General features: G+C 67.2%; 213 protein-coding genes, 2 tRNA genes, 2 pseudogenes and 1 riboswitch (2 of these 218 only partly in view). Of the genes and pseudogenes, 117 read left to right on the plus strand and 100 right to left on the minus strand.

Annotation, left to right across the window (positions count from 1 at the left end; all coding sequences use genetic code 11):
• Positions 1-483: the beginning of a calcium/sodium antiporter gene (locus tag ACLIJ1_RS09195; RefSeq protein ID WP_411365211.1), read on the minus strand. Its footprint begins 525 nt before the window's first position; 483 of the gene's 1,008 nt are visible here — the first part of the coding sequence; it begins with the start codon at positions 481-483; the stop codon falls past the left edge of the window.
• A 48-nt stretch (positions 484-531) separates the two neighbouring features.
• On the opposite strand from ACLIJ1_RS09195, the gene ACLIJ1_RS09200 reads away from it, so the two are divergent.
• A complete protein-coding gene (locus ACLIJ1_RS09200) occupies positions 532-1,275 on the plus strand; it encodes a hypothetical protein (RefSeq protein WP_411365212.1) in 744 nt (247 codons plus the stop codon).
• 5 nt (positions 1,276-1,280) lie between these two features.
• Here ACLIJ1_RS09200 and ACLIJ1_RS09205 read toward each other — a convergent pair.
• Positions 1,281-1,367, minus strand: a tRNA-Leu gene (locus tag ACLIJ1_RS09205).
• Between the two features lie 42 nt (positions 1,368-1,409).
• On the opposite strand from ACLIJ1_RS09205, the gene cysM reads away from it, so the two are divergent.
• The 4 genes from cysM (at position 1,410) to ACLIJ1_RS09225 (ending at position 4,266) form a co-directional block, all read left to right on the plus strand.
• Positions 1,410-2,312, plus strand: a complete 903-nt coding sequence (gene cysM / locus ACLIJ1_RS09210) for a cysteine synthase CysM (RefSeq protein ID WP_411365213.1) — start codon at positions 1,410-1,412, stop codon at positions 2,310-2,312.
• Positions 2,313-2,326: 14 nt separating this feature from the next.
• A complete protein-coding gene (locus ACLIJ1_RS09215; protein WP_411365214.1) occupies positions 2,327-2,854 on the plus strand; it encodes an NUDIX domain-containing protein in 528 nt (175 codons plus the stop codon).
• A gap of 79 nt (positions 2,855-2,933) precedes the next feature.
• Positions 2,934-3,161, plus strand: a complete 228-nt coding sequence (locus ACLIJ1_RS09220) for a sulfurtransferase TusA family protein (protein WP_411365215.1) — start codon at positions 2,934-2,936, stop codon at positions 3,159-3,161.
• A 52-nt stretch (positions 3,162-3,213) separates the two neighbouring features.
• Positions 3,214-4,266 carry an NAD(P)-dependent oxidoreductase gene (locus ACLIJ1_RS09225; RefSeq protein WP_411365216.1) on the plus strand — a complete coding sequence of 351 codons (1,053 nt, stop codon included), beginning with the start codon at positions 3,214-3,216 and terminating at the stop codon, positions 4,264-4,266.
• Here the strand turns inward: ACLIJ1_RS09225 and ACLIJ1_RS09230 are convergent, their stop codons facing one another.
• The 4 genes from ACLIJ1_RS09230 to ACLIJ1_RS09245 form a co-directional block, all read right to left on the minus strand.
• Complete coding sequence (locus ACLIJ1_RS09230) at positions 4,267-7,161, minus strand: valine--tRNA ligase (RefSeq protein WP_411365217.1); 2,895 nt, start codon at positions 7,159-7,161, stop codon at positions 4,267-4,269.
• Between the two features lie 70 nt (positions 7,162-7,231).
• Complete coding sequence (locus ACLIJ1_RS09235; protein WP_411365218.1) at positions 7,232-7,435, minus strand: DUF2783 domain-containing protein; 204 nt, start codon at positions 7,433-7,435, stop codon at positions 7,232-7,234.
• An 18-nt stretch (positions 7,436-7,453) separates the two neighbouring features.
• Positions 7,454-9,172 (minus strand): FAD-dependent monooxygenase, encoded by a 1,719-nt coding sequence (locus ACLIJ1_RS09240; protein ID WP_411365219.1) that lies wholly within the window; start codon positions 9,170-9,172, stop codon positions 7,454-7,456.
• 339 nt (positions 9,173-9,511) lie between these two features.
• Positions 9,512-10,120 (minus strand): VOC family protein, encoded by a 609-nt coding sequence (locus ACLIJ1_RS09245; protein WP_411365220.1) that lies wholly within the window; start codon positions 10,118-10,120, stop codon positions 9,512-9,514.
• 286 nt (positions 10,121-10,406) lie between these two features.
• On the opposite strand from ACLIJ1_RS09245, the gene ACLIJ1_RS09250 reads away from it, so the two are divergent.
• From ACLIJ1_RS09250 to ACLIJ1_RS09260, 3 genes are all read left to right on the plus strand, one after another.
• A complete protein-coding gene (locus tag ACLIJ1_RS09250) occupies positions 10,407-10,829 on the plus strand; it encodes a rubrerythrin family protein (protein WP_411365221.1) in 423 nt (140 codons plus the stop codon).
• Between the two features lie 127 nt (positions 10,830-10,956).
• The gene (locus ACLIJ1_RS09255) at positions 10,957-12,306 is read left to right on the plus strand and encodes a (Fe-S)-binding protein (protein ID WP_411365222.1); all 1,350 of its coding nucleotides are present in this window, start codon (positions 10,957-10,959) and stop codon (positions 12,304-12,306) included.
• A gap of 11 nt (positions 12,307-12,317) precedes the next feature.
• Complete coding sequence (locus ACLIJ1_RS09260; RefSeq protein WP_411365223.1) at positions 12,318-12,908, plus strand: DUF3501 family protein; 591 nt, start codon at positions 12,318-12,320, stop codon at positions 12,906-12,908.
• 27 nt (positions 12,909-12,935) lie between these two features.
• Here ACLIJ1_RS09260 and ACLIJ1_RS09265 read toward each other — a convergent pair whose 3' ends face one another.
• Positions 12,936-13,499: a cytochrome b gene (locus ACLIJ1_RS09265; RefSeq protein WP_411365224.1), complete on the minus strand. Its 564-nt coding sequence runs from the start codon at positions 13,497-13,499 to the stop codon at positions 12,936-12,938.
• A gap of 64 nt (positions 13,500-13,563) precedes the next feature.
• Positions 13,564-14,325 (minus strand): pseudouridine synthase, encoded by a 762-nt coding sequence (locus tag ACLIJ1_RS09270; protein ID WP_411365225.1) that lies wholly within the window; start codon positions 14,323-14,325, stop codon positions 13,564-13,566.
• Positions 14,326-14,403: 78 nt separating this feature from the next.
• Between ACLIJ1_RS09270 and ACLIJ1_RS09275 the strand changes: the two genes are divergently transcribed.
• From ACLIJ1_RS09275 to queF, 4 genes are read left to right on the plus strand one after another with little or no spacing between them, the layout of a single operon-like run.
• Entirely contained in the window at positions 14,404-15,204 is an 801-nt protein-coding gene (locus ACLIJ1_RS09275) for a CsgG/HfaB family protein (RefSeq protein ID WP_411365226.1), read from the plus strand.
• A gap of 6 nt (positions 15,205-15,210) precedes the next feature.
• Positions 15,211-15,987 carry a peroxide stress protein YaaA gene (gene yaaA, locus ACLIJ1_RS09280; protein ID WP_411365227.1) on the plus strand — a complete coding sequence of 259 codons (777 nt, stop codon included), beginning with the start codon at positions 15,211-15,213 and terminating at the stop codon, positions 15,985-15,987.
• 21 nt (positions 15,988-16,008) lie between these two features.
• Positions 16,009-16,890, plus strand: coding sequence for a 2OG-Fe(II) oxygenase (locus ACLIJ1_RS09285; RefSeq protein WP_411365228.1), 882 nt, complete (start codon positions 16,009-16,011; stop codon positions 16,888-16,890).
• 10 nt (positions 16,891-16,900) lie between these two features.
• The gene (gene queF, locus ACLIJ1_RS09290) at positions 16,901-17,743 is read left to right on the plus strand and encodes an NADPH-dependent 7-cyano-7-deazaguanine reductase QueF (RefSeq protein WP_411365229.1); all 843 of its coding nucleotides are present in this window, start codon (positions 16,901-16,903) and stop codon (positions 17,741-17,743) included.
• Here the strand turns inward: queF and ACLIJ1_RS09295 are convergent, their stop codons facing one another.
• The 5 genes from ACLIJ1_RS09295 to ACLIJ1_RS09315 are packed head-to-tail and all read right to left on the minus strand — an operon-like array spanning position 17,744 to position 21,280.
• Positions 17,744-18,550, minus strand: a complete 807-nt coding sequence (locus ACLIJ1_RS09295; protein WP_411365230.1) for an anti-sigma factor domain-containing protein — start codon at positions 18,548-18,550, stop codon at positions 17,744-17,746. It lies immediately after the preceding gene.
• Between the two features lie 10 nt (positions 18,551-18,560).
• Complete coding sequence (locus ACLIJ1_RS09300) at positions 18,561-19,127, minus strand: sigma-70 family RNA polymerase sigma factor (RefSeq protein ID WP_411365231.1); 567 nt, start codon at positions 19,125-19,127, stop codon at positions 18,561-18,563.
• A gap of 10 nt (positions 19,128-19,137) precedes the next feature.
• Entirely contained in the window at positions 19,138-19,806 is a 669-nt protein-coding gene (locus tag ACLIJ1_RS09305; protein WP_411365232.1) for a plastocyanin, read from the minus strand.
• A gap of 11 nt (positions 19,807-19,817) precedes the next feature.
• Entirely contained in the window at positions 19,818-20,300 is a 483-nt protein-coding gene (locus ACLIJ1_RS09310) for a group I truncated hemoglobin (protein ID WP_411365233.1), read from the minus strand.
• Between the two features lie 29 nt (positions 20,301-20,329).
• Entirely contained in the window at positions 20,330-21,280 is a 951-nt protein-coding gene (locus ACLIJ1_RS09315) for a DUF3034 family protein (RefSeq protein WP_411365234.1), read from the minus strand.
• Positions 21,281-21,490: 210 nt separating this feature from the next.
• Between ACLIJ1_RS09315 and ACLIJ1_RS09320 the strand changes: the two genes are divergently transcribed.
• From ACLIJ1_RS09320 to ACLIJ1_RS09330, 3 genes are read left to right on the plus strand one after another with little or no spacing between them, the layout of a single operon-like run.
• On the plus strand, positions 21,491-22,090 hold the full coding sequence (locus ACLIJ1_RS09320; RefSeq protein WP_411365235.1) for a ferritin-like domain-containing protein: 600 nt from the start codon (positions 21,491-21,493) through the stop codon (positions 22,088-22,090).
• Complete coding sequence (locus ACLIJ1_RS09325) at positions 22,090-22,482, plus strand: c-type cytochrome (protein ID WP_411365236.1); 393 nt, start codon at positions 22,090-22,092, stop codon at positions 22,480-22,482. The genes ACLIJ1_RS09320 and ACLIJ1_RS09325 overlap by 1 nt, the downstream gene beginning before the upstream one ends.
• Positions 22,483-22,516: 34 nt before the next feature.
• A complete protein-coding gene (locus ACLIJ1_RS09330; RefSeq protein ID WP_411365237.1) occupies positions 22,517-23,071 on the plus strand; it encodes a DUF3455 domain-containing protein in 555 nt (184 codons plus the stop codon).
• A 7-nt stretch (positions 23,072-23,078) separates the two neighbouring features.
• Here the strand turns inward: ACLIJ1_RS09330 and ACLIJ1_RS09335 are convergent, their stop codons facing one another.
• Positions 23,079-24,140: a histone deacetylase family protein gene (locus tag ACLIJ1_RS09335; protein ID WP_411365238.1), complete on the minus strand. Its 1,062-nt coding sequence runs from the start codon at positions 24,138-24,140 to the stop codon at positions 23,079-23,081.
• A 66-nt stretch (positions 24,141-24,206) separates the two neighbouring features.
• Here ACLIJ1_RS09335 and ACLIJ1_RS09340 point away from each other — a divergent pair, with 66 nt between their 5' ends.
• The 4 genes from ACLIJ1_RS09340 (at position 24,207) to ACLIJ1_RS09355 (ending at position 27,381) form a co-directional block, all read left to right on the plus strand.
• Positions 24,207-25,421, plus strand: coding sequence for a 6-phosphofructokinase (locus ACLIJ1_RS09340; protein WP_411365239.1), 1,215 nt, complete (start codon positions 24,207-24,209; stop codon positions 25,419-25,421).
• A gap of 16 nt (positions 25,422-25,437) precedes the next feature.
• The gene (locus tag ACLIJ1_RS09345; protein WP_411365240.1) at positions 25,438-25,995 is read left to right on the plus strand and encodes a hypothetical protein; all 558 of its coding nucleotides are present in this window, start codon (positions 25,438-25,440) and stop codon (positions 25,993-25,995) included.
• A gap of 64 nt (positions 25,996-26,059) precedes the next feature.
• Positions 26,060-26,722, plus strand: a complete 663-nt coding sequence (locus tag ACLIJ1_RS09350) for a YitT family protein (RefSeq protein WP_411365241.1) — start codon at positions 26,060-26,062, stop codon at positions 26,720-26,722.
• Between the two features lie 83 nt (positions 26,723-26,805).
• A complete protein-coding gene (locus tag ACLIJ1_RS09355) occupies positions 26,806-27,381 on the plus strand; it encodes a thermonuclease family protein (RefSeq protein WP_411365242.1) in 576 nt (191 codons plus the stop codon).
• Here ACLIJ1_RS09355 and ACLIJ1_RS09360 read toward each other — a convergent pair.
• From ACLIJ1_RS09360 to gpmA, 3 genes are all read right to left on the minus strand, one after another.
• On the minus strand, positions 27,366-28,121 hold the full coding sequence (locus tag ACLIJ1_RS09360) for a HesA/MoeB/ThiF family protein (RefSeq protein ID WP_411365243.1): 756 nt from the start codon (positions 28,119-28,121) through the stop codon (positions 27,366-27,368). The genes ACLIJ1_RS09355 and ACLIJ1_RS09360 overlap by 16 nt on opposite strands.
• Positions 28,122-28,135: 14 nt before the next feature.
• Positions 28,136-29,617, minus strand: coding sequence for a S41 family peptidase (locus ACLIJ1_RS09365; protein ID WP_411365737.1), 1,482 nt, complete (start codon positions 29,615-29,617; stop codon positions 28,136-28,138).
• Positions 29,618-29,733: 116 nt separating this feature from the next.
• Positions 29,734-30,477: a 2,3-diphosphoglycerate-dependent phosphoglycerate mutase gene (gene gpmA, locus ACLIJ1_RS09370; RefSeq protein ID WP_411365244.1), complete on the minus strand. Its 744-nt coding sequence runs from the start codon at positions 30,475-30,477 to the stop codon at positions 29,734-29,736.
• Between the two features lie 111 nt (positions 30,478-30,588).
• Here gpmA and ACLIJ1_RS09375 point away from each other — a divergent pair, with 111 nt between their 5' ends.
• From ACLIJ1_RS09375 to ACLIJ1_RS09390, 4 genes are all read left to right on the plus strand, one after another.
• Positions 30,589-30,999 (plus strand): rhodanese-like domain-containing protein, encoded by a 411-nt coding sequence (locus ACLIJ1_RS09375; RefSeq protein ID WP_411365245.1) that lies wholly within the window; start codon positions 30,589-30,591, stop codon positions 30,997-30,999.
• Positions 31,000-31,027: 28 nt separating this feature from the next.
• Positions 31,028-31,285: a glutaredoxin 3 gene (grxC, locus tag ACLIJ1_RS09380; protein WP_411365246.1), complete on the plus strand. Its 258-nt coding sequence runs from the start codon at positions 31,028-31,030 to the stop codon at positions 31,283-31,285.
• Positions 31,286-31,381: 96 nt separating this feature from the next.
• Positions 31,382-31,825, plus strand: a complete 444-nt coding sequence (secB, locus tag ACLIJ1_RS09385) for a protein-export chaperone SecB (protein WP_411365247.1) — start codon at positions 31,382-31,384, stop codon at positions 31,823-31,825.
• 21 nt (positions 31,826-31,846) lie between these two features.
• Entirely contained in the window at positions 31,847-32,866 is a 1,020-nt protein-coding gene (locus ACLIJ1_RS09390; RefSeq protein WP_411365248.1) for an NAD(P)H-dependent glycerol-3-phosphate dehydrogenase, read from the plus strand.
• A 123-nt stretch (positions 32,867-32,989) separates the two neighbouring features.
• On the opposite strand, the gene panC is transcribed toward ACLIJ1_RS09390, so the two are convergent.
• From panC to panB, 3 genes are read right to left on the minus strand one after another with little or no spacing between them, the layout of a single operon-like run.
• A complete protein-coding gene (panC, locus tag ACLIJ1_RS09395; RefSeq protein WP_411365249.1) occupies positions 32,990-33,856 on the minus strand; it encodes a pantoate--beta-alanine ligase in 867 nt (288 codons plus the stop codon).
• A gap of 47 nt (positions 33,857-33,903) precedes the next feature.
• Positions 33,904-34,725, minus strand: a complete 822-nt coding sequence (locus ACLIJ1_RS09400; RefSeq protein ID WP_411365250.1) for a hypothetical protein — start codon at positions 34,723-34,725, stop codon at positions 33,904-33,906.
• Positions 34,722-35,612, minus strand: coding sequence for a 3-methyl-2-oxobutanoate hydroxymethyltransferase (gene panB, locus ACLIJ1_RS09405; RefSeq protein WP_411365251.1), 891 nt, complete (start codon positions 35,610-35,612; stop codon positions 34,722-34,724). Before panB ends, ACLIJ1_RS09400 begins: the two co-directional genes overlap by 4 nt.
• A gap of 81 nt (positions 35,613-35,693) precedes the next feature.
• Here panB and nadC point away from each other — a divergent pair, with 81 nt between their 5' ends.
• Positions 35,694-36,557 (plus strand): carboxylating nicotinate-nucleotide diphosphorylase, encoded by an 864-nt coding sequence (gene nadC, locus ACLIJ1_RS09410; RefSeq protein WP_411365252.1) that lies wholly within the window; start codon positions 35,694-35,696, stop codon positions 36,555-36,557.
• An 8-nt stretch (positions 36,558-36,565) separates the two neighbouring features.
• Positions 36,566-37,669, plus strand: a complete 1,104-nt coding sequence (nadA, locus tag ACLIJ1_RS09415) for a quinolinate synthase NadA (RefSeq protein WP_411365253.1) — start codon at positions 36,566-36,568, stop codon at positions 37,667-37,669.
• 73 nt (positions 37,670-37,742) lie between these two features.
• Here nadA and rpoZ read toward each other — a convergent pair whose 3' ends face one another.
• The 3 genes from rpoZ to ACLIJ1_RS09430 are packed head-to-tail and all read right to left on the minus strand — an operon-like array spanning position 37,743 to position 39,521.
• Positions 37,743-37,946 (minus strand): DNA-directed RNA polymerase subunit omega, encoded by a 204-nt coding sequence (rpoZ, locus tag ACLIJ1_RS09420; protein WP_066158523.1) that lies wholly within the window; start codon positions 37,944-37,946, stop codon positions 37,743-37,745.
• Positions 37,947-37,975: 29 nt separating this feature from the next.
• Positions 37,976-38,596 (minus strand): guanylate kinase, encoded by a 621-nt coding sequence (gene gmk / locus ACLIJ1_RS09425; protein WP_411365254.1) that lies wholly within the window; start codon positions 38,594-38,596, stop codon positions 37,976-37,978.
• A 4-nt stretch (positions 38,597-38,600) separates the two neighbouring features.
• A complete protein-coding gene (locus ACLIJ1_RS09430; protein ID WP_411365255.1) occupies positions 38,601-39,521 on the minus strand; it encodes a YicC/YloC family endoribonuclease in 921 nt (306 codons plus the stop codon).
• Positions 39,522-39,582: 61 nt separating this feature from the next.
• Between ACLIJ1_RS09430 and ACLIJ1_RS09435 the strand changes: the two genes are divergently transcribed.
• From ACLIJ1_RS09435 to hemW, 5 genes are read left to right on the plus strand one after another with little or no spacing between them, the layout of a single operon-like run.
• Positions 39,583-40,590: a serine/threonine protein kinase gene (locus ACLIJ1_RS09435; protein ID WP_411365256.1), complete on the plus strand. Its 1,008-nt coding sequence runs from the start codon at positions 39,583-39,585 to the stop codon at positions 40,588-40,590.
• Positions 40,587-41,486 (plus strand): PP2C family protein-serine/threonine phosphatase, encoded by a 900-nt coding sequence (locus ACLIJ1_RS09440; protein ID WP_411365257.1) that lies wholly within the window; start codon positions 40,587-40,589, stop codon positions 41,484-41,486. The genes ACLIJ1_RS09435 and ACLIJ1_RS09440 overlap by 4 nt, the downstream gene beginning before the upstream one ends.
• A 9-nt stretch (positions 41,487-41,495) precedes the next feature.
• Positions 41,496-42,224, plus strand: a complete 729-nt coding sequence (rph, locus tag ACLIJ1_RS09445; protein WP_411365258.1) for a ribonuclease PH — start codon at positions 41,496-41,498, stop codon at positions 42,222-42,224.
• Positions 42,221-42,829, plus strand: a complete 609-nt coding sequence (gene rdgB, locus ACLIJ1_RS09450) for an RdgB/HAM1 family non-canonical purine NTP pyrophosphatase (RefSeq protein ID WP_411365259.1) — start codon at positions 42,221-42,223, stop codon at positions 42,827-42,829. The genes rph and rdgB overlap by 4 nt, the downstream gene beginning before the upstream one ends.
• Positions 42,826-44,046, plus strand: coding sequence for a radical SAM family heme chaperone HemW (hemW, locus tag ACLIJ1_RS09455; RefSeq protein WP_411365260.1), 1,221 nt, complete (start codon positions 42,826-42,828; stop codon positions 44,044-44,046). The genes rdgB and hemW overlap by 4 nt, the downstream gene beginning before the upstream one ends.
• Here the strand turns inward: hemW and ACLIJ1_RS09460 are convergent, their stop codons facing one another.
• The 7 genes from ACLIJ1_RS09460 to ACLIJ1_RS09490 all read right to left on the minus strand — a co-directional run bounded on the left by ACLIJ1_RS09460 (position 44,047) and on the right by ACLIJ1_RS09490 (position 52,103).
• Positions 44,047-46,668, minus strand: a complete 2,622-nt coding sequence (locus ACLIJ1_RS09460; RefSeq protein WP_411365261.1) for a PAS domain S-box protein — start codon at positions 46,666-46,668, stop codon at positions 44,047-44,049.
• A gap of 14 nt (positions 46,669-46,682) precedes the next feature.
• Positions 46,683-47,066, minus strand: coding sequence for a response regulator transcription factor (locus ACLIJ1_RS09465; RefSeq protein ID WP_411365262.1), 384 nt, complete (start codon positions 47,064-47,066; stop codon positions 46,683-46,685).
• On the minus strand, positions 47,063-48,205 hold the full coding sequence (locus ACLIJ1_RS09470) for a sensor histidine kinase (RefSeq protein ID WP_411365263.1): 1,143 nt from the start codon (positions 48,203-48,205) through the stop codon (positions 47,063-47,065). The genes ACLIJ1_RS09465 and ACLIJ1_RS09470 overlap by 4 nt, the downstream gene beginning before the upstream one ends.
• 506 nt (positions 48,206-48,711) lie before the next feature.
• Positions 48,712-49,731 (minus strand): TRAP transporter substrate-binding protein, encoded by a 1,020-nt coding sequence (locus tag ACLIJ1_RS09475; protein ID WP_411365264.1) that lies wholly within the window; start codon positions 49,729-49,731, stop codon positions 48,712-48,714.
• A 41-nt stretch (positions 49,732-49,772) separates the two neighbouring features.
• The gene (locus ACLIJ1_RS09480) at positions 49,773-51,065 is read right to left on the minus strand and encodes a TRAP transporter large permease (RefSeq protein WP_411365265.1); all 1,293 of its coding nucleotides are present in this window, start codon (positions 51,063-51,065) and stop codon (positions 49,773-49,775) included.
• Positions 51,066-51,069: 4 nt separating this feature from the next.
• Positions 51,070-51,576, minus strand: coding sequence for a TRAP transporter small permease subunit (locus ACLIJ1_RS09485; RefSeq protein ID WP_411365266.1), 507 nt, complete (start codon positions 51,574-51,576; stop codon positions 51,070-51,072).
• The gene (locus tag ACLIJ1_RS09490; protein WP_411365267.1) at positions 51,573-52,103 is read right to left on the minus strand and encodes a gluconokinase; all 531 of its coding nucleotides are present in this window, start codon (positions 52,101-52,103) and stop codon (positions 51,573-51,575) included. The genes ACLIJ1_RS09485 and ACLIJ1_RS09490 overlap by 4 nt, the downstream gene beginning before the upstream one ends.
• Before the next feature lie 126 nt (positions 52,104-52,229).
• Between ACLIJ1_RS09490 and ACLIJ1_RS09495 the strand changes: the two genes are divergently transcribed.
• The gene (locus ACLIJ1_RS09495; protein WP_411365738.1) at positions 52,230-53,294 is read left to right on the plus strand and encodes a LacI family DNA-binding transcriptional regulator; all 1,065 of its coding nucleotides are present in this window, start codon (positions 52,230-52,232) and stop codon (positions 53,292-53,294) included.
• Between the two features lie 93 nt (positions 53,295-53,387).
• On the opposite strand, the gene ACLIJ1_RS09500 is transcribed toward ACLIJ1_RS09495, so the two are convergent.
• From ACLIJ1_RS09500 to ureC, 5 genes are all read right to left on the minus strand, one after another.
• Positions 53,388-53,475 (minus strand) — tRNA-Ser (locus tag ACLIJ1_RS09500).
• A gap of 35 nt (positions 53,476-53,510) precedes the next feature.
• On the minus strand, positions 53,511-54,188 hold the full coding sequence (gene ureG, locus ACLIJ1_RS09505; protein ID WP_411365268.1) for an urease accessory protein UreG: 678 nt from the start codon (positions 54,186-54,188) through the stop codon (positions 53,511-53,513).
• A gap of 11 nt (positions 54,189-54,199) precedes the next feature.
• Positions 54,200-54,913 carry an urease accessory protein UreF gene (locus ACLIJ1_RS09510; protein ID WP_411365739.1) on the minus strand — a complete coding sequence of 238 codons (714 nt, stop codon included), beginning with the start codon at positions 54,911-54,913 and terminating at the stop codon, positions 54,200-54,202.
• Positions 54,906-55,478 carry an urease accessory protein UreE gene (ureE, locus tag ACLIJ1_RS09515; RefSeq protein ID WP_411365269.1) on the minus strand — a complete coding sequence of 191 codons (573 nt, stop codon included), beginning with the start codon at positions 55,476-55,478 and terminating at the stop codon, positions 54,906-54,908. The genes ACLIJ1_RS09510 and ureE overlap by 8 nt, the downstream gene beginning before the upstream one ends.
• 23 nt (positions 55,479-55,501) lie before the next feature.
• Positions 55,502-57,220, minus strand: a complete 1,719-nt coding sequence (ureC, locus tag ACLIJ1_RS09520) for an urease subunit alpha (RefSeq protein ID WP_411365270.1) — start codon at positions 57,218-57,220, stop codon at positions 55,502-55,504.
• Positions 57,221-57,518: 298 nt separating this feature from the next.
• Here ureC and ACLIJ1_RS09525 point away from each other — a divergent pair, with 298 nt between their 5' ends.
• Positions 57,519-59,216, plus strand: coding sequence for a hypothetical protein (locus ACLIJ1_RS09525; RefSeq protein ID WP_411365271.1), 1,698 nt, complete (start codon positions 57,519-57,521; stop codon positions 59,214-59,216).
• 109 nt (positions 59,217-59,325) lie between these two features.
• Here ACLIJ1_RS09525 and ACLIJ1_RS09530 read toward each other — a convergent pair whose 3' ends face one another.
• The 3 genes from ACLIJ1_RS09530 to ACLIJ1_RS09540 are packed head-to-tail and all read right to left on the minus strand — an operon-like array spanning position 59,326 to position 60,120.
• Positions 59,326-59,634, minus strand: a complete 309-nt coding sequence (locus ACLIJ1_RS09530; protein WP_411365272.1) for an urease subunit beta — start codon at positions 59,632-59,634, stop codon at positions 59,326-59,328.
• Positions 59,635-59,639: 5 nt separating this feature from the next.
• Positions 59,640-59,801 carry a hypothetical protein gene (locus ACLIJ1_RS09535; protein WP_411365273.1) on the minus strand — a complete coding sequence of 54 codons (162 nt, stop codon included), beginning with the start codon at positions 59,799-59,801 and terminating at the stop codon, positions 59,640-59,642.
• A 16-nt stretch (positions 59,802-59,817) separates the two neighbouring features.
• Positions 59,818-60,120 carry an urease subunit gamma gene (locus ACLIJ1_RS09540; RefSeq protein ID WP_411365274.1) on the minus strand — a complete coding sequence of 101 codons (303 nt, stop codon included), beginning with the start codon at positions 60,118-60,120 and terminating at the stop codon, positions 59,818-59,820.
• A gap of 84 nt (positions 60,121-60,204) precedes the next feature.
• Between ACLIJ1_RS09540 and ACLIJ1_RS09545 the strand changes: the two genes are divergently transcribed.
• Both ACLIJ1_RS09545 and ACLIJ1_RS09550 read left to right on the plus strand, forming a co-directional pair.
• Positions 60,205-63,780: an ATP-binding protein gene (locus ACLIJ1_RS09545; protein WP_411365275.1), complete on the plus strand. Its 3,576-nt coding sequence runs from the start codon at positions 60,205-60,207 to the stop codon at positions 63,778-63,780.
• Positions 63,777-64,814, plus strand: a complete 1,038-nt coding sequence (locus ACLIJ1_RS09550; RefSeq protein WP_411365276.1) for a response regulator — start codon at positions 63,777-63,779, stop codon at positions 64,812-64,814. The genes ACLIJ1_RS09545 and ACLIJ1_RS09550 overlap by 4 nt, the downstream gene beginning before the upstream one ends.
• A gap of 90 nt (positions 64,815-64,904) precedes the next feature.
• Here ACLIJ1_RS09550 and ACLIJ1_RS09555 read toward each other — a convergent pair whose 3' ends face one another.
• The 12 genes from ACLIJ1_RS09555 to ACLIJ1_RS09610 form a co-directional block, all read right to left on the minus strand.
• Entirely contained in the window at positions 64,905-65,960 is a 1,056-nt protein-coding gene (locus ACLIJ1_RS09555; protein WP_411365277.1) for an aldose epimerase family protein, read from the minus strand.
• A 9-nt stretch (positions 65,961-65,969) separates the two neighbouring features.
• Positions 65,970-67,106: an L-talarate/galactarate dehydratase gene (locus ACLIJ1_RS09560; RefSeq protein ID WP_411365278.1), complete on the minus strand. Its 1,137-nt coding sequence runs from the start codon at positions 67,104-67,106 to the stop codon at positions 65,970-65,972.
• 19 nt (positions 67,107-67,125) lie between these two features.
• Positions 67,126-68,109: a Bug family tripartite tricarboxylate transporter substrate binding protein gene (locus ACLIJ1_RS09565; protein ID WP_411365279.1), complete on the minus strand. Its 984-nt coding sequence runs from the start codon at positions 68,107-68,109 to the stop codon at positions 67,126-67,128.
• Positions 68,110-68,276: 167 nt separating this feature from the next.
• The gene (gene garD, locus ACLIJ1_RS09570) at positions 68,277-69,818 is read right to left on the minus strand and encodes a galactarate dehydratase (protein WP_411365280.1); all 1,542 of its coding nucleotides are present in this window, start codon (positions 69,816-69,818) and stop codon (positions 68,277-68,279) included.
• Positions 69,815-71,149 carry a glucarate dehydratase gene (gene gudD, locus ACLIJ1_RS09575; protein ID WP_411365281.1) on the minus strand — a complete coding sequence of 445 codons (1,335 nt, stop codon included), beginning with the start codon at positions 71,147-71,149 and terminating at the stop codon, positions 69,815-69,817. Before gudD ends, garD begins: the two co-directional genes overlap by 4 nt.
• Positions 71,150-71,153: 4 nt before the next feature.
• Positions 71,154-72,071, minus strand: coding sequence for a 5-dehydro-4-deoxyglucarate dehydratase (kdgD, locus tag ACLIJ1_RS09580; protein ID WP_411365282.1), 918 nt, complete (start codon positions 72,069-72,071; stop codon positions 71,154-71,156).
• A gap of 32 nt (positions 72,072-72,103) precedes the next feature.
• Positions 72,104-73,393, minus strand: a complete 1,290-nt coding sequence (locus ACLIJ1_RS09585; RefSeq protein WP_411365283.1) for a glucarate dehydratase family protein — start codon at positions 73,391-73,393, stop codon at positions 72,104-72,106.
• Positions 73,394-73,406: 13 nt separating this feature from the next.
• Positions 73,407-74,699 (minus strand): TRAP transporter large permease, encoded by a 1,293-nt coding sequence (locus ACLIJ1_RS09590; protein WP_411365284.1) that lies wholly within the window; start codon positions 74,697-74,699, stop codon positions 73,407-73,409.
• A gap of 33 nt (positions 74,700-74,732) precedes the next feature.
• Complete coding sequence (locus ACLIJ1_RS09595; protein ID WP_411365285.1) at positions 74,733-75,275, minus strand: TRAP transporter small permease; 543 nt, start codon at positions 75,273-75,275, stop codon at positions 74,733-74,735.
• A gap of 73 nt (positions 75,276-75,348) precedes the next feature.
• A complete protein-coding gene (locus ACLIJ1_RS09600; protein WP_411365286.1) occupies positions 75,349-76,317 on the minus strand; it encodes a TRAP transporter substrate-binding protein in 969 nt (322 codons plus the stop codon).
• Between the two features lie 62 nt (positions 76,318-76,379).
• Positions 76,380-77,294, minus strand: a complete 915-nt coding sequence (locus tag ACLIJ1_RS09605; RefSeq protein WP_411365287.1) for an SMP-30/gluconolactonase/LRE family protein — start codon at positions 77,292-77,294, stop codon at positions 76,380-76,382.
• Positions 77,295-77,300: 6 nt separating this feature from the next.
• Positions 77,301-78,107, minus strand: a complete 807-nt coding sequence (locus ACLIJ1_RS09610) for an NAD-dependent epimerase/dehydratase family protein (protein WP_411365288.1) — start codon at positions 78,105-78,107, stop codon at positions 77,301-77,303.
• Between the two features lie 156 nt (positions 78,108-78,263).
• On the opposite strand from ACLIJ1_RS09610, the gene ACLIJ1_RS09615 reads away from it, so the two are divergent.
• The 10 genes from ACLIJ1_RS09615 to urtE all read left to right on the plus strand — a co-directional run bounded on the left by ACLIJ1_RS09615 (position 78,264) and on the right by urtE (position 87,936).
• Positions 78,264-79,022: a FadR/GntR family transcriptional regulator gene (locus ACLIJ1_RS09615; RefSeq protein ID WP_411365289.1), complete on the plus strand. Its 759-nt coding sequence runs from the start codon at positions 78,264-78,266 to the stop codon at positions 79,020-79,022.
• A gap of 2 nt (positions 79,023-79,024) precedes the next feature.
• Complete coding sequence (locus ACLIJ1_RS09620; protein WP_411365290.1) at positions 79,025-80,497, plus strand: aldehyde dehydrogenase (NADP(+)); 1,473 nt, start codon at positions 79,025-79,027, stop codon at positions 80,495-80,497.
• A gap of 110 nt (positions 80,498-80,607) precedes the next feature.
• Positions 80,608-81,357: an SDR family NAD(P)-dependent oxidoreductase gene (locus tag ACLIJ1_RS09625; RefSeq protein ID WP_411365291.1), complete on the plus strand. Its 750-nt coding sequence runs from the start codon at positions 80,608-80,610 to the stop codon at positions 81,355-81,357.
• 30 nt (positions 81,358-81,387) lie between these two features.
• Positions 81,388-81,588 carry a hypothetical protein gene (locus ACLIJ1_RS09630; protein WP_411365292.1) on the plus strand — a complete coding sequence of 67 codons (201 nt, stop codon included), beginning with the start codon at positions 81,388-81,390 and terminating at the stop codon, positions 81,586-81,588.
• Positions 81,589-81,593: 5 nt separating this feature from the next.
• Positions 81,594-82,142 (plus strand): bacterioferritin, encoded by a 549-nt coding sequence (locus tag ACLIJ1_RS09635; RefSeq protein WP_411365293.1) that lies wholly within the window; start codon positions 81,594-81,596, stop codon positions 82,140-82,142.
• Positions 82,143-82,378: 236 nt separating this feature from the next.
• On the plus strand, positions 82,379-83,641 hold the full coding sequence (gene urtA, locus ACLIJ1_RS09640) for an urea ABC transporter substrate-binding protein (RefSeq protein ID WP_411365740.1): 1,263 nt from the start codon (positions 82,379-82,381) through the stop codon (positions 83,639-83,641).
• A 12-nt stretch (positions 83,642-83,653) separates the two neighbouring features.
• Complete coding sequence (gene urtB, locus ACLIJ1_RS09645; RefSeq protein ID WP_411365294.1) at positions 83,654-85,243, plus strand: urea ABC transporter permease subunit UrtB; 1,590 nt, start codon at positions 83,654-83,656, stop codon at positions 85,241-85,243.
• On the plus strand, positions 85,240-86,358 hold the full coding sequence (urtC, locus tag ACLIJ1_RS09650) for an urea ABC transporter permease subunit UrtC (protein WP_411365295.1): 1,119 nt from the start codon (positions 85,240-85,242) through the stop codon (positions 86,356-86,358). Before urtB ends, urtC begins: the two co-directional genes overlap by 4 nt.
• On the plus strand, positions 86,355-87,227 hold the full coding sequence (gene urtD, locus ACLIJ1_RS09655; RefSeq protein WP_411365296.1) for an urea ABC transporter ATP-binding protein UrtD: 873 nt from the start codon (positions 86,355-86,357) through the stop codon (positions 87,225-87,227). Before urtC ends, urtD begins: the two co-directional genes overlap by 4 nt.
• Before the next feature lie 16 nt (positions 87,228-87,243).
• Positions 87,244-87,936, plus strand: a complete 693-nt coding sequence (gene urtE / locus ACLIJ1_RS09660; RefSeq protein WP_411365741.1) for an urea ABC transporter ATP-binding subunit UrtE — start codon at positions 87,244-87,246, stop codon at positions 87,934-87,936.
• A gap of 24 nt (positions 87,937-87,960) precedes the next feature.
• On the opposite strand, the gene ACLIJ1_RS09665 is transcribed toward urtE, so the two are convergent.
• From ACLIJ1_RS09665 to ACLIJ1_RS09720, 12 genes are all read right to left on the minus strand, one after another.
• Complete coding sequence (locus tag ACLIJ1_RS09665) at positions 87,961-89,646, minus strand: response regulator (protein WP_411365297.1); 1,686 nt, start codon at positions 89,644-89,646, stop codon at positions 87,961-87,963.
• Between the two features lie 216 nt (positions 89,647-89,862).
• Positions 89,863-90,693 (minus strand): urease accessory protein UreD, encoded by an 831-nt coding sequence (locus ACLIJ1_RS09670; RefSeq protein WP_411365298.1) that lies wholly within the window; start codon positions 90,691-90,693, stop codon positions 89,863-89,865.
• Between the two features lie 116 nt (positions 90,694-90,809).
• Positions 90,810-91,283 (minus strand): nucleoside deaminase, encoded by a 474-nt coding sequence (locus ACLIJ1_RS09675; protein ID WP_411365299.1) that lies wholly within the window; start codon positions 91,281-91,283, stop codon positions 90,810-90,812.
• Positions 91,283-92,047 (minus strand): ABC transporter permease, encoded by a 765-nt coding sequence (locus ACLIJ1_RS09680; RefSeq protein WP_411365300.1) that lies wholly within the window; start codon positions 92,045-92,047, stop codon positions 91,283-91,285. The genes ACLIJ1_RS09675 and ACLIJ1_RS09680 overlap by 1 nt, the downstream gene beginning before the upstream one ends.
• A gap of 13 nt (positions 92,048-92,060) precedes the next feature.
• A complete protein-coding gene (locus ACLIJ1_RS09685) occupies positions 92,061-92,894 on the minus strand; it encodes an ABC transporter ATP-binding protein (RefSeq protein WP_411365301.1) in 834 nt (277 codons plus the stop codon).
• Complete coding sequence (locus ACLIJ1_RS09690) at positions 92,894-93,925, minus strand: ABC transporter substrate-binding protein (RefSeq protein WP_411365302.1); 1,032 nt, start codon at positions 93,923-93,925, stop codon at positions 92,894-92,896. The genes ACLIJ1_RS09685 and ACLIJ1_RS09690 overlap by 1 nt, the downstream gene beginning before the upstream one ends.
• Before the next feature lie 317 nt (positions 93,926-94,242).
• Positions 94,243-95,730 carry a nucleobase:cation symporter-2 family protein gene (locus ACLIJ1_RS09695; protein WP_411365303.1) on the minus strand — a complete coding sequence of 496 codons (1,488 nt, stop codon included), beginning with the start codon at positions 95,728-95,730 and terminating at the stop codon, positions 94,243-94,245.
• Positions 95,731-95,889: 159 nt separating this feature from the next.
• A complete protein-coding gene (locus ACLIJ1_RS09700; protein ID WP_411365304.1) occupies positions 95,890-98,190 on the minus strand; it encodes an NADP-dependent malic enzyme in 2,301 nt (766 codons plus the stop codon).
• 142 nt (positions 98,191-98,332) lie between these two features.
• Positions 98,333-99,580: a M20 family metallopeptidase gene (locus ACLIJ1_RS09705; protein WP_411365305.1), complete on the minus strand. Its 1,248-nt coding sequence runs from the start codon at positions 99,578-99,580 to the stop codon at positions 98,333-98,335.
• A gap of 7 nt (positions 99,581-99,587) precedes the next feature.
• Positions 99,588-101,363 (minus strand): 2-oxo-4-hydroxy-4-carboxy-5-ureidoimidazoline decarboxylase, encoded by a 1,776-nt coding sequence (gene uraD / locus ACLIJ1_RS09710; RefSeq protein WP_411365306.1) that lies wholly within the window; start codon positions 101,361-101,363, stop codon positions 99,588-99,590.
• A gap of 10 nt (positions 101,364-101,373) precedes the next feature.
• Positions 101,374-102,324 (minus strand): allantoinase PuuE, encoded by a 951-nt coding sequence (gene puuE, locus ACLIJ1_RS09715; protein ID WP_411365307.1) that lies wholly within the window; start codon positions 102,322-102,324, stop codon positions 101,374-101,376.
• Entirely contained in the window at positions 102,321-102,989 is a 669-nt protein-coding gene (locus tag ACLIJ1_RS09720) for a GntR family transcriptional regulator (RefSeq protein ID WP_411365308.1), read from the minus strand. Before ACLIJ1_RS09720 ends, puuE begins: the two co-directional genes overlap by 4 nt.
• A 71-nt stretch (positions 102,990-103,060) precedes the next feature.
• Between ACLIJ1_RS09720 and uraH the strand changes: the two genes are divergently transcribed.
• On the plus strand, positions 103,061-103,414 hold the full coding sequence (gene uraH, locus ACLIJ1_RS09725; RefSeq protein ID WP_411365309.1) for a hydroxyisourate hydrolase: 354 nt from the start codon (positions 103,061-103,063) through the stop codon (positions 103,412-103,414).
• Between the two features lie 89 nt (positions 103,415-103,503).
• Here uraH and ACLIJ1_RS09730 read toward each other — a convergent pair whose 3' ends face one another.
• Positions 103,504-104,034: a hypothetical protein gene (locus tag ACLIJ1_RS09730; RefSeq protein WP_411365310.1), complete on the minus strand. Its 531-nt coding sequence runs from the start codon at positions 104,032-104,034 to the stop codon at positions 103,504-103,506.
• A gap of 128 nt (positions 104,035-104,162) precedes the next feature.
• Here ACLIJ1_RS09730 and xdhC point away from each other — a divergent pair, with 128 nt between their 5' ends.
• The 4 genes from xdhC (at position 104,163) to fghA (ending at position 108,411) form a co-directional block, all read left to right on the plus strand.
• Entirely contained in the window at positions 104,163-104,996 is an 834-nt protein-coding gene (gene xdhC, locus ACLIJ1_RS09735) for a xanthine dehydrogenase accessory protein XdhC (RefSeq protein WP_411365311.1), read from the plus strand.
• Between the two features lie 177 nt (positions 104,997-105,173).
• The gene (locus ACLIJ1_RS09740; RefSeq protein WP_411365312.1) at positions 105,174-106,370 is read left to right on the plus strand and encodes a urate hydroxylase PuuD; all 1,197 of its coding nucleotides are present in this window, start codon (positions 105,174-105,176) and stop codon (positions 106,368-106,370) included.
• 66 nt (positions 106,371-106,436) lie between these two features.
• The gene (locus ACLIJ1_RS09745; RefSeq protein WP_411365313.1) at positions 106,437-107,543 is read left to right on the plus strand and encodes an S-(hydroxymethyl)glutathione dehydrogenase/class III alcohol dehydrogenase; all 1,107 of its coding nucleotides are present in this window, start codon (positions 106,437-106,439) and stop codon (positions 107,541-107,543) included.
• A 1-nt stretch (position 107,544) separates the two neighbouring features.
• Entirely contained in the window at positions 107,545-108,411 is an 867-nt protein-coding gene (gene fghA / locus ACLIJ1_RS09750) for an S-formylglutathione hydrolase (RefSeq protein ID WP_411365314.1), read from the plus strand.
• 26 nt (positions 108,412-108,437) lie between these two features.
• Here the strand turns inward: fghA and ACLIJ1_RS09755 are convergent, their stop codons facing one another.
• The 7 genes from ACLIJ1_RS09755 to ACLIJ1_RS09785 form a co-directional block, all read right to left on the minus strand.
• The gene (locus ACLIJ1_RS09755; protein WP_411365315.1) at positions 108,438-109,223 is read right to left on the minus strand and encodes an anti-sigma factor family protein; all 786 of its coding nucleotides are present in this window, start codon (positions 109,221-109,223) and stop codon (positions 108,438-108,440) included.
• 10 nt (positions 109,224-109,233) lie between these two features.
• Entirely contained in the window at positions 109,234-109,752 is a 519-nt protein-coding gene (locus ACLIJ1_RS09760; RefSeq protein WP_411365316.1) for a sigma-70 family RNA polymerase sigma factor, read from the minus strand.
• A gap of 10 nt (positions 109,753-109,762) precedes the next feature.
• Positions 109,763-110,161: a hypothetical protein gene (locus ACLIJ1_RS09765; RefSeq protein WP_411365317.1), complete on the minus strand. Its 399-nt coding sequence runs from the start codon at positions 110,159-110,161 to the stop codon at positions 109,763-109,765.
• 91 nt (positions 110,162-110,252) lie between these two features.
• The gene (locus ACLIJ1_RS09770; protein ID WP_411365318.1) at positions 110,253-111,944 is read right to left on the minus strand and encodes an AMP-binding protein; all 1,692 of its coding nucleotides are present in this window, start codon (positions 111,942-111,944) and stop codon (positions 110,253-110,255) included.
• Between the two features lie 141 nt (positions 111,945-112,085).
• Entirely contained in the window at positions 112,086-113,039 is a 954-nt protein-coding gene (locus ACLIJ1_RS09775; RefSeq protein ID WP_411365319.1) for a homoserine kinase, read from the minus strand.
• The gene (locus tag ACLIJ1_RS09780; RefSeq protein ID WP_411365320.1) at positions 113,036-114,319 is read right to left on the minus strand and encodes an aspartate aminotransferase family protein; all 1,284 of its coding nucleotides are present in this window, start codon (positions 114,317-114,319) and stop codon (positions 113,036-113,038) included. The genes ACLIJ1_RS09775 and ACLIJ1_RS09780 overlap by 4 nt, the downstream gene beginning before the upstream one ends.
• A 33-nt stretch (positions 114,320-114,352) precedes the next feature.
• On the minus strand, positions 114,353-115,873 hold the full coding sequence (locus ACLIJ1_RS09785) for an APC family permease (protein WP_411365321.1): 1,521 nt from the start codon (positions 115,871-115,873) through the stop codon (positions 114,353-114,355).
• Between the two features lie 158 nt (positions 115,874-116,031).
• Here ACLIJ1_RS09785 and ACLIJ1_RS09790 point away from each other — a divergent pair, with 158 nt between their 5' ends.
• Entirely contained in the window at positions 116,032-117,027 is a 996-nt protein-coding gene (locus ACLIJ1_RS09790; RefSeq protein ID WP_411365322.1) for a helix-turn-helix domain-containing protein, read from the plus strand.
• Positions 117,028-117,031: 4 nt separating this feature from the next.
• Here ACLIJ1_RS09790 and ACLIJ1_RS09795 read toward each other — a convergent pair whose 3' ends face one another.
• Positions 117,032-117,952: a LysR substrate-binding domain-containing protein gene (locus ACLIJ1_RS09795; RefSeq protein WP_411365323.1), complete on the minus strand. Its 921-nt coding sequence runs from the start codon at positions 117,950-117,952 to the stop codon at positions 117,032-117,034.
• A 204-nt stretch (positions 117,953-118,156) separates the two neighbouring features.
• Between ACLIJ1_RS09795 and ACLIJ1_RS09800 the strand changes: the two genes are divergently transcribed.
• The 9 genes from ACLIJ1_RS09800 to ACLIJ1_RS09840 all read left to right on the plus strand — a co-directional run bounded on the left by ACLIJ1_RS09800 (position 118,157) and on the right by ACLIJ1_RS09840 (position 128,936).
• Positions 118,157-119,242 carry an ABC transporter permease subunit gene (locus ACLIJ1_RS09800; RefSeq protein ID WP_411365324.1) on the plus strand — a complete coding sequence of 362 codons (1,086 nt, stop codon included), beginning with the start codon at positions 118,157-118,159 and terminating at the stop codon, positions 119,240-119,242.
• A 130-nt stretch (positions 119,243-119,372) separates the two neighbouring features.
• The gene (locus tag ACLIJ1_RS09805) at positions 119,373-120,833 is read left to right on the plus strand and encodes an NAD-dependent succinate-semialdehyde dehydrogenase (protein WP_411365325.1); all 1,461 of its coding nucleotides are present in this window, start codon (positions 119,373-119,375) and stop codon (positions 120,831-120,833) included.
• A gap of 122 nt (positions 120,834-120,955) precedes the next feature.
• Positions 120,956-122,320 (plus strand): aminotransferase class III-fold pyridoxal phosphate-dependent enzyme, encoded by a 1,365-nt coding sequence (locus tag ACLIJ1_RS09810; protein ID WP_411365326.1) that lies wholly within the window; start codon positions 120,956-120,958, stop codon positions 122,318-122,320.
• Complete coding sequence (locus ACLIJ1_RS09815; RefSeq protein ID WP_411365327.1) at positions 122,317-123,603, plus strand: Tm-1-like ATP-binding domain-containing protein; 1,287 nt, start codon at positions 122,317-122,319, stop codon at positions 123,601-123,603. Before ACLIJ1_RS09810 ends, ACLIJ1_RS09815 begins: the two co-directional genes overlap by 4 nt.
• Entirely contained in the window at positions 123,600-124,247 is a 648-nt protein-coding gene (locus tag ACLIJ1_RS09820; protein ID WP_411365328.1) for an HAD-IA family hydrolase, read from the plus strand. Before ACLIJ1_RS09815 ends, ACLIJ1_RS09820 begins: the two co-directional genes overlap by 4 nt.
• Positions 124,248-124,281: 34 nt before the next feature.
• Entirely contained in the window at positions 124,282-125,202 is a 921-nt protein-coding gene (ygiD, locus tag ACLIJ1_RS09825; RefSeq protein ID WP_411365329.1) for a 4,5-DOPA dioxygenase extradiol, read from the plus strand.
• Positions 125,203-125,238: 36 nt separating this feature from the next.
• The gene (locus tag ACLIJ1_RS09830) at positions 125,239-125,943 is read left to right on the plus strand and encodes an alpha/beta hydrolase (RefSeq protein WP_411365330.1); all 705 of its coding nucleotides are present in this window, start codon (positions 125,239-125,241) and stop codon (positions 125,941-125,943) included.
• 237 nt (positions 125,944-126,180) lie between these two features.
• Positions 126,181-128,130, plus strand: a complete 1,950-nt coding sequence (locus tag ACLIJ1_RS09835) for a methyl-accepting chemotaxis protein (RefSeq protein ID WP_411365331.1) — start codon at positions 126,181-126,183, stop codon at positions 128,128-128,130.
• Between the two features lie 101 nt (positions 128,131-128,231).
• Positions 128,232-128,936: an alpha/beta hydrolase gene (locus tag ACLIJ1_RS09840; protein WP_411365332.1), complete on the plus strand. Its 705-nt coding sequence runs from the start codon at positions 128,232-128,234 to the stop codon at positions 128,934-128,936.
• 12 nt (positions 128,937-128,948) lie between these two features.
• Here the strand turns inward: ACLIJ1_RS09840 and ACLIJ1_RS09845 are convergent, their stop codons facing one another.
• Positions 128,949-130,397: an 8-oxoguanine deaminase gene (locus tag ACLIJ1_RS09845; protein WP_411365333.1), complete on the minus strand. Its 1,449-nt coding sequence runs from the start codon at positions 130,395-130,397 to the stop codon at positions 128,949-128,951.
• Between the two features lie 39 nt (positions 130,398-130,436).
• On the opposite strand from ACLIJ1_RS09845, the gene ACLIJ1_RS09850 reads away from it, so the two are divergent.
• From ACLIJ1_RS09850 to ACLIJ1_RS09925, 16 genes and pseudogenes are all read left to right on the plus strand, one after another.
• A complete protein-coding gene (locus ACLIJ1_RS09850; RefSeq protein WP_411365334.1) occupies positions 130,437-131,261 on the plus strand; it encodes a hydroxypyruvate isomerase family protein in 825 nt (274 codons plus the stop codon).
• On the plus strand, positions 131,258-132,559 hold the full coding sequence (locus ACLIJ1_RS09855) for a glycerate kinase (RefSeq protein ID WP_411365335.1): 1,302 nt from the start codon (positions 131,258-131,260) through the stop codon (positions 132,557-132,559). The genes ACLIJ1_RS09850 and ACLIJ1_RS09855 overlap by 4 nt, the downstream gene beginning before the upstream one ends.
• Before the next feature lie 66 nt (positions 132,560-132,625).
• The gene (locus ACLIJ1_RS09860) at positions 132,626-133,402 is read left to right on the plus strand and encodes a DeoR/GlpR family DNA-binding transcription regulator (RefSeq protein WP_411365336.1); all 777 of its coding nucleotides are present in this window, start codon (positions 132,626-132,628) and stop codon (positions 133,400-133,402) included.
• Positions 133,399-134,574 carry an MFS transporter gene (locus ACLIJ1_RS09865; RefSeq protein ID WP_411365337.1) on the plus strand — a complete coding sequence of 392 codons (1,176 nt, stop codon included), beginning with the start codon at positions 133,399-133,401 and terminating at the stop codon, positions 134,572-134,574. The genes ACLIJ1_RS09860 and ACLIJ1_RS09865 overlap by 4 nt, the downstream gene beginning before the upstream one ends.
• 11 nt (positions 134,575-134,585) lie before the next feature.
• Positions 134,586-134,969: a VOC family protein gene (locus ACLIJ1_RS09870; protein ID WP_411365338.1), complete on the plus strand. Its 384-nt coding sequence runs from the start codon at positions 134,586-134,588 to the stop codon at positions 134,967-134,969.
• Between the two features lie 240 nt (positions 134,970-135,209).
• The gene (locus tag ACLIJ1_RS09875) at positions 135,210-136,754 is read left to right on the plus strand and encodes a methyl-accepting chemotaxis protein (protein WP_411365339.1); all 1,545 of its coding nucleotides are present in this window, start codon (positions 135,210-135,212) and stop codon (positions 136,752-136,754) included.
• Between the two features lie 214 nt (positions 136,755-136,968).
• Positions 136,969-137,670, plus strand: coding sequence for a DUF3348 family protein (locus tag ACLIJ1_RS09880; RefSeq protein ID WP_411365340.1), 702 nt, complete (start codon positions 136,969-136,971; stop codon positions 137,668-137,670).
• Complete coding sequence (locus tag ACLIJ1_RS09885; RefSeq protein ID WP_411365341.1) at positions 137,660-140,077, plus strand: DUF802 domain-containing protein; 2,418 nt, start codon at positions 137,660-137,662, stop codon at positions 140,075-140,077. Before ACLIJ1_RS09880 ends, ACLIJ1_RS09885 begins: the two co-directional genes overlap by 11 nt.
• Before the next feature lie 61 nt (positions 140,078-140,138).
• Positions 140,139-140,816: an OmpA family protein gene (locus ACLIJ1_RS09890; RefSeq protein WP_411365342.1), complete on the plus strand. Its 678-nt coding sequence runs from the start codon at positions 140,139-140,141 to the stop codon at positions 140,814-140,816.
• A pseudogene (locus tag ACLIJ1_RS09895) lies at positions 140,717-141,223 on the plus strand (DUF2894 domain-containing protein); the annotation flags it as partial. The gene ACLIJ1_RS09890 and the pseudogene ACLIJ1_RS09895, both read left to right, overlap by 100 nt.
• A 46-nt stretch (positions 141,224-141,269) precedes the next feature.
• Positions 141,270-141,689 (plus strand): hypothetical protein, encoded by a 420-nt coding sequence (locus ACLIJ1_RS09900; protein ID WP_411365343.1) that lies wholly within the window; start codon positions 141,270-141,272, stop codon positions 141,687-141,689.
• A 342-nt stretch (positions 141,690-142,031) separates the two neighbouring features.
• On the plus strand, positions 142,032-142,961 hold the full coding sequence (locus ACLIJ1_RS09905; protein WP_411365344.1) for a pyridoxal-phosphate dependent enzyme: 930 nt from the start codon (positions 142,032-142,034) through the stop codon (positions 142,959-142,961).
• Between the two features lie 189 nt (positions 142,962-143,150).
• Entirely contained in the window at positions 143,151-143,630 is a 480-nt protein-coding gene (locus ACLIJ1_RS09910; protein WP_411365345.1) for a hypothetical protein, read from the plus strand.
• Positions 143,627-143,941 carry a single-stranded DNA-binding protein gene (locus ACLIJ1_RS09915; RefSeq protein ID WP_411365346.1) on the plus strand — a complete coding sequence of 105 codons (315 nt, stop codon included), beginning with the start codon at positions 143,627-143,629 and terminating at the stop codon, positions 143,939-143,941. Before ACLIJ1_RS09910 ends, ACLIJ1_RS09915 begins: the two co-directional genes overlap by 4 nt.
• A 118-nt stretch (positions 143,942-144,059) precedes the next feature.
• A complete protein-coding gene (locus ACLIJ1_RS09920; RefSeq protein ID WP_411365347.1) occupies positions 144,060-144,995 on the plus strand; it encodes a PAS domain-containing protein in 936 nt (311 codons plus the stop codon).
• On the plus strand, positions 144,988-145,947 hold the full coding sequence (locus ACLIJ1_RS09925) for a PAS domain S-box protein (RefSeq protein WP_411365348.1): 960 nt from the start codon (positions 144,988-144,990) through the stop codon (positions 145,945-145,947). Before ACLIJ1_RS09920 ends, ACLIJ1_RS09925 begins: the two co-directional genes overlap by 8 nt.
• Positions 145,948-145,953: 6 nt before the next feature.
• Here ACLIJ1_RS09925 and ACLIJ1_RS09930 read toward each other — a convergent pair whose 3' ends face one another.
• Entirely contained in the window at positions 145,954-146,715 is a 762-nt protein-coding gene (locus tag ACLIJ1_RS09930) for an ABC transporter permease (RefSeq protein ID WP_411365742.1), read from the minus strand.
• Between the two features lie 7 nt (positions 146,716-146,722).
• Positions 146,723-147,682: an ABC transporter ATP-binding protein gene (locus ACLIJ1_RS09935; RefSeq protein WP_411365349.1), complete on the minus strand. Its 960-nt coding sequence runs from the start codon at positions 147,680-147,682 to the stop codon at positions 146,723-146,725.
• A gap of 170 nt (positions 147,683-147,852) precedes the next feature.
• On the opposite strand from ACLIJ1_RS09935, the gene ACLIJ1_RS09940 reads away from it, so the two are divergent.
• The 3 genes from ACLIJ1_RS09940 to ACLIJ1_RS09950 all read left to right on the plus strand — a co-directional run bounded on the left by ACLIJ1_RS09940 (position 147,853) and on the right by ACLIJ1_RS09950 (position 150,762).
• A complete protein-coding gene (locus tag ACLIJ1_RS09940) occupies positions 147,853-148,929 on the plus strand; it encodes a hypothetical protein (protein ID WP_411365350.1) in 1,077 nt (358 codons plus the stop codon).
• Between the two features lie 88 nt (positions 148,930-149,017).
• Positions 149,018-150,127 (plus strand): ATP-binding protein, encoded by a 1,110-nt coding sequence (locus ACLIJ1_RS09945; protein ID WP_411365351.1) that lies wholly within the window; start codon positions 149,018-149,020, stop codon positions 150,125-150,127.
• Positions 150,124-150,762, plus strand: coding sequence for a response regulator (locus tag ACLIJ1_RS09950; RefSeq protein WP_411365352.1), 639 nt, complete (start codon positions 150,124-150,126; stop codon positions 150,760-150,762). The genes ACLIJ1_RS09945 and ACLIJ1_RS09950 overlap by 4 nt, the downstream gene beginning before the upstream one ends.
• Positions 150,763-150,776: 14 nt before the next feature.
• Here ACLIJ1_RS09950 and ACLIJ1_RS09955 read toward each other — a convergent pair whose 3' ends face one another.
• The 3 genes from ACLIJ1_RS09955 to ACLIJ1_RS09965 all read right to left on the minus strand — a co-directional run bounded on the left by ACLIJ1_RS09955 (position 150,777) and on the right by ACLIJ1_RS09965 (position 154,175).
• Entirely contained in the window at positions 150,777-151,664 is an 888-nt protein-coding gene (locus ACLIJ1_RS09955) for an alpha/beta fold hydrolase (protein ID WP_411365353.1), read from the minus strand.
• A 105-nt stretch (positions 151,665-151,769) separates the two neighbouring features.
• On the minus strand, positions 151,770-152,612 hold the full coding sequence (locus ACLIJ1_RS09960; protein WP_411365354.1) for an alpha/beta fold hydrolase: 843 nt from the start codon (positions 152,610-152,612) through the stop codon (positions 151,770-151,772).
• A 45-nt stretch (positions 152,613-152,657) separates the two neighbouring features.
• Complete coding sequence (locus tag ACLIJ1_RS09965; protein WP_411365355.1) at positions 152,658-154,175, minus strand: wax ester/triacylglycerol synthase family O-acyltransferase; 1,518 nt, start codon at positions 154,173-154,175, stop codon at positions 152,658-152,660.
• A 131-nt stretch (positions 154,176-154,306) separates the two neighbouring features.
• Between ACLIJ1_RS09965 and ACLIJ1_RS09970 the strand changes: the two genes are divergently transcribed.
• Both ACLIJ1_RS09970 and ACLIJ1_RS09975 read left to right on the plus strand, forming a co-directional pair.
• A complete protein-coding gene (locus ACLIJ1_RS09970; RefSeq protein ID WP_411365356.1) occupies positions 154,307-155,401 on the plus strand; it encodes a PA0069 family radical SAM protein in 1,095 nt (364 codons plus the stop codon).
• 69 nt (positions 155,402-155,470) lie between these two features.
• The gene (locus tag ACLIJ1_RS09975; protein WP_411365357.1) at positions 155,471-156,031 is read left to right on the plus strand and encodes a hypothetical protein; all 561 of its coding nucleotides are present in this window, start codon (positions 155,471-155,473) and stop codon (positions 156,029-156,031) included.
• A 1-nt stretch (position 156,032) separates the two neighbouring features.
• Here ACLIJ1_RS09975 and ACLIJ1_RS09980 read toward each other — a convergent pair whose 3' ends face one another.
• The 4 genes and pseudogenes from ACLIJ1_RS09980 to ACLIJ1_RS09995 form a co-directional block, all read right to left on the minus strand.
• A complete protein-coding gene (locus tag ACLIJ1_RS09980; RefSeq protein ID WP_411365743.1) occupies positions 156,033-156,206 on the minus strand; it encodes an oxidoreductase-like domain-containing protein in 174 nt (57 codons plus the stop codon).
• 66 nt (positions 156,207-156,272) lie between these two features.
• Positions 156,273-156,515, minus strand: a pseudogene (locus ACLIJ1_RS09985) (DUF1653 domain-containing protein); the annotation flags it as partial.
• Between the two features lie 16 nt (positions 156,516-156,531).
• The gene (locus ACLIJ1_RS09990) at positions 156,532-157,158 is read right to left on the minus strand and encodes a response regulator transcription factor (protein ID WP_411365358.1); all 627 of its coding nucleotides are present in this window, start codon (positions 157,156-157,158) and stop codon (positions 156,532-156,534) included.
• Positions 157,155-159,173 (minus strand): ATP-binding protein, encoded by a 2,019-nt coding sequence (locus ACLIJ1_RS09995; protein ID WP_411365359.1) that lies wholly within the window; start codon positions 159,171-159,173, stop codon positions 157,155-157,157. Before ACLIJ1_RS09995 ends, ACLIJ1_RS09990 begins: the two co-directional genes overlap by 4 nt.
• A 20-nt stretch (positions 159,174-159,193) precedes the next feature.
• Between ACLIJ1_RS09995 and ACLIJ1_RS10000 the strand changes: the two genes are divergently transcribed.
• Positions 159,194-160,222: a DctP family TRAP transporter solute-binding subunit gene (locus ACLIJ1_RS10000; RefSeq protein WP_411365360.1), complete on the plus strand. Its 1,029-nt coding sequence runs from the start codon at positions 159,194-159,196 to the stop codon at positions 160,220-160,222.
• Between the two features lie 100 nt (positions 160,223-160,322).
• Positions 160,323-161,669 carry a dicarboxylate/amino acid:cation symporter gene (locus ACLIJ1_RS10005; RefSeq protein WP_411365361.1) on the plus strand — a complete coding sequence of 449 codons (1,347 nt, stop codon included), beginning with the start codon at positions 160,323-160,325 and terminating at the stop codon, positions 161,667-161,669.
• Positions 161,670-161,727: 58 nt separating this feature from the next.
• On the opposite strand, the gene ACLIJ1_RS10010 is transcribed toward ACLIJ1_RS10005, so the two are convergent.
• Positions 161,728-162,990, minus strand: a complete 1,263-nt coding sequence (locus ACLIJ1_RS10010) for an ABC transporter substrate-binding protein (RefSeq protein WP_411365362.1) — start codon at positions 162,988-162,990, stop codon at positions 161,728-161,730.
• Between the two features lie 236 nt (positions 162,991-163,226).
• On the opposite strand from ACLIJ1_RS10010, the gene ACLIJ1_RS10015 reads away from it, so the two are divergent.
• On the plus strand, positions 163,227-164,483 hold the full coding sequence (locus tag ACLIJ1_RS10015; RefSeq protein WP_411365363.1) for an ABC transporter substrate-binding protein: 1,257 nt from the start codon (positions 163,227-163,229) through the stop codon (positions 164,481-164,483).
• A complete protein-coding gene (locus ACLIJ1_RS10020; protein WP_411365364.1) occupies positions 164,480-165,970 on the plus strand; it encodes an ATP-binding protein in 1,491 nt (496 codons plus the stop codon). Before ACLIJ1_RS10015 ends, ACLIJ1_RS10020 begins: the two co-directional genes overlap by 4 nt.
• Here ACLIJ1_RS10020 and thiD read toward each other — a convergent pair.
• From thiD to thiC, 5 genes are read right to left on the minus strand one after another with little or no spacing between them, the layout of a single operon-like run.
• Positions 165,951-167,555 carry a bifunctional hydroxymethylpyrimidine kinase/phosphomethylpyrimidine kinase gene (thiD, locus tag ACLIJ1_RS10025; RefSeq protein WP_411365365.1) on the minus strand — a complete coding sequence of 535 codons (1,605 nt, stop codon included), beginning with the start codon at positions 167,553-167,555 and terminating at the stop codon, positions 165,951-165,953. The two genes, ACLIJ1_RS10020 and thiD, sit on opposite strands and share 20 nt — an antisense overlap.
• Positions 167,552-168,349: a thiazole synthase gene (locus ACLIJ1_RS10030; RefSeq protein WP_411365366.1), complete on the minus strand. Its 798-nt coding sequence runs from the start codon at positions 168,347-168,349 to the stop codon at positions 167,552-167,554. Before ACLIJ1_RS10030 ends, thiD begins: the two co-directional genes overlap by 4 nt.
• Before the next feature lie 2 nt (positions 168,350-168,351).
• Positions 168,352-168,549 (minus strand): sulfur carrier protein ThiS, encoded by a 198-nt coding sequence (gene thiS / locus ACLIJ1_RS10035; RefSeq protein ID WP_411365367.1) that lies wholly within the window; start codon positions 168,547-168,549, stop codon positions 168,352-168,354.
• A complete protein-coding gene (locus ACLIJ1_RS10040) occupies positions 168,543-169,628 on the minus strand; it encodes an FAD-dependent oxidoreductase (protein WP_411365368.1) in 1,086 nt (361 codons plus the stop codon). The genes thiS and ACLIJ1_RS10040 overlap by 7 nt, the downstream gene beginning before the upstream one ends.
• A 3-nt stretch (positions 169,629-169,631) precedes the next feature.
• Positions 169,632-171,527: a phosphomethylpyrimidine synthase ThiC gene (thiC, locus tag ACLIJ1_RS10045; protein WP_411365369.1), complete on the minus strand. Its 1,896-nt coding sequence runs from the start codon at positions 171,525-171,527 to the stop codon at positions 169,632-169,634.
• A gap of 100 nt (positions 171,528-171,627) precedes the next feature.
• Positions 171,628-171,742: riboswitch (TPP riboswitch) on the minus strand.
• Positions 171,743-171,840: 98 nt separating this feature from the next.
• Here thiC and ACLIJ1_RS10050 point away from each other — a divergent pair.
• Positions 171,841-172,701 (plus strand): DUF6920 family protein, encoded by an 861-nt coding sequence (locus ACLIJ1_RS10050; RefSeq protein WP_411365370.1) that lies wholly within the window; start codon positions 171,841-171,843, stop codon positions 172,699-172,701.
• 3 nt (positions 172,702-172,704) lie between these two features.
• Here the strand turns inward: ACLIJ1_RS10050 and ACLIJ1_RS10055 are convergent, their stop codons facing one another.
• Positions 172,705-175,413: a cation-translocating P-type ATPase gene (locus tag ACLIJ1_RS10055; protein ID WP_411365371.1), complete on the minus strand. Its 2,709-nt coding sequence runs from the start codon at positions 175,411-175,413 to the stop codon at positions 172,705-172,707.
• Positions 175,414-175,472: 59 nt separating this feature from the next.
• Here ACLIJ1_RS10055 and ACLIJ1_RS10060 point away from each other — a divergent pair, with 59 nt between their 5' ends.
• A complete protein-coding gene (locus ACLIJ1_RS10060) occupies positions 175,473-175,880 on the plus strand; it encodes a DUF302 domain-containing protein (protein WP_411365372.1) in 408 nt (135 codons plus the stop codon).
• On the opposite strand, the gene ACLIJ1_RS10065 is transcribed toward ACLIJ1_RS10060, so the two are convergent.
• The 3 genes from ACLIJ1_RS10065 to ACLIJ1_RS10075 form a co-directional block, all read right to left on the minus strand.
• Positions 175,862-176,080: a hypothetical protein gene (locus ACLIJ1_RS10065; protein WP_411365373.1), complete on the minus strand. Its 219-nt coding sequence runs from the start codon at positions 176,078-176,080 to the stop codon at positions 175,862-175,864. The genes ACLIJ1_RS10060 and ACLIJ1_RS10065 overlap by 19 nt on opposite strands.
• A complete protein-coding gene (locus tag ACLIJ1_RS10070; protein WP_411365374.1) occupies positions 176,077-176,613 on the minus strand; it encodes a hypothetical protein in 537 nt (178 codons plus the stop codon). Before ACLIJ1_RS10070 ends, ACLIJ1_RS10065 begins: the two co-directional genes overlap by 4 nt.
• Before the next feature lie 173 nt (positions 176,614-176,786).
• Positions 176,787-177,680: a LysR family transcriptional regulator gene (locus tag ACLIJ1_RS10075; protein ID WP_411365375.1), complete on the minus strand. Its 894-nt coding sequence runs from the start codon at positions 177,678-177,680 to the stop codon at positions 176,787-176,789.
• Positions 177,681-177,775: 95 nt separating this feature from the next.
• Between ACLIJ1_RS10075 and ACLIJ1_RS10080 the strand changes: the two genes are divergently transcribed.
• Positions 177,776-178,780 carry a sodium-dependent bicarbonate transport family permease gene (locus ACLIJ1_RS10080; RefSeq protein WP_411365744.1) on the plus strand — a complete coding sequence of 335 codons (1,005 nt, stop codon included), beginning with the start codon at positions 177,776-177,778 and terminating at the stop codon, positions 178,778-178,780.
• Positions 178,781-178,786: 6 nt separating this feature from the next.
• Here ACLIJ1_RS10080 and ACLIJ1_RS10085 read toward each other — a convergent pair whose 3' ends face one another.
• A complete protein-coding gene (locus ACLIJ1_RS10085; protein WP_411365376.1) occupies positions 178,787-179,710 on the minus strand; it encodes a ketopantoate reductase family protein in 924 nt (307 codons plus the stop codon).
• Between the two features lie 25 nt (positions 179,711-179,735).
• Positions 179,736-180,050, minus strand: a complete 315-nt coding sequence (locus tag ACLIJ1_RS10090) for a hypothetical protein (protein ID WP_411365377.1) — start codon at positions 180,048-180,050, stop codon at positions 179,736-179,738.
• A gap of 136 nt (positions 180,051-180,186) precedes the next feature.
• Between ACLIJ1_RS10090 and ACLIJ1_RS10095 the strand changes: the two genes are divergently transcribed.
• From ACLIJ1_RS10095 to ACLIJ1_RS10110, 4 genes are read left to right on the plus strand one after another with little or no spacing between them, the layout of a single operon-like run.
• Positions 180,187-181,476, plus strand: coding sequence for a GTP cyclohydrolase II (locus ACLIJ1_RS10095; protein WP_411365378.1), 1,290 nt, complete (start codon positions 180,187-180,189; stop codon positions 181,474-181,476).
• Positions 181,473-182,708, plus strand: a complete 1,236-nt coding sequence (locus ACLIJ1_RS10100; protein WP_411365379.1) for a URC4/urg3 family protein — start codon at positions 181,473-181,475, stop codon at positions 182,706-182,708. Before ACLIJ1_RS10095 ends, ACLIJ1_RS10100 begins: the two co-directional genes overlap by 4 nt.
• Before the next feature lie 33 nt (positions 182,709-182,741).
• Positions 182,742-183,371 (plus strand): uracil phosphoribosyltransferase, encoded by a 630-nt coding sequence (gene upp / locus ACLIJ1_RS10105; RefSeq protein ID WP_411365380.1) that lies wholly within the window; start codon positions 182,742-182,744, stop codon positions 183,369-183,371.
• Between the two features lie 4 nt (positions 183,372-183,375).
• Positions 183,376-184,677, plus strand: coding sequence for an amidohydrolase family protein (locus ACLIJ1_RS10110; protein WP_411365381.1), 1,302 nt, complete (start codon positions 183,376-183,378; stop codon positions 184,675-184,677).
• On the opposite strand, the gene ACLIJ1_RS10115 is transcribed toward ACLIJ1_RS10110, so the two are convergent.
• The 3 genes from ACLIJ1_RS10115 to ACLIJ1_RS10125 form a co-directional block, all read right to left on the minus strand.
• Complete coding sequence (locus tag ACLIJ1_RS10115; RefSeq protein ID WP_411365382.1) at positions 184,649-184,915, minus strand: DUF167 domain-containing protein; 267 nt, start codon at positions 184,913-184,915, stop codon at positions 184,649-184,651. The two genes, ACLIJ1_RS10110 and ACLIJ1_RS10115, sit on opposite strands and share 29 nt — an antisense overlap.
• 10 nt (positions 184,916-184,925) lie before the next feature.
• Positions 184,926-185,264, minus strand: coding sequence for a zinc ribbon domain-containing protein YjdM (locus ACLIJ1_RS10120; RefSeq protein WP_411365383.1), 339 nt, complete (start codon positions 185,262-185,264; stop codon positions 184,926-184,928).
• Between the two features lie 70 nt (positions 185,265-185,334).
• Positions 185,335-186,285, minus strand: coding sequence for a cupin domain-containing protein (locus ACLIJ1_RS10125; protein WP_411365384.1), 951 nt, complete (start codon positions 186,283-186,285; stop codon positions 185,335-185,337).
• Positions 186,286-186,393: 108 nt separating this feature from the next.
• On the opposite strand from ACLIJ1_RS10125, the gene ACLIJ1_RS10130 reads away from it, so the two are divergent.
• The 9 genes from ACLIJ1_RS10130 to ACLIJ1_RS10170 all read left to right on the plus strand — a co-directional run bounded on the left by ACLIJ1_RS10130 (position 186,394) and on the right by ACLIJ1_RS10170 (position 195,844).
• Positions 186,394-187,227, plus strand: coding sequence for an NAD(P)H-binding protein (locus ACLIJ1_RS10130; protein WP_411365385.1), 834 nt, complete (start codon positions 186,394-186,396; stop codon positions 187,225-187,227).
• A 176-nt stretch (positions 187,228-187,403) separates the two neighbouring features.
• Positions 187,404-188,300: a transporter substrate-binding domain-containing protein gene (locus ACLIJ1_RS10135; protein WP_411365386.1), complete on the plus strand. Its 897-nt coding sequence runs from the start codon at positions 187,404-187,406 to the stop codon at positions 188,298-188,300.
• Positions 188,301-188,327: 27 nt separating this feature from the next.
• On the plus strand, positions 188,328-189,236 hold the full coding sequence (locus ACLIJ1_RS10140; protein ID WP_411365387.1) for an amino acid ABC transporter substrate-binding protein: 909 nt from the start codon (positions 188,328-188,330) through the stop codon (positions 189,234-189,236).
• Positions 189,237-189,348: 112 nt separating this feature from the next.
• Positions 189,349-190,248 carry an amino acid ABC transporter substrate-binding protein gene (locus ACLIJ1_RS10145; protein ID WP_411365388.1) on the plus strand — a complete coding sequence of 300 codons (900 nt, stop codon included), beginning with the start codon at positions 189,349-189,351 and terminating at the stop codon, positions 190,246-190,248.
• A 135-nt stretch (positions 190,249-190,383) separates the two neighbouring features.
• Complete coding sequence (locus ACLIJ1_RS10150) at positions 190,384-191,124, plus strand: amino acid ABC transporter permease (protein ID WP_411365389.1); 741 nt, start codon at positions 190,384-190,386, stop codon at positions 191,122-191,124.
• 1 nt (position 191,125) lies between these two features.
• Positions 191,126-191,791 (plus strand): amino acid ABC transporter permease, encoded by a 666-nt coding sequence (locus ACLIJ1_RS10155; protein ID WP_411365390.1) that lies wholly within the window; start codon positions 191,126-191,128, stop codon positions 191,789-191,791.
• A gap of 11 nt (positions 191,792-191,802) precedes the next feature.
• The gene (locus ACLIJ1_RS10160) at positions 191,803-192,537 is read left to right on the plus strand and encodes an amino acid ABC transporter ATP-binding protein (RefSeq protein WP_411365391.1); all 735 of its coding nucleotides are present in this window, start codon (positions 191,803-191,805) and stop codon (positions 192,535-192,537) included.
• Positions 192,534-194,504 (plus strand): ATP-binding protein, encoded by a 1,971-nt coding sequence (locus ACLIJ1_RS10165; protein ID WP_411365392.1) that lies wholly within the window; start codon positions 192,534-192,536, stop codon positions 194,502-194,504. Before ACLIJ1_RS10160 ends, ACLIJ1_RS10165 begins: the two co-directional genes overlap by 4 nt.
• On the plus strand, positions 194,501-195,844 hold the full coding sequence (locus ACLIJ1_RS10170) for a sigma-54-dependent transcriptional regulator (protein ID WP_411365393.1): 1,344 nt from the start codon (positions 194,501-194,503) through the stop codon (positions 195,842-195,844). The genes ACLIJ1_RS10165 and ACLIJ1_RS10170 overlap by 4 nt, the downstream gene beginning before the upstream one ends.
• A gap of 5 nt (positions 195,845-195,849) precedes the next feature.
• Here ACLIJ1_RS10170 and xdhB read toward each other — a convergent pair whose 3' ends face one another.
• Both xdhB and xdhA read right to left on the minus strand, forming a co-directional pair.
• The gene (xdhB, locus tag ACLIJ1_RS10175; protein ID WP_411365394.1) at positions 195,850-198,150 is read right to left on the minus strand and encodes a xanthine dehydrogenase molybdopterin binding subunit; all 2,301 of its coding nucleotides are present in this window, start codon (positions 198,148-198,150) and stop codon (positions 195,850-195,852) included.
• Positions 198,147-199,646 (minus strand): xanthine dehydrogenase small subunit, encoded by a 1,500-nt coding sequence (gene xdhA, locus ACLIJ1_RS10180; protein WP_411365395.1) that lies wholly within the window; start codon positions 199,644-199,646, stop codon positions 198,147-198,149. Before xdhA ends, xdhB begins: the two co-directional genes overlap by 4 nt.
• Before the next feature lie 94 nt (positions 199,647-199,740).
• Between xdhA and ACLIJ1_RS10185 the strand changes: the two genes are divergently transcribed.
• From ACLIJ1_RS10185 to ACLIJ1_RS10245, 13 genes are all read left to right on the plus strand, one after another.
• Positions 199,741-200,694 carry a LysR family transcriptional regulator gene (locus ACLIJ1_RS10185; protein ID WP_411365396.1) on the plus strand — a complete coding sequence of 318 codons (954 nt, stop codon included), beginning with the start codon at positions 199,741-199,743 and terminating at the stop codon, positions 200,692-200,694.
• Positions 200,695-200,734: 40 nt separating this feature from the next.
• On the plus strand, positions 200,735-202,273 hold the full coding sequence (locus ACLIJ1_RS10190) for an ABC transporter ATP-binding protein (protein ID WP_411365397.1): 1,539 nt from the start codon (positions 200,735-200,737) through the stop codon (positions 202,271-202,273).
• On the plus strand, positions 202,260-203,315 hold the full coding sequence (locus tag ACLIJ1_RS10195) for an ABC transporter permease (RefSeq protein ID WP_411365398.1): 1,056 nt from the start codon (positions 202,260-202,262) through the stop codon (positions 203,313-203,315). Before ACLIJ1_RS10190 ends, ACLIJ1_RS10195 begins: the two co-directional genes overlap by 14 nt.
• Before the next feature lie 13 nt (positions 203,316-203,328).
• Entirely contained in the window at positions 203,329-204,249 is a 921-nt protein-coding gene (locus ACLIJ1_RS10200) for an ABC transporter permease (RefSeq protein WP_411365399.1), read from the plus strand.
• Between the two features lie 45 nt (positions 204,250-204,294).
• Positions 204,295-205,455 (plus strand): BMP family ABC transporter substrate-binding protein, encoded by a 1,161-nt coding sequence (locus ACLIJ1_RS10205; protein WP_411365400.1) that lies wholly within the window; start codon positions 204,295-204,297, stop codon positions 205,453-205,455.
• Positions 205,456-205,524: 69 nt separating this feature from the next.
• Positions 205,525-206,589 carry a Rieske 2Fe-2S domain-containing protein gene (locus tag ACLIJ1_RS10210; protein ID WP_411365401.1) on the plus strand — a complete coding sequence of 355 codons (1,065 nt, stop codon included), beginning with the start codon at positions 205,525-205,527 and terminating at the stop codon, positions 206,587-206,589.
• 16 nt (positions 206,590-206,605) lie between these two features.
• On the plus strand, positions 206,606-207,613 hold the full coding sequence (locus tag ACLIJ1_RS10215; RefSeq protein WP_411365402.1) for an adenosine deaminase: 1,008 nt from the start codon (positions 206,606-206,608) through the stop codon (positions 207,611-207,613).
• Positions 207,614-207,699: 86 nt separating this feature from the next.
• Complete coding sequence (locus ACLIJ1_RS10220) at positions 207,700-208,776, plus strand: BMP family ABC transporter substrate-binding protein (protein WP_411365403.1); 1,077 nt, start codon at positions 207,700-207,702, stop codon at positions 208,774-208,776.
• Positions 208,777-208,873: 97 nt separating this feature from the next.
• Complete coding sequence (gene guaD, locus ACLIJ1_RS10225) at positions 208,874-210,148, plus strand: guanine deaminase (RefSeq protein WP_411365404.1); 1,275 nt, start codon at positions 208,874-208,876, stop codon at positions 210,146-210,148.
• Between the two features lie 63 nt (positions 210,149-210,211).
• Positions 210,212-210,781 carry a dCTP deaminase gene (dcd, locus tag ACLIJ1_RS10230; protein WP_411365405.1) on the plus strand — a complete coding sequence of 190 codons (570 nt, stop codon included), beginning with the start codon at positions 210,212-210,214 and terminating at the stop codon, positions 210,779-210,781.
• Between the two features lie 169 nt (positions 210,782-210,950).
• Positions 210,951-212,054: a fatty acid desaturase gene (locus ACLIJ1_RS10235; protein ID WP_411365406.1), complete on the plus strand. Its 1,104-nt coding sequence runs from the start codon at positions 210,951-210,953 to the stop codon at positions 212,052-212,054.
• 113 nt (positions 212,055-212,167) lie between these two features.
• The gene (locus tag ACLIJ1_RS10240; RefSeq protein ID WP_411365407.1) at positions 212,168-213,076 is read left to right on the plus strand and encodes a neutral zinc metallopeptidase; all 909 of its coding nucleotides are present in this window, start codon (positions 212,168-212,170) and stop codon (positions 213,074-213,076) included.
• A gap of 82 nt (positions 213,077-213,158) precedes the next feature.
• Positions 213,159-214,682: a DEAD/DEAH box helicase gene (locus ACLIJ1_RS10245; protein ID WP_411365408.1), complete on the plus strand. Its 1,524-nt coding sequence runs from the start codon at positions 213,159-213,161 to the stop codon at positions 214,680-214,682.
• Positions 214,683-214,698: 16 nt separating this feature from the next.
• On the opposite strand, the gene ACLIJ1_RS10250 is transcribed toward ACLIJ1_RS10245, so the two are convergent.
• Entirely contained in the window at positions 214,699-215,529 is an 831-nt protein-coding gene (locus ACLIJ1_RS10250) for a symmetrical bis(5'-nucleosyl)-tetraphosphatase (RefSeq protein WP_411365409.1), read from the minus strand.
• Positions 215,530-215,538: 9 nt separating this feature from the next.
• Between ACLIJ1_RS10250 and ACLIJ1_RS10255 the strand changes: the two genes are divergently transcribed.
• The gene (locus ACLIJ1_RS10255) at positions 215,539-216,837 is read left to right on the plus strand and encodes a hemolysin family protein (RefSeq protein ID WP_411365410.1); all 1,299 of its coding nucleotides are present in this window, start codon (positions 215,539-215,541) and stop codon (positions 216,835-216,837) included.
• On the opposite strand, the gene ACLIJ1_RS10260 is transcribed toward ACLIJ1_RS10255, so the two are convergent.
• Positions 216,824-217,717: a LysR family transcriptional regulator gene (locus tag ACLIJ1_RS10260; RefSeq protein WP_411365411.1), complete on the minus strand. Its 894-nt coding sequence runs from the start codon at positions 217,715-217,717 to the stop codon at positions 216,824-216,826. The two genes, ACLIJ1_RS10255 and ACLIJ1_RS10260, sit on opposite strands and share 14 nt — an antisense overlap.
• A gap of 113 nt (positions 217,718-217,830) precedes the next feature.
• Here ACLIJ1_RS10260 and ACLIJ1_RS10265 point away from each other — a divergent pair, with 113 nt between their 5' ends.
• The 3 genes from ACLIJ1_RS10265 to ACLIJ1_RS10275 all read left to right on the plus strand — a co-directional run.
• Positions 217,831-219,210 (plus strand): ribulose-bisphosphate carboxylase, encoded by a 1,380-nt coding sequence (locus tag ACLIJ1_RS10265; protein ID WP_411365412.1) that lies wholly within the window; start codon positions 217,831-217,833, stop codon positions 219,208-219,210.
• 337 nt (positions 219,211-219,547) lie between these two features.
• Positions 219,548-220,363, plus strand: coding sequence for a CbbQ/NirQ/NorQ/GpvN family protein (locus tag ACLIJ1_RS10270; protein WP_411365413.1), 816 nt, complete (start codon positions 219,548-219,550; stop codon positions 220,361-220,363).
• A 16-nt stretch (positions 220,364-220,379) separates the two neighbouring features.
• Positions 220,380-221,547 carry the 5' portion of a nitric oxide reductase activation protein NorD gene (locus ACLIJ1_RS10275; protein ID WP_411365414.1) on the plus strand. 1,124 nt of this gene lie beyond the right edge of the window, so the window shows 1,168 of its 2,292 coding nt (coding positions 1-1,168); it begins with the start codon at positions 220,380-220,382; its stop codon lies beyond the right edge, outside the window.

Raw genomic sequence — 221,547 nt, forward strand, 5'->3', positions numbered from 1 at the left:
GCGCTTCTGCAGCCTCCAGGACCAGACCAGCAGGGCCACAAACCCAAGCAGCAGCAGGCCGGCATCCATCCGCGAGAGCACGCCATCCCCGACCAGGGCTGCGGTCAGCACCGTGGCCGCGACCAGCAGCGGCAGTTCGCGGCGCAGGCCATGCGAGCGCACGGTCAGGGGCACCTTCCACAACACGACGCCCAGCACCAGTGACATCGCCACGATGTTGGCGCCCCAGGCGCTGCCCAGTGCGAGCGCGGGATGACCCAGCGACGCGGCGATCAGCGCGACCGCAAGCTCCGGTGCGGCCGAGCCGAACCCCAGCACGAGCAGCCCCGTCAACATGGGGGACAGTCCGCTGCGCGCGGCCAGTGAGGTGCCGCCCTGCACCGCGCTCTCGCCGCCCCAGACCAGCAGGAGCAGACCGGCGAACAGGGCGGGAATGGCGTAGAGCATGGGACGTGAGCGCGTGGCTTGTTGGACAATGGCCATTGTGTCAGCACCCCGGTGACCGCCGGGCCAGCCTTCGTCCAAGTCTTCGTGACCGCGTCTCCGACCATTCCTTCCGATCCGCCAGCATTGCCGGAACCCGCCGGGTTCTGGGCTTCGCCCTGGCGCTCGCGCATCGCCCTCACGCTGGTGGCGGTGGTGGTGATGCTCGGCCTGTTGTGGCTGTGGCGGCCCTGGCTGCTGTTGCCGGGCACCCGGCCGCTGGTGATGCAGGGGGGCGACCCGTACATCCGGGCCCTGATGCGCACCATTTCAGCCAGCGAGTCGAATGTGCTGCGGCCGTATCACGTGCTCTACGGTGGCGACTACATCGGCACGCTCGACCGCCACCCCAACCGCTGCGAATCAATCGGGAACGGACCGAACCGGGGCAACTGCTCGACCGCGGCCGGGCGCTACCAGTTGCTCTATGCGACGTGGCTGGAGCTGGCCGCGCGGCACCACCCCAGGCGCAGCGACGATCCGCTGGATGCGACCGAACTGAGTTTCGCGCCGGAGTACCAGGACATGGTGGTGCATGCCTGGCTGCAGGAGCCACGCTGGGGCAAGCTGTCCGACCAGCTGCGCCGTGGTCAGGTGCAGGCCGTGCTGCGGCGTCTCTCGGGCACCTGGACCAGCCTGGGTTATGGCATCGAGAACAACAGCATGAGCCGCGAACTGCCCAGGGTCTACAAGATGCTGCTCGACGACGAGCTCGCGCGCACGGGTGAGACCAGGGCCGCACCGAAGGACCCCAAAGAAAAAGGCCGCACAGCGAATGCCGTGCGGCCCTGAATCTCTGGTGCCCGGGGTCGGACTCGAACCGACACACCATCTCTGGCGGGGGATTTTGAATCCCCTGCGTCTACCGATTTCGCCACCCGGGCAGGGTGCCTTGGAGAGCGCGAAATTATGGCACAGTGGGCACCATGAACTATCCGACGATTGAAGACGCGATCGGCCGCACACCGCTGGTGGCGCTGCAGCGCATCGGCGCCGAGGCCAACCGCGCCAGAGGCAACGTGGTCCTGGGCAAGCTGGAAGGCAACAATCCCGCCGGTTCCGTCAAGGACCGGCCGGCGTTGTCGATGATCAAAAGGGCCGAAGAGCGCGGCGACATCCAACCCGGAGACACGCTGATCGAAGCGACCTCGGGCAATACCGGCATCGCGCTGGCCATGGCAGCTGCGATCAAGGGTTACCGCATGGTGTTGATCATGCCGGAAGACCTGTCGATCGAACGGGCGCAGACCATGAAGGCCTTCGGTGCCGAGCTGATCCTCACGCCCAAGAGTGGTGGCATGGAGTACGCGCGCGACCTGGCCGACAAGCTGGAAAAAGAGGGCAAGGGGCGCGTGCTCGACCAGTTCGCCAACGCCGACAACCCGCGCATCCACTACGAGACCACCGGCCCCGAACTGTGGGATCAGACCAGCGGGCGCATCACGCACTTCGTCAGCGCCATGGGCACCACCGGCACCATCACCGGCGTTTCGCGCTTCCTGAAAGAAAAGAACCCGGCCATCCGTGTCATTGGTGCCCAGCCTGCCGATGGCTCGCGCATCCCGGGCATCCGCAAGTGGCCGCAGGAATACCTGCCCAAGATCTACGACCCGTCCGGTGTGGACGAACTGGTGCTGGTGAGCCAGTCGGACGCCGAAGACATGTGTCGCCGCATGGCGCGAGAAGAAGGCATCTTTGCCGGCATCTCGGCTGCCGGTGCCTGCTGGGTGGCGCAACAGATCGCTGCCCAGGTGGAGAACGCCACCATCGCCTTCGTGGTCTGCGACCGGGGCGACCGTTACCTGTCGACCGGCGTATTTCCGGCCTGAGGCCGGTCCGAGCCATGAGCGCCGAATACCGGTTCTGCCCCAGTTGTGCGGCGCCGCTGTCGCTGGTGACCGCGCAGGAAGACGGTGGCCCGAAAGAGCGCTTGCGCTGCACGGCCTGTGATTTCACGCACTGGAACAACCCGACGCCGGTGCTTGCCGCCATCGTGCAGGTGGGCGGCAAGGTGCTGCTGGCGCGCAATGCAGCCTGGCAGCACCGCATGTTTGCGCTCATCACCGGGTTCATGGAGGCTGGTGAAACACCCGAAGAGGGCATCCGCCGCGAGATCGCGGAAGAAACCGGGCTTACCGTGACCGCACTGAATCTGGTGGGTGTGCACGATTTTCAGAGGATGAACCAGGTCATCATCACCTACCACGCGATTGCCGAGGGCACGGTCGTGCTGTCGCCGGAACTGGTCGAGTACAAACTGCTCGAACCGCACCAGGTGCGTTGCTGGCCGGCCGGGACGGGGCTGGCGCTGGCCGACTGGTTGCGTGGGCAGGGAATAGAACCTCAGTTCATGGAAATCCCGCCCGCGTGACTTATTTGTTTACAAATTGATACATGATGGCGCGGTTTCCGCGACCCACACCTAAAATTCGCCACTCCGAGGAACGCTCATGATCGTCACCAAAGAACTCGACGCACGCGGCCTGAACTGCCCCTTGCCCATTCTCAAGGCCAAGAAGGCACTGGCGGACATGACCAGCGGGCAGACGCTCAAGGTCATTGCCACCGACGCCGGCTCCGTGCGCGATTTCCAGGCCTTCGCCAAACAGACCGGCAACGAGCTGGTGGAACAACAAACCGAGGGCACCGACTTCATCACGGTGCTCAAACGCCGCTGACCTGCGGCATCCGGGATTGCGGCGCTCCGCAATCGCCGCCGCTACCCCGAACATGGAAGTCCTGCTCCTTGATCCGCTGGTTCCCGAAGCGCTGAGCTGGCTGCAGGAGCGCCACGACGTCACGTTTCGTCCGGACCTCGCCGACGACCCCATGGCACTGCGCAAGCAGGTCTACAAGACCCGCGCGCTCGTGCTGCCCCCCCACGTGGTGGTGTCCAAGGAGTTCCTCGATTTCGCGCCGTTGATGCGGGTGGTCGCGCGGATGCAGATCTCCAGCGAGAACACCGATCTCGCGGCCTGCGCGCAGAAGCACGTGCGCGTGATCCAGGCGCGCAGCGCCACGGTGCGCTCCAACGCGGAATATGTTCTCTATGGCCTGCTGATGCTGTACCGGCGCGGCATGGTCAGTGCGCTGCTGGGCCGCAAGCTGGCGCAGGTGCGCATGGGTCGTGAGCTGTATGGCAGTACCGTGGGCCTGATCGGCCTGGCGCCGGTCGCACACACGCTGGCTCCGATGCTCAAGGGGCTGGGGGTGCGGCTGCTAGGCTACGACCCGGCCGTGCACCACGCCGCTCCCATCTGGAACAAGCTGGGCATCGAATACATCCCGATCAACGAACTGCTGGCGCGCTCGGACGCGGTGTCGCTGCAGATGGTCTATGCCACCCGGTTCAAGGGCTGGATCAACGAGCGCCTGCTCAACCACTGCAAGCCCAGCCAGCTCTGGGTGAGTGTGAGCCGCAGCGCGCTGTTCGATCCGGAGGCGCTGGCGCTGGCCATGACCGACGGCCGCATCGATGCCTGCCTGATCGATGGCGCGCCGCCGGAGTTTGCGGCGCCCGGCACGCCGCTGCACAACATGCCCAACCTGCACCTCACGCCGCGACTGGGCTCGCACACGCGGGAAGCCAAGCTGCGAGCGAGCTGGTACGTGGCGCACCGCATCCACGAAACCCTCTCGCCACCGGTGGTGCGCGGGCAGGCCCAGGTCAGCGACTTCTCGGTGCTCGATGCACTCGACAGCGTTCAGGATCCGGAGTGGCCGGCGGTCGACACGCCCTCGCAATGGGGCGATACCGACCCGAAGGAAGATCCGCGCGGCTGATCAGAGCCGGGCCAGCTGCTCGCGCACCTTGGCCAGCGTGGCACCGAAGTCGGCCACGCGTTTCTTTTCCTGTTCCAGCACCGATGGAGGTGCCTTGGCCACGAAGGCTTCGTTGCCCAGCTTGGCGTTGGCCTTGGCGATCTCGCCTTCGAGACGCGTGGCTTCCTTGGACAGGCGGGCTTTCTCGGCGGCGACGTCGATCTCCATGAACAGGCACAGGCGCGCTTCGCCGACCACCGCCACCGGCGCAGCCTGCGCGGCTGTGGCCCAGGCAGCTTCGTCCTCGAACACCTTCACTTCGCTGAGCTTGGCCAGGCCCTGCAGCACGGCGGCGTTCTCGCGCATGAAGGCGGTATCGCCGACCACATAGAGCGGCAGGCGCGTGCTGGGCGAGACATTGAGTTCGCCGCGCAGCGTGCGGCAGGCGTCGACCAGGCCCTTGAGCCTGGCGACTTGCGCCTCGGCGGTCTCGTCGATGCGCTCGGGCTGGCTGACCGGGTAGGCAGCCACGCTGACCGATTCGCCACCGCGGCCAGCGACGGGCGCGACCTTCTGCCACAGCTCTTCGGTGATGAACGGGATGATCGGGTGCGCCAGGCGCAGGATGGTCTCCAGCGTGCGGATCAGGGTGCGGCGGGTGGCGCGCTGCTGCGCTTCGTTGCCGGTGTTGATCTGCACCTTGGCGATTTCCAGGTACCAGTCGCAGAACTCGTTCCAGACGAAGTCGTAGACCGTGTTGGCCACGTTGTCCAGCCGGTACTCGGCAAAGCCGTGCGCCACTTCCGCTTCAACGCGCTGCAGCTTGGAGACGATCCAGCGATCGGCCTGGCTGAAGCTCATGTAGCCATGCGCCTTGCCGCCGACCGAGCAGTCGGCCTTGGTGTGCTCCATCAGGCCGCAGTCCTGGCCTTCGCAGTTCATCAGCACGAACTTGGTCGCGTTCCAGAGCTTGTTGCAGAAGTTGCGGTAGCCCTCGCAGCGCTTGCTGTCGAAGTTGATGCTGCGGCCCAGCGAGGCCAGCGCCGCGAAGGTGAAACGCAGCGCGTCGGCGCCGTACGGCGGGATGCCTTCGGGGAATTCTTTCTCGGTCTGCTTGCGCACCTTGGGCGCGGTCTCGGGCTTGCGCAGACCGGTGGTGCGCTTCTCCAGCAGCGGCGTCAGCGAGATGCCATCGATCAGGTCCACCGGGTCGAGCACGTTGCCCTCGGACTTGCTCATCTTCTGGCCCTGCGCGTCGCGCACCAAGCCGTGGATGTAGACGTCCTTGAACGGCACGCGACCGGTGAAGTGCGTGGTCATCATGATCATCCGGGCGACCCAGAAGAAGATGATGTCGTAGCCGGTGACCAGCACGCTGCTGGGCAGGTAGAGGCTGTAGTCGTCGGTCGCGGCGTCGGTCTGGTTCGGCCAGCCCATGGTGCTGAAGGGCACGAGGGCCGAGGAGTACCAGGTGTCGAGCACGTCGGGGTCGCGCGTGAGCGTCTTGCCGGCGCCGGCCTGGGCCTGCGCCTCGGCTTCGTTGCGCGCCACGTAGACCTGGCCCTGCTCGTCGTACCAGGCGGGGATCTGGTGGCCCCACCAGAGCTGGCGGCTGATGCACCAGTCCTGGATGTTGTTCATCCACTGGTTGTAGGTGTTGACCCAGTTCTCGGGCACGAACTTCACCTGGCCCGTCTGCACGGCGGCAATCGCCTTGTCGGCGATCGAGGTGCCGCTGGTGTTGTGCTGATTGCCCTTGCTGGTCATCGCCACGAACCACTGGTCGGTCAGCATGGGCTCGACCACCTGGCCGGTGCGCGCACAGCGCGGCACCATCAGCTTGTGCTTCTTGACCTCGACCAGCAGGCCGGCGGCTTCGAGGTCGGCCACCACGGCCTTGCGCGCGACGAAGCGGTCCAGACCGCGGTACTTCTCGGGCGCGTTGTCGTTGATGGTGGCGTTGAGGTGCAGCACGCCGATGATGGGCAACTGGTGGCGCTGGCCGACCGCGTAGTCGTTCGCGTCGTGCGCGGGCGTGACCTTCACCACACCGGTGCCGAATGCGCGGTCCACGTACTCGTCGGCGATCACCGGGATCTCGCGGTCGCACAGCGGCAGCTTCACGTATTGCCCGATCAGGGCGCTGTAGCGCTCGTCTTCGGGGTGCACCATCACGGCCACGTCGCCCAGCAGGGTCTCGGGGCGGGTGGTCGCCACGGTCAGGTGACCCGAGCCGTTGACCAGCGGGTAGGCGATGTGCCAGAGCGAGCCGTCTTCCTCTTCGCTCTCCACTTCGAGGTCGGACACGGCCGACATCAGCACCGGGTCCCAGTTCACCAGGCGCTTGCCGCGGTAGATCAGACCCTGCTGATAGAGCTGAACGAAGGTCTCGGTCACCACCGTCGAGAGCTTCTCGTCCATGGTGAAGTACTCGCGCGTCCAGTCCACGCTGTCGCCCATGCGGCGCATCTGGGTGGTGATGGTGTTGCCCGACTGCTCCTTCCACTCCCAGACCTTGGCGACGAAGTTCTTGCGGCCCAGGTCGTGGCGGCTGAGCTTCTGCTCCTGCAACTGGCGTTCGACCACGATCTGCGTGGCGATGCCGGCGTGGTCGGTGCCGGGGATCCAGGCGGTGTTGAAGCCGCTCATGCGGTGGTATCGCGTCAGCGAGTCCATGATGGTCTGGTTGAACGCGTGTCCCATGTGCAGCGTGCCGGTCACGTTGGGCGGCGGCAGCTGGATGGCGAAGTTTTTGCTCTGCGCAGCGGCTTCGGCGCTCGGTGCCGAGGTGCCGCGGAAGCCGGCGACGCCGTAGCCGCGCTTCTCCCATTCGGGGCCCCAGTGGGCTTCGAGCGCGGCCGGCTCGAAGGACTTGGACAGGCTGTTCAGACCGGGTTGCTGCAGGGTGTCGGACATGGTGGGGGCGCAAAAAGTGCAACGGCGCCCCGCAGGGCGCCGTCAGGGAGTGCTCGGGAAGTCCCCGATTTTATTCGAGGGCCTGTGTGTCGACGGTTTCGCGGGCAGCAGCGATGCAGTCGCCCAGCACCTGGGCGTCGCCGATCTGGTTGGCCAGCAGCAGGATCAGACGGGCGTTGAGCAGTTCGGACTGTTCGCGAGAAAGGCTTTGGTGGGCGTCGAGCAGGCGCTCGTAGAAGCCGTCGGCGTCCTGGAAGTTCGGGTTGGTGTTCATGCGTTTCTCCGGGTAGGTTCAGCGCAGGCCGAGCGTGCGTTCGAGGGCGGCGACCAGCCGGCCGTCGATGCGGGAGCCGGTGGCGGCCAGGTAGCCGTCGGGCCGGACCAGGGCCCAGCCGGGGCCGGACAGCTGGCAGGCGGCGCGCAGATGGCCTTCGGGGTCGCGCACGTGCTCGATCGCCTGGGCGCGGTCGCGACCGATCGGAACCTGCACCGCGCGCAGCGGCGCGCCGCCGGTCAGCGTCTTCACGCGACCGAGGTCGGCAGGGCTCAGCGGTCCGAAAGCCAGGAGCAACAGCTCGCCGCCGGCCCAGTTCAACACATCGTTCACACAACCTGGCGAAGCGTCGGCCCAGCGCAGGGCGACGTTCTGCACCGACTGGCCGGCGGCGCTGCCTTCGGCATAGGTGCAGGCGCGCGAGCGGCTGTAAGGGTTGGCGACCGCCATGCGGCCGGTGTTCATCAGCGTGCGCGCGAACGCATGCTTCTTCGCCAGGCCGATGGCGGCATGGCGGAACAGCCTCTCGACCCCGTCGGCCGGCCGCAGGAAGCGCGCGGTGCGGTTGGTCACCAGCACGTTCTGCTGCGCCGCCTCCAGCCGCTCGTCGTCGTAGCTCTCCAGAAGGGCAGGGTGGGCACGGCCGCGTTGCACGGCGGCCAGCTTCCAGGCCAGGTTGTCTGCGTCTGCCACGCCGGTGTTGCCGCCGCGCGCGCCAAACGGGCTGACCACCTTGGCCGAATCGCCCATGAAGAACACGCGACCCTCGCGCATGCGGTGCACGCACTCGCTGCGGTAGGCATACGGCCCGACCCAGACGATCTCCACCTCGGTGTCGGGGCCGAACTGGCGCGTCAGGCGCTCGCGCACCACGTCCTCGCGGCTGACCATGGCCGGGTCGCTGTCGGGGGCCATCTGGTAGTCGATGCGCCAGACCTCGTCGGCCATCAGGTGCTGCCAGACCGCGCGGTGTTCGTTGAACGGCGCCTCGACCCAGGTGTGTCGCTCGACGGGCGGACGTTTGGCGAAGCGAACGTCGGCGATGCACCAGCGGTCGTCGCCGCGCTTGCTGGTGAACGGCACCTTCAGCCACTGGCGCAGCGGGCTGTGCGAACCGCTGGCGTCGATGACATGGTCGGCCTCGATGCGGTACCGGCCGGCGGGCGTCTCGATGGTGAGGGTGGCGAAGCCGGCGTTCTGTTCGAAGGCGACCAGCCGGTTCTGCCAGCGCAGGTCAACGTGGCCGAGTTCGGTGATGCGTTGGACGAGGAAGCCCTCGATGTAGAACTGCTGGATGTTGATGAAGGGCGGTTGCTGCGAGAGGTTGAAGTTGCCCTGTTGTCGCAGGTCGAAGCTGTAGACCTCGTCGTCGCCGGCGAAGGTCCGGCCGACGCTCCAGCGGATGCCTTTGGCGGCGATGCGGTCGTAGATGCCGAGGCGCTGGAAGATTTCGAGCGATTTCTGGGTGTAGCAGATGCCGCGCGAGGAGGCCCCCTTGACGCCGACGGTGTTGTCTTCGTCGAGCAGGATGGCGGGGACGCCGAGGTTGGCGAGGGAGCAGGCGAGGGTGAGGCCGGTGATGCCGCCGCCGACGATGACGATGGGGTGTCTTCGTGTTTGTGTTTCGCCAAGTTCGGGTGGGGGGACGAAGGGGTACTCGGGCAGGATGTAGCCGCTGCCCTGGGTGAACTCGTAGCTGTTGGTGTGGGCGGCTTCTTGATAGCGCGTCTGGTTCATCGGTTGTCTCCTGGTGCTCGTTCTGAATTCTGTGTTTCTCTCATCGACCTCGCGGGCTCGGAAGTGCCGGGTGCACTGTTCCGCTCATGTCCCCCGGCCCGGCTGTGCCGGGCCTCCTCCTTTACTTCGCTTCACAGTACACCCGGCACTTCCGGCCTTCGGCATTGCTGGTGCTCGATGTTGGCGCGCCAACGAGTGTGGTGAGGGCTGGGGTGACTGGCGCAGCGAGGTAAAGGAGGAGCCAGCGGCGCAGCCGCTGGCGGGGGACACGAGCGGAGCCGGTCACCCCAGTCCTCGCCACACGGACCCACGCCAACGCCAAAGCAGAGCCCGCAGCACTCAGGCGGGCGGGACAAACTCCGGCCGGTCATTGGCCTGCGGCTTCAACGGCGCCGCGGCCTGACCCGAAGCACGTTCACGCCGCCACTGCTCCTTGCGCACATTCCACTCCGCCAGCCGCACATGCGCCGTCTTGCTCTCCTGCAGCATCTGGAACTCGTCCGCCAATTGGGCCGTCAGCTCCAGGCGGATGCCGTTCGGATCGAAGAAATAGATGCTCTTGAAGATGTGGTGATCGGTGACACCCAGCACTTCGATCCCGTGCGCTTGCAGCCGCGCCTTCGTGTTCTCCAGCTCCTGCACCGTGTTCACCCGGAAACTGATGTGGTTTACCCACTTCGGCGTGTTCGGCGACGGTTCGGCCGCCACATCGTCGCCCAGGTCGAAGAAAGCGATGAACGAGCCGTCCTGCAGGCGGAAGAAGAAGTGCGTGTACGGGCAGTACTCGCCCGTGCTGGGCACGTAGTCGCTCTGGATGATGTGGTACAGCGGCAGGCCCAGGATGTCCTCGTAGAAATGCCGCGTCTCTTCGGCGTCGCGCGCCCGGTAGGCGTAGTGGTGCAGCTGTTGCACCGGGGCCGGGGGCGGCAGGGTGGCGGGGGTGTTCATGGCAGTCTCCTGTTGTTCAATGCGTAATGCATTTACCGAATCGAAATGTTATCGGGCATTCCGGACCGGGTCGGTGTGAGGGTTTTCCAGGGGCTCGCGCGCCGCGATGCGAACCGTTGTCAACGCGTCCCTCTTGATAGCCCTCGGCAATGCGGCGCATAGCCTCAGGCAATTTGACGAAGACTGGGCAGCGGCGTACGGTCCGCCGTGTCGCAGCCTTCACATCACCGCACGGTGGCAGGGCTGGGCGCTTGATCCATCCACCCACGAAACAAGGAGATACCCCATGGCCGCATTGAAGGGCTCGAAGACCGAGCAGTGCCTGAAGGACGCCTTTGCCGGCGAATCGCAGGCCAACCGCCGCTACCTGTATTTCGCAAACAAGGCCGACGTGGAGGGCCAGAACGACGTGGCGGCCCTGTTCCGCTCCACGGCAGAAGGCGAGACTGGCCACGCGCACGGGCACCTGGAGTTCCTGGAGCAGTCGGGCGACCCGGCGACCGGCCTGCCGATCGGCAGCACCCGCCAGAACCTGGCCTCGGCTGTGGCTGGTGAAACGCATGAATACACCGACATGTACCCGGGCATGGCCAAGACTGCGCGCGACGAAGGCTTCGACGAAATCGCCGACTGGTTTGAGACCCTGGCCAAGGCGGAGCGTTCGCACGCCAACCGGTACCAGAAAGCTCTTAACGAATTGCAGGATTGAGAAACCCCCTGCGCCGCTGACGCGGCTTCCCCCTGGAAGGGGGACGACACCTGCGGACCGGCAGAGCCGGGTCCGCGGTGTCCCTGGACAGCTTCCCCTCGTTCGTGATCCGACCTGGAGACATGTCATGGCTACCGAAGGCAATCTGCAGGCGCCGACGCGCCATCCGCTGGACTGGAAAAGCCCGGACTTCTACGACGAAGAGAAGTGCTTCGTCGAGCTGGAGCGGATCTTCGACATCTGCCACGGTTGCCGCCGCTGCGTGAGTCTCTGCGGTTCGTTCCCGACGCTGTTCGATCTGGTGGACAGCAGCGAGTCGCTGGAGGTCGACGGCGTGGCCAAGGCCGACTACTGGAAGGTGGTCGACCAGTGCTACATGTGCGACCTCTGCTACATGACCAAGTGCCCGTACACGCCGCCGCACGAGTGGAATCTCGATTTCCCGCACACCATGCTGCGGGCCAAGGCGATCAAGTTCAAGAAGGGTGAAGTCAAGACCAGCGAGAGGTTGCTGGCCTCGACCGACCTGCACGGCAGCTTCGCCGGCATCCCCATCGTGGTCCAGGCGGTCAACGCGGTGAACAAGACGAAGTTCGCGCGCGGCGTGATGGAAAGCGTGATGGGTGTGGACAAGGATGCCTGGTTGCCCGAGCTGGCGACCAAGCGCTTTCGCTGGTCTGCGCCGCAGTCGACCGCGTCCACGGTGGTCGACGGCGAGAAGACGCCCGGCAAGGTCGCGATCTTCTCGACCTGCTACATCAACTACAACGAGCCCGGCATCGGTCTGGACCTGCTGAAGATCCTCGACCACAACGGTATCCCGTACACCATCGTCGAAAAGGAACAGTGTTGCGGCATGCCCAAGCTGGAGCTCGGCGATCTGGACGCGGTGGCGGCCGCCAAGGAGGCCAACGTCCCGGTGCTGGCGAAGTACGCGCGCGACGGCTTCGCGATCCTCGCCGCCGTGCCCAGCTGCGCGCTGATGTTCAAGCAGGAAATCCCGCTCATGTTCCCCGATGACGCCGACACGCAGCTCGTCAAGGAACACATGTGGGACCCGTTCGAGTACCTGATGGCGCGTAAGCGCGACGGCCTGCTCAAGACCGAGTTTCCGCAGGCGCTGGGCAACATCAGCTACCAGATCCCCTGCCACGGCCGGGTGCAGAACATCGGCAAGAAGACCGAAGAGATGCTCAAGATAGTGCCGGGCACGACAGTCAACACCATCGAACGCTGCTCGGGCCACGCCGGCACTTTCGGCGTCAAGAAAGGCACGCACCAGCAGGCGATGAAAATCGGCAAGCCGGTGTTCAAGGCGATGGCGACCATGAAAGACGGCGCGAAGCCCGACTTCATCAGCTCCGACTGCCCGCTGGGCGGCCACCACATCGCGCAGGGCTTCGAGGTCAACGGTCTCGGGGCGCCGGAACTCAACCACCCCTTGACCCTGGTCCGCAAAGCCTACGGCCTCAAGTGATCGAGAACACCATGCAACTCACCGGACACATCACCCCCGAGAGCCTCATGAGCCTGGAGGCCTATAGCAAGTGGCGCAAGCTCCACAAGCCCGAGGTCATCGCGCACCGCAAGCTGCGCAGCGTGCAGCTCGGTGAACACCTGAACATCCAGTTCGAGAGCGAGACCACGATCCGATACCAGATCCAGGAGATGCTGCGCATCGAGAAAATCTTCGAGGAAGAGGGCATCCAGCAGGAGATCGAAGCCTACGCGCCGCTCGTTCCTGACGGCACGAACTGGAAGGCCACGATGATGATCGAGTACATCGACGTCCACGAACGCAAGCGCGAGCTAGCGCGCCTGATCGGTGTCGAAGACCGCATGTTCGTCGAGGTCGAGGGCTACCAGCGGGTTTACGCCATCGCCGACGAAGACCTCGACCGCGAGAACGACGAGAAAACCAGCGCGGTGCACTTCGTGCGCTTCGAGTTCACGCCGGCCATGCGCGCCGCGCTCAAGGCCGGAGCGGCAGCCAAGCTCGGCTGCGACCACACGCACTATCCGGCGCATGTGCAGATTCCGCTGGAGACGCTGGCGAGTCTGGCCGGCGATCTGACCTGACGCGCTGCCAGTTCGCGGTTCAGTCGCTCAGCCCTTGAACCACATGCGCTGGAACACGTTGTCTCGGTCAATGAAGCGGTGCTTGAGTGCGCCAGCGACGTGCAGGGCGATCAGGGCGATCAGGGCCCACACGATGGCGCCGTGAAGGTCAAAGAACTGTTCCGCGGTGTCGTGGTTTTCTGCCACCCATCGCGGCAGCGCGATCCCGAAGAACGCAATGCCTTCTTCACTGAACGCGGCGCCCGCCATTCCGGAGAGGGGCATCAGGAACATCAGCAGGTACATCAGCACCTGGGTACCTTTGGACAGCAGGTTTTGCCAGGCGGGGAAACCGTCGTCGGTCGGCGACGCCAGCTGTGTCATGCGCCAGAGCAGGCGGATCACGACCAGCCCGATGAAGAGCAGGCCCAGCGATTTGTGCATGCCGAAATACCAGTCGCTACCGGGTTCGTCTTCAATGGACATCATGAACCAGCCCAGGCCGGCGAGCACCGCGAGCAGCAGCGCCTGGACCCAGTGGATGAGGATGGCCGGCGGGCTGTAGCGCCATGTCGGGGGGATGACAGGGACGGGGTGAATCGAAGCATTCATGGTCGGAGTCCTGGTGAAGTGGGATCGCCCGGGATGGGCTTTCCGCTCTGTAGCAGCTCCCGTCTTAATCCAATATGGATGGTCTGTCAGTGCGGCCATGTACGGTCATTCGGGCGCTTTGAGCTGCGTCAATGACCCATGTCTTCCAGCAGGACCACTCCGACGCCTGTGTTGCATGGACATGAAGCGTTGCAGCGCCAACAGGGTGCTGCAGCTGCAAGTCGCTGGCGTGCAGCCACAAGCGGGTGGGGCCCAGCAGAGCCGCCACCGCCCGGTTCAGCGGTCCCTTGCCGTGCGTCGCGTCACCGATGATCGGATGGGCGATGTGTTTCATGTGCCGCCGCAGCTGGTGGCGGCGGCCGGTCAGGGGCTGCAGCTCGACCAGGGCGCAGCGCGTGGTCGGGAAGCTGCCCTGTGGGACCGGCAGTTCGTAGCGCTCCAGCGTCGCAAAGCGCGTCCGCGCCTCCTGCACCTCTTCGCGTTCGCTTCGCATGTCGTCGGGCATGCGCCTGAGCGGGTGGTCGATCAGTCCGTGGTTGGCCGGCCAGCCGCGCACGATGGCGTGGTAGGTCTTCTGCAGGCCCTGGCCGGACTCGAAGGCGCGGCCGAGCAGGCTGGCCGTGGCGGCATCCAAGGCGAACAGCAGCACGCCGCTGGTGCCCTTGTCGAGCCGGTGCACCGGCCAGACCGGCTGGCCGATCTGGTCGCGCAGCAGCTGCACCGCAAAACGCGTCTCGCCGGCGTCCAGCCCGGTGCGGTGCACCAGCAGGCCGGGCGGTTTGTCGATCGCGATCAGGTGTTGATCGCGGTGGAGGATGCGCAGCATCGGTCGATTGTCCCCGCCAACCCGGGCCGGAGGCCGCGGGTACACTCAGTTTTTGCCCCCATCTTCCGAAAATCTCCCATGGTCCGACGTCTCCTGCCTCTCGCTGCGCTCACCGTTTCGCTGTTCCTGGCCGCCTGTGGCAAGCAGGGCGTGGAGCTGGGGCAGGGCGGCTCCATCGTCCAGGGCTCGGCCGGGCCGGACGGTGCGCACAACGCCGCCAAGGAACTGCGCACCTGCACGGCGCCGGTCGCGGTGGTCTCGCTGATGGAGAACCCCAATGGTTACGTCGGCATCGGCCGCAACGGCCTGCCCGATTCGCCGCTGCCGCTGGTGCGGGTGCTGATGCAGCAGAGCGGGTGCTTCCGCATCGTCGACCGGCAGTCGGGCCTGAACGCCACGGTCAAGGAACAGGACCTCAAGGAAGCCGGCATCCTGCGCCAGGACGACACCACGGTGAAGAAGGGCCGCGGCATCGTCGCCCAATACACATTGGTGCCCAGCCTCACCTTCTCCGAACAGGACGCGGGGCGGCAGATCGGCGGCATCCTGGCGCAGATCCCTGGGCTGAACGTGATCGCGGGCGCGGCGGAAAACGTCAAGCTCAAGGAAGCGCAGGTGGTGCTGCTGCTGACCGACAACGAAACCACCGAACAGCTCTCGGCCGCGACCGGCGCCGCGCGCAGCACCGATCTGGGCATCGGTGGCCTGGCGATCGGCAAGGCCGGCGGCGCGGGTGGCATGGGCTGGAGCAACACCAACGAGGCCAAGGTGATCTCGGCCGCCTTCCTTGACGCGCACAACCACCTGGTCGACGAGGTGCAGCGCCTGGTCGAAAAGCCGCTGCCCGAGCCGGTGCCCACCAAGAAGAAGGCCGGCTGACCCGCCATGCTGTTCGTCATCTCCCCCGCCAAGGCGCTCGACTACGAGTCGCGGGCCCACGTCAAGACCTTCACGCAGCCGCTGTTCGTGGAGCAGGCGAGCGAGCTGATCGCGGTGATGCGCGAGAAGTCGCCGCAACAGGTGGCAGACCTGATGGACCTGTCGGACCAGCTGGCGGGGCTGAACGTGGCGCGCTACCAGGCCTGGTCGCCCAAGTTCACCGCGAAGAATTCCAAGCAGGCCGTGCTGGCGTTCGATGGTGACGTGTACGGCGGGCTGGACGCGAAGACGCTGAGCGAAGAGGAACTCGACTGGCTGCAGCAGCACCTTTGCATCCTCAGCGGCCTCTACGGTGTGCTACGGCCGCTGGACCGCATGCAGCCCTACCGGCTGGAGATGGGCACACGACTGAAGACCGCCAAGGGCGCCAATCTCTACCGCTTCTGGGACACGCAGATCGCCGACTACCTCAACCGCCGCGCTCGCGCTGACAAAAGCCCTGTGCTGATCAATCTGGCGAGCGAGGAGTATTTCAAGGCGGTGAACCTCAAGGCGCTCAAGCCGCGCGTGGTCAGCTGCGTGTTCGAAGAGAAGAAGGGCGCGAAGCACCAGATCGTCAGCTTCTTCGCCAAGCGGGCGCGTGGCCTGATGGTGCGCTACGCGTTGCAGCAGCGGGCATCCACCCCCGAACAGCTCAAGGGCTTCGATCTCGAGGGCTACCGTTTCGCGCCGGCCGCCAGCGAGGCCGACCGGCTGGTGTTCCGCCGCGACAAGACCACCTGATCGCCGAGAGAGGAAGCGACCATGACCCAGACCGTCACCCCTGAACTGCGCCAGTGGATCATCGAACAGTCGAGCGCGGGATGCATGCCCGAGGCGGTGCTCGAAGCCATGGTCAAGGCCGGCTGGCAACCGGAGGTGGCTGAGGTGGCGCTGGAGCAGACGCTGCGCGACCACCTCAAGCAACTGGGTGCCGGCCGGGTGGCCGCGCCCGCACCGGCGCACGCGCTGGCGCAGGAACACGGTACCGCGCGCGTGCCCGAGATCGTGCTCAGCGGATCGCCGCGCCGGCTGGACGGGGGCGACCGGATGGTCGACGTGATCGTGTCGGTGTCGCAGCCGCGCGTGGTGGTGCTCGGCGGCCTGCTCAGCGACGAAGAATGCGAGGGTCTGATCGCGGCGGCCAAGCCCCGGCTGGCGCGTTCGCTCACGGTGCAGACCGCAACCGGCGGTGAAGAGCTCAATCCCGATCGCACCAGCAATGGCATGTTCTTCGGCCGCGGCGAGAGCGAGCTGATCAAGCGCATCGAGGCCCGCATCGCGCGGCTGGTGGGCTGGCCGGTGGAAAACGGCGAAGGCATTCAGGTGCTCAACTACCAGGTGGGCGCCGAGTACAAACCGCATTACGACTACTTCGATCCGAACGAGCCGGGCACGCCGACCATCCTCAAGCGGGGCGGTCAGCGCGTCGGCACCGTGGTGATGTACCTCAACGAGCCTGCGCGCGGGGGCGGCACGACCTTTCCGGACATCGGTCTGGAGGTCGCACCCGTGCGCGGCAACGCGGTGTTTTTCTCCTACAACCGGCCGCATCCAGGCACCATGAGCCTGCACGGCGGCGCGCCGGTGCTCGAAGGTGAAAAATGGGTGGCAACGAAATGGATGCGCGAACGCGTGTTCGAGTAAGGTTCAACGCATGACACCCGACCAGTCCCCCCTCGGCAAGACCGCCAGCTATGCCGACCAGTACGACCCCTCGCTGCTGTTCCCGCTGGCGCGCGAACCCAAGCGCAGCGAGATCGGCATCCGCGGCAGCGTGCCGTTTCTTGGCGCCGACCTCTGGACCGCGTTCGAGCTGAGCTGGCTGAACATGAAGGGCAAGCCGCAGGTCGCGATTGCGCACGTCACGATCCCCTGCGAGAGCACGCACATCGTCGAGAGCAAGTCCTTCAAGCTCTACCTCAACAGCTTCAACAACACGCGCCTGGACAGTGCCGACGCCGTGCGCGACCGCATCCGCGACGACGTGACCCGCGCGATCTGGGACGGCGAGACGGTCAAGTCCGCCGCCGGCGTGCGCCTGCTGACGGCGCCCCTGTTCGAGTGCGAGCCGGTGAAGGAGCTGGAAGGCGTGTCGATTGACCGGCTGGACGTCGAGTGCGACACCTACCAGCCGCAGCCCGATTTCCTCACCGCCGCCTTCGGTGAAAAGCCGGTGGAGGAAGTGCTGGTGAGCGACTTGCTCAAGAGCAATTGCCTGGTGACCGGCCAACCCGACTGGGGCAGCGTGCAGGTCCGCTACAGCGGGCCGCAGATTGACCAGGCCGGGCTGCTCCAGTACATCGTGAGTTTCCGCAACCACAACGAATTCCACGAGCAGTGCGTCGAGCGCATCTACATGGACATCCTGACCCGCTGCAAGCCGGCCAAGCTGATGGTCTATGCGCGCTACACCCGCCGCGGCGGGCTGGACATCAACCCCTGGCGCAGCAGCCACCCCCAGCTGCCGCCCGCCAATACGCGCACTGCCCGGCAGTGATCACAGCATTTTCTGGATCAGCGGGCCCTTGAACAGCACCGGACCGGTCGGGCCGGTCTCGCTGGGCACGCCACCCTTGGGCTCCAGACTGATGGCCAGGGTCGGTACTTCGCGCACGTCACCTTCACCCGCCGCGAGCTGCAGCAGCTTCTCCTGGCTCAGCACACCCAGTGAACGCGGCTTGCTGCCGGGCGGCAGCGCCCACAGCTGCAGCGACTTGTCCGAGGCTTCCTGGTAACCGCCGACGCGCTGCAGCGTCAGCTTGCGGTTCTTCGGGTCGAAGGTCACCAGCATCGAGGCGCTGGCCTGGTCGTCGTTCAGCACGGCTACGTATTCGATCTGCGGCTGGGCCGAGAGCTTCGCCTGCAGTTCGTCGATCTGTGCGCCCAGTCGGTCGCGCAGCCCCACCGTGGTGACGACGGCGAGCACGGTCGCCAGTGCACCGGCGCCCGCCGCGCCGCGCCAGAGCGCGAGGTTGCGCCACCAGCCGCCGACGGGCTTTGCGGGCGCTGCTTGCGCTGCTTGCGCTGCTTGCGCTGCTTGCGCTGCGGCGAGCATCGCGGCCTTTTCGCGCTCCGCGCGCACCAGGTTTTCAATCCGCGTCCAGACCACCGGGGAGGGGGCCACCGCCTGTTCCAGCTCGGTCATGCTGGCCACGCGGCTCTGCCAGATCAGGGCGGCCGCGCGCACCGGGGCGCGCTCACGCGCCAGGGTTTCGAACCGTCGGCGCGCGCTGCCGCGCAGGGTGCCGATGGCGTGGGCGGCCGCGAGGCGGTCGAGCAGTTCGGGGTGACGGTGGATGTCCATGTCCGTCCCCTTACGCGAAACGCGCCATGCAGACGCGCAGCTGGTCCAGGCCGCGCCGGATCCAGGTCTTGACGGTGCCCAGCGGAAGCTTGAGCTGCTCGGCCAGTTCGCCGTGGCTGAGGTCGCGCAGGTAGGCCAGGCTCACCACCTCGCGCTGCTTGTTCTCCAGCCGCGTCAGGCACTGGTGCAGGGCCCAGGCCTGCTGGCTCGCCAGGCTGGTGTCCATCGGGTCGGGTGTGTCGCTGGCGAGCGTGTCGGTGTGACCGTCGTCGATGTCGTCGCGCAGGTGCTCGCGGTCGACCTTGCGCCGGCGCAGCAGGTCCAGCGAGCGGCTGCGCACGATCAGGCCCAGCCATGCCATCGGCGGGCTCAGCGAGGAGCGGTAGTCGGTGGCCGTGCGCCAGACCTGCAGGAAGGTCTCCTGCAGCGCGTCTTCGGCCCACTCGTGTTTGCCCAGCACGCGCAGCGCCAGCCCGTAGAGCTTGCCGCTGGTGAGGTCGTAGAGCGACTTGAGGGCGGCCTCGTTGCGCTGTGCGATCTCGTCCAGCAAAGTCATCAGGGTCTGGTCGGCGTCCATGGCGGGGGTGTCAGTACTGGTTGCCCGAATCGAACTGGATGCGGCGCGGTTTGCGCGGCTGGATCAGCGTGGGCACGTTCACGCTGGTGACCGGCTGCACCTGCACCGCAACACTGGCCTGGTCGACCAGCTGGTCGGCGTGCCAGATGCGCAGCTGCATGGCGCCTTCGGGCACCTGCGGCATCGTTGCCACGCCTTCGGCCGAGGTCTTGGCGGCCCAGGGCGTGGATGCGACGTAGACGAAGCCGCGCATCGAGCCGTGCAGGTGGCAGCCCAGCTGGATCGGGCCGGCCTTGTCGAGCAGGACTTCGTTGCTGGGGGTCGGTTGCCCCTGTGTGCGGCCGGCCAGACGGAACTCGAAGGCTGTCGTGCCGGCGGCCAGCAGGCCTGGCGCGCCGCCCTTGACGTGGTGGTCCCAGCGGTCGAGGTTGGCGAACTTGATGCGCGAACCCATCGGCACCAGGCTGAGGGCTGGTTCGAACTGCATCTTTTCCTGCGTGATGGTGTGGCTCACCGGCTGCGACGCAGGGACGGGCTGGCCGGCCGCCGGCTCCAGCACCACGACCGCATCGGGCAGGGGCTTGCCGTCGCGGGCCAGCACGGTGACCTGCACCGTGGCGGCCTGCGCGGCGGAAAGGCCTGCCAGCAGGCAGGCGGCCAGAAGGGTGGCGTGGCGCATGGAATCTCCTCTTAACGGACGTTGATCACGTCCCGGTGCATGGGGGCCAGCAAGGCGAGGAGCTGATTCTGCCGGGTAAACGGAATCCCCCGGGCGTCCATGCTGACCTGGAGCACCTCGACCAGCGCGTTGAAGTCGGCGCGGGAGACGTCCATGCTGCTGTGGGCTTCCTTCATCGTCGGGCCGTTGTAGACGCAGGGGCCGCCGGAGAGCTGGCAGACCTGGTCGGCCAGCTGCTTGGCCAGGTTGGCGGCGTTGGCTTCCTTGAATGCTTCGGCCAGCCGCGGGTCGGCCTTGAGTCGGACGACGAAGTCGTTCATCAGGGAACGGATGCCGGTCTGGCCACCGAAGGCGTCAAAGAGACCGGCGGCGGGTGCAACCGGGTAGGCCGAGGCGGGGGTGACGGCCGCCATTTTGTCCATGGACTGGGCCAGGGCCGGAGTGCCGGCCAGGGCCAGCAGCGAGAGGGTGCAGAGGGTGATGAGCTGTTTCATGGCAGATCCGTGAATGGGTGGATGGTGGGTCAGAAGGCGAGCTGGGCCGAGAGGTAGGCGCCGGTCTGCTTCCTGTTTTTCGTGGTGGCGGGGACCACGGTGCCGAGGTCGACATAGGCCAGGGTGATGGAGGCGTTCTTGCTCGGGGCCCAGGCAATGAAGATGTCCTTCCAGTTGCCGGCGCGCAATCCGTTGCCCAGGCCGGCAGCCGCGCCCGCCTTGTTCAGCTTGTCGGGCATGGCGCGGACTTCGAAGCCGACGGCCACATCCTTGCGCAGCAGGTAGGCGACCGAGAGTTCGGGCATCAGCTCATAGCCGTTGTCGGCGCCACCGAGCGTGGCGCCGTGGCCGAGCAGGCCGCCCTGGTTGGCCTTGGTGGCACGCAGCGTGCCGTTGACCAGCAGGCCCTGGGCGAGGAACAGCTTGGTGGCGCTGACATAGAAGTCGGTGCCGGTGCGTTTGGCGCCCAGCGCCTTCAGCGTGGCGTCGAGCCCGGAGGAGCCCAGGCGCTTGGCCTGCACGCCGACCGCGATCTGGGGCATCAGCGAGTCGCTGTCGAGCACGGCGTCGCCCGCGACGCGCAGCTTGGCGCCCAGGATGTCCTGTTTCAGGTGCAGGCCGGGCAGGCCCAGCAGCGTGCCGGTGATGCCGGTGTCGAAGTCCTGGCGGCCGACGGACAGTTCAACGCGGTCGTTCAGGCCCACGGCGACGCCGTAGGCATTGAGGCGGTAGTCCTGCGTCCGGGCGTGGCTGAGGTAGGTCGAGACACCGGTCTCGCCGGCCGTGGCCTGGCTGCCGATCAGGGCCCAGGGCGAGAGTCCGCCGCCGGCCGCGCCGTCGATGGTGCTCACACCGCCAGTCAACAGCAGCTTGCCGGTGTCGGCGTGGGCGGGAGCGTGGGCGAGCAGGGCCGCGCTGCCCAGGGCGAGCAGGATCGCGGCCGGGGTGCGGTGTCGGTGGAGGCGTTGGGCGTTGTGCATGGTGGAGCCTGGTGGGGTGGATGGGGGCCGGGCGCAGCGGCCCGACACCACCTTTACGCAGCCCCTGGCGATCTGGATTCAGCGGCGGGCATATCCCCGGACTTTGTGGGGATATCTGAATCCGTCGGCCGTCCGGGTTGCGTATCCGGAACGTCGGTGCCGCAAAGGCGTGACCGGCTCAGTAACCAACCACCCACCAAGGACCCCACCATGTCGAACCTGTTTGTTCCCGCATCCGAACTCGTTGGCCCGCCCGCTTCCCGCCGCAGCTTCATGCAGCGCAGCGGTGCCTTGTCGGCCGTGGCCGTCGCCCTGCTGGCCGGCAAGGAAGCGCTGGCGCAGGGCATGTCCGGCGATGTCGCCAAGGACGTGTCCATCCTCAACGTCGCGCTCGGCCTGGAGCACGAAGCCATCAACGCCTACCAGCTCGGCGCCGGCAGCGGTCTGCTGCAGAAGGGCGTGCTCGACGTGGCGGTGAGCTTCCAGGGCCACCACAAGGCGCACCGGGACGCGCTGATCGCCACCATCCAGAAGCTGGGCGGCACGCCGGTGGCCGAGAAGAAGCTCGACGATTACGCCAAGGCGCTCAAGGCCGACACGCTGCGCAACCAGGCCGATGTGCTGGATCTGGCGGCGCGGCTGGAACTGGGCGCCACCAACGCCTACCTCGGCGTGATCCCTTCGCTGGGCAGCAAGGACCTGGCCAAGGTGGCCGCGCGCCTGGCGGCCGACGAGACCATGCACTTCACCGTGCTGACCAACGCGCTGGGCCGTCCGCTGCCCGGTGGCGCCCTGAGCTTCGGTGCCTGATGCGCACGACCCTGCTCCGTGCCAGCCTGGGGCTTGCGCTGCTGGCAGGGGGCCTGCCGGTGGCGCAGGCCCAGGCCGCTGACGTCCAGCGCGGCCGCCAGCTGTTCGAGTCGCGCTGCGGCGGCTGCCACAGCCTGGATCAGAACCGCGTCGGCCCGGCGCTGGGCACGGTGGTCGGCCGACCGGCGGGCAAGCAGGCGGACTTCGCCTATTCGCCCGCCCTGTCCCGCGCCACCCATGGGTGGACGCCCGAGAAGCTGATGGCCTGGCTCACCGACCCCGAAGCGCTGGTGCCGGGCCAGGCCATGGGCTACCGCCTGGCCGAGGCCGACGACCGGCGCGACGTCGTGGCCTTCCTGCAATCGCTCGCCACGGGCCAGCCTGCCCGCTGAATCCCTTTGTCTTTCTATTCACTGGAGCCGATCCATGTCTTCCCGCCTGTCTCTGACCACCGCCCTGGGCGGTGCTGTCGCTCTCACGCTCGGCGCCTGCGCCAGTGGCCCGTCCATGGCGCCGTTTTCGCAAGGCGACCTGCCCGCTGCCGTGCAGGTGCCGGCCGGTCATCGCGTGGCGTTCGAAACCGCCGCGGCCGGTGACATCACCTACGAATGCCGCGCCAAGAAAGACATGGCCGGGCAGTACGAGTGGTTCTTTGTCGGCCCCGATGCCGGCCTGAAGGGCCGCAAAGGCGAACGCCTGGGCAAGTACTACGGCCCGCCGGCGACCTGGGAGCTCAACGACGGCTCGAAGGTCACGGGCGCGCAACTGGCTGTCGCGCCCAACGGCAGCGGCAACATCCCGCTGCAGCTGGTGAAGGCCAGTCCGGCGATGGGCAGTGGCATGGTGCAGGGCGTGAGCCACATCCAGCGCGTGGCGACCCGCGGTGGCGTGGCGCCGGCCGCGCCTTGCGACGCGGGCACCATGGGCAGCAAGCGCGTGGTGACCTACAGCGCCGACTACATCTTCTGGAGGCCGGTGTAACCCGCTTTCAGATCGAGCGGCAGTAGGCCTCGAGCAGGTTGACTGCGTTGACGCCGACCTCGTCCACCGCGTAGCCGCCTTCGAAGGTGAACACGGTGGGCAGGCTGGCGGCAGCCAGCAGGCGGCCGACGGTGTCGTAGTCGCTGCTCTCCAGCGTGAAGCCGGAGATGGGGTCGCCCTTGAAGGTGTCCATGCCCATGGGCACCACCAGCGCATCGGCGCCGAAGTCCTCGACCGCTTCGATGGCGCGGTCCAGCGCCTCGCACCAGGCCGGGAAGCCGGTGCCGCGCGGCAGCGTCAGGTTGAGGTTGAAGCCCTCACCGGCGCCCGCGCCGCGTTCGTCGGCGTGGCCCAGGAAGAACGGGTATTCGGTCGCCGGATTGCCGTGGATCGACACGGTCATCACGTCGGGGCGTTCGTAGAAGATCGTCTGCGTTCCGTTGCCGTGGTGGTAGTCGATGTCCAGCACAGCGACCTTGGCATGGCCCAGGTCGCGCAGCGTCTGGGCAGCGATGGCGCCGTTGTTGAGGAAGCAGTAGCCGCCGAAAAAGTCCGGCCCGGCGTGGTGGCCTGGCGGGCGGGTCAGAGCGAACGCGGCGCGGGCGCCGCCATGCACCTCGCGCGCGGCGGCCACCGCGCAGGCCGCACCGGCGCGCGCGGCGGTCCATGTGCCGGCCGTCAGCGGCGAGCCCGAATCGAACGAAAACAGCCCCAGCCGCGCCGCGAAGTTCTGCGGCAGCACGTCGGTGCGGAAGGCGTGTTTGTTGCCCAGCGGCCAGACCGAGGGCAGGGCGTCGCGCTGCGCATTCGCCGGGTCCATCGCCACCCATTCGTCCCAGGCGCCGGCGAGGAACTGCGTGTATCGCACGTCGTGCACGCGGCCGATGGCGGCGTCCAGATCGGCGTCGTTCACCTGCGGCAGAAACAGCCCGCCCTGCGACCGTCGCTGCAGCTCGGCCAGCACATAGTCCAGCCGCGCCGGCACCTCGTGGCACGGCACCATGCGGCCACGGAACATTTCTTCGCGCCCCTGGTGCAGGGCGTGGTGGGGGTTGTGGAAGGTTTTCATGCGCAGCAGTGTCGCACTCCGGGCTATATTGCGCGAGCACTCTTGCACCGACTCCCAGAGGTCCACATGTCATCCGGAAAAATCCTCGTCGCCCAGGGCGGCGGCCCCACCGCCGTCATCAACCAGTCCCTCGTGGGTGTGGCGCTGGAAGCGCGGCGGTTCCAGAACGTGCAACGCATCTACGGTGCGCGCCACGGCGTGCGCGGTATCGTGGACGAGAACTTCGTCGACCTCACGCAGGAAACCAGCCACAACCTCGAAGCCGTTGCGCGCACTCCCGCTTCAGCGCTGGGCTCCACGCGCGACAAGCCGGACCTGAAGTACTGTCAGGAGATCTTCAAGGTGCTCAAGGCGCACGAGATCGAGCACTTCTTCTACATCGGCGGCAACGACTCGTCGGACACGGTGCGCATCGTCAGTGAAGAGGCGCACAAGGCCGGCTACCCGCTGCGCAGCATCCACATCCCCAAGACCATCGACAACGACCTGGTGGGCAACGACCACACGCCGGGCTTCCCGTCGGCGGCGCGCTTCGTGGCCCAGGCCTTTGCCGGTGCCAACCTCGACAACGCGGCGCTGCCCGGCGTCTATGTGGGCGTGGTGATGGGCCGGCACGCGGGCTTTCTGACGGCCGCGTCGGCGCTGGGCAAGAAGTTTCCGGACGACGGCCCGCACCTGATCTATGTGCCCGAGCGCGTGTTCGAAATTCCGAAGTTTCTGGCGGACGTGAAGGCCATGTACGAACGCCACGGCCGCTGCGTGATCGCGGTCAGCGAGGGCATCCACGACGCCTCTGGCCAGCCCATCATCACCCAGCTGGCCAAGGACATCGAGAAAGACGCGCACGGCAATGTGCAGCTTTCGGGCAGCGGCGCACTGGCCGACCTGCTGTGCGAGGAGATCAAGCGAAACCTGGGCATCAAGCGCGTGCGCGGTGACACCTTCGGCTACCTGCAGCGCAGCTTCATCGGCTGCGTCAGCGACGTGGACCAGCGCGAGGCGCGCGAGGTGGGCGAGAAAGCCGTGCAGTTCGCCATGTGGGGCCAGGTCGATGGCTCGGTCGCGATCAAGCGCACCGGCTTCTACTCGGCCGACTACGAGCTGCTGCCGCTGGAAGCCGTGGCCGGCAAGACGCGGGTGATGGAAGACGAGTTCATCACCGCCAGCGGCACCGACGTGACCGACGCCTTCCGGCTCTACCTGCGGCCGCTGCTGGGCTCGGACATGCCCGACGCCTTCCGCCTGCGCTTCAACCCGGTGCCCAAGGTGCTCCACCGCTGAGGGCCGACCGGCGACCATGCAGCTGATCCAGGGCTTCTCGCTCGACCCCCATCCCGGTGAATACGACACCTGGCCGGAAACCTCGGCGCTGCGCTTCGAGGGCCGGCCGACCGGCACGCAATTGCCGGGCTATGTGGTGGAGGCGCAGTACCGCTGTCGCCACGGCTTTCTGCTGATCACCTCCGACGACTGCCCCTATGAGGAAGCGAACAGCTTCGTGTTGCTGGATGAGCGCTTCCAGACCTTGGCCAGTGCGGCGCTCGGCGCGATGTACGGCTCGTACCTGTTGCACGACCACTGGCCGCTGGACGACGACAGTTTGCAGCTGCACTACCAGATGCGGCGCTTCTACCGTCTGCGGGTGCGACCACCACAGTCACTGCTGCGCCGGGGCTTCGAGCTTCGGCTGGAGCGCGATGAGCGGGCCTGGGTGACCGATCCACGGGCCAAGGCCTCGGTGGCGGCGCTGGAGCGGTCGCTGCAGGCTCAGCGCGCCGATGCCATCGTCGACGCGGTGCCCGTGGTGAATCTGGGCGAAGGCCTTGAACCGCCCGAGAACTGGGGACGGCGCTGACCTGCGTCAAGCGGGCTGTCCACCCGCTGCGCGACACTGTGCGCCTTTTGCTTTCACGATCACCATGAGCACCCCGTCGCCCGCCATGCCCACTGCTCCCGCCGCCGCGCCGACGCGCCTGGCCGGGGCTGCGCCTTCCCGCCACCGGCCCCACGAAGACCTGCAGGCGCTGTTGACCGGCACGTTGTTTGTCGGGTTGGGCGTGGTGCTGTTCGGCCATGTCGGCCTGCTCAGCGGCGGGACCGCCGGCCTGGCCTTTCTGCTGCACTACGCCACCGGTGTGAGCTTCAGCGTCTGGTTCTTCGCGATCAACTTGCCTTTCTACTGGCTGGCCTGGCGCCGCATGGGCGCACCTTTCGCGATCAAGACCTTCCTGGCGGTCGGGCTGCTCTCGCTGTGGGCCCACCTGATTCCTCAATGGATTTCGATCGGCGCGCTGGCGCCCGGGTTCGCGGCCGTGGTGGGCGGGCTGCTGGTGGGCGCGGGCATGCTGATGCTGTTCCGGCACCGGGCCAGCCTGGGCGGTTTCAACGTGCTGGTGCTGTACCTCCAGGAGCGCTTCGGCTGGCGCGCCGGCCACCTGCAGATGGGGCTGGACTGTGCGATCGTGCTGACGGCGTTCGCGCTGCGCGAGCCGGCGCAGATCGCCTGGTCGGTGCTGGGCGCGGTGGTGCTGAACATGACGCTGGCGATCAACCACCGGCCGGGTCGGTACATGGCTGTATGAGGCATACCCCCCTGCGCCGCTTCGCGGCTTCCCCCCTGGAAGGGGGGACCACGCCTGCGGCCCGGCGGAGCCGGTTCCGCGGCGTGTGCTGGTTTCTGTTCGCCCCGCTGCTTCTGGTGTTGTGCGCTTCGAGTTCGCTCGCGCAGACTTCTGATGCCACGTCGTCTTCTGCATCAGGGTTCCGTCCCCGGTTCGACGAGGCGTATGAGGCACGGGTGACGCGGGTGTCGGATGGCGACACCTTGTGGGTGAAGCCGCTGGCGGGTGGGACGTACCGCAAGTTGCGGCTGGAGGGGGTGGATGCCCCGGAGATCTGTCAGGAAGGTGGCTTGGCTGCGCGCGAGGCGCTGGTGCGGCGGGTGCTGGAGCAGACTGTGACGGTGACCGAGCGGCGCCGCGACGACTATGGCCGGGCGCTGGTGCGCCTCACGGTGCGCGACGACGACGTTGCGGCCTGGCTGGTGCGGGAGGGCTTTGCGTGGTCCTACCGCTGGCGGCACAGCGACGGTCCGTTTGCGATGGAGGAAACCGTCGCACGCAAGGAGCGAAAGGGCATCTTCGCGGCGGCGACGGTCGAGGAACCTCGGGCGTTCCGAAAGCGGAACGGTCCGTGTCCGATGCCGGAGCGCCCCGCGGCGAAGGATCAGGCGCCGCGCTGAGCGCAGACCGCGCAATGCGGCTGGCGGGGCAGGGCGATGGTGTTGAAGGCCAGGTCGCGGCCGTCGATCATCAGGAGCTGACCGGTCATGCGCGAGCCAAGACCACTGAGGATCTTGAGCGCTTCGGCCGACTGCATCGTGCCGACGATGCCGACCAGGGGTGCGAACACGCCCATGGTGGCGCAGCGCGTTTCTTCCACGCCGGCGTTTTCCGGGAACACGCAGGCGTAGCACGGCGAGGACTCATCGCGCGGGTCGTACACGGCCAGCTGACCGTCCATGCGGATCGCAGCGCCCGAGACCAGAGGCACGCCGTGGCGCACGCAGGCCCGGTTGACCATGTGGCGGGTGGCGAAGTTGTCGCAACAGTCGATCACCACGTCCACATCGGGCAGCAGCCGGTCCAGCAGCGCGTCGTCTGCACGCTGCACCAGGGCGGTGACCTGCGGGTCGGGGTTGATGGCGGCGATCGCGTGCTGGACCGACTCGGCCTTGGGTGTGCCCAGCCGGTCGAGGTTGTGCGCGATCTGGCGCTGGAGATTGGTGGCGTCGACAGCGTCGTGGTCGACCACCGTGATGCGGCCGACGCCGGCGCTGCCCAGGTAGAGCGCCACCGGCGATCCGAGGCCACCGGCACCGATCACCAGCGCGTGAGAGGCCAGCAGCTTCTCCTGCCCTTCGATGCCGAGCTCGTTGAGCAGGATGTGGCGCGAATAGCGCAGGAGCTGCTGGTCGTCCAAGGCAGGCGCCGGGATCAGTTTTCTTTCTTCTCTTCGGGGCGCTCGGTCTGGGTCTTGCTGACCAGCACCGGACGGCCCTTGAGCTTGTTGATCGCCTGCTGCAGCTGGAAGTCCTTGTCGCTGCCGAATTCCGGCACCAGGCGCTGGCCCGGATTCTTCTTCGACTCTTCTTCCAGCCGCTTGCGCGCTTCTTCGCGGTCTTTGTCGCGCTGCTGTTCTGCCGCGCGCTGGGCATCGGTCATGGGCGCGTCACCCGGCTTGGCTTCGTTGCCGTTGGTCAGGTGCTTGGTCAGGTCGGCCTCGCGGGTGCGCAGGGCGGCAAACAGGTTGCCTTCGGGCGTCTCGTCGACCATCACGTCGGGCACGATGCCCTTGGCCTGGATCGACTTGCCTCCGGGGGTGTAGTAGCGGGCTGTGGTCAGCTTCAGGCCGGTGTCGGGGCCGAGCGGACGCACGGTTTGCACCGAGCCCTTGCCGAAGGTCTGGCTGCCCAGAATGATGCCGCGCTTGTGGTCCTGCAGTGCGCCGGCGACGATTTCGCTGGCCGAGGCAGAGCCTTCGTTGACCAGCACCACCAGTGGCACGCTCTTGAGTGCGCCGTTGGTGACTTTGCTCAGTCGCGCCACCGGGTCCGGACCACCGCGTCGCAGGTAGTGCTGCGGCGCTGCGGTGTAGGTAAATTTGCTGTCCGCCAGCTGCCCGTTGGTCGACACCACGGTGACGTTCTCCGGCAGGAAGGCCGCCGACAGGGCCACGGCTGCGTCCAGCAGGCCGCCCGGGTCGTTGCGCAGGTCGAGCACCAGGCCCTTGAGCTTGGGATCGGCCTTGTAGAGGTCTTCGACCTTCTTCGCAAAGTCCTCGACCGTGCGGTCCTGGAATTGCGACACGCGGACCCAGGCGTAGCCGGGTTCGACCATCTTGGCCTTCACGCTCTGGGTCTTGATCTCTTCACGGGTGATGGTGACCGGGAAGGTGCGGTTCTCGTCCTTGCGGAAGATGCTCAGCAGCACCTTGGTGCGTGGCTCGCCGCGCATGAGCTTGACCGCGTCGTTGATCGACAGGCCTTTGACGGCCGTGTCGTCGATCTTGGTGATCAGGTCGCCCGACTTCAGGCCGGCACGGAAAGCGGGGGAGTCCTCGATCGGGGAGACGACTTTGACCAGGCCATCTTCCATCGTGATTTCAATGCCCACACCGACGAAGCGGCCACTGGTGCCCTCGCGGAATTCCTTGAACGACTTCTTGTCGAAGTATTGGGAGTGCGGGTCAAGGCTGGAAACCATGCCCGAAATCGCCTCGGAAATGAGCTTCTTCTCGTCCACCGGCTCGACATAGTCGGTCTTGACCATGCCGAACACCGCGGCGAGCTGCTGCAGCTCTTCCAACGGCAGGGGAGCGAGCGCACCGCGCGCCACCGCCTGAAGCTGCACCGTGGTCAGCGAGCCCGCCAAGGCTCCTGCGGCCACCCAGCCGGCGATTTTCAGCTTCTGATTCACTTGCTTGCCCATCCAAATACCCCGAAAAATGCGCTGGCCCGGGCGTTTTGCCTCGGGCCTGCGGGCCAATATACACCTTGGAGCATGGCCCCGCGATTCGGTTCCTTACCGGCGGCTCAGCGTTTGCCCTGAGCGGCCACGGCCGCTGCAGCCTTGGCGGCGGCCTCGGCGTCGCCCAGGTAGTAAGACTTGATCGGCTTGAGGTCGGCGTCCAGCTCGTAGACCAGCGGAATGCCGTTGGGAATGTTCACGCCGACGATGTCGTTGTCGCCGATGTTGTCCAGGTACTTGACCAGGGCGCGGATCGAGTTGCCATGGGCGGCGATGACGATGCGCTGGCCGCCCTTGATCGCCGGTGCCAGCACTTCGTTCCACATGGGCAGCACACGGGCCACGGTGTCTTTCAGGCACTCGGTCAGCGGCACCTGTTCGGGCTTGAGCTTGGCGTAGCGCAGGTCCTGGCGCTGGCCACGCGGGTCGTTGGCGTCCAGGGCCGGCGGCGGGGTGTCGTAGCTGCGGCGCCAGATCAGCACCTGCTCGTCGCCGTACTGCTTGGCCATGTCGCCCTTGTTCAGGCCTTGCAGACCGCCGTAGTGGCGTTCGTTCAGGCGCCAGTCCTTGACCACCGGCAGCCAGCTGCGCTCCATCTCGTCCAGGCAGTAGTTCAGGGTGTGGATCGCGCGCTTGAGCACCGAGGTGTAGGCGACATCGAATTCGTAGCCCTCTGCCTTGAGCAGCTTGCCGGCCGACATGGCCTGCGAGACGCCGGTGGGGGTCAGTTCCACGTCGGTCCAGCCGGTGAAGCGGTTTTCGAGGTTCCAGGTGGATTCGCCGTGGCGGATCAGGACTAGCTTGTACATGGGCAGAAAGGGCGTTGGGTCAGGGGAAAAGGGGCATTCGGAGTCCGTCGGCCATTGCCGGACAGCCCCACATTCTAAAATCCCGCCCTTGACTGACCTGAAAGGTGCTTCGTGAGTTTTTTTCTGAACAACTGGATGCTGTTTGCCGTGGCCCTGGCTTCGGGTGGAACGCTGCTGTGGCCGATCCTGACGACCGGCGGCGGCGCGGCCGGGGTGAACCCCGCTGAAGCGGTGCAGCTGATCAACCGCGAGAAGGCGGTGGTGGTGGATGTGTGCAGCGCCGAAGAATTCGCCTCGGGGCACGTGACCGGCGCGAAGAACGTGCCGCTGGGCGAGCTGGAAGCAAAGCTGGCGGGTACCGTCAAGAACAAGGCCCTGCCGGTGGTTCTGGTGTGCGCCACGGGTGCGCGCTCCAAGCGGGCCGTCGCGATTGCCAAGGGCCTGGGCTACGAAAACGCCCGCTCGCTGACGGGCGGCATGGGTGCCTGGCGCGCAGCCAGCCTGCCGGTCGAAAAGGCCTGAACGGCCATTGGTGAACAGGAGTCAGGCCATGGCCCATGTAAAGATCTATTCCAGCGACTACTGCCCCTACTGCAGCCGTGCCAAGGCCCTGCTGCAGCAGCGCGGCGTGACCGACTACGAAGAAATCGTGGTCGACGGCAAGCCCGAGTTGCGTGCGCAGATGACCAAGATCACCGGCCGCACCAGCGTGCCGCAGATCTTTGTCGGCGAGACCCACGTCGGCGGCTGCGACGACCTGCACGCGCTGGACCGCCAGGGCGGACTGGTGCCACTGCTCCAAGGCTGATCAGCCCTGGAGCTGCTGAGATAATCCTTCGTTGGGCCCGCTGCGGGACACCCCCGGGCGGGCCCTGTTCATTCCCGATTCCATCCGAAAGCTTTTATGGCCGACCAAGACCCCATCTTCCAGATCCAGCGCGTCTACCTCAAGGAAGCGTCCCTGGAGCAGCCCAATTCCCCGGCCATCCTGCTGGAACAGGAACAGCCCTCGGTCGACATCCAGTTGGGCGTGGAAGCCGCGCCGGTCGCAGAAGGCGTGTACGAAATCGCCGTGACCGCCACGGTGCAGACCAAGATCCAGGACAAGACCGTGTTCCTGGTCGAAGCCAAGCAGGCCGGCATCTTCGAGATCCGCAACCTGCCCGAAGACCAGATGGGTCCGATCATGGGCATTGCCTGCCCGCAGATCGTGTATCCCTACCTTCGCGGCAACGTGGCCGATCTGATCCAGCGGGCCGGTTTCCCCCCGGTGCACCTGGCCGAAATCAACTTCCAGGCCATGTACGAACAGCAGCAGGCGCAGGCCGCCGGCGCTGTCACGCAGTAAGCCCTGACGCGTCCACCGACGATGGACATCGTCGTTCTCGGCGCCGGTGCCTGGGGCACCGCGCTGGCCATTGCCGCTGCACGTCTGCCCGGTGAACCCCACCGGGTGACGCTGTGGGCGCGCGATGGCGCCCAGGTGGCGGCCATGCGTGCCGCCCGCGAAAACACCCGGTATCTGCCCGGCGTTGCCCTGCCGCTCGGTCTGCTGCTGGCCGGAGACGATGCCTCATGGCCACCGGACGCCTTGTCGCGCGCCGATCTGGTGATCGTGGCCACGCCCATGGCCGCCCTGCGCGGCATGCTTGAACGTCTGGCGTCCCACCCCGCACCGGTGGCCTGGCTCTGCAAGGGCTTCGAAGCTCCGCTGGGCGAGGGCGCCGCCGCAGGTTTGCTCGGACATGAAGTCCAGGCGGCTGTTGCACCGATGCTGAAGGCTGGCGTGCTCAGCGGGCCCAGCTTCGCCCTGGAAGTCGCACGCGGCCAGCCGACCGCGCTGGTGGCGGCCAGCGCGCATGCCAGCGTGCGCGAAGCACTGGTGACCGCTTTTCACGGTCCTTCTTTGCGCGTCTACGCCAACGAAGACGCCGTTGGAGTCGAGGTGGGCGGCGCGGTGAAGAACGTGCTGGCGATCGCCACCGGCCTCTGCGATGGCCTGTCGCTGGGCCTGAACGCCCGCGCGGCGCTGATCACGCGCGGTCTGGCGGAAATGACCCGGCTTGGTCTGGCACTGGGCGCGCGCGCTGAGACCTTCATGGGCCTGTCCGGCCTGGGCGATCTGGTGCTGACCGCCACCGGCGATCTCTCACGCAACCGCAAGGTCGGCCAGTTGCTGGCGCAGGGCCTGAGCCTGTCGCAGGCGGTCGATTCGCTGGGCCACGTGGCCGAAGGCGTCTACAGCGCCCGCACCGTCGTGCAACGCGCCCGCCTTCTCGGCGTGGACATGCCGATCAGCGAAGGTGTGGTGGCCTTGCTGGATGGTCGCCTGGCACCCGCGCAAGCGGTGGCCGCACTGATGGGCCGCGACCCGAAAGACGAGGCTTAGGGAGTCACCCTCGCGCGCATTTTCGGCGCGCGGTGTCTTGGCCAGAAACACCACGGAACCGGCTTTGCCGGTCCGCTGGTGTTGTCCCCCTTTTAGGGGGAAGACGCGCAGCGGCGCAGGAGTTCAGATTTCAAAGTTATCAATCAGGCGTGTGCTGCCCAGGCGAGCGGCGCCCAGCACCACCAGCGACTGCGGCGTGAGCGCGTCTTCGGCGCGCGGTGGCTGCAGGTCGGCGCGGCGGCGCACGGTCAGGTAGTCCGGCCCCCATCCGCGGAGCGCCAGTGCGCGCATGGCGTTGGCTTCCAGTGCCTCGCGCTTGTCCGGCAACGAGCCGGCGGCGGCCAGCGCGTCGCGTGCCAGCGCGCGCAGCGCCAGCGAGAGTTGCACCGCCTCGGCACGCTCGGGTTCGCTCAGGTAGCCGTTGCGCGAGCTCAGCGCCAGGCCGTCGGCGGCGCGCTGGGTCTCTCCCGCGATGATCTCGATCGGCATCGCGAACTGCTGCACCATGCGGCGGATCACCATCTGCTGCTGGTAGTCCTTCTTGCCGAACAGCGCGTAGCGCGGCCCCTTGGCATCGGAGAACACGCACTGGAACAGCTTCATCACGACGGTGCAGACGCCGATGAAGAAGCCCGGCCGGAAGTGGCCTTCAAGGATATCGGCCAGGTCTGACGGGGGTTGCACCTTGTAGACCTGCGGCTCGGGGTAGAGCTCCTTTTCCGAGGGCGCGAACACGATGTCGCAGCCAGCCTGCTCCAAGCGCGCGCAGTCGGCCTGCAGGGTGCGCGGGTAGGTGTCGAAGTCTTCGTGCGGCGCGAACTGCAGGCGGTTGACGAAGATGCTGGAAACGGTCACATCGCCCAGCGGCTGGGCCTGGCGCACCAGATCGAGATGCCCGTCGTGCAGGTTGCCCATCGTGGGCACGAAGGCGGGCGACTGGTGGGGCGCCAGTGCGGCGCGCAGATCGGCGATGGTGTGGACGAGCTTCATGCGGAATCGGCAGGGTTGGATCGGACTCGGGGGATTATCGCCACCCCTCAAGAAGCTTCCGAGACCAGGTGGATGGCTTCACCCACCGAGCGGGCGCCCGGCGCGGCAGTCTGCAGGCCCCAGCCGACGGCGGCCAGGAACAGCGCAGTGAGTACAAAGGGCAGGGCGGTGCGGCGCAATGCGGTCGACACCCAATGGCGCCGCTCGATGCCGCGCAGGCGCTTGTAGAGCGAGGCCGAGAGCGCTCCGTCCAGCAGCAGTTCGGCGAACAGCGTCGGGGCGCTGTAGATCACATAGAAGGACGACAGCGCCAGGCCCACGGCCAGCGCGATCACCAGCAGCGGAATCACGAGTTCGTCGGCGTCGGCCGCGTCGCCGATGGAGCCGAGCCCGTCAGCCAGCCCGTCCGAGAGGCCGCTGCCGGCATCGCTGGAGATGGACGCGGATTTGCCGGGGGCAAAGGCCTGCAGCGGGATGGGGGCGTCAAAATTGGCGCTCGCGCCGCCGCCACCGAAGTTGCCACCCCCACCCGAGGTCCAGGTGCCAGGACCGCGCCCCGACGGAATGGGCAGCTCCAGGGCGGCGTCGGGGATGTCGGTCCAGTCCTCGGCCTTGGTGCACAGCCACAGCCAGAGCAGCAGCAGGAAGGCGCCGTAGGCGGCAGTGAGGGCCAGCGGGTAGCGCAGCGCCATGCTGTGAACGCCCGCGTGGAGCATGACAAACGAAGCCAGCAGTCCGGCTCCGCCAGTCAGCGACACCAGCAGTGTCATCTGTGTGCGTGGCCAGGAATGCGACTGCAGGTCGCTGCGCAGTTCGTTGACCGCCTCGTCCCGCGTGCGCAGCGGGCGCTGTGACCGGCGCAGCTTCACCAGGCGTGCAACTGGTCGTCGGGGAAGCTGCCGTCCTTGACGGCGGCAACGTAGGCGGCCATGGCATCTCGCACGCTGGCCGCGCCGTCCATGAAATTGCGCACGAACTTCGGGTTCCTGCCCAGGTTGATGCCCAGCATGTCGTGCATCACCAGCACCTGCCCGGCCGTGCCTTTGCCGGCGCCGATGCCGATGGTGTGGCAGGTCTTGAGTTCCTGCGTGATCTCGGCCGACAGCAGGGCGGGCACCATCTCCAGCACCAGCATGGTGGCGCCTGCGTCCTGCAGTTCGATGGCGTGGCGGCGCAGTTGCAGCGCAGCGGCGTCACCGCGACCCTGCACGCGATAGCCGCCCAGTGCGTGCACCGTCTGCGGCGTCAGGCCCAGGTGGGCGCAGACCGGAATGCCCCGTTCGACCAGGAAGCGCACCGTGTCGGCCGTCCAGCCGCCGCCTTCTAGCTTGACCATGTGGGCGCCGGCCCGCATGAGTTCGGCCGCGCTGCGCAGCGCCTGTTCCTTGCTCTCGTGGTAGCTGCCGAACGGCAGGTCGCCAATGACCCAGGCGGTGGCTTGCACCCGAAGCAGGCCGCGCACCACGCTCTCGGTGTGGTACCTCATGGTCTCGAGCGTCACGCCGACGGTGCTGGAGAGACCCTGACAGACCATGCCCAGCGAGTCGCCGACCAGGATGCATTCGACACCTGCTGCGTCCGCGACCGCCGCGAAGGTCGCGTCGTAGGCGGTGAGCATGGTGATCTTCTCGCCGCGGTCGCGCATTTCCTGCAGCCGTGGAAGGCTCACCGGTTTGCGCTGTGGCAGCGGAGAAGCAGCCGGCAGCGTGCCGTACGGGGTGCCGGTGGCGGGCGCCTGGGCGTTGGTCTGGCTCATGGTGATGTCCCCTCCGCGGGTGGTCGATTTGGGGCGGACTATAGTCCATCCCGCATTCCCCCACCCGTTATGCTTCTGCCCATGAAACACCTCTCCGATTTCACCGCTGCGGACCTGGCCGAACTGGCGCGCAGTGATGTGGCGCGTGCCCTGGCCGAAGACGTCGGCCCGGGTGACCTGACCGCCGCGCTGGTCGATGGAAGTCGTCCGGCGCGCGCGCGCATTCTGGCCCGCGAGGACGCCGTGATCTGTGGCCGGCCCTGGGTCGAGGCGGCCGTGCTGGCCTGTGATCCGACGGCGACTCTGATCTGGCATGTGGATGAAGGCGAACGTTGCTCCGCCGATCAGGTGGTGCTGCACATCGAGGGCAATGCCCAGGCCTTGCTGACCGCCGAGCGCACGGCCCTCAACTTTCTGCAACTGCTCTCTGCGGTCGCCACCAAGACGGCGGTGTTTGTCGATGCGGTGAAAGGCACGCGGGCTGCCATCGTCGACACCCGCAAGACCATTCCCGGCCTGCGACTCGCGCAGAAGTACGCGGTCAAGATCGGCGGCGGCGTGAACCACCGCATCGGCCTGTACGACGCGGTGCTGATCAAGGAAAACCACATCGCCGCCGCGGGCGGCGTGGCGGCGGTGCTCCGGCGGGTTCAGGAAACGGCGCCTCAGGCCCGCTTCGTCGAGATCGAGGTCGAACACCTGGCGCAGCTGGATGAGGCACTGGCCTGCGGCGCGACCATGGTGTTGCTGGACAACATGGACATCCCGACCTTGCAGGACGCGGTGCGCCGCAATGCCGGCCGCGCGATCGTGGAGATTTCTGGTGGTGTGAACCTCGACACGGTGCGTGCGCTGGCCGAGACTGGCGTCGACCGCATCTCCATTGGTGCACTGACGAAAGACGTCAAGGCCACCGACTTCTCGATGCGTTTCGAAACCCTCTGAGGACCGACATGACCGCCAACGCCATCATCGACGTCGAGTACGAACAGCCCGCGTGCCCGACAAAACACGCCTGGGCGCGGGTGCCGGTCGAGCCGACACCCGGCCAGCGCGCCGAACTCAAGGAACGCATCCGCCGCCTGCTCAAGGAGCGCAACGCGGTGATGGTGTCTCACTACTACGTGCACCCTGACCTGCAGGACCTGGCGATTGAGACCGGCGGTATCGTCAGCGATTCTCTGGAAATGGCTCGCTTCGGCCGCGATCACGCCGCAACCACGCTGGTGGTATCAGGCGTGCGCTTCATGGGTGAGACCGCCAAGATCCTTTCACCAGAGAAAACGGTGCTGATGCCCGATCTGGACGCGAACTGTTCGCTGGACCTGGGCTGCCCGATCGAGGACTTCAGTGCCTTCTGCGACCAGCACCCGGACCGCACGGTGGTCGTCTACGCCAACACCAGCGCGGCGGTGAAGGCGCGTTCGGACTGGCTGGTCACCTCCAGCTGCGCGCTCGACATCGTCAAGGCGCTCAAGGACAAGGGCCACAAGATCCTGTGGGCGCCCGACAAGCACCTGGGTGGCTACATCCAGCGTGAAACCGGCGCCGACATGCTGATGTGGAACGGCTCCTGCATCGTGCACGACGAGTTCAAATCCTTCGAGCTGGAAGCGCTCAAGAAAGTACACCCCAAGGCCAAGGTGCTGGTGCATCCGGAAAGCCCGGCCGATGTGGTGAAGCTGGCGGATGCCGTGGGCTCCACCTCGGCGATCCTCAAGGCAGCGCGCGAGTTCGATGCGACCGAGTTCATCGTCGCCACCGACAACGGCATGATGCACATGCTGCGCCAGCAGAACCCGGGCAAGTTGTTCATTGAAGCGCCGACCGCTGGCAACAGCGCCACCTGCAAGAGCTGCGCGCACTGCCCCTGGATGGCGATGAACGGCCTGGCCGGCGTGGCACAGGTGCTGGAGAAGGGACTGAACCAGATCCATGTTGATCCGGCCCTGATCCCGCGGGCCCGTTTGCCGATCGACCGCATGCTGGCGTTCACGGCCGCACACAAGGCCGGTCAGGATGCCGGCGCGCTGGTGCCGAACATCGGCGCGGCCTGAGCGGTTTTCTCCGGACCAAAGAAAAAGCCCGCTGAGTCAGCGGGCTTTTTTCATCGGGGCCGGACCAGAAAGATCAGGTCGGGACCTTCTTGAGCATTTCCAGGCCGACCTTGCCTTCGGCAATTTCACGCAGGGCGGTCACGCCCGGCTTGTTCTTGCTTTCGATCTTTGGTGCGTGGCCCTGGCTCAGCATGCGCGCACGGTAGGTCGCGGCCAGCACGAGCTGAAAGCGGTTGGGGATCTTTTCCAGACAGTCTTCGACGGTGATGCGTGCCATGTGCGGGCCTCGGTAGGAAAGCAGGGGAATCAGGAGATGTTGAGCGCCTGGAAGGTCTCGCTGCGGGTAATGCTCTGCGCGGTGTAGCGCAGTCGCTGCGAGTGGACAATGGCCTTGAGGTCGAACAAGGCGCGCTCGAACAACTCGTTGATTATAACGAAATCGAATTCCTTGGCGTGTGCCATCTCATGGGCGGCATTCTTGAGCCGCACTTCGATGACCTCGGCGCTGTCTTCGGCACGGCGCTCCAGCCGCGAGCGCAATTCTTCCCAGCTCGGGGGCAGGATGAAGACCAGCACGGCGTTGGGGAAGATGCGCTTGACCTGGATCGCCCCCTGGAAGTCGATCTCCAGCACCACGTCGACGCCCTGGGCAATGCGCTGCTCGATCGCCTGCTTGGATGTGCCGTAGCGGTTGCCATGCACATGCGCCCATTCGAGGAAGGCGTCCTGCGCCACCATCTGGTCGAAGGTTTCGTGGCTGACAAAGTAGTACTCACGGCCATGGACTTCCTGGCCCCGCGGCGCGCGGGTGGTGTGGGAAATCGAGGGAGAGACGCGCTGGTCCAGCTCCATCAATGCCTTGACCAGGCTGGATTTGCCAGCCCCGCTCGGGGCCGCGACAACAAACAGGTTTCCGGGGTATTCCATCAGGTCATTCCAGGTTCTGGACCTGTTCGCGCATCTGTTCGATCAGCACTTTCATGTCCACCGAGATGCGGGTCAGTTCCAGGCTGGACGACTTCGAGCCCAGGGTATTGGCTTCGCGGTGCAGTTCCTGGATCAGGAAATCCAGCCGCTTGCCGACATCGCCGCCCTTCTTGATCAGGCGCTCGATCTCTTCCAGGTGCGAATCCAGCCGCGTCAGTTCTTCGGCCACGTCGATGCGGATGGCGAAGGCGGTCGCCTCGGACAGGGCGCGCTCTTGCACTGCGTCGGCCGAAAGCGTGGGTGTGCCGGGGCTCTGGCCCGCGCCCAGGGCTTCGTTCCATCGGTCGATGAAGCGTTGCCGCTGCTGGGCGACCAGCACCGGGATCAGGGGCTGGGCCTCGCGGGCCAACTGGCGCAACTGCTTGAGCCGGTCCAGCAGCATGTCGGCCAGGCGCTTGCCTTCGCGTTCGCGTGCGCTGACGAAACTGTCGAGCACGGTCTGGGCCAGCGACAAGAGGTTTTCGTGCAGACCGCTGGGCAGCGCCTGCTGGCGGGTGGTCAGCTGCAGCATCTCGGCGACCGAGAGCGGTGCGGCCTTGGGGTGCCACGCAAGGATGTTGTCCTGCAGACCGACCAGTCGCTGCAGTTCTGCAGGCGACGGCGCGCGCAGGGTGCCGTCCGATCTGCCTTCGATCCAGGCCCGGATTTCCACCTTGCCGCGCTTGAGGCGGGCGCCCAGCAGGTCGCGCAGCGCCGGTTCGGTGCCGCGCAGGTCGTCGGACATCTTGAAGGTCAGGTCGAGAAACCGGCTGTTGACCGACCGGATTTCCATGCCCAGAACCGGTGTCGTTTCCCGTCCGGCCTCGTCCGCGGGCCCGCTGCCAAGCTGGGCCGTCGCGTAACCGGTCATGCTGTAAACTGCCATGAGACTGGGATCCGATCCGTGTGAATGGTCCATAACAAGGCGTCCGGACTCTCCTCCAATTATGTCAAAGGTCAAACCTGCTTCCTTGCCGCCGGACACCGTCATCGGTGGTTACCGGATCGTTCGCAAGCTGGCAGCGGGCGGTTTCGGTGTCGTCTACCTCGCGGTGGACACCGAAGGCCAGCAAGTCGCGATCAAGGAATACCTGCCGTCCTCACTGGCGACGCGTGCTCCCGGCGAATTGCTGCCGCAGGTGCAGCCTGAGAAGCTCTCGCTGTACCGACTGGGTCTCAAGAGCTTCTTCGAAGAAGGCCGTGCACTGGCGCAGATCTCCCACCAGTCGGTGGTGAGCGTGCTCAATTTCTTCCGCGAAAACGAGACGGTTTACATGGTGATGAACTATCTGGAGGGCTCGTCCCTGCAGGAATTCATCATCACCGCGCGCGAGCTGAAGAAGCAGAAGGTCTTCCGCGAGTCGACCATCCGCTCGCTGTACGACGAGGTCCTGCGCGGCCTGCGCATCGTCCACCAGCACAAGATGCTGCACCTGGACATCAAGCCGGCCAATATTTTCATCACCGACGACAACCGCGCCGTGCTGATCGACTTCGGCGCCGCGCGCGAAGTGCTGTCCAAGGAAGGCAATTTCATCCGGCCGATGTACACGCCCGGCTTTGCCGCGCCCGAAATGTACCGCCGCGATTCGTCGATGGGCCCCTGGACCGACATCTACGCCATCGGCGCCTGCATCTACGCTAGCATGCAGGGCTATCCGCCCAACGACGCCCCGCAGCGCCTCGAAAAAGACCGCCTGTCGCTCGCGCTCTCCCGTCTGCGCGGCGTCTATTCCGACAACCTCATCGAGGTGGTCGAATGGTGCATGTCGCTCGATCCGCTCTCGCGTCCGCAGTCGGTGTTTGCATTGCAGAAGGAACTCAGCCGTGAAACCGAGCGCAGCTACACCAAGCTGACCGTGGCCGAGAAGATGCGCCTGCAGTTCGACAACATCGTCTCCGACAACAAGAAGCCGCCGCGCAAGTCGACCGCCGCGGGGACCAAGTTCAAATGAAGTTCTCGGTCTACCAGATCAGCCGTCAGGGCGGTCGGGAGCGCAATGAAGACCGGATGGGCTACGCCTACACGCGCGAATCGGGGCTGTTCGTGCTGGCCGATGGCATGGGCGGCCATCCCGAAGGCGCGATGGCGGCACAACTGGCGCTGCAGACCCTGTCGGCCTACTTTCAGAAGGCCGCCAACCCCACGGTCAAGGAAGTGCCGGAGTTTCTCTCCAGCGCACTGATGGCGGCGCACCACCAGATCATCCGTTACGCCGCTGAAAAGGGCATGCTCGATACACCGCGCACCACGCTGGTGGCGGCTGTGATGGAGCGTGGCAACATGCACTGGGTGCATTGCGGCGACTCGCGGCTCTACCTGATGCGCAACGGCGAACTGCTGACCCGCACGCGCGACCACTCCTACATGGAGCAGCAGGCGCACCTTGGGCGCGCGACCTCGCACATCAACCGCAACATCCTGTTCACCTGCCTGGGCTCGCCGGCCAAGCCGGTGTTCGACCTGTCGGGCCCGGTGCAGCTGCAGCAGGGCGACCGCGTGCTGCTGTGCTCGGACGGCCTCTGGGGCACGGTCAAGGACTTCGAGATCGCCGCCGAAATGGCCTCGCAGCCCCTGGAGCAGGCGGTGCCCGAGCTGGTCGAGATGGCGCTCAAGCGCGGCGGTCCGCGCTGCGACAACGTGACGGTGCTCGCGATGGAGTGGGAGACGCCGGGCGAGTACCAGTCCACCCGTATCTCCACCGAAGAGATCGAAGAAGGCGTGTTTGCGTCCACCATCCAGTCCGGTGTGCCCGATCCGACGATCGAGGACATGGACGACGAGGCGATCGAACGCTCGATCGCCGAGATCAACGAAGCGATCCGGCGTACCGCTGAACGCAATTCCTGAGGTTTTCCCATGAGCATTTCCAGTCGGCCCGGTCTGCGGGCCAACGATTCGCTGCGCCCGGTGCGCATCTCCCGCGGCTACACCATGCACGCCGAAGGCTCGGTGCTGATCGAGTTTGGCCACACCAAGGTTCTGTGCACGGCGTCGGTCGAAGAAAAGGTGCCGCCGCACAAGAAGGGCAGCGGCGAAGGCTGGGTGACAGCCGAATACGGCATGCTGCCGCGCGCCACGCACACCCGCAGCAGCCGCGAAGCCGCCAAGGGCAAGCAGAGTGGCCGCACGCAGGAGATCCAGCGCCTGATCGGCCGTTCGCTGCGCGCGGTGTTCGACCTCAAGGCCCTGGGCGAGCGCACGATTTCCCTGGATTGCGATGTGCTGCAGGCCGACGGTGGCACGCGCACCGCCAGCATCACCGGCGCCTTTGTCGCGGTCCAGGACGCGGTGAACAAGCTGATTGCCGAAGGCAAGCTGGTCACCTCACCGATCAAGGACCATGTGGCCGCGATTTCCGTGGGCATCCTCGAAGGCCAGCCGCTGCTGGATCTGGAATACGTCGAGGACTCGGCCTGCGACACCGACATGAACGTGGTGATGACCGGCGCGGGCCACTATGTGGAAGTGCAGGGCACGGCCGAAGGCGTGGCCTTCACGCGCAAGGAAATGGACGCGCTGCTGGCGCTGGCCGAGAAGGGCATCGGCGAGCTGATCGTTGCGCAAAAGAAGTCGCTCGGCGAATGAAACTGGTCCTCGCGTCGAACAACAAAGGCAAGCTGGCCGAATTGCAGGCGCTGTTCGCGCCACTGGGCGTGGAGCTGGTGCGCCAGGCCGACCTGGGCATTCCCGAGGCGCCTGAGCCGCACAGGACTTTCATCGAAAACGCGCTGGCCAAGGCGCGGCATGCGGCGCAAGTCAGCGGCCTGCCGGCGCTGGCCGACGACGCGGGCCTGTGCGTAGAAGCTTTTGGTGGCCTGCCTGGTGTGGACACGGCGTTCTACGCCACGCAGTTCGGCTACGAAAAGGGCGATGACAACAACGTGCGCGCTTTGCTCGAGCAGATGCAGGGCATCACCGACCGCCGCGCCGCGCTGGTGAGCACGCTGGTGGCGCTTCGCAGCGCCGACGACCCGGAGCCCCTGGTGGCCACGGGCCGCGCGGCGGGGCTGATCACGCAGGAACGCATCGGTGACCAGGGCTTTGGCTTCGACCCGGTGCTGTTGCTGCCGCCGTTCGGCAAGACCTTTGCCCAACTGCCGACCGAGGTGAAGAACGCCAACAGCCACCGCGGCAAGGCCGCTCGGCAGATGCTCGGACTCATGCGCGATCGCTGGTTTGCCCAGTCATGAGCGATTCTCCGCACTGGAGCGACATCGCTCACTGGATGCGGCCGGGCACCCTGCAGCTGCAGGGCCTGCCGCCACTGTCGCTCTACATCCACCTGCCCTGGTGCCTGAAGAAGTGCCCTTACTGCGACTTCAACTCGCACGAATGGAGCGCGACCTCAGCGCCCGGCCAGGCTCTGCCGGAGCAAGCGTATCTGGACGCTTTGCGCGCCGACCTGCAGGCGGCGCTGCCGCTGATCTGGGGGCGGCCGGTACACACCGTTTTCATTGGTGGCGGCACACCCAGCCTGTTTTCGCCCGAGGCGATCGACCGCCTGCTGGGCGATGTGCGGGCTCTGGTCCGGCTCGACGCCGATGCCGAGATCACGCTCGAAGCCAACCCGGGCACCTTCGAGAAAGACCGCTTCAAGGCTTTCCGCCAGGCCGGTGTGACGCGGCTGTCGATTGGCGTGCAGAGCTTTCACGATGCGCACCTCAAGGCCCTGGGCCGGGTGCACGACCGGGCGCAGGCACTGGCGGCGGTGGAAGAGGCCGCGGGCGCTTTTGACACCTTCAACCTGGACATCATGTACGCGCTGCCAGGGCAGACGCTGGCGCAATGCGAAGACGACATCCGCACCGCGCTGGGCTTCAACCCGCCGCACATCTCGATCTACCACCTGACCATCGAGCCCAACACGGTGTTCGCCAAGTTTCCGCCGGTGGTGCCGGAGGACGACGAGGCCTACGCGATGCTCGACCGCATCACCGAGCTGACCGGCCAGGCCGGACTGGAGCGCTACGAGGTCTCGGCCTACGCGCGGCGAGGTCACCGCAGCCGCCACAACCAGAACTACTGGCAGTTCGGCGACTACCTCGGCATTGGCGCTGGCGCACACAGCAAGCTGAGCTTTGCACACCGTGTGGTGCGGCAGGTGCGTGCCCGCGAGCCACGTCTGTACATGGACAAGGCGCTGGCAGGCGACGCGGTGGTGAGCGTGGAAGAGGTGGCGCGGCGTGATCTGCCGTTCGAGTACATGCTCAACGCGCTGCGGCTGCGCGAGGGCTTTTCGCTCGCGGACTTTGGCGCCCGCACCGGCTTGCCGCTGTCGGCCATCGACGCGGCGCTGCGCGAGGGGATGGACAAGGGCTGGCTGTCGCAGGACGGGGGCTGGGTGACGCCGACCGAGCGCGGCTTTGACTTTCTCAGCGACCTGCAGTCGCTGTTCCTGCCCGGCTGATCAGGCAGGCATGGCCTCGCCGCCGCTGGCCGTTTCGTGGGCCAGCTTCAGCCGCAGGCTGGCCGTGGTGCCCACGCCCGGCTGGCTGGCGAGTTCGACGCCGCCGCCGTGGATCTCGGCGATTTCCTTGACGAGGTTCAGACCCAGGCCCGTGCCCGGAATGTTGCCCGAGGCGTCGGCGCGGTAGAAGCGTTCGAAGGCCCGGGAGAGCTGTTCCGGCGTCATGCCAATGCCGTGATCGTGCACCCCGACCACGACCTGTTCCTCGCCTTCGTGCTCCTCCAGGCGCACGTCCAGCGACACTTCACCACCCTGCGGCGAGTACTTGAAGGCGTTGCTCAGCAGGTTGGTGAGCGCCTGTTCGATCTTGCTGGCGTCGGCCATCACCTGTACCTCAGGCAGCGCGCCCATGACCACCTCGCGGCCCAGCTCCTGGTGGGTGATGCCCTGGACCGCGGCTTGCACGATGGCGGCCAGCGGGGTGGGAACGATGTGGAAGTCCTTGCCCTGGCGCGCCTCGATGCGCGAGAGGTCGAGCAGCTCCTGGATCAGGTTGTTCAGCAGTGAGCCCTGGCGGTGCACGGTCTGCAGCAGGTCCTTCTGCCGTTCCTCGCTGTATTTGCGGTGCAGCATCAGCTCGGTGAAGCCGAGGATGCTGGCCAGCGGGGTGCGCAGTTCATGGGCGGCCGTCGCGAGGAACTCGCTCTTCATGCGATCGACCTCGAACTGGTGGGTGATGTCCCGGAAGTAGACAAAGGTCTCGCCGCTGCCGCCGAGGTTGCGGCGGATGACGCGCTCGATCACCCTGTGCGACGGTCGGGCCAGCACGATGGTGCGTTTGGCGCTGTCGTTGAGAGAGTCGACGATCGGGCGGTAGTCCTCCGGCTCTTCGCACAGGTTGCTGAACCAGGCGTCGAAGCGCTCGAGCGAACTCCAGGAAGGCACCTCGCCGACCATCGCCCGGAACGCCGGATTGCTTGCGATCATTTCCTGTTTCGCGTCGAACACGGCGAATCCGTCCGGGCTGAGGTCGAAGGTGGCGTTCAGCCGTGCCGTGCGTTCAATCAGCCGCTGTTTGACCTCGACCTGACTGCTCACGTCTTCGATCACGTTGATGTAGTGCGTGATTTCGCCGCTGGTATCGCGCACCGGAGAGACCGACAGCTTGTTGTGGAACAGCGATCCGTCCTTGCGGTAGTTCATCAGCGTGACCTTGAGTTCGCCGCCGTTCTGCACCGTGCGGGCGAGCATCGCCAGGTCGTCCTTGTCGGTCAGCGGTCCTTCGAGCAGGCTGGCATCGCGGCCCAGGATCTCGTGCGGCGCGTAGCCGGTGATGCGGGTGAAGGCCGGGTTGACGTGCACGATCGGTTGCGGGTAGCGCCGCGCGTCGCTGACCGCGATGCCGTTGGGCGTGCAGTCGAGAACCCGGCCGTAGAGCGTGAGGTATTCCTCGGCCAGCTTCATGTCGGTCAGGTCGCGCACGATGCAGGTGTAGCGGATGTCCTTGTCTTCGGCGATCTCGCCGATCAATACCTCGACCGGGAAGCGCGTGCCGCCGTGGCGGTTGGCATCGATTTCCACGCGCCCGATGCGGCTTTGCGTGCTGTGGATCAGCATGCCGTCGGCCATGGTCTGGCGCAGCTGGGGGGCGTCCATGTTCTGCAGGTAGTCGGCCAGTGAACTGCCCATCAGCACCGCCAGCTCCAGCCCGAACATGCGCTCGGCCGCCGGGTTGGCGCTGACGATGTGGCCGTCGGCGTCCACGCCGATGATCGCGTCGGCTGCGGTGTCGAGGATGGCGTGCATGCGCGAGAGGCGCTGCTGGGTTTCGCTGATGCGGCGCGCCAGCTCCTGCGAAGACCAGTTCAGCGCGCGGCCCAGTTCGCGCACCTCCTGGCTGCCCCAGCGCTGGCGCAGGGTTTCGCCTGGAGATTGCGCCAGGGTGCTGGCGTACTGGGCCAGGGCCCGGATCGGCTGGATGGTTCGGCGCAGGAACAGCGTGAACAGACCCAGGGCGAGAAGCACCAGCATCACTGTGCCGAAGGAGGTCACCAGCCACTCATGGCGGTCCACCGCCATGCGTTCTGCGAAGCTGAAGCTGACCTCGACCCAGCCGTCGCGCTCGAACTGGGCGTAGTCGACCGGTCGCCCGATGCTGCCCCGGTTGGTGGCTTCCAGGCTGGCGCTGGCGAGCAACGCTTCCTGGCCGACCACGAGGCCTTCTGCCGGTGGTGTCTTCAGCGGGGCGTGGCGCTGGCGCACCGAGACAATGCGGTCCGCATCCATCCGTTTGACCAGGAGCACCGGCACCCTGCCGGGGCGGACCACCTGCACGCTCTGCACGCCCGGCAACGCCACGATCTCCTGCAGCGCGCCATCGAGTGCGGCAAAGTCGTTTTCCGCCAGCGGCACGCTGCTGGCGTGTGCCGCGAGGATGGCCAGCGCGCCGGCCCATTCGCGGCTCTCGGTTTCGGTCTGGTGCTGCTGGCGCTGCAGCGACAGTGGCATCACGATGAGCAGCCCGGCCAGACTCAGGCCGACCGTGATCATCAGCAACTGCGTGCGCAGGGACCGCGCCGACAGCCAGTGTCGGAGTGTGGCCAGCAAGCGGTCCATGGACATGCAGACCGCAATGCTCAGACCGTGCGGCCGAGCATGTTGTCCACCAGGTCCAGCAGCTTGAGCGGGCTGAAGGCCTTGGTCAGGTAGGCATCGCTGCCGGCCTTGCGGCCCTGTTCCTGGTCTTCCGCCTGCGCGCGTGCAGTGAGCAGGATCACCTTGGTCTGACCGGCCAGCATGGGATCGCTCTTGACCTTGCTGCAGACCTGGTAGCCGTCAAGCTCGCCGGGCATCATCACGTCCAGCAGCATCAGGTCGGGCTTGATGTCCTGCGCCAGGCGCCAGCCGTCGCCGCCGTTGTCGGCTTCGTGCACCTCGACATCGTCCAGGTGCTGCAGCGTGAGCCGGATGAGCTTGCGGATGTCGGACTGGTCGTCGACGATGAGGATGCGGGCAGTCATGCGGTACTCCGTTTGCGGGTTCTGGCCATCAGCTTGGACAGGTCTTCGGCGTAGATCTGCGCCTGCAGCATGTCCAGGTGCTGCGTGCTGCGAAGCGGGGCGCCGGTGGGCAGTTCGAGCATCACGTCCAGCTCCTGGGAACTGTCCTGCTCGATGCGCAGCTGGCCGCCGTGCAGCTGCAGGATGCGCTGTGTCAGGGGCAGGCCGATGTGCATCTTTTCCTGCGCGTCGGTGTCGGTGGTGGCCCCCTGGGGCGTGGGGCGGAAGATAGCGGCGGCGTGGCGCGACAGGGCGGCGGCCGACAGCGTGCCGATGTTGTGGATGTTGACGAGCAGGTGCTGCCCGGAGCCGCGGAAGTTCACGCCGACGGCAACGGTTTCGTTGGTGCGCACCCCCTCGCGGGCGTTGTCGAGCGCGTTGTGCAGGCATTCGCGCAGGGCCCGCCGCATCAGCCGGCGGCTGCCGTAGACCGGCGGCAGGTCGTCGCGCTCACCCTCGATCACGAAAGAAACTCCCTTGGCCTTTGCCATCGGGTTCAGTTCCTGACAAATGTCGCGGACCAGGTCGGGCACGATCATGCGTTCTTCGCCGATCAGCACGTCTTCGCCGAAAACATTGACCAGATCGACCACACGCTCCAGCCGTTCGCGCAGCTGGCCCACGCTGGTCGACAGCCCGGACGGGTTGGCGGGTTGGTCCAGCACATGCTGGATCGGGGGCAGCAGCTCGGCCTTGAGCAGCTCCATGATCTGCTGCACCGACATGCGCTGCTGGGCTGGCTCGGGGGCGACCTCGCTGCCCTCGGGCTGCTCGATTTCAGCGACCGACACGGCCATGGCCACCAGACCGGCGATGGGTTTGGGTGCGCTGCGACAGACCAGCCGGGCGATTCCGTCGTCCGACATGGCCTCGATCCGCAACTCGGTGCTGGCCAGCACCCGTCCGGCGGCGATGTCCTTGGCCAGCGCGCGCACATTCGGGTCGCTGCCCAGCAGCAGGCTGGGCCGGCAGCGCATGGCCTTGGCCGCCTGGTTGGTGTAGACCACCCCGCCTTCCGCGTTGAACAGCAGCAACGGGCTCGCCACGAAGTCCAGCAGGACCAGCAGCGGGTTCGGAGCGTTGGCAGGGGCGGAAGACATGTGGGGTCGACCGCTGGCGAAAGTGCCAGTTCGGTCATCTACACCGCATATCGGCAGATGGCCGTGAGGCTTGAGTCTGCAGGGATGCCGCATGGGTCAATCTGCCCGTGCCAGACCCTTCCTGGCCGAGGCCGGGGACGCGGTCAGGGCGGGAATGCCGTCACCGCGGGCAGGACTTTGCGCATGCAGGCCTGATCAAAGCGGCGATTCCACGGTCTTGAGGGTTGTCTTGTCGCTGTCCTGGAAGAAAAGCTCGGACCGCAGGGTCGGGCTTCAGCACGCCCAAGGGCACTCAAAAAGGCTCGATGGGACGGATGCATGCAAACGCGCAACTCCAGAGGCTGAGGGTGCGGCATTTGAAAAAGAGAAGCCCGGGTTTGCCGGGCTCCTCTCCTCAGAACATCACCCGACCTTCACTACCTGACCATTCAGCCTGACGTTGCCCGTGAAGTGGTCTTGAACACGAAGGGGCCGGCTTGGGAAAGGCGGCCCTTTCATGTCCTCGCTTACTTGGCGCCGCGCGTCCTGGAGACCGCAGCCTGTGCCTCGTTCCAGAGGTCCATGCCCACGTTGGTGGCGATGCTGGCGTTCACGCGCGTGAGTTGTGAACGCATGCGGTTGGCTTCGGCCGGCGAGAGTTCGTTGATCTGCATCCCTTTGGCCTTGAGTTCGCCCAGGGCCTTGCCGGCCTCGGCACGGGTGTCCTGGCGCTCGAAGTCGCGGCTCTTCCTGGCGGCGTCCATCAGCACCTTCTTCTCGTCATTGGACAGCCCGTCCCACCACTTCTTGCTCACGGTGACGATCCACGGGCTGTAGACGTGGTTGGTCACGGTCAGGTATTTCTGCACCTCGTAGAACTTGCTCGACAGGATGGTGTTGTACGGGTTCTCCTGGCCGTCGACGGTCTTGGTTTCCAGCGCGGTGAACAACTCCGAGAAAGGCAGAGGCACCGCGTTGGCGCCCAGGGTCTTGAAGGACTCCAGGAACACGTTGTTCTGCATCACGCGCAGCTTGATGCCGTTGAGGTCTTCCAGCTTGTTGACCGGCTGCTTGTTGTTGGTGAGGTTGCGGAAGCCGTTTTCCCAGTACACCAGGCCAACCAAGCCCTTTTCCTGCAGCTTGTCCATCACCTTCTGGCCGGTGGGACCGTCCAGCACGGTGTCGGCTTCCTTGGTGTTGTTGAACAGGAAGGGTGTGTCCCAGATCGCCATTTCCTTGGTGATGCCCACCAGGGTGGCGGTGGAGCCGACCATCATTTCCTGCGCGCCCCCGATCAGGGCCTGCTGCATCTGCACGTCGGAGCCGAGCGCGGCAGCGCCGATGGCGCGCACCTTCATCTTGCCGCCGGAGGCCTTCTCGACTTCATCGGCGAACAGCTTGACGGCGCGGCCCTGGTTGGACTGCTCGTTCAGGCCGTAGCCGAATCGGATCAGGCGCGGCTTGATGTCCTGTGCGAAAGCGGCGAAGGGAGCGGTGAGGGCGGCCGCTGCGGTGGCGGCGATCAGGGTGCGGCGGAAGATGGACATGACAGTCTCCTGGTGTTGAGGTGAAAACAGGCAAATGGAAATCAGCGCATCCACGTCACCGGGGCGGTGACGATCTGCGGGAACACGACGAACAGGGCCAGCACCAGCACGTAGCTGATGAGGAAAGGGTTCACGCCCTTGATGACCTGGTGCATGGACAGGCGGCCCACGCCGGCCACGACGTTGAGCACCGTGCCCACCGGCGGGGTGATGAGGCCGATGGCGCCGTTGAGCACGAACATCAGGCCGAAGTACACCGGGTCGATGCCGGCCTTGACGGCGATGGGCAGCATCACCGGCGCGAAGATCAGGATGGTGGGCGTGAGGTCCAGCGCGGTGCCGATCAGCACCAGCACGATCATCATCACGGCCATGAGCACGCGCGGGTTCTCGATCAGCGGGCCGAGCCAGCCGCTGAGCACGCCGGGCAGGTCGGCCAGGGTGATCATGTAGCTGGCCACCTGGGCGCCGGCGCACAGGAACATGACGATCGCCGTGGTCTTGGCGGCACGGGTGAGCACACCGTAGAGCTCGGGCAGCTTCATCTCGCGGTGAATGAACAGGGCCACGACCAGCGCGTAGAACGCCGCCACCACGGCGGCTTCGGTGGGCGTGAACACGCCGCTCTTCATGCCGCCGATGATGATCAGCGGCATCAGCAGCGCCCAGAAGGCCTTGGCTGTGGCGCGCAGGCGTCCGGCCATGGGCACCGGCGCGTTGTCTTTCAGGTCCATGCCCTTGAGGACGATCTTCCAGGTCACGATGAGGGCGGCGCCCATCATCAGGCCCGGCAGGATGCCCGAAAGGAACAGCGCCGAGATGGAGGTGTTGGTGGTCACGCCGTAGATCACGAAGGGCATGGACGGCGGGATGATGGGCGCGATGATGCCGCCCGACGCAATGAGGCCGGCCGAGCGGTGCATGGGGTAGCCGTGCTCGCGCATCATGGGCAGCAGGATGGTGGCCAGCGCTGCGGTGTCGGCCAGCGCCGAGCCGCTCATGGACGCCATCAGCACCGCAGCGCCGATGGCCACGAAACCCAGTCCGCCGCGGATGTGGCCGACCCAGGTCTGGGCCATGTCGATGATGCGTTTGCTGATGCCGCCGCTGTTCATCAGCTCGCCGGCCAGGATGAAGAACGGCACGGCCAGCAGCGGAAAGCTGTCGATGCCGGCGACCATGTTCTGCGCCAGAAGCTGGGTGTCCCAGAAGTCCATCACCCAGGCCATGCCGGCACCGGTGAGCAGCAGGGCAAAGGCCATGTTCATGCCGATGCCCATGAGGGTCAGCATGCCGACCACGAACACGATGAAGGCTTGTGCTTCGAGGCTCATCGCATCACTCCACGTCCACGCCGTGACCGAGGTCCAGCGGTCTGGCGGTCACGATCTCCCACACCACCATCGCGCCGATGGCCGCGGCGCACAGCAGTGCCGGCAGCGGCAGCAGCGCCACCGGGTAGCCCAGCACCACCGAGTTGCTGTCCATGCCCACCACGACCTGCTGCCAGGCGCCCCGGCCCAGCAACACCGCGGCCAGCAGCACCAGCAGCCGGATGGCCAGCGTCGCCACCTTGAATGCCAGCGGGCGTTTGCGCAGCAGGCCGACCAGGCTGGTGAAGGCCATGTGTTCGCCGGCGGGGTAGGCGGCGGCCGCGCCGATGAAGACCATCCACACGAACAGCAGGCGCGAGAGTTCTTCGCTCGCCGCGATGCCGCTGCCGAAGCCATAGCGCAGCACAACGTTGAGGAACACGGAACAGGCCATCACCGCCAGGCAGGCGGCCATGAGGGCCAGCGCCACCCGCTGCAGGGCGTGTGGTTGGGGGGATGTGTGGGTGCTCATGCGGCCTCCGGGGTCTGTGATGGGTCGGCCACCGTGGCCCAGGCGATCACCTGTTCCACCAGCTGCGGCAGCGGCTCGGCCGCGTCCACCCGCAGCACACCGGGCTCGCCGACCGGGGTCTCGAGCGTGGCGAACTGGCTGTCCACCAGGGTGCTGTTGAAAAAGTGCGAGGCGCGCGCGGCCACGCGCTCGCGGGCCTGCTCCGGCGTGATGTCCAGGAACACGAAACGCAGGCCAGGGGAGGCGTTTCGCAGCTGTTCGCGGTAGTGCCGGCGCAGGGCCGAGCAGGTGAGGACCACACGGCTGTGCTGCGCGAGCAGGCCGCCCAGGGAGGCCAGCCAGCCGGCGCGGTCGGCATCGGTCAGCGGCGTGCCCCGCTGCATCTTTTCGCGGTTGGCTGCGCTGTGGTGGTCGTCGCCTTCGATCAGCTCGACGTTCAGACGTTGTGCCAGTGCGGCACCCAGGCTGGACTTGCCGCAACCGGCCACGCCCATGATCACCAGCGACAAGTTTGTGTCGGTTTTCATTTTAAAGATAGCGCTATCTCAAGATTCCGGAAAAAACGGTCTGAGGAGCAGACCGTGGTGTTCAGGCTGGCATGATGCGGGTTTTCGAGGCTGTGCATCGGCCTGAGATAGCGCTATCTTATGACCATGCCGCGCCGCGCAATACCCGTGAAAACCCCTATCCCGCCCACATCCCCTTCTTCCCGTTCCCGCGCCACCGGCCGCGTGACCCTGGCCGATGTCGCTGCACTTGCGGGTGTCAGTCCAATCACCGTTTCTCGCACCCTTCGTGGGGAGCGCACGGTGGACCCGGCATTGGCTGAGCGGGTCAGGGCGGTCGCGGCAGAGCTTCGCTACATGCCCGACCCGGCCGCGCGTGCACTGGCGTCGCGCCACAGCTCACATGTGGCGGTTCTCATTCCGATGTTGTCCAACGCACTGTTTGTTGACCTGCTGGAGGCCGTACAGCGCACCTTGCGTCCCGCCGGATACCAGACGCTCATCGGCATCACCCACTACGACCCCGATGAGGAAGAGCAGTTGCTGCGCGAACAGTTGCTGCACCGTCCGGCCGGTCTGCTGGTCACAGGCACCGATCACAATGAACACACACGGGAGTTGATCGCGAACAGCGGTGTGCCTTGTGTTCACCTGATGGCACATTCGTCGGCCCCGGATGTCTACTGTGTCGGCTTCTCACAGACAGACGCAGGCGCCGCCATCACCCGCCATCTCCTGGAGCGGGGTCGAAAACGCATTGCCTTTGTGGCAGCCCAGCTGGACCCCCGGACGCTTCAACGGGCCGAGGGCTATCGGCAAGCCTTGAACGAGGTTGGACGCTATGACCCCGCGCTGGAACTGCTCGATCCCCGTCCCTCTTCCATGGCGTTGGGCGGCGAGTTACTGACCCAGTTGCTGGACTCACACCCGGACTGCGATGCAGTTTTCTTCTGCAACGACGACCTTGCCCAGGGCGGGCTGCTCGCTGCACTCCGCGTGGGTATGGCCATACCGGAGAGGGTGGCGGTGGCCGGCTTCAACGATCTCTCGGGCAGTGACCAGATGTTGCCTCCGCTGACCACGGTGGCCACGCCGCGGGGAGCCATCGGAGAAGCGGGCGCACAAATGCTGTTGACGCTCATGCGCGGCGAAGCGCCAGTCCATCACTCCGTGGATCTGGGTTTCGAGCTTCGCTTGCGTCAAAGCAGTTGAGAGATTCGCACACACCGTGCCGCCGCCGACGATGGGTAGGGTGATGGTCAGAAAGCAGAAACGGGCCGCGAGGGCCCGTCTTTCTTGATGTCCTGGCGGAGACGGTGAGATTCGAACTCACGGACCCTTGCGGGTCGGCGGTTTTCAAGACCGCTGGATTAAACCACTCTCCCACGTCTCCGGGGTGGGCGGCATTGTAGCCGTTGGGCCGAAGGATCAGGCCGCCACGGTGGCCGCCGCTGCCGGCGTCAGCATGCCGCGCTGCTCGATGAAGCGCACCACGTCCTGCACGCCGTCCAGGGTCTTGAGGTTGGTCATCACCCAGGGGCGGCGCGCCGTGTCGGGGCGCATGCGGGCGGTGTCCTGCTTCATCACTTCCAGGTCGGCGCCCACGTGCGGCGCCAGGTCGGTCTTGTTGATCACGAACAGGTCGCTCTTCGTGATGCCGGGGCCGCCCTTGCGCGGGATCTTCTCGCCCGCGGCCACGTCGATCACGTAGATGGTGAGGTCGGAGAGCTCCGGGCTGAAGGTGGCGGCGAGGTTGTCGCCGCCGGATTCGACGAACACGATGTCGGCGTTGGGGAAGTCGCCCAGCATGCGGTCGATGGCTTCGAGGTTGATCGAGCAGTCTTCGCGGATCGCGGTGTGCGGGCAGCCGCCGGTCTCGACACCCATGATGCGTTCGGCCGGCAGTGCGCCGCTGACAGTCAGCAGGCGCTGGTCTTCCTTGGTGTAGATGTCGTTGGTGATGGCGATCAGGTCGTACTGCTCGCGCATCGCCTTGCACAGCATCTCCAGCAGCGTTGTCTTGCCGGAGCCGACGGGACCGCCGATGCCGACGCGCAACGGGGGGAGGTTCTTGGTGCGGTTCGGGATGTGGTGCAGGGCGCTCATGGGTCGGGTCTTCAGGAACGGAACAGTCGGGAGTATTGCGTTTCGTGGCGGGCGCTCAGGATCGCGAGCATCGGCGTGAAGGCCTGGCGGTGGTCATCGTCCAGCGACACCGCATGGTCCACGGCGGCCGGGATCTCGCGCACCAGCCGCGCCAGGATGCGCTGGCCGGCGCTCTGACCCAGCGGCACGGACTTGATCGCGGCCTGCACCATGTTCTCGGCCCAGCCGAAGGCAAAGCCGCTCAGGCTGTCGTGGAGGTCGGCCCCGGCCGCCGCAGCCGCGCAGGCCATGGCGACCGGGTAGGTCGGTGGTTGCAGGTGGGCCGAGAGCAGCTGCTCGTACACACCGTCGCCCAGCGCGCCCAGCGATTGCGCCCAGACCAGCAGCGAGCGGCCCATCTGTTCGGTCTGGAGCCGGAACTCCTGTGTCTCGCGCGTGGCGAGCACCCAGTCGTTGAGTGCGGCGATGCGGGTCAGGTCGTTGGCCTGCCAGGCGGGGATGGCCTGCGCCACCACGGCCAGGTCGCTGCGCGCCAGTGCGAGGTGCAGCTGATCGGCGAGCCAGTCGGCGGCGCTGTGCTCGTTGTGCACCAACCCGGCGTCGATGGCGCCTTCGAGCCCTTCCGAATAGGAGAAACCACCAACTGGCAGGGCCGGGGACGCCAGCCACAGCGTGCGCAGCAGGCCATGGACCCGCGGCACCGGCTGGGCTGACACCTCATTCATGCGCGTGTGCGTGAGGGTGGTCGTGACCGTGTGCGTGGCCGTGCCCATGGTCATGAGAGTGCCCGTGGTCATGGCCGTGACCCCCGCCGTGTCCCGCGGCATAGGCACCGCCTTCGGGTTCGAACGGTTCGCGGACGTCGGTCACGGTCAGGTGCATGCTGCGCAGCATCTCGGCCAGCACGTGATCTGGCTCGATCTTGAGGTGGTCGGGCCGCAGCTCGATCGGCACATGCCGGTTGCCCAGGTGGTAAGCGGCGCGCATGAGGTCGAAGGCCGTGTCGTGGTCATGACCGTGGTGATGGTCGGTGCAGGCCGTGATCTTGAGCACCGCCTGCGGGGCGGCCACGACGCGCAGCAGCGAGCCGTCCTGCGTCACCAGCACGTCACCGCCGCGCACGACGGTGCCGCGCGGCAGGAACACGCCGACGCGGCGACCTTCCGACGATTCGGCATCGAAGCGGCTCTTCTGACGCACATCCCAGTCCAGCGTCACGGTGGCCGCGCGGCGCAGCAGCACGGTCGCGAGACCCTGACCCTGTGGAATGAGCTTGGAGACCTGAAGCATTGTTGTTCCTTCCTGTTCTGCTATCAAAACAGGAAGTATCGCTGCGCCATGGGAAGTTTGCTGGCGGGCTCGCAGGTCAGCAGCACGCCGTCGGCGCGCACGGTGTAACGCTGCGGGTCGATCTCCATCTTGGGCAGGTAGCTGTTGTGCACCATGCTGGCCTTGGTGACGCTGCGGCAGTTCTGCACCGCCACGGTGGTCTTGGCCAGGCCGTAGCGCTGTGCCACACCGGCCGACTGGGCCGCCTGCGAGACAAACGTCAGGCTGCCGCGGGCCAGCGCGCTGCCGAAGGCGCCGAACTGCGGGCGGTAGTGCACCGGCTGCGGCGTCGGGATGGAGGCGTTCGGGTCGCCCATGGCGGCCAGCGCGATGCTGCCGCCCTTGAGCACCAGCGCGGGCTTGACACCGAAGAAGGCGGGCTTCCAGATCACCAGGTCGGCCCATTTGCCGACTTCCAGCGAACCGACGATGTGCGACATGCCGTGCGCGATGGCGGGGTTGATCGTGTACTTGGCGATGTAGCGCTTGACGCGGAAATTGTCGTTGCGGCTGCTGTCTTCAGGTAGAGACCCGCGTTGCGACTTCATCTTGTCCGCCGTCTGCCAGGTGCGGATCACCACCTCGCCGACGCGGCCCATGGCCTGGCTGTCGCTGCTCATGATGCTGATCGCACCCATGTCGTGCAGGATGTCCTCGGCCGCAATCGTCTCCCGGCGGATGCGGCTTTCGGCGAAGGCCAGGTCTTCGGGGATGCCGGCGTCCAGGTGGTGGCAGACCATCAGCATGTCGACGTGTTCGTCGAGCGTGTTGACGGTGTAGGGCATGGTCGGGTTGGTCGACGAGGGCAGGAAGTTCGCCTCACCGACCACGCGGATGATGTCGGGCGCATGGCCGCCGCCAGCCCCTTCGGTGTGGAAGGCGCAGAGCGTGCGGCCCTTGGTCGCGGCTATCGTGTCTTCCACAAAGCCCGACTCGTTGAGCGTGTCGGAGTGGATGGCGACCTGCGTGTCGGTTTCCTCGGCCACGTCCAGGCAGTTGCTGATGGCGCTTGGGGTGGTGCCCCAGTCTTCGTGCAGCTTGAGGCCGATCACGCCGGCATCAATCTGCTCGCGCAGCGGCGCGGGCTGGCTGGCGTTGCCTTTGCCGAGAAAGCCGAGGTTCATGGCGAAGCCGTCGGCCGCCTGCAGCATGCGTTCGATGTGCCAGGGGCCGGGTGTGCAGGTGGTGGCAAAGGTGCCGGTGGCCGGGCCGGTGCCGCCGCCGAGCATGGTGGTCACGCCCGAGGCAAGGGCTTCGTCGATCTGCTGCGGGCAGATGAAGTGGATGTGGCTGTCGATGCCGCCGGCGGTGACGATGTTGCCCTCGCAGCTGATGACCTCGGTGCCCGGGCCGATGACGATGTCCACGCCGGGCATGGTGTCGGGGTTGCCCGACTTGCCGATGGCGACGATGCGGCCGTCCTTCAGGCCGATGTCCGCCTTGACGATGCCCCAGTGGTCGACGATGAGGGCGTTGGTGAGCACCGTGTCGACAGCGCCCTCGGCGCGCGTGCGCTGGGATTGCGCCATGCCGTCTCGGATGGTCTTGCCGCCGCCGAACTTGGCTTCTTCTCCGTAGCCGCCGGCCGCGAGCGTGTAGTCCTTTTCGACCTCGATCAGCAGGCCGGTGTCGGCCAGGCGCACGCGGTCGCCGACGGTGGGGCCGAACATGTCGGCATAGGCGCGTTTGGGAATGCTGGCCATTGGTTCACCTGGGATCTGGCAGGGGCACGGGCTTCAACAGGATGACCGACGACTGTTTGCAGCGCGCTCGGCCCGGCAGTAGACAGGCCGGTAACCGGAGTTCACAACAGTATCTTTTTCGTGCGAGCCGCGCCGCTGGTTGATGTTCAAATGTTCGGGGTTGTTCCGGGTGTGATGGCTGAGCATGAACTGTGCCAGTGCGCCTGGATCTTGAGGGCCAGACGGTCGTTGTGGCAGTTGACAAGGCGGGTGAGCAATGGCGGTGAAAAACGGTGGGCGCACATGGGCCGGAATGCCCATGGCTGGTGGATGGACCTTGGTGCTGCTACTCGCCGTCCTGGGCTTGACCGGTTGCGGAGGCAATGGCGCCACCGAGCCGGCAGCGACACGGTCGGTGGCTGCCGGTGACCAGCCTGCGGTGGCCACTGAAGCGTCGGACCCGTGGCTGGAGGCGGCCGCGTTGAATGCGGCCGAGGTGCAGCAATCGGGCCTGCTTGCCGGGCAGCGCGGGATGAACTCGACGAGCGCCGTGGCCAAGGCGCTGACGCCGGTGAACGTGTACCGTTTCTTCAACCGCAGCAGCGCCGCCCACTTCTACACGGCCAGCATGGCAGAGCGGGACCGCGTGATCGCCACCCTGCCTTCCATGACCTACGAAGGCCTGGCTTTTCAGGCCAGCAGCACCGCCGACGGCCAGCTCAGCCCGGTGTACCGCTTCTTCAACGGCCAGACGGGCGTACATTTCTACACCATCAGCCTGGCCGAGCGCGACCACATCGTGGCCAGCCTGCCGCAGTTCACCTACGAGGGCGTGGCCTACCACGCCAGCACGGCGGCCGGCACCGGGTTCCGGCCGCTCTACCGGTTCTACGTCGCCAGCCGAGGCTTCCACTTCTTCACGACCAGCTCCGCCGAGGCCGGGCAGGTGATTGCCACCCTGCCGCAATACCGCTACGAGGGCATTGCCTATTACGTGCTGGGGCAGGCCGACCCGCAGCCCCCTTCGGGCGTCGGTTACCAGGGCAATCCGGTGCCGGTGCCACCGGAAGGTCAGGTGGTGAACACCAGCCAGGCGGATCGCGTGATCGGCACCGGCACGCCGGCGAGCTGCACCGGAGAGGCGGTTGTGCAGGCCGTGGCGCTGGGCGGCAAGATCCGCTTCAACTGCGGTGCGAACCCGGTCACCATCACGCTGCCCCGCACGGCCAAGGTGTTCAACGACCGGCCCGATGTCACGCTGGACGGCGGCGGTCTGGTGACGCTCAGTGGCGGAGACAGCGTCCGCATCCTCTACCAGAACACCTGCGACCCGGCGCAGGTCTGGACCAGCGCGCAGTGCCAGAACCAGGAAACGCCCCGGCTGACGGTGCAGAACATCGGCTTCACCCTGGGCAACTCGACCGGCCAGCTCACGGACGGCGGCGGTGGCGGCGCCATCTTCGTGCGCGGCGGGCAGTTCAAGATCGTCAACAGCGTCTTCACCCGCAACCGCTGCGAAACCACCGGACCGGACATCGGCGGTGGCGCCGTGCGGGTGCTGAGCATCTACCAGGACCGTCCGGTGTACGTGGTGGGCAGCACCTTCGGCGGCGGGCTGGGCCTGGGCAACAGCTGCTCCAACGGCGGCGCGCTCAGCAGCATCGGCGTGTCCTACAGCGTCTACAACAGCCTGATCACCCACAACACGGCGGTGGGCTACGGGGCCAACCCTGCCAGGGCGGGCACGCCCGGCGGCGGCAGTGGCGGGGCGATCTACAACGACGGCAACTTCTTCACGCTGTCGGTGTACGGCAGCATGGTCAGCGACAACGTGGGGGTTGAGGGTGGCAGCGCGGTGTTCTACGTCAGCAACGACCTCAGCGGGCTCATGACGCTCAGTGACTCGGTGTTCGTGCGCAATCCGGCGACCCGCTTTGGCACCGCCGGGCTGCCGGGCTTCTTCGTGCTGGCCGCGCCCAACCAGCCGGTGGTGACGCGCACCACGATTTCGTATTGACCCCCGCGCCGCCTGCGGCGTCACCCCCTGGAAGGGGGCAGCACCAGAGGCCCGGCGAAACCGGTTCCTCGGTGCTTCTGGAACGGACGCTCCCTGGTGCGCTCATCCATCAGGGCAGTTTCCCCTGTACGAGGCCGCGGAAGCCGAACACGATCCGGTCGCCCGCATAGTCCACCAGCTCGACCGTGCGCTGCTGACCCGGCTCGAAGCGCACGGCGGTGCCGCTGGCGATGTTCAGGCGTTTGCCCTGCGCGGCGGCGCGGTCGAACGCCAGCGCGGCGTTGGTCTCGGCAAAGTGGTAGTGCGAGCCGACCTGCACCGGTCGGTTGGCGGTGTTCTGCACCACCAGCGTGAGCGTGGCGCGGCCGGGGTTGAGGGCGTGGTCACCCGCGTCGGTGAAGAGTTCGCCAGGAATCATGGCGCTCACTTCTTCGACATCCAGACAGCCACCGCCACCAGGCCAGCGAGGGCCACGAAACCCAGGACATCGGTGGCATGCCAGTGGCTGCCGAACATGCCGTGACCTTCGTGGGCCAGGGCGGGCAGGGTGGTCAGGGTCGCGGCAAAGGCGAGCAATGCTTTCATGGCTGGGCTCCGGAGGTCAGGGGATCGGGGTATGGACAGTCACCAGCTTGGTGCCGTCGGGAAAGGTCGCTTCGACCTGGATGTCCGGAATCATTTCGGGCACGCCTTCCATGACATCTTCGCGGGACAGCACGGTGCGGCCTTCGCTCATGAGCTGGGCGACGGTCTTGCCTTCTCGCGCGCCTTCCATCACGGCCGCACTGATCAGGGCGACCGCTTCGGGGTAGTTGAGCTTCAGGCCGCGGGCCTTGCGCCGCTCGGCCAGCAGGGCGGCGGTGAAGATCAACAGCTTGTCTTTCTCTCTCGGGGTCAGTTCCATGGTGTCTCTCGGGTGTGCTGATGGCGGATTGAGCAAATCCCGTGCCCCGCCCGGTCGTGGCATGAAAGCTGCAAAAACGCCCAGGTGAACCCTTTGCCCGATCCAGCGCCCCCCCAACGCATCATCAAGGTGCGCCGCGACTACAACAGCTGGGTCGGCCGCGAGACCATGGAGGACTACGCGCTGCGCTTCACGCCGCAGCGCTTTCGCCAGTGGAGCGAATGGCGGGTGGCCAACACGGCGTTTGGCGCGGCCTCGTTCCTGATCCTCGAAGCCGTCGGCGCCACGCTGCTGGTGCAGTTCGGTTTCGTCAACGCCTTCTGGGCCATCCTGGCGACGGGCCTGATCATCTTCCTGGCCGGCCTGCCGATCAGCGTCTACGCGGCCCGCTACGGCGTGGACATGGACCTGCTCACGCGGGGCGCGGGCTTCGGCTACATCGGCTCGACCATCACTTCGCTGATCTACGCCTCGTTCACCTTCATCTTTTTCGCGCTGGAAGCGGCGGTGATGGCCTATGCGCTGGACCTGGCGCTGGACATCCCGCCGGCCTGGGGCTACCTGATCTGTGCGCTGGTGGTGATCCCGCTGGTGACCTACGGCGTCTCGCTGATCAGCCGCTTCCAGGTCTGGACCCAGCCGCTGTGGCTGGTGATGATGGTGGTGCCGTTTGTGGCGGTCTGGCGGATGGACCCGGGCGCGTTCTCCCATGTGGTGCATTACGGGGGCGAAAGTGGTGCGGGTGCCCGGTTTGATTGGCACCTGTTTGGTGCAGCCCTCACCGTTGGCATCGCGCTGATCACGCAGATGGGCGAGCAGGCCGACTACCTGCGCTTCATGCCGGCCCCGCGTCCGGGCAAGAGCAAGCGGTGGTGGGCGGGCGTTCTGGCCGGCGGGCCGGGCTGGGTGATCCTGGGCGTGCTGAAGATGCTGGGCGGAGCGCTGCTGGCGTATCTGGCGATCAGTCACATGGTGCCGCCCGAGCGCGCGGTCGACCCCAACCAGATGTACCTGGCGGCCTACGAGTACGTGTTTCCGAACTACGGCTGGGCGGTGGCGGCGACGGCGCTGTTCGTCGTGATCTCGCAGCTCAAGATCAACGTCACCAACGCCTACGCCGGCTCGCTGGCCTGGAGCAACTTCTTTTCGCGCCTGACCCACAGCCACCCGGGGCGCGTGGTCTGGGTGGTGTTCAACACGCTGATCGCGTTCATGCTGATGGAGATGAATGTGTTCCGGGCGCTGGGCGAGGTGCTGGGGCTCTACAGCAACATCGCGATCGCCTGGATCATGGCCGTGGTCGCCGACCTCGTGATCAACAAGCCGCTGGGCTGGAGCCCGAAAGGCATCGAGTTCAAGCGGGCACACCTGTACGACATCAACCCCGTGGGCGTGGGCGCGATGGGGCTGGCGTCGGCGCTGTCGATCGCAGCGCACATGGGGCTGATGGGTCCTGGAGCGCAGGCCTTCTCGGCGGTGATCGCGATGGTCACTGCGCTCATCACGGCGCCGCTCATCGCGTGGGCGACCAAAGGGCGCTACTACATCGCCAGGGATGCCGACCCCCACGCCCCGCCGCTGCGCGGGTCGCTGCCCCCCGAGGGGGCTGATTCGCCTTGGGGCGGCCCGGCGGCGAATCGCGCCGCGGCGGGTTGCTACCAGCGCTTGAGCGTCCTGAAATGCGTGATCTGTGAAAGGGACTACGAAGGTCCCGACATGGCCCATTGCCCGGCGTACCAGGGATCCATCTGTTCGCTCTGCTGCTCGCTCGATGCCCGCTGCGGCGACCTCTGCAAGCCGCACGGGCGGCTGTCGGTGCAGTGGCAGGCGGCGCTGCGCCAGGTCTTGCCGCAACGCGTGTGGCCCTACCTGGAAGCCGGTCTCGCGCACTACCTGCTGCTGATGCTGGTGGTGGCGCCGGTGCTGGCGGCGGTGCTGGGGCTGCTGTACCGGCAGCAGGTCGAGGGCCTGGGGCAGGGTGTGGCGGTTGCGGCCGACGCGGGCCTGCTGGACGCCGCGCTGCGCTCGGGCTTCCTGCGGGTCTACGCGGTGCTGCTTCTGATCGGCGCGACGGTGGCCTGGTGGCTGGTGCTGGCGCACAAGAGCCGCGAGGTGGCGCAGGAAGAATCGAACCGCCAGACGCGGCTGCTGATGCAGGAGATCGAGTCGCACCGCCGCACCGACGAGCAGTTGCAGCGCGCCCGTGAGGCGGCCGACCACGCCAACCAGGCCAAGAGCCGCTACATCAGCACCATCAGCCACGAGCTGCGCACACCGCTCAACAGCATCCTGGGCTACGCGCAATTGCTGCAGGAAGACAGCGAGATGGCGCCGCACCGGGCGCAGGCGATCCGCGTGATCCACCGTGGCGGCGAGCACCTGCTGTCGCTGATCGAAGGCACGCTGGACATCGCACGCATCGAGTCCGGCCGGCTGCAGCTGGACGTGCGGCCGATGGCGTTCGCCGACACGGTGCGCGAGGTCGCGAGCATGTTCGAGCTGCAGGCGGCTGGCAAGGGCCTGCGCTTCGTGTTCGAGCCCGGTGCGCGGTTGCCCGAGACGGTGCGCGCGGACGAGAAGCGGCTGCGCCAGATCCTGATCAACCTGCTGGGCAACGCGGTGAAGTTCACCCGCGAGGGCGAGGTGCGGCTGCGTGTCTCCCATGCGCGCGAGATGGCGGTGTTCGAGGTCTGCGACACCGGCCCCGGCATGGCGGCGCAGGAGCTCGAACGCGTGTTCGAACCCTTCGCGCGCGGCCGCCAGTCGGAGTCGCAGGGCGCGCCGGGCACCGGCATTTCGGGCACAGGTCTGGGCCTGACCATCGCCAAAATGCTGACCGATTTGATGGGCGGCGAGATGACGGTGCGCAGCGCGCCCGGCCAGGGCACGGTGTTCACCGTGCGCCTGTTCCTGCCGGGCCTGGCGGGCGCGGCGGCGCGGGTGGCGCGGCCATCGCCCCTGCTCACCGGATACGAAGGTCCGCGGCGGCGCGTGCTGGTGGTCGACAACGAAGAGAGCGATCGCGAGCTGATCGCGCGCTGGCTGCAGCCGCTGGGCTTTGAGGTGATGCTGGCCACCAGCGGGCACGATGCGATTGCGCTGCTGGAAACGGTGGCGCCGGGCAGCGACCGCGCGCCGCACGCCGTCTTCATGGACCTCGCGATGCCCGGCATCGACGGCTGGGAGACCCTGCGTCGCCTGCGCGCGGCGGGCTGGTCGTCGGTACCGATGGCGATCGTGTCGGCCAACGCCTTCGACAAGGGCCTGCAGTCCGAGGCGCCCGACAGTCAGGGGCGCGAGCAGGCGTTCTTCGTCAAACCGGTGCGCCGCGAAGAACTGACCGACTGGCTCGGACAGCAGCTGGGGCTGACCTGGGTGCAGGCCACCGAGGTCGTGCCTGCCACGTCCGAACGGCCGGTGACGCAGGCAGCGGCGCCATTGCCACCGGCCAACGAGCTGACGCCCTTGCTCGAACTGGTGCGGCTGGGCTACACCAAGGGCATCGTGCGCTGGCTCGACCGCTGGGTCGAAGACCGCCCCGAGCAGGCGCCGCTGGCCGATGCCCTGCGGGCGCTGGCGCGCGAGTTCCGTTTCGAGGCCATCGAACAGCGCCTGCTGCAGTCCGGTGCACAGGCCGCCCCGTCCAAACCCGCCCCATGATCCACGCCCCCGACCGACCTTCCGCCATGGGCCACGACGGCCTGACCGGCGACCCCGCGTCCATCGTGCTGATCGTCGACGACGTGCCCGACAACGTGGCGCCGCTGCACGACGCGCTCGACGCTGCCGGCTACACCGTGCTGGTCGCGCTCGACGGCGAGGCGGCGATCCGGCGCGCGCAGCAGGCTCTGCCCGATGTGGTGCTGCTGGACGCGGTGATGCCGGGCCTGGACGGCTTCGAGGTCGCGCGCCGCCTCAAGGCCGATCCGGCCACCGCGCACATTCCGATCATCTTCATGACCGGCCTGACCGAGACCGAACACCTGGTCGCGGCGCTGGAGGCCGGTGGCGTCGACTACGTGACCAAACCGATCAAGCCGCGCGAGGTGATGGCGCGCATGGGCGTGCACCTGCGCAACGCGCGCCATGTGCGTCAGGGCGCGGTCGAACGCAGCCAGGCGCGCAACGCACTCGACGCCTTCGGCTACGCGACCATCACCGTGCGTGCGCGCGACGGGCGCCTGATGTGGCAGACCCCGCTGGCGCGCGACCTGCTGTTGCGCTACTGCGGCACCGAAGCGCCGGTCACGCCGCAGCCGGTGCTCGACTGGCTCGACCGCCTGCTGCCCACGCTGATGGCGCCTCCCGACACCGGGCAGCCGCTGCGCGAGCCGCCGCGCCTCACGCTCGACCAGGGGCCGCGCCGCCTGACCTTCCGGCTGCACCAGCGCGTGGGCGACGAAGAAAGCGAAGAGCTGCCCGGCGAGCCCGGCGACTGGCTGATCGTGATGCAGGAGACCTCGGACGCCGCCGTGCTCGAATCGCTCGCGCAGGCCTTCGGGCTCACTGCGCGCGAGGCCGAGGTGCTGTACTGGGTGGTCAAAGGAAAGATCAACCGCGACATCGGCGACATCCTCGGATCGAGCCCGGCGACGGTGAAGAAGCACCTGGAGCGCATCCACGCCAAGCTGGGCGTGGAGACGCGCACCGCTGCGGCGGCGATGGCGATCAACCGGGTGCCGCTGTTGGGGTGACCCCCCCGCGCCGCTTCGCGTCACCCCCCAGGGGGCCACACCAGTGGCCCGGCACAGCCGGTTCCACGGTGCGTGCTGGAGGAGTCTGAGTCAGCATGGCAAAGAGCCGAACCGGTATTCGGTGCGCGCCAGGTAGGGGCGCCCGATCGCCACGCGGTTGAGCGGGAACGCCGGGCAGTGCATGGCATTGGGGTACTGCTGCGGTTCCAGGCACAGGCCCGCGCGCGGCCGGTGCACCACGCCTTGTTTGCCGATGTCGGGCGAGGCGCCGCTGCCCAGTGCCCCGGCGGTGTAGACCTGCAGCACCGGTTCGGTGGTCCAGACGTCCAGCGTGCGTCCGCTGGCTGCGCTGCGGGCACGGGCGACCCGGCGCAGCGACGGATCGCCCCTGGGCGACACCAGTTCATAGGCATGGTCGATGTCGGGCAGGGCGCCCAGGCGACGGCGCTGGCGCAGGTCGAGCGCGTGACCGTCCAGTGAAAGGCGTTCACCGGTGGCCACGTTGTCCGCGTCGGCGGCCAGCAGCCGGTCGGCCGTCACCTGCAGCTCGTGTCCGTCGACCAGGGTGTCGACCGGCCCGTCGAGGTTGAAGAAGATGTGTGGCGTGAAGCTCGCGGGAGAGGCCGGGCTGGCGTTGCAGACCGCGACCGCTTCGTGTTCCACCACCAGGGTGTTCTCATGGGTCAGCCGGTAGCTCAGGCGCAGGTCGATGATGCCCGGATGCCGGTCGCTGGAGGGTTCGAAGCGCAGGTGCAGCGTGAGTTCATCGGGCGCGTCCTGATGGGCCGAGAACACGCGGTGGCGCGAACCGTTGGGCCCGCCATGGATGGCGTGCAGGCCCGCGTTGGCATCCAGCGTGTAGGTGGTGTTGTCGAGCGTGTAGCGCGCCTGCGCGATGCGGCCCGCGTAGCGTCCGATGAAGGCGCCCATGGACGGCGTGCCGGCCTGCAGCGCGGACAGGCTGTCGTAGCCCAGCGCCACGTCACCCACCACGCCGTCGCGGTCGGGCACGAGGATCTGCAGCACCTTGGCGCCGAGGTTGCAGACGGCGACCTCCATGCCGCAGGCATGGCGCAGGCGGAACAGGGCGACCGGCTCGCCGCCGATGTCACCGAAAAAGCGGGCGGGGTCCAGGCGCTGGAACATTCCGGTCCCTCAGACCCGCGAGCCCACTTCGGTTTGCTCGCGCGTCCACGCGCGCGCCTGCTCGCTCAGCGAAAGGCCCAGACCCGGCCGCGTGGGCACCCGCATGCGGCCGTTGGCAATCTCGATGCGCTCATTGAACAGCGGCTCCAGCCATTCGAAGTGCTCGACCCAGGGTTCGGTCGGGTAGGCCGCGGCCAGGTGCACATGCAGTTCCATTGCGAAGTGCGGCGCCAGCATCAGCCCCGCGTGCTGCGCCAGCCCGGCCACCTTGAGGAAGGGCGTGATGCCGCCGACGCGAGGGCCGTCGGGCATCAGGTAGTCGGCCGCGCGGTGGCGGATCAGGTCCCAGTGCTCGCCGGCGCTGGTCAGCATCTCGCCGGTGGCGATGGGGGTGTCGAACTGCTGCGCCAGCGCGGCGTGGCCCTCGTGGTCGTAGGCGTCCAGCGGCTCCTCGATCCACACGAGGTTGAAGCCTTCGAGCGCGCGGCACATGCGCTGCGCGGTGGGGCGGTCCCATTGCTGGTTGGCGTCCACCATCAGCGGCACGCCGTCTCCGAGGTGTTCGCGCACCGCCTTCACGCGTTCCATGTCGATGCGGCCGTCGGGCTGGCCGACCTTGAGCTTGATGCCACCGATGCCGCGCGCCACCGAGGCGGCGGCGTTCACCTTCAACTGGTCGATGGGCGTGTGCAGGAAGCCGCCCGAGGTGTTGTAGCAGCGCACCGACTCGCGGTGCGCGCCCAGCAGCTTGGCCAGCGAGAGGTTCGCGCGCCGTGCCTTGGTGTCCCACAGCGCGACGTCGAAGGCGCCGATGGCCTGGGTGGACAGGCCGCTGCGCCCGGCCGACGCGCCGGCCCAGCACAGCTTGTCCCACAGGCGGGCGATGTCGTTGGGGTCTTCGCCGATCAGGTTGGGTGCGATCTCCTGCGCGTGCGCGAACTGCCCTCGCCCGCCAGCGCGCTTGCTGTAGCTCAGGCCCAGGCCTTCATGACCCTGCTCGGTCTGCAGTTCGACGAACAGCATCGCGATCTCGGTCATGGGCTTCTGTCGCCCGGTCAGCACCTTGGCGTCGCTGATCGGGTTGGCCAGCGGCAGGTAGCAGGAGGAAATGCGCATCCAGGCGATGCGGTCGGCGCTCTGGCTCATGGGCGGGCGGGTCCTGCACTCATTGCGGCTTGATGCCCGCGGTCTTGATCACCTTGGTCCAGCGCTGCAGTTCGCTGGCGACGAAGTCCGAATACAGCTTGGAGCCCTGCGGGGGCACCACGAAGCCGTTGCTTTCCAGCTTCTGTTTGATCGCCGGGGAAGACATGACCTCCTTGAAGGCGGCTTCGAGCTTGGCCACGATGGGGGCGGGCGTGCCTTTGGCCACCGACATGCCCGACCAGCTCAGCGCCTCGAAGCCGGGGTAGCCGGACTCGGCAACGGTGGGTACGTCGGGGTACAGGCTGTTGCGCTGCAGGCTGCTGACCGCCAGCGCGCGCAACTTGCCGGCCTTGATGTGGGGCAGGGCGACGTCCTGGTTGATGAACATCATCGGGATCTCGTTGCCCAGCAGGGCGGTCATCATCGGGCCGCCGCCGCGGTAGGGGATGCCGGTCATGAAGATGCCGGCGGTCTGCTTGAACAGCTCCATCGCCATGTGGCCCGAGGCCGCGTGGGTGTAGCCGTAGTCCAGCTTGCCGGGGTTGGCCTTGGCGGCCTTCACCAGGTCGGCCAGGGTCTTGTAGGGCTGGCTGGCGTTGACCACCAGGACGTTGGGGCCGTTGTGCACGTGGCTGATGTGGATGAAGTCCTTGACGGAGTCGTACTTGAGGTTGGGGTCCAGGCCATGCGCCACGGCGTTCTGGCCCACGCCGGTCTGGATGATGGTGTAGCCGTCGGCGGGCGCCTTGACACCACGCTCGGTGCCGATCACGCCACCGGCGCCGCCGACGTTTTCCACCACCACCGGCTGGCCCAGCACCTTGGCCAGCGGATCGGCCACCAGGCGGCCCATCACATCGGACGTGCCGCCGGGAGGGAAGGCCACGATGATCTTGATCGTTTTGCTGGGGTAGTCACTCTGGGCAAAAGCGCCCAGGGGCAGGCTGCTCCCCAGGGCCGCGCCAGCGGAAGCGGCGATCAGGTGTCGGCGGTTGAGGTTCATGGTTTGTCTCCGTGTTGTTGATGAATGACCGATCAGAGATCAGCTTCGAGAGGAGCGGTGTCCCAGGCCAAGGACACCGAGGAACCGGCTTGGCCGGGCCTCTGGTGTCGTCCCCCTCCCGCCGCAGGCGAGAGAGGGGGAAGCCGCGCAGCGGCGCAGGGGGTGTTTCATGTAATCGGCGCGGGATTGAACAGCACCAGGTCGTTGTGCAGGCCCCATTTTTCGGCCCAGGTCTTCTCACCGCTGGCCACGGCCAGCATGCGATGGAACAGTTCCCAGCCGAGTTCGTCGATGCTCGCTTCGCCGCTGGCAATGCGGCCCGCGTTGATGTCCATCAGGTCGTGCCAGCGGCGCGCGAGATCGTTGCGCGTGGCCACCTTGATCACCGGACACTCGGCCAGGCCGTAGGGCGTGCCGCGGCCGGTGGTGAACACGTGCAGGTTCATGCCGGCGGCGAGTTGCAGCGTGCCGCAGATGAAGTCGCTGGCGGGCGTGGCAGCGAAGATCAGTCCCTTGCGGTTCACCTTCTCGCCGGGGCCGATGACACCGTGGATCGGGCCGTTGCCGCTCTTGACGATGGAGCCCATGGCCTTCTCGACGATGTTGGACAGGCCGCCCTTCTTGTTGCCGGGCGTGGTATTGGCGCTGCGGTCGGCCTGGCCGCGCGCGAGGTAGGCGTCGTACCAGCCGAGTTCGCGCAATATCGCCGCCGCCACCTCGGGCGTTGCGGCGCGGCGCGTCAGCTGGTCCACGGCGTCGCGCACCTCGGTGTTCTCGCTGAACATCACCGTCGCGCCAGCACGAACCAGCAGGTCGGTCGCAAAACCCACCGCCGGGTTGGCGGTGACGCCGGAAAACGCGTCGCTGCCGCCGCACTGCACGCCGACCACCAGTTCGCTGGCCGGGCAGGTTTCGCGCTGGCGTGCGTTGAGGCGTTCGAGATGACCTTTGGCCTGCGTGAGGATCGAATCGATCATCGACATGAAGCCGACGTGCTTCTCGTCTTGCAGGCAGACCACATCCGGGCCTTGTCGCTGATCCGCAATCGGGATCGAGCCAGGCGGCAGCAAGCGCTCGGGCTGCAGCTTCTCGCAGCCCAGGCTGAGCACCATCACTTCGCCGCCGAAGTTGGGGTTGCTGGCGAGGTTGCGCACGGTGCGGATGGGGATGATGGCGTCGGGGGCATCAATGGCCACGCCGCAGCCATAGCTGTGCGTGAGGCCCACCACGCCGTCGACGTTGGGGTAGTGCGGCAGCAGGTCTTTCTTGATGCGTTCGACCGCGAACTCCAGCACCCCGGCCACGCATTGCACCGTGGTGGTGATGGCCAGCAGGTTGCGCGTGCCCACGCTGCCGTCGGCGTTGCGGTAGCCCTGGAACGTATGGCCTTCGAGAGGCGGCAAGTCGGCCGGTGGTTGCGGCGCGGGCAGGCCTTGCAGCGAGCGGGCTTCCGGCATCACCAGCCGCTGTTCGTTGACCCAGCCACCGGCAGGGATGTCCACCGCGGTGTGGCCGATGACCACGTTGTAGCGGCGCACGGCGGTGCCGGCGGGCAGATTGCTCAGCGCGACCTTGTGCCCCTGCGGCACGGGCTGCACCAGCGTCGGCCCGCCGGGCAGGGCGGTGCCGGCGGGCAGGCCGCCGTCGTTGACCACCACGGCGACGTTGTCGCCCGGGTGGATGCGGATGGTGCGTGCGTCGGTGCTCATCGGACCATGCAGGGCTTCTTGGGGTCGAACCTCCAACCCGGGACCAGGTACTGCATCGCGATCGCGTCGTCGCGCGCACCGAGGCCGTGCTGCTGGTACAGGCGGTTGGCCTTCTCGACCTCGGCCATGTCGATCTCGATGCCCAGGCCGGGCTTCTTCGGAACCTGCACGTAGCCGCTTTCGATCTTCAGCGGATCTTTCGTCAGCCGCTGGCCATCCTGCCAGATCCAGTGCGTGTCGATGGCGGTGACCTTGCCCGGTGCGGCCGCGCCCACGTGGGTGAACATGGCCAGCGATATGTCGAAGTGGTTGTTGGAATGCGAGCCCCAGGTCAGACCCCAGTCGCGGCAGGTCTGCGCCACGCGAACGCTGCCGGCCATGGTCCAGAAATGCGGGTCGGCGAGCGGAATGTCCACGCTCTGCAGCGCCAGCGAATGGGCCAGCTGGCGCCAGTCGGTGGCGACCATGTTGGTGGCGGTGGGCAGGCCGGTGGCGCGGCGGAATTCGGCCATCACCTCGCGGCCACTGAAACCTTCTTCGGCGCCGCACGGATCTTCGGCGTAGGCCACCACGCCGCGCATTTTCTCGCCCAGGCGGATCGCGTCCTTGAGCAGCCATCCACCGTTCGGGTCCAGCGTCACGCGCGCATCGGGAAAGCGTTCGTGCAGCGCGGTCACGGCCTCGACCTCTTCGTCGCCGGAGAGGACACCACCCTTGAGCTTGAAGTCCTGGAATCCGTAACGTGCCTGCGCGGCTTCGGCCAGGCGCACCACGGCCTCAGGCGTCATGGCCTTCTCGTGGCGCAGGCGACACCAGTCGTCGGCGTGGTCGGGTTCGCTGGCCGGATCGGCATACGGCAGGTCCGTCAGCGTACGGTCTCCGACAAAGAACAGGTAGCCCAGCATCTGCACCGCCTCGCGCTGCTGGCCCTCGCCGAGCAGGGCCGCGACCGGCACCTCCAGGTGCTGGCCCATCAGGTCCAGCAGGGCCGACTCCACAGCCGTCACGGCGTGGATGGTGGTGCGCAGGTCGAAGGTCTGCAGGCCGCGGCCGCCGCTGTCGCGGTCGGCGAACTGGGAGCGCATCGCGTTCAGGATGGCCTGCAGCTTGCCGATGGACTGACCCTCGACCAGGGGTCGGGCGTCTTCCAGCGTCTGGCGGATCTTCTCGCCACCCGGCACCTCGCCCAGGCCAGTGTGGCCCGCGCTGTCGGTGACGATGACGATGTTGCGCGTGAAAAACGGGGCGTGCGCGCCCGAGAGGTTGAGCAGCATGCCGTCCCGGCCAGCGACCGGGATGACACGCATGGAAGTGACGACGGGAGCGGTCATGGCGTCACTGGGGACCGAGCTGGTCGATCAGTGCCTTGAGCTGCTCCATCTCTGCAGGCTTGAGGTCCGACAGCGGCGGACGCACCGGACCGGCCGGGTGACCCACCAGGGCGGCGCCGGCCTTGACGATGCTCACCGCATAGCCCTGGGTCTTGTTGCGGATGGCCAGATAGGGCATGAAGAACTGCCGCAGCAGGCGGTGTTGCGTGGCCATGTCGTCGGTGCGCACGGCTTCGTAGAACTGCATCGCGGTCTTCGGGATGAAGTTGAAGACGGCCGACGAATACACCGGCGTGCCCAGCGCCTTGTAGGCCGCGGCGTAGACCTCGGCCGTGGGCAGGCCACCCAGGTAGGCGAAGCGGTCGCCCATGCGCATGTAGATGGAAGACATCGCTTCGATGTCGCCCACGCCGTCCTTGAACCCGATCAGGTTGGGGCAGCGGTCGGCCAGGATGGCGAGCGACTCGGGCGTGAGCTTGCAGACGTTGCGGTTGTAGACGATGACGCCGAACTGCACGCTCTTGCACACGGCCTCGACGTGCGCGATCAGGCCTTCCTGGCCGGCTTCGGTCAGGTAGTGGGGCAGCAGCAGGATGCCGTGCGCGCCGGCTTTCTCGGCAGCCTGGGCGCACTGGATGGCGAAGCGGGTCGGGCCACCGGCGCCGGCAATGATCGGCACCTTGCCGCGGCAGGTGTCGACCGCAGTCTGGATGATGCCGGGGTACTCCTCGCCGGTGAGCGAGAAGAACTCGCCCGTGCCGCCAGCTGCGAATAGCGCAGTCGCGCCATAGGGCGCCAGCCATTCGAGGCGGGCGGCGTAACCTTTCGCGTCGAAGTCACCATGGGCGTCGAAATCGGTCAGCGGAAACGACAGCAGGCCGGAGGACATGACCTGCTTGAGATCCTGGGGTGTGTATTGCATGGTGGGTGCTCTCGTGTGTGAATGGGACGGGTTCAGAACCGGGGCTGGTGCCCGGTGAACGACGGGTCGTACTTGCGCATCTGCGCCAGGTCATCGCGGTTGCGGATGGTCGTGTTCAGGTAGTTGTTGTTCAGGCGGGCCAGAGCCTCGCGATCGATCTGCACGCCCAGGCCGGGTGTCGTGGGCACGCGAAGGCTGCCGTCTTCAAACGCCAGGCGACCGCCCTGGACCACCTCGTCGTCCTGCCAGGGGTAGTGCGTGTCGCAGGCGTAGGAGAGTTGCGGCACCGAAGCCGCCAGGTGCGTCATCGCGGTGAGACTGATGCCCAGGTGCGAGTTCGAGTGCATCGACAGGCCCAGGCCGAAGGTCTCGCACATCAACGCCAGCCGCTGCGTGGCGCGCAGGCCGCCCCAGTAGTGGTGGTCACTCAGCACGATCTTCACCGGGCAGCCCATCTCGGCGTTGCGGCGGAATTCCTTGAGATCGGTGACCACCATGTTGGTGGCTAGCGGTACTTCGCACGCAGCGGCTACCGCAGCCATGCCGTCCAGGCCCGGGGCCGGGTCTTCGTAGTACTCCAGCACGCCGCGCAACTGCTCCACCACTTTCAGGCTGGTGGCCACGGTCCAGTTGGCGTTCGGGTCGATGCGCAGCGGCGCGCCCGGGAAGGCCTTGGAGAGGGCCAGCAGGGCGGCCACCTCCTGTTCGGGTGGCAGCGCACCGGCCTTGAGCTTGATGCTCTTGAAGCCGTACTGATCGATCATGCGGCGCGCCTGCGCCACCATCTGTTCGGGCGTGATGCCTTCGCCGAACGGATCGGGGGCGTAGGGCTTCTCGATGTGCTCGGCGTACTTGAAGAACAGGTAGGCACTGAACGGCACGGCGGGCCGTGCGGCGCCACCCAGCAGGTCCACCACCGGCGCGTTCGCCAGCTGGCCCTGCAGGTCCATCATCGCGACCTCGAACGCGCTGATCACCTTCGCCACCGTCTTGGAGACGTGCGTGCCCGGCGCCAGCGACACCTGCGTGCCCAGGAACTCCGAGCTGGTCTGTTTCGGCGTGACCAGCGCGGCGACACGGGTCTCCATGTCGTTGAGCGCCCAGGGCGAGAGCCCGGTCAGTGCGGGCGCCGCCTTGGCCAGCGCGTCGAGCATCGGCAAATCGCCGTAGCTCTCGTTGATGCCGATCAGGCCGGAGTCGGTCTCGATTTCGATGATCGAACGCAGGGCCCAGGGCTCGTGGATGCCGGCGGCGTTGAGCAGCGGCGGGTCGCGGAACGCGATCGGCGTCACGCGCACATGGCGGATGGCGTGGGATGTCATGGAGGTGTGCCGCTTATTTGGTGAACATGCCGGGCAGCCACAACGAGAACGCGGGCACATAGGTCACCAGCAGCAGGCACGCGGTGAGCGCGCCGTAGAACGGCAGGATGGATTTCATGACCTGTCCGACCGAGATGCCTCCGATCGCACAGCCCACGAACTGCGTCACCCCCACCGGCGGCGTGTTCAGGCCGAGGGCGCAGTTGATCAGCATGACGATGCCGAACTGGGCCGGGTCCATGCCGAACTGCATCGCGATCGGCAGGAAGATGGGCGTGCACACCAGGATGGTGGCGGCCATGTCCAGGAAGGTTCCAAGCAGGAACAGCAGGACGTTGATCATCAGGAAGATGACCCAGGGGCTGTCGGACACCGAGGTCATCAGCGCGCCGGTCTTCTGCGGCACCTCGTACAGCGCCATGAAATAGCCGAACGCCGACGAGATGCCGATCAGCAGCAGCACCACGCCGGTGGTCTTGCAGGCCTTGGCGCAGGCCTTGAGGAAGTCTTTCCAGGACAGCGAGCGGTAGACCAGCACGGTCACGATCAGTGCCCAGAGCACGGCGGTGGCGGCCGATTCGGCGGCGGTGAACACGCCCGAGAGGATGCCGGCGAGGATGATGACCACGATCATCAGACCGGGCATGGCGGCCAGCCAGGCCGACAGAACCTCGCGCCAGCCGGTGAACTTGCCGCGTGTCGGGTAGCCGCGCTTGACCGCGACCCAGTAGGCGGCGGCGAGGTTGCACAGCGTCAGCAGCAGTGCCGGAATGACGCCGGCCAGGATCAGGCTGAGCACGCTGACCGAAGCAATGCCGGTGGTCGCCAGCGTGAAAATGATCAGGTTGTGCGAGGTCGGCATCAGCACGCCGACCAGAGCGGCGTGGGTCGTGACGTTGACCGCGTAGTCGGCGTCGTAACCCTCCTTTTTCATCAGGGGAATCATCACCGAGCCCATGGCGGAGACGTCGGCCAGCGCCGAGCCCGCCACGCCGCCGAACAGCGTGCAACCCACCACGTTGCTCATGCCCAGGCCGCCGCGCACGTGGCCGACCAGGCTGTTGGCAAAACGCACGATGCGGTCGGCGATGCCGCCGTAGAGCATCAGCTCGCCGGCGAACACGAAGAACGGGATCGCCATGAAGGAGAACACCTGCATGCCGCCGACCATCTTCTGGAAGACGATCGCCACCGGCACGCCGGCGTACAGCACCGTGGCCACCGAGGCCAGGCCGATGGAGAACGCCACCGGCACGCCGATGAGCAGCAGGAGCAGGAAGGAAACGGAAAGGATGGCCAGTTCCATGATGGGTGTTTCTTGTTGTGGTCAGGGAGTGGCTCAGTGCCAGGCGGGGATCACTTCTTCGTCGCGCAGCAGCGCCAGGATGTGTTCGAACGAGAACAGCACGATGAGCGCGCCCGCGATCACGAGCGCCAGGTAGTCCAGACCGGCGGGCAGGCCCAGCATCGGGTCGAGCTCATCCCACTTGAGACGGGTCCACATCCAGCCGCTCCAGCCCATGACAGCCCCGAACACGGCCACCAGCAGGTGGATCAGCACTTCCACCTTCAGGCGCATCCATTCCGGCAGCAGAGAGACCAGCGACTCCAGCCCGATGTGGCCGGCGTCGCGCACGCCCACGGCCACACCCAGCGCAGTGATGTAGAGCACCAGCTGCAGCGCCAGGGCTTCGGTCCAGGTCGGCGTGTCGTTGAACACATAGCGGCCGACCACCTGGGTCTGCACCGAGAGGATCAGCGAGATCAGGCCGATGATGGCCATCACCAGGCAGAACTTGCTGATGCGGGCGCACACCCGGTTGAACAGCAGGTTGGCGCGGGGACGCCTGTTTTCGGCGTCGGAAGGCAGCGGAGCGGACATGGGCAGTTCCGGAGAGCGGAGGGGAAGAACTGCCCGCACGGCAGGCCACCGCGCGGGCAGGGGAGAGGCAGGCTTACTTGGTGTCCTGCACGGCCTTGACCAGGCGCTGCAGGTCGGGCGTGGTCATGAACTTCTCGTACACCGGCTTCATGGCGGCCTGGAACTCGGCCTTGTTCACGTCCTTGACCAGCTCGGAGCCGGCCTTGGTGACGATGTCGATCGCCTTGGCGGTCTGCTCGTCCCACTTCTGGCGCTGGAACGCCACCGACTCCTTGGCCGCAGCGCGGAACAGGGTCTGGTCGGCCGGCGACATCTTGTCGAACACCGCCTTGGAGATCACCAGCATCTCGGGCGCCATCGAGTGCTGGGTGTACGAGTAGAACTTCACCGCCTCGTAGTGCTTGAAGCCTTCGTAGGAGGGCTCGTTGTTTTCGGCGGCGTCGATCAGACCGGTCTTCAGGCCGGTGTAGACCTCGGCGGTCGGCATGGGGGTGGCGTTGGCGCCCATCGCGGTCGCGACGGCGACCCACAGGTCGGACGGCTGCACGCGGATCTTCATGCCCTTGACGTCGGCCAGGCTGCGCACCGGCTTCTTGGCGTAGATCGAGCGCGCGCCGCTGTCGTAGAAAGCCAGGCCGACCAGGCCCTGGTGTTCGCAGCCCTTGAGGATTTCTTCACCGACCGGGCCGTCCAGCACGTGGCGCATGTGTTCCACCGAACGGAACAGGAAGGGCATGGTGGGCACCAGGCTCTTGGGGCAGATCGCGTTGAGCGAGCTGATGTTGACGCGGTTCATGTCCAGCGCGCCGATCTTCACCTGGTCCAGGGTTTCCTTTTCGGAACCCAGGGCGCTCTTGTTGAAGACCTTGATCTTGTACTTGCCGGCGCTGCGCTGCTCCAGCAGCTGGCTCATGTGGCGCACGGCGGCGACCGTGGGGTAGTCGTCGCTGTTGTGCACGTCGGCCGAGCGCAGCTCGGCGGCCTGTGCGGACAGCGCCAGCAGGCCGGCGGCCATGGCGGTGAGATGGCGTTGCAGTTTCATCAAAGTCTCCGTTGTGGTGGTTGGGTTGAGGTGAAGAAAACCGTGCCGGCGCTGGTTGCGTCTCAGATCGCGCAGCGCGGCTCGTCCAGGCCCCTCACGCCAGGACGCAGTGCAAACACGCCACCGGCCAGCGGCTGGTCGGCGAGATCGCCGCCGGGCCGGATGGAGGTGACGTACAGGGTGTCCAGCCCGGCGCCGCCGAAGGCGCACATGGCGGGCTTTTTCACGGGCACGCTCAGCGAGCGGTCCAGCCGTCCTGCGGGTGTGAAGCGGTGCACCAGGCCGGCGTCGTTGCCGCAGATCCAGTAGCAGCCGTCGGTGTCCACGGCGGCACCGTCGGGGCGGCCGGGCAGGGGCCTGAAGTCGATGAAGACGCGGCGGTTGTGCGGCGTGCCGGTGTCGGTGTCGTAGTCGAAGGCCCAGACCGTCTGGCGGTTCGGGTGCGAGTCCGAGAGGTACATGGTCCGGCCGTCGGGGCTGAAGGCCATGCCGTTGGGCGTGATGTAGCCGGCTTCGAGACCGCGCAGCGCGGGCACCCGGTCGTCCAGGTCCAGCGCGTACAGGCTGCCGGACGGCGCGGCGAGCGACATGTCGGCCACCATGGTGCCGGCGCGCAGGCGGCCCTGGCGGTCGCAACGGCCATCGTTGAAGCGCATGCCTGTCTGCGGGTGCGTCACGCGGGTGATCCGTTCGGTGCCCACGCTGCCGTCGTCCCCCGGCGTCAGGCGCGCCACACCGGTTTCCATCGCGGCGATCCACTGGCCATGCGGCAGGGCGTCGCTGCCAGCCGCCAGCGCGATGCAGCCGGTCTGCTCGGGCGTGGTCCATTGCCGCGCCTGGCCGCTGTCGCTGTGCCAGCGCCACAGCGCCTTGCCCGGGATGTCGACCCACCACAGGCACTGGCGCGCGCTGTCCCAGACGGGGCTTTCGCCCACGCCGCAACGCGCGTCCAGCACCAGTTCGGCTTGCTCGCTCATGACCGGTCAGGCCTTCTTGAACGGGTCGGCTTTCACAAAGCCACCACCCTGGTAGATCGCTGCGGGGTCGTTCAGGTCGGGCGTGGGGGTGCGGGCGAACACCGCGTCGCGGAACACGTCGGAGCTGTCTTGGGGCACGTAGCCGATGTGGCGCGCGCGGCTGTTGTCCCACCAGGTGACCGCGTTGTCCGACATGCCGAACACGATGCTGTGGCCCAGCACCGGGGTGGACAGGCAGGCGCCGATCAGGCGGTGCAGGTCGTCGTAGCTCAGCCAGGTGGCCAGCATGCGGCGGTCGCGCGGCTCGGGGAAGGACGAGCCGATGCGCACGCAAGCGGTCTCGATGCCGTAGCGGTCGAAGTAGAAGCGCGAGAAGTCTTCGCCGAAGGCCTTGCTGACGCCGTAGAAGCTGTCGGGCCGCGGCGGGTGGTCGGCGGTGATGGTTTCGCCCTGCTTGTAGAAACCCACCACGTGGTTGGAACTGGCGAAGATCACACGCTTCACGCCGTGCCGGCGGGCCGCTTCGTACAGGTGGTAGACGCCCAGGATGTTGGCCTGCAGGATGGCCTCGAACGGCGCCTCGACCGAGATCCCGCCCAGGTGCACGATGGCATCGCAGCCGGCCACGGCCGCGTCCACGGCGGCGGCGTCGGCCAGGTCGGCCTGCACGATCTCTTCGCCGTTGCGAGCGTCGCCACAGCTCGACTTGTCAGACAACCTAAGCACATCGCAGTTGGCGGTGAGCCGCGAGCGCAGGGCCGATCCCAGTCCGCCGGCGGCGCCGGTCAACAGGATCCGGTGGTGCGTTTTCATAGGGTTTACCATGGTATTCAATGCTTGTCGCAATCTGGTTGCACAGTGGCGCGGGCCTTTGGTACAGTGCTTGTCAGTCCGGGATGTCTGTCGTATGTTGTCAGACAACTGGCCGCGATTGTGAAAATCATGGCGCAGGCTGTCAAGGAAAAAACCATGAACTCCGTGAAAACCCTAGGTGAGGAGGCTGCCGCAGAGCCGCCGCGCGCCCGCCGCCCGCGTGGCCTGGTGCCCGAAATCGTGGCGTCGCTGGAAACCGACATCCGCGAGGGCCGGTTGGTCCCCGGCCAGAAGCTGCCGACCGAATCGGAACTGGTCGGGCGCTTCGACGTCAGCCGCACGGTGGTGCGCGAGGCGATCTCGCGCCTGCAGGCCTCGGGCCTGGTCGAAACCCGCCACGGCATCGGCACCTTCGTGATGGCGCCGCGCGCGGTCGAGCCGATCTTCCGCATCGCGCCGGAAGACTTCGCGACCGCCTCCGACGTGATCGAGCTGCTGGAACTGCGGATCAGCCTGGAGAGCGAGGCGGCCGCGCTGGCGGCGCAGCGGCGCAGCGGCGAGAGCCTGGCGGCCATGGCGGCGGCGCTGGCAGGGTTCAACGTCGCGATCCACGCCGACTCCGACGCCGTGCCCTCCGACTTTCTGTTCCACATGGAGGTTGCCCGCGCGACCGGCAACCGCCATTTCGCCGACCTGATGACCTACCTGGGCACCATGATCATTCCGCGCACGCGGCTCAAGACCGCGGCCAGCGCCCCCGAAGGGCGCCTGCCGTACCTGGAGCGCGTGCACCACGAACACGAGAACATCCTCGACGCCATCCGGCGCCAGGACCCCGAGGCTGCGCGCGCCGCGATGCGCACGCACCTGTCCAACAGCCGCGAACGCCTGCGTCGCGCACAGCCCGAAGCCTGAACATGAGCACCCTGCAATCCATCAACGCCCGCACCGGCGAACCCCACGGCAAAACTCTCAACGCCTCCACCGAACAGGACATCGACACCGCAGTGACCGAGGCGCATGCCGCCTTCGCCACCTGGCGCAGCAGCACCGGCGTGCAGCGCGCCGAACTGCTGGAGGCGCTGGCCAAAGGCCTCGAAGGCGAGCGCGAAAAGCTGGTCGCCTGGGCCGACCTCGAAACCGCGCTCGGCCCGGTGCGCCTCAACGGCGAACTCGACCGCACGACCTTCCAGCTGCGCCGCTTCGCCGACATCGCGCAACGTGGCGAACCTTTTGCAGTGCTGGACGATCCGGCAGTCGCCGGCGGCCCGCCCGCCGGGCACCCGGCCATGGTGCGCCAGCGCGTGCCGCTTGGTCCGGTGGCGATGTTCGCGGCCAGCAATTTCCCGTTTGCGTTCTCGGTGCTGGGCGGCGACACCGCGTCGGCGCTCGCAGCGGGCTGCAGCGTGGTCGTCAAGGCACACCCCGGCCACCCCGGCCTGTCGCTGCAGGTGTTCGCCATCATTCAGCGCGTGCTCAAGGCGCTGGACCTGCCCGCCGGCCTGATCGGCCTGGTGCAGGGTGCCGGGGTCGAAACCGGCGTGGGCCTGATCCGCCATCCGCTGATCGCGGCCGGTGCCTTCACCGGCTCCACCCGCGGCGGCGCCGCGCTGCAGGCCGAAGCCAATGCGCGCCCCCGCCCGATCCCGTTCTACGGCGAACTCGGCTCCGTCAATCCGCTGATCGCGCTGCCCGCCGCGCTCGCGGCCAAGGGCGGCGAACTGGCGACCACGCTGGCCGGCTCCATCACCCTGGGCTGCGGCCAGTTCTGCACCAACCCCGGCCTGCTGGTGCTGATCGACGGCCCCGAGACCGACACCTTCATCGACCAGCTCACCCTCGCGCTGACCAAGCAGCAACCACACCCGATGCTGACCCCCGGCATGCGCAAGGCCTTCGACGCCGGCATCAAGCGCTTCATGGAGGCCGGCGCCCGCTCGCTGCTGCAGGGCCAGGGCACACCGCCCGCGCCCGGTCCGCAGCTGCTGCAGGTCAGCGCCCAGCGCTTCATCGAACGTGCCGAACTGCGCGACGAGGTGTTCGGCCCGAGCAGCCTGATCGTGCGCTGCGCCAGCGTGGACGAAGTGCACCAGGTGCTGGACGCCGTGGGCGGCAGCCTCACCGTCACTCTCTGGGGCGCGGACGAAGACTCGGCAGACAACCGCGCCCTGGTGCGCAGCGCCTCGCAGATCGCCGGGCGCGTGCTGTTTGCGGGCGTGCCCACCGGCGTGGCGGTCACGGCCGCGCAGCAGCACGGTGGTCCCTGGCCGTCGAGCACTGCGCCCATGACCACCTCGGTCGGTGACGCGGCGCTGGAGCGCTTCCTGCGTCCGGTCTGCCTGCAGGATGCGCCGGCCTGGCTGCTCGCCCGCAAGGGCGTGCCCTGCTGACCTCCCGGAGGACGCGGCGGCCTCGCCGGGGCAGCCTCTGTTTGCCATCGCACAGACGCCGTCCGCAGCGGCACCTAAGGTCCGTCCATCACACCGATGGATGGACCTTCATGCTCAAGAACAAAGTGGTGCTCGTCACCGGTGCCGCCTCCGGCATCGGCCGGGCCATTGCCCTGGTCGCTGCCCGCGAAGGTGCGCGCCTCGTGCTGTCCGACCTGGATGCCCATGCGGGCAACGAAACCGCCAAGCAGGTGCGCAGCGTCGGTGCCGAGGCACTGTTCGCCGAATCCGACGCCGGCAAGGCAGAAGACGCGCAAGCGCTGGTGGACCAGGCCATGGCGCACCACGGTCGCCTTGACGTCGCCTGCAACAACGCCGGCATCGGCGGCGCCAGCGGGCTGCTGGCCGACTACCCGCTGGATGCCTGGGCGCAGGTGATCAACGTCAACCTCTCCGGCGTCTTCTACGGCATGCGCGCGCAGATCCCCGCGATGTTGCGGGGTGGCGGTGGTGCCATCGTCAACACCGCGTCCATTCTCGGCATGGTCGGCATGGCCACCGCGCCGGCCTACACCGCGGCCAAGCACGGTGTGGTCGGCCTCACGCAGTCCGCCGCCATCGCCTACGGCGGTCAGGGTGTGCGCATCAACGCCATCGGACCCGGCTTCATCCACACCCCGATGGTGCATGCGCTGGAAGAAGACCCCAACGTCAAGGCCGCGCTGATCGCCGCCCACCCCATCGGCCGCCTCGGCCTGCCCGAAGAGGTGGCCGAACTCGTGGTCTGGCTTGCCTCCACCCGGGCCTCATTCGTCACTGGCGCGTACTACCCCGTCGACGGCGGCTACCTCGCGCGCTGACTTTCACCTTTCCACTTCTGGAGAACGCTCATGACACCTCGCCATCCCTTTCACATCGCCTTCCTGGCGACCAGCATCACCGCGCTGTCCGCGTTCGCCGCTTGCAGCAAACCGCCGGAAGCCGACGTGCTGGTCGTTCCCTCGCGGCCCAGCACCGTTCCGGTCGCCGCCAATGCCGAGCCTGCGGACAGCGGTCTTGGCCTGAAGGCCAGCAGCAAGGCCAGCCAGTGACCGCCATGAGCTCCGACCACAAACTCAGCTCGGTCAAGGCGCTGCGCAGCGCCGCCCGCAAACACATCGAACACGGCGCCGTGACCGCCGGCTACAACGCCGACCGGCCCAAGGTGCTGAAGATGCTCAACGAAGCGCTGGCGACCGAGATCGTCTGCGTGCTGCGCTACCGGCGCCACCACTTCATGGCGCGTGGCATCCACGGGCAGACCGTGGGCGCCGAGTTCCTGGTGCACTCCAACGAAGAGCAGGGCCACGCCGACCTGCTGGCCGCGCGCATCGTGCAGCTCGGCGGCGAGCCCGACTTCTCGCCCGACAGCCTGAGCGAACGCAGCCACGCCGAATACGTGCCCGCCAAGCACCTGCCGGACATGATCCGGGAGAACCTGGTGGCCGAGCGCATCGCCATCGACAGCTACCGCGAGATGGTGCGCTACCTCGGCGACCTGGATCCGACCACCAGCGACCTGCTCAAGCAGATCCTCGCGGTGGAAGAAGAACACGCCGACGAGCTGGCGGACCTGCTCGAAGGCATGCCGGACGGCGAACACTGATTGTTTTCGGGGTATTGAGGACTCCCTTTGGGGCCATGCGGCGACGCATGGCCCCTTTTTTTTGACCGGGCCTGGCCCGAGGCACAGCGGCATACGCCACCCGGCGTACATACGCCGATCAGGGTTCTCCCTAGCATCCGTTCCGTCACCACAGCAAGGCTCCTTCAGCAGTGCCTTGCGGTGGCAGATGTCAGACCCACCAACGGATGTTTTTTGAACCCTGGAGAAGCGCCATGATGCAACGTCGATTCACTCTGAAAGCCCTGACGGTCGCGACCGCCCTGGGCGCCTTCGGCCTCACCGCCCACGCTGCCGACACGATCAAGGTCGGCGTGCTGCACTCGCTGTCGGGCACGATGGCGATTTCCGAAACCGTCCTGAAGGACGTGGCCCTGATGACGATCGACGAGATCAACGCCAAGGGCGGCGTGCTGGGCAAGAAGCTCGAGCCCGTGGTCGTCGACCCGGCCTCCAACTGGCCGCTGTTCGCCGAAAAGGCCAAGCAGCTGATCGACCAGGACAAGGTCGCCGTGACCTTCGGCTGCTGGACCTCGGTCTCGCGCAAGTCGGTGCTGCCGGTGTTCGAAGAAAAGAACAGCCTGCTGTTCTACCCGGTGCAGTACGAAGGTGAAGAGCTGTCCAAGAACGTGTTCTACACCGGCGCCGCTCCCAACCAGCAGGCCATCCCTGCCGTCGAATACCTGATGAGCAAGGACGGCGGCTCGGCCAAGCGCTTCGTGCTGCTGGGCACCGACTACGTGTATCCCCGCACCACCAACAAGATCCTGCGCGCCTTCCTGAAGGCCAAGGGCATCCCCGAGTCGGACATCATGGAGGAGTACACCCCCTTCGGTCACTCCGACTACCAGACCATCATCGCCAAGATCAAGAAGTTCGCGGCCGAAGGCAAGAAGACCGCGGTGATCTCCACCATCAACGGCGACTCCAACGTGCCGTTCTACAAGGAACTGGGCAATGCCGGCCTGTCGGCCAAGGACGTGCCGGTGGTGGCGTTCTCGGTGGGTGAAGAAGAGCTGCGTGGCGTGGACGCCAAGCCCCTGGTCGGTCACCTGGCCGCCTGGAACTACTTCATGAGCGTGAAGAACCCGACCAACGCGGCGTTCATCAAGCAGTGGAGCGACTACGCCAAGGCCAAGGGCATCGCCGGCCACAAGGACAAGCCGCTGACCAACGACCCGATGGAAGCCACCTACATCGGCATCCACATGTGGGCCCAGGCCGTCGAGAAGGCCAAGTCCACCGACACCGACAAGGTCATCGCCGCCATGGCCGGCCAGACCTTCAAGGCGCCGGGCGGTTTCACGTCGACCATGGACAAGGAAAACCACCACCTGCACAAGCCGGTGTTCATCGGTGAAGTGAAGGCCGACGGCCAGTTCAACGTGGTGTGGAAGACCCCGGGTCCGGTCGTGGCCGATCCGTGGAGCGACTTCATCGCCGAAAACAAGGGCAAGAAGAACGTTCCCGAGAAGAAGTAAGCGGGGTATCTGATGCGCTGGCTGCGATTCTTTCCTGTGCTGTTGTGCCTGATCGGCGCAGCCACCGCGCATGCCCTCACCCCGGCCGACGCCTTGGCGTTGGCCACGGGTGAGGGGGATACCCGCATCGCCGCCGTCAACCGGCTGGCGGCGGAACCCGACGAACGCACCCTCGCCCTGATGCAGGCCCTGTCGGCAGGCGCCGTCAAGGTCCAGGGCGAGCAGGTGCTCCTGATTGCCGACGATGGCAGTGGCAAGGATGCGGTGACCGGCGCGGCCGTGACCGTGGCCGAAACGGCCGAGGACGCCATCGTCAACAACCGTCTGCGTGGCGCGCTCGACGCCGCGCTGTCCGTGCGCGACCTGTTCGGCACCGGCACCAAGGCGCAGCAGGCCGCCGCGGCCATGCTGCAGAAGGCAGCCTTCGACGAACCCGACGCGGCGCAGCTGCCGCTGGTCGAGAAGGCGTTTGCCAACACGAACCTTGACCCCAAGGCGCGCAAGAGTCTGGAGCTCGCCCGCGCCGCCATGCAGCTGGCCAGCGACGATGAGGCGCAACGCCTCTCGGCCGCGCAGGCCCTGGGCAGCATGGGCGATCCGGCGCTCAAGCCGCTGCTGGCGGCCCGCCAGGCGGCCGAAAGCAGCGCCAACGTCAAGGCCGCGCTCGGCGCCGCCATCGCCTCGCTCGACCGCTCGCTCGCGGTCACCAGCGCGCTCTCGCAGGCCTTCACCGGCATCAGCCTGGGCTCGATCCTGTTGCTGGCCGCGCTCGGCCTGGCGATCACCTATGGCCTGATGGGCGTGATCAACATGGCGCACGGCGAGCTGATCATGATCGGCGCCTACGCCACCTGGCTGGTGCAGGCCTTCTTCAAGAATTCGCTGCCTGGCCTGTTCGACTGGTATTTGCTGGCGGCCCTGCCGGTGGCCTTCATCGCCTCGGCCCTGGTGGGCGCGGCGATGGAGCGCACGGTGATCCGTTTCCTCTACGGCCGTCCGCTGGAGACGCTGCTGGCCACCTGGGGCATCTCGCTGGTGCTGATGCAGAGCGTGCGCAGCCTGTTCGGCGCGCAGAACGTCGGCGTGGAGAACCCGAGCTGGATGAGCGGCAGCGTGACCCTGATGGGCAACCTCACGCTGCCCTGGAACCGCATCATCATCGTCGCGTTTGCCGGTGCGGTGCTGCTGGGTGTCACGCTGCTGATCACGCGCACCCGGCTCGGACTGTTCGTCCGTGGCGTGACGCAGAACCGGCCAATCGCCAGCTGCATGGGTGTGAACACCGCCCGCATCGACACCTACGCCTTCGCGCTGGGCTCGGGCATTGCGGGACTGGCCGGCTGCGCGCTCAGCCAGATCGGCAACGTCGGCCCCGACCTGGGGCAGAGTTACATCGTCGACTCGTTCATGGTGGTGGTGCTTGGCGGTGTCGGCCAGCTCGCCGGCACGGTCTATGCCGCGCTGGGCCTGGGCCTGCTGAACAAGTTGCTGGAAGGCTGGGCCGGCGCGGTGCTGGCCAAGATCGCGGTGCTGGTCTTCATCATCGTCTTCATCCAGAAACGTCCGCAAGGCATCTTCGCGTTCAAAGGCAGGGAAGCATGAGTACCGCTTCGATTTCTCTTCCCACGCCTGGCCCGCTGCTCACGCGCGGCGCCTTCAGCGGTGTGCTGGTGGCGCTGCTGGTGGTCTGTGCCCTGGCGCCTGCGCTCAATCTGCTGGTGCCCGAGGGCAGCGTGTTCCACCTCTCCGATTACATGGTCGGCCTGCTGGGCAAGATCATGTGTTACGCCATCTGCGCGCTGGCGATGGACCTGATCTGGGGCTACACCGGCATCCTCTCGCTCGGTCACGGCCTGTTCTTTGCGCTCGGCGGCTATGCCATGGGCATGTACCTGATGCGCCAGATCGGCCGCGACGGCAACTACCAGAGCGACCTGCCCGACTTCATGGTGTTCCTGGACTGGAAGGAACTGCCCTGGCACTGGGCGCTGTCCGACAGCTTCGTGGCGACGCTCTTCCTGATCGTGCTGGTGCCGGCCGTGGTGGCCTTCGTGTTCGGCTTCTTCGCCTTCCGCTCGCGCATCAAGGGCGTGTACTTCTCAATCATCACGCAGGCCCTGACCTTCGCCGCGCTGCTGCTGTTCTTCCGCAACGAGACCGGGATGGGCGGCAACAACGGCTTCACCGACTTCAAGCGCATCCTGGGCATGCCGCTGGCCACGCACGGCATGCGCATGACGCTGTTCGTGATCACCGGGCTGACGCTGCTGGGCTTCTACGTGTTTGCCCGCTGGCTGGTCAGCAGCAAGTACGGCCGCGTGCTCCAGGCGGTGCGCGATGCCGAGAGCCGGGTCATGTTCTGCGGCTACAACCCGCTGCCCTACAAGCTCTCGATCTGGACCATCTCGGCCGTCATGTGTGGCATCGCCGGTGCACTGTATGTGCCGCAGGTCGGCATCATCAACCCGGGCGAAATGAGCACCGCCGCGTCGATCGAGATTGCGGTCTGGACGGCGGTCGGTGGCCGCGCGACCCTGATCGGGCCGATCATCGGTGCCTTCATCGTCAACGGCGCCAAGAGCTGGCTGACCGTGGCCTTCCCCGAGTTCTGGCTGTACTTCCTGGGTGCGCTCTTCATCGCGGTCACGCTGTGGATGCCGCAGGGCGTGGTGGGGCTGGTGAAGAAGATGCGCATGGGCAAAGGAGCCAAGGCATGACGCCCGACCTGATGGAAGAAGGCGCGCAGCGCTACGAGAAGGCCCACACCGCGCCCGAGCTGGGAAAAACGGAGTCGGGCGGACGCAGCGCCGGCTACGGCCGCATTGCCACCGGCGAGGTCGACACCACCCACGGACGCATCCTCTACCTCGAAGACGTGCACGTGAGCTTCGACGGCTTCAAGGCCATCAACGGCCTGAACCTGGACATCGCGCCGGGCGAGCTGCGCTGCATCATCGGCCCCAACGGCGCCGGCAAGACCACGATGATGGACATCATCACCGGCAAGACCCGGCCGGACCAGGGCACGGTCTACTTCGGCAGCACCATCGACCTGCTGCGCTACCGCGAACCGGAGATCGCAGCGCTGGGCATCGGCCGCAAGTTCCAGAAGCCCACGGTGTTCGAGCAGCTGAGCGTGTTCGAGAACCTGGAGCTGGCGCTGGCCACCGACAAGCGCGTGCGCCGTTCGATGACCTTTGCGCTCGACAGCGAGCAGAAGGACCGGCTGGCCGAGGTGCTGACGACCATCCACCTGGCCGACAGCGCCAGCCGCCCCGCCGGAATGCTGAGCCACGGCCAGAAACAGTGGCTGGAGATCGGCATGCTGCTGATGCAGGACCCCAAGCTGCTGCTTCTCGACGAACCGGTGGCGGGCATGACCGACGAAGAAACCGCGCGCACCGCCGAGCTGTTCCTCTCGCTCAAGGGAAAGCACTCGCTGATGGTGGTGGAGCACGACATGAGCTTCATCCGCGCGATCAGCGAGAAGGTCACGGTGCTGTGCGACGGCTCGGTGCTGGCCGAGGGCACGCTCGACGAGGTGCAGGCCGACGAACGGGTCATTGAGGTTTATCTGGGCCGATGAAGGAAACACGATGAGCCTGCTCGAAGTCAAGGACGTCAACCAGTACTACGGCGGCAGCCACATCCTGCGCAACGTCAGCCTCACGGCCGAACTGGGCAAGGTCACGGTGGTGCTGGGCCGCAACGGCGTGGGCAAGACCACGCTGCTCAAATCGCTGATGGGCCTGGTGCCGATCAAGAGCGGCAGCATCACGCTCGACGGGCAGGCGATCGACAGGGCCACGCCCTACGAGCGCGCGCGCCAGGGCGTGGGTTTCGTGCCGCAGGGCCGCGAGATCTTCGCCCGCCTGACGGTGCAGGAGAACCTGCTGATGGGGCTGGCCTACAAGAGCGGTGGCACGCCGATCCCGGCCGAGCTGTTCGAGCTCTTTCCGGTGCTCAAGCAGATGCTGGGCCGCCGCGGCGGCGACCTCTCGGGTGGGCAGCAGCAGCAGCTGGCGATTGCGCGCGCACTGGCGGCGGGGCCGAAGCTGCTGATCCTGGATGAGCCGACCGAGGGCATCCAGCCCAACATCATCAAGGACATCGGCAAGGTGATCCGCATGCTGGCCGACCGCGGCAACATGGCGATCGTGCTGGTCGAGCAGTACTACGACTTCGCCGAAGCGCTGGCGGACCACTATGTGGTGATGGAGCGCGGCGAGGTGATTGCAAGCGGTCCGGGCAGCGAAATGCAGGCGAAGAACATCCGCCAACTCGTGGCGATCTGAACTGAGCCCCCTCGCTCCAGCGCCTCAGGCGCCGACGGTGTTCACGCTGGCCAGCAGGCCTTCAATTTTGGGCGGGGGCTTGTAGCCCGAGGGCAGGGACATGCCGCCGGCGGCCCGCCCCGTGTGCGCCTGTTCGCCCAGGCCCGCGTGGATGTCCGTGGTGCGGTAACGGTCGCGCAGGATCTGGGCCTTCTTGAGCAGTTCCTTGTGGTCCGGAATGCGGGCCTGGTAGCGGTGCAGCACCAGGTGCGCCGACTCGATGATCTTGGCGTTGAGCGTCTGTTCGCCGTCCTGCAGCAGCTTGACCACCGCCGCCTGCGGATCGCCCTTGAGGCTGAGTGACATGGCCTCTTCGGTCAGCTTGAGAATTTGCGCATGGGCGTTGCGCACCCGGTTGATGAAGTCCTGCCGCCCGACCGCGGCGCAGGCCAGCAGCTCGGTCAGTGCGCGGCTGGTGCAGAAGCGCAGCGACATGGTGTCGACCGCCGCGTCGACTTCGTAGAGCTGGATCGAGCGCATCGCCAGCCGCGTCATCAGCGCCAGCAGGTTGCAGGCCGATTCGAAATCGAACGAGGGCAGGTGGATGGTTTTGGCGAGGCGGCGGACCTCGTCGAGTGCCTGCGCGGTCTGGTAGTCCTGGATCGCGATCATCGCCTCGATGACTTCCAGCAGCCGCAGCGGTCGCGGGTTGTCGGGATAGCGGTCGCGGATGTGCTCCATGTTCTCGCGGCAGCGCTGCAGGCCCTTGTGTTCGTTGGCGTCCAGCCGCGCGAACGCCAGCAGCACCAGCGCCTGGGCGTCGAACAGCTTGGAATCCAGCCCGATGCGGGTGGCGCGGTCGAGCAGTTCCACGCCCTCGTCGCGCTCGCCCGCGTACCAGGCCATCATGCCGTGCTTGAGCAATCGGTTGACCGAGGACGGCGTGAGCAGGGTGGAACGTTTGAAGGTTGCCAGCGCAGCCTGGAAGTTGCCCAGCTCGAACTGTGCCCTTCCCATGATGTCGTAGGCATCGGTGTAGCCGGGCTCGGTCTCGATCAGGCTCTCCAGCGTGGTCACTGCGCGCTGGGGGAAGCCGCCTTCGATCTGCGCCCGCGCCACGCCCAGCTTGGCCCAGGGCAGGGTCTTGGCTTCGACCACCGCTTCGTAGAGCTTCTCCGCTTCGTGCAGGTGGCCGCCGCGCAGCATCAGCTCGGCGCCGATGCGGGCGGCGTACAGGTAGTACTCCTTGCGCTTTTCGAAGTGCTCCTTGCACATCTGCGCGGCCTCGTCGAACTGTTCGGCGTCGATGGCGACAAAGATGTGCTTGAGGGCGGCCTTGCGCTCGCGGGCCTGCACGATGCGGGCGACCAGCCCGGCGGCGGTGTGCGGTTTGAGCAGGTAGGCGTCCAGCGCCGACTCGGCGGCCTCGGCCACCTTGCTGTACGACGACTCGGAGGTCACCATCACGAACACGGTGTAGAAGGGCAGCATCTGGTTGCGGCGCAGGTCGTCGAGCAGTTCCTGCCCGGTCATGTCCTCGCGCTCGAAATACTGTTCGCTGACCACCACGTCGAAAGTGCCAACTTCGAGCTTCACACGGGCGTCGGCCACCCGCGGGCACTGCACGATCGTGCCCACGCCGGCATCGCGCAGCTGCCCCACAAGGATGGAGCGGGACTGCGGATTGCCGTCGATGACGAGCGCCTTGGCGTCCTGCAGGTTGGCGGGCATGGTCTCAGAGGCTTGGGGGCGTGCCAGATCGTGGAAAGGGTTGCTGCCCCGATTCTGCGCAGTCCGTTCCACCGGTGATCGCCCGAACAAGTCGGCAAAAGCGCGGCTTTTTGCACACCGTCGGGAGGCGGTCGACCCGGCGCCGGGCCGTCCCAAGCCGGATCAGTCCCCTTGGGGGCAGCGACCCGCGCAGCGGCGGCGCGTGGGGCGAACTGCTCACACGCCCCAGATGCGTGGACGCTCCCCGGGCAGGTCCCAGGCGGCGCGGCGCCAGAGTGACCACACCGCTTGCAGGCTGGCCATCAGCGGTTCGACCAGCGGCGCCACCGCCCGCACGGCGAGCAGGCGGTCGCTGGGCGCGGTCGCCCCGGCCGTCACGTCAGCAGACGCGTGGCCCAGGGCCTCGCGCGCGGCCTCCAGCAGGTCTTCGCGCCGTTCGCGGGGGATCGCTGTGCCGGTGGCCAGCACCAGCGTGCCCATGCAGCGGCGGCCGCCCAGGCCCAGCGGGGAATCGAGCAGGCGCTGGTCGCGGGCGTCGATGCGGGCCTGTTCCAGCCACAACCCCGGGATTTCCAGGCGCTGGCGGAATTCGCCGCTGTCGAACGGCTGCCCGGCACCGGGCAGGCCCAGCGCGGTCACGTCCCAGGCCATCAGCTCGGCGCCTTCCGCCAGGGTCGCGCTCCAGCGGTTGTCGGCGCGACAGCCAGGGTAGGCAATGGTTTCCAGTGGCAGCCACTCGAGCCGTGCACCGGCGGCCAGGTTCAGCGTGACGTGTTGCGAAGCGAAGGCCTCGTCGGCCGCGTAGAAACGGGTTGCGCCCGGCGTGCTCAGCAGGCCGTGGGCACCGGTGGCCACCTGGACATCGATGTTCAGCTGGTCGCCGCCGACCAGGCCACCCGGCGGATGCACGATCACGTTGTGGCAGATCGCATCGCCCTCGTGGTAGAGGCTCTTGAAGATGCGCAGCGGGCCGTCGTGTGAATGGTGCAGGACGGTGCGGTCGCCGTGCCGTTGGTAGTCGAGGGAGAGACGGGCGTGCCAGGGCATAAAAGGAGGATAGCCCCCCGCGCCGCTTCGCGTCACCCCCCAGGGGGCCATGCCTGTGGCCCGGCGGAGCCGGTTCCACGGCATGCTGGAACGGGACACGTCGCGCCGGAGCGGCTTTATGTTTTCCAGAATTGGAGGTGCGGTTCCAGCATCTCGGCTTCCAGCGCCGGGATGGGGCCGATGACTTCGATGGCCTTCTGTCCTCGCGCGACCACCTCGCGGCAGGGCAGGGAGAGGGTGGGGTTTTCGGCGTGGTTGCCGGTCAGGGTCAGCAGGGACTCTTCGCTGGCGCCGTAGACGATGCGGCCGATGTTCGCCCAGTAGACGGTCCCGGCACACATGGCGCAGGGCTCGAAGGTGGTTACCAGGGTGCAGCCCCACAGGTGGTCGGCCGAGTAGTTCAGCGAGGCGGTGCGCGCCAGCGTGGCCTCTGCATGGTGGACGGTGTCGATGTTGCCCTGTTCGGCCAGCACGGTCTCGCCGTCGGGCGCGACCAACAGCGCGCCGAACGGGTGGCGCCCCATCTGCATCGCGCGCAGCGCCACGGCGTTGGCGCGACGCAGGTGGCGCGCGATCTGGTCGCCGGTCATCAGCCCTGGCTTCCTCGGTGGGCCCACCCCGTGGTGTGTTTCTCGACGAAGCTGAACAGCTCGTACATCACCATGGCCATGATGCCCACCACCAGCAGCCCACTGAAGGCCAGGCCCATCTGCATCGAGCTGCCAGCCGAGATCAGCAGGTAGCCGATGCCTTCGTTGGCGGCGGTCATTTCCGACACGGTGGTGCCGACGAAGGCCAGCGTGATCGCGACCTTGAGCGAGCCGTAGAAGTAGGGCAGCGAACGCGGCAGGCCGACCTTCATCAGCACATCCCAGCGCTTGGCGCCCAGCACACGCAGCACGTCTTCCAGCTCGGGCTCCAGCGTGGCCAGGCCGGTGGCGATGTTGACCATGATGGGAAAGAAGCTGATCAGGAAGGCCGTGAGGATGGCCGGGCCCGCGCCGATGCCGAACCACACCACCAGGATGGGCACGAAGGCGGCCTTGGGAAGCGCGTTGAACGCCGTCATCAGCGGGTAGACCGCGGCGTAGGCCAGTCGCGAACTGCCGATCAGGAACCCCAGCAACACACCGACCACGATGGCGATGCCGAAGCCCGCCATCGTCACCCAGAAGGTGCGCCAGGCGTGGCCGAGGATGGTGACCTTGTGTTCCATCGTCTGCGCCCAGATGCGCGACGGGCTGGGGAAGATGAATTCCGAGACACCGAAGCCGCTGCAGATCACTTCCCAGAGGATGATGATCGCGATCAGCAGCAGGAACGGAGACCAGCGCTCGACCTGTTTCTTGTTCATGGCGAAGTCCTGGTCACTGGTTGATGGTGGCGCCGGCCTTGCGCATCGCACCGATGTGGCCACGCAGCTCGTGCACGATGTCGGTGAAGTGCGGTGTGTAGGTCACTTCCAGATCGCGGGTGCGCGGAATGTCGATCTCGCGCTGGACGACAAAGCGGCCCGGGCTTCTGCTCATGCAGTACACCGTGTCGGCCAGGAAGACGGACTCGCGCAGGTCGTGCGTCACCAGGATCACGTTGAAGCGCTGCGCTTCCCACAGGTCGCGCAGGGTGCACCACAGCTCCTCGCGGGTGAAGGCATCGAGAGCGCCAAAGGGCTCGTCCAGCAGCAGCATCTTGGGCTCGTGGATCAGCGCGCGGCAGATGCTGGCGCGCTGCTGCATGCCGCCCGACAGTTCCCACGGGTACTTCTTCTCCATGCCGCCCAGGCCCACACTGGTCAGCAGTTTGCTGGCGCGCTCCTCGAATTCCTTGCGGCGGTCCTTGAACTGGCTGCGGTACGGTTCGACGATTTCCAGCGGCAGCAGCACGTTGTCCAGCGTGGTCCTCCAGGGCAGCAGGCTGGGCGCCTGAAATGCCATGCCCGAGATCTTCAGCGGGCCGGTGACCGGCTGTCCGTCAATGGTGATCTTACCCATGCTGGGCATCTTCAGCCCGGTGGTGAGCTTCATGAAGGTCGACTTGCCGCAACCCGACGGGCCGACGATGGCGATGAACTCGCCCTTCTTGACCTTCAGGTTGATGTCTTCGACCGCGAAGATGTTCTTGGCCAGCAGGTCGTCGTTGTAGGCGAGCCAGACCTGGTCGAAGTCGACGAAGGCCTTTTCGGCGGGTGCGGCGTCGGCCATCACTTCTTCGCGGCGGGCAGGACGTTGAGCTCGGCGGCGGACGGCAGCATGGAACCGTTCCACACGGCGGCCGGGTCGACGCGGGTCTTGGTGGCGTAGGCGTCGGACACCTGCGAGGCCATCAGCGCCATGCGGCCGGGCACGATCTGGCCGAAGCCTTCCTTGCGCGCGTCCGGGCTGGCGATGACGGAATCGACCGCCAGCTTCAGGCGGCGCGTTTCCAGTTCGACGTTGATGATGCCGTCGCGGGCCTTCACGGTCTCGATGCCGGCGGCCGGGTTGGCCATGACTTCCTTGGCACCCTTGGTGAAGGCTTGCAGGAAGGCTTTCACGGCGGCCGGGTTCTCCTTGATCAGCTTGGGGCTGGCGATGATCGCATTGCCGTAGAGCTTCACGCCGAAGTCGGCGTAGGGCAGGATCACCACGTCTTCGGCCTTGACGCCGCGCGCTTCGAGGTTGAGCAGCGAGGTGAACGAGAAGCCGGTGATGGCATCGATGTCACCGCGCACCAGCATGGTCTCGCGCAGCGGCGGGTCCATCGAGGTCCAGGCCACGTTGCCGATGCCGTTGGCCTTCTGGAAGATCGGGAAGCCGCGGCGGCCGGCGTCGAACACCGGGGCGCCCAGCTTCTTGCCGTTGAGGTCGGCCGGTTTGGCGATGCCGCTCTTCTTGAGCGCCAGCACCGCGGCAGGCGTGTTGTTGTAGACCATCATCACGGCGACCGGCTTGTTCGGGGCGTCCGGGTTGTTGGCGTGGAACTCCATCAGCGCGGCCATGTCGGCAAAGCCCATGTCGTACGTGCCCGAGGCCACGCGGGTGACGGTGCCGCCCGAACCGTTGCCGGCGTCGACGGTCACGTCCAGGCCGGCGGCCTTGTAGTAGCCCTTGGCGGCCGACTGCAGGAACAGGGCGGCCGGACCTTCAAAACGCCAGTCGAGCTGGAACTTGATCGGCGTCTCGGCGTGGGCGAGGCCAAAGGTGGCGGCGGCGGCCAGGGCCGCGGTGAGCTTGAGGACTTGGCGCTTGTGCATGGGGAGACTCCGTCGGGGCGTTGGGGGATGGATGCCACAGGTCAGCAATTTCAATGCCAGGCATCGGACGTGCCGGCGCATTGAACACAGAATGTGTATACAGATTTTTGGGGCAAGGGGCACACGGCGTCATTGTGGCTAACCCTGAATTGGTGCGTCCGCCGTCACCTGTGCACAAAAAAGGGGCCCGAAGGCCCCTGAGAAGGGTTGGCGTCGCGTGGGGGGGTGCAGACGGGCCAGCCGCCGGGCCGCCCCAAGGCAGGCCCAGCCCCCTCGGGGGGCAGCGACCCGCGCAGCGGCGGAGCGTGGGGGCGAGCTCAATGCGCATCGGCCAGCTTGGCGGCTTCGACCGCCGCGCTGCTGTCGCCGTCGCTGCCATTGAAGTACAGGTTCAGCGCCACGGCCGCGATCGAGGCCAGCAGGATGCCCGATTCGATCAGCGGGTGGATGCCGTGCGGCATCCACTGCTTGAAGTTGGGGGCGATCAGCGGAATCATGCCCACGCCGATGGTGATGGCCACGATCATGGCGTTGAAGCGGTTGGTCTTGAAATCCACCGCCGCCAGGATGCGGATGCCGGTGGCGGCCACCATGCCGAACATCACCAGTCCCGCGCCGCCGAGCACCACGGTCGGCAGCGACTCGACCAGCGCCGCCATCTTGGGCAGCAGGCCCAGCACGATCAGGATCGCGCCGCCAGCCACGCAGACGAAGCGGCTCTTGACACCGGTGACGGCAACCAGGCCCACGTTCTGCGAGAAGCTGGTGTAGGGGAAGGTGTTGAAGATGCCGCCAATCAGGGTGCCCAGGCCGTCGGTACGCAGGCCGGCGGTCAGCGCCTTGCGATCCACCGGACGGTCGGTCATCTCGCCCAGCGCGAGGAACATGCCGGTCGATTCGATCATCACCACCACCATCACCAGCGTCATGGTCAGGATCAGCACCGGGTTGAACACCGGCGTGGCGATCTCGAACGGCAGCACGATGTCCACCCACTTCGCATTGGCGACCTTGTCGAAGTTCATCAGGCCCATGGCCGCGGCCGCCACGCCGCCGATGACGATGCCCAGCAGCACCGAAATGTTGGCCACGAAGCCCCTGGCGTACTTGGCGATCAGCATGATCGACACCAACACCAGGGCCGCGATGCCCACCCCGGTGAGGTCGGCGTACTTGGGGTTGGGCAGCTTGGGCACCAGGGCCAGATCCTTGGGAATGGCGGGCAGCAGGGAGCCCGGCGCACCGGCCGCAGCGGTGGCATCGGCCAGCCACTTGGCGTGTTCGGGGTTGACGATGGTGGGTGCGGTCGGGCCGACCGGGTTGCCGAAGATCCAGTTGATGCCCACGCGCATCAGGCTGATGCCGATCACCAGGATGATCGAACCCGTGACCACCGGCGGGAAGAAGCGCAGCAGGCGGCTGACCACCGGCGCGATCAGGATCGAGATCACGCCCGCGCCGATGATGGCGCCGAAGATCAGGCCGGCGCCCTCGGCGCCCGGATTGCTGTTGGCCATCGCCACCATCGGCGCGACGGATGCGAAGGTCACGCCCATCATCACCGGCAGCTTGATGCCGAACCACTGCGTGGCGCCCAGCGACTGGATCAGCGTCACCAGACCGCAGCAGAACAGGTCGGCCGAGATCAGCATCGCCACCTGCTCTGGGCTGAGCTTGAGCGCGCGGCCGACGATCAGCGGCACCGCCACCGCGCCGGCGTACATCACCAGCACGTGCTGCAGCCCCAGGGCGGCCAGTTTGCCGGCGGGCAGGTGCTCGTCGACCGGGTGGATCAAAGTTGCCATCGTGTTTCCTCAATATTGCATGCAAAACTGTATACAAATTATGTGTACGGGGTTATGACGCATGGATGGGGAAAACCCTCGAAGGGTGGTCTGTTCCGCCGGACGGGGAAAAGAAAAAGGGACGCCGCAGCGTCCCTCGGGTGTGGAAGCGTTCGCCGGTCAGCTGCGCACGCCGGTGGCGGCCGCGAGGGCCGTCATGTTGAGCACCCGGCGCACGGTCGCCGCCGGCGTCAGGATGTAGGCTGTCTTGTTCACGCCCATCAGCACCGGACCCACCGTCACACCGCCGCTGGCCGTGGTCTTGAGCACGTTGTAGAGGATGTTGGCCGCGTCCACATTCGGGCACACCAGCAGGTTGGCCGAGCCGGTCAGCGTCGACTCGGCGAGGTAGGCGCTGCGGATCTCGGGCTGCAGCGCGGCATCGCCGTGCAACTCGCCGTCGCACTCGATCTCGGGGTGCCGTTCGACAAAGATGTCGCGCGCGGCGCGCATCTTCTTGGCCGAGGCGCGCTTGCTGGAACCGAAGCTGGAGTGCGAGAGGAACGCGACCTTGGGCGGCAGGCCGAAGCGCTGCACCTGTTGTGCTGCCATCCACGCGATCTCGGCCAGTTGCTCAGCCGTGGGGTCTTCGTTCACATAGGTGTCCGTGATGAACAGCGGGCCGTTGGCCGTCATCAGCGCGTTGACCGCAGCGAAGTTGTTCACGCCCGGAGCCTTGCCCAGGATGGCGTCGATGCGTTCGAGGTGCGTCGCGTAGGTGCCGACCAGACCGCAGATCAGCGCATCGGCATCGCCCATGGAGACCATCAGCGAACCGATGATGGTGTTGGAGCGTCGCACCGCGGCCTTGGCCACCTCGGGCGTGGCGCCGTTGCGGGCCAAGAGCTTGTGGTAGTGCTCCCAGTACTGGCGGAAGCGCGGGTCGCCCTCGGGGTTGACGTTTTCGGCATCGACACCCAGTCGGATGCGCAGGCCGGCCTTGAGGATGCGGGCCTCGATCACAGCGGGGCGCCCGATCAGGATCGGGGTGGCCAGGTGGTCGTCGATCGCCATCTGGGCGGCGCGCAGCGCGCGTTCGTCCTCACCGTCGGCAAAGGCGACGCGCTTGCGGTCGGCGGGCAGCGACTTGGCGGCGTTGAAGATCGGCCGCATCAGGATGCCGGTCTGGGTCACGAAGCGCGAGAGCGATTCCTTGTACGCGTCCATGTCGGTGATGGGACGCGTGGCGACGCCGGAGTCGGCGGCGGCCTGGGCCACCGCGGGCGCGATCTTGAGGATCAGGCGTGTGTCGAATGCCTTGGGAATGAGGTAGTCGGGGCCGAACACCAGTTCCTGACCTGCGTAGGCGGCGGCCACTTCGTCGCTGGTCTCTGCCTTGGTCAGGTCGGCGATCTGGCGCACGCAGGCCATCTTCATCTCTTCCGTGATCTTGGTGGCGCCGCAATCGAGCGCGCCGCGGAAGATGTACGGGAAGCACAGCACGTTGTTGACCTGGTTCGGGTAGTCCGAGCGGCCGGTGGCGATGATGCAGTCCGGCCGCGCGGCCTTGGCGATCTCGGGCCGGATTTCGGGCTCGGGATTGGCGAGCGCCAGGATGATGGGCTCGCGGCCCATGCTTTTCACCATGTCGGCGTCGACCACGCCGGCAGCCGAGCAGCCCAGGAAGACGTCGGCCCCGTTCATCGCATCGGCCAGCGTGCGGGCGGCGGTGGTGCGGCAGTAGCGCTGCTTGGACTCGTCGAGCTTGCCGGCCAGCGCGTCGGCGCGCTCGGTCTGGATCACGCCCTTGGAGTCGCAGACCAGGATGTTCTCGATGTTCACGCCCAGGTTGACCATCAGGTCCAGGCAGGCGATGGCCGCCGCACCGGCGCCGCTGACGGCAACCTTGACCGATCCGATGTCCTTCTTGACCAGCTCCAGGCCGTTGATCAGCGCCGCGCTGGAGATGATCGCCGTGCCGTGCTGGTCATCGTGGAAGACCGGGATCTTCATGCGGTCGCGCAGCTTGCGCTCGATGTAGAAGCACTCGGGCGCCTTGATGTCTTCCAGGTTCACGCCGCCCAGCGTGGGCTCCAGCGCCGCGATGATGTCGACCAGCTTGTCCGGGTCGCGCTCGGCCAGCTCGATGTCGAACACGTCGATGCCGGCGAACTTCTTGAACAGGCAGCCCTTGCCCTCCATCACCGGCTTGGAGGCCAGCGGGCCGATGTCGCCCAGTCCCAGCACGGCCGTGCCGTTGGTGATCACACCGACCAGGTTGCCGCGCGAGGTGTATTCCGAGGCCAGGGACGGATCGGCTTCGATGGCCAGACAGGGGAAAGCCACGCCCGGCGAATAGGCCAGCGACAGGTCGCGCTGGTTGGACAGTGGCTTGGTCGGGACCACTGCGATCTTGCCCTTGTTGGGCGAGCGGTGGTATTCGAGCGCGGCGTCGCGCAGGGCTTGTTCGGCGGGGGTCATGAGGTCTCCAATGTGCGAACCGCCCGGCAGGGCGGGCGGTGATTGTGGCATGTGGGGCAAGTGAGGTTCGGCGCCGGGCCGCCCCAAGCCGAATCGAGCCCCCGCGGGGGGCAGCGACCCGCGCAGCGGCGGAGCGTGGGGGTCAGTTCAACAGGTCGAGCAGGGTGCGGGCGATGACCTTTGTGGCTCGGCGCAGGTCGTCCAGCACCAGGTTTTCGTCGGCACGCTTGGCGTTCGATTCGCGCACCGTGCGCGGGCCGGCGCCGTAGATCACGCCGGGGATGCCGTGTTCGCCGTAGATGCGCACGTCGGTGTACAGCGGCGTGCCCACTGCAGGGATGGTCTCGCCAAACAGCTCGCTGCCATGCTTCTGGATGGCGTCGACCAGCGGCTGGTTGCCGGGCAGCGGCTTGAGCGCGCGGGCCAGCAGGATGCGCTTGACATCGACGCTGATCGCGCGGCCACCCCGCGGGGGCTGGAAGCTGCCGGCCGCCTCGACGATGGTCTTGCGCAAGGCTGCTTCCACCTCGGCCGGGTCTTCTTCCGGGATCATGCGGCGGTCGAGCTTGAGCACGACCTTGCCAGGGATCACGTTGGTGTTGGTGCCGCCCTGGATCAGGCCGACGTTGAGATAGGGGTGGGTGATGCCTTCAACTTTCGAGGTGACCCTCAGGTAGTCGGCATTGAGCTTGTAGAGCGCATTGAGGATGTGCACCGCGCCTTGCAGCGCATCGGTGCCGCTGTCGGGAATGGCGGCGTGTGCCATGTCGCCGTGCACGGTCACTTCCATCTGCAGGCAGCCGTTGTGCGCAATGACGACCTGGTAGCTGAACCCGGCAGCAATCATCAGGTCGGGCTTGGTCAGGCCCTTCTTCAGCAGCCAGTCGGGGCCGACCTCGCCGCCGAATTCCTCGTCGTACGTCACGTGCAGTTCCACGCCACCCTTGAGCGGAAGACCCAGCGATTCCAGCGCACGGATCGCAAAGGTGAAGTTCGCGATGTCGCACTTGCTCACTGCGGCCGCGCGGCCGTAGATCTTGCCGTCTTCGATCTCGCCGCCATAAGGGTCGTGCGTCCAGCCCTCGCCGGGCGGCACCACATCGCCGTGCGCGTTGAGTGCGATGGTCTGGCCGCCGCTGCTGTAGCGGCGGCGCACGATCAGGTTGGTGATGGTTTCCAGCCCGGCGGCTTTCACCTCGGCCTCGGGCACGGCGTGTTTCTCGGCGGTCAGACCCATCGCCGCCAGCAGCTCGGCGGTTCGCTCGGCGTGCGGTGCGTTGTTGCCCGGTGGCGTGTCGGTCGGGACCCGGATGAGTTCCTGCAGGAAGGTCACTTCTTCGTCGAAGTGGGCGTCGATCCAGGCGTCGAGTTGCTGTTGTGCGGTGGTCATGTTGGGGTCAGTGTTGTTCTGTGGACAGTTGTTCCAGCACATGGGCGAAGGCCTTGACGGCCAGGTCCATGTCGTCGGCCGTGCTGGATTCGAGCGGGTTGTGGCTGATGCCGCTGTTCTCGCCACGCACGAACAGCATGGCCTGCGGCATGATTTCGTGCAGCTTCATGGCATCGTGGCCCGCGCCGCTGGGCATGCGGTGCAGCGGCACGCCGAGGGCGTCCAGTGAACGCTCCCACCGCGACTGCCAGTCGGGCGCGCTGGGGGCAGCGGCGGCGCGCATGGTTTCTTCCAGCGAGTGGCGCAGGCTGCGGCGCTCGCAGATTTCGGTCAACTTCGCCAGCACTTCCCTGGCCAACGCGTCGCGCTGCGCATTGGTGGGCGCACGCATGTCGAGGCTGAACTTGCACGAGCCAGGCACCACGTTGATCGAGCCGTTGGGCACCTGCAGCATGCCTACGGTGGCGACCGAGTCGCCGTCCTGTGCGGCGCGCTGCTCGGCGTACAGGATCAGTTCGGCCACCGCGGCGGCTGCGTCGCGGCGCCGGTCCATGGGCGTGGTGCCGGCGTGGCTGGCCATGCCGATGACCTCGCCGAGGTAGCGCACGCTGCCGTTGATGCTGGTGACGATGCCCAGCGGCAGGTTCAGCTCGTTGAGGACCGGACCCTGCTCGATGTGTACCTCGATGAAGCCCAGGTATTGCAACGGATCTCGCTGCAGCTGAGGAATGTCGTCCACACACAGGCCAGCGTGCCGCATGGCCTCGCGCATGGTGATGCCGTCGGCGTCCTTCTGGTCCAGCCAGGCCGGGTCGAAGTGGCCTGTGAGCGCGCCCGAGCCCAGAAAGGTGGCCTTGTAGCGCTGGCCTTCCTCTTCGGCGAAGGCCACGACCTCGATGCCGAAGGGCAGGCGCTTGCTGGCCGCGTGCAGCTTCTGCACGCAGGCCATGGGCACGAAGATGCCCAGGCGGCCGTCGTACTTGCCGCCGTTGCGCACGGTGTCGTAGTGGCTGCCTGTGAGCAGGTATTTCGCATCGGGCGCGGCGGGCCGATACCTGCCGACCACGTTGCCCACAGCATCAATTTCGATCTCGTCGAAACCGCAGTCCTTCATCCAGTGGCTGATGCGCTGGGCGCAGGCGCGGTGCGCGTCGGTGAGATAGGTGACGGTGAGCTGGCCCTTCTCGGCATAGCCGGCGTCGCTGTGCTGGGCCAGCTTCTCCTGCCAGTCCCAGACCTGCTGGCCGTCCACTGGTTCGAAACCGAATTTGTCGTTCAGACGGATCTCGGCGATGCGGTGGATGTTGCGCAGGCATTCCTGGCGCTCGAAGTCCGGGTGGCCGTGTACGCGGCGCTCGAAGGCTTCGATGATCTGGGCCTTGGAGAGGCCCGTGCCACGCGGGCCGCGCACCGCCAGAATGAAGGGAAAACCAAAGCGGGCGTTGTAGTCGGCGTTGAGCTGCTGGATGTGCGCGAACTCTTCGGGCGTGCAGTTCGTCAGCCCGGCCTTGGTTTGCTCGTTGGTCGACTCGGCGGTGAGCGTTTTGCTCACCATGGCCTTGCCGGCGAGTTCCGGGTGGGCGCGGATCAGCGCCAGCTGGGGCTCGATGCCAGCGTCGTCGAGCACGCGCGTCATCGCATGCTTGAGCTGCGCCAGCGAGACAAAGGGTCGTTGCGCCAGTGCGCGTTCGGCGATCCAGGGCGAATGCTCGTAGAGGCCATCGAGCATCTGCATCGCCTCGGACAGGGGCGCCGTGTTGAGTTGGTCCAGGGTCAGGGGCATGGCGAGTTCCTCAGACCGTGGGCATCGGATGCGTGGCCTTCCAGTGCCGCGCGATGTCCAGGCGGCGCGCCACCCAGACCTTGTCGTGCGACTGGATGTGGTCCAGGAAACGTTGCAGCGCGGTGATGCGGCCCGGGCGGCCCAGCAGGCGGCAGTGCATGCCGATGCTCATCATCTTGGGCCGGTCCAGGCCTTCCGGGTCACCTTCGGCATACAGCGCGTCGAAGGTGTCCTTCATGTACTGGAAGAACGGGTCGGCGTGCGAATAGCCCTGCGGCAGCGCGAAGCGCATGTCGTTGCAGTCCAGTGTGTAGGGCACGATGAGCTGGTGCGCATCGCTGCCGTCGGTCTTGCGCACCTTCATCCAGAACGGCAGGTCTTCGCCGTAGTAATCGCTGTCGTATTCGAAACCGCCGAAGTCGGCCACCAGGCGGCGCGTGTTGGGGCTGTCGCGACCGGTGTACCAGCCCAGCGGGCGTTCACCGGTGAGGTTCTGGATGATCTGCATCGCCTCGGCCATGTGGGCGCGCTCGGTGCCTTCGTCGATGTTCTGGTAGTGGATCCACTTCAGGCCATGGCAGGCGATGTCGTAGCCCAGTTCCTTGAATGCGGCGGTCAGTTCCGAGTGCTTCTGCAGCGCGGTGGCGACGCCGAACACGGTCAGCGGCAGGCCGCGCCGTTCGAACTCGCGCAGGATGCGCCATACGCCGGCGCGCGAGCCGTATTCGTAGATGCCTTCCATGCTGATGTGGCGTGCTTCGAAAGCGGCCGGATTGAACATCTCCGACAGGAACTGTTCGCTCGCCTTGTCGCCGTGCAGCACGCTGTTCTCGCCGCCTTCTTCATAGTTGAGAACGAACTGGACGGCGACCCGTGCATTGCCCGGCCAGCGGGCGTGGGGCACGTCGCGGCCGTAACCGACCAGGTCGCGCGGGTAGGGGGCGGTGGAGTCGTAGATCATGCGGAAAGAGCCATCGAGATGTCGTTCGTGGGCAGCTTGCGGTCGAAGGTCAGGCCTTCCTCCACATGCAGCAGGTGTTCATTCATCAGGCGCACGGCCAGCGCTTCGTCCTTGGCGGCGAGGGCCTTGACGATGTCGGCGTGCTCCTCGTTGGAGTGCTCGGCGGCGTTGGTGCTCTGGTACATGAGGGTGATGAGGGCGCAGCGCGAGAGCAGCTCTCGCAAGAGTTCGGCCAGCACGTGGTTGCCCATCAGTTCGGCCATGCGCACGTGGAAGTCGGCCAGCAGTTCGGTGCGCCCGGTCACGTCCTGGTTGGCGACGGCCTGCTTCTCCTGGGCGACGTGCTCGCGCAGGGCCTTGATCTTGCTGGGGGTGACCTGGCGCACGAAGGCGCGGGTCATTTCCGCTTCCAGCATGCGGCGCACGGCGAACACCTGTTTGGCTTCCTCCACCGACGGGGCGGCGACAAAGGCGCCGCGCGCGGGTTCGAGGCGGATCAGGCGGTTCTGGGAAAGCTGGAACAGGGCCTGCCTCACCAGGGTGCGCGAGACACCGAAGTGGTCGGCCAGCTTCTGTTCGGCCAGCTTGGTGCCCGGATGCAGGCGGTGCTCGACGATGGCGCGGGTCAGCGATTCGACGATCTGGCGGGTGCTGGAGGTTTCCATGAATTCATCATATCCAGAAAAACAAAAAGTGTATACACTTTCAGTCGACCAAACACGATGAGGACACCACCATGGGCCTGAGCACCCACGTACTGGACACGATGCACGGCTGCCCGGCCGCCGGCATGGGCGTCGAGCTCTACACCACCGAAGGAGAGGCAGCGACCCTGGTCAAGCGCTTCACGCTGAACCACGACGGCCGCAACCCGGACGGGCCGCTGTACGACAACGCCAGCCTGAGGGCTGGCACCTACCGGCTGGTGTTTGACGTGAAGGGATATTTCGCGGCCCGGGGAGTGGCTTTGCCCGAGCCGAACTTCCTCAACCGCGTCGCACTGGACTTCGGTGTAGCCCACACCGACCAGCACTACCACGTGCCGCTGCTGGTCAGTCCGTGGAGCTACTCCACCTACCGCGGCAGCTGATCCAGAGGCACCGCGGAACCGGCTCCGCCGGGCCGCCAGTGCCGCCCCCTTGAGGGGGTGACGCCGCAGGCGGCGCGGGGGTGATTGCTCTACCTATCGCGTTGACCTTCGGTCAGCGTGTCGAGCTGGAAGTTGCCGCTCTTGTCCCACAGCCAGGTGTCGGTGTAGACCACGCGGCCCATGCGCACCGGGGCCGGATAGGGCGCCGCCTCGCGAACATGCCGCTCGATTTCCGCCTTGGCGCCCGGGTGGCTGGGTGGACGCATCCAGTTCAGGGCGACGATGTCGCCACGGTGGTCCAGCTCCAGCTGCATCGTGCCCACGCCCTGCAGCAGCGGCGGCATCTTGCCTTTGAAGATGCGGTGCGCGTACTTGTCGTAGATGTGGCGTGCGCCGTCCTGGCGGTACTCGCGCGGCGTGCTGGCGTTCGACACCAGGGAGGGTGGCGTGACATTCGCGGCAGCGGTCGGCGCCGGCGTGGGGGTCGGGGCCTGGCTCATGGCGGGCGTCGAAGAGGGCGGTGGCGTGGCCACAGGAGCGGCGCAAGCGGCGAGCAGGGTCACCAGACCCAGCCCGAGCAGACGCGGAGATTCGAGAAGGCGGGAAGACGTTGTAGGCATGGTTGTCCTTCGGTCTTATACGGTGCGAACCATGCAGTGTATGGGTCTTTGTCGCCATGCCCAAGTCGCGGCCGGGGCGATACTGCGGGGCACACCTTGTTCTGACGCTTTATTACGCATTTTTTGGCATGAACGCCACACCCGACCCGGACCTGGAGATCTTCCTGCACCGCCTGCAGCGCGAGCCGGCGGTGCTGGTTTCGGTCCGGCGCACGCGGGGCTCGGTGCCGCGCGAGACCGGCACCTGGATGGCGGTCTGGGCCGAGGAACAGGTCGGCACCATTGGCGGTGGTCACCTCGAATGGGACGCCCTGCGGCGTGCGCGAGACGTGCTGGCGCACGGCGCCGATGCTGCGCAGGAGTACCGGGTGGCGCTCGGCCCCAGCCTCGGGCAGTGCTGTGGCGGCGAGGTGGTGCTGGGGCTGGAGCCGGTGCAGGCAGCCCTGACCGGTGCGCTGCGTGAGCGTCTGGCCCGGCCGTTGGTGCCCGTGGCGCTGTTCGGTGGCGGCCATGTGGGGCAGGCCATCGTGCGCGCGCTGGATCCGCTCCCGTTTTCGGTGCACTGGATCGACAGCCGCGATGGAGTGTTTCCTGGCGGCCTGTCGGAGCGCGTCCGCGCTGAACACTCGGACCCGGTGCAGGACGCTGTGCGTGAACTGCCGACAGGGGCGCTGGTGCTGATCATGAGCTTTTCGCACGCCGAGGACCTGGATGTGGTGGCCGCCTGCCTGCAGCGGCAGCGGAGGTCGGCCGATCTGCCCTTCGTGGGGCTGATCGGCAGCCAGACCAAGTGGGCGACGTTTCGCCGGCGGCTGGCCGAGCGCGGGTTCGATGGCGGCGAGCTGGCTAGAGTGACCTGCCCGATCGGCCTGCCCGGCATCACAGGCAAGGAACCCGCGGTGATCGCTGCTTCGGTCGTGGCTCAGTTGTTGCTTGTAGTGCAGGGCGGAACTGCGGGTTAGTCCTGCCCGATCTGTGGGCAAAAACTGTATACACTTTGGCGATCCGGTCGCAGCGGAGCGGGTGGCGGAACCCAGGGTTACGCCGCTCTTTTACGCGGCCCTCAGTCGGCTCAGAGCGCCCGCAGTGGTGAGTCGAAAATCCTGACGACGGGCTGTCCGTCTACGTGTTGAGGTGCCATGGAAACCTATCTGCTCGACTGGGCCAACCTGCTGCTGCGCTGGCTGCACGTGATCGTGGGCATCGCCTGGATCGGCTCTTCCTTCTACTTCGTCTTCCTCGACAGCAGCCTCACGCCGCCCGAAGACGAGCAGCTGAAAAAGGACGGTGTGAGCGGCGAGCTCTGGGCGCTGCATGGCGGCGGCTTCTACCACCCGGTCAAGTTCGCTGGTGCGCCGCCGAAGCTGCCCGAGCACTTGCACTGGTTCTACTGGGAAAGCTACTCGACCTGGCTGTCGGGTTTTGCGCTGTTCCTGGTGTCCTACCTCTGGAGCCCCAGCGTCTACCTGATCGATCCGCGGGTGATGCAGTGGTCGCCAGGCGGTGCGATCGCGGCGGCGCTGGCGTTCCTGGTGGTGTTCTGGCTGCTGTATGACGCGATCTGCCGCACGCTGGGGCAGAGCGAAAACGGCGACGCCAAAGTCGGCGCCCTGGTGCTGGTGCTGGTGTGCATCGCGGCGTATGCGGCGACCCAGATGTTCGCGGGCCGCGCTGCCTTCCTGCTCATGGGCGCGATGCTCGCGACCTCGATGAGCGCCAATGTGTTCTTCTGGATCATCCCCGGCCAGCGCACCATGGTGGCCGACATGAAGGCCGGGCGGCCGGTGGACCCGATCCACGGCAAGCGTGGCAAGCAGCGCAGCGTGCACAACACCTACTTCACGCTGCCGGTGCTGTTCGCGATGCTGAGCAACCACTACAGCTTCACCTATTCGCACCCGCAGAACTGGTTGGTGCTGATCGGCATGATGTTTGCCGGCGCCGCGATCCGGCAGTTCTTCGTCATGCGCCACGGCTTCAAGCTGGGGCGCAATCCGCACCCCTGGAAGTACGCCGCGGTCGGCGTGGTCGTGCTGCTCGCGCTGATCGTCTGGCTCAAGCCGGCGAACCTGGCGACGTCGACAGCGCCCAAGGAAGTCGGCTTCGTGCAAGTACAGCCGGTGTTCGCGCAGCGCTGCGTGATGTGCCACGGTGAAGCGATGCAGTCCAAGGGTGTGCGGCTGGATTCGCCTGCAGAGATCAAGAAGAACGCGCAGATGGTTTACCAGCAGGCGGTGGTGCAGAAAACCATGCCGATGAACAACGCCACCGCCATCACCGACGAGGAGAGGGCGCTGATCGGTCAGTGGTTCAACGCAGGGGCCAAAACGGAATAGTGCCCGGCGGCGAAACGTCCCGCTCTGAAGTACGCTTGGGGTTTTCCACCGCTCTGGAGACCCTGAATGAAAACGCGCGCCGCCGTGGCCTGGAAGGCCGGCGAACCCCTGACCATCGAAACCGTCGACCTGCAAGGTCCCAAATTCGGCGAGGTCCTGGTCGAGATCAAGGCCACTGGCATCTGCCACACCGATTACTACACGCTCTCGGGCGCGGACCCCGAAGGCCTTTTCCCCGCCATCCTGGGCCATGAAGGCGCGGGCATCGTGGTGGACGTTGGGCCGGGCGTGACCACGCTCAAGAAGGGCGACCACGTCATTCCGCTGTACACGCCGGAATGCCGCCAGTGCAAGTTCTGCCTGAGCCGCAAGACCAACCTGTGCCAGCTGATCCGCGGCACGCAGGGCAAGGGTCTGATGCCCGACGCTACCTCGCGCTTCTCCATTGACGGCCAGCCCATCCTGCACTACATGGGCACGTCCACCTTCGCCAACCACACCGTCGTGCCCGAGATCGCGCTGGCCAAGATCCGCGAGGACGCGCCCTTTGACAAGGTCTGCTACATCGGCTGCGGCGTCACCACCGGCATCGGCGCGGTGATCTTCACCGCCAAGGTGGAGGCGGGCGCCAACGTGGTGGTGTTTGGCCTGGGCGGCATCGGCCTGAACGTGATCCAGGGTGCCAAGATGGTGGGCGCCGACAAGATCATCGGCATCGACCTCAACCCCGAGCGCGAGGCCATGGCCCGCCAGTTCGGCATGACGCACTTCATCAACCCCAAGGACGTCGACAACGTGGTCGACGCGATCGTGCAGCTGACCGATGGCGGTGCCGACTACTCGTTCGAATGCATCGGCAACACCAAGGTGATGCGCCAGGCGCTGGAGTGCACGCACAAGGGCTGGGGCCGCAGCATCATCATCGGCGTGGCCGAGGCCGGCGCCGAAATCTCGACCCGTCCTTTCCAGCTGGTCACAGGACGCAAATGGGAGGGCTCGGCCTTTGGCGGCGCCCGCGGCCGCACCGACGTGCCCAAGATCGTGGACTGGTACATGGAAGGCAAGATCGACATCGACAGCCTGATCACCCACAAGCTCAAGCTCGAAGACATCAATGAAGGCTTCGCGCTGATGAAGCGGGGCGAGTCCATCCGGTCGGTGGTCGAGTTCTGACATGGCTCTGGATCGTCTGGAGCTCCTGAGCGAGCACGGCAGCTTCGGCGGCGTGCAGCGTTTCTACAAGCACTTCTCGGTCAACGAGATCGGCCTGCCGATGCGCTTTGCGCTGTTCCTGCCGCCGCAGGCGCTGGCCGGTGCCAAGGTGCCGCTGCTGACCTTTCTTGCCGGGCTGACCTGCACCGAAGAGACCGCGACCATGAAGGCCGGCGCGCAGCGCCTGGCGGCGCAGCTGGGCCTGGCCCTCCTGATGCCGGACACCAGCCCGCGCAACACCGGTATCGACAGCGAAGACCACCACTGGGACTTTGGCGTGGGCGCCGGCTTTTACCTCGACGCGACCGAACACCCCTGGGCCGGCCATTGGCAGATGGAGAGCTACCTGCTCAAGGATCTGATCCCGGGCGTGGTGGCGGAGTTCGGGCTCGACGGTGACCGGCTGGGCATCACCGGGCACTCGATGGGAGGCCACGGCGCGCTCACGCTGGCGTTGCGCCACCCTGGCGTGTTCCGCAGCGTCTCGGCGCTGGCGCCGATCTGCGCGCCGACGAAGTGCCCCTGGGGACACAAGGCGTTCCTGGGCTATCTGGGGCAGGACGAAGCAACCTGGGCCGCGCACGACGCCAGCCTGCTGATGGCCGCGCAGGCAAGTGCTCCGTACCCCGGTGGCATCCTGGTCGACCAGGGCCTGGCCGACAAATTTCTGGCCGAGCAGCTTTACCCCGAGGTGTTCGAGGCGGCGTGCGCCCAGGTCGGCCAGCCGCTGACATTGCGCCGCCACGCGGGCTATGACCACGGCTATTACTTCATCGCCAGCGTGATCGACGACCACCTGCGCCACCACGCGCAGGCGCTGCTGGCCTGAGTGGCCGAACGCTCAGGGCCGGCCGGTCAGGGCCGCAGCTGCTGGTAGGCGACGTCGGCCAGCGCCGCCAGCGTGTCGCGCGGCAGGTTGCCGCTGAGCGCATAGCCCATGCGGTCTTCGACCCAGTAGAAGGTCTCGGTCTCGCCGCTGCGAGTGAAACGGAACGCGGCCGGGTCGCGCCCGGCGGCCTCGGCCAGGGTCGAAATGTGCAGGGTGACGCGCTCGCCGGTCGCGCTCTCGTACATGAACATCGCCCGCGCCTCGCCCTGCTGTCCGGGCAGCAGGCGGCCACCCATCAACGCAAAGCCCTTGTCCTGCAGCAGGGGAGCCTGCAATGGCACACCCAGGCGGCGCGAGAGCCATTGCACCAGGTGCGCCTGTTCGGCCACGCCGACCTCGACCGGGTGGCGCTTCTCGGGCAGGTAGACAACGTGTGCGGTGCGTGCTTCCTGCACGAAACCCGGCACGGCTTTGGCCAACGTGGGGCCCGGCGCCCCAGGCGAGTGCACCCACCAGCCGCCGGCAAAGCCCAGCGCCAGCATCACGCTGGCGGCGAGCGCTTGCGGCAGGGCACTCCGGCGGCGTGGCCGTGTGGCGCGCGCGAGTGCGATCGGCACCGGCTCTTCCAGCACGGCGCGCTGGAGACCCTGCAGCCCCAGGCGCTGCGACTGCCAGTCCTGCACGCGCCGTGCGTCGTCGGGGTGCTGCAGCAGCCAGGCGGCCACGGCCTCGGCGCGTTCGGGCAGAAGCTGCCCATCGACCCAGGCATGCAGCTCGGCGTCGGTCACAGGGGTTGGTGAATCGGGCTTCATGGCGCGAGGTTCAGGAGACGATTTTCAGGCGAGGGGCCGTCGTGGCGGACGCCTCGCCGCTGGTGAGCCGGCGCAGCTGTTCGCGCCCGCGTGACAGGCGTGACATCACCGTGCCGACCGGCACACCCATGACCTGGGCGGTCTCGGTGTAGGACATTTCCTCGACACAGACCAGCAGCACGGTCTCGCGCAGCACCGGGTTGAGCAGCGCGAGAGCCTGCTCCAGATCCATGCGTTCGGGCGTGTGCCGGAACGGGTCGTGGCTGGGCTCGTTGAGCTCGTCGAGCTCGACCGCTTCGCGTTCGTGCACTTGGTCCCGCACCTGGTTGAGGTGCAGGTTGTGCATCATCGACAGCAGCCAGGCGCGCAGGCCCGTGCCGTCGGCGCGCGGCTTCCACAGCGTCCACTTGTGGCAGGCGCGCTCCAGCGTGTCCTGCACCAGATCGTCGGCGCGCGTGGCATCCCCCGTCAGCAGCCGTGCATAGCGCCGCAGACGGGGAATGTGGGGCAGCGTGTCTTCCGGTCCCAAGGCGTGCGCGTCAGGGGGCCGCGACGCGCCAGACGTTGTTGAATCCGTCGCCGGTCTTGTCGCCCGGCTTGCTGTCCTTGACCCAGTAGTACAGCGGCTTGCCCTTGTAGGCCAGCTGCTTGGCGCCGTCGTCGCGCGTCACCACGCTGTAGTCACCCGACGGCGTGGCGCCGGCAGCCATCAGCGGCGGCCAGTTGGTGGCGCAGGGGCCGTTGCAGACGCTCTTGCCACTGCCGGCCGCGTCCTTGTCGAAGGTGTAGAGCGTCATGCCGTTGGGGCCGGTCAGCATGCCGTTGCTGGCCATCACCCCGGCGGGGGCCATGCTGCCGGCGGAGCTGGCGCAGCCGCCGAGCAGGGCGGCGCTGAGCGCGAGCAGGGCGGTGGTGTGCTGGAAGGTGGTGCGTGTCATGTGGGGGCTCCTAAAGGGTGTCGAAAAATCGGACTGACCCACGGTAAACACGCCATCCTCCCGCTTTATTCCCTCCCCCACCCGAAATATTTCAACCGCGCTCCCAGATCACCGACTTGCCCGACGCTTCCCAGAGCTCGTAGTGCCGGGCGTAGAGCTCCTCGATCCGGTTGCGCTTGACCTTGAAGGTCGGCGTGATGACATCGTTGTCCACGGTCCAGGCCGTGGTCGTCAGCACCAGGCATTGCAGCCGCTCGTGCGGGTCCAGCGTGGCGTTGATCGTCTTGAGGTGGACGGTCAGCGAAGCTTCCAGTGTGGAGCGGCCTTCGCTGCCCGCAGCCTGGGCCACTGCGTCGGCGTTCAGCATGGCGATGCCCAGCGGCTGACCCAGGTTGGCGCCGGTGACCACGCAGGCCTCCACCGCAGGGTGCATCACCAGCTTGTCTTCGATCGGTGCCGGGGCCACGTACTTGCCCTTGCCGGTCTTGAACAGGTCCTTGACCCGGCCGGTGATGCGCAGCAGGCCCTTGGCGTCGATGCTGCCCTTGTCGCCGGTCCTGAGCCAGCCGTCGGCGGTGAAGACCTCGGCGGACTTTTCAGGCTCCTTGTAGTAGCCCATCATCAGCGCCTGGCTGCGCATCTGGATCTCTCCGGTCTCGGGGTCGATGCGGTGCTCCACGCCCGGATAGGCCGGCCCGACCGTGCCCTGCTGGGCCTTGCCGTTTTCGGTGATGTGCGAGAGGGCGAGGTTTTCGGTCATGCCGTAGCCCTCGTTGATGTGCAGGCCCAGCTTGGCGTACCACTGCAGCAGCGCCATCGGCATCGGCGCCGCACCGCCGGCCGCCAGCGTGCAGTGGTCCAGGCCCAGCGCCTTTTTCACCTTCTTGCGCACCAGCCCGCCAATGATCGGAATGCCCAGCAGACGGTCGAGCTTGGCCGGCGGCATCTTGTGGTGCACGCCCTGCTGGAACTTGACCCACAGGCGCGGCACCGAGAAAAACACGGTCGGCTGCGCCCGCTGCAGGTCGGCCGCGAAGGTGTCGAGCGAATCGGCAAACCACACGCGCATGGCCGTGCGCAACCAGCCATGTTCGACCAGCATGCGTTCCACCACGTGGGCCAGCGGCAGGTAGGACAACATGCGGTCTTCGCCAGTGAGCGGAATGCGCGAAAGCCCTTTGTCCAGCGCCCAGGCGAAGCTGCCGAAGGAGTGCATCACGCCCTTGGGCATGCCGGTGGTGCCCGAGGTGTAGATCAGGGTGGCCAGGTCGTCTTCGCCCCGGGTGGGGGATTCGGCCATGGGTGCGGTGCGCGCCACGATGGCATCCCAGCCCTCGTAGGCCGAGCGGGCGTCGTCGGGAGAGAGTGCGTAGCTGATGCAGGGCAGGCCGGCGGGCACGCCGGGCTTCATGTGCTTCCATCCGTCGAGCTTGCCGACGAACAGGGCCTTGGACTCGCTGTGGGTCAGGATCTGGGTGATCGTTTCGGGCGCCAGCGTGGGGTAGAGCGGCACCGAGACGTACCCGGCCATCCAGATCGCCAGGTCGCTCATCATCCACCAGGCGCAGTTCTTGGACAGGATGGCGACCTTGCTGCCGGGCTCCCATCCCTGGGCCTTCAGGTAGGCCGCCATGCGGCGGGTCTCGTCGGCCACCTGGGCCCAGGTGAAGTCTTTCACCACACCGCCACCCATGGGCTGGGTGAGGGAAATGCGGGTCGGTGAAGTCTTTTCCCAGTGGTAGAGGCGCTGCAGGGCGAGGAATTCGGGGGCAATTTTGCTCAAGACATGTCTCCAGATCAATGCCGCGCAATCTACCGGCCACAGCAGAAGACGGGCAGCGGGCTTTCCCGCGTTTTTTCTAGAGCTTGCGCTCCAGTCCAGCGCAAAGCCCTGACCTGGATCAAGGGCGCAACGAGGCGCCGGTCACTGTTCAGTACCTGGTGGGAGCGACAGGTAGCGCTGGCAGAGCTCGCGGGCAGTCGCCAGGTAGCGGCGGCTGCGTTCCGGTGCGCCGTCTTCGCCCAGACGCGGCACGACCCATCCGACGTAGGTCACGGCCCGCAAGGCCAGGAACAGGTCGAGGGTATCCAGGTCTATCGGCCGCACGCTCCGATAGCCTCTGAGGAGCGCCTCCCTGAGCACCGGATAGCCAGGTGACTCCGTGAATTTGAGCAGGGTGGTGGCCAGGTCGAAGACCCGGTAGCCCCAGCCGCCGTCGTCGAAGTCCAGCAATCCGATGCGATTTCCATGCAACAGCACGTTCTCGCGGACCAGATCGGCGTGGATCAGCCCGAAGTCGAGGCGGTTCTGTATCCCTTGAAGGTCGCGCGTTGCCGTGGACCGAAAGTGCCCGAACAGGCGCTGGTCTTCGGCCGACAACCCAGGGTGTTCCCAGAAGCGTCCCCAGACCGGTGTCTCGCCCAGCAGGCCATCGGCGTCCCAGCGCACGCGCGAGAAGCCCGCCGGCAGTGTCCAGGCGTCCGAAGCCTGGTGCAGCCGCGCCATGTGCTGCCCAAGGGAATGGAAGAGGTCGTCGATTGCGGGCGCAGAGCTTTCCTGCAGCACCGCGCCCAGGGTTCGCCCTGGCAGCCAGGTCAGCAGATCCACCAGATGACCGTCCACTTCTTCGAGCAGGCGGTCGTCGAGCGACGTCAGCGGTCTGGGCACCAGGAGGCCAGCCAGGTCCAGTGCCGCCATCCACTGCAGTTCGGATTCCACCTCCGCGCGCCGTCGGTAGCCGGGCCGCTTGATGCGCAGGGCGTAGTCACCCGATGCATCGGAGAGCCGGTAGACGTGATTCTCCCGGCCTGCCACGAACTGCAGGTGCGCATGACCGCGACCCCATGCGGCGGCCGCCTGGTGGGCAAGCGCCGTCATGTCTGAGGCGCCAGCTCGGCCAGCACCTCGCCCAGCGTCTGTACCAGCAAGCCCAGGTGTTCCTCCGAAAAGGTCATCGGCGGCCGGATCTTGAGGGTGTTCTTGTGGCGCCCCAGCTTGGAGAGCAGCACGCCACGTTCGCGCATGGCGTTGACCACCTGGTCCGCCAGCGCTGCTGCGGGTTCCAGCGTGGTCCGGTCCTTCAAGAACTCGACGCCGAAGACCATGCCGCTCTGGCGCACGTCACCGATCACGCCGTGCTGCTCGGACAGCCCCGTCAGCGCCTTCGCGGCGAGGGCGCCGATCCTGGCGGCGTTTGCCTGCAGGTTCCGCTGCTCGATCTCTTCCAGTACCGCCATCGCGGCGGCGCAGGCCACGGGGTTGCCGCCAAAGGTGTTGAAGTAGCGGTAGGAGCCGCGAAAGCGCTCCATCACCTCGGGCCGCGTGACCAGGCCTGCCACCGGGTAGCCGTTGCCCATGGGTTTGCCCATGGTCACCACATCCGGAGTCACGCCCTGCTTCTGGTAGGCCCAGAAGTGGCTGCCGCTGCGGCCAAACCCCGACTGCACCTCGTCGCAGATCAGCAAGCCGCCGGCCTCGCGGACCACCCGCTCGGCCGGACGCAGCCAGCCCGGGGCCTGGGTCGGAAAGCCTTCGTTGAGGAACAGCGGGCAGACGATCAGCGCCGCGAACCCGACGCCCGACCGTTCAAGCCCTGCAATCTGCTCCTGCACCCTGGCGGCAAACCGCAGCCCCTGGGGGTCGTCGATGCGCAGGCTGTCGGGCGCTTCGACATGGCGCACGTACTGGTCCAGTCCGTAGCCGTATTTCGGCGCATTGCCGGTGGACAGCTGGCTGACCAGGCTGGTGTTGCCGTGGTAGGTGGCGTCGGTGGCGATCACGCCGCGCTTGCCCGTCATCGCTTCCGCCATGCGAAGAGCGATGTCGTTGGCCTCCGACCCGGTGCAGGTGAGCAAGGCGTTGGACAGTTCGCCGCCATGCGTGGACGTCAGCCTCTCGGTGTAGCGCACCAGGTTCTCGTGCAGGTACCGGCTGTGCACGTTGAGCTGCCGACTCTGGGAACAGATGGCCTCCACCACCTTGGGGTTGCAGTGCCCGACATGCGGAACGTTGTTGTAGCAGTCCAGGTACCGGCGCCCGTCGGCATCCCAGAGCCACACGTCCTCCCCTTTCACGATATGGAGCGGTCGCTCGTAGAAGGTAGAGACGTTGGGCCCGAGCAGGGCCCGCCGCTTCTCGATCAGTTCGGCTTCGTTCATGGAGGGTGTCGGTTCAATCATTCCAGGCAGTCGTCAGGAGATCACGTCCTGGATCAGCTCTTTGTTTTCCTTGTGGCGGGCGATCGCAAAGAAATAGCCCAGCACCAGGACGCCGAAGGGCAGCAGCGCCATGAACCAGCCCAGGCTGTTCATGGCCCAGGAGGTGGTCGTCGGGTCCATGCCTTCCGCGACCGCCCCGGTCAGCAGTCCGAACCGGGCCAACAGGAGGTAGAGACCGACAGACAAGCCGATGGTGGCGAGAACCGGTGCGATCAGCGACTGGAAGATGTTCGAGTCGCCTGGGACACGGCGGAACCAGGCGATCACCGCCAGGCAGACCAGAATCTCGATCAGCAGGATCGACACCACCGCCAGGCCGGAGAACCAGAAGAACATGTTGAGGATGGGGTCCAGGCCTGCCAACGCAAAGAGGGCAATCACGGCCGCGGTGATCACGGAAACAATGATCGAGCCCGCCGAAGGCGCGCCGCGTCCATTGACCCGGGACACGGCGGCCGGCAAGGTTCCGCCGCGGCCCAGGGCGAACAGGTAGCGGGCGGCAGAGTTCTGGAACGCGAGCATGGCGGCAAACAGGCTGGAGAGCACCAGGCTCTTCATGAGTGCAGAAAGCCAGTCCCCCACATACTGACTGGCCAGTGTGAACAGCACATTGGCGGGGTTGACCAGCGGAGCGCCGTCCACCGAAGAAAGCTCGACCACGCGGTCCATCACCTTGCCTGCGCCGAGGCCACTCACCACCGCAAACGACGTGAAGGCGAACAGCACGGTGATCAGCACCACCGCGACGTACGTCGCCAGCGGCACGGTGCGTTTGGGGTCGATCGATTCCTCGCCATAGATGGCGGTGGCCTCGAAGCCCACGAAGGAGGCAAACGCGAACGCCAGGGCGATGCCCGCAGACCCCGCCAGACCTCCCGCAAGGATGTTGGCCGGGCTGAAGGAAGCCGCGAAATTCCATCCCTCCGGGCCACCATGAACAAAGATCGCGACCGACGTCACCACCAGGCTCAGGAGTTCAAGCCCCATCAGCAGGCCCAGCACGTGGGCACCCACGTCGACGCTGCGCAGCGACAGCCAGGTCACCGCTCCCCAGGCCAGCAGGGACCATCCCCACCAGGGCAGGCCCCCGGCCTGCTCGGCCATCAGACCTCCGAAGAAGCCGAAGATGGACAGGTGGATCGCCAGGTAGGCCAGCAGGGACACGAAGGCCGAACCGACTCCCAGGTGCAGCCCCATGCCACGCCCGATGTATGCAAAGAAGGCGCCGGAGTTGGTGACCTGGTGGCTCATGGCGGCATAGCCCACGCTGAACAGCAACAGGATCAGGCCGGCGAGCAGATAGGCGCCCGGAGCGGCAGCGCCGTTGCCCAGCAGGATGGCGGCTGGCAGCGCACCGGTCATGCCCACCAGCGGCGAGGCGGCGGCGACGACGAAGAAGACGATGCCGATCACCCCCAGGCGTCCGGAACGCAGGGACTGCTCGGCGCCCGGGGTAGGCCCGGACGGTGAAGATGAAGTGGAGGCGGATTTCATGGGCTGTTCCTCGTCGTTGTGCGGTGTGATCGGTGCCACTGGCCTTGGAGTCAGGGTGGACGGATGCTAGGGATGGGTCGCCGAACGGGTTATCAAAACTGCGCACGATGTTGTCCGGGTTTCTCCCAATCGGCTTTGCTGCTGCTACGCTGCGCGCCATGAGTGACCCCTTTGCCGAGGCCCACGAAGACGCAGAGGCACCTGGCTGGGCCCAGTCCCTGCTGACCTTCGACATGGACGCCCATGCCGCCGCCCAGGCTGGCTGGGTGTTGCACTACGAGCAGCTGTCCAGCGGCCGATTTCGTGGCGAACTGTCCCTGGTGCAACTGGACGGGGTGCGCCTCACCGAAGAGAAGACCAGCCTGGCGCTGCGCCAGCGCGGGCGGCTGGGCGAGCAGGTCTACGGGTTTGCGATGTCGGTGGCGCCCACCGCGGATGTGTACTTCGATGGACGCAAGGTCCACATGGACGCCATCCTCTGCGGCAGCGGGCGAGAAATCGACTTCATCACGCCACCGCAGCACCACCTGATCGCCCTGACGGTCGAGCGTGGCCTGCTCAACCGGCTCTGGGAGCACATGTACCAGAAGCCGCTTGCCACCTGGCTGGAGCGTCAGGTCGAGTTGCTGCCCACGCCGGAGAGCGCAGCCGCGCTACGCAGCAAGCACCAGCAGGCGCTGAAGGAGGCGCTCGCGCTGGCCCAGCACTTCACCGACGCCTCACCCCTGAACCAGCTGCGCGACGACATCCTGATCGAATGGATCGAGGCCCTGCCGCCGAGCGTGGACATCTCGGATCTGGACTCGCTGGCGCGACGCAAGCGCATGGTGGACAAGGCCTGTGAGCTGATGATGGCCAACCCGGACGAGCCACCCTCGATCCTGGAGGTGTGCAGCCGGGTGGGAGCGAGCCGGCGCAAGCTGAACTACTGTTTCCAGGACGTGCTGGGCATTTCGCCCACGCAGTACCTGCGGGCGCTGCGCCTCAATGGCGTGCGGCGCGGTCTGCGCGAGGCGGGGCCGGGGGCGACGGTGCAGGACGTCGCGGCGCGCTGGGGGTTCTGGCACCTCGGGCAGTTTTCGCTGGACTACAAGAAGCACTTCTTCGAGCTGCCGTCGGAGACTTTGGCTCGGGCGCGCAAGCCACGGCAGTGAGTGCTCAGGAGGGGGCGTTGTCAGATGTGCACTGCTCCAAGGCGTTCAGTCGCGCTCCCAGGTGATCCACAAAGACACGCACCTTGGGTGACAGGTGCCGGCTGGAAGGCCAAAGCGCCTTGAACTGACCGCCGGGACCCATTTCGTGCTCCAGCACGCTCACGAGCTGGCCTTCCGCCAACGCGTCTCTCACCAGGAAATCAGGCAGGCAAGCGATGCCGATGGAGCGCAGCGTCGCGTTGAAAACGGCTTCAATGTTGTTGCAGGCCAGGACGGTGCGCAGCGACAACGGGCGACCAGCCCATTCTTCGCGCAGCGGCCAGTCCAGGAGCTTGCCGGTGTCGGGATGCCGAAACCGGACACAGGCGTGCTCCTTCATTTCTTCCATGGAGGCCGGCACGCCATGGCGGTTCAGGTACGCTGGCGTTGCACACAGCAGCAGCCGGAACCTCTGCAATGGACGGCTGACGTACCGGGAGTCGGGCAGGTCGCCACTGCGGATGGCGACGTCAATGCCCTCGTGGATCAGGTCGACGGCGCGGTCAGTGAAATTGACATCCAGTTCCACGTCGGGGTAGCGGTGGAGGAACTCTGGCAGGACGGGGACGAGAAAGTGGTACCCCACGACGGGTGCGCTGACCCTGAGCTTGCCGCGTGGCGCTTCCCTGGATCGGGACAACATGGCCTGAGCGTCGTCGAGTTCATCCAGGATGCGGCGGCAGCGCTCGTGAAACAGGTGCCCTTCGGCGGTGAGTTGAAGCCGCCGGGTGCTGCGCTGCAAGAGTCGCACGCCGACTTCCTGTTCCAGCCGGGCCACGCCCTTTCCCACCGCGGATGCCGAAATCTCAAGAGCCCTTCCTGCTGCCACGAAGCTCCCAAGCTCTGCGGTCTTGACGAAGGCTTGAATGCCGTTGATTTTGTTCATTCGGTTTCCAGGCTCTGGCGTTTTTGATTCCAGCGTTTTGTTCCGCAATGAAAGGAGGGACGGCGTGTTTTTGATGGATGCAGATCAGTCTACCCTCGGGTCATTTGACGCAGCGCCCTCCCCAATGCACACCGATCCATCTGTTCCTGCCCATGTCCGTGGCCCATGGAGAGTCATGCAAGAGAACCTGCGGACCTCTGGCGCATGACTTCCTCGTCAAGGACGTTGGTTCGCCGTGCAGGTCTGGCGGCGCTTCTGTTCATGCTGCCCCTGGCGCTTCAAGCCGTGGGCCTGCACTGGGTTCGGGTCGCGGACGCCTGTCTGCTGTATGTGGTGCTGGCCTTGGGCCTCAACGTGGTCGTGGGTTATGCAGGACTGCTCGACCTGGGCTATGTGGCGTTCTATGCGCTGGGCGCCTATCTCTTTGCTTTGCTCACCTCGCCGCACCTGACAGAGCAGATCGCCTGGATCGCGGCGTGGTCGCCGGGGGGCCTGCACACCCCTTTGTGGGTCGTCATTCCCCTTGCGGCGGTGCTTGCAGCGCTGCTCGGCATGCTGCTGGGTGCACCGACCTTGAAGCTGCGGGGGGACTACCTGGCTGTGGTGACGCTGGGCTTCGGGGAGATTGTTCGCCTGCTGATCATCAACATGGATCGTCCCGTCAACATCACCAATGGGGCAAAAGGCATCGGCCAGTTCGACAATGGCTCCATCCTCGGGATCGCCATCGGGCGGTCGTGGAACCTGGGTGGGCACCAGATTGCCCCGATCACCCAGTACTTCTATCTTCTGTTGCTGCTGGTGTTTGCCGCCATCTTCGTCAGCCATCGCCTGCAGGCGTCCCGCATCGGTCGCGCCTGGAGGGCCATCGGCGACGATGAAACAGCGGCCACTGCGATGGGCATCAACAGCCGGAACCTGAAGTTGCTTGCGTTCGGCGTCGGCGCGAGTTTTGGCGGTGTCTCGGGCGTCATGTTTGCTTCGCTTCAAGGGTTCGTGTCGCCAGAGGCCTTTACCCTGCAGGAGTCGGTGCTCATTCTTGCCATGGTCGTTTTTGGCGGCATGGGACATATCCGCGGTGTGATTCTGGGCGCGGTGGTTCTGGCTGCGCTCCCGGAAGTACTGCGGTACGTGGTGGTGCCCTTGCAGGAAATGTCGGCAGGCCGATTCAATGCCGGAGTCATGCGTCCCTTGACCATCGCTGTCGCCATGGTCCTGACCATGTTGTGGCGCTCCAGCGGGCTGTGGCCGTCTCCGGATCCCGCGCAGACCGGCGCCGCGGCTCGCTGAAGTGGGTCCGGCCCATGTGCGCCGCCCGCAGAGGGCGAGAACGCGGCGGGCGTTCTTCAGGGTAAACCCGTAAGTGCGGTTTGCGCATTTCCGATCACGCACAGAAGGGGGTGACCGGCACAGTGCAGGCATGACTGTTTCCTACCCCCCTCTCTCCCTGCATGTGGCCGGCCAATGGCTGACCCAAGGCTCGGGCGGTGAACGCCCTGTCGTCAATCCCGCGACCGAAGAGCCCCTGGCCATGCTGCCGTTGGCCGGCCCGGCCGAACTCGCGGCCGCCGCCGAATCGGCCCGGCGCGGTTTCGAGCAATGGCGCCGCGTGCGCCCGCACGACCGCTACGTCATCCTGCGCCGCGCGGCCGAACTGCTGCGCCAGCGGGCCGGCGAGATCGGCTCCGTGCTCACGATGGAGCAAGGCAAACCGCTGGCCGAGGCCAAGCGCGAGGTGCTGCTCTCGGCCGACATCATCGATTTCCAGGCCGAGGAGGGCAAACGCCTTTACGGCCGCACCGTCGCGCCGCGCGTCGACGGGGTGCTCTCGCATACCGTGCAGCGCGTGCCGGTTGGCCCGGTGGCGGCCTTCACGCCGTGGAACTTCCCGGTCAACCTGCCCAGCCGCAAGCTCGGCAGTGCGCTGGCCGCAGGCTGCAGCGTGGTGCTCAAGCCGGCCGAAGAGACGCCGGGCAGCGCCATGCTGCTGGTGTGCTGCTTCCTCGACGCCGGCGTGCCGGCCGACGCGATCAACATGGTGTGGGGTGATCCGGCGCTGGTCTCGTCGTTCCTGATCGAGCGGCCCGAGATCGCCAAGGTCTCGGTCACCGGCTCGGTGGCCGTGGGCAAGTTGCTGGGCGAGCAGGCCGCGCGCCACGTCAAACGATTCACCGGCGAGCTGGGCGGCCACGCACCGGTCATCGTCGCCGAGGACATGGCCGAAGGCGCGGGCCTGGACTTCGTGCTCAAGCAGTCGGTCACCGCCAAATACCGCAACGCCGGCCAGGTCTGCGCTTCGCCGATCCGTTTCTACGTGCCGCGGGCCCAGCTGGCGGTGTTCGGAGAACGCTTCGCCGCCGCCGCGCAGAAGCTGCAGCTGGGTTCCGGCCTGGACGCCGCCACACAGATGGGGCCACTGACCCACGCACGCCGCATCGAAGACATGGAGCGCTTCGTCGACGACGCGGTGGGTCAGGGCGCACGCCTGCTCACCGGCGGGCACCGTGTGGCGCGGCCCGGCTTCTTCTTCGAACCGACCGTGTTCGCCGATGCGCCCGCCAGCAGCCGCGTGATGCAGCAGGAGCCCTTCGGCCCGATCGCCGTGATCCAGCCCTACGACTCGCTGGACGCTGCCATCGAGCAGGCCAACGCGCTGCCCTACGCACTCGGCGCCTACGCCTTCACGCGCGACCTGCACACCGCGCACCGCCTGGGCGAAGGCATCGAGGCCGGCATGGTCGGCATCAACCACTTCGGCGTTTCGCAGCCCGAGCTGCCCTTCGGCGGCCACAAGGAAAGCGGCCTCGGTCAGGAGCAGGGCGCCGAGGGCATCACGCACTACACCGAGGTGAAGACCATCACCGTCGGCGCACCTTTTTGACCACCCCCGTCGCTGGCGCTCCGCCCCTCAAGGGGCAACACCTGCGGCCCGGCGAAGCCGGTTCCGCGGTGTTCGCTGGCGAAGTCACCGCTGCCGACAGATTGAAATTGAAAGGCCATCCCATGAAGACCAATGCCCAACTCAAAGCCGACAACGCCGAATTCCAATGGCACCCCATGGCCCATCCGGGGGCGATGAAAAAGAGCAAGCCCGACATCGTCGCGCGCGGCGAAGGCTGCTGGATCTGGGACGTCGACGGTCACAAGATGCTCGACGGCGTCGGCGGCCTCTGGGCCAGCAACCTGGGCCACAGCACCAAGCCCGTGCGCGATGCCATCGTGGCCCAGCTCGACGAGCTGCCGTTCTACAACACCTTCCGCGGCACCACGCACCCACGCGCGATCGAGCTGTCGTCGCGCCTCGTGAAACTGATGGAGCCCGACGGCGTCTCGGCCGTGCTGTTCTCCAACGGTGGCTCCGATGCGGTCGAGGGTGCGCTCAAGATCGCGCGGCAGTACCACAAGCTGCGCGGCGAGAAGGACCGCTTCAAGTTCATCAGCCTGCGCCAGGGTTACCACGGCGTGCATTTCGGCGGCATGAGCGTCAACGGCAACACCAACTTCCGCCGCGCCTACGAGCCGCTGCTGCCGGGCTGCTTCCACATCGACACGCCCTGGCTCTACCGCAATCCGTACACCGACGACCCGCTGGAGCTGGGCGAGATCTGCGCCGAGCTGCTGGAGCGCGAGATCGTGTTCCAGGGGCCGGACACGGTGGCCGCCTTCATCGCGGAGCCGGTGCAGGGCGCGGGCGGCGTGATCGTGCCGCCGGCCAACTACTGGCCGGCCGTGCGCAAGATCTGCGACAAGTACGGTGTGCTGCTGATCGCCGACGAGGTGGTCACCGGCTTCGGCCGCACCGGTCACCTGTTCGGCACCCGCCTGTGGGGCGTGAACGCCGACCTGTGGTGCTTGGCCAAGGGCATCAGTTCGGGCTATGTGCCGCTGGGCGCCACCGCCATCTCGTCGAAAGTGGCGAAGGTGTTCGACGAAGACAAGTCCGGTCAGGCCTCGGTGAGTCACGGCTACACCTACAGCGCCCATCCGGTGGCCGCCGCTGCGGCGCTGGCCACGCTGGACGAGATTCAGCGGCTGGATGTGCCGGGCAACGCCGGTCGGGTCGGTACGGTGATGCAGGAGCGCCTGCGCAAGCTGGAGAAGACCTGCAGCTTCGTCGGCAATGTGCGCGGCATCGGCCTGATGCTGGGCATCGAGATGGTCGAAGACAAGGCGCTGCGCACGCCCATGCCGCGCAGCAGCGACATCCCGGCCCGCGTGGCCAAGGAGGCCTACCAGCGCGGCCTGATGGTGCGCATCTCCGGCCCCAACCTGATCCTGTCGCCGCCGCTGGTGATCACCCTCGAAGAAATCGGGTTCCTGTGCGACACGCTGGAGGCGTCGTTCGCGGCGGTGGAGGCTTCACTGTGAGCCCGACGAAGGCAGGCCGCGCGCCGGTCATCCTGCTGATCGGCACCGTCGACACCAAGAGCGACGAGATCGCCTACCTGCGCGAGCAGGTCGAGGTGTGCGGCGGCAGCGCGCTGGTGATGGATGTGGGCGTGCTCGGCAAGGGCGGCTTCACGCCCGACATCCTCAACAGCGAAGTTGCGGCGGCCGCGGGCGTGACGCTCCAACAGGTGATGGCCACCGGCGACGAGAACACCTCGATGAAGCTGATGGCCGAGGGCGCGGCGCTGATTGCCAACCAGTGGTACCTCGAAGGCCGCTTCGACGGCCTGCTGGCCTTGGGCGGCACCATGGGCACCGATCTCGCGCTGGACGTCACCAACCGCATGCCGCTGGGTGTGCCCAAGGTGGTTCTCTCGACGATTGCCTATTCGCCGCTGATCCCGCCCGACCGCATTCCGCCCGACCTGATCATGCGGCTTTGGGCCGGCGGTCTGTATGGCCTCAACCGCCTGTGCAAGGCAGCGCTGGGCCAGGCGGCCGGCGCGGTGGTGGGCGCCTGCCTGGCGCGACAGGCCGAGCCCGATCCGCGGCCCGTCGTCGGCATGACCTCGCTGGGCAGCAGCGCGCTCTCGTACATGAAGAAGCTCAAGCCGGCGCTGGAGGCTCGCGGGTATGAACTCGCCGTGTTCCACACCACCGGCATGGGCGGGCGGGCATTCGAAGACTTGGCCCACCGCGGCTACTTCGCCTGTGTGATGGACTTCAGCCTGCAGGAACTGGTCAACGATCTCGCGGGCAGTTGCGTGAGCGCCGGCAGCGAGCGGCTGCTGGGCGCGGGTCGCGCGGGCGTGCCGCAGATCGTGGCGCCGGGCGCGACCGACATGGTCGATTTCGCGGCCTGGACGCGCTGCCCCGAGGCCTTCATCGGCCGCTCGGTGCACGAGCACAACCGCCTGATCGCCTCGGTCTGCATCGATCCCGAGATGCGCCGCCACGTGGCGCGCGCCATCGCCGACCGGCTGGAGCAGGCCACCGGCCCGTCCTGCCTGCTGCTGCCCACCGGCGGCGTCGAGCAGTGGGACCGGCCGGGCGAGCCGCTGCACGATCCCGAAGGACTCAAGGCATTCGTCGACGAGATGGTGCACGTGATCTCCCCCGAAACGGTGTTCCAGCCCGTGGCGGCGCACATCAACGACGATGCCTTCGTGCAGGCCGCGCTGCAGGTGTTCGACGCCTGGGTGGCGGCCGGCCTGGTGCCACCAGGTGTGGTGAATGCGGGTGAAGAGAGGAAGGCAGCATGACGGCCAAAGCCCTGGTGCTGGACTTCGGCGGCGTCATCAGCCGGATGCTGTTCGAGACGCACGCGCTGTCGGAGCAGGCCCTGGGCCTGCCACCCGGCACACTGACCTGGAAGGGCCCGTTCGATCCGTCCACCGACCCGCTGTGGCAGGACATGCAGGCCGACAAGCTCAGCGAGCGCGACTACTGGATGACCCGCACCCGAGAGGTCGGCCGTCTGGTCGGTGAAGACTGGGACCGGATGGAGACCTTTGTGCAGCGCGCCCGCGGCGCCGACGTGGAGGCGGTGATCCGGCCCGAGGCGGTGTCGATCATCTGCGCCGCGAAAGCCGCTGGCAGGAAGCTCGCGATCCTGTCCAACGAGCTGGACCTGTTCTACGGCGCCGACTTCCGCAGCCGCCTGCCGCTGCTGCAACTGTTCGACGTGACCGTGGACGCGACCTACACCGGCATCCTCAAGCCAGACCCGCGTGCCTACGCGGCCGTCACGGATGCGCTGGGTCTGCCGGCGCACGAATGCGTGTTCGTCGACGACCAGCAGCGCAATGCCGACGGCGGGGTGAAGGCCGGCATGCAGGTGGTGCACTTCGACGTGCTGCAACCGGCGGCATCTTTTGCGAAAGCGCGGGAACTGTTGGGGCTCTGAGCGTTCACACTGGGGTCTTGTCACTCCCGATCCCATGAACGTTTCCTCCCGCCTCAACCGCCGCACGGTGGCGACTGCCTCGGCCGCCGGTGCCGCCCTGCTCACCCTGGGCGCCTGGCTGCGCCAGACCCCGACCGCCCAGGCCGCGCCCAGCACCTTGCCGCCCATGAAGGGGCCAGCCCCGGCCCTGTTCATCGGCCACGGCAGTCCGATGAACGCGATCCAGAACAACCGCTTCACCAGGACCTTGACCCAGTGGGGCGAAACGCTGGGTCGACCCAAGGCCATCCTCATGGTCTCGGCGCACTGGCTCACCGACCGCGACACCCGCGTGGCGACCACGGCCAAACCCGAGCTGATCTACGACTTCGGCGGCTTTCCGCCGCCGCTGTACGAAGTGCAATACCCCGCACCCGGTGCTCCGGCGCAGGCCCAGGGTGCGGCCCGCCGACTGGCGCCACGCATCGTCGGGCAGGACCCGGCGCGGGGCCTGGACCACGGCGCCTGGACCGTGCTCAAGCACCTGTACCCGGCGGCCGACGTGCCGGTGTTCCAGCTCTCGATCGACATCACGCGCGAGGGTGCGTTCCACGTGGCCATGGGACGCGCGCTCTCAGCGCTGCGTGGCGAAGGTGTGATGGTCGTGGGCAGCGGCAACGTGGTGCACAACCTGGGCATCCTCGACCGCGACGCCGGAGAGACCGAACGCGCGAGCGCCGGCTGGGCGCAGGGCTTCGACGACGCGGTCAAGGCCGCGATGGACGCTGGCGACGCGCCGGCGCTGGCGAAGTGGGAAGGCCTGTCGGCCGGCGCCCGTACCGCGGTGCCGTTCCCGGACCACTATTTCCCGATGCTCTATGCGCTGGGCGCTGCGCAGGCCGGCGAGAAACCGCGCCATGTGTTCGAGGGCTTCCACGAAGGCACGCTGTCGATGCGCTGCGTGCAGTGGGGTTGAGCAGACAGCCTGGACTGGTGCAGCTATGCTGGCCGGATGACCGCATCCACCCACTCCATCGAACTGCTTGAATTCACCACCGGCGGCGACGCCAGCGCCCAGCCGGTTGCCAGCATCGTGGTGCTGCACGGCCTGGGCGCCGACGGCCGCGACTTCGTGCCCGTGGCCGAGGCCATGGGTCTTTCGGCCGTCGGGCCGGTGCGCTTTGTGTTCCCCAGCGCGCCGGTGCGGCCGGTGACGATCAATGCCGGCTACGAGATGCGCGCCTGGTACGACATCTACCCGCCGGGCAGCGACCCGGCGGTGCCACGGCGCGAAGACGAACCCGGCCTGCGCGATTCGCAGGCGATCGTGCTGCGGTTGATCGAGCGCGAGCTGCAGCGCGGCGTGCCGGCCGACCGCGTGGTGCTGATGGGGTTTTCGCAGGGCTGCGCCATGACGCTGCTCGCGGGCCTGCGGGCGCCGCAACGGCTGGCGGGCCTCGTGGCGCTGTCGGGCTACCTGCCGCTGGCGTTGCAGACCGGCGCCGAAATCAGCGATGCGAACCACGGTGTGCCGGTGTTCATGGCGCATGGTGATTTCGACGATGTGGTGGTGGTCGAGCGCGGCGAAGGTGCGCGGGACGTGCTGCAGGCCCTGGGCTATCCGGTGGACTGGCACCGCTATCCGATGGCGCACGAGGTCTGCATGGAGGAAATCGCCGACCTCAACGCCTGGCTGGTCCAGCGGCTGGTTTCCTGACGCCGCTGGGGAACTTCCACCCGGTGTGTTGCCCAGAATGAAACCCTTGGTGCCGCAACCAGTGGCGCCAGCGGCATCGGCCTGTCCACGGTGCCAATTTGCTCGACGACGGTGGTTTCACGGCTGGCAAGTCCTGAGACAAGTCCGAATAGCGCGGCCAGACCTGCGCTGATCCGGCGTTAAGTATCCCGAGAGTGCGTCGATAGTTACGAGACTCCTGTCTCTGACTTCAACGCCATGAACAATCGCTCCTTCGCCGCCGGATTCGGGCCCGGTGCCTGGTCACTGACTGCCAAACTCAGTCTGGCCTCGGTCGCCTTGTGTGTGCTCTGTGTGGCCGCCACGAGTGCCGTGGTCGGGCTGAAGTCAAGCGATCGCGCCCGGCAGGCGGCCAGCGAGCAGGCGGGCCTCGCCGCCGACCACGCGGCCGCGCAGATCGGCGCCGAGCTCGGAGGCAGTTTTGCGGCGGTGCTCACGCTGGGCACCACCATGGAAGGCATGAAAGCTGCCGGACACCCGCCCAGCCGCGACCAGCTCGATGACATGGCCCGACAGTTGCTGGCGCAGCGCAAGGAATTCATTGGCTCCTATTCCATCTGGGAGCCCAACGCGCTGGACGGCAAGGACAGCGAATTCGTGAAGAAGACGGCCTCCTACGACGAGACCGGACGCTACATCGCCTACTGGAACCGTGGCAGTGGCCAGATCGCGGTCGAGCCGCTGCTGGACTACGAAAAGGAAGGGGCCAACGACTGGTACGCCGTGCCCCGCAAGACGCTCAAGCCGGCGTTGATCGAGCCCTACGTCTACCCGGTGGCAGGCAAGGATGTGCTGATGACGACCATGGTCACGCCGATCCTGGTCGACGGCAAGTTCGTGGGCGCCGCCGGTTCCGACCTGCCGCTGTCCAGCCTGTCCGAGCGGCTGGCGACGCTGGAGCCGGTGCCGGGTGGTCGCGTTTCGCTGCTCTCCAACGGCGGGCTGTATGTGGCGCACGCTGACAAGTCCAAGCTGGGCAAGAAGGCCGACGATCTGCCGGCCGCGCTGCTGGCCAGTGTGGCCAAGGGCGAACACTACTTCTGGGACGATGGCAAGGGCTGGGCCCACATCTACACGCCGGTGACCATCCTGCCGGGCACGGCACCGTGGAGCACCGTGGTGTCCTATCCGCTTGCCGTGGCTGCCGCCGCCGCGCAGCAGCAGCTGTACGCCGCGATCGGCGCCGCCGCCGTGGCCTGCACCCTGGCTGCGCTGTGCATGACCCTGCTGGTGCGCTCGCTGATGAAGCCGCTGCGCGATCTGGGCCGCACCATGGAGGGCCTGGCCTCGGGCAACACCGACCTGCGCATCGAGCTGCCGGTGCGCGGCAACGACGAGCTCTCGGTGATCACCCGTGGTTTCAACGGTTTCTCGCGCAAGTTGCGCGAGGCCTTCGGCGAAGTCGGCAGCGTGTCGGGCGGCGTGGCGGACGCGTCGCGCGAGATCGCCAGCGGCAACGCCGACCTGTCGGTGCGCACCGAACAGCAGGCGACCCACATCCAGCAAAGCGCCAGCGCCATGCGCGAACTCTCCGAGGCGGTCGCCCACAGCGCCGAATCGTCCGACCATGCCGCCCAGCTGGCGCGCGAAGCGGTGCGCCATGCCCAGAGCGGGCAGGCCGTCATGCTCGAGACCCGCGAGGCCATGGACAAGATCAACGAGTCGAGCCGCCGCATCGCCGACATCACTGGTCTGATCGACGGCATCGCGTTCCAGACCAACATCCTGGCGCTCAACGCTGCCGTGGAAGCGGCGCGTGCGGGCGAGCAGGGCCGTGGCTTTGCGGTGGTCGCCGGCGAGGTGCGCACGCTGGCCCAGCGCAGCGCCGCCGCCGCCAAGGACATCCGCCAGCTGACGGTCGACTCGGTGGACCGAGTCGCCTCGGGAGCGACCCTGATCCGGCAGGCCGAAACCACCCTCAACAGCCTGGGCGACGCAGTGCAGCAGGTCGATCAGCTGTTGTCCGAGGTCAGCCAGGTGACCCGCGAGCAATCCGGCCGCATCCAGTCGGTCACCGGCGCCATCGGCGAAATCGACCAGAACACCCAGCAGAACGCCGCCATCGTGGAGCAGGCGGCCGCAGCCGCCGATGCGCTGCAGCAGCAGTCGGCCCGTCTGGTGCAGACGGTGCGGCGGTTCGTGGGCTGAGCGCGACGTTCCGGTGTTGCGGATGCATCCGTCTGTAACAGGCGGGGGCATCGGTCGCGCGACGGGCTTCTTCAGCTCCCTCGCGCGGCTATGCTGCCGGCATGAGCCCCCGACAGAAAATCCAGCTGCGTGAGACCGTCACCGGCCCCGACCCCAAAGCCACGCCCGCTGCGACCCTGATCGTGCTGCATGGCCTGGGTACCGACGGGCGCGATTTCGCGCCGCTGGTGAACGAACTGAACCTGTCGAACGTGGGCGCGGTGCGCTATGTCTTTCCCGACGCGCCGCTGCGCAAGGTGAGCGTGAACGACGAACCGATGCGCGCCTGGTACGACCCGCGTCCGGTCGCGCCGGTGACCGGCGCCTTGTCGACACAGGACGAAGAAGGCCTGCGCGCTTCGCAGGAGGTGGTGCAGGCGCTGATTGACCGGGAAGCCGCGCGCGGCGTGCCGCCAGAGCATGTGGTGCTGCTGGGCTTCTCGCAGGGTGCGGTGATGGCCCTGATGGCCGGCTTGCGCGCCCCCCAGAGACTGGCCGGCCTGGTCGTGTTGTCGGGCTATCTGCCGCTGCCGGGCACCACCGAGGCCGAGGTCCATCGCTCCAACCGGGACGTGCCGATCTTCATGTCCCACGGCGATCAGGATGCGGTGGTGGTGCCGTCCCGTGCCAAGGCTTCCCGCGACACCCTGATCGACCTGGGCTATGACATCGCGTGGCACCCGTATCCGATGGGGCACGAAGTCTGCCCGCAGCAGATCCGCGACCTCAACAGCTGGCTGGCTTCCCTTCTGGCACCCTGGCATTGAGGGCCGCCGTGTTCAGCGGGCTGCCTGTGCGAGGTCGATGGCGAGGCGGTTGTGCCGCTCGACCAGCGGGCCGAGGTCGACGGTTGCGAGCTGCCCTTCGCGCACCACGACGCTGCCGTTGACCACGGTGTACGCCGCGGGCGGACTGGCGCACAGCAGCAGGCTGGCCACCGGGTCGTGCACCGCGCCGCCAGCAAAGCCGAGCGTGCGCAGGTCGAACAGCGCGAAGTCCGCACACATGCCGACCGCGAGATGTCCGATGTCCGGGCGTCCCAGCACTTGCGCGCCTCCACGGGTGGCGATGTGCAGCGCATCGCGCGCCGTCATTTCGGCGGGGCCGAGGTCGCAGCCGAAGAACGTGCGTCCATCGCGAGTCTCCGGCGGTTGCAGTGCGCGGCCGACGCGGGCCAGCAGCAGCGCCTGCCGCGCTTCGTTAACCATGTGCGCCGCGTCGTTGCTGGCGCTGCCGTCCACGCCCAGGCCGACCGGCACCCCGGCGTTCAGCATGCGGCGGATGGGTGCAATGCCGCTGGACAGTCGCATGTTGCTGCAAGGGCAGTGCGCCACGCCGGTGCGGCTGGCGGCAAACAGCGAGATGCCTTCGTCGTCGAGCTTGACGCAGTGCGCGTGCCACACGTCGTCGCCCAGCCAGCCCAGTTCCTGCGCGTACTGGGTTGGCGTCTTGTTGAACTTCTCGCGGCTGTAGGCAATGTCGTGGTCGTTCTCGGCCAGGTGGGTGTGCAGACGCACCCCTTGGCCCTTGAAGCTGCGCGCGAGTTCGGCACTGGCTTTCATCAGCGCCGGGCTGACCGAGAACGGCGAACACGGCGCCAGCGCCACCTGCACCATGGCGCCGTGCGACGCGTCGTGCCAGGTCTCGATGAGGCGCTGGCTGTCTTTCAGGATCGCATCTTCGTTTTCCACCACGCGGTCGGGTGGCAGGCCGCCTTGTGATTGCCCCACGCTCATGCTGCCGCGCGTGGCGACGAAGCGCATGCCGATCCGCTGCGCGGCTTCGATGCTGTCCTCCAGCCGCACGCCGTTGGGGTAGATGTAGAGGTGGTCGCTGCTCGTGGTGCAGCCCGAGAGCAGCAGTTCGGCCATCGCGACCTGGGTCGACACCTGCACCATCTCGGGCGTCAGGCCGGCCCAGATCGGATAGAGCCCGCGCAGCCAGCCGAAGAGTTCGGCGTCCTGCACACCGGGGATGGCGCGCGTGAGCGACTGGTACATGTGGTGGTGCGTGTTCACCAGCCCGGGCGTGACCAGGTGGCCGCGGGCGTCGATGGTTTCGCCGGCAGATTCGAGCAGCGCCCGCGGCAATTCGGCGCTGGGACCGATCCATTCGATCACGTTGTCGTTCACAAACAGCGAGGCGTCGCGCAGTTCGCGCCCCTGTGCGGGGACGGCGTGGTCGAAGGTGGCAATGCAGGTGGCGTGGTGGATCAGCAGGGATTTCATGGCTGCGCGGGGGAGTAGGGCTGCGCCACAATGCGCGGCATGTTTGCATTCTCTGCCAACCTCAGCACCCTCTTCACCGACCTGCCGTTCCCCGAGCGTTTCGCGGCCGCAAAGGCCAGCGGTTTCGACGCGGTCGAGTGCCAGTTTCCCTATGCACACCCGGCCGAAGAACTGGCCGCGCTGCTGCAGACCCACGGGCAGCGCATGGTGCTGCACAACCTGCCGGCCGGTGAATGGGCCGCGGGCGAACGCGGCATCGCCTGTCACCCGGACCGGGTGAGCGAGTTCCTCACCGGCGTCGAGCAGGCGATCGGCTACGCGAAGACCCTGGGCGTGCCGGGGCTCAACTGCCTGGCCGGCATCCCGCCGGCGGGCGTGGAGGCGCGTGAGGCGATGGTGACCCTGCGCGCCAACCTGCGCACTGCGGCCCGCATGCTGGCGGGCCACGGGCTGCACCTGCTGGTGGAACCGATCAACAGCATGGACATCCCGGGCTTCTTCGTGGACCGCCCGGCGCAGGCCATCGCCCTGATCGAAGAGCTGCGCCAGGCCCACGCGCTGGACAACCTGTTCCTGCAGTACGACATCTACCACGCGCAGCGCATGGAAGGCGAGCTGGCCGGCCACCTGCAGCGCTGGCTGCCACTGATCGCGCACATTCAGATTGCCGACAACCCGGGCCGGGCCGAGCCGGGCACGGGCGAGATCCGCTACGCCTTCCTGTTCGACTGGCTGGAGCGCATCGGCTACCAGGGACATGTGGGCTGTGAGTACTTTCCGGCCGACAAAGGTCCCGGCGGCACGCAGACCGGCCTGGGCTGGGTGGCGGCGCACGGTCGTCGTGCATCGGGGGAGCGCCTGTGATTCACGACCCGCGCGCCCTGCTGCGCCATCTGTACGACGTGGCGGTGCAGCGCGCGTTGCCGCTGCGCAATACCGCCGCACACCTGCCGAACCCACCGAAGGGCCGCACACTCGTGCTCGGCGCCGGCAAGGCGGGTGGGGCGATGGCGCAGGCGGTCGAGGCGCTGTGGCCGCAGGGCGCACCGCTGTCAGGGCTCGTGGTCACGCGCTACGGCCACACACCGCCGCGGCCCGACGGGCTGCCGCAACGCATCGAGGTGGTCGAAGCCTCGCACCCGGTGCCCGACGCGGCCGGTCTCGAGGCGGCGCAGCGCATCCTGTCGCTCACGCACGGGTTGACTGCCGATGACCTGGTGCTTTGCCTGATTTCGGGCGGCGGTTCGGCACTGCTGACCTTGCCGTGCGACGGCCTCACGCTCGAAGACAAGCAGCGCATCAACCGGCAACTGCTGGAGAGCGGCGCGCACATCGGCGAAATGAATACCGTGCGCAAGCACCTTTCGCGCATCAAGGGCGGGCGGCTGGCCGCGGCCTGTGCGCCGGCGCGCGTGGTGACGCTGACCATCAGCGACGTGCCCGGTGACGATGTGAGCGTGATCGCGAGCGGCCCGACGGTGGCCGACGCGACGACTTGTGACGAGGCGCTGGAGATCCTGCGGCGCTACGGGATCGAAGTGCCGCCCGCCGTGCGCGCGCAGCTGGAGGCCGGAGCGCTCGAAACCCCGAAGCCCGGCGACCCCCGGCTGGCGCGCTGCGAAACGCACCTGATCGCCACGCCGCAGCAAAGCCTGGAGGCCGCCGCCGAGGCCGCGCGCGCCCTGGGCCTGCGGGCGTATGTGCTCAGCGATGAGATCGAAGGCGAATCGCGTGAGGTGGGCAAGGTGCACGCGGCGCTGGCCCGCTCGACCGCGCTGGGCCGCAGCAGCTTCGAGAAGCCTTGCGTCATCCTCAGCGGCGGCGAGACCACGGTCACGGTGCGACCGCGCGCCGAGGGCCAGGCAAAGGGTCGCGGAGGCCGGGCCGGCGAGTTCTGCATGGGGCTGGCGCAGGCGCTGGGCGGTCAGGGCGGCGTGTGGGCACTGGCGGCCGACACCGACGGCATCGACGGGGTAGAGGACAACGCGGGCGCGCTTGTCACGCCCGACACGCTGGCGCGGGCGGCGGTGCGGGGCCTGAAGATCACCGATCACCTGTCCCGCAACGACGCCGTTGGCTTCTTCGAACCGCTGGGCGACCTCGTCGTCACCGGCCCCACCCACACCAACGTCAACGACTTCCGCGCCGTGCTCGTGACCTGACAAGGTATTCATTGCGTGCACGTTTGTGCATGTTGTATTTCTTGTTTGTGCACGTTATCATGCGGCATGAACAATCACATTCCCCTGGCCCGGCGCGATCAGATCGCGGCGCGGCTGGCGCAGGGCCAGCCGGTGGTGGCCGGAACCCTGGCGGCCGAATTCCAGGTGTCCGAAGACGCGGTCCGGCGCGACCTGCGCGCCCTGGCGGCTGAGGGACTGTGCCGCCGCGTCTATGGTGGTGCGCTGCCGCCGCTGCCGGGCGCGACGCCGATGGCGGTGCGCATGGACGAAGGCCGCGAGCGCAAGGCGGCTCTGGCGCGGGCGGCGGTCGCGACCATCGAGCCCGGCGAATTCCTGTTCCTCGACAGCAGCAGCACCAACCTGGCGCTGGCCGCCGAACTGCCGGCCGAGCACGCGCTCACGGTGGCGACCAACTCGGTCGACATCGCCGCCGCCCTGCTGCGCCGGCAGGACGTGCGCCTGGTCATGGTCGGCGGCGCGGTTGATCCGCTGGTCGGCGGCTGCATCGACGCCACCGCCGTGCTGGCCGTCGGGCAGATGAACATCGACCGCTGCTTCCTGGGCGTCTGTGCGATCACGGTCGAGGCCGGTGTCTGCACCGTGGACGCGGGCGATGCCGCGTTCAAGCGCGCGTTGCGCGCCGCCAGCCGCCATTGCGTGGCCATGGCCACCAACGACAAGCTGGGCCTGCAGTCGCCGCACCGCGTGGCGCCCGTGCGCGAACTCGACCAGCTGGTGGTCGAGCACGACGCCGATTTCAAGATGCTCAAGGCGCTGGCCAAGGCCGGTGCGCTGGTGCTCAAGGCCGGGCGGCCGCTATGACGGCGGACGTCTTGCCCTCGCCGGCCGCGTCTGCCGGTGGCGCCGACCGGCCGTCCACCCGGCTCGCGACGCGCCTGGCCTTTCTGGTCGCCGGCTTCGCGCTGGCCTGCTGGGCGCCGCTGGTGCCGTTTGCCAAACACCGGCTGGGTGTGAGCGACGGCACGCTGGGGGCGCTGCTGCTCTGCCTGGGCATCGGTTCGGTGGTGGCGATGCTGTGGGCTGGCTGGTTCAGCGCGCGCCACGGCAGCCGGCCGGTGGTGATCGTGGGCGGTCTGGGTGTGGCGCTGCTGCTGCCGCTGCTGGCGGTGGCCGTTCAGCCGTTGACGCTGGGCCTGGTGTTGCTGGTGTTCGGCGCTGCGCTGGGTTCGCTGGACGTGGCGATGAATGTGCATGCGCTGGTGGTCGAGCGGGACGCGGGCCAGCCGCTGATGTCGGGCTTTCACGCGCTGTTCAGCGTCGGCGGTCTGGCCGGCGCGGCGTTGATGACCGCGCTGCTGTCGGTGGGCTGGACACCGCTGGCGGGTACCTTGCTGGGCACCGTGCTGATGGTGGCCGCGATGGCGGTCGTCGCACCGCGCCTGCTGCCATCCGCTCCGGCGGCCGAGCCGCCCCGGCTGGCCTGGCCGCGCGGTCCGGTCTTGCTGCTGGCGGTGCTGGCGGGCGTGTGTTTCCTGGTCGAAGGCGCGGTGCTCGACTGGAGCGCGCTGCTGCTGACCGAGGGCGGTCTGGTGCCGGCGGCGCAGGGCGGTCTGGGCTTCATGGTGTTTTCCGTGGCGATGACGGCGGGGCGCTTGGGCGGTGACGCGCTGTGCGCGCGGCTGGGTGACCGCACGGTGCTGACGGCGGGTGGGCTGCTGGCGGTGGCCGGTTTCGTGTTGCTGCTGGTGGCGCCGGCGGTGTGGCCTGCGATGGCGGGTTTTCTCTGCATCGGTCTGGGCGCCTCCAACCTGGTGCCGGTGCTGTTCCGCCGCGCGGGCGCGCAAACCGCGATGCCGCCGGGTCTGGCGATCGCGGCGATCTCGACCACCGGTTATGCCGGCGTCTTGCTCGGTCCGGCTGCGATCGGGTTCGTGTCGCAATGGGCCGGCCTGCCGGTCGCGTTCGCACTGCTGGCGGCGTTGCTGGGCCTGCTGCCGCTGTGCGCGCACCGGGTGACCGCCCGCCCGGCCTGACAGGAATTTCCATGCAACTGGCCCACATCGCGCTCTGGACCCGCGACCTCGACGCCGCTGCCGCGTTCTGGCAATCCGTCTTCGGCGCCACGATCGGCGCGCCGTACCGCAGCCATCGGCGGCCCGGTTTTGTCTCGCGCTTTGCCGTGTTGCCAGGCGACGCCGCGCGGGTGGAGCTGATGACCGGTCCCTGGATTGACGGGGCGCCGGACGCCGAACGCCAGGGGTGGGACCACGTCGCGATCGCGCTGGGCAGCGCTGCGGCTGTCGATGCCATGGCGGCACGCTGCCAGGACGCCGGCTGCCTGGTGTCGGCGCCGCGCACCACCGGGGACGGCTTCTACGAAGCCGTGATCGCCATGCCCGACGGCACCCGCATCGAAATCACCGCCTGACGGGCGCCACCAGCTCCGGCTCGGGTCGACCCGGCCTGCGGTCAGTGAACGCCACGCGACGCTGGTGAAGGCCCCGATAAGCCGGCTCCAGAGGCGCTGATCGGAGCTTTGGGAGGCGCCGGGTCCTTTGACAATGCGCCGACGGCATGGGCTCAAGTGCGGAGCACGCAAGTCGATAAGCAGTGTTCCAGCTTCGTGTCCGTGCGTTGCACAAAACCCAGATGTTCCGGAGATGACCCGATGAAAAGTGCCCAGAAGTGGTCGGTGATCGGCCGCCTGTACGCCGTGTTTGCCCTGGTGGGGCTTGTTGTCGCGGGGCTCATCGCTCTGGGCTACGGTCTGCAGTTGCGCCATCAGCGCGCCCTGGATTCGGTGATCGATGTGGAGTACAGCCGCATGCGCCAGGTGTCCGAATGGCAGCTGGTGGCCACCGGAACCACGGTCCGCATCGTCGCCCTCAATCGAGGCACCGATCCCGGCCTGGCAGCCCTGTTTGGCCCTGAAATCGGCCCCCGCATCAAGGTCATCGACCAGCACTTTGCCGACATCAAGCAGTGGGCCACGGAACCGGACCAACTGGCGGTCATCGGCAGGATCGATGCGGCCGGACCGCTGATCATGGCTGCGCTGGGCAAGATCGCCAAGTTCCGGCAGGGCGGCGACGAGCAAGCGGCAGTCAAGGCCTTCGAGCAGGAATTCATGCCCCAGGTCGAGGCGTATCACAAGGGAGTCGACGAATTTGCGGCGCTTCAGGGCCAGCGGCTGAATGCTTCCATCCGTGAGCAGCAGGCCAGTGAGTGGAAGGCGTTCTGGACGGGCAATGCGGTGGTGGCGGTGCTCCTGGTCCTGGCCGCCGGCCTGATGGTGCGTCTGGCCCGGCACATCCAGGCGCGCCTGCGGGAGTCCGTCGAACTGGCGCACGCCGTCGCCGGGGGTAACCTCACGGCGCGGTCGCAGTACCGCGGCGGTGACGAGTTCGGCGTGCTGATGCAGTCCATGGACGCGATGGCAGAAGGCCTCGGTTCGGTGGTGCGCAATGTTCGACAGGGCAGCGACCAGATCTCTGGCGCATCGAGCGAGATCGCCCAGGGCAACCAGGATCTCTCGGAGCGCACCGAGCGCCAGGCCAGCCATCTGCAGCAGACGGCCGGCACCATGGAGCAACTGACCGATGCCGTGCGCCACACCGCCGACAACGCGCGTGAAGCGTCCAGGCTGGCGACCGATGCCAGCGAGATTGCCCATCGGGGCGGAGAGGTGGTGGGGCGCGTGGTGGAAACCATGGCGCAGATCCAGCAGTCGTCCGGCCGCATCGGCGAAATCACCGGCGTCATCGACAGCATCTCCTTCCAGACCAACATCCTGGCGCTCAACGCTGCGGTCGAAGCGGCGCGGGCGGGTGAACAGGGACGCGGTTTCGCGGTGGTGGCAGCCGAGGTGCGCAACCTGGCACAACGTTCTGCTGCAGCGGCCCGGGAGATCAAGGAGCTGATCGCCGCCTCGTCCGACAATGTCCGTGCAGGCGGTGAACAGGTGAACGCCGCAGGACAGACCATGTTCGAGCTGGTCGCCTCCGTGAAGAGGGTCACTGGCCTGATCGAAGAGATCAGCCGGTCGGCCGAGGAGCAACGCAACGGCATTTCGGACGTGAGCCGGTCGGTGACCGAGATCGACCAGTCGACGCAACAGAACGCTGCGCTGGTCGAGCAGGCAGCCGCCGCTGCGAGCGCGATGAACGAACAGGCACGCCACCTCGATCAGGTGGTCAAGACCTTCAGGATCTGAGCGGTTTCCCTCTCAGCGCGGAGCAGCCGCGCTGCGGCTTGGCGAGCGCCCCGCCAGGCGCGTCGAGCCCGGTTACAAGTCCGGTCGGCGAATCGTTTCTAATTACGCCCTGCCGCTGGCCCAACCGCCAGCCCGGCGCCGGCCCCTGGCGGGCCGGAACCCCCCATCAGAATCGATTCAACACCGGCGCCTTCCGGGGCGCCGCGGACCCGTTTTGCGCAGTTCTTTCCAGCACTCCCTGCCGTCCGCCCTGGCGCGCCAGCTCGCGCGCGGGTTGCCCTTGGGCGTGTCGGCCGACGCGCCGCGGCAGGATGTGGCCGAGCGCCTGGGGCAGTGGCTCAACGTGGCCGAGGCGATCGAGCTGCACGCCGCGCAGGCGGCCGTGACCGCCGCGGGTGCCGCGGCCAGCCGCCGCCCCCCGCGCGTCGAACCGGGCGCCCTGCACGCCAGCCTGCGCGCCGAGCTGGACCGCGTGCGGTCGGTGCTGACCCGCTCGATCACCACGCGCCCGGCCCACCAGCCCGACCCCAACGACCTCGACACCGAGTTCGCGTTCTTCCACCAGCGGCTGGGCGACCAGCAGCGGCGCATGGAACTGGGTGTGGATGCCCTGCGCGAACATGTGCGCCAGCAACTGGCCCAGTCCACGCCCGCGATGGCGCAGCTGGCCGCGCTCGACGCCGTGATGGACCAGCTTTTTGGCGGGCGCGAGCAGCGCCTGCTGTCCCAATTGCCGGCCTTCCTCAAAGCGCGTTTTGCCGCGCTGCGCCTGGAAGCCGCCCGTCTCGATACCCCCGACGACCTGCGCTGGCTGCACGCCTTTGCGACCGAGTTCGAGCAGACCCTGCTCGCCGAACTCGACCTGCGCCTGCAGCCCGTCACCGGCCTGATCGAAGCCCTTGCCCATGAGCACTGAAACCTCTTCTTCCCGTCCCTACCGCGTCCTGTCGTTCGCGGCCTTCTTCATTGGCCTGGCCGTGCTGGCCTGGGTCGCCAGCGGCTTTGCCCGCGTCGACGCCTTCGCCCTGGGCATGACGCTGCTGATCGGCGCCGTCTACCTCGGCGGCGCCTGGGAACTGCGCCGCTTCGGCCAGACCACCAACGCGCTCAACGCCGCCATGGCCAAGGTGCCGCAGCCGCTGGCCCAGCTGGCCGACTGGCTGCCCAGCGTGCCGGCGCCGCTGCGCAACGCGGTGCGCCAGCGCATCGAAGGCGAACGCAGCGCCTTCCCCGGCCTGGCGCTCACGCCCTACCTGATCGGCCTGCTGGTCATGCTGGGCATGCTCGGCACCTTCCTGGGCATGGTGGTCACCTTCAAGGGCGCGGTGTTCGCACTCGAAGGCTCGGCCGACCTCAACGCCATCCGCGGCGCGCTGGCTGCGCCGATCAAGGGCCTGGGTCTGTCCTTCGGCACCTCGGTGGCTGGTGTCGCCACCTCGGCCATGCTCGGTCTCATGGCCACGCTGACACGGCGCGAACGCACCCAGGCGCTGCGCACACTCGACGCGCTGGCTGCGACCACGCTGCGCCCCTTCTCGGCCGCCCACCAACGCCAGCAGAGCTTCGAAGCCCTGCAACGCCAGGCCGAGGCCATGCCCGCCGCGGCCCAGCACCTGCAGATCCTGATCGAGCAGATGGAACGCCGCAGCCAGCAGCTCGACGACGCGTTGCTCGCGCGGCAGGCCGAGTTCCAGCGCGAAGCCGCCGCCGCCTACACCGGGCTGGCGAAGTCGGTGGAGCAGTCGCTGCGCGAGAGCCTGGCCGCCAGCGCCCGCGCCGCCACCGACAGCCTGCAGCCCGTGGTGCAGCAGGCCATGGCCGGCGTCGCCGCCGAATCGACCCGCCTGCACGAAGGTGTGAACGCCGCGGTGCAGGCCCAGCTTGAAGGCCTCTCCGCCCGTTTCAGCGCCACCACCGCCACCATCGCCGACACCTGGACCCGCGCCCTGGCGCAACATGAGCAGGGTGGACAGCAACTGCTGCAAGGCCTGGGCGACGCGCTCGCCGCCTTCCACAGCGGCTTTGAACAACGCGCCGCGCAGCTCCTGTCTGGCGTGCAGGTCACGCAGACCGAGGCACAGACCCAGCGCGCCCTGGCCGAACAGCAACAGCAGGCCACGCTCACCGCCGCGCTCGAACGCATGGCGCAGAGCCTGAAGACCGAGTGGCAGCAGGCGGGCGAACAAACCCTGGCGCAGCAGCGCGCCGTGCTGCAGGCGCTGGCTGACACCGCCACCACCATCACCGAACGCAGCAGCGAACAGGCCGGCCGCAGTTTGGACTCTGTGGCACGCCTGATCGCGCAGACCGAAGTGCTGGTGCAATCGCGCGCTGCCAGCGAAGCCGCCTGGACCGAGCAACACGGCCAGCGCATGGACCAGCTCGCCGGGCTCTGGCGCAGCGAATTGGCCGCCCTGCAAGCTGGGGCGGCGCAGCAACTCTCCACGCTGCGCGACGACGAAGCCACCCGTGCCCAGGCGGCCGCCGAGCGCCAGGCTGCGCTGCAGGCCGCTGTGGGGCAGCAGTTGCAGACCCTGCGCGACGAAGCTGCTGCCGCGCAGCAGGCCGCCAACGCGCAGCAGACCGCCGCCATCACCGCGCTGTCCAGCCAGCTGCAAGCCCTGCGCGCCGATGAGGCCGCGCGCGGCGACGCCGCCGTGATGCGCCTGACCGATTTGCAGGCCGCGCTCGCGACCCAGCTTGCCACGCTGGGCACCGCACTCGAAGCGCCGATGGCGCGCCTGATGCAGACCGCGTCCGAAGCGCCCAAGGCCGCGGCCGAGGTGATCGCGCAGCTGCGCGAACAGATGAGCCGCCTGGCCGAACGCGACAACGCCACCCTGGGCGAACGCGCCGAGCTGGTGGGCCAGATCGGCAGCCTGCTGCAGCAGGTGCAGCAGACCACGGGCGAGCAGCGCGCCGCGATTGAGAACCTCGTGGGCTCCGCCACCAGCGTGCTCGACCGCGTGGGCCAGCAGTTCGCCGACACCGTGGGCGCACAGGCCGGCCGGGCCGAAGCCATGGCCGAGCAGGCCGCCACCAGTGCGGCCCAGCTCGCCAGCCTGGGCGACGCCTTCCAGCAAGGCACGCAGCAGCTCGCAGCCAGCCACGAACAGCTGGTGCAGAGCCTGCAGAGCGTCGAAAGCGCCATCGGCCAGTCGCTCGCCCGCAGCGACGAGCAGCTCGCCTACTACGTGGCGCAAGCGCGCGAGGTCATCGACCTGTCCATCAGCGCGCAGCAGGGCATCGTGGAAGACTTGCGCAAGCTGCGCGGCCCGACCGCCAAGGCCGTATCCAGCGCGGCTGCAGGAGCAACCGCATGAGCGCCCGCACGGCCGCTCCGAAGGGCGCTCGCATCGCAGCGCGCAGCGCGGAGGTTTTCGAATGAGCGCCTTCCACGACGCCTCCGAAGACCTGCAGGCCGACGGCGACGACAGCGCCGAGATCACCGCGCCCATCTGGGCCGTGTTCGGCGACCTGATGGCCGGCCTGGTGGGGGCCTTCGTGCTGGTGTTCATCGGCGTGCTGCTCACGCAGGTCGACCTGGTCAACAACCTGCAGGCCGAAGTCGCCAAGCGCCAGCAGGAAGAAGCCCGCCGCATGGCGCTGGAGAAGGCGCTCGCGATCCCGCTGCAGAGTGGCCGCGTCACGCTCAACAACGGCCGCATCGGTATCAGCGGCAGCGTGCTGTTCGACCTCAACTCCGACGAACTGCGCCCCGAGGGTGAGCAATTGCTCAAGGCCCTGGTGCCGCCGCTGCAGGTTTACCTGGGCGAGCGCGACGAGATGCTGATGGTCAGCGGCTTCACCGACAACGTGCCGGTGCCGCGCAGCAACACCCAGTTCGAGGACAACCTCGAACTCTCGGCGCAGCGCGCCCTCAACGTGACGCGCGCTCTGGTCAAGGCCGGTATGCCGCGCTCGCGTGTGTTCAGCGCCGCCTTCGGCGCGGAGCAGCCCGTGGCCAGCAACGCCGACGAAAAGGGCCGCGCGCTCAACCGCCGGGTGGAGATGGCGCCCGTACCGCGCTCGCGCAATGCCGCGCCTTTGCCGGCCCAGTGACCATGCGAAGCAAGACCGTGCGCAGCACGACCATGCGCTCCCCGCTGGCCGAGCTCAACGCCTACCTCGAACAGGCCTCGACCCAGGCGCGTGCGGGCGCCGGCATGGGCGGTGGCCGCTGGCCCGAGCTACGCAGCGCGCAACGTTTTCGCGAAACCTGGGAACGCATCGGTGCCGAAGTGCAGGTGCAGCAGGCGCGCGAGCGCGCCCCGCAGAACGCCGGCCCGCTCAACCCGCAGCGCCTGATGATCGAGACCCTGGCGCGCATGGGCGAACTCTCGCCGCACTACCTGCGCCGCGTGCTGGCGCACACCGAAACCCTGATGTGGATCGAACAGGCGCAGGGGCAGCTCAAGGCACCAGCCGGCAAGGCCAAGCCGGTGAAGGCCCCGCGGTCGAAGAAGTAGCCAGGGGTCGCCAAGCGGCGGCGGGATCGATAAGATGTTTCCCGCCATGACGCTCCAGCCCAACCAGTTCGCCCTGTTCAGCACCGTTGCGTTGCTGGTTGTCACGGCCTACTTTCTGCTCGGTTCGATTCCGCTGCTCACGCTGAAGCACGACACCACGCTGGACGCGCGCTTCATCCGCTCCTTCTACGTCACCTACTACCGCTTCGCCCTGGTCACCGCGACCGGCGCGACCATCAGCTACGCGATGGCCTCCAAGCCGGCTTTCGCCACCGGCGCGGCCTGCATCGCGATCCTGACCCTGGTGTTGCGGCGGCGCTTCCTGCCGCAGATGGATGCACTGGGCAACCAGATCCACGCCAATGCCGAAGCCGCCATCCCCGCCTTCCGGCAGATCCACCAGCGGGCGATCCTGATCAACCTGGTGCAACTGCTGGGAATTGTGGGGAGTCTGGGGGCGTTGTGAGTTCTCTGCGGGCGCCAGGTGCAAAACGCCGCAATGACCGCTCGCGCCGTGAACGAACTGGTGCACTCGCTGCGCACTCGTCTACCAGTTGAAGATGTTGGCTCAAGGCTGGTTGCTGCAGGTAACTCGGCCTCGTGTAGGTCGGATGCCGAGGTCACCTGTCATCGAGGGATCTGAGGCTCGGACGACCGCTGCGCCACTGTCGCCGTCCACGCAACACGTACCGGCTTGATCGTCCTTCGAGAAACACCGATCGCGCCAGAGTTGGGCGGCAGCGCCCGCCACAGAGTAGACGGTCGGAGGTTCGCTGACAATCGCAGGTTCAATTCCTGCGTATCTCTCATGTACCTTGGTCAACACCTCCACATCGCGACACCGCTGGTCAACTCCCTCCCCTTGCAAATGGGGAAACCGAGGTCGATCTGGTTGAAGCTGGACGCGTTGCAACCTTCGGGCTCGTTCAAACTCAGGGGCGTCGGCCATGCGTGCCAGGCCCATGCTGCCCGCGGCGCAAAACGTTTTGTGTCTTCGTCCGGCGGCAATGCCGGGCTCGCCGTTGCCTATGCGGGGCGCTTGTTGGGGGTTGCTGTGGTCGTCGTCGTTCCGGAGACCACCACCGAAAGGGCGAAAGATCTCCTGCGACTGGAGGGTGCCGAAGTCATCGTTCACGGTGACTCATGGCAAGAAGCCAACGGACTGGCCATGTCCATGCTGTCATCTGCCGATGCCTTCATCCATCCGTTCGATGACCCGTTGCTGTGGGAAGGGCACGCCACACTGATTGACGAAGTGGCTCAGATGTCTGTGAGGCCTGACGCCGTGGTTGTTTCTGTGGGCGGCGGCGGGTTGCTCAGCGGCGTGGTCCAGGGTCTTCAGCGAAACGGCATGGGAGACGTCCCCGTCATCGCAGTCGAAACTGAGGGCGCTGCTTCCTTCAACGCAGCGATCACGGCTGGGCACACCGTAGAACTTGAGCGGATCAACAGTGTTGCGTCTTCTTTGGGTGCCAAGCGTGTCAGCGAGCAAGCTATGCATTGCGCACGCAACCATCCAGTACACAGCATTCTGGTTTCCGACAAAAGTGCGCTGGCGGCATGCGAACGGTTTTTGGCTGATCACCGGCTTTTGGTAGAGCCTGCTTGTGGTGCCAGCTTGGCGTTGGTCTACGACCACCATCCTGCATTGGCCCCTTACCAAGATATCCTGATCGTGGTTTGTGGTGGTGCGACCGCTTCCATCGATCAGATCAGGGCCTGGGCCGCCGCCGCTTGAGCCGAACGCGCTGAGACTCACCACGGACCTTTCCCTTGCGAAAGCGGAGGTTGGCCGCCGCTCTCAATCGCCGTTGCTCGAGCCGGTGAAAGCCTCAGGCAAGACGGCCCGGAGTTCGGAACTTCAAATGACCGGAGTGAGCCCACCGGGCGGCGCCCACCAGCGGCAGCCAGCCGGTACCATCCCCCCATGACCCAAGATACCCAGGACCCCATCCACGAAGACCGCGTGTGGAGCGACGAGCGCTGGACGGCGCGCGTGATCAAGAACGAAGACGATGATGGCTGGGCGGTAGCCATGTTCCTGGAAGGACAGTCCGAGCCCGCTCTGGTCGGGCCCTGGACCATGGGGCGCGACAAGAAAAACCCCAAGCCGCTGGACGTCAACGCCTTCAACACGCTGGTCAAGACCGCCAGCGAGGTGATCCGCCGCTCCGAGCAGCAGCGCCACGCCGAGCTGAACAAGAACGTGAACGTCTCGGTGGACGGCCGCCGCATCCGCGTGGCGCTGGCCATCGTGCCCGACGAAGAGGGTGCGACCGCGACGTTGCGCGCGACCGATGAATTCGATGATGAGCTGGCGGTGGTGCCGGTGCCGCCGACCTTCAAGCTCAATGTGGCGAGTGCCGAAGCCTGGGTGGCCTCGGGTTTCGAAAAGCCGCGCCGATGATCGACGGTCTGGTGGCTGGCCGGCTGATGGGCGATGCCTCGCGCCGCGTGGACAAGGTGGGGCGCGGTTTCGTGGTGGCGCGGGTGCTGGCGCGCAACCGGGCGGACGAGGAGTTCATCGTCAACGTGATCGCGTTCGACGACGCGCCGGGCGCCGCGCTGTTGGCGCTGGCCGATGGCGACGCGCTGTCGCTGGCGGGCGCGCTCACGCCCAAGGTGTGGACCGACAAGCAGGGCGTGGTGCGCCCGAGCCTGGACATGATTGCCGTGCGGGTGATGACGGTGCGCGACACTGCGCCGGGCGACCACTGACCCGCCTGGGTCAAAATGGATGGTTGGACCAATTTCCTGACCCCTTTTGAGCCGCCGTTCGCCTACTTCCACCTGGCCTGAGCCGCCGTCCATCGTGGCCGCGCGCTCGGAGATCGCCATGCGGCTGTCCTGGATGACGGCCGCGCTGGGTCTGGGCCTGTTCGTGATCGATCGGGTCGCGGGCGTGGCGCCCACGGCCGACAGCATGATGACGCTGGTGCTGGCCGTCATGGGCACCCTGGCGTGGGCGCTCCTGAAGACGCGCCACTACAGCAGCGTGGCCTGGCTGCTGGTGGTGTTCCTGTTCGGCATGGCGTCGTCGTCGACCTGGTTCTTCGGCTCGGTGCGCACGGTCAACATCGTGCTGATCCTGATGGGGCAGGTGGCGGCAGGGATCTTCCTGAGCCGGCGCGGTCTGCTCTGGACGACGCTCGCTGCCATTGTCTTGCTGGGTCTCCTGACCTGGGCCGATGCGGCGGGCGTGCTGGCGGGCACGCCACGCTTCCTGGTGACCTGGCGCACCTGGATGACGCAGAGCGCGGCGTTGCTGGGGGTGGCGGCCATGATGTACCTGAACCGCACGCAGATGCGTCTGGCGCAGGAACTGCATCTGAAGGAAGCGACACAGCGGCTCAAGACGCAGCTGGACCGGGACATCGGGCAGGAGCGTTTCTCGCGCCTGTTCCGCGCCAGCCCCACGCCGATCTTTGTGCAGTCGGCCCGCACGGGGGCGATCCTGGACGTGAACCGGGCTTTCGAGCAGGTGCTGGGCTACTCGCGCAATGAGGTGATGAACAAGCGCGATGGATTCCTCTGGCTGCACGACGAGCAGTACAAGGCGTTCTCCCATGACCGGCGCTCGGCGCGGCGCACCGACTGGCACCCAATCACCGGGATCGGCCGCAATGGTCAGCACATGGCGCTGCAGATCTGCAGCGAGCGGGACGAAGGCCCCGACGACGGCCTGCGCATCACGGCCCTGCGCCTGCCCGGTGCGGCGACCAGTGCGTTGCCGACCTTCTACGCGCCGCTGGAGGAGGCCCACGATGCTTGACTCGCAGCCGCTGGAAGACCCCGCGGAGATCGAGCGCAGCCATCAGCGCGCCCTGAGCCTCAGCCTGCGCTGGGTGCTGGTGTGCGTCACGCTGATGATGCTGGGCATGGCGTTGGCCGATCATCTGCTGTCGCCGCCGGGGGAGTCCCGGTCGTACATCTCGCTGTCGATGGGCACCGTGGCGCTGCTGTCCTATCTCCTGGTGCGTTCGGACCGCCGCAAGTGGGAGAGTCCGCTGATGGTGACGGGCGTGATGATGGCTACGACCTGGGCGGTCTACAGCTATGGCTCGGTGCGGGCCGCGTCGACGTTTGCGTTCCTGGGGGCGGTGGTGATGGCGGGCACCTACCTGCGGCTGCGTGCCCTGTGGGTCACGGCGCTCGCGGGGGTGCTGCTGCTGGGAGCGCTCACGTGGGCCGAGGCCAGCGGGCATCTGCCCAGGGCCCGCCTCCTGCCCGACATGCGCTACTGGCTGATGGGCAGCGTCATCATCCTGCTGATCGGTGCCCAGCTCTATCACACGCGGAGGGCGAACGACGAGGTGTATCTGCGTCATCTGAGCCAGGTGGAGGAACGGATGCGGCTGGAGCACGAACGCGACCAGTCGATGCGCCGGTTCCGCCGCATCTTCCTGCTCAATCCGACAGCGTTGCTGGTGCAGACCGCAAACACGCAGGCGGTGGTGGAGGTCAACCCGGCGTTCGAACGCAGCTTCGGTTACCGGGGAGACAAGGTCACGGGCATGCATTCGGCCGCACTCTGGGCCGACGAGCGGGAGTGGCAGGAGCACCGCAAGGCACTGATCGAGCGGGGCCGCACCGACTGGCAGCAGCGCCGCTGGCGCCGTGCCGACGGCAAGGAGGTCGATGTGCTGGTGAGCAGCGAACTCAGCGAAGACCAGAGCGGCATGCTGATCCTGACCACGGTGATCGACGCACCGCCTGCGGGCTGAGTACGTTCAGCGCCGGATGCGGTGCCCGGTCTTGAACACCCACCAGACCACGACCAGGCAGATGCACATCACACCCAGCGTCATCGCTGTGCTGACGCCGATGTGCACATCGGCGGCGCCGTAGAAGGCCCAGCGCAGGCCGCTGATGAGATAGACCACCGGGTTGAACAGCGAGACGGTCTGCCATGGCTCGGGCAGCATGCTGATGCTGTAGAACGCTCCGCCGAGGAAGGTCAGTGGCGTGATCACCAGCAGCGGCACCACCTGCAGCTTCTGGAAGCTGTCGGCCCACAGGCCGATGATGAAACCAAACAGGCAGAAGGTGACGGCGGTGAGGATCAGGAAGCCGACCATCCAGACCGGGTGGTCGATGTGGTACGGCACGAAGGCGCGCGCCGTCAGCAGGATCAGCGTGCCCAGCAGCAGGCTCTTGCTCGCGGCCGCGCCCACGTAGCCCAGCAGCACCTCGACCCAGCTCACCGGCGCGCTCAGCAGCTCGTAGATCGTGCCGGACCATTTGGGCATGTAGATGCCGAAGGCGGCGTTGGAAATGCTTTCGCCGAGCAGCGAGAGCATCAGCAGGCCGGGGATGATGTAGGCGCCGTAGTTGACGCCGCCGATGTCGCCCATGCGTGAGCCGATGGCCGAGCCGAAGACGATGAAATACAGCGAGGTGGTGAGCACCGGCGCGATGATGCTCTGAGCCCAGGTGCGGAAGGCGCGGTTCATCTCGAACATGTAGATGGCGCGCACGGCGTGGAAATTCAGACCCATGTCAGGCTCCCGCTTTCTGTTCGTGGACCAGGCTGACAAAGATGTCTTCGAGCGAGCTTTCGCTCGACCGCAGATCTTTGAAGCCGATGCCCTGCGCGCCCAGGGCGGCCAGCAGTTCGGCGATGCCGGTGTCTTCCTTCTGGGCGTCGAAGCTGTAGGTCAGCGTCAGGCCGTCGGCCGAGAGCGTGAGCGGCCAGCGTGACAGCCCTGCGGGCACGGCGGGCAGCGAGTGCTGCAGCGTGAGCGCGAGCTGCTTCTGGCCGAGCTGGCGCATCAGCTTTACCTTGTCTTCCACCACGATCAGCTCACCCTTGCGGATCACCCCGATGCGATCGGCCATGTCTTCGGCCTCTTCGATGTAGTGCGTGGTCAGGATGATGGTCGTGCCGGCGTCGCGCAACTCCCGCACCAGGCGCCACATGTCGTGCCGCAGCTCCACGTCCACGCCCGCGCTCGGTTCGTCGAGGAACAGGATCTTGGGTTCGTGGGAGAGCGCCTTGGCGATCAGCACGCGCCGCTTCATGCCGCCCGAGAGGGTCATGATCTTGTTGTCTTTCTTGTCCCAGAGAGAGAGGTCTTTGAGGATCTTCTCGATGTAGGCCGGGGCGGGCGCCTTGCCGAACAGGCCGCGGCTGAAGTTCACCGTGGCCCAGACGGTCTCGAAGGCGTCGGTGTGCAGCTCCTGCGGCACCAGGCCAATGGTGGCGCGCGCCAGCCGGTAGTCGCGCACGATGTCGAAACCGTCGGCCGTGACGCTGCCTTCGGTGGGGGTGGCCATGCCGCAGATCACGCTGATCAGCGTGGTCTTGCCGGCGCCGTTGGGGCCGAGCAGGGCGAAGATTTCACCGCGGTGGATGTCCAGGTGGATGTTCTTCAACGCCTGGAAACCGCCGGCGTAGATCTTGGAGAGGCCTCGCACCTGGACGATGGCGTCCGCGGCGGCCTGGGCTTGGGGGGGCATGGTGTCTCCGGGTACTGGGGCGCCACAACGGCGCAAGCCGACGATTGTGAACGCTGACGCAAGGCCCGCGTTCTAGGGTGTCTTTCCCTGGCCACTAGGGAAGCTCTCGGATGGGCAAAAAAAGTGGTGTGCATAGATTCAAAGGCGACCTCAACCACGGGAGTTCGCCCATGCTTCGACGCCAGTTTTTCGCGGGTTCCGCCGCCGCCTTCGCCACTTCGCTCACCGGTTTCTCCAGCCCTGCGCTGGCCGCGCTGGCCCCACCAGCCATCAATGTGGTGGCGACCGTCAAAGCGCTGCGCATCGCCAGCGGCCCCTGGGCCGGGGGCTACCAAATCGCCCCCGCCGGGCGGCTCAACTGGTACTTCACCAACCTGGGGCTGCTGCCCGTGGTGCAACTGCTGAGCGCCGCCGACCGGGAGACCTACATCCGCAGCTACCTCGACCTCTATCTGCGCACCGTGCGTGCCGACGGCACGATCGAGGACGTGAACTTCACCTCGGGATCGAGCACCAGCGGAACCTATGCGATGGTGCCCTCCGACTCGGACGATTCCTATGCCGCCACCACGCTCTCGCTGGCGGCGAAGTACCTGCGTGCCAGCCAGAACTGGGCCTGGTGGGACGCCAACAAGGCACGGCTGAAGTTCATCGCGTACCGCAACCTGGCCGTGATGGCCAAGCCGACCGGCTACACCAGCGTGTTCCAGCCACCGCGCAACCAGGGCAACAGCATCGGCTACCTTATGGACAACTGCGAGGTCTACCGGGGGCTGCGCGACTTCGCAGGGGTGTTGCGCGATCGTGGCGAGCCATCCGAGGCCACCTACTACGATTCCTTCGCCACCGGCATCGCCAATGGCATCCTGCTGCGCGGCTTTGACGGCGCACGCAGCGGTTTCACCGTGGGGGATCACACCACGGTGGCGGAAACCGGTTTCTACCCGGGCACCACCTGCCAGGTGTTTCCGCAAGCCTTTGGCGTGAGCGAACTGGCGCCGTACTTCGACCGGGGCTGGCAGTTCCTGGAAACCTATTCGCCCGGATGGGCCGATGGCCGCTACGACCCCTACCCCTGGGCGGTGCTGGGCTTTGTGGCGGCCAAACGCGGGCGGCTGGCGCAGGCGCGCACGCAGGTGGCGATGATCGAGCAGAAGTTCGTCGACAACCGTGCGATCGTGACGCTCAACGAGCTGGGCTTCTACCAGCGCACCAAGCGCCTGCTGGCCGGGCTGTCGGACATCTGAGCGCCGCGTCCGACCAGCGTTGATCGCGGTCTGTCGGGGCGCTGCCCCACAGACGGCGGCACCTGTCGGGCACCACCATCGAGCGATGATGCGCATCCCATCCGTCCCTCTGCCGGCGCACAACTGTCACTCGGCGACGCAGACCCTGTTCACCCAGGTCTTGTCGCACCTGCCGGAAGGCATCTGGGTGTGCGACACGCAGAGCCACACCCTGCACCGCAACCCCGCGGCCATCGCCATCTGGGAAGGCGTGCGTGATGCCGACGTGAGCCGCTTTCCGGGTTGCCTGGGCTGGTGGGCGGACACCGGGCGCCCCATCGCCGAAGACGAATGGGGCAGCACCCGGGCCCTCAAGGCGGGCGAAGCCGTGCTGGACGAACGGGTTGAGATCGAGACCACCTCGGGCGCGCGCAAGGTGCTGCTGACCTCGTACATCCCGCTCAAGGGCGGCGGCAGCGCGCCGCCGGGGTGTCTGGTGGTCATCAAGGACATCACCACGCTGTTTCGCACCGAGCAGAAGCTGCGCGGCGCCGAGGCCTCGCTGCGGGCGCTGTCGCAGCGGCTGCTGGAGGTGCAGGAAGCCGAGCGCCGCCACATCGCACTGGAGCTGCACGACGACATCGGGCAGGTGGTTGCCGCCATGCGCATGCACTTGGCGCACATGGTCGAGACCGCCGGCCCCGGACCGCTGGCCGGGATGGCCTCGGACGTCTTGCAGATGTCCGACCAGCTGGGTGCGCGGCTGCGGCAGATCAGCCTGGGTCTGCGTCCGCTGGAGCTGGACGACTTCGGCGTGATGGCTGCGCTGCGCAGCCTGGTGGCGCCGCTGGGGCGACACCCTGCGGTGTCGGTGCGGCTGGTGGCCGAGGGCGACGAGCAGCGCTACCCGCCGGCAATGGAGTCCGCGGCCTACCGCATCGCGCAGGAGGCACTGAGCAACGCGATGCAGCACAGCGGTTGCAAGACGGTGCTCATCACGGTGTCGATGTCGCCAGCGCTGTTGCAGGTCACCGTCACCGACGATGGCGCGGGCTTCGAACCGGAGTCCTTGATGGCGGCGCAGCGCGACGGGCACGTGGGGCTTGCGGGCATGCAGGAGCGCGCGCGGCTGGCTGGTGGCTCGTGCGAACTGAGTTCCGAGGTCGGGCGCGGCAGCACGGTACTCGCACTGTTTGGTGTCGATGCGGTGGTGCCATGAAGGTCCTGCTGGCCGACGACCACGCGCTGTTTCGCGCCGGACTGTCGGCCTTGCTGGGCAGCCTGCCGGGCATGGAGATCGTGGGCGAGGCGGGCGATGGCGCGGCCGCGGTGGCGCTGGCGATCGAGACGCAGCCCGACCTTGTGTTTCTGGACATCGGCATGCCGGGCATGAACGGGATTGTGGCTGCCGGGCGCATCAAGGCGGCACTGCCACAGGTGCGCGTGATCGTCCTGTCGATGCACCTGAACGAAGACCACATCCGCCGCGCGCTCAATGCAGGGGCCGATGGCTATATGGTGAAAGACGCTGCTCCTTCCGAACTGAAGGCCGCGGTGCAGGCGATGGCCGTGGGGCAGAGCTATCTGAGTCCGGCAGCCGCGTCGCTGTTGATCCGGCAGGCACTGCCCGCGCTGCGGCAGGCCGATCCCATGAGCGTGCTCACGGCGCGGCAATCGGATGTGCTGCGACTGGTGGCCGACGGAAAGACCACCAAAGACATCGCCCGCCTGCTGCAGGTGTCGCCCAAGACGGTCGACGTCCACCGCACGCAGCTGATGCAGCGGCTGGACATCCACGACATCGCCGGGCTCACGCGCTTTGCCGTGCGGGTCGGTCTCGTGGGGCCGGAATAGTCCGGCGTCAGGTGTCAGGCGGCTGCGCGGGTCGAAAGGTCCGCAATGCCCTGCGCGAAGCGCTCCAGCAGGGCTTCGGGCAGGTCGTGGCCCATGCCGCGGATGAAGTCGGTCCTGGCACCGGCGATGCGGCGGGCGAGGTCTTCGCCACAGGCCAGCGGCACCAGCGGGTCGTCGACGCCGTGGATCACCAGGGTCGGTGCCTGGATGCGCGGCAACAGCGCCGAGCGGTCGCCGTCGGCCACGATCGCCAGCAGCTGCCGGGCCGAACCGGCCGGGTGCCAGGCGCGCTGTACCGAAGCCAGCGCGCGCGCCTGCAACGTCGGCGGGTCCATCGGGAACGCGGGGCTGCCGATGACGCTGAGCACATGCCCGATCCACTCCACCGCTGCGACCGTGCCCGGGCGCATCGGGCGCGACATCAGTACGCGCCGCACCTGCCAGGAAGGCTGGGGCAGCCGGCGCGCGCCGCTGGTGGTCATCATCAGCGTGAGGCTGGCCACACGTTCGGGCGCCATGGCAGCGAGATGCTGGGCGATCATGCCGCCCATCGATGCGCCACAGACATGCGCCTTCCGGATGCCCAGCGCGTCCAGCACGCCGACCGCGTCCTGTGCCATGTCGGCCAGCGAGTAGGGGCTTTTCACCGGCAGGTGCATCGCATAGCGCAATGCGGCCATGGCCATGTTGGGCACGCCCGCAGCGTCAAAGTCCTGGCTCAGGCCCATGTCGCGGTTGTCGAAGCGCACGACCCGAAAACCACGGTCGACCAGCATCTGGACCAGCGGCTGCGGCCAGGCGATCAGCTGCATGCCCAGGCCCATGATGAGCAGCACCACCGGCCCCTCGCGCGGCCCCTGGTCGTCGACTTCAATCTGGATGCCGTTGGCTTCAACCTTCATGGGGATGTTCCGAGAGAAGACTGCGATCCGGCGCCGGGCCGCCCCAAGCCGGATCAGCCCCCTCGGGGGGCAGCGACCCGCGCAGCGGTGGAGCGTGGGGGCGATTCAGTACCACTGGGTGAAGACTTCGGGCTGGTGCGCGACCTTGAAGAACCAGCGTCGCGCGCCCTGCACGTCGAAGCGCTTCCAGTGCGCCGGGTCCTGGCGCAGGCGGTCGGCGATCGCGTACATCGCCATCGGGTTCATGCCCATGCCGATGTGGCTGGCGTGCACCTCGATGTTTTCGGTGTGGGCGTGCCGCGCAGGGTTGATGCTGCATTGCCAGGCAACCACACCGTCGGTCTTGCTGTAGATCGAAGTGGTCGGCACCGGCGGCGGCTTGCGCACCTCGGCCAGCAGGTCTTCGTCGTGCGGATGCTGGCCGCTGACCAGCTTGTAGAAGCGCCAGGCGTTGGTCGCCATCGGATGGCCGGTGAAAGGTGTGCCGAGCGTGATCACGCAGCGCACGAGGTCGGGCACTTCCTTGGCCATCTCGCGCGCGTAGATGCCGCCCAGGCTCCAGCCGACCAGGCTGATCTTGCCGCCGTGTTTCCTGTGCAGCTCTTCGATGCGGGCGCGGCAGCCTTCGAGCACACCGTCGCGCGGGCCGAGGTTCAGGCCCTGCTTCCAGCCGTGGGCCTCGTAGCCGTGCTGCCTGAGGAAGCGGCGCAGTGCCAGCGTGCTCATGTCGTTGGCGCCCAGGCCCGGGAACACCAGCACCGCGTGGCCGTCGCCAGACGGCATCTTCGAAAGCCAGGGCGACACGGCGGCCAGCGCCATCGCCTCCCACGGCGCGCGCGCCTCCAGCATCATCAGCCAGAGACCGGGCGGCACGGTGTGCAGCGTGGTGTCGGTATCGTGTTCCGGTGGTGGTGCGGTGTGCGAGGGCTTGCGTTGGCGTGGACTCATGCTTGCGCAGATGCAGGAGAGCATCGAAATGGGCATCGGACCATGTTAGCGAGCGCGCGCGGTCTTCTTTGGTGCGGCGGCCCTAGACACCGGTCGCTTGCGGGACACAGCTGGGGGCTTCTCCGTGACCTGCGGCACGGGCAGCGCGCGCAGTTCGTCCAACGCCTCGTCCACCGCCAGCGCGAGCGCCTTCACGTCGGGCATCGCGGCGCCGTCGGCCATCAGGCCGAAGTCCATCGCCGCGTCGAAACTCTGCACCGTGATGTTCAGTGCCAGGCCGTGCACCACGATGCTGGTCGGGTGGTTCGAGAGCACGCGCGCACCCGCCAGGTAGAGCGGCACCTGCGGCCCGGGCACGTTGGAGATCACCACGTTGGCCACCTGCGGCAGCCGCTCGGCGGCCTTGGCCTTGCCATACAGCGAGGCAGCGGCTTCGATCAGCCAGGGCACGCCGATCGAGGGGTAGTCGGTCGGCAGGATGCTCTTCATGCGGCCCATGGTGGATTTCATTGCGGTGGTGGCGGCGCGGATGTGTGCCAGCCGCTTGCCCGGATCGGCCAGGTGCGTGCCCAGGCTGACCAGACTCATCGAGGCCTGGTTGTCGGGACGGGTATCGCCGGCCTCGCGCAACGAGATCGGCACCGCCGCCACCAGGCTCTTGCGCGGCAGCGTGCCGTGCTGCTGCAGGTATCGGCGCAGCGCCCCCGAGCAGAGCATGAGCACCAGGTCGTTGAGCGTGGCACCGTGCTCGCGAGCCAGGGTCTTGAGTTCACGCAACGGCACGCTGGCGGCGGCGAAGGCGCGCGCGGGCGTGACGGTGGCGTTCATTTGCGTGTTCGGTGCCAGCGTGACATTGCCCGAGCCTTTGCCCAGCAGGGTTCTGGCACTCAGCGCGTTCTTCGCAGTGCCGGCGACGGTGCCCAGGGTGGCCGGCAGGTCGCGCACGATGCGCGCCACCTGCACCACCTCGTTGCTCAGGGCTCCACGCAGCATCTCGACCATGTCGAGCTTGAAGGTCCTGGTGCGGCGCGAAGCTCGGATCTCGATGTCGCGCGGCTCTGGCGTGAGGTCGAACAGCACATTGGCCAGCGCCACCGCGGCCTGGCCGTCGACCGCCGCGTGGTGCAGCTGGGTGTAGATGCCGACCTGCTTGCGGCCCGTCGCGCTGCGCGGCAGGCCTTCGATCACGTGCATCTTCCACAGCGGCCGGTGGCGGTCCAGCAGCACCGGATGCAGCGCCGACACCTGCTCTTCCATCAACGTGCGCGCGTCGCCGTGGGTGGCGCTGCCGCGCGGCAGTTTGATTTCGACCACGTGCTGCGTCAGGTCGGGCACGGCGTCGACCCAGGCCGGGTTGGCCAGGTTCAGCGGCATCCACCACAGCCGCCGGCGCAGCACCGGCGTGGCCGGCAGTCGGGCCGCGATGTGCCGCCGCAGGTCGTTCACGTAGCGTCCGCGGTGGCCGGCGGGCAGCTCCAGCAGGTGCATCGCGCCCACATGCATGGGCATCTCGGGCTTTTCCAGGTAGAGGAAGGTGGCGTCCAGGCCGGAGAGTTGTTGCATGCCCATGGCTTGTCCCGTTGTTTTGTCGGTCGCCGGTCATTGTGGGCTTGTGGCGCGATGCAGGAAACCTCCGCCGGTCTCTTGTGCAACAACTGTAAATATGTACAGTATTGGCTTTGCCGTCGAAACCGATGACCGAAGTCCGTCTCCCCCTCACCGCCCTCAAGGGCCGCGGCGTGGCCCAGCGCCAGCCGCACCGTTTCGAACGCGACCAGCGCGCTGCCTTCGACGACGGCTGGGGCACGCTCGACAACGGCCAGGCCGAAGGCGAGGAGGCCGCCGCGCCCGCCACGCAGGTGACCTGGGAAGACTGCAAGAGCGCGATCACCCGCAACGACTCGCCCGATATCGGCTTTAACCTGGGTCTCAACCCCTATCGCGGCTGCGAACACGGCTGCGTCTACTGCTACGCGCGACCCTCGCACAGCTACCTCAACCTCTCCCCCGGCCTCGATTTCGAAACGAAACTTGTGGCCAAGCGCAACATCGCCACGGTGTTGCGACAGGAGCTGATGCGCCCTGGCTTCGTGCCCGAACTGGTGGCGGTGGGCACGGTGACCGACGCCTACCAACCCATCGAGCGCGAATGGCGGTTGAGCCGCGCGTTGCTGGACGTGCTGGGCACCGCACAACTGCCGATGGCCATGGTCACCAAGGGCAGCGGCGTGGAGCGCGACCTCGACCTGCTCGCGCCGCTGGGCCAGCAGCGTCTGGCGGCGGTGTACGTGACCATCACCACGCTGGACCCGAAGCTCGCGCGCATCCTGGAGCCGCGCGCCGCGGCGCCGCACCGGCGGCTGCGCACGATCCGCACGCTGTCGGAAGCGGGTGTGCCCACGGGGGTGAGCGTGTCGCCGCAGATCCCGTTCATCAACGACGACATGGAGCAGGTGCTGGAAGCCGCCTACGAAGCCGGCGCGCGCCGCGCCTTCTACCAGGTGCTTCGCCTTCCGTGGGAACTCTCGCCGATGTTCCGGCAGTGGCTGGAGCTGCATTACCCGGACCGGGCTGCGCGCGTGATGGGCCGGGTGCAGGACCTGCGCGGTGGCAAGGACTACGACGCCGATTTCGCCACCCGCATGAAGGGTCAGGGCATCTGGGCCGACCTGATCCGCCAGCGTTTCGTGAAAGCCTGCGAGCGGCTGGGCTTCAACCGCGAGCGCGAGCCGCTGGATCTGAGCCGCTTTCGGCCGGCGGCGCTGCGGGGACAGGGCGATCTGTTCTGAGGTCGCTATGATCCGCGCCGGGCTCAAGCTGCATGGGCGTGGCCCGCACAACAATGTCAGGAGGAAACCATGTGGAACCGCACCGCGGCCGCGCTTGCTTTGGCTGCATTTTCTTTGCCCGTGTTGGCAATGAACCAGTGTCTGGACACCACGGGGCACAAGTCATTCACCGACCTGCCTTGTCCGGGTGTCACCCCGGCGCAAGCCGCCGCGTTGCCTGGACGCGCTGTTGCGTCCGGCCCGGCGGACGTGCAGGCTCCTGCCACACCACCGCACCTGCCCTTGCTGACCGCTGGGCAGGGCGCGCCGCGTGAACTGGTCACGGCGCTGTACCGCTGCCTGGAAGCCGCGTCGTCTTCGTCGCAGCGCCAGTTCCGCGAATGCAGCTGGCCGGAGGGCAGCGCCCATCAGCTGGCCAGCAACGACTGGCGGGCGTTGCTGGTGCTGTGGCGTGAGCAGCTGCCGCAGCGCCTGCTCGCGTCGTCCGGTTCGGTGGACAAGGCCGAGCGCAATGGTCAGCTCGAACTCGTGGACGGCAGTTCGGACCGGATGGATCGGCGGCTCTCGGCGAGCTTCGCGCGCCACGAGGGACGCTGGAAGCTGGTGAGCCTGCGTTTCCCGCTGAAGTGAGTCAGGCGGCGAGGCGGGCGAGCGCGTCGTCGCGCCAGCCGGCCAGCGCGGCGTAGTAACCCTCCCACACGCAGCCATTGCACCCGCGCCCACAGCAACTGGTGGGTTCGGGCGGTGGTGGGCGCAGGGTCTCGTCGAGATGTTCACTGCGTTCGCGTTGCGCACGGCCGCGCATGTGGGCGATCAGCGCTTGCGCCGTCGGCAGGTCGCCCAGCGGAATGCGCGAGGGGTCGTGCGGTGTGAAGCGCGGCTGCTGTTTGCCCTCGAATTCGCCGTGCTCGGCGAACATCGCTGCTGGACGCACCCAGAGGCCGCCCGTGGTCAGCCCTTCGCCGTAGAGCGCCCGGTACAGCGTCATGCCCTGCAGGGTTTCGCTGCAGCGCACGGTATCGATCACCTCGTACCAGCCGCCCTTGTAGTGGCGGTACAGGCCGGGAGGCGTGGGATGCAGCGGGGGGAGGTCGTGGTCGGTCGGTGCGGTCATGCGGGAAGCGGAAAGGTCATTCGCCCGGGTCGGCGATCAGCCGGCCCATGCGATGCGCGAGTTCCACCGCCGACTGCACCTGGAGCTTCTCGAAGATCTTGGCGCGGTGGAATTCCACCGTGCGCTGCGCGATGCCCAGGTGGTCGGCGATGTTCTTGTTGTAGTGGCCCTGCAGCAGTTCATCCAGCACCTCGCGCTCGCGCGGGCTCAGGGCGGCCAGGGCCCGCTGGAATTGCAGCTTGTCCTGCGAGTCCGTGTGCAGGCGCACGGCGGCGGTGCGCGCCGCCTCCACCTTGTCGACCAGCAGGTTGTTCTGGAACGGCTTCTCCAGAAAGTCCCAGGCGCCGTTCTTCACCGCCGCGACCGCCATGCCGACGTCGCCGTGACCGGTGAGGAACAGCACCGGCCAGGGCCAGGGCAGTGCCTTGAGCTGCTCGAAGGTGGCCAGCCCCGACAGCGGCTCCATGCGGATGTCCAGCAGCACGACGGCGCAGGCGTTGGGCACCTCGCCACTGCGCACCGCCTGCAGGAACAGGTCGCCGCTCGACCAGCTGCGGGTGGGCAGGCCGCGCGAATCGAGCAGCCAGGCCAGGCCTTCGCGGAAGTCGGTGTCGTCGTCGACGATGTGGACGGTCGGGTTCATGGGTTCAGGGGCAGCCAGAGCGTGAATTGTGCGCCGAGCAACTCGGGGCTGTCCGCCAGTTCGATGCGGCCGTGGTGGGCCTCGGCGATCGAGCGGCAGATCGCCAGCCCCATGCCCATGCCGCCGGGCCTGTGGCTGGCAAACGCGTCGAACACCGTGCCGCGCTGTGCGGGCGGCACACCCGGCCCGCTGTCGGACACCCGCACCCCGATCTGCTGTTCGCCCGGCACCAGGCTCACGCGCACCCGCGCCGGCATGCGCTCGCCACGCGCTGCCCATTCCCCGGCGTTGAGCACCAGGTTGTGCAGCGCGTTTTCCAGCAGCAGCGCGTCGGCCGGCACGGTGGGGCCGTCGCCCGCGGCCAGGCTCAACTCCAGGCGCACACCGTCGGGCAGCGGCACCTGGTTGGCCACGCGCGCGACGAAGGGCGCCAGCGCCATCGGCAGGCGCGTCATCTCCTGTCGCCGTGCAAAAGCGTTCACCCGCTGGATCACGCGGCCGGCCTTCTCGGCCATGCGCTCCATGCGCTCGACCACCGGCACGATCTCCTCGAACGTGATGCGCTGTTCGCGCACGCGGTTGAGCAGGCCGGTGGCGAAACTGCTGAGCGCGCCCAGCGGCTGGTTGAGTTCGTGCGCCAGCGTCGAAGCGACCTCGCCCATCGCGACCAGCCGGCCGGAGGCTTCGAGCAGTTCCTGCTGCCGCGCGGCCAGTCGTTCGACGCGCCGCCGTTCGGTCAGGTCCAGCACCGAGCCGACCCAGCCCACGACCTCGCCGCTGGCCAGCGTGAGCGGCGCGCTGTGGGTCAGCACGTCCAGCCGCGAGCCGTCGCGGTGTTGCAGCTGCTGCGGCACGCCGGTCTGCTGGGTCACCGGATCGCTGGCGGCCAACTGCATCTGGACAAACTCGCTGCCCTGGGTTTCGGGCCAATAGGGTGGTGTTGAGGATGGCGTTGAGGACGGCGCGTCGGCGTGAGCGATCAGCTCGTGCGGCGTCCAGCCCACCAGCCGGCCGAACGCCGGGTTGGCGTAGAGCAGGCGCCCCTGCGTGTCCCAGGCGCGCAGGCCGAGCGCGACGGAGCGTTCCATCGCTGTGCGCAGTGCAAGCTGGGTTTGAAGCCGGCGTTCGGCGCGCTGGCGCCGCGCGGCGTCGCGCCACAGGGCCAGCAGCGCCAGCAGCATCGCGGCCAGGCAGAGCATGGCGACGGCGAAGAAGGCCCGCGGCGCCAGCGGCGCGGCGTCGGCGGTGCTGCGGACCTGCAGGCGCAGCTGCGCGCCCGCGAGGTTGATGGGGGCGAGATAACGCTGCCGCGTGTCGGTGCCCGGCTCGGTGGTGTCGTCAGCCAGGGCCAGTGCATGGTCCTGCAGGAACCAGGCGGGGATGAACTCGGCCAGCAACTGCTGCACAGGCACCGCCGCCACATAGTCGCCCGTGAACCGGCCCTGTTCGAAGTGCGGTACCGCCAGCCAGAGCAGGGCGTCGCCACCGGGGGATGCCAGTGGTCCCGCATAGGCCGGGCGCTGCAGTCCGCGCGTGGTGTCCAGCAGGGTGCCCAGTGCTTCGGCATGCGCCGGCGTTTGCGCCGCGGCCTGCAGGAAGGCCGGCCAGGGACTGCGTTCCCCGGCGCTGGCCGCGGGCACCCAGCCGTGGAAGGCCAGCAGCCCGGACTTGCGCCACCAGGGACCGCTGCGCAGGGTGGTTCCCGACACAGACCCCGACCCCGACCCCGAGCGCGGGCTGCCGGGCTGTGCCTGCAGCGCGAGAACGGCGAGGTCGGTCTCCAGCCGCCGGAAGTGGAAACGCAATGTCTGGTCCAGCCACTCGGCGTCGGCCGTGCGTCGGCGGTCGGCCTCTCGCGCTTCTTCGGCGCGCAGGAACAGCCACATCGCCACCGCAGAGGCGGCGACCAGCAGCAGCAACGCCGCCAGCCAGGCCATCGCGCGCCGCGTCAGCGCCGAGGCCCGGCGCGTGTCCAGGTCCAGCGTGTCGAAATCCAGCGGGGTGTCGGTTGCCATGCCTCGTTAGCATAGCGAGCATGTCTGCCGTATCCCTTCCCCGTTCGCCGCAGCGATTGCGTCGCGCGCTGCTGGGTGCAGCCTGCTTGATGGCGGCGGGTGTTGCGCGGGCGGCCCGGCCGGCGGTGCTGTTGCGGCTTTCGCACGTGGTGGCGCCCGACACGCCCAAGGGGCAGATGGCGCAGCGTTTCCAGGCGCTGGTGCACCAGCGGGCCGGCGGCCGCATCCGGGTCGAGGTGCATCCGGACTCGTCGCTCTGGGGCGATGACGACGAGATGGAGGCGCTGCGCCTGGGCGCGGTCGAGATGCTCGCGCCCTCGCTGTCGAAGTTCGGCATGGCCGGGGTGCCCGAGTTCGAGGTGTTCGACCTGCCGTACCTGTTTGCCGACCTGGCGCAGGTGCGCCGTGTCACGCAGGGTGATGTGGGGCGCGAACTGCTGCAGCGACTGGGTCGCCAGCAGATGCTGGGGCTGGGCTTTCTCGACAACGGCTTCAAGCAGATGAGCGCACCGCGGCCGCTGCGTGCACCGTCCGATTACCGGGGTCTGCGCGTGCGGGTGCAGGCCTCGCGCGTGCTGGGCGAACAGATGCGCGCGCTGGGCGCGCAGGCGGTGGTGCTGCCGTTCGCCGAGACCCAGCGGGCGCTGGCGACCGGGGTGGTGGATGCGGCGGAGAACCCGCTGTCCAACTTCCTCACGCAGGGGCTGGCCGCGCTGCAACCGCACCTGACGCTGACCCAGCACGGCTACCTGGGCTACGCGGTGGTGACGCACCCACGCTTCTGGGCCAGCCTGTCGCCGGGCGACCGCGAATTGCTGGAAGCGGCACTGGCCGAGGCGCTCGCCCACGGCAACCGCCTGGCGGCGGCACTCGATGCCCAGGCTCTGGCCACGCTGCAACGCACACCCGACCTGCAGGTGCACAGCCTGGCGGCGGACGAGCGCGCCACGCTGCGCCGCCATCTGCAGCCCGTGTTCGACGGCTTCCAGCGCAGCTTCGGACCGTCGCTGCTGCGGGACGTGCAGCGGGCGGTGGATGGGCGTTCATAGCTGCGTACGTAGTTCTACGACTGTTGAACGCCACAGTTGGCGCGGCCCCGGCCGGTGCGTATCTTCCGTCTCCTCACAAGTACCGCTGGAGACAAGCACCATGGCCACGAGCACCGCGCGCAAGCCGCTCTACAAGTCCCTCTATGTCCAGGTCCTGTTCGCCGTCACTGTCGGCGTGCTGCTGGGCCATTTCCATCCCCAGTTCGGCGAGCAGATGAAGCCGCTGGGCGACGCCTTCATCAAGCTGATCAAGATGATCATCGCGCCGATCATCTTCTGCACCGTGGTGGTGGGCATCGCCGGCATGGAAGACATGAAGAAGGTCGGCAAGACCGGAGGTCTGGCGTTGCTGTACTTCGAGATCGTCTCGACGCTGGCGCTGCTCATCGGCCTGCTGGTGGTCAACTTCATCCAGCCCGGCGCGGGCATGCACGTCGACGCGGCCACGCTCGACACCAAGGCGATCGCTGCCTACACCGAACCCGGCAAGATGAAGGGCACGGTCGACTTCCTGATGAACGTGATCCCGACCTCGGTGGTCGACGCGTTCGCCAAGGGCGACATCCTGCAGGTGCTGCTGTTCTCGGTGCTGTTCGGCTTTGCTCTGCACAAGTTCGGCGGCCGCGGCACCCTGGTGTTCGACTTCATCGAGAAGAGCTCGCACGTGCTGTTCGACATCGTCGGCATCATCATGAAGGTGGCGCCCATCGGTGCCTTCGGCGCCATGGCCTTCACCATCGGCAAGTACGGCATCGACTCGCTGTTCTCGCTGGGCAAGCTGATGGGCACCTTCTACCTGACCTGTCTGATCTTCGTGTTCCTGGTGCTGGGCCTGATCAGTCGCCTGCACGGCTTCAGCATCTTCAAGTTCGTGCGTTACATCAAGGAAGAGCTGCTGATCGTGCTGGGCACCTCGTCGAGCGAATCGGTGCTGCCCCGCATGATGGAGAAGATGGAAAACCTGGGCGCGAAGAAGTCGGTCGTCGGTCTGGTGATTCCCACCGGCTATTCGTTCAACCTCGACGGCACCTCGATTTACCTGACGATGGCCGCGGTGTTCATCGCCCAGGCCACCGACACGCCGATGACCCTGATGCAGCAGATCACGCTGCTGGCCGTGCTGCTGCTCACCTCCAAGGGCGCGGCCGGCATCACCGGTAGCGGTTTCATCGTGCTGGCGGCCACGCTGTCGGCCGTGGGGGGCGTGCCGGTGGCCGGCCTGGCGCTGATCCTGGGCATCGATCGTTTCATGAGCGAAGCCCGCGCCCTGACCAACCTGGTCGGCAACGGCGTGGCCACGCTGGTGGTGGCCAAGTGGACCGGCGATCTGGACATGCAGCGCCTGCAGCAAGGTCTGTCGCACCCGACCGACCAGGAAGCGCAGGAACCCGAAGCCATCCTTGACCAGCAGGTGGCGCACATGGCCGTCGGCCAGGCGCGCAGCTGACCCTCGCCGGTCTTCGCGGCAACGGCCTCCTGCGGGAGGCCGTTGTCGTTTGGGGGCGCTACTGTGGCAGCGGCTGAGTGCCCTGGCGCCGGGCCAGTTCGCGCTGCAGGCGCCGGGCGGCCTGCTCCGGGGTCAGGCGCCGGTTGACCACCATCGCATTCACGGTCCAGAACGCGTCTTCCATGTCAGGCTCCCCGCGGTTGAGCCGCTGTGCGTTGAGCCGCACCGTGGTCTGGCAGCGCTGGCGCCAGCCCATCATCTCGCGCGCCAGCGGATCCGCCAGCGTCACCGGGTGGTCGGCGAGCGGGTAGAAGCCCACCGCCGCGTTGGCATAGAGCTGTGTGAATTCGGCCGATCCCAGCCAATCCAGAAATGTGCGCGCGGCCTGCAGGTGCTGGCTGCGCGGGTTGATGCCCATGCCGATGTCCAGGTGGTCCGACACCTGGCAGGGCCGGCCGGCGTGCAGCACCGGAGGCGGGAACACGCCCAGTTCCAGGGGGCGGTAAGCCTGCAGCGACGCAATCTCCCACGAACCTCCCGGCCGCATGGCAGCCAGGCCCTGACCGAACAGCTCCATGGCGTCTTCGTAGCCCATGGAGGCGTAGCCACGCGGCAGAAAATCGGCCAGCCGCGACAGCGTCTCCCATGCACCGATGAAGCCTGGATCGGTCAGACCGATCTCACCGCGCAACAGGCGGCGCCGCCCCGCTTCGCCACCCCAATGGCTGGGGCCGATGCTGGTGAACAGCAGCTGGTGGGACTCCCAGCGGTCGGCTGTGCCCAGCGCCAGCGGCGCGACGCCAGGCGCCTGGGCGACGCGCTGCATCAGCGCAAACCAGGCGGCCTGGTCCGGCGGCACCGAAAGCCCCAGGCGCCGGAAGATCGCCTTGTTGTAGAAGATGCCGTGCATGACCGAGGCGATCGGCATGCAGAAGGTCTGGCGTCCGTCGTCGGTCTGCCAGGCGATGCGGCTGGCTGGCGGGAAGTGGGCCAGGTTCTTCAGATCGTCGATCGCCATGAGGTGGCCGCGCAGGAACAGCGCGAGCGAGGCGTCAAACGGGCGGCAGGCGATGAGGTCGCCCGCGATGTGGTTGTCCAGCCGGGTGCTCAGCGTCTGGTCGTACAGCTCGCGCGCGGTGGGTGCGAACTTGATCGTGATGCCGGGGTGCTGCCGCTGAAAGGCCGGAATGATCCGCTGCTCCCAGATCGCTTTGTCTTCGGTGCGCCAGCTCTCGATCACCAGGGTCTGCGCGCGCGCCGAACCTGCCAGCGCAAGGAACAGCGCGGTCAGCAAGGCACCCAGGATGCGCACAGGGTTCATGGCTTGACAGGGGTGGGCGACCGGGCAGCCCGGCCGAGGTCTATTGTGCGGCGGCACCGCTGCCCGCGGACGTCGCCGTTGCGCAACAGGGCCTGTCGAGACGAACGGCTTCCAGCCGACCGGCGGGCGTGACATTTCCGACAGTGCCCGCGTTTTCAGCGGGAACTGGTCCCGGGCCTGGGCTAGAACCGACGCAGGAGGAATGAAGCCGTGAACACAAACGCTGCGACCAGGTGATGGACCACCACCGCCGATCCTGTCTGACGGCACTGGCCGCCTGGGGCGCAGGGTGCGCCTGCGCGGCCACCGGCGGCGCGCCGGCCGACGGGCGTGCAGTCGAGGTGTTGCACTGGTGGACCTCGGCGGGGGAGCGTGCCGCGCTGGACGAAGTGCTGCAGACCGTCAATGCCGATGGCCTGCGCTGGCGCAGTTCGGCGGTGCCCGGCGGGTTGAGCACGGCCGCCACCACGGTCTTGCGCAGCCGCCTGCTCAGCCGCGACCCGCCGGACATGGCCCATCTGCCGGTGCGCACGGCGCACGAGCTGGCGGCCAGGGGGTTGCTCATCGATCCGGACCCGGGTTCACGCTGGACGTCTGCGCTGATGCCCTGGGTGCGGGAGGCGGTGGCGCGCGACGGGCGTCTGGTGGCGGTTCCGGTCGGGATTCACCGCACCAACACACTGCTCTACAACCTGCGGCTCTGGGAAGCCCACGGCCTGCAGCCGCCGCGCACCTGGGGCGACGTGACGCACGCGGCCGGCGTGCTGTCGCGCGAGGGCGTGATGCCGATGGTGTGGAGCGACGATGGCGGGCAACTGCTGGTGCTGTTCGAAAGCCTGCTGCTGTCGGCGCTGGGGGCGGCACGCTTTCGTGCGTTGTCCGGTCGACGGGGCTGGGAGGACGAGGGTGTGCTGCAGGCGCTGGACCATCTGCGGTATCTGCGGTCGCTCAACACCAGGGCGGCAGGTCGGGCGCCAAGCTGGTCGCGCGCCGGTCGCGAATTCCTGCTTGACCGCGCCGGGCTCTGGTTGACCGGCGACTGGTCGCGCGGCGAACTCAATGCCTGGGGCATGAAGGCCGGCACCGATTACGGCTGCACCACAGTGCCTGGCACCGAGGGCACGTTCCTGTTCCTGGTCGATGCGCTGGGTGTTTTCGACAAGGGGGCGGACGTGGCACCCTGGCAGCGGGCGCTGGCGGCGCACCTGGTCGAGCCGGCCTTGCAGCGGGCCTACAACCGGGCCAAGGGCTCGGTGCCGGTGCGCACCGATGTGTCCGCCGCCGGGCTCGATGTGGCGGAGGCCGCCACCTGGCAGGCGCTGCACGATGCGCGGGTGGACAAGCTGCCCGGACTGTCACACCGGCTCGGGATGGACGGCCTGCGCGCCGAGACCATGGCTGTGCTGCTCGCCGGATTCGTGCGGGATCCGCGGCGGCCAGCGCAGGAGGTCTGGCAGCAGATGGTGCGGCTCAACCGGGAGCCCCTGGCATGAGCGGCGCGGCAAACGTGCGAAGCCGTGCGGCGGAGCTGCTGCGGCGCCTGCTGCCGGCGACGCTGAGAAACCGCGTGATCCTCTTCATGCTGCTGGGTGTGCTCAGCAGCCAGTTGCTGGTCCTTGCCGTCTGGACGCTGCAGGCGCGCAACCAGGCGCGCGAGGAGGTGCAGCAGACCGCGGCAGAGCTGGCGGCGGCCGCGGCGCAATCCGTTCGCTTTTTCAAGTCCCTGCCGGTGCAATACCGCCCGCTGTTGATCGACCAGCTGCGCACCACCGGCGGTGCCCGCTTCTTCCTGCAGCTCAACCGGTCCCGGGTGGAACAGGGTGGGCCGGCCCGGAGCGCACTGGCGCGCGACATGTCGGCAGAGGTCGAGCGTCTGATGGGCGCGGACCTCGCGGCCCACGGCATGGCCGGTGTGCACGCGCACTTTGCCCAGGCCAGCACGCTCACCGTCACCGACGACGGACAGCCACTGACCGCGCTGCCCGAGCACTGGCTGCAGGCGGCCGGTCTGGCGCAGACCGGTCAGCAACCCCTGCTGGCTGTGCAGGCCGAACTGGACCCCGGAAACTGGCTGCTACTGGTCACGCCACTGCCCAACCCCGGCCTGTTCGAGAAGGCCAATCCCTACGCGCCCGACCGGCTGTTGCTGGTGCTCGCGGGGCTGGCCGCGCTGCTGCTGGTGGTGATGCTGGTGGCGCGCGAAATCACGCGCTCGCTCAGCCGGCTGGGGCAAGCCGCGTCCAGCTTCGCACGCGACATGGCGGTCGAGCCGATTCCCGAAACCGGGCCGCAGGAGGTGCGTGGTCTGGCCCACGCGTTCAACGAGATGCAGTCGCGCATCGGCCGCGCGGTCGAGGACCGGGAGCACCTGTTCCGCAGCGTGTCGCACGACCTGCAGACGCCCATCATGCGGCTGAAGTTTCGCGCCGAGATGCTCGATGACACCGAGGCGCGCGAGGGCTTCAATGCAGATCTGCAGGAATTGAGCGACTTGCTCAAGGGCGCGCTGACGACCATGCGCGGTGCCGACCTGAGTGAGGCCACGGTGGAGATCGCGCTGGACGATCTGCTGCGGGCGCTGACCGGGGTCGGTATGGCGGCGGGCGCGCAGCTGACCCTGCGTGCGGATCCGGTGCGGATCTGGGGCAAGCCGCTGGCGATCAAGCGTGCGCTGGGGAACCTGATCGACAACGCCCTGCGTTACGGCATCCGGGTCGAGATCGATGTGCACCGCCGTGGCGAGTTCGCGGTGGTCACCATCCGCGACCACGGTCCCGGTCTGCCCGAGGACGCCCTGCAGCGCATGTTCGAGCCCTACCTGCGGCTGGACCACGGCATGAAGACCCACAGCCAGGGCAATGGCCTGGGCCTGTGGATCGCGCGCAATGCGGTGCGCCGCCATGGTGGCGACATCGTGCTGCGCAACCATCCCGAAGGCGGGCTGGAAGCGGAGGTCACGCTCAAGGGTCTGACCGACTGAGCGCTGCCGCCAGGTGCGGGGAAGGGAGCGTGGGATGCGGCAGGGCCGGCGGTCGCGTGTCGTTGCGGTTCGAGAGGCCGGCCTGCCATGCCGCCCGCCAGGCCGGCAAGGTCTGCGCTGGCCGATCGCCGAGGCCGCGCACCACACAGCCACCGGCGGCACCCGCCGCAGCGACGGCCTGCAACTGCGCCGATTCGAGGATGCCACCGATGCCCACCACCGGTGCGGGCGCCATGTGGGCCCACCAGGCCAGGTTGTGCAGCCCCTGCGGCCGCCACGGCATGTCCTTGGTCGAGGTGGGCCAGACCGGACCGCAGGCGATCAAGTCGGGTTGCAGGGCCGCCGCGCGGCAAAGCTCCCACAGGCTGTGCGAACTCAGGCCGAGCTGCACGCCGCGCCCGCGGGCGGCCTGCAGCTGTTGGCGATCGGCGGGCGTGAGGGCGAGCAGGTCTTCCTGCCCGAGGTGCAGGGCCTTTGCTCCGGCACCCAATGCGGTCTGCCAGTGGTCGTTGATGACCAGCAGCACGCCCGCAGCATCGGCCGCGCGCTGGCCGCGGGCGATGGCTTCGCCCAGCTGAGCCTGCCAGCGCCCATCGGAAAGGTCTGCAGGTCGCTTCATGCGCAGCTGGATCGTGTCGACCGTGGGCTGAGCCTGCAGCACCGCCTCGAGGCGCTCGGCGCTGTCGACGATGGCGTAGACGCCGGGTGCACGAACCGGGTTGGGTGACGGTGCATGACGCGGCATCTCTTCGTCAAGGCCCAGCAATGGCAGCAGGTTCGGATCGGTGCCAAAGCCGTCGCGGGCGATCACCGGCCCCGCGCCGCTTCCGACGGCGCGCGCGTGGCGCAGGGCGTGGGTGGTCGCCATCTTGGCGAGCACAGCGGCCTCGGCGCTCACCCATCCCATTGCGAGCGCCGAGGCCAGCGCGCTGGCAAAGGTGCAGCCAGTGCCGTGGTGGTGGACCGTCGGGACCCGCGGCAGCGATAGCCAGCCGCAGGCGAGCGGCGTCTGCAGCCAGTCGATCGACACCTCCGGCGTGGTCGCGTCACCCCCAGTGACCACCACTGCCTCCGGTCCCGAGGCCTGCAGCGCGCGCGCCAGCGCTGGCACATTGTTGGTCGATGGGTTCCCAAGCAGGGCAAGCGCTTCGGACTGGTTGGGCGTGATGACCGTGGCGCGTGGCAGCAGGGCTTCGCGGTAGGCCCGCAGCAACTCGACGTCGGCGAAGGCGGCGCCGGTGCTGGCGCGCAGCACCGGGTCGATCACCAGGGCCACCGGGCCAAGCTGGCGCAGGCGGTCGATCCAGCGTGCCACGACCCAGGCGTTCTCCGCGCTGCCGAGCAGGCCGGTCTTGATGGCGGTCGGCGGCATGTCGGCGGCCAGCGCGGCCAGCTGTGCATCCAGCAGCGATGGCGCGACTGCGTCGATGCGTGTCACGGCGGTGCTGCTCTGTGCGGTCACCGCAGCGACCACGGGGCACAGGTGCACGCCGAAGGCATCGGCCGCGCGCTGGTCGGCCGCCAGGCCCGCGCCGCCACCGCTGTCGGTGCCGGCGATGCTCCAGATCACAGGTGGCTTGTTCATGGGATCAGAAAGGGATGTCCGCTGACGGGTGTGCTGGCGACCGCCATCTCCTGTGGCGCCATCACGCCGGCCTCGAACGCTGCGCGACCGGCCTCGATGGCCAGGCCGAAGGCATTCGCCATGCGCACCGGGTCCACCGCCTGGCTCACGGCCGAGTTCAGCAGCACGGCGTCGAAACCCAGCTCCATCGCGGCGGCGGCGTGCGACGGAGCGCCGATCCCGGCGTCGACCACCAGCGGCACACCGGGCAGGCGCGCGCGCAGGGTGCGCAGGGCAAACGGGTTGATCAGGCCCTGGCCCGAACCGATCGGAGCGCCCCAGGGCATCAGCACCTCGCAACCCACGTCCAGCAGACGCTGGCAGGTCACCAGGTCGTCGGTGCAGTAGGGGAAAACGGCGAAGCCGTCGCGGATGAGTTGCGCCGCCGCCTCCACCGTGCCCCAGGGGTCGGGCTGCAGCGTGTGCTCGTCGCCCACCACCTCCAGCTTGATCCAGTGCGTGCCGTACAGCTCGCGCGCCATGTGCGCCAGCGCGATCGCTTCGCGCGCGGTGCGGCAACCGGCGGTGTTGGGCAGCAGGCGCGCGCCGCGCTCGCGCATCGCGGCACGGACGATGTCGATGAAGCCGTTGTCGCCGCCGGCCGCCAGCGTGCGCTTCAGGCCGACCGTGACAACCTGTGTGCCGCTGGCCGCGATGCTGTCGGCCAGTACCTGCGGCGAAGGGTAGCCGGCGCTGCCGAGCAGGAAACGGCTGTTCAGTTCGACGCCATACGGAGCCCAGTTCGTTGCGGTCATGCTCAACCTCCGACGATGGCTTGAAAGGTGAGCACGGTGTCTCCAGCGCACAGCAGTTGCGAGGCGCGCTGGTCGCGCGCGACGAACTCGCCGTTGACAGCGGTCGCCACCGCTTCGGGCTGCACGCCCTGCGCCATGAGCAGCGCAGCCAGCGTCAGGCCATCGGGGCAAGGCAGGGTGAGGTCGTTGAAGGTCAGCATGGGGTGGCGGGCGCAGGGGGGAGTTCCAACTGTTCCACCAGCGCGGGTGCGAGCAGCCAGCCGTGGCGGAACAGGCCGTTGATGCGCAGCAGACCGGGCGTCTGTTCGATGCGCGGTTCGTTGTCGGGCAGGGCGGGCCGCAGGTTGGCTTCCAGGTGCACGATGCGCGCCTCGGCAAGCTCGGGGATCACGCTGTGCGCCGCGGTCATCAGCTCGACCGCGCTGCGCAGGCTGACCGGCGAACGGTCATCGCTCTCGATCTCGCTGGCGCCGACCACGAACAGGTCACCCGGGCGCGGCACGATGTAGACGCGGTGGCGCGGGTGCAGCAGGCGCACCGGGCGCTGCAGCTTCACACCGGGGGCGTGCAGCCAGATCACCTCGCCGCGCACACCCCGGATCTTCAAGTCCGGCCGGGCACCCACGCCGCGCACATCGATGGCCAGATCCACCGCCACGACTTCTCCGTCGGCGAGCGCGATCTTCCCGGGCTGCAAGCGCTCCAAGCGTTCGCCCCAGCACCAATGAACATTGGGCGTGTGCACAGCCAGTGCGGTCAGCATGTCGCGGCTCATCACCTGCGCTTCGCCGGGCAGCAGCCAGGCGTGCAGCCCTGGTGCCAGTGCAGGTTCCAGCGTGGCCAGTGCCGTCTGATCCAGCGGCTGCGGCGCCGGCAGTTCGCCCGCCAGGGCGGGTGCGGCCTCCAGACGGGCCAGCACTCGGCGCGCGGCGCCCAGGTCGGCGCCGTGGGCCACCATCAGGCTGCCGTGTTGCGCGAACAGTGGCGTGGTACAGCCATCTTCGCGCAGCGCTTCGGCGATGCCGCGCCACAGCGCCAGCGAGCGCCATCCCAGCCGCGCGATGTCGGGGCCGGCGTTGTCCAGCTCGGCGATGGGGCTGAGCATGCCGGCCGCGGTGAAACCGGCGGCGTGTTCAGACCGCGCGTTCAGCGAACCGGTGTCCGGCGCCTGCGGGCCGGGGGCCGGGTCGAACACCGTGACCGCATGTCCGGCGCGACCGAGCTGCCACGCCAGAAGCCGTCCCAGCACGCCGGCTCCGGCAATGCCAATGCGGGCCATGGCTCAGCCTCTTTTCGAGCTCAGTGAATCCACTGGCACGTAGAACTCGCCGCCCACGGCCTTGAACTCCGCGCTCTTCTGCGCCATGCCTTCCGACAGGGCCTGCTCTTCGCTCAGGCCCTGGGCGGCGGCGTAGTCGCGCACGTCCTGCGTGATCTTCATGCTGCAGAACTTGGGGCCGCACATGGAGCAGAAATGCGCCTCCTTGGACGAGTCCTTGGGCAGGGTTTCGTCGTGGTAGGCCTCGGCCGTCTGCGGGTCCAGGCCGAGGGCGAACTGGTCGCGCCAGCGGAATTCGAAGCGCGCCTTGCTCATCGCGTCGTCGCGCGCGCGCTGTCCAGGGTGGCCCTTGGCCACGTCGGCGGCGTGTGCCGCGATCTTGTAGGCAATGATTCCCTGCTTGACATCGTCGCGATCCGGCAGGCCCAGGTGTTCCTTGGGCGTGACGTAACACAGCATGGCCGTGCCCATCCAGCCGATCATCGCCGCGCCAATCGCCGAGGCGATGTGGTCGTAGCCCGGCGCGATGTCGATGGTCAGCGGGCCCAGTGTGTAGAACGGCGCTTCGTGGCAGTGCTTGATCTGCTCATCCATGTTGGCCTGGATCATGTGCATGGGCACGTGGCCGGGGCCTTCGATCATGGTCTGCACATCGTGCTTCCACGCAATCTGTGTCAGCTCGCCCAGCGTGCGCAGCTCGGCAAACTGCGCCTCGTCGTTGGCGTCGGCACCCGACCCGGGGCGCAGGCCGTCGCCCAGCGAGAAGGTCACGTCGTAGGCCTTCATGATTTCGCAGATCTCGTCGAAGTGCGTGTACAGGAAGTTCTCTTTGTGATGGGTGATGCACCACTTGGCCAGGATGGAGCCGCCGCGCGAGACGATGCCGGTGCGCCGCTGCGTGGTGAGGTGAATGAACGGCAGGCGCACGCCGGCGTGGATGGTGAAGTAGTCGATGCCCTGTTCGGCCTGCTCGATCAGCGTGTCGCGGAAGATCTCCCAGGAGAGGTCCTCTGCAATGCCGCCGACCTTTTCCAGCGCCTGGTAGATCGGCACCGTGCCGATGGGCACCGGCGAGTTGCGCACGATCCAGTCGCGCGTGGTGTGGATGCTCTTTCCGGTGGAAAGGTCCATCACCGTGTCGCCGCCCCAGCGGATCGACCACACGAGTTTTTCGACTTCCTCTTCGATCGACGAGGTGACGGCCGAGTTGCCGATGTTGGCGTTGATCTTCACCAGGAAGTTGCGGCCGATGATCATCGGCTCGACTTCGGGGTGGTTGATGTTCGCCGGGATCACTGCACGGCCGCGCGCCACCTCGTCGCGCACGAACTCGGGCGTGATGGTGTCGGGAATGCGGGCGCCCATGGGGTTGCCCTTGAGGCGCGCCTCGCGCTCGGCGCTGCCGAGGTATTCCTTCATCCACTCGCGCTTGCCGTTTTCGCGGATGGCGATGTATTCCATCTCGGGCGTGACGATGCCTTGGCGGGCGTAGTGCATCTGCGTCACGTTGCGACCGGCCTTGGCGCGCAGCGGCTGGCGCTGCAGGCCCACCGCCTCGGCGCGCAGGGCTTCGATGCGTGCGTCGGCGACTTCACCGTGCTTGCCACCATCGTCCAGCGCCACGCGGCTGCGGCCTTCGTAGGCCTCGGTGTCGCCGCGCGCGACCACCCACTGGCTGCGCACCGGCGAAAGGCCCCGGCGCACATCGATGGTCGCTGCGGGGTCGGTGTAGGGGCCGGAGGTGTCGTAGACCGTGACCTGTTCTCCATTGGTCAACGCGATCTCGCGCATCGGCACCCGCACGCCGGCCTGTGCGCCGGGCACGTAGATCTTTATCGACTGGGGGAAGGGTTCGCGGGTGAGCGTGAGCAGCTGCTGGAGCTTGTCGGGGGCGTTCATCGGGCGGTCTCCTGATTGAAAAAGCTGTTGCGAAACGAACAGCTCCGGAGGACCGCCACGAAGGACCACAGGCAAGGGCGGATGCGCCCCCTTCATGGGTCCTTCAAGGCAACGCTCTTCTTTCGCCGGTACTAGCCGGATCAAGTTCGCGGGTTCGGTTGTTCAACCATCTCAGCGCCAGACCTTGGAAGGCCGGAGCACCCCGGAGCAGGCGCGCAGTGTAGCGTGGAAATTCTTGAGCCAGCGCAATGTCCCTGCGGAAAGAGTCCGGCAACGCACAGACGTTGGCCGCCCGCTGTGTAGGCTGATGACCATGAACTGGTTCACCGGGATTCTTCTGTTCGGGGTGGTGGTGGTCCTCGTGGTCGCAGGTCTTGGGTTGCTCGGTGCACGGCGCTGGGCGAAGGCCACGCAGGTCATTCATGCGCGTCTGGAAGCGCTGCGCCGGCCGGCCCGGCCCGGCGTCTACGACCCACGTGACATCGAGGGCTTGCCGGCACCGGTGCAACGGCATTTCCGTGCCGTGCTCACCCCGGGACAGCCGATGGTCACCGCGCTCACACTCGAGCACACCGGGCAATTCAACATGTCCCCCGGCGGCGAGCAGTGGAAGCCGTTCACCTCACATCAGCGGGTGGTCGTGCAGCGCCCCGGCTTCCTCTGGGACGCGCGCATTGCCATGCTGCCCGGCCTGCCGGTGCGCGTGCACGACAGCTACGCCGATGGCCGGGGCCTGCTGCACGCGGCCGTGCTGGGCCTGTTTCCAGTGGCCGATCTGGAGGGCGGTGGAGAGCTGGCGCGCGGCGAGCTGATGCGCTTCTTTGCCGAAGCCGCCTGGTACCCCACAGCCCTGCTGCCCAGCCAGGGCGTGCAATGGACCGCGGTGGACGAGCACAGCGCCAACGCCACCCTGACCGATGGCGCGCTCGCGCTCACCCTGCTGTTCCGATTTGACGATGCGGGCATGGTGCGCTCGGTGCTGGCGCAGGCGCGTGGCCGCATGGTGGGGCAGGAGATCAAGATGGCGCCATGGGAAGGCACCTGGTCCAACCACCAGCGTATCGATGGCATGACCGTGCCGCTGACCGGCGAGGTGGCCTGGCTGCTGCCCGAAGGCCGCAAGACCTACTGGCGCGGCACCGTCACTTCGCTCGCCTACGAGTGGTCGACCTGACGGTCAGGCGGGTGCATGCGGGCGGCGGGCGCGTTGCACCCCCTTGATGCCTTCGAACCAGACCACGCTCAGGACCCCCAGCCCGCAGGCCGCGGCCAGTTCGTGCAGCGGCAGCGGCGCAAAGCGCAGCAGGCCGACCAGCCAGGGGATGTAGAGGGCGGCCATCAGCATGGTCAACGCCATGCCCACGACCACCCAGAGCATGGTGTTCGGCGCGCGCAGCGTGACCCAGACCGGCGCGGTCGCCGAGCGGTTGGAAAAGATCAGCGCCAGGTTGCCCACCACCAGGGTTGCGAAGGCAAAGGCCCGGGCCTCTTCCTCGGGCAGGCGCGGCGCGGCCCAGGCGAAGGCGCCCATCACGGCGGCCAGCACACCCAGTCCCTGCAGCAGCGCCAGCCAAAGGCTCAAGCCACCGAACAGCGGCGCGCTGGCGTCGCGGGGTGGTCGCCGCATCACGTCGTCGTCGGCGGGCTCGTTTTCAAAGGCGATTGAGCAGGCCGGGTCGATGATGAGTTCGAGAAAGGCGATGTGCATCGGAAACAGCAGCGAGGGCCAGCCCAGCAGCACCGGCAGCAGCGCCATGCCGGCGATCGGCACGTGCACCGCGAGCACGTAGGACATCGCCTTGCGCAGGTTGTCGAAAATGCGCCGCCCCAGCCGCATGGCGCGCACGATGGCGGCGAAGTCGTCGTCGATCAGCACCAGCGACGCCGATTCGCGCGCCACATCGGTGCCGCGTTTTCCCATCGCCACACCCACGTGCGCGGCGCGCAAAGCCGGGGCGTCGTTCACGCCGTCGCCGGTCATGGCCACGATGTCGCCGCGCGCCTTCAGCGCCTGCACGATGCGCAGCTTCTGCTCCGGCGCAATGCGGGCGCAGACACTCACGTTTGCCATGCGCTCACTCAGTGCCGTGTCGCTGAGCGCTGCCATCTCGTCGCCGGAGAGCACTTCTGCGTCTGAGCCCGCCAGCCCGGCCTGCTGTGCAATCGCCTGGGCGGTCGCCGGGTAGTCGCCGGTGATCATCACCACGCGGATGCCTGCGGCGCGGCATTCGGCGATGGCCGCCGGCACCTGCGGGCGCACCGGGTCCGCCAGACCCAGCAGGCCGATGAAGCGGAAACTGAAATCGTGTTCGCCTTCGGGCCAGTCCTGCCCTTCGAAGGTGCTGCTGGCCACCGCCAGCACGCGCAGCCCTTCGGCGGCCAGCCCGTCGACCACGCCGGCGATGTGGGCCTTCTGTGCATCGTCCAGATGGCACAGGTCCATCACGGCCTCGGGAGCGCCCTTGGCAGCGACCGTCTGCGTGCCGCCGTCCGCCGCCGCCCACACGTGCGACATCGCGCGCAGCGCAGGGCTCAGCGCATAGGTCTGCACCAGCCGCCAGTCGCGGTGCAGGTGCTCGGTGTCGGTGAGGAAGCGCTCACCCAGCTGGTGGAACGCCTTCTCCATCGGATCGAACGGATCCACCACACTGGCCAGGATCGAGAACTCCACCAGTGTGTGGAAGGCTTCGGGCAGTGGCGCGTTGCCCAGCGACTCCAGCGCCAGCCGGTCCGGCAGCGCCACGCCGCCGGCGGCCAGGTGTGTCACCGTCATGCGGTTGCCGGTGAGGGTGCCGGTCTTGTCGCTGCACAGCACCGTGGTCGCACCCAGCGTCTCGATGGCGTTGATGCGCCGCGTGAGCACGCCTTCCTTCGCCAGGCGCCGCGCGCCCAGTGCGGGGAACACGGTCATCACCACCGGGTATTCCTCCGGCAGCATCGCCATTGCCAGGGCGATGCCGGCCAGCACCGCCTGCAGCCAGTCGCCGCGCACGAGCCCGTGCACCACCACCAGCGCCAGGCTCAGAACCAGCGCCAGCAGGGCGAGGTTGCGCACCAGCCGGGTGGTCTGTTTCTGCAGTGGCGAGGTTTCGTGTTCGACCTTGCCCAGCGCGGTGCCGATGCGGCCGATCTCGCTGCGTGCGCCGGTCGCGGTGACGCGGGCCAGCGCATGGCCTTGCACGATCAGCGTGCCGGCGTAGACCGTGGGCAGATCGTCGCCGCCGGGGCGTGCGCTGCCGGTTCCTTCGGCAGGGACCGGCTTTTCCGCCTGTTCCTCCGGCAAGGCCGCGCGCTTGGCCACCGGGACCGCTTCACCGGTCAGCAGCGACTCGTCGGCCTGCACGCCGTGCGCCGACAGCAGCAGGGCGTCGGCCGGCACCCGGTCGCCCTCGCTCAGCTGCAGCAGATCACCGCGCACCACGTCGCTGCCGGCAATGCGCTGCGGCGTGCCGTCGCGGATCACCAGCGCGCGCGGGCTGGTCAGGTCGCGCAGCGCTTCGATGGCGCGCTCGGTCTTTCCCTCCTGGTACAGCGTCAGGCCGAGCGTGATCACCACGAACGCGAGCAGGGTCAGGCCTTCCCGCAGGTCGCCAAACACCATGTAAAGGGTGGCCGCGGCCAACAAGAGCAGGAACATGGGCTCGCGCGCGGTGTCCAGCGCGATGGACAGCAGGCTGCGGCGTTGCCCGCCGGGCAGAGCGTTGGCGCCGTCCTGGCTGAGGCGCTGCGCCGCTTCGGCGGCGGTCAGGCCCGGTTCCGTGGCGAAGTCGCTGGCGTTGTTGTCGGTGTTCAAGGATGGCTCACGGGTTTTGTTGCCGGCAGCAGCACCGGCGTGGGGAATCTTGCTCCAGTGTGCACCCGGGTCGGTGCGCTGTCGAACCGACATGCCCCCGGTTTTCACTGATCGTCGGCGTACCGCTTCATCCCGAGAAACAGGACCACACCATGTACGGCTTCACCAGCACGATCCAGGGCACTTCGTTCGGCGAAGCGCTTTCACACACCATCGAATTGCTCAAGGAAGAGGGCTTTGGCGTGCTCAGCGACATCGACGTGCAGGCCACGATGAAGGCCAAGCTGGGCGTGGACATGTTGCGCTACCGCATTCTCGGCGCCTGCCACCCGCAACTGGCGCACAAGGCCTTGCTGGCCGAGCCCAACATCGGCCTGCTGCTGCCGTGCAATGTGATCGTGCGGGAGATCGCGGAGCGTGAGATCGTCGTGGGGTTTCTCGACCCGCAGGTCATGGTCGAACTGGTGGGCGGTGCCGGTGTGAAGGCGGTGGCCGACGACGCCGAACAGCGTCTGCGCCGTGTCTGCACCAACCTCAGCGGTCACACGGTGCCGGTCTGACGCCCTTTGGCCGGGAGCCGTTGCCGTCCGGGCCTGGTGAACTCCAGGGCGGCTCCGGGGTCCTCTTCTCCGGCCACCGAGGTGTTGTCTCCATCGTTGGCTTCGTCGTGCGGCATGGTTGCCTCCGCAACCGTCGCCGCCGGCCTCGGCGCCTTCAGGCGCAGGATCGTTCGACCCGACAGGGTGGTGAGTGTGTTCATGCGAGGCTGACCTCTCTGTAGTCGCCCACCGAAGCGTCGATCACTTCCTTCGCGATGGCGGTTTCGTCCAGGGTGCGCGCTTCCACGACCAGCACCACCTGACCGCTGGCGATCGCGTCTCCGACCAGTGCCGACAGCCAGCCTTCTTTCTGGGTGCTGTCGGGTGCGTCGGTGTTGATCGCGCCGGCCGTGGCGCCCAGGATGCCGCCGATGCTGGCGCCCCAGCCCAGCATCACCAGCGGCGCGAGCAGCGGGCTGGCCACAAAAAGGCTCACGTTCGCTGCCACCAGTGCAACATGTGTCAAGCCGCCCAGGCCGGCGCCCACCGCGGTGCCGATGGTGCCGTCCACCAGCACGTCCTTGAGCACCGCGTTGCTGTCCTCTTCGGGCACGGGAGCCTGGGCTGGCGTGTCGGAGTCGAAGATCTGCACCCGCTCGCGCGGCAGACCGCGTTCGAGGAGCGCGTCCAGCGCCTTTTCGGCATCGGCGCGGACGGAGAAGAAGCCAGAAATGTGGTGGCGGTAGGTGTCCATGGCGTCGTTCCTCGAGGCCCGGGCAGGGCGGGCGTGGAGGGACCTTAGCCGCGCTGCAGGCGTGGGTCCGTGCGGAAGGGCACACAGGGCGTTCCAAGGCGCGCACTGGACGCATCCCGCCACCTTCTCACTCTTGAACAACGGTCTCCGGTCTGGCAGACCTCTGCCGCCGCTCAGGCCTGGGCCGCGCTGCGCAGCAGGTGTTCGCGGAACACCGTGGCGATGGGCGAGAGCTGCTTGGCCCGGGGATGGACCAGGTGCCACTGCGAGCGGATGGGGAAGCCGCTGACCGGCAGCACGCACAGGTCCTGGCCGAGTTCGCTGTCCTTGAGGGCGTGGCGCGAGACGATGGCGACGCCCAGGTGTCCGGCGACCGCTTCCTTGATGGCCTCGTTGCTCCCGAGTTCCAGTTTCAGACCCGGTTCAAAGCCATGTTGCGCAAAGTGCCGGTCGATCGCCAGGCGGGTGCCGGAGCCGCGCTCGCGCAGGATGAAGCGATCACCCTGCAGCGCCTTGAGCGCCAGGCGCTGGCGCTGCGCGAGCGGATGGTCGGCTGCAGCGATGAGGACCAGCGGGTTGTCCAGGAAGGTCCGGTCCTCCAGATCGATGTCGGCCGGGGGCTGCGACATGACGTAGAGGTCGTCGCGGTTCTCGCGCAGGCGTTGCACCACGCCATCGCGGTTGAGGACCTCCAGCGAGATCTCGATCTCGGGGTGGCGGGCACAGAAGTCGCCAAGCAGGCGTGGCACGAAGTACTTGGCCGTGCTCACCACGGCCACGCGCAAGCGGCCCCGGGTCAGGCCCTGCATGGCGTTGACCTGCTGGCCAAAGCGCTCCCACTCGTCGACGATGGCGCGTGCGGTCCGGGCCAGTTGCCGGCCGGCGTCGGTCAGGAACACCTTGCGGCCGATGACTTCGTACAGCGGCAACCCCACGGACGCGGAGACCTCACGCAGCTGCATGGACGCGGTGGGCTGCGTGACGTGCATCGCCCGCGCGGCCGAGCTGACGCTGCCGGTGTCGGCCAGCGCCAGAAAAAGCCGCAATTGCCGGAATGTGATGCTCATCGAGTTTTATCTATGTATACGTACCAAAGAATCGATTTTACGGAATGCATGTGGATCGCCACAATCCGCGTCCGACGAAGGAACTTCCCATGAATCTGAACAACCTGGTCGATCCGGCCATCCTGTTTTTTGTGGTCGGCGTCGTGGCCGGCCTGGTGCGGTCCAACCTGGAGATCCCGCCCGCGATCTCCCGCTTTCTTTCCATGTATCTGCTCATGGCGCTGGGGCTCAAGGGCGGGTTTGCGCTGGCAGCATCGGGCCTGAACACACAGGTGGTCGCAGGCCTGGGTCTTGCGGTGCTGCTGGCCGTGGTGGTGCCGCTGATCGGCTACACGCTGCTGCGGCGCTGGGTCTCGGGCTTTGACGCCGCCGCTCTCGCCGCCACCTACGGTTCGGTCAGCGCGGTGACCTTCATCACGGCGACCGGGCACCTGGACAAGATCGGCCTGCCTTACGGCGGCCACATGGCGGCGGCCATGGCGCTGATGGAGTCGCCCGCCATCGTGCTGGCGGTGCTGATGGCCAATCGATTGCGACAGGCGTCAGCGGCGCCGTTGGTGGTGGGCTCGGGGGGCGCCGCCGCATGGGCCGGACCGGCTGGGGGCGCTCACACGGACTGGCGCAAGCTGCTGCACGAGTCCTTCACCGATGGTTCGCAGCTGCTGCTGATCGGCGCCATGGCGGTGGGTCTGATGACCGGCGAGGCCGGGCGCGAAGCCATGCAGCCGTTCTCGGGCGACCTGTTCAAGGGCATGCTCGCGTTCTTCCTGCTGGACATGGGGCTGATGGCTGCTCGCAACCTTCCGGGGCTGAGAGGGCGCTCGCCGGTGCTGCTGGCCTATGCGGTGCTGGGCCCGTTGCTGCATGCGTCGCTGGCCTGGGGCCTGGCCCGTGCTGCCGGTCTGCCGGCGGGCGACACCGCGCTGCTGATGACGCTGGCGGCCAGTGCTTCCTACATCGCGGTGCCCGCGGTGGTGCGTTACGCCATTCCCGAAGCCAATCCCTCGCTGTACTTCGGGCTGTCGCTGGGGCTGACCTTCCCGCTCAACCTGCTGCTGGGCATCCCGCTGTACACGCAGCTGGCGCAATGGGGTGCTTGAGGCGCTTCAGTCTGGCGGCCGCCGTTCCGCCAGCCTGACCATCGCCCACAACACCCGATTGACGGGTGTGGGCACGCCCATCGCCTCGCCGCGGCGAACCACGTAACCGTTGAGATGGTCGATTTCGCTGGGCTTGCCGCGCATCAGGTCCTGAGCGGTGGAGGAATATTGTGAGGGCATGGTCTCCGCGATGCGGCGCACGGCGAGTTCGACATCGCCGGGAATCGTCACGCCATCGGCCGCGGCGACCGCGCGGCACTCGGCGATCACGTCGCGCATGATGTCCGGCACGCCAGGTTGCTTCACCAGCTCGCCGTAGACAATGCGACCCACGGCCGAAAGCGCGTTGTAGGCGCAGTTGAGGATCAGCTTGGTCCAGAGCGCGCCGCGCACGTTGTCGCTGATCTCGGTCGGCACGCCGGCCGCGATCAGCGCCTGGGCGACCTCGCTGCTTTTAGGCGAAGGCTCGATCACCAGTTCGCCGCGCCCGTGGTGACGCAGGTGGCCGGGGCCGGCCATCTCGGTCGCCACATAGACCACGGCGGCCGCCACCTGCACACCCGCCAGCACCGCGCGCAGCCGCTCGGCGTTGTCCACGCCGTTCTGCAGGCACAGCACCAGCGCACCGGGCTTGAGGTGCGGCTGAATCTGCTCACCCGCGCTTTCGGTGTCGGGCGACTTCACCGCGAACAGCACCAGGTCTGCGTCGGCCACGGCCGACGCCTCGGTGCTGGCCGCCACCGGTACGGCTTCGTCGAAGGTCAGGGTCTGCATGCGCAGGCCCTGTGCGCGGAACACCTGCACATGCTGCGGCCGTCCGATCAGCGTGACGAGGTGGCCGGCTCGGGCCAGCATGCCACCGTAGTAGCAGCCGACGGCACCGGCGCCGAGCACGGCGACGCAAAGCGAAGAGGTGGGCGCGGAGTTCATGCAGGCATTCTAGGAATGCCGCCGTTCAGATCGCGAGGAGCTTCGAGATCGCTGCGATGTGGGCCGGTGTCGGCTTTTCGGACGGCATCTCGTCTTCGGCCGCGCTGGCGTCCTCGTGCGCCTGGATGGCGGCCACCATCGCGTACTGGTTCTCCCACGACAGAGTCTTGCCTTCGGGGCACATGTCGCGCAGCGTGCCGAACCAGTAGTAGCCGTCCTTGCCGCCGAACAGCTGGTCGATGCCGGCGGCGTCACCGGACTTCAGGCCGGCGCCGCTGAGAATGAGTTTGAGCTTGTGGTGCGAGACGGAGTAATGCATGGCGTCGGATGCGCGGTTCAAAGGGCCGGCATTGTACGGACTCCCCTGTGGCTTCACGGCTGGCACTGCCCTTGCTATAACGAAACCGGGTGACGGCAGCGACGCTGCGTCGGTGCCGCCGGATCGCCATTTCTTGGCTTTGACCAGGTGCATGCTCATGTCCGCAGACGCTACTTCTTCCGCCGGCAACCTGCCCGAAACGGCACAGACGCCGCACCCGCGCCACATCCGGCTCACGTCGCATTCCGGCGGCTTCGGGGCGCTGCCCATTGTCTGGGGGGCGGCCACGGCGCGCGAGCGCGGGCCGGTGGTGGGCACCACGCTCAACGTGTCCAACCGCAATGTGATCGGCACCCACAGCGGCAGCTACAGCGTGTACCGTGCGCTGGCCGTGGCGGCAGGGGCGCTCAAGCGCGAGCACCGTGCCGACCTGACCAACACCGCGCCCACCGACGCGATCGGCCCCTACCCGCAGTGGGCCGACCCGGGCAAGATCGTCAGCATGGACCCCTGGGGCGCGGTGATCGCCGACGTCTATTCCAACGAGCTGGCCGCGGGCTACGACATCCGCCCGACCATTGCCGTGACCAAGGCGCACGTGATCCTGCCCGAGGTGATCGACGCGCTGCAGAAGGGCCGGCTGAAGCCCGACGGCCAGTTCCTCACGGCGGGCGGTGCGGCCGTGGTGACCAAGGTGGCGGTGGAACCGGTCTGGTACCTGCCGGGCGTGGCGAAACGTTTTGGCTGCACCGAGGCGGTGCTGCGGCGCGTGCTGTTCGAAGAGACCGGCGGCATGTACCCCGAGCTGGTCACGCGCTCCGACCTCGAAGTCTTCCTGCCCCCCATCGGCGGGCAGACGGTCTACATCTTCGGCAATCCGCGCGACCTGGCCGACCCGTCGGTGACGCTGACCGCGCGCGTGCACGATGAGTGCAATGGCTCGGACGTGTTCGGTTCCGACATCTGCACCTGCCGGCCCTACCTCACGCACGCCATCGAGGAATGCATCCAGGGCGCGCAGAACGGCGGCGTGGGCCTCGTGTCTTACTCGCGCAAGGAAGGCCGGGCGCTGGGCGAGGTGACCAAGTTCCTGGTCTACAACGCGCGCAAGCGCCAGGTCGGCGGCGACACGGCCGACCAGTATTTCGCCCGCACCGAGTGTGTGGCGGGCGTGCAGGACATGCGCTTCCAGGAGCTGATGCCCGACGTGCTGCACTGGCTGGGCGTCACGAAGATCCACCGGCTCGTCTCTATGAGCAACATGAAGTACGACGCCATCACCGGCTCGGGCATCGAGGTCGGCGAGCGCATCAACATCCCGGATGAGCTGATCCCTGCCGATGCGCGGGTGGAGATGGACGCCAAGATGGCGGCGGGCTACTTCACGCCCGGGGCCGTGCCCGACGCCGAGGAGCTGAAGATCGCCAAGGGCCGGGGGCTGTCTTGAGCGCAGAGACCGACACCCCCGCCGGCGCGGCCCGCGCGCTGCGCTCCACCACCGCCGTGCGCGAGCGCGCGCGCCAGCTGCTGGCGCGTGCCCGCGCCGGCGCCTCCGAGGGCTTCGCGGTCAACGACGGTGCACTGGCGCTGGCCGCCAGCACGGTGGCCGAACTCACCCGAGCCCGCTTTCCCGACGGCCGCATCCCGTACCACAGCCGGTGGCGGCACTTCGAGGCCGGCGGCGTGGACCGCGCGGGCCAGCTCGACGTGCTGCTGGGCCCGGTGGACGCGGCGGTGCGCGCCCGCGCGCAGATCGACCTGGCGCTGGTGAGCGTATTGCTCGATGCCGGGGCTGGCCCGCAATGGCGGTACCGCGAAGCGGCCAGCGGCCAGGAATTCGCCCGTTCCGAAGGCCTGGGGGTGGCGAGCTTCCACGCGTTCACCGCCGGCCTGTTTTCCAGCGACCCGGCGCAGCCGCTGCGGGTGGACGCCGCCGGCCTGGCCGCGCTCACGGCGGCGCAGCTCGGGGCCGCGTTTCAGGTGAGCGAGGCCAACCCGCTGGTGGGACTGGAGGGGCGGGCTGCTTTGTTGCGCCGCCTGGGCGCCGTACTGGCCGCGCAGCCGGATGTGTTCGGCATCGCCGGGAGACCCGGTGGCCTGTTCGATGCGCTCACCGCGCACGGCGGTGGCACGGTGGCGGCCCACGACATCCTGGTGCTGCTGCTGGACACGCTCTCGGGCATCTGGCCGGCGCAGAACACCATTGGCGAGCAGGCGCTGGGCGACTGCTGGCGCCACCCCGCCGTGACGGGCGAGGGCCTCACCGCCGGCTGGATGCCGTTCCACAAGCTCTCGCAGTGGCTGACCTATTCGCTGCTGGAGCCGTTCGAATGGGCCGGCGTGCGCGTGACCGGGCTGGATGCGCTGACCGGCCTGCCCGAGTACCGCAACGGCGGCCTGCTGATCGACGCGGGCGTGCTGCGGCCGCTGCCGACCGACTGGGCCACGCGGCCCTGGCAGGCGGGCGACGAATTCATCGTCGAGTGGCGCGCGCTCACCGTGGCGCTGCTGGACGAACTGGCGCCGCTGGTGCGCACCGAACTGGGCCTGAGCGCGCAGCAGATGCCGCTGGCCTGCGTGCTCGAAGGCGGCACCTGGGCGGCGGGCCGGCTGCTGGCCCAGCGGCTGCGCGACGGCCTGCCGCCGCTGAACATCGTCAGCGACGGCACGGTTTTCTGATTCCCTTCACACAACAACACAGAGGCACCTACCATGAGCAACGTCCACGTCATCGACCACCCGCTGGTGCAGCACAAGCTCACGCTGATGCGCCGCAAGGACGCCAGCACCAACAGCTTCCGCCGCCTGCTCAACGAGCTGTCCCTGCTCATGACCTACGAGGTCACGCGCGACATGCCGATGCAGGACATCCAGATCGAGACGCCGCTGGAGACCATGACCGCCAAGGTCATCGACGGCAAGAAGCTGGTCTTCGTGTCCATCCTGCGCGCGGGCAACGGCATCCTGGAAGGCATGCTCAACGTGGTGCCCGGTGCCCGCGTGGGCCACATCGGCCTCTACCGCGACCCCAAGACCCTGACCGCCGTGGAGTACTACTTCAAGATGCCCTCGGACATGCACGAGCGCGACGTGATCGTGGTCGATCCGATGCTGGCCACCGGCAACTCGGCGATCGCGGCCATCGACCGCCTCAAGGAGACACGGCCGAAGTCGATCAAGTTCGTCTGCCTGCTGACCTGCCCCGAAGGCCTGGCCGCGCTGCAGAAGGCCCATCCCGACGTGCCGATCTACACCGCCGCCATCGACCGCCAGCTCAACGAGCACGGCTACATCCTGCCGGGTCTGGGCGACGCGGGTGACCGCATCTTCGGCACACAATGAGGCCATGCTCGACCTGCTGATCACCCACGCCACGCTGCCCGACGGGCGCAGCGGCATTTCGGTTGCTGTGCAGGACGGCCGCATCGTCGAAGTGTGCGAGGGCCTGCTGGCGCCCGCCCATGAGACCATGGACGCTGCCGGCCAGCTGCTGAGTCCGCCGTTCTGCGACCCGCACTTCCACATGGACGCCACGCTGAGTTACGGCCTGCCGCGCGTGAACCAGAGCGGCACGCTGCTCGAAGGCATCGCGCTCTGGGGCGAACTCAAGCCGCTGCTGACCGAAGAGGCGCTGGTGGAGCGCGCGCTGACCTACTGCGACTGGGCAGTGGCCAAGGGTCTGCTGGCCATCCGCAGCCACGTGGACACCAGCGACCCCAGCCTGCTGCCGGTGAAGGCGATGCTGGAAGTCAAGAGACGAGTCGCGCCCTACCTGGACCTGCAGCTGGTTGCGTTTCCGCAGGACGGTGTGCTGCGTTCGCCCGGCGGGCTGGACAATCTGAAGCGCGCGCTCGACCTGGGTGTCGACGTCGTCGGTGGCATTCCGCACTTCGAACGCACCATGGCCGACGGCGCGATGAGCGTGAAGCTGCTCTGCGAACTCGCTGCCGAGCGCGGGTTGCCGGTGGACATGCACTGCGACGAAAGCGACGACCCGCTTTCGCGCCACATCGAAACGCTGGCCTTCGAGACGCAGCGCCTGGGCCTGCAGGGCCGCGCCAACGGCTCGCACCTCACCTCCATGCACAGCATGGACAACTACTACGTGAGCAAGCTGATCCCGCTGATCGCCGAGGCTGGCGTGAGCGCGGTCGCCAACCCGCTGATCAACATCACGCTGCAGGGCCGGCACGACACGTATCCGAAGCGCCGCGGCATGACGCGCGTGCCCGAGCTGATGGCGGCCGGCGTGTCGGTCGCTTTTGGTCACGACTGCGTGATGGACCCCTGGTATTCGTTGGGCAGTGGCGACATGCTCGAAGTCGCGCACATGGGCCTGCACGTGGCCCAGATGACCAGCCAGGCTGGCATGCGCCAGTGCTTCGACGCGGTGACGGTGAACGCGGCGAAGGTGATGGGGCTGGAGGGCTACGGGATCGCCGCTGGCCATGACGCCAGCTTCGTGCTGTTGCAGGCGCGCGACCCGATCGAGGCCATCCGTTTGCGCGCTACGCGGCTCAAGGTGTGGCGCAGGGGCCAGTTGCTGGCGGAGACCGCGCCGACCGTGGTGCAGCTGTCGCTTCCCGGCAGGCCGAGCAGCACCGGCTTCCTCACGGCCTTCAGGCCGGCCCGGCCAGCAGGCGGCTGAGTTCTTCTTCGCTCACGCCCGCGACCTCGACCCGCTTGGTGCGGCCCGAGGCCCCGAGCTCGATGCTGATGGCCGACTTGGGCACACCGCAGATCTCTGAGAGGAAGGCGATCAGCGCCTTGTTGGCGGCGCCGTCGACCGGCGGTGCCTTGAGCTGGATCTTGGGCTTGCCGTCGTGCAGGCCGACGCACTGCGTCTGCTTGGCGCCGGGCTGGCAGTAGACGACGATCTTGCCCACGGGAAAAAACTCAGCTCTTCTTCACGAACTCGGACTTGAGCTGCATGGCGCCAAAGCCCTCGATCTTGCAGTCGATGTCGTGGTCGCCGTCGACCAGGCGGATGTTCTTGACCTTGGTGCCGACCTTGATGACGGCCGACGAACCCTTGAGCTTGAGGTCCTTGACCAGGGTCACGCTGTCGCCGTCGGCCAGCACGTTGCCGAAGGCGTCTTTCCAGACCTTGGCCTCTTCGGCGGCCTCGGCCGACGCGGCCTTGCTCCACTCGTGGGCGCATTCGGGGCAAATGTAGATCTCACCGTCTTCGTAGGTGAATTCGGACTGGCATTTCGGGCAGGCGGGCAGGGACATGGGCTGGTGTGGACGGGTTTCGCGCGGTGCGCGCAGCCCGACACTGTACCCGCCGCATGTTCGCGGCCGCTCAGGCCTCCTGCAACCGGAACGGCATCAGCTTCTCCTTCGCGTCCTGCTCGCGGAACTGGCGCGGTGACTGGCCGGTGGTGCGCTTGAACACCTTGGAGAAGCCGAAGGCGTCCTGGTAACCCACCGCCTGCGCGATCTGCTCCAGCGTCTGACGGGTCTCGGACAGCAGCTGGATGGCCTTCTGCATGCGCAGTGTGCGCAGGTGGTTCAGCGGTGTGTCGCCCAGCGCGCTGCGGAAACGTTCGGCCAGGGCCGAGCGCGAGAGGCCGACCCGTTGTCCCAGTTCCTCCAGCGTCCAGCCGTGGGCCAGGTTGCCGTGCATGAGGGTGATGACCTGCCGGATCTGCCGGTCGGCAATCGCCTGGTTCCAGCCCGGGGTGTCCTGTTGTTCGCGCTGCGCGATCTCGCGCAGCGCGAAGGCGAACAGCGCATCCAGCAGGCCATGGGTGACGGATGCAGCACCCAGGTCCTGGTCGCTGAGCTCGCGGTCGAGCAGGCCGATGGTCAGCGGCAGGGCCGACAGCTGGGGCAGGCTGCCGGCGCGGATCACGAACCAGGGCGGCAGGCTGCGCAGGAAAGGGTGCAGCGGGTCGTGCCACAGCTGGTAGGCCGCGCTGATGACCTGGGTCGCGCCGGTGTCGGGCACCGGCGTCTGGTCCTCGCCCGCGAAGCGCGCGATCGGCACCGTAACACTGCGCCCGGGTGGCAGGCGGTCCAGCGAGAGCAGGTGCACGCAGCCCCGCGCCATCAGCACCAGATCGCCGGTTGACAGCTCGATCGGCTCGTCCAGATTGGGGGCGTGCACGAAGGCCCGGCCCCGCGTGACGGTGTGCAGGCCGAAGCTGCGTTCGCAAGGAAAACGCAGCGCCGCTTCGGGGGTGAGGGCGTGCAGGTCGAGCAGGCGACGGCGCAGGCCGGCGACATGGAGGATGTCGGAGAGGATGTCCATGGTCTGTATTCTATGGACGATCAGACATGAATGGTGGAATTTCATGCATTCCCGTTCGACGGATGAGAAAAGACACTGGAGCCCTTCCCAACACACAGGAGCATTTTGATGACCACCACCCTCGTGATCGGCGCCAACGGCCAGATCGGTTCCACCCTCGCCAGCCTGCTCGCCGCCCAGGGCCAGACCGTGCGCCGTGCCACCAGCCGTGCGCCCTCGCAACCCGGCGAAGTCCAGGTCAACATGGCCACCCGAGAAGGCCTGGCCGCGGCGCTGGCCGGTGCCGACCAGCTGTTCCTGATGGCGCCTCCCGGCTTCGCCAACCAGCACGAGCTGCTGATCCCTGCCATGGACGCGGCCAAGGCGGCCGGCGTGCGCAAGGTGCTGCTGCTCTCGGCCATGGGCGCGAACGCAGATGACAGCATCCCGCTGCGCCAGGCCGAGCTGCACCTGGAGCGTTCGGGTCTGGCCTGGAACGTGATCCGGCCCAACTGGTTCATGCAGAACTTCCATACCTTCTGGCTGCATGGCATCCAGACCCAGGGCCAGATCTTCCTGCCCGTCGGCAACGCCAAGGGCAGCTTCATTGACACCCGTGACATCGCCGCAGTGGCTGCGAAGCTGCTGTCGTCGGACGAATTCGTGAACGCCGCGCACGACATCACGGGCAGCGAATCGCTGGACCACACACAAGTGGCGGCCTTCCTGTCGGCAGCAGCGGGCCGGACCATTGGCTACACCGACATCCCCGAAGACGCGATGCGCCAGGGCCTGCTGGGCGCCGGTCTGCCGGCGGACTATGCCGAGTTCCTGCTGGTGATCCTGGGCGCGTTCAAGGCGGGATATTCGGAGCGCATCACCGACGGCGTGCAGCGCATCACCGGCAAGGCGCCGATTCTGCTGGCGCAGTACGCCCAGGACCACAAGGCGCACTGGGCCTGACGCAAGTTCTGCGGCGTTCGGAAACCCGTTGGATCGGCCTGGCCGACGGTCGGATTTCCGTTCGCCGGCGGCACCCGATCCCCGGTTTCAGGGCGAAAAACCGGGGATATGGCGGCTTGACTACGGGTTAGTACCGACTGGCATGCCCTTTGCGCTATGGACGGCACACTGTGCCCATGACTCCACTGCGTCACCTCCCTTTTCTGCTGCTGTTGCCCCTGGCCCTGTCCGCACAGGCCGAGACCACGGGGCTGCCGACGCTCGACAAGATCGCGCGCACGGCCACCATCAACCTGGGCCACCGCGAGTCCTCGGTTCCCTTTTCTTATTACGACAGCAAACGCCAGGTCGTCGGCTACTCGCAGGACCTGATGCTGGCGGTGGTCGAGCGCATCCGCAAGGAACTCAAGCTGCCGGCGCTGGCCGTCAAGCTGGTGCCGGTCACCTCGCAGAACCGCATCCCGCTGGTCCAGAACGGCTCGGTCGATCTGGAATGCGGCTCCACCACGCACAACCGCGAGCGGGCGCGCCAGGTCGGTTTTTCGGTGTCCATCTTCCAGACCAGCTCGCGCCTGCTCACGCGGCGCGACTCGGGAGTCAACGAACTGGCCGACCTCCAGGGGCGTCGCGTGGCCGTCACCGCCGGGACGACCAGCGAGCGCTCGCTGCTGCTGCACAGCGAGTCCACCGGCATGCGCTTTGATGTGCTGACGGTCAAGGACCACGGGGACGGATTCGCCCGTGTGCAGGAAGGTCGCGCCGACGCCTTTCTGATGGACGAGGCCATGCTCTATGGACTTCGGGCCAAGGCCGACCGTCCCGAGGACTGGCGCGTGGTCGGGCAGCCGATGGCGGCCGAGGTCTACGCCTGCATGCTGCGCAAGGACGATCCGCGTTTCAAGGCGCTGGTGGACCGCAGCCTGACCGAACTGATGCAGTCGGGTGAAGCCCTGAAGATTTACCGCCGCTGGTTCCAGTCCCCGATTCCGCCCAAGGGGCTGAACCTCAACTGGCCCGCCCCCGAGTCCCTGCTCGAGCTCTACCGGTCGCCCAACGACCGGCCGCTGGGCTGATCCGCGCCCGCACCACAAGGAACCACCATGCCGCAGCTCAGGTCCTTCGTCCGTCCCGCCCTTGCGTGCCTGCTCGCGCTGGGGCCGTGGCTGGCGGTCGGCCCTGCTCAGGCCGGCCCGGTGCTCGATCGCATCCGGTCGACCGGGACGGTGGTGCTGGCGCACCGCGAATCCTCGGTGCCTTTCTCTTTCGTGGGCCCGGACGGCAAGCCCCTGGGCTATGCGGTCGACCTGTGCCTGAAGGTGGTCGAGGCCCTGCGCAAGGATCTGGCGCTGCCCCGGCTCGAACCGCGCTTTGCGCTGGTGACGCCGGCCAACCGCATCTCGACCATCGAAGAGGGCAAGGCCGATCTGGAATGCGGCTCGACCACCAACAACGCCGAGCGCCGCGAGAAGGTGGCGTTCACGGTGCCGCACTACATCACCGGCGCGCGCTACCTCGTGCGCGCCGACAGCCCGATCGAGCTGCTGCGCGACTTCAAGGGGCGCAAGCTGGTCTCGACCAAGGGCACGACACCGCTGAAAGCCGTGACCCGGGCCAACAGCGAATACCTGCTGGGCATCCACCTGCTGGAAGCCCCGGAACATGCGCGCGCTCTGGACATGGTGGCCGCGGGCGAAGCCGACGGGTTCGTGATGGACGACGTGCTGCTGTACGGGCTGGCCGCCGGTCGCCCGGACCCGCAGGCCTTCAAGGTCGTCGGCAAGTTCCTGACCATCGAGCCGCTGGCGATCATGCTGCCGCGCAACGACCCTGAGTTCAAGAAGCTGGTCGACGACGAGATGAAGCGGCTGATCCAGACCCGGGAGGCGCACGCCGTCTACGAGCGTTGGTTCCAGAAGCCGATACCGCCCGCCAACCGGACCCTGAACCTGCCCATGAACTACCTGCTCAAGGATTTCTGGAAGTACCCCACCGACCAGGTGCCTGGCTGACCGCCGGCCCACTGCGTCAGCCCTTTCCCCCTCCCGCCGTTTTCACAGTGCCGGTGCACCTGCCGGCGGGGGATCTTTTGTCCCGTTGTTCCCAACCCACCAAGGAGTCACCATGAAAAAATCCCTGTTTGCCGTCGCTGCACTGCTGGCGATGTCGGCCGCCATGGCCCAGTCGACCGACACCCTCAAGAAGATCAAGGACAGCGGCACCATCACCCTGGGCGTGCGCGAAAGCAGCGGCGCCCTGGCCTACACGCTGGGCGACGGCAAGTACGTCGGTTTCCACACCCAGATGGCCGAAAAAGTCGCTGCCGACCTGCAGAAGCAGCTGGGCCTGTCCAAGCTGGAGGTGAAGTTCCAGCCGGTGACTTCCCAGAACCGCATCCCCCTGATGCAGAACGGCACCGTCGACCTCGAGTGCGGCTCCACCACCAACAATGCCGCGCGCCAGAAAGACGTGTCGTTCGCCGTGACCACCTACGTGGAAGAAGTGCGCATCGCCGTCAAGGCCAACTCGGGCATCACCTCCATCGCCCAGCTGGCTGGCAAGAACGTCGCCACCACCACCGGCACCACCTCGGTCCAGACCCTGCGCAAGCACGAGCGCGCCGCTGGTGTCGACTTCAAGGAAGTGTTCGGCAAGGACCACGCCGACAGCTTCCTGCTGCTCGAATCGGGCCGCGCCGACGCGTTTGTGATGGATGGCCAGATCCTGGCCGGCAACATCTCCAAGGCCAAGAACCCGGCCGACTACAAGATCGTCGGCGAAGTGCTGTCGGTCGAGCCCATCGCCTGCATGGTCCGCAAGGACGACCCGGCCTTCAAGAAGGCGGTGGACGACTCCATCAAGGCCCAGATCAAGGACGGCTCGCTGGCCAAGCTGTACGACAAGTGGTTCATGCAGCCGATCCCGCCGTCCAACACCAAGGTGGGCCTGCCGATGTCCGACGCCACCAAGGCGGCCTGGGCCAATCCGAACGACAAGCCGATGGAAGACTACGCGAAGAAGTGAGGCCCCCACGCTCCGCCGCTCTGCGGGTCGCTGCCCCCCGAGGGGGCTGATCCGGCTTGGGGCGGCCCGGCGCCGGATCGATCTCTCTCCGGCGTCGGGTTTCGTTTCTTATTCAGTTGAACTGGGGAATTCACCATGAGCTCATGGGATTGGCAGGTGTTCTGCAAGGACACCATCGACGGTGAGGTCCGTCCGCGTTGCTTCGGCGACGGCGGCGACATCACCTATCTGGACTGGCTGCTCTCGGCCTGGGGCTGGACCCTTTCTGTCGCCCTGCTGGCGCTGGTGGTGGCGCTGGCGGTGGGTTCGGTCATGGGGATCTTCCGCACCACTCCCAGCAAGCTGCTGGTGGCCATCGGCAATGTCTGGACCGAGCTGTTCCGCAACATTCCGCTGCTGGTGCAGGTCTTCCTCTGGTACCACGTGCTGCCGGCGCTGATCCCGCCGCTCAAGGCGGTGCCGAGCTTCCTGCTGGTGGTGTTCGCGCTGGGCTTCTTCACCTCGGCGCGGATCGCGGAGCAGGTGCGCGCCGGCATCCAGAGCCTGCCCAAGGGGCAGCGCTACGCCGGGCTGGCGATGGGCCTGACCTTGCCGCAGACCTACCGCTATGTGCTGCTGCCGATGGCGTTCCGCATCGTCATCCCGCCGCTGACCAGCGAGAGCATGAACATCATCAAGAACTCTTCGGTGGCGTTCGCCGTGTCGATCGCCGAGCTGACCATGTTCGCCATGCAGGCGCAGGAAGAGACCTCGCGCGGCATCGAGATCTACCTGGCCGTGACAGGCCTGTACTTCATCTCCGCCTTTGTCATCAACCGCATCGCCCTGTTCATCGAACACAAGGTGCAGGTGCCCGGCATGATCGGAGGGCACTGACATGAATCTGGACTTTTCCTTCCTGGATGGGTCGGTGCTGTCGAGCTTCGTGCTCAAGGGCCTGATATTTTCGGTGCAGCTGACCCTGGTGGCCATGATCGGCGGCATCGTGCTCGGCACGGTGCTCGCTCTGATGCGCCTGTCGGGCAAGAAGTGGCTCGTGATGCCGGCGGCGTTCTACGTCAACACGCTGCGGTCCATCCCGCTGGTGATGGTGATCCTGTGGTTCTTCCTGCTGATCCCTCTGCTGATCGGCAAGCCCATGGGCGCGGAGCTCTCGGCCATCATCACCTTCACCGTGTTCGAGGCGGCCTACTACTCCGAGATCATGCGTGCGGGCATCCAGAGCGTGCCCAAGGGACAGGTCCACGCGGGTTACGCCGTGGGCATGACCTACGGCCAGACCATGCAGCTGGTGGTGCTGCCGCAGGCCTTCCGCAACATGCTGCCGGTGCTGATGACCCAGACCATCATCCTGTTCCAGGACACCTCGCTGGTGTACGCCATCGGCGCCTACGACCTGCTCAAGGGCTTCGAGGTGGCCGGCAAGAACTTCAACCGCCCGGTCGAGACCTACCTGGTCGCTGCCGTCGTCTATTTCGTCATCTGCTTCTCGCTGTCGATGCTGGTGCGTCGCCTGCAGAAGAAGATCGCCATCATTCGGTAAGGAGCATCGCCGTGATCGATATCAAGAATGTGTCCAAGTGGTACGGCAGCTTCCAGGTGCTGACCGATTGCACCACCTCCATCCAGAAGGGTGAGGTGGTGGTGGTCTGCGGCCCGTCGGGCTCGGGCAAGTCCACCCTCATCAAGACCGTGAACGCCCTCGAACCCTTCCAGAAGGGCGACATCGTGGTGGACGGCATCAGCCTGGCCGATCCGAAGACCAATCTGCCCAAGCTGCGCAGCCGCGTGGGCATGGTGTTCCAGCACTTCGAGCTGTTCCCGCACCTGTCGGTGACCGAGAACCTGACGATTGCGCAGATCAAGGTGCTGGGCCGCAACGCCGACGATGCCAAGGCCCGGGGTCTGAAGATGCTCGACCGCGTGGGCCTGATGGCGCACAAGGACAAGTTCCCGGGACAGCTTTCGGGCGGCCAGCAGCAGCGTGTGGCGATTGCGCGCGCTCTCAGCATGGACCCGATCGTGATGCTGTTCGACGAGCCGACCTCGGCGCTGGACCCGGAGATGGTGGGTGAAGTGCTGGACGTGATGGTCCAGCTGGCCAACGAGGGCATGACCATGATGTGCGTGACGCACGAGATGGGCTTTGCGAAGAAGGTCAGCCACCGCGTGATCTTCATGGATGCGGGCAAGATCGTGGAAGATTGCCGCCGCGACGAGTTCTTCGGCAACCCCGACGCCCGCTCGCCGCGCGCCAAAGACTTCCTCTCCAAGATCCTGTCCCATTGAGCCCTTCTGCCGACGTACCTGTTCTGACGGCCGCTGCGCCCGGCCCCAGCGGCCCGCGCGCAGGCGGCTGGCTGGTGCGTCGGCTGCTGCTGGTCCTGCTGGGCCTGGCGGTCGTGGCCCTGACCGGCGCGACCGTCTACCAGCGCAGCTTTGCGCAGGGTGAACGCAACCTCAAGGCCGCCACCAACAGCCGGCTGGACCTGTTTGCATCGGTGGTCGAGGCCCGGGTGCGCCGACTGGAACCGGTGCCGGCCACGATCCAGCTCAACCCCTCCGTGCTGGCGCTGCTGCGCTCGCCCGATCCGGCCCACGGGCGCGCCGCCAACGACTACCTGTCGCGGCTGAACGCCCACCTGGGCAGTGTGGCGGTCTACGTGCTCGATGTGCGTGGCGTGGTGGTGGCGTCGAGCAACACGGGTGAACCCGACGACAGCCAGCTGGGCGAGGACGTGTCGTACCGTCCGTATTACCTGGAGGCGCTGGCCGGCCGTTCGACGCGCCACTTCGCGATCGGCAGCGGCGGGCAGGCCGGCTATTTCGCGTCGCACCCGATCCACGACGGATCGCGGGTGGTCGGTGTGGCGGCGGTGAAGATCGGGCTGGATGCGCTGGAGCAGACCTGGGCCATGCTGGCCGCACCCGCGCTGGTGGCCGACGCCAACCAGGTCGTGATCCTTTCTTCCCAGCCCGGCTGGCGCTACACCTCGCTGGCGCCGCTGCCGCCCGAGCGGCGCGTCGACCTTCAGCTGACGCAGACCTACGGTTCGCTGCGGCTGCCGATCTTTCCGATCGAGGTGAAGCTGTCGGTCGACGAAGACACGCAGGAAGTGCAGGGCTTCGTGTCCGGCGAGGATTCCCGGCACCGTGCGGCCCTGGGCGCCGGCGGCAACCGCGCGGGTTTCCTGGTGCTCGGTCGTTCGCTGGACGGCATGGACTGGCGGGTGCTCATCTTCTCCAGCCTCGCGGCGGTGCGGCAGCAGGCGCTGGTCGACGGTGTGGGCGGGGCGGTGTCGGCGGCCTTTCTGATCCTGCTGGTGCTCTACTGGAGCCAGCGCCGGCGCATCGAGAAACAGAAGCTGGCGGCCAAGCAGCTGCTGGAGCAAGCCAACGCCGAGCTGGAGCGGCAGGTGGGCCTGCGCACCCAGGAACTCACCGATGCCAACGTCCAGCTGCGCCGCGAGATCGCGGAACGGGAACAGACCGAACAGACCTTGCGCGCTGCCCAGGACGAGCTCGTTCATGCCGGCAAGATGGCGGTGCTGGGCCAGCTGGCCGCGAGCATCACCCACGAACTGACGCAGCCCCTGGGCGGCATCCGCACGCTGGCCGGCAACGCTGCGGAGTTCATGCGCCGCGGCAACCATCCGGCGGCGCAGGAGAACCTGACCATCGTGGCGCGGCTGGTGGAGCAGATGGCGCGCATCATCGACCCGCTCAAGAGCTTTTCACGCAAGTCGGGCGCCTCCCCGGCGACCACGGACATCGGCCGGGTCGTCGACCAGGCGCTGTTCCTGTTTCAGCTTCGCCTGCGTCACGACCAGGTGCGTGTCGACAACCGTTGCGAGGCCGGTCGCTGGCTGGCCTGGTGCGATGCCAACCGGCTGGAGCAGGTGATCGTCAACCTCGTCGGCAACGCGCTGGATGCGATGCGGGATGCGCTGGAGCGGACGCTGACCATTGACGCGGAGCAGATGGATATCGATGGCGTTGCCATGGTGGCGCTGCGGGTGCGCGACAGCGGCAAGGGACTGAGCCCGACCGACCTGGCGCGCCTGTTCGAACCGTTCTACACCACCAAGCCCGGCGGCGCGGGTCTGGGGCTGGGGCTGGCCATCTGCCGCGACCTTGTCGCAGAATTCCAGGGCGAGCTGACCGCCCGCAACCACCCCGGCGGCGGCGCCTGTTTCACCCTGCTGGTGCCAGTGGGGCCTGCCGGCGGCAACGCCCACGAAGAATTTTCCCGATGAACCGTTCCCTCACCGTGTACCTGGTCGAAGACGACACGGATCTCCAGCTCGGCTGCGTGCAGGCGCTGCAGCTGGCCGACCTCCCGGTGCGTGCGTTCGGCTCGGTGGAGGCGGTGCTGCCGCACGTCAGCCCCGGCATGGATGGCGTGATCGTGACCGACATGCGCCTGCCCGGTGCCGACGGGCTCTCCCTCATCACCGAAGCGCACGACATCGACCCGGACCTTCCGGTGATCATGATCACCGGCCACGGCGACGTGAACCTGGCGGTGCAAGCCATGCGTGCCGGCGCCTACGACTTCATCCCCAAGCCGTTTTCCCCCGAGCAGCTGGTCGAGGTGGTGCAGCGCGCGCTGGAGAAGCGCCGCCTGACGCTGGAGGTGGCCAACCTGCGGCGTGCGCTCACGCTCAGCGAAGGCCTCGAAGGCAAGCTGGTCGGGCATTCGCCGGCCATCGCCCGTGTGCGGCAACTGGTGACCGAGATTGCCGACTCGCCGGTGGATGTGCTCATCCGCGGCGAGACCGGCACCGGCAAGGAAGTCGTGGCGCGCGCGCTGCACGACCACTCGCGCCGCCGAAACGCGCCTTACGTCGCGCTCAACTGCGGCGGCCTGCCCGACAGCCTGCTCGACAGCGAACTGTTCGGCCACGAACCCGGTGCCTTCACCGGTGCGCAGAAGCGCCGCATCGGCCGCATCGAACACGCCAACGGCGGCACGCTGTTCCTGGATGAGCTCGAAAGCATGCCGATGGGCGTGCAGGTCAAGCTGCTGCGGGTGCTGCAGGAGCGCAGCATCGAACGCCTGGGCTCGAACCAGAGCATCCCGGTGGATGTGCGCGTGGTTGCGGCGACCAAGGACGACCTGCTCGCCCGCGCGCAGCAGGGAAGCTTCCGCGCCGACCTGGTCTACCGGTTGAACGTGGTCAACATCGAACTGCCGGCCCTGCGCGACCGGAGGGAAGACATCCCGATGCTGCTGGAGCATTTCATGCTGCTGGCGGCCAGCCGCTACGACCGGCCCGAGCCCCGCCTGCCCCAGGCCCAGCTGCGCCAGCTGATGGCACGCGACTGGCCGGGCAATGTGCGCGAGCTGCGCAATGTGGCCGACGCGCTGGTGCTGGGTGTCGGGCCGCAATGGGTGTCGCCGCATGCGGCGCCGGCCGGCGCTGCTGCAGGCGCCGGAGAGCCCGGCCTGGCCGAGACGGTGGACCAGTTCGAACGCAGTCTGATCGCCGACGCGCTGGAGCGCCACGGCGGCAACGTTGGCCAGACTGCCAAGGCCCTGAGCGTGCCCAAGACCACGCTGGTGGACAAGATCCGCAAGCACGGCCTGCGGTAGGCGCCTTACCCCAGGCTGCGCAAGACTTCCTCGGCCGTGGCCGGTGCATTCATCATTGCCGGCTGACCGCCCGCCTGTGCCACCGCATCGCGCAGCGCTTCGAACACGCTGATGCCCAGCATGAACGGAGGCTCGCCCACGGCCTTGCTGCCGTGCACGTTGTCTTCGCGGTTGGCCTCGGGCCAGAGATCGACCTTGAAGTGCGCGGGGATGTCGCCCGTGGCCGGGATCTTGTAGGTGCTGGGAGCGTGGGTCTGCAGGTAGCCCTTGCCGTTCCACACCAGCTGTTCGGTCGTCAGCCAACCCATGCCTTGCACGAAGGCGCCTTCGATCTGGCCGATGTCGATCGCCGGATTGATGCTGCGGCCCACGTCGTGAAGGATGTCCACCTTGAGCACGCGGCTCTCGCCGGTCAGGGTGTCGATGGCCACTTCGCTCACCGCAGCCCCGTACGAGAAGTAGTAGAACGGCCGGCCCAGCATGGTGGTCTTGTCGTAGTGGATCTTGGGAGTGCGGTAGAAGCCGTCGCTCCAGAGCTGGATGCGGTTGGCGTACGCCGCGCCCACCACGTCTTCCCAGCGGCGGGTGGTCTTGTCGGTGATGACCTGCCCACCCTCGAAACGCACCGCACCCGCCCCCACACCGTCCAGACCCGCCACGAAGGCCGCCAGGTTCTGGCGCACCTGGCGCGCGGCGAACTGGGCCGCGCGGCCGTTGAGGTCGGTGCCGCTGCTGGCCGCGGTGGCGCTGGCGTTGGGCACCTTGCTGGTGTCGCTGGCGGTGCTCAGAACCTTGTCGAACGGCACGCCCAGCTCGTCGGCCACGATGGCCGCGACCTTGGTGTTCAGGCCCTGGCCCATCTCGGTGCCGCCATGGTTCACCTGCACGCTGCCGTCGGTGTAGACGTGCACCAGCGCGCCGGCCTGGTTGAACAGCGTGGCGGTGAAGCTGATGCCGAACTTGACCGGTGTGAGCGCCAGGCCCTTCTTGATGATGGGGCTCTGCGCGTTGAAGGCCTCGATCTGCTCGCGCCGTTCGCGGTAGCCGCTGGTGAGCGCCAGCTGCGTCATCAGCGGTTCGAGGATGTTGTCCTCCACCGTCATCTGATAGTGGGTGACGTTGCGATCCTCGATGCCATACAGGTTGCGCAGCCGCACATCGAGCGGGTCCTTGCCCAGCGCACGGGCGATGTCGCCCAGGATGCGCTCGATCACGATCACACCCTGCGGCCCGCCAAAGCCGCGGAAGGCCGTGTGGCTCTGCGTGTTGGTCTTGCAACGGAAAGAGTGGATGGCAACGTCTTCGAGGAAGTAGGCGTTGTCGGCGTGGAAGATGGCGCGGTCGGCCACCGGGCCCGAGAGGTCGGCGGAAAAGCCGCAGTTGGCCAGCATCTCCAGGTCCAGACCGCTGAGCAGGCCCGTGTCGTCAAAGCCGACGCGGTAGTGGTAGGCGAAGGGGTGGCGCTTGCCGGTGATCATGAAATCGTCGTCGCGGTCCAGCCGCAACTTGACCGGGCAGCGCAGCTTGTTCGCTGCGATGGCGGCCCAGACCGCGAGGTGACCGGCTTGCGTTTCCTTGCCGCCAAAGCCGCCGCCCATGCGCCGGCATTCGACCGTGACCGCGTGGTTGGCAATACCCAGGGCGTGCGAGACCCAGTGCTGCACCTCGCCGGGGTGCTGGGTGCTGCTGTAAACCCACCACTGGTTCTGCTCCAGCGGCAAGACGTAGGCGATCTGGCCTTCGAGGTAGAAGTGCTCCTGGCCGCCGATCTCGAACGTACCTTCCAGGGTGTGCGGGGCGCGCCTCAGGGCTGCGGCCGCGTCGCCGCGCTTGACGTGCACCGGCGGCAGCACATAACTCTCCAGCGCATGGGCTTCGTGCACGGTCAGCACCGGGTCCAGCACCTCGATGTCCCACTTCACCAGGCGGGCCGCGCGGCGTGCGGTCATGGCGTCGTCGGCCAGGATCAGCCCACCCACCTGGCCGATGAACTGCACCGTACCGTGGGCGAACACCGGTTCGTCGTGCGCGAAAGCCGCGAGCGTGGTGTCGCCCGGGATGTCTGCCGCACTGATGAAGGCACGCACACCGGGCAGGGCCAGCGCGGCCGAGGTGTCGAAGCCCTTGAGCTTGCCGTGAGCCACCGGCGAACACACCGGCGCCGCGTGCAGCGTGCCGCGCACCTCGGGGATGTCGTCGATGTAGGTCGCGGCACCGGCCACCTGGGCGCGGGCGCTTTCGTGAAATCTTGAAACGCCAGCGGCGGGTGTGTTGTTCACCACAAGTTTGAGATCCGGTGCGTTCATGACAGGGCCTCCACGGTGTTGAGGCTGTCCAGATTGATGCCCTGAAGGCCCTGGCTTTCCAGCCAGAAGCGCTGCAGCAGGTTGCCCAGCACGGTCTGCCGGTAGGTGGCGCTGGCGCGCATGTCGGAGATGGGCTGGAACTCGGCGCGCAGGGCGGCGGCGCCGGCCATCACGGTGTCGGCGTTCCAGGGCTGGCCGAGCAGGGCGGCTTCGGTCCGGCGGGCGCGAGCCGGGGTGGCGGCCACGCCGCCGGCGCCGATCGACACCTGCTGTACCACACCGCCTTTCACCGTCAGCTGGATCGCGAGGCAGACGGCAGAGATGTCGTCGTCAAAACGCTTGCTGATTTTGTAGACCTTTTCGAGTGCATGCCCGGTTGGCCTGGGCACCTTGATCCAGCACAGCAGTTCGTCCGCCCGCATCACATTGGTCCGGTAGCCGGTGTACAGGTCTTCCAGGCGCAGCTCGCGGTGGGCGATCTCGCCGCCGGCTTTCGTTTTCTTCCAGCGCATCAGCACCACGCTGGCGCCCAGCGCGATCAGCAGCGGCATCGAGTCGCCAATCGGTGAGCCGTTGGCCACGTTGCCGCCCAGCGTGCCAGAGTTGCGTACCGGGAGACCGGCGAAGCGCTGGCCGAAGGTCTGGAGCTGGGGGCGTTCCTTCACCAGTGCGGCGAAGGCGTCGGTCAGCGTGACCGCGGCGCCGATGGCGATGTGGTGTGGGTAGGTTTCCACGCGCTGCAGCTCGCGCGCGGCGGTCACATCCAGCACTTGCGCGAACCGCTTGTGCTGCTTGGTGACCCACAGGCCGACGTCGGTGGTGCCGGCCACGACCTGGGCTTTGGGGTTCGCGGCGCGCGCCTGCAGCAGTTCGGTCAGGGTGGAAGGGCGCAGATACGGCGACGTACTGCCCGACCTGGCCTTCAGAGCCTTGAGGGTGCTTACCGTCGCGGCTTCGTCGACCGCGCAACCGGCGGGCAGGGGCAGTGAAGCCATCTGCTGCGCCGCGTCGAGGATCGGCCGGTAGCCGGTGCAGCGGCAGAGGTTCCCCGAGAGGTCCACCTGGGCCTTCACGCGGGTGATGCCCTGGCCGCCTTGCGTGTTCTGGTACATCCCGAACAGGCTCATCACAAAGCCGGGCGTGCAGAAGCCGCACTGGCTGCCGTGGCACTGCACCATGGCTTCCTGCGCCGGGTGCAGTTCGCCCGACGGCGCCGCGATGTCTTCGGCGGTGAACACCGCCATGCCGTCCACCGAATGCGCCAACCGGATGCAGCTGTTGATTGCCCTGTATTGCAGCCTGCCGCCCACCGCCTCGCCCAGCACCACGGTGCAGGCGCCGCAGTCGCCTTCTCCGCAGCCCTCCTTGGTCGCGCTCAGGTGCAGGTCTTCGCGCAGCACCTCGAGCAGGGTTCGGTCGGGCGGCACGCCGGGGACGGTCACGACCTCGCCGCGGCGCAGGAATCTCAGGGTTTGTCCGGAGTTGGGAGCATTCATGCGGGGCAGCATAGCGCCAGGCCGCGTGGCACAACATATGCTCTGGCGTATGGCGAGAATGTCTGAACCCCATCCGCGCGCATGATGCAAGGGTATGAAATACGTGTCCATGTTCGACAAGATTGATCTGCACCTGATCCGCGTGCTGCACACGGTCCTGACCGAGCGCAGCGTGTCGCGGGCGGCGTTGCGGCTGGGCATGCACCAGCCGGCGGTCAGCGCGTCGCTCAAGCGCCTGCGGGAACTGGCCGGGGACCCCCTTCTGGTGCGTTCGGGCGCCAGCATGGTGCCTACCGTGGCCGGTCTGCGCATGATCGAACCAGCCGCCGGCATCCTGCGCAGCGCCGAAATGCTGTTTTCCGACGCCCGCGCCTTCGACCCGGCGACCGCGACCCACAGCTTCAGCCTGGCCGCCAGCGATTACCTGGACCCGTTGTTCCTGCCCCAGCTGGTGACCCAGATCAAGACCAATGCACCGCACTGCGGCATCGAGATCCATCCCCTGTCGGCCGACGCCGACTACCGCTCGCACCTGGCCCAGGGGCACTACGAGGTGGTGATCGGCAACTGGCCCAAGCCGCCCGAAGACCTGCACCTGGGCCGCCTGTTCGGCGACGAGGTGGTGAGTCTGGTGGCCAATCACCACCCGGCCGCGCGGCGCGGCTGGGACGTCGACGCATGGCTGTCGGCCGAACACATCGCCCCCACGCCAACCCACCCCGGTGCCCGTGGCTTCATCGACGAACACCTGGACACCCAGGGCCTGTCGCGCAACATCGTCGCGCGCTGCCCTCATTTCGGGCTGATCCCGGCCATGGTGGCTGGCAGCCTGCTGGTGCTGACCACCGGGCGCCAGTACGCCGAGCGCTTCACCGCCTCGCTGCCGGTCCAGGTGCTGGCCTGTCCGGTACCGTTCCCGCGCATGATGTATTACCAGCTCTGGCATGAGCGCACCCACACCTCCAGCGCCAGCCGCTGGTTGCGCGAGCAGATCAAATCGGTCGCGGCTTCGCTGCGCCGGACCGAAGCGCAGGCGGACGCGGCATGACAATGCCGGGTCTGCCCCGAACAACAAGAAGGAGATCGCCTTGACGACCCCCCGACTGCAACTGACCGGCATCACCAAGCGCTATCCCGGCGTGGTGGCCAACAGCAACGTCTCGCTGTCTGTCGCGCCCGGCGAGATCCATGCCGTGCTGGGCGAGAACGGCGCCGGCAAGTCCACGCTGATGAAGATCATCTACGGCTCGGTCAAGCCCGACGAAGGCGCGGTGATGTTCAACGGCCGGCAGGTCGCGATCCGCAACCCGCAGGAAGCGCGGGCGCTGGGCATCAGCATGGTGTTCCAGCACTTTTCGCTGTTCGACACCATCACCGTGGCCGAAAACGTCTGGCTGGGGCTGGACAAGTCGCTCACGCTGGCCGAGGTGACCGCCAGCATCGACGCCACGGCGGCCGAGTACGGCCTGGACATCGACCCCAAGCGCCCGGTGCATACGCTGTCCGTTGGCGAGATGCAGCGGGTGGAAATCATCCGCGCGCTGCTGACCAGCCCGCAGCTGCTGATCCTGGACGAACCGACCTCGGTGCTGACGCCGCAGGCGGTAGAGAAGCTCTTCGTGGTTCTGAAGAAACTGGCCTCCGAAGGCTGCTCGATCCTGTACATCAGCCACAAGCTGCACGAGATCCGCGAACTCTGCACCGCCTGCACCGTGCTGCGCGGCGGGCAGGTCACCGGGGTCTGCAACCCGCAGAACGAAAGCAACGCCTCGCTCTCGCGCCTGATGATCGGCGCCGAACCGCCGGCGCTGCAGGCGCGTGCGCTCAACGCCGGCGCCGCGGTGCTGGAGGTCCAGGGCCTGACCCTCGCCAGCGGCGACCCTTTCGGCACCGATCTGGCCGACATCGCGCTGACGGTGCGTGCCGGGGAGGTGGTCGGCATCGCCGGTGTCTCGGGCAACGGACAGGCCGAGCTGCTCTACGCGCTCTCTGGCGAAGACACCCATGCACCCGCTGGCAGCGTCCGCGTGGGCGGGCAGGACGCGTCGCGCCTGCCGCCGGGCCGGCGCCGCGCATTGGGCCTGCACTTCGTGCCCGAAGAGCGGCTGGGCCGCGGCGCGGTGCCGACGCTGTCACTGGCGCACAACCTGCTGCTCACCCGCCGCGACGCGCTGGGCAAGGGCGGCTGGCTGCGGCTGGGCGCGCTCAAGGCGCAGGCCGAAGACATCATTGCCCGCTACAACGTCAAGGCCAACGGGCCGGGCGCGGCGGCCAAGTCGCTCTCGGGCGGCAACCTGCAGAAGTTCATCGTCGGCCGCGAGATCGAGGCCAAACCCAAGCTGCTGATCGTCAGCCAGCCAACCTGGGGTGTGGACGTCGGTGCTTCGGCGCAGATCCGCGGCGAGATCCTGGCGCTGCGCGATGCCGGTTGCGCGGTGCTGGTGGTCAGCGAGGAGCTGGACGAGCTTTTCGAGATCAGCGACCGGCTGCACGTGATTGCCAAGGGGCGTCTCTCGCCCTCGATCGACCGCGCCAGGGCGACGGTGGAGCTGATCGGCGAATGGATGTCGGGCCTCTGGGACGGCGCGAACCACAACCACAAGGAGAGCGCGCATGTTGCGGCTTGAAGCCCGTCCCCAACCCTCGGCGCGTTGGGGCTACGCCTCGCCGCTGCTGGCGCTGGCCATCACCGTGGTGATCGGCGTGATCCTGTTTGCGCTGCTGGGCAAGGACCCGGTGCGTGGCCTGCAAGTGTTTTTCTGGGAGCCGCTCAAGAGCGGCTATGCGCTGACCGAACTGATGGTCAAAGCCACGCCCCTGCTGATCATCGCGTTGGGGCTCGCCGTGTGTTTCCGCTCCAACGTCTGGAACATCGGCGCCGAAGGCCAGTACGTTCTTGGCGCGATCTTCGCCGCGGGCGTGGCGCTGTCGGCCGGGCCGGATACCGGGCGCGGCGTGGTGGTGCTGATCCTCCTGGCGGGTGTCTTCGGCGGCATGCTCTGGGCCGGCATCACGGCGTTGCTGCGCGACCGATTCAATGCCAACGAGATCCTGGTCAGCCTGATGCTGGTCTATGTGGCGATCCAGGTGCTCAATTACCTGGTCTACGGTCCCTGGAAGGACCCGCTGGGTTACAACTTCCCGCAGACCAAGACCTTCGACGCGGTGACCCAGATTCCGAAGCTGGTGCAGGGCACGCGGCTGAACATCGGCCTGTTGCTGGCGCTCGCCGGTGTGGCGGGGGCCTGGCTGTTCCTGTTCCGCACCTACGCCGGGTTCGCCCAGATCGTCGGCGGCCTGGCACCCGCCGCGGCGCGCTACGCGGGGTTTTCTTCGCGCAAGGCGCTGTGGGTGGCCCTGCTGACCTCGGGTGCGGCGGCCGGTCTGGCGGGCGCGCTGGAAGTGGCCGGGCCGATTGGCCAGCTCACACCCTATGTACCGATGGGCTACGGCTTCGCGGCCATCATCGTGGCCTTCGTCGGCCGCCTGCATCCGGTGGGCATCGTGTTCTCGGCCATCCTGATGAGCATGTTCTACATCGGCGGCGAGCTGGCGCAGTCGCGGCTGGGCCTGCCCAAGTCGATCACCGGCGTGTTCCAGGGCCTGCTGCTGTTTGCGCTGCTGGCCTGCGACACGCTGATCGCGTACCGCGTGGTCTGGAAGAAGTAAGAGGAACGCTGACATGGACTCCACCGCTCTTCTCATCGCTGCTTCCCTCAACGCCGGCACCGTGCTGGCGATCGCCTCGCTGGGGCTGCTGATCAACGAAAAGGCCGGCATCGTCAACCTCGGCGCCGAGGGCATGATGCTGTGCGCCGCGTTGGCGGGTTTTGCCACGGTGGTCAACACCGGCAGCCCGCTGCTGGGCTTTGCCGCTGGCATGCTGGTCGGCGCGCTGCTGGCCGCGATCTTCGGCGTGCTGGTGATCTGGCTCAACACCAACCAGTACGCGACCGGCCTGGCGCTCACGCTCTTCGGTGGCGGCTTCTCGGCGTTTGCCGGCACCAGCTACGTGCAGGCCAAACTGAACACCACGCCGGCGACGCCGATCCCGGTGCTGTCAGAGATCCCGTTTCTGGGCGCCGCGCTGTTCCGCCACCACCCGATGGTCTATGTCTGCATGGCCCTGGTGGCGGGCCTGATCTGGTTCCTCTGGCGCACGCGCGCGGGTCTGGTGCTGCGCAGCGTGGGCGAGAGCCCCGAGTCGGCCCACGCGCTGGGCTATCCGGTGCGTCGCATCCGGTTCCTGGCCGTGATCGCTGGCGGGGCGCTGTGTGGCCTGGCCGGTGCGTATGTGTCGACCGCCTACACGCCGCTGTGGGTCGAGGGCATGATCGCCGGCAAGGGCTGGATCGCGCTGGCCCTCACGACCTTCGCGACCTGGCGCCCCGCTCGGGTGCTGATGGGTGCCTACCTGTTTGGTTTCGTGACCATGCTGCAGTTCCACCTGCAGGGCATGGGCGTCAATGTGCCCAGCCAGTTCCTGACCATGATGCCGTACCTGGCGACCATCGTGGTGCTGGTGCTGATCTCTCGCAACCCGACATGGATCCGCATCAACATGCCCGCATCGATCGGCAAACCGTTTTATCCCGGCTCCTGACGGGTTCATAATTTCCCTTTCACCCCAACCCACCAAGAGGTTTTCATGACCGACCTGAACAAACGTTCCCTCATCAAGCTCGCGGCGCTCACCGCCGTGGCCAGCGCGGCCCTGATCGGCTGCGGCAAGAAGGAAGAAGCGCCTGCAGCTCCTGCTGCTGCGCCGGCGGCGGCACCCGCTGCGGCCGCACCCGCTCCCAAGGCCGAGCCCCTGAAGGTGGCGTTCGCCTACGTCGGCCCGGTGGGCGACGGCGGCTGGACCTTCGCGCACGACAACGCCCGCAAGGCGCTGGAAGCCGAGTTCGGCGACAAGATCAAGACCAGCTTCGTCGAAGGCGTGCCCGAAGGCCCCGACGCCGAGCGCGTGATGCGTGACCTGGCCAGCCAGGGCAACAAGGTCATCTTCGGCACCACCTTCGGCTACATGGAGCCCATGCTCAAGGTCGCGCCCGACTTCAAGGACGTGAAGTTCGAGCACGCCACCGGCTACAAGACCGCCGAGAATATGCGCACCTACGACAGCCGCACCTACGAAGGCGCGTACATGGCTGGCGTGATCGCCGGTTCGGTGACCAAGACCAACACCCTCGGTGTCGTGGCCTCGATCCCAATTCCCGAAGTGATCCGCAACATCAACAGCTTCACCCTGGGCGCCCAGTCGGTGAACCCCAAGGTCAAGACCAAGGTGGTCTGGGTCAACGGCTGGTTTGATCCGCCGAAGGAAACCGAAGCTGCCACCTCGCTGATCAACGGCGGCGCCGACGTTCTGATGCAGAACACCGACTCCCCGGCCGTGCTCAAGACCGCCGAAGAGAAGGGCAAGCGTGCCTTCGGATGGGATTCCGACATGACCGCCTACGGTCCCAAGGCCCACCTGGCCTCGTCCGTCATCAACTGGGGCCCGTACTACAAGAAGGCCGTCAAGGACGCGCTGGAAGGCACCTGGGCGACCGGCGGTGTCTGGTGGGGCGTGAAGGAAGGCGCGATCGACATCGTCTCCATCGCCGCCGACGTGCCGGCCGAAGCCAAAGCCAAGATCGACACGGTCAAGGCCGGCCTGAAGGACGGTTCCTTCGCCATCTGGAAGGGCCCGATCATGGGTCAGGACGGCAAGGAAGTGCTGGCCAAGGACGTGGTTGCCGACGACAAGTTCCTGGGCGGCATCAAGTTCTACGTCAAGGGCGTCGAGGGGAAACTCCCGAACTGATGTCGGAACTTCGCTGACAGCCCGAACAAAGGCCGCCTTCGGGCGGCCTTTTCTGTTTCAAGGATCCACATGATCGAAAGACAACTCTGGCACCCGGTGATTGCGGGAATTCATCTGCGTGAAGACCCGGTGGCGGTGGAGCTGCTGGGGCAGGCGCTGGTGCTCTGGCGCGAGCCGGGTCACGAAGGTGCTGCGGGGCTGGTGCATGCCTGGGCCGATCGCTGTCCGCACCGTGGTGCGAAGCTTTCGCTCGGCCGTGTGCTGCACCACTTGCACGGCGCGCGGCTGGAATGCCCGTACCACGGCTGGCAATTTGCGGGCGAGGTGGCGGCGCGCCAGGGGCACGGCGAGCCGGTGACCGTGGGGCGCAGCGTGCATGTGCCGGCCGCGCCGGCGTTCGAGCCGCCCGCCGCACATTGTGTGGACGTGTTCGAAGCGCAGGAGGGCCATGGTCTGGTCTGGGTGCGGCTGGAACGGCCAGACCGGTCGGAGGTGCCCGCCACGCTGTGCGAGCCGCCAGCGTTCGATGCCTGGAGCGATCCGGTGTGGCGCCAGGTGCTGTGTGGCCCTTATGAGGTGGGGACCAGCGCGCCGCGCCTGGTGGAAAACTTCCTGGACCTGAGCCACTTCGGCTTTGTGCACGAAGGCTGGCTGGGCGCGCGCAGCCATGCGCAGGTTGAGACCGGCCGGGTCGACGAAGGCCCCGACGGCGTGAAGGCGCGCGAGTGCAAGGCCTGGCAGCCGCGGGCCTACGTGGGAGCCGAGCAGGGTGCCTGGATCGCCTACCGCTACGACGTGCCGCATCCTTTCGCCGCCATCCTGCGCAAGGACGCGGCCGAGGGCGATCCGGTGAGCAACGCGATCGCGCTGTTCATCCGCCCCGATGGCCCCGAGGCCTGCACCGCCTGGTTCGCGATGGCCACGCTGGGTGACCTGTCGGACGATGAAGAGCTGCGTGATTTCCAGAACGCGGTGTTCGCGCAGGACCGGCCGGTGGTCGAGTCGCAGCAACCCAAACGCCTGCCCATCGGCAAGGACGGGCCGGTTGGGGAGGTGCACGGACCGGCCGACCGCATGTCCAGCGCTTACCGGCGCTACCTCGCGCGCCTGGGCATGTCGCTGGGTGTCTGCTGACCGAAAAGGAACTTCCATGAACGCCATCGAACTCGCCCGCGCGATCCCCAAGGCCGAGCTGCACATCCACATCGAAGGCTCGCTGGAGCCTGAGCTGATCTTCGCGCTCGCCCAGCGCAACGGTGTGACCTTGAGCTATCCCAGTGTCGAAGCCTTGCGCGCCGCCTATGCATTCACCGACCTGCAGAGCTTCCTGGACATCTACTACGCGGGCGCCAGCGTGCTGCTGACGGCGCAGGATTTTCACGACATGGCCTGGGCCTACTTCCTGCGCGCCAAAGCCGATCACGTCATGCACACCGAGCTGTTTTTTGATCCGCAGACGCATACGGCGCGTGGTGTGCCGATGGCGGCGGTGATCGAAGGGCTGACGGGCGCCTGCCGTCGGGCAGAAGCGGAGCTGGGCATCAGCTCGGCGCTGATCCTGTGTTTCCTGCGCCACCTGAGCGAAGAGGATGCCTTCGCCACGCTGGAGGCCGCGCTGCCGTTCCGCGAACACTTCATCGGCATCGGCCTCGATTCGAGCGAGCTCGGCCACCCGCCTTCGAAGTTCCAACGGGTCTTCGCGCGTTGCCGCGAGCTGGGCCTGAAGCTGGTCGCGCACGCGGGCGAGGAAGGGCCACCGGCCTACATGCGCGAAGCGATCGACTTGCTGCAGGTGCAACGCATCGACCACGGGGTGGCGGTCATGCAGGATGCCGTGTTGATGGCTGATCTGGCACGTTCGCGCATGCCGCTGACGGTGTGCCCGCTGTCCAACCTCAAGCTGTGCGTGGTGAAGGACCTGCGCGATCACCCGCTCAAAAGGATGCTCGATGCCGGCCTGTGCGCCACGGTCAACTCCGACGACCCGGCCTACTTCGGCGGCTACATGAACGCTAACTTCGAACAGACCGTGCAGGCGCTTCAACTCAGCCGCGACGACGTGATCCAGCTCGCGAAGAACAGCTTCGAGGCCAGCTTCATCGGTGAGGAACGGCGACAGTCCTGCCTTACCGAACTGGAGCGCGTGGCCGCGGGCTGAGCCGCTCCGGTAAAATCCCGTCCGACGAGCCGGTGCTTCCCCGGCTCGTTTTCTTTTGTCTGCCGGAAGCCATGTAGAGGACCACCATGTACAAAAACCTCGCAGCCGCACTCGCGGCCGCCTGTTTTTTCTCCCCTGTTTTTTCCCAACCGTCGTCGCCGCCGGTCAAGGCTGCCTTCGTCTATGTCGCGCCGCTGACCGATGCGGGCTGGGTGCGCCAGCACGACCAGGGCCGCCTCGCGGTCGAGGCCGCGTTGCCCGGTCAGGTCAAGACCACCTTCGTCGAGAACGTGGCCGAAGGCCCGGACGCGGAGCGCGTGATCCGTGACCTGGCGATGCAGGGCAACCAGATCATCTTCACACCCAGCTTCGGCTACATGGAGCCCACGCTCAAGGTGGCGCAGGAGTTTCCAGGCGTGAAGTTCGAGTCGGTCACCGGTTACAAGACGGCGACCAATGTGGCCGCGTCCAACGCGCGCTACTACGAAGGCCGCTACCTCGCCGGCATCGCCGCGGGGCGGATGGCGACGCAAGCCGGTTACGTCGCGGGTTTTCCAATTCCCGAGGTGGTGCAGGGCATCAATGCCTTCGCGCTTGGCATGCGCTCGGTCAATCCGAAGGCGACGGTGCGCGTGGTGTTCCTCGGTGAATGGTTCAACCCGCCGCGCGAACGCGACGCGGCGGTGAGCCTGATGAACCAGGGCGCCGAAGTGCTGGCATTCCACACCGGCTCGAACGCCGTGATGGTCGCGGCACAGGAACGCGGCAGGCTCGCCGTGGCCTACCACTCCGACATGCGCAAGGTGGCGCCCGATGCGCAGGTGGCGGCAGTCACGCACCAGTGGGGCGACTACTACACGCGGCGTGTCAAGGCGGTGCTGGATGGCAGCTGGAAGAGCGGCAGCGTCTGGGGTGGCGTGCGCGAAGGCATGATCCGCGTCGACAGCTTCGGCAGCAAGGTGCCCGCCGCCGTGCAGTCCGAGGTGCAGAAGCGCCAGGCCGAGATGGCGGCCGGAAAGCTCGCGGTGTTCACCGGCGGCAAGCGGGGTGTGAAGGACAACGAAGGCAAGACCGTGATCGCACCGGGGCAGTCGCTGGACGATGGCGCGATCCTCGGCATGAACTGGTTCGCCGACGGCGTGATTGGCAAGGTCTCTCGCTGAGGCTTTGCGGGTTTGCGTGACGGGTTGCACGGCCAGATGGTGGTTATGCGACAGTCAGTATGCGCAGTGACGGTGCGGCGGCTAAGCTTCGCCGGTGATGAAAGCCTACCGCGCCGCGTTGCTCCGATTCGGCGACGACCACCAACCCCTGTATGAGTCCGACGGCCTGCTGGTCGTTGGTCCCGACGCGCACGGCCGCAAGGTGGTGCGCGCGGTCGGAGATCACGATGCGTTGATCGAACGTTTTGCCGGCGTGGCGGTGGAAGACCTGCGGGGATACCTGATCGCGCCAGGCTTCATCGACTTGCACGTGCACTATCCGCAGACCGATGTGATTGGTGCGCCGGCGGCCGGTCTGCTGCCCTGGCTGGAGAACTACACCTTTCCCCACGAATCGCGTTTTGCCGACAAGGACTATGCGCGCAGCGTGGCCGATTTCTTCTTCGACGAACTGGCCCGCCATGGCGTCACGACGGCACTGACCTTCGCGTCTTCGCATCCGGCGTCGGTGGACGCTGCCTTCGAGGTGGCCCAGTCACGCGGACTGCGCTTCATCACCGGCAAGGTGCTGCAGGACCGACACAGCCCGGACGGCGTGCGCGACCAGACCGAACAAAGCCTGATCGACACCGAAAGCCTGATCCGCCGCTGGCACGGCGTGGATCGGTTGGGTTATGCGATCACGCCGCGCTTTGCGCCAACCAGCAGTGAGGCGCAGTTGCGTGGTGCGGGCGAACTCGCCGCGAAGTACGGCGATGTGTGGATCCAGTCGCATGTGGCCGAGAACCACGATGAAGTGAAGTGGGTGGCAGAGCTTTTCCCGGACGCTCGCAGCTACCTGGGTGTGTATGGGGATTTCGGTCTGCTGCGCGAGCGCGCGGTCTACGCCCATTGCATCCATCTCGACGCGCACGACCGGCGTCTGATGAAGGAAACGGGCGCCGCCGCGGCCATCAGCCCCACCAGCAACCTGTTCCTGGGCAGCGGCTTCTTTGACTACGCAGCGGCCGATGCCGCTGGCATGCGCTACGGCCTGGCCAGCGATGTGGGTGGTGGAACCAGCTTTTCTCCCTTCCACACCATGATGGCCGCGTACTATGTGGGGCGCGAAGGGCACACCAAACCGGGGCTGAGCCTGACGCCGGGCCAGCTGTGGTGGCAACACACCGCGGGCGCCGCGCTGGCGTTGGGCCTGCAGGGAGTGGTCGGCAACCTCACGCCGGGCAACGAAGCAGACTTCGTGGTGCTGAACCCGAAGGCCACGCCGCTACTGGCCCGCAAGACGGCGCAGGCTGGCAATCTGGACGAGTTGTTGTTCGCGCTGATCGTGTTGGGTGATGACCGGGTCGTGAGCCGGACAGTCACGGCCTGAGTCCGCTGCGGCAGCCCAGCAGGGCGCTCCCTACAATCGGGGGCTATTCACGGAGCACGCAGCATGAGCATCAAGAGCGACAAATGGATCCGCCGCATGGCCGAAGAGCACGGAATGATCGAGCCCTTCGAGCCCGGCCAGGTCCGGCAGAACGCGGCCGGCGAAAAGATCGTCAGCTACGGCACCAGCAGCTACGGCTACGACATCCGCTGTGCGCCCGAATTCAAGGTCTTCACCAACATCCACAGCACGGTGGTGGACCCGAAGAACTTCGACGAGAACAGTTTCGTGGACATCAACAAGGATGTCTGCGTGATCCCGCCCAACAGCTTTGCGCTGGCGCGCACGATGGAGTACTTCCGCATCCCGCGCAATGTGCTCACCATCTGTCTGGGCAAGAGCACCTACGCACGGTGCGGCATCATCGTCAATGTCACGCCCTTTGAACCCGAATGGGAAGGCTACGTGACGCTGGAGTTCAGCAATACGACGCCGCTGCCGGCCAAGATCTACGCTGGTGAGGGCTGCGCGCAGGTCTTGTTCTTCGAGAGCGACGAGGTCTGCGAGACCAGCTACAAGGACCGCGGCGGCAAGTACCAGGGCCAGGTCGGCGTCACACTGCCAAAGACCTGATTGCGCCGGTTGTCCGGAAAAGCCCTTTTTCTGCCTTGATATTTGTCAGGCAGTCTTCACGGACGCCAGATAAAATTAGGGAGATCGCTCGATTCGGTGCAGAAATGCGGCGAAATCGTGGCCTCACATGGTGCCCGCCAGCCGGGTGTTAGCTCCCTTCCGACCCAGAATGTCTGACCCGAACGTCCACGCCCTGCCTCCCGATCCGATTCCGCTCGGGCAGCCACTGCCACACCGCAAAGTGATTCGCGGCTGGCTGACGCCGATTGCCGAGCAGCGCACTGCCGTGGGCATCGCGCTGCTGGTCATTGACTGGATCGCGTTCCTGGCCCTGATCGTCGGTACGGTGTTGCTGGACGCCTGGTGGGCCAAGCTGGTCTGTGGCCTGGCCGCTGGTTTCGTGATCGGGCGCCTGTTCATCATCGGCCATGACGCCTGCCACCAGAGCTACACGCCGCACCGCGGCCTCAACCGCATCCTGGGCCGCATCGCGATGGTGCCCTCGCTCACGCCGTACAGCCTCTGGGAAGTCGGACACAACGTCGTGCACCACGGCTACACCAACCTCAAGGGCGTGGACTTCGTCTGGGCGCCGCTGACCAAGGAAGAGTTCGAGGGTCTCAAGCCCGGACGCCGTTTCATGGAGCGCATCTACCGCAGTGGCTGGGGCCCGGCGCTGTATTACCTGGTCGAGATGTGGTGGAACCGCATGTATTTCCCGCGCAAGACCTACATGGGCACCAGCCGCCCGGAATTCACGCGCGACGGCGTGCTGGTGACGGTCTATGCCGTGCTGTGGATCGCGGCCCTGATCGGTGCCGCCTATGGCACTGACCAGTCGGCCTGGGCGCTGGTGGGATACGGGTTCGTGATCCCGTTCCTGTTCTGGAACGCCATGATCGGTTTCGTGGTCTACGTGCACCACACGCACACCGCGGTGCAGTGGCACGACGACAAGCACGCCTGGGCCAAGGCCGCGCCTTTCGTGTCGACCACGGTGCACCTGACATTCCCGATGAAGATCGGTGCCCTGATGCACCACATCATGGAGCACACCGCCCACCATGTGGACATGAGCGTGCCGCTGTACAAGCTCAAGAACGCGCAGAAACTGCTGGAAGACACCTTGCCCGGTCGCATCATCATCCAGCGCTTCTCCTGGCGCTGGTACTTCGAGACCGCGCGCAAGTGCAAGCTCTACGATTTCACCCGCCGCTGCTGGACCGACTTCCAGGGCCAGCCGACCAGCGACTTCAAGCCCGCTGTGGCCTGATCGCCTCAGCAACGGTACTTTCGCAAGCGCTGCCTCGGCAGCGCTTTTTGTTGGTGCTTTCGTTTGCATAATGCAGCGTTGGCCCCGACACAGGTGGCCCGAGGAGTGCGCACATGAAATGGGAAAACAACCGCCAGTCGGACAACATCGAGGACCGTCGCAATGAAAGCGGTGGCATGTTTGGCGGCGGAGGCGGTGCACCTCGGCGCGTGGGCGGCCGTGGCATCGGATTCGGCACCATCGTGATCGCGCTGCTGGCCAGCTGGATCTTCGGCATCAACCCGCTGACGGTGCTGGGCGTGCTCGGCGGTGGCGGGGAATTGATGCCCGACTCGGCCCAGACGGTGCCCGCCGCATCGGGCAAGACCGACAAACCCGACGACGAGATGGGCCGCTTCGTGTCTTCGGTGCTGGCCGGCACCGAGGACGTCTGGACCACCCTGTTCCAGCAGAGTGGCAGCCAGTACGAGAAGCCGCGCATGGTGCTCTACCGGGGCGTCACGCCGACCGCCTGTGGCACTGGCCAGTCTGCGATGGGTCCGTTCTACTGCCCGGGTGACCAGAAGGTCTACATCGATCTGGCGTTCTACGACACCATGCGCCGCCAGCTCGGCGCACCGGGCGACTTCGCGCAAGCCTATGTGATTGCGCACGAGGTAGGACACCACGTCCAGAACCTCACGGGTATTTCCGGCAAGGTCGAGCAGGCCCGCCAGCGCGTGAGCGAGCGCGAATACAACGCGCTGTCGGTGCGCCTGGAGCTCCAGGCCGACTGTTTTGCCGGTATCTGGGCGTATCACAACCACAAGAGCAAGGCGATACTGGAGCCTGGTGACGTCGAAGAGGCGCTCAATGCCGCCTCCGCCATTGGAGACGACACGCTGCAGAAGCGCAGCCAGGGCTACGCGGTGCCCGACAGCTTCACCCACGGCACCAGCGAACAGCGTCAGCGCTGGTTCCACAAGGGGCTGGAAGCGGGCAACGTGCAGGCCTGCGACACCTTCAACACGCGGCAGCTCTGAGTCCGGCCCAAGGGCGTCCGTTGCACACCATTTGGGCAGATTGGGGTCAAAGTGAGACAATAGGGGGCTAACCCGAAAGTCCATGACCCAATCCTTTTCCGAACTCCAGCTCTCTCCCAACCTCGCCCGCGCCATCGCGGAGATGGGTTACGAGAGCATGACGCCCATCCAGGCACAGGCCATTCCGGTCGTGCTGCAGGGGCGTGACGTGATGGGTGCCGCGCAGACCGGCACCGGCAAGACCGCCGCTTTCTCGCTGCCGTTGCTGCAGCGCATGCTCAAGCACGAGAACGCCTCCACCTCGCCCGCGCGCCACCCGGTGCGCGCCCTGGTGCTGCTGCCCACGCGCGAACTGGCCGACCAGGTGGCCGACCAGATCGCCCAGTACGCCAAATACACCCAGCTGCGCAGCACGGTGGTGTTCGGCGGCATGGACATGAAGCCCCAGACCGCTGAGCTCAAGAAGGGCGTCGAGGTGCTGGTGGCGACGCCGGGCCGTCTGCTGGACCACATCGAGGCCAAGAACTGCGTGCTCAACCAGGTCGAGTACGTGGTGCTCGACGAGGCCGACCGCATGCTGGACATCGGCTTCCTGCCCGACCTGCAGCGCATCCTGTCCTACCTGCCCAAGACCCGCACCACGCTGCTGTTCTCCGCCACGTTTTCGCCCGAGATCAAGCGGCTGGCCGGCAGCTACCTGCAGGACCCGATCACCATCGAAGTGGCGCGCTCCAACGCGACCGCATCGACCGTCGAACAGCACTTCTACCGCGTCGACGATGACGACAAGCGGCCTGTGCTGCGCCAGATCCTGCGCGAGCGCGGCGTCTCGCAGGCGTTTGTGTTCGTCAACAGCAAGCTCGGCTGCGCGCGGCTGGCGCGTTCCCTGGAGCGCGACGGTCTCAAGACCACCGCGCTGCACGGCGACAAGAGCCAGGACGAGCGCCTGAAAGCGCTGGATGCGTTCAAGCAGGGGCAGGTCGACCTGCTGGTCTGCACCGACGTGGCCGCACGCGGCCTGGACATCAAGGACGTGCCGGCGGTGTTCAATTTCGACATCCCGTTCAACGCCGAAGACTATGTGCACCGCATCGGTCGCACCGGCCGTGCTGGCGCTTCGGGCCTGGCCGTCTCGTTCGTGAGCGGCAAGGACACGCGACTGATGGCCGACATCGAGAAGCTCATCGGCAAGAAGCTCGAACTCGAAGCCGTGGAGCTGGAAGCCGACAAGCGGCCGGCCGGCCGTTTCAACGACGGCCAGCGTGCCTGGCGCGAAAGTGATGCTGGCACCGGCGAAGCCCCGCGCGATGGTGGGCGAGAAGGCCGCGAAATCCGTGAGGCCCGCCAGACCCGCGAAGGCCGTTCCAGCCGCGAGGACCGTGGAGCCGACCGCCGCCCAGTGCGGCCCAACCGCCCGCCGGCCGATCCGTTGTTCGACAAACCCTACGAACCGGCGATGGCCGACGATGCGAAGCCGTCGTGGGAGGAGGCTGCGCCCAAGCCGAGCCGCCTTTCGCCGAACATCAAGACGCGCAAGAAGCTGCCGGCGCTGTTCAAGCCGACCGAACCCGCTTCGACGGAAAGCACCCCGACGGAAAACGCCTGATCGTGGCGCGGCCGGCTCAGGCCGGTCCGGGTTTCTGGGCCTGCTCGCAGCGCACGTGGATGTGTTCAACGCTGTCGGTTCCAATGCGCGCCGCCGTCAGACAACCGCCCCAGACACAGCCGGTGTCCAGCGCCAGCAGGTCGCTGCGGTGCACATCGCGCAGGGTCGACCAGTGGCCGAACGCGATCCGTTCACCCTCGCTGCGCCGGCCTGGCACCTCAAACCACGGCATGAATCCTTCGGGCGCCGACGCAGCGCTGTCCTTGGTCTCGAACTCCATCACGCCGTCGGCGCTGCAGAACCTCAGCCGCGTCAACGCATTGACGATCACGCGCAGGCGGTCCAGACCCCGCAACCCGTCGCTCCATTGGTCTGGCCGGTTGCCGTACATGTTGTGCAGGAACACGCCCCATTCTGGCCCGCGAAGCTCGCTTTCGAGTTCGTGTGCCAGCACCAGCGTCTGTGCCGCATCCCATTGCGGCAGCACGCCCGCATGCACCATCAGCCAGCCCTGCATCTGCAGCGCCATCGGGCGCCTGCGCAGCCAGTCGAGCAGGATGTTGCGGTCTGGTGCCTGCAGGATGTCGTCCAGCGTGTCACTGCGGTGCGGCTTGCGCACCCCATGCGCGACCGCGAGCAGGTGCAGGTCGTGGTTGCCCAGCAGGCAGTGCGCCGCGCCGTCGAGCGCCATCATGCGCCGCAGCACCGCCAGCGACTGCGGCCCGCGGTTGACCAGATCTCCCAGCAGGACCAGCGTGTCTCGGCTGGGTGAAAACGCGATTTCGACGAGCAGGCGGCCCAGAGCTTCATCGCAGCCCTGCACGTCGCCGATCAGGTAAAGTGCCATCGGCCGATTATGGATACCCTGCTCATCATCTTTCTGACCCTGCTCAACGGCGCGTTCGCGATGTCCGAGATGTCGCTGGCAGCCAGCCGCAAGGCCCGGCTCGCGGCGATGGCCGAAGCCGGCGACAAGGGGGCGCAGACCGCGTTGGTGCTGCTGGAGCACCCGACTCAGTTCCTGTCGTCGGTGCAGGTGGGCATCACCTCGATCGGCATGCTCAACGGCATCGTGGGCGAGGCCGCCTTCAGCGATGGCGTGGCGGCATCACTGGTCGGCTGGGGTCTGGCAGCGCGCACCGCGGAGGCCGTGGCCACCGGCATCGTGGTGGCGGTCATCACCTTTGTGACCATCGTGTTCGGCGAGCTGGTGCCCAAGCGCATCGGCCAGCTCTATCCCGAGACCGTGGCGCGCTGGGTGTCGCGTCCCATGGCCTTTGTGGCCAAGGCGGCCAAGCCCTTCGTCTGGCTGCTGACGCACACCACGCAGTGGGTGCTCAAGCTGCTGCGCATCGACACCAACGCGCAGCAGTTCGTGACCGAGGAAGAAATCAACGCCAGCCTGGAGGAGGGCGTGGACGCCGGCATCATCGAGGCGCACGAGCACCAGATGGTGCGCAACGTGTTCCTGCTGGACGACCGCCAGCTGATTTCCATCATGGTGCCGCGCGCCGACATTCGCTGGCTCGATGCGGCGGACAGCGTGGAGCATGGAGCCGCCCAGGCCTGGTCCGACGGTCACTCGTGGTACCCGGTGTGCCGGGGCGGGCTCGACGATGTGGTCGGTGTGATCCATCTGCCACGCCTGCTGGCGCTGCGCGAGTCGAATGCGGCGGGAACCATTGGCGAGCACGCGCAGCCGGCCACCTTCGTGCCCGAGACACTGACCGGCATGGAGCTGCTGGAACAGTTCCGCGCCCGCGCCACGCGCATGGCCTTCGTGGTCGACGAATACGGTGTGGTGCAGGGCCTGATGACGCCACTGGACCTTCTCGAAGCGATCACCGGCGAGCTGTCGCCGGAGCGCCCGGTCGACGCCTGGGCCACCAAGCAGGACGACGGTTCCTGGCGGGTCGATGGTGCGATGCCGGTGGCTGAGCTCAAGGCGCGGCTGGACATCGACGAACTGCCCGATGAGGACAGGGGCCGTTACAACACAGTCGCCGGTCTGATGCAGAGTGTGGCCGGTGAACTGCTGGCGCAGGGCGACCACATCGACTGCGCGGGCTGGTGCTTCGAGGTGATCAAGCTCGAAGGGCGCCGCATCGACCAGGTGGAAATCCGCATGCTGGCCCGCGCCCTCAGCGGTGCGTGAACAGCCACTCCCGGAACGCCTGCGCCGCAGCAGACAGACGCTTGCCCCGCGGCACGACCACGTGCCAGCGGCGGATCAGTGGAAAGCCTTTCACATCCAGTTGCACCAGCTCACCCAGCGCCAGCTCGGCCGTCAGCGTGTGGCCTGACAGGACAGCCAGCCCCAGGCCACCGGCCACCGTCTGCTTGATCGCTTCGTTGCTGCCGACCTCCAGCCGGTTCTTGAGCGTGATGCCGTGCGCAGCGAAGAACTTCTCGGTGGTGAGTCGCGTGCCCGAACCTGCCTCGCGCAGGATGAAGGGCTCGTCCTTGAGCCGCGCGGGCGCGATGCGTTTTCTCCCCACCAGCGGATGTCCGGGCGGCGCCACCAGCACCAGCGGGTTGTCGGCAAAGGGCTCGCTGAGCACGTCCAGCTGCTCGGGCGGCTGACCCATGATGTAGAGATCGTCCTGGTTGTTGGCCAGGCGCTGCAGCAGGTTCTCGCGGTTGCCCACCACCATGGCGACGTCGATGCCCGGGTGCGCGGCGCAAAAGCCGCCGAGCAGCTTGGGCACGGTGTACTTCACCGTGGTCAGGATCGCGAGCTTGAGGCTGCCGCGTTCGATGCCCTGCAAGGCCGAGAGGTCCTCCGAAAGCCGGTCCAGCCGCAGCTGGATGTCGCCGCTGGCCTCGGCCAGGGTCTTGCCGGCCGGGGTGAGGTAGATCTTCTTGCCAAGTTGCTCAAACAGCGGCTGGCCCACCGTTTCCGACAGCTGCTTGACCTGCAGCGAGAGCGTGGGCGGCGAGAGGTGCAGCGCCTCGGCCGCGCGCGCGAAGCTGTTGTGCTCGGCCACGGCGTGAAAGATGCGCAGCTGGTGCAGGGTGAGGTGGCGCAGGTTCACGCAATGTCCTGATGGTTTGAAAAGTAAAACGTTATCGTAAAAACATTTTACTTTTACAAAATCATTCCGCCACCAACAATCGCCTCCATCCCAAGACCTCACGGAGACGATCCATGGACCAAAGCAACCGTTACGCCGACCTCAGCCTCAAGGAAGCCGACCTGATCGCCGGTGGCAAGCACATCCTCGTGGCCTACCGCATGAAGCCCAAGGCAGGCCACGGCTATCTCGAGGCCGCGGCCCACTTCGCCGCCGAATCCTCGACCGGCACCAACGTCGAGGTGAGCACCACCGACGACTTCACCAAGGGCCTGGACGCGCTCGTCTACTACATCGACGAAGCCACCGAAGACATGCGGATCGCCTACCCGATCGACCTGTTCGACCGCAACGTGACCGATGGCCGGATGATGATGGTGAGCTTCCTCACGCTGGTGATCGGCAACAACCAGGGCATGGGCGATATCCAGCACGCCAAGATCCACGACTTCTACATGCCCGAGCGCGCGATCCAGCTGTTCGACGGCCCGAGCAAGGACATCTCGGACATGTGGCGCGTGCTGGGCCGGCCGGTCAAGGACGGCGGCTACATCGCCGGCACCATCATCAAACCCAAGCTGGGCCTGCGCCCCGAGCCTTTCGCCAAGGCGGCCTACCAGTTCTGGCTGGGCGGCGACTTCATCAAGAACGACGAGCCGCAGGGCAACCAGGTGTTCTCGCCAATGAAGAAGACGATCCCGCTGGTGGTGGATGCGATGAAGCGTGCGATGGACGAGACCGGTCAGGCCAAGCTGTTCTCAGCCAACATCACGGCCGACGACCACTACGAGATGCTGGCGCGCGCCGACTTCATCCTTGAAGCGTTCGGACCGGATGCGGACAAGGTGGCGTTCCTGGTGGACGGGTTCGTGGGTGGCCCGGGCATGATCACGACGGCTCGCCGTCAGTATCCGAACCAGTACCTGCACTACCACCGCGCGGGCCACGGCATGATCACCAGCCCCAGCGCCAAGCGCGGCTACACGGCCTTCGTGCTGGCCAAGATCGCACGCCTGCAGGGGGCGTCGGGCATCCACGTGGGGACGATGGGCTTCGGCAAGATGGAAGGCGAAAACGACGACCGCCTGATCGCCTACATGATCGAGCGCGACGAGTGCCAGGGGCCGGTGTACTTCCAGAAGTGGTACGGCATGAAGCCGACGACGCCGATCATTTCAGGCGGCATGAACGCGCTGCGCCTGCCGGGCTTCTTCCAGAACCTGGGTCACGGCAACGTGATCAACACCTCGGGTGGTGGTTCGTACGGTCACATCGATTCGCCGGCGGCGGGTGCGATTTCCTTGCGGCAGTCGTATGAGTGCTGGAAGTCGGGAGCAGACCCGATTGAGTTCGCGAAGGAGCACCCGGAGTTCGCTCGGGCGTTTGCTTCGTTTCCTGGGGATGCGGACAAGCTCTTCCCCGGGTGGCGCGAGAAGCTTGGGACGCACAAGTAACTTCCCTTCTTCTTGGTGGCGGCTGCTTCGGGTTCGGAGGGCACTGGGCGCACTGCGCCGCTCGTGTCCCCCGACGGCGTGCCGCCGTCTCCTCCTTTACCTCGCTTTGCAGTACGCCCAGTGCCCTCCGAACCCGAAGCAGCAAGGCGTGCCAACGGTGAGCACAAAGGCATCTGCGTTGATTGCGATGGGTGCCCGTCCTAGCGAAGTAAAGGAGGAGGGCCGGGCACAGCCCGGACCGGGGGACATGAGCGGAGTCGGGCACCCATCGCAATCAACGCGCGAACGAAGTGTCTTCAAAGCAGCCCCAAGAAGCAGGATCCCAACGGAGACAGCGATGACCAATGACTACCGCATCGAACACGAGCCGTACTACCAGCCCCAAGGCAACGAAGTCCGGCTCTACGAAGCCGCCTACGCCGCCCGCCTGCCCGTCATGCTCAAAGGCCCCACAGGCTGCGGCAAGTCGCGCTTCGTCGAACACATGGCCTGGAAGCTCGGCAAACCCCTCATCACTGTCGCCTGCAACGAAGACATGACCGCGTCCGACCTCGTGGGCCGCTACCTGCTCGACGCCAACGGCACCCGCTGGCTCGACGGACCGCTCACCCAGGCCGCCCGCATCGGTGCCATCTGCTACCTCGACGAAATCGTCGAGGCGCGGCAGGACACCACCGTCGTCATCCACCCGCTCACCGACCACCGCCGCACGCTGCCGCTGGACAAGAAGGGCGAGCAGGTGCGCGCGCACCCGGACTTCCAGCTCGTGATCTCCTACAACCCGGGCTACCAGAACCTGATGAAGGACCTCAAGCCCTCGACCAAACAGCGCTTCGCCGCCTTCGACTTCGACTACCCGCCACCCGATCAGGAGGCGCGCATTGTTGCCAGCGAGACCGGCATCGACGAGACGCTGGCCGCCCGGCTGGTGCAGATCGCTGTGGCCGCGCGCAACCTCAAGGGCCACGGTCTGGTCGAGGGCATCTCGACGCGGCTGATGGTCTATGCCGCGACGTTGATGCAGCGCGGCGTGGCGCCTCGTGAGGCCTGCCGCATGGCGCTGGTGCGGCCGATCACCGACGACGCCGACATCCGCGCGACGCTGGACCACGCCATCGATGCCGTGTTTGACGCTGAGCTCGAGGCTGCCTGAGCCTTCGGAGCACGGCATGACCGCTGTCGAACTTGCGGGTTTCCAGGAGCACCTGCCGCTCTGGCGGGCGCGGCTGGACACGCGCTTTGCCGAGGTGGACCCGGTGTTCGAGAGCTGCATGGTCGACGCCGTGGCCGCGCTGTCCCCCGAGGGGCTGGACGCCTACCTCGACCAGGCTCGCACGCTGGGCAAGCTGGGGCGTGGTGTCGAGCCGATGCTGATCTTTCTCGCCGAGTGGCCGCAGGTCGCGCGCTCGCTCGGGGAAGACGCGTTGCCCACCATCGCCGCCACGGTCCACGCGCTCTACAAGTCGCCCAACGGCAAGGCCATCGTGCCGTTCCTGCAGAGTCTGCCGGCGGTGGCACGCCGACTGCCGGCGCTGCCGGCCTTTCAGCGCTACCTCAGCCTGTCGCTGGACTTCATGGACCGCACCACCGGTTCGATCCACGGTCACCACAAGACCTTCGCGAGCCCCGGCCTGCCGCTGTTCTTCGAGCAGGCGCCGCGCCTGCTGGACCTGCTCAGTGTGGGGGGCCTGGGGCGCTGGGTCGAGTACGGCATCCGCAACCACCTGCACCACCCGGAGCACCAGCGCGAGTACTTCGGCCTGCGCAGCGCTGACGCGCGCGCGGTGTTGCAGCGCGAGCGCCGCGGCACGCTGCTGGCCGATCAAACGCGCGAGCTGGAGCTGACCCTGCGGGCGCTGTGGCGGCAGGAGGCAACACTGGTGCCCTATGCGACCGTGTCGTATGCGGGTGTGGCTGCGAACGCCGGCATGCCGCTGTCAGCGCGGCCCTATGTCGACGACCAGGGCATGCGCCTGCCCGACGTGTACGAGGACCGCGCCGGGGTGCGCGGCATCGACCGCTACCGCGCGGCGCTGGCCCACATGGCCGGGCACCGGCGCTGGAGCCGGCCGCAGGTGGCCGACAACTGGAGCCCGGCTCAAAGGCTGGCGGTGGAGACCTTCGAAGACGCGCGCATCGACACGCTGGTGCTGCGCGAATACCCGGGCCTGCGAGACACGCTGCTGCGCCTGCACCCGACGCCGGTCGAGGGTGCCTGCGATCCAGCGACGCAATCGTGCCTGCGACACCGCCTGGCCATGCTCTCGCGTGCCCTGCTGGACTCGGCACATGGTTACGGAGACCCGGATCTGCTCGCGTTCTGCCGGCGCTTCCACG

Origin of the sequence: Hydrogenophaga sp. RWCD_12, assembly GCF_046604225.1 — a bacterium.
In the GTDB taxonomy this organism is placed as follows: Bacteria; Pseudomonadota; Gammaproteobacteria; order Burkholderiales; family Burkholderiaceae_C; genus Hydrogenophaga.

Bases quoted from the DNA above. Each gene is read 5' to 3' on its own strand.
- ACLIJ1_RS10040 (WP_411365368.1), bottom strand. From the start codon at position 169,628: ATGGCCCGCATTGGCATTGCCGGAGCCGGCGTGCTGGGACGGCTTCTG.
- ACLIJ1_RS09305 (WP_411365232.1), bottom strand. From the start codon at position 19,806: ATGCGCCACGCCACCCTTCTGGCCGCCTGCCTGCTGGCAGGCCTTTCC.
- ACLIJ1_RS10070 (WP_411365374.1), bottom strand. From the start codon at position 176,613: ATGGACACCTACCGCCACCACATTTCTGGCTTCTTCTCCGTCCGCGCC.
- ACLIJ1_RS09480 (WP_411365265.1), bottom strand. From the start codon at position 51,065: ATGAGCCTCGAAGCACAAGCCTTCATCGTGTTCGTGGTCGGCATGCTG.
- thiS (WP_411365367.1), bottom strand. From the start codon at position 168,549: ATGCTGACCTTCAACGACCTCACCCTGCCTTGCCCCGATGGCCTGACG.
- ACLIJ1_RS09240 (WP_411365219.1), bottom strand. From the start codon at position 9,172: ATGAACCAGACGCGCTATCAAGAAGCCGCCCACACCAACAGCTACGAG.
- ACLIJ1_RS09465 (WP_411365262.1), bottom strand. From the start codon at position 47,066: ATGACTGCCCGCATCCTCATCGTCGACGACCAGTCCGACATCCGCAAG.
- ACLIJ1_RS09980 (WP_411365743.1), bottom strand. From the start codon at position 156,206: ATGCGCGGCCGTGCGCAACGCGAACGCAGTGAACATCTCGACGAGACC.
- ACLIJ1_RS09995 (WP_411365359.1), bottom strand. From the start codon at position 159,173: ATGGCAACCGACACCCCGCTGGATTTCGACACGCTGGACCTGGACACG.
- ACLIJ1_RS10135 (WP_411365386.1), top strand. From the start codon at position 187,404: ATGACTCCACTGCGTCACCTCCCTTTTCTGCTGCTGTTGCCCCTGGCC.
- ACLIJ1_RS09690 (WP_411365302.1), bottom strand. From the start codon at position 93,925: ATGCACAAGCGCCAAGTCCTCAAGCTCACCGCGGCCCTGGCCGCCGCC.
- urtB (WP_411365294.1), top strand. From the start codon at position 83,654: ATGCGCTGGCTGCGATTCTTTCCTGTGCTGTTGTGCCTGATCGGCGCA.
- ACLIJ1_RS09695 (WP_411365303.1), bottom strand. From the start codon at position 95,730: ATGGCAACTTTGATCCACCCGGTCGACGAGCACCTGCCCGCCGGCAAA.
- ACLIJ1_RS09275 (WP_411365226.1), top strand. From the start codon at position 14,404: ATGGTCCGACGTCTCCTGCCTCTCGCTGCGCTCACCGTTTCGCTGTTC.
- ACLIJ1_RS09850 (WP_411365334.1), top strand. From the start codon at position 130,437: ATGTTTGCATTCTCTGCCAACCTCAGCACCCTCTTCACCGACCTGCCG.
- xdhB (WP_411365394.1), bottom strand. From the start codon at position 198,150: ATGAACGCACCGGATCTCAAACTTGTGGTGAACAACACACCCGCCGCT.
- ACLIJ1_RS10210 (WP_411365401.1), top strand. From the start codon at position 205,525: ATGATCGAAAGACAACTCTGGCACCCGGTGATTGCGGGAATTCATCTG.
- ACLIJ1_RS09910 (WP_411365345.1), top strand. From the start codon at position 143,151: ATGACCCAAGATACCCAGGACCCCATCCACGAAGACCGCGTGTGGAGC.
- ACLIJ1_RS09935 (WP_411365349.1), bottom strand. From the start codon at position 147,682: ATGCCCCCCCAAGCCCAGGCCGCCGCGGACGCCATCGTCCAGGTGCGA.
- ACLIJ1_RS09900 (WP_411365343.1), top strand. From the start codon at position 141,270: ATGACGCTCCAGCCCAACCAGTTCGCCCTGTTCAGCACCGTTGCGTTG.
- ACLIJ1_RS10155 (WP_411365390.1), top strand. From the start codon at position 191,126: ATGAATCTGGACTTTTCCTTCCTGGATGGGTCGGTGCTGTCGAGCTTC.
- ACLIJ1_RS09285 (WP_411365228.1), top strand. From the start codon at position 16,009: ATGACCCAGACCGTCACCCCTGAACTGCGCCAGTGGATCATCGAACAG.
- ACLIJ1_RS09590 (WP_411365284.1), bottom strand. From the start codon at position 74,699: ATGGAACTGGCCATCCTTTCCGTTTCCTTCCTGCTCCTGCTGCTCATC.
- ACLIJ1_RS09865 (WP_411365337.1), top strand. From the start codon at position 133,399: ATGACGGCGGACGTCTTGCCCTCGCCGGCCGCGTCTGCCGGTGGCGCC.
- ACLIJ1_RS10055 (WP_411365371.1), bottom strand. From the start codon at position 175,413: ATGTCGGTTCGACAGCGCACCGACCCGGGTGCACACTGGAGCAAGATT.
- ACLIJ1_RS09255 (WP_411365222.1), top strand. From the start codon at position 10,957: ATGGCTACCGAAGGCAATCTGCAGGCGCCGACGCGCCATCCGCTGGAC.
- ACLIJ1_RS10200 (WP_411365399.1), top strand. From the start codon at position 203,329: ATGGACTCCACCGCTCTTCTCATCGCTGCTTCCCTCAACGCCGGCACC.
- thiD (WP_411365365.1), bottom strand. From the start codon at position 167,555: ATGAACAAGCCACCTGTGATCTGGAGCATCGCCGGCACCGACAGCGGT.
- gmk (WP_411365254.1), bottom strand. From the start codon at position 38,596: ATGGAATACCCCGGAAACCTGTTTGTTGTCGCGGCCCCGAGCGGGGCT.
- ACLIJ1_RS09920 (WP_411365347.1), top strand. From the start codon at position 144,060: ATGCGGCTGTCCTGGATGACGGCCGCGCTGGGTCTGGGCCTGTTCGTG.
- ACLIJ1_RS10145 (WP_411365388.1), top strand. From the start codon at position 189,349: ATGAAAAAATCCCTGTTTGCCGTCGCTGCACTGCTGGCGATGTCGGCC.
- cysM (WP_411365213.1), top strand. From the start codon at position 1,410: ATGAACTATCCGACGATTGAAGACGCGATCGGCCGCACACCGCTGGTG.
- ACLIJ1_RS10060 (WP_411365372.1), top strand. From the start codon at position 175,473: ATGTACGGCTTCACCAGCACGATCCAGGGCACTTCGTTCGGCGAAGCG.
- ACLIJ1_RS09870 (WP_411365338.1), top strand. From the start codon at position 134,586: ATGCAACTGGCCCACATCGCGCTCTGGACCCGCGACCTCGACGCCGCT.
- ACLIJ1_RS09720 (WP_411365308.1), bottom strand. From the start codon at position 102,989: ATGGAAACCTCCAGCACCCGCCAGATCGTCGAATCGCTGACCCGCGCC.
- ACLIJ1_RS09220 (WP_411365215.1), top strand. From the start codon at position 2,934: ATGATCGTCACCAAAGAACTCGACGCACGCGGCCTGAACTGCCCCTTG.
- ACLIJ1_RS09540 (WP_411365274.1), bottom strand. From the start codon at position 60,120: ATGGAACTGACCCCGAGAGAGAAAGACAAGCTGTTGATCTTCACCGCC.
- ACLIJ1_RS09765 (WP_411365317.1), bottom strand. From the start codon at position 110,161: ATGACACGCACCACCTTCCAGCACACCACCGCCCTGCTCGCGCTCAGC.
- ACLIJ1_RS09800 (WP_411365324.1), top strand. From the start codon at position 118,157: ATGACTTCCTCGTCAAGGACGTTGGTTCGCCGTGCAGGTCTGGCGGCG.
- ACLIJ1_RS09215 (WP_411365214.1), top strand. From the start codon at position 2,327: ATGAGCGCCGAATACCGGTTCTGCCCCAGTTGTGCGGCGCCGCTGTCG.
- ACLIJ1_RS10000 (WP_411365360.1), top strand. From the start codon at position 159,194: ATGTCTGCCGTATCCCTTCCCCGTTCGCCGCAGCGATTGCGTCGCGCG.
- ACLIJ1_RS09940 (WP_411365350.1), top strand. From the start codon at position 147,853: ATGCTTCGACGCCAGTTTTTCGCGGGTTCCGCCGCCGCCTTCGCCACT.
- ACLIJ1_RS10050 (WP_411365370.1), top strand. From the start codon at position 171,841: ATGAACTGGTTCACCGGGATTCTTCTGTTCGGGGTGGTGGTGGTCCTC.
- ACLIJ1_RS09810 (WP_411365326.1), top strand. From the start codon at position 120,956: ATGAAGACCAATGCCCAACTCAAAGCCGACAACGCCGAATTCCAATGG.
- ACLIJ1_RS09230 (WP_411365217.1), bottom strand. From the start codon at position 7,161: ATGTCCGACACCCTGCAGCAACCCGGTCTGAACAGCCTGTCCAAGTCC.
- ygiD (WP_411365329.1), top strand. From the start codon at position 124,282: ATGAACGTTTCCTCCCGCCTCAACCGCCGCACGGTGGCGACTGCCTCG.
- ACLIJ1_RS09845 (WP_411365333.1), bottom strand. From the start codon at position 130,397: ATGAAATCCCTGCTGATCCACCACGCCACCTGCATTGCCACCTTCGAC.
- urtD (WP_411365296.1), top strand. From the start codon at position 86,355: ATGACGCCCGACCTGATGGAAGAAGGCGCGCAGCGCTACGAGAAGGCC.
- ACLIJ1_RS09335 (WP_411365238.1), bottom strand. From the start codon at position 24,140: ATGAAAACCTTCCACAACCCCCACCACGCCCTGCACCAGGGGCGCGAA.
- guaD (WP_411365404.1), top strand. From the start codon at position 208,874: ATGAAAGCCTACCGCGCCGCGTTGCTCCGATTCGGCGACGACCACCAA.
- xdhA (WP_411365395.1), bottom strand. From the start codon at position 199,646: ATGAATGCTCCCAACTCCGGACAAACCCTGAGATTCCTGCGCCGCGGC.
- puuE (WP_411365307.1), bottom strand. From the start codon at position 102,324: ATGATCTACGACTCCACCGCCCCCTACCCGCGCGACCTGGTCGGTTAC.
- ACLIJ1_RS09860 (WP_411365336.1), top strand. From the start codon at position 132,626: ATGAACAATCACATTCCCCTGGCCCGGCGCGATCAGATCGCGGCGCGG.
- ACLIJ1_RS10150 (WP_411365389.1), top strand. From the start codon at position 190,384: ATGAGCTCATGGGATTGGCAGGTGTTCTGCAAGGACACCATCGACGGT.
- ACLIJ1_RS09885 (WP_411365341.1), top strand. From the start codon at position 137,660: ATGAGCACTGAAACCTCTTCTTCCCGTCCCTACCGCGTCCTGTCGTTC.
- ACLIJ1_RS10245 (WP_411365408.1), top strand. From the start codon at position 213,159: ATGACCCAATCCTTTTCCGAACTCCAGCTCTCTCCCAACCTCGCCCGC.
- ACLIJ1_RS09990 (WP_411365358.1), bottom strand. From the start codon at position 157,158: ATGAACCCGACCGTCCACATCGTCGACGACGACACCGACTTCCGCGAA.
- rph (WP_411365258.1), top strand. From the start codon at position 41,496: ATGAGCATTTCCAGTCGGCCCGGTCTGCGGGCCAACGATTCGCTGCGC.
- ACLIJ1_RS09270 (WP_411365225.1), bottom strand. From the start codon at position 14,325: ATGCTGCGCATCCTCCACCGCGATCAACACCTGATCGCGATCGACAAA.
- xdhC (WP_411365311.1), top strand. From the start codon at position 104,163: ATGAACGCCACACCCGACCCGGACCTGGAGATCTTCCTGCACCGCCTG.
- panC (WP_411365249.1), bottom strand. From the start codon at position 33,856: ATGAAGCTCGTCCACACCATCGCCGATCTGCGCGCCGCACTGGCGCCC.
- panB (WP_411365251.1), bottom strand. From the start codon at position 35,612: ATGAGCCAGACCAACGCCCAGGCGCCCGCCACCGGCACCCCGTACGGC.
- ACLIJ1_RS09585 (WP_411365283.1), bottom strand. From the start codon at position 73,393: ATGACATCCCACGCCATCCGCCATGTGCGCGTGACGCCGATCGCGTTC.
- ACLIJ1_RS10075 (WP_411365375.1), bottom strand. From the start codon at position 177,680: ATGAGCATCACATTCCGGCAATTGCGGCTTTTTCTGGCGCTGGCCGAC.
- gpmA (WP_411365244.1), bottom strand. From the start codon at position 30,477: ATGTACAAGCTAGTCCTGATCCGCCACGGCGAATCCACCTGGAACCTC.
- ACLIJ1_RS10240 (WP_411365407.1), top strand. From the start codon at position 212,168: ATGAAATGGGAAAACAACCGCCAGTCGGACAACATCGAGGACCGTCGC.
- queF (WP_411365229.1), top strand. From the start codon at position 16,901: ATGACACCCGACCAGTCCCCCCTCGGCAAGACCGCCAGCTATGCCGAC.
- ACLIJ1_RS09700 (WP_411365304.1), bottom strand. From the start codon at position 98,190: ATGACCCCCGCCGAACAAGCCCTGCGCGACGCCGCGCTCGAATACCAC.
- ACLIJ1_RS09630 (WP_411365292.1), top strand. From the start codon at position 81,388: ATGACACCTCGCCATCCCTTTCACATCGCCTTCCTGGCGACCAGCATC.
- ACLIJ1_RS09830 (WP_411365330.1), top strand. From the start codon at position 125,239: ATGACCGCATCCACCCACTCCATCGAACTGCTTGAATTCACCACCGGC.
- ACLIJ1_RS09970 (WP_411365356.1), top strand. From the start codon at position 154,307: ATGACCGAAGTCCGTCTCCCCCTCACCGCCCTCAAGGGCCGCGGCGTG.
- dcd (WP_411365405.1), top strand. From the start codon at position 210,212: ATGAGCATCAAGAGCGACAAATGGATCCGCCGCATGGCCGAAGAGCAC.
- ACLIJ1_RS09615 (WP_411365289.1), top strand. From the start codon at position 78,264: ATGAACTCCGTGAAAACCCTAGGTGAGGAGGCTGCCGCAGAGCCGCCG.
- ACLIJ1_RS09555 (WP_411365277.1), bottom strand. From the start codon at position 65,960: ATGTTCCAGCGCCTGGACCCCGCCCGCTTTTTCGGTGACATCGGCGGC.
- urtC (WP_411365295.1), top strand. From the start codon at position 85,240: ATGAGTACCGCTTCGATTTCTCTTCCCACGCCTGGCCCGCTGCTCACG.
- ACLIJ1_RS09300 (WP_411365231.1), bottom strand. From the start codon at position 19,127: ATGGACGCCGACCAGACCCTGATGACTTTGCTGGACGAGATCGCACAG.
- ACLIJ1_RS09250 (WP_411365221.1), top strand. From the start codon at position 10,407: ATGGCCGCATTGAAGGGCTCGAAGACCGAGCAGTGCCTGAAGGACGCC.
- ACLIJ1_RS09685 (WP_411365301.1), bottom strand. From the start codon at position 92,894: ATGGCCGACGCCGCACCCGCCGAAAAGGCCTTCGTCGACTTCGACCAG.
- ACLIJ1_RS09840 (WP_411365332.1), top strand. From the start codon at position 128,232: ATGAGCCCCCGACAGAAAATCCAGCTGCGTGAGACCGTCACCGGCCCC.
- rdgB (WP_411365259.1), top strand. From the start codon at position 42,221: ATGAAACTGGTCCTCGCGTCGAACAACAAAGGCAAGCTGGCCGAATTG.
- nadC (WP_411365252.1), top strand. From the start codon at position 35,694: ATGAAACACCTCTCCGATTTCACCGCTGCGGACCTGGCCGAACTGGCG.
- ACLIJ1_RS09310 (WP_411365233.1), bottom strand. From the start codon at position 20,300: ATGAAACAGCTCATCACCCTCTGCACCCTCTCGCTGCTGGCCCTGGCC.
- ACLIJ1_RS09635 (WP_411365293.1), top strand. From the start codon at position 81,594: ATGAGCTCCGACCACAAACTCAGCTCGGTCAAGGCGCTGCGCAGCGCC.
- rpoZ (WP_066158523.1), bottom strand. From the start codon at position 37,946: ATGGCACGCATCACCGTCGAAGACTGTCTGGAAAAGATCCCCAACCGC.
- ACLIJ1_RS10140 (WP_411365387.1), top strand. From the start codon at position 188,328: ATGCCGCAGCTCAGGTCCTTCGTCCGTCCCGCCCTTGCGTGCCTGCTC.
- ACLIJ1_RS09435 (WP_411365256.1), top strand. From the start codon at position 39,583: ATGTCAAAGGTCAAACCTGCTTCCTTGCCGCCGGACACCGTCATCGGT.
- ureC (WP_411365270.1), bottom strand. From the start codon at position 57,220: ATGGCCAGCATTCCCAAACGCGCCTATGCCGACATGTTCGGCCCCACC.
- ACLIJ1_RS10255 (WP_411365410.1), top strand. From the start codon at position 215,539: ATGGATACCCTGCTCATCATCTTTCTGACCCTGCTCAACGGCGCGTTC.
- ACLIJ1_RS09665 (WP_411365297.1), bottom strand. From the start codon at position 89,646: ATGCCCGCCAACCTGCAGGACGCCAAGGCGCTCGTCATCGACGGCAAT.
- ACLIJ1_RS09315 (WP_411365234.1), bottom strand. From the start codon at position 21,280: ATGCACAACGCCCAACGCCTCCACCGACACCGCACCCCGGCCGCGATC.
- ACLIJ1_RS09705 (WP_411365305.1), bottom strand. From the start codon at position 99,580: ATGACCACCGCACAACAGCAACTCGACGCCTGGATCGACGCCCACTTC.
- ACLIJ1_RS09485 (WP_411365266.1), bottom strand. From the start codon at position 51,576: ATGAGCACCCACACATCCCCCCAACCACACGCCCTGCAGCGGGTGGCG.
- ACLIJ1_RS09225 (WP_411365216.1), top strand. From the start codon at position 3,214: ATGGAAGTCCTGCTCCTTGATCCGCTGGTTCCCGAAGCGCTGAGCTGG.
- ACLIJ1_RS09605 (WP_411365287.1), bottom strand. From the start codon at position 77,294: ATGAGCGAGCAAGCCGAACTGGTGCTGGACGCGCGTTGCGGCGTGGGC.
- ACLIJ1_RS09905 (WP_411365344.1), top strand. From the start codon at position 142,032: ATGTACCTTGGTCAACACCTCCACATCGCGACACCGCTGGTCAACTCC.
- grxC (WP_411365246.1), top strand. From the start codon at position 31,028: ATGGCCCATGTAAAGATCTATTCCAGCGACTACTGCCCCTACTGCAGC.
- ACLIJ1_RS09790 (WP_411365322.1), top strand. From the start codon at position 116,032: ATGAGTGACCCCTTTGCCGAGGCCCACGAAGACGCAGAGGCACCTGGC.
- ACLIJ1_RS09535 (WP_411365273.1), bottom strand. From the start codon at position 59,801: ATGAAAGCATTGCTCGCCTTTGCCGCGACCCTGACCACCCTGCCCGCC.
- ACLIJ1_RS09950 (WP_411365352.1), top strand. From the start codon at position 150,124: ATGAAGGTCCTGCTGGCCGACGACCACGCGCTGTTTCGCGCCGGACTG.
- ACLIJ1_RS09510 (WP_411365739.1), bottom strand. From the start codon at position 54,913: ATGAATGAGGTGTCAGCCCAGCCGGTGCCGCGGGTCCATGGCCTGCTG.
- ACLIJ1_RS09670 (WP_411365298.1), bottom strand. From the start codon at position 90,693: ATGCCCTGGCACGCCCGTCTCTCCCTCGACTACCAACGGCACGGCGAC.
- ACLIJ1_RS09560 (WP_411365278.1), bottom strand. From the start codon at position 67,106: ATGAGCCAGAGCGCCGACCGCATCGCCTGGATGCGCATTTCCTCCTGC.
- ACLIJ1_RS09785 (WP_411365321.1), bottom strand. From the start codon at position 115,873: ATGAAATCCGCCTCCACTTCATCTTCACCGTCCGGGCCTACCCCGGGC.
- uraD (WP_411365306.1), bottom strand. From the start codon at position 101,363: ATGCCCCTGACCCTGGACCAACTCAACACGGCGCCCCTGTCCGAGGCG.
- ACLIJ1_RS10095 (WP_411365378.1), top strand. From the start codon at position 180,187: ATGTCCGCAGACGCTACTTCTTCCGCCGGCAACCTGCCCGAAACGGCA.
- ACLIJ1_RS09755 (WP_411365315.1), bottom strand. From the start codon at position 109,223: ATGAAGCCCGATTCACCAACCCCTGTGACCGACGCCGAGCTGCATGCC.
- ACLIJ1_RS09600 (WP_411365286.1), bottom strand. From the start codon at position 76,317: ATGAAACTGCAACGCCATCTCACCGCCATGGCCGCCGGCCTGCTGGCG.
- ACLIJ1_RS09525 (WP_411365271.1), top strand. From the start codon at position 57,519: ATGGCTGGTGGATGGACCTTGGTGCTGCTACTCGCCGTCCTGGGCTTG.
- ACLIJ1_RS10030 (WP_411365366.1), bottom strand. From the start codon at position 168,349: ATGACCGCAACGAACTGGGCTCCGTATGGCGTCGAACTGAACAGCCGT.
- ACLIJ1_RS09475 (WP_411365264.1), bottom strand. From the start codon at position 49,731: ATGTCCATCTTCCGCCGCACCCTGATCGCCGCCACCGCAGCGGCCGCC.
- ACLIJ1_RS10270 (WP_411365413.1), top strand. From the start codon at position 219,548: ATGACCAATGACTACCGCATCGAACACGAGCCGTACTACCAGCCCCAA.
- ACLIJ1_RS09595 (WP_411365285.1), bottom strand. From the start codon at position 75,275: ATGTCCGCTCCGCTGCCTTCCGACGCCGAAAACAGGCGTCCCCGCGCC.
- ACLIJ1_RS09925 (WP_411365348.1), top strand. From the start codon at position 144,988: ATGCTTGACTCGCAGCCGCTGGAAGACCCCGCGGAGATCGAGCGCAGC.
- upp (WP_411365380.1), top strand. From the start codon at position 182,742: ATGAGCAACGTCCACGTCATCGACCACCCGCTGGTGCAGCACAAGCTC.
- ACLIJ1_RS09350 (WP_411365241.1), top strand. From the start codon at position 26,060: ATGAGCACCCCGTCGCCCGCCATGCCCACTGCTCCCGCCGCCGCGCCG.
- ACLIJ1_RS09340 (WP_411365239.1), top strand. From the start codon at position 24,207: ATGTCATCCGGAAAAATCCTCGTCGCCCAGGGCGGCGGCCCCACCGCC.
- ACLIJ1_RS09955 (WP_411365353.1), bottom strand. From the start codon at position 151,664: ATGAAGGTTGAAGCCAACGGCATCCAGATTGAAGTCGACGACCAGGGG.
- ACLIJ1_RS09245 (WP_411365220.1), bottom strand. From the start codon at position 10,120: ATGAACACCCCCGCCACCCTGCCGCCCCCGGCCCCGGTGCAACAGCTG.
- ACLIJ1_RS09265 (WP_411365224.1), bottom strand. From the start codon at position 13,499: ATGAATGCTTCGATTCACCCCGTCCCTGTCATCCCCCCGACATGGCGC.
- ACLIJ1_RS09565 (WP_411365279.1), bottom strand. From the start codon at position 68,109: ATGAACCTCAACCGCCGACACCTGATCGCCGCTTCCGCTGGCGCGGCC.
- ACLIJ1_RS10020 (WP_411365364.1), top strand. From the start codon at position 164,480: ATGAGCGGCGCGGCAAACGTGCGAAGCCGTGCGGCGGAGCTGCTGCGG.
- garD (WP_411365280.1), bottom strand. From the start codon at position 69,818: ATGAGCACCGACGCACGCACCATCCGCATCCACCCGGGCGACAACGTC.
- yaaA (WP_411365227.1), top strand. From the start codon at position 15,211: ATGCTGTTCGTCATCTCCCCCGCCAAGGCGCTCGACTACGAGTCGCGG.
- ACLIJ1_RS10195 (WP_411365398.1), top strand. From the start codon at position 202,260: ATGTTGCGGCTTGAAGCCCGTCCCCAACCCTCGGCGCGTTGGGGCTAC.
- ACLIJ1_RS09805 (WP_411365325.1), top strand. From the start codon at position 119,373: ATGACTGTTTCCTACCCCCCTCTCTCCCTGCATGTGGCCGGCCAATGG.
- ACLIJ1_RS10235 (WP_411365406.1), top strand. From the start codon at position 210,951: ATGTCTGACCCGAACGTCCACGCCCTGCCTCCCGATCCGATTCCGCTC.
- ACLIJ1_RS09440 (WP_411365257.1), top strand. From the start codon at position 40,587: ATGAAGTTCTCGGTCTACCAGATCAGCCGTCAGGGCGGTCGGGAGCGC.
- ACLIJ1_RS09915 (WP_411365346.1), top strand. From the start codon at position 143,627: ATGATCGACGGTCTGGTGGCTGGCCGGCTGATGGGCGATGCCTCGCGC.
- ACLIJ1_RS09550 (WP_411365276.1), top strand. From the start codon at position 63,777: ATGATCCACGCCCCCGACCGACCTTCCGCCATGGGCCACGACGGCCTG.
- fghA (WP_411365314.1), top strand. From the start codon at position 107,545: ATGGCTCTGGATCGTCTGGAGCTCCTGAGCGAGCACGGCAGCTTCGGC.
- nadA (WP_411365253.1), top strand. From the start codon at position 36,566: ATGACCGCCAACGCCATCATCGACGTCGAGTACGAACAGCCCGCGTGC.
- ACLIJ1_RS09960 (WP_411365354.1), bottom strand. From the start codon at position 152,612: ATGAGTCCACGCCAACGCAAGCCCTCGCACACCGCACCACCACCGGAA.
- ACLIJ1_RS09345 (WP_411365240.1), top strand. From the start codon at position 25,438: ATGCAGCTGATCCAGGGCTTCTCGCTCGACCCCCATCCCGGTGAATAC.
- ACLIJ1_RS10220 (WP_411365403.1), top strand. From the start codon at position 207,700: ATGTACAAAAACCTCGCAGCCGCACTCGCGGCCGCCTGTTTTTTCTCC.
- ACLIJ1_RS09320 (WP_411365235.1), top strand. From the start codon at position 21,491: ATGTCGAACCTGTTTGTTCCCGCATCCGAACTCGTTGGCCCGCCCGCT.
- ACLIJ1_RS09330 (WP_411365237.1), top strand. From the start codon at position 22,517: ATGTCTTCCCGCCTGTCTCTGACCACCGCCCTGGGCGGTGCTGTCGCT.
- ACLIJ1_RS09975 (WP_411365357.1), top strand. From the start codon at position 155,471: ATGTGGAACCGCACCGCGGCCGCGCTTGCTTTGGCTGCATTTTCTTTG.
- ACLIJ1_RS10005 (WP_411365361.1), top strand. From the start codon at position 160,323: ATGGCCACGAGCACCGCGCGCAAGCCGCTCTACAAGTCCCTCTATGTC.
- ACLIJ1_RS09430 (WP_411365255.1), bottom strand. From the start codon at position 39,521: ATGGCAGTTTACAGCATGACCGGTTACGCGACGGCCCAGCTTGGCAGC.
- ACLIJ1_RS10215 (WP_411365402.1), top strand. From the start codon at position 206,606: ATGAACGCCATCGAACTCGCCCGCGCGATCCCCAAGGCCGAGCTGCAC.
- ACLIJ1_RS09390 (WP_411365248.1), top strand. From the start codon at position 31,847: ATGGACATCGTCGTTCTCGGCGCCGGTGCCTGGGGCACCGCGCTGGCC.
- ACLIJ1_RS09680 (WP_411365300.1), bottom strand. From the start codon at position 92,047: ATGAACAAGAAACAGGTCGAGCGCTGGTCTCCGTTCCTGCTGCTGATC.
- ACLIJ1_RS09530 (WP_411365272.1), bottom strand. From the start codon at position 59,634: ATGATTCCTGGCGAACTCTTCACCGACGCGGGTGACCACGCCCTCAAC.
- ACLIJ1_RS09675 (WP_411365299.1), bottom strand. From the start codon at position 91,283: ATGACCGGCGACCAGATCGCGCGCCACCTGCGTCGCGCCAACGCCGTG.
- ACLIJ1_RS09490 (WP_411365267.1), bottom strand. From the start codon at position 52,103: ATGAAAACCGACACAAACTTGTCGCTGGTGATCATGGGCGTGGCCGGT.
- hemW (WP_411365260.1), top strand. From the start codon at position 42,826: ATGAGCGATTCTCCGCACTGGAGCGACATCGCTCACTGGATGCGGCCG.
- ACLIJ1_RS09835 (WP_411365331.1), top strand. From the start codon at position 126,181: ATGAACAATCGCTCCTTCGCCGCCGGATTCGGGCCCGGTGCCTGGTCA.
- ACLIJ1_RS09730 (WP_411365310.1), bottom strand. From the start codon at position 104,034: ATGCCTACAACGTCTTCCCGCCTTCTCGAATCTCCGCGTCTGCTCGGG.
- ACLIJ1_RS09610 (WP_411365288.1), bottom strand. From the start codon at position 78,107: ATGAAAACGCACCACCGGATCCTGTTGACCGGCGCCGCCGGCGGACTG.
- thiC (WP_411365369.1), bottom strand. From the start codon at position 171,527: ATGAACGCCCCCGACAAGCTCCAGCAGCTGCTCACGCTCACCCGCGAA.
- ACLIJ1_RS09620 (WP_411365290.1), top strand. From the start codon at position 79,025: ATGAGCACCCTGCAATCCATCAACGCCCGCACCGGCGAACCCCACGGC.
- ACLIJ1_RS10015 (WP_411365363.1), top strand. From the start codon at position 163,227: ATGGACCACCACCGCCGATCCTGTCTGACGGCACTGGCCGCCTGGGGC.
- ACLIJ1_RS10170 (WP_411365393.1), top strand. From the start codon at position 194,501: ATGAACCGTTCCCTCACCGTGTACCTGGTCGAAGACGACACGGATCTC.
- ACLIJ1_RS09625 (WP_411365291.1), top strand. From the start codon at position 80,608: ATGCTCAAGAACAAAGTGGTGCTCGTCACCGGTGCCGCCTCCGGCATC.
- ACLIJ1_RS10185 (WP_411365396.1), top strand. From the start codon at position 199,741: ATGAAATACGTGTCCATGTTCGACAAGATTGATCTGCACCTGATCCGC.
- urtA (WP_411365740.1), top strand. From the start codon at position 82,379: ATGCAACGTCGATTCACTCTGAAAGCCCTGACGGTCGCGACCGCCCTG.
- ACLIJ1_RS10065 (WP_411365373.1), bottom strand. From the start codon at position 176,080: ATGAACACACTCACCACCCTGTCGGGTCGAACGATCCTGCGCCTGAAG.
- ACLIJ1_RS09260 (WP_411365223.1), top strand. From the start codon at position 12,318: ATGCAACTCACCGGACACATCACCCCCGAGAGCCTCATGAGCCTGGAG.
- ACLIJ1_RS10205 (WP_411365400.1), top strand. From the start codon at position 204,295: ATGACCGACCTGAACAAACGTTCCCTCATCAAGCTCGCGGCGCTCACC.
- ACLIJ1_RS10120 (WP_411365383.1), bottom strand. From the start codon at position 185,264: ATGTCCCTGCCCGCCTGCCCGAAATGCCAGTCCGAATTCACCTACGAA.
- ACLIJ1_RS10085 (WP_411365376.1), bottom strand. From the start codon at position 179,710: ATGAACTCCGCGCCCACCTCTTCGCTTTGCGTCGCCGTGCTCGGCGCC.
- ACLIJ1_RS09795 (WP_411365323.1), bottom strand. From the start codon at position 117,952: ATGAACAAAATCAACGGCATTCAAGCCTTCGTCAAGACCGCAGAGCTT.
- ureE (WP_411365269.1), bottom strand. From the start codon at position 55,478: ATGCTTCAGGTCTCCAAGCTCATTCCACAGGGTCAGGGTCTCGCGACC.
- ACLIJ1_RS09965 (WP_411365355.1), bottom strand. From the start codon at position 154,175: ATGCAACAACTCTCCGGCCTGGACGCCACCTTCCTCTACCTGGAAAAG.
- ACLIJ1_RS10250 (WP_411365409.1), bottom strand. From the start codon at position 215,529: ATGGCACTTTACCTGATCGGCGACGTGCAGGGCTGCGATGAAGCTCTG.
- ACLIJ1_RS09470 (WP_411365263.1), bottom strand. From the start codon at position 48,205: ATGTCTTCCGCCCCTGCCAACGCTCCGAACCCGCTGCTGGTCCTGCTG.
- ACLIJ1_RS09745 (WP_411365313.1), top strand. From the start codon at position 106,437: ATGAAAACGCGCGCCGCCGTGGCCTGGAAGGCCGGCGAACCCCTGACC.
- ACLIJ1_RS09820 (WP_411365328.1), top strand. From the start codon at position 123,600: ATGACGGCCAAAGCCCTGGTGCTGGACTTCGGCGGCGTCATCAGCCGG.
- ACLIJ1_RS10010 (WP_411365362.1), bottom strand. From the start codon at position 162,990: ATGAACCCTGTGCGCATCCTGGGTGCCTTGCTGACCGCGCTGTTCCTT.
- ACLIJ1_RS09945 (WP_411365351.1), top strand. From the start codon at position 149,018: ATGCGCATCCCATCCGTCCCTCTGCCGGCGCACAACTGTCACTCGGCG.
- gudD (WP_411365281.1), bottom strand. From the start codon at position 71,149: ATGACCGCTCCCGTCGTCACTTCCATGCGTGTCATCCCGGTCGCTGGC.
- ACLIJ1_RS09875 (WP_411365339.1), top strand. From the start codon at position 135,210: ATGAAAAGTGCCCAGAAGTGGTCGGTGATCGGCCGCCTGTACGCCGTG.
- ACLIJ1_RS10130 (WP_411365385.1), top strand. From the start codon at position 186,394: ATGACCACCACCCTCGTGATCGGCGCCAACGGCCAGATCGGTTCCACC.
- ACLIJ1_RS10265 (WP_411365412.1), top strand. From the start codon at position 217,831: ATGGACCAAAGCAACCGTTACGCCGACCTCAGCCTCAAGGAAGCCGAC.
- uraH (WP_411365309.1), top strand. From the start codon at position 103,061: ATGGGCCTGAGCACCCACGTACTGGACACGATGCACGGCTGCCCGGCC.
- ACLIJ1_RS10110 (WP_411365381.1), top strand. From the start codon at position 183,376: ATGCTCGACCTGCTGATCACCCACGCCACGCTGCCCGACGGGCGCAGC.
- kdgD (WP_411365282.1), bottom strand. From the start codon at position 72,071: ATGCAATACACACCCCAGGATCTCAAGCAGGTCATGTCCTCCGGCCTG.
- ACLIJ1_RS09780 (WP_411365320.1), bottom strand. From the start codon at position 114,319: ATGAACGAAGCCGAACTGATCGAGAAGCGGCGGGCCCTGCTCGGGCCC.
- ACLIJ1_RS09775 (WP_411365319.1), bottom strand. From the start codon at position 113,039: ATGACGGCGCTTGCCCACCAGGCGGCCGCCGCATGGGGTCGCGGTCAT.
- ACLIJ1_RS10125 (WP_411365384.1), bottom strand. From the start codon at position 186,285: ATGGACATCCTCTCCGACATCCTCCATGTCGCCGGCCTGCGCCGTCGC.
- ACLIJ1_RS09890 (WP_411365342.1), top strand. From the start codon at position 140,139: ATGAGCGCCTTCCACGACGCCTCCGAAGACCTGCAGGCCGACGGCGAC.
- ACLIJ1_RS09235 (WP_411365218.1), bottom strand. From the start codon at position 7,435: ATGAACACCAACCCGAACTTCCAGGACGCCGACGGCTTCTACGAGCGC.
- secB (WP_411365247.1), top strand. From the start codon at position 31,382: ATGGCCGACCAAGACCCCATCTTCCAGATCCAGCGCGTCTACCTCAAG.
- ACLIJ1_RS09495 (WP_411365738.1), top strand. From the start codon at position 52,230: ATGCCGCGCCGCGCAATACCCGTGAAAACCCCTATCCCGCCCACATCC.
- ACLIJ1_RS09325 (WP_411365236.1), top strand. From the start codon at position 22,090: ATGCGCACGACCCTGCTCCGTGCCAGCCTGGGGCTTGCGCTGCTGGCA.
- ureG (WP_411365268.1), bottom strand. From the start codon at position 54,188: ATGAGCGCCCTGCACCACATCCCGAACCGCACCAAGAACCTCCCCCCG.
- ACLIJ1_RS09460 (WP_411365261.1), bottom strand. From the start codon at position 46,668: ATGTCCATGGACCGCTTGCTGGCCACACTCCGACACTGGCTGTCGGCG.
- ACLIJ1_RS09295 (WP_411365230.1), bottom strand. From the start codon at position 18,550: ATGGACATCCACCGTCACCCCGAACTGCTCGACCGCCTCGCGGCCGCC.
- ACLIJ1_RS09740 (WP_411365312.1), top strand. From the start codon at position 105,174: ATGGAAACCTATCTGCTCGACTGGGCCAACCTGCTGCTGCGCTGGCTG.